At 68.1% G+C, this 223411-nt stretch carries 200 protein-coding genes, 4 tRNA genes, 6 rRNA genes and 3 pseudogenes (2 of these 213 only partly in view); 115 read left to right on the plus strand and 98 right to left on the minus strand.

Features of this window, described 5'->3' with window-relative positions:
• Positions 1–230, plus strand: partial view of a protein translocase subunit SecF gene (gene secF, locus ACSFA0_RS02880; RefSeq protein ID WP_435448734.1) — the end only. It extends 733 nt beyond the left edge of the window; the window shows 230 of its 963 coding nt (coding positions 734–963); its start codon lies beyond the left edge, outside the window; it ends in the stop codon at positions 228–230.
• A 136-nt stretch (positions 231–366) separates the two neighbouring features.
• The gene (locus ACSFA0_RS02885) at positions 367–2733 is read left to right on the plus strand and encodes a DUF1631 family protein (protein ID WP_435448735.1); all 2367 of its coding nucleotides are present in this window, start codon (positions 367–369) and stop codon (positions 2731–2733) included.
• Between the two features lie 25 nt (positions 2734–2758).
• On the opposite strand, the gene ACSFA0_RS02890 is transcribed toward ACSFA0_RS02885, so the two are convergent.
• The 3 genes from ACSFA0_RS02890 to ACSFA0_RS02900 all read right to left on the minus strand — a co-directional run bounded on the left by ACSFA0_RS02890 (position 2759) and on the right by ACSFA0_RS02900 (position 5733).
• Positions 2759–3274, minus strand: coding sequence for a Smg family protein (locus tag ACSFA0_RS02890; RefSeq protein WP_435448736.1), 516 nt, complete (start codon positions 3272–3274; stop codon positions 2759–2761).
• 80 nt (positions 3275–3354) lie between these two features.
• Complete coding sequence (gene dprA, locus ACSFA0_RS02895) at positions 3355–4503, minus strand: DNA-processing protein DprA (protein WP_435448737.1); 1149 nt, start codon at positions 4501–4503, stop codon at positions 3355–3357.
• A gap of 24 nt (positions 4504–4527) precedes the next feature.
• The gene (locus ACSFA0_RS02900) at positions 4528–5733 is read right to left on the minus strand and encodes a LysM peptidoglycan-binding domain-containing protein (protein ID WP_435448738.1); all 1206 of its coding nucleotides are present in this window, start codon (positions 5731–5733) and stop codon (positions 4528–4530) included.
• A gap of 163 nt (positions 5734–5896) precedes the next feature.
• Between ACSFA0_RS02900 and def the strand changes: the two genes are divergently transcribed.
• From def to ACSFA0_RS02930, 6 genes are all read left to right on the plus strand, one after another.
• The gene (gene def / locus ACSFA0_RS02905) at positions 5897–6418 is read left to right on the plus strand and encodes a peptide deformylase (protein WP_435448739.1); all 522 of its coding nucleotides are present in this window, start codon (positions 5897–5899) and stop codon (positions 6416–6418) included.
• Positions 6415–6903 carry a hypothetical protein gene (locus ACSFA0_RS02910; protein WP_435448740.1) on the plus strand — a complete coding sequence of 163 codons (489 nt, stop codon included), beginning with the start codon at positions 6415–6417 and terminating at the stop codon, positions 6901–6903. The genes def and ACSFA0_RS02910 overlap by 4 nt, the downstream gene beginning before the upstream one ends.
• A gap of 13 nt (positions 6904–6916) precedes the next feature.
• Positions 6917–7867: a methionyl-tRNA formyltransferase gene (gene fmt, locus ACSFA0_RS02915; RefSeq protein ID WP_435450880.1), complete on the plus strand. Its 951-nt coding sequence runs from the start codon at positions 6917–6919 to the stop codon at positions 7865–7867.
• Entirely contained in the window at positions 7867–8604 is a 738-nt protein-coding gene (locus ACSFA0_RS02920) for an AzlC family ABC transporter permease (protein ID WP_435448741.1), read from the plus strand. The genes fmt and ACSFA0_RS02920 overlap by 1 nt, the downstream gene beginning before the upstream one ends.
• Positions 8601–8939, plus strand: coding sequence for an AzlD domain-containing protein (locus ACSFA0_RS02925; protein WP_435448742.1), 339 nt, complete (start codon positions 8601–8603; stop codon positions 8937–8939). The genes ACSFA0_RS02920 and ACSFA0_RS02925 overlap by 4 nt, the downstream gene beginning before the upstream one ends.
• 67 nt (positions 8940–9006) lie before the next feature.
• Positions 9007–10200 (plus strand): phosphoglycerate kinase, encoded by a 1194-nt coding sequence (locus ACSFA0_RS02930; protein ID WP_435448743.1) that lies wholly within the window; start codon positions 9007–9009, stop codon positions 10198–10200.
• Here ACSFA0_RS02930 and ACSFA0_RS02935 read toward each other — a convergent pair.
• On the minus strand, positions 10197–10892 hold the full coding sequence (locus ACSFA0_RS02935; protein ID WP_435448744.1) for a hypothetical protein: 696 nt from the start codon (positions 10890–10892) through the stop codon (positions 10197–10199). The two genes, ACSFA0_RS02930 and ACSFA0_RS02935, sit on opposite strands and share 4 nt — an antisense overlap.
• Before the next feature lie 57 nt (positions 10893–10949).
• Entirely contained in the window at positions 10950–12050 is a 1101-nt protein-coding gene (locus ACSFA0_RS02940; protein WP_435448745.1) for a fatty acid desaturase, read from the minus strand.
• 204 nt (positions 12051–12254) lie between these two features.
• Here ACSFA0_RS02940 and pyk point away from each other — a divergent pair, with 204 nt between their 5' ends.
• From pyk to ACSFA0_RS02960, 4 genes are all read left to right on the plus strand, one after another.
• Positions 12255–13703, plus strand: a complete 1449-nt coding sequence (gene pyk, locus ACSFA0_RS02945) for a pyruvate kinase (RefSeq protein ID WP_435448746.1) — start codon at positions 12255–12257, stop codon at positions 13701–13703.
• Positions 13704–13764: 61 nt separating this feature from the next.
• Complete coding sequence (locus ACSFA0_RS02950) at positions 13765–14673, plus strand: alpha/beta hydrolase (protein WP_435448747.1); 909 nt, start codon at positions 13765–13767, stop codon at positions 14671–14673.
• A 54-nt stretch (positions 14674–14727) separates the two neighbouring features.
• Positions 14728–15792: a class II fructose-bisphosphate aldolase gene (gene fba / locus ACSFA0_RS02955; RefSeq protein ID WP_435448748.1), complete on the plus strand. Its 1065-nt coding sequence runs from the start codon at positions 14728–14730 to the stop codon at positions 15790–15792.
• A 90-nt stretch (positions 15793–15882) separates the two neighbouring features.
• Positions 15883–16788, plus strand: coding sequence for a phosphoribosylaminoimidazolesuccinocarboxamide synthase (locus ACSFA0_RS02960; protein ID WP_435448749.1), 906 nt, complete (start codon positions 15883–15885; stop codon positions 16786–16788).
• A 137-nt stretch (positions 16789–16925) separates the two neighbouring features.
• Here ACSFA0_RS02960 and ACSFA0_RS02965 read toward each other — a convergent pair whose 3' ends face one another.
• The 3 genes from ACSFA0_RS02965 to ACSFA0_RS02975 all read right to left on the minus strand — a co-directional run bounded on the left by ACSFA0_RS02965 (position 16926) and on the right by ACSFA0_RS02975 (position 19700).
• The gene (locus ACSFA0_RS02965) at positions 16926–17363 is read right to left on the minus strand and encodes an META domain-containing protein (RefSeq protein ID WP_435448750.1); all 438 of its coding nucleotides are present in this window, start codon (positions 17361–17363) and stop codon (positions 16926–16928) included.
• Positions 17364–17437: 74 nt separating this feature from the next.
• A complete protein-coding gene (locus ACSFA0_RS02970; RefSeq protein WP_435448751.1) occupies positions 17438–18739 on the minus strand; it encodes an aspartate carbamoyltransferase in 1302 nt (433 codons plus the stop codon).
• Between the two features lie 40 nt (positions 18740–18779).
• On the minus strand, positions 18780–19700 hold the full coding sequence (locus tag ACSFA0_RS02975) for a tetratricopeptide repeat protein (RefSeq protein ID WP_435448752.1): 921 nt from the start codon (positions 19698–19700) through the stop codon (positions 18780–18782).
• 36 nt (positions 19701–19736) lie between these two features.
• On the opposite strand from ACSFA0_RS02975, the gene purE reads away from it, so the two are divergent.
• From purE to ACSFA0_RS02995, 4 genes are all read left to right on the plus strand, one after another.
• Positions 19737–20294, plus strand: coding sequence for a 5-(carboxyamino)imidazole ribonucleotide mutase (gene purE, locus ACSFA0_RS02980; protein WP_435448753.1), 558 nt, complete (start codon positions 19737–19739; stop codon positions 20292–20294).
• Positions 20291–21472, plus strand: a complete 1182-nt coding sequence (locus ACSFA0_RS02985) for a 5-(carboxyamino)imidazole ribonucleotide synthase (RefSeq protein ID WP_435448754.1) — start codon at positions 20291–20293, stop codon at positions 21470–21472. The genes purE and ACSFA0_RS02985 overlap by 4 nt, the downstream gene beginning before the upstream one ends.
• Entirely contained in the window at positions 21469–22470 is a 1002-nt protein-coding gene (locus ACSFA0_RS02990) for an L-threonylcarbamoyladenylate synthase (RefSeq protein WP_435448755.1), read from the plus strand. The genes ACSFA0_RS02985 and ACSFA0_RS02990 overlap by 4 nt, the downstream gene beginning before the upstream one ends.
• 138 nt (positions 22471–22608) lie before the next feature.
• Complete coding sequence (locus ACSFA0_RS02995) at positions 22609–22932, plus strand: hypothetical protein (protein ID WP_435448756.1); 324 nt, start codon at positions 22609–22611, stop codon at positions 22930–22932.
• Positions 22933–22951: 19 nt separating this feature from the next.
• On the opposite strand, the gene dacB is transcribed toward ACSFA0_RS02995, so the two are convergent.
• The gene (gene dacB, locus ACSFA0_RS03000) at positions 22952–24400 is read right to left on the minus strand and encodes a D-alanyl-D-alanine carboxypeptidase/D-alanyl-D-alanine endopeptidase (RefSeq protein ID WP_435448757.1); all 1449 of its coding nucleotides are present in this window, start codon (positions 24398–24400) and stop codon (positions 22952–22954) included.
• A 68-nt stretch (positions 24401–24468) separates the two neighbouring features.
• Between dacB and ACSFA0_RS03005 the strand changes: the two genes are divergently transcribed.
• From ACSFA0_RS03005 to ACSFA0_RS03040, 8 genes are all read left to right on the plus strand, one after another.
• The gene (locus ACSFA0_RS03005; protein WP_435448758.1) at positions 24469–25485 is read left to right on the plus strand and encodes a DMT family transporter; all 1017 of its coding nucleotides are present in this window, start codon (positions 24469–24471) and stop codon (positions 25483–25485) included.
• Positions 25478–26182 (plus strand): tRNA (adenosine(37)-N6)-threonylcarbamoyltransferase complex dimerization subunit type 1 TsaB, encoded by a 705-nt coding sequence (tsaB, locus tag ACSFA0_RS03010; RefSeq protein ID WP_435448759.1) that lies wholly within the window; start codon positions 25478–25480, stop codon positions 26180–26182. The genes ACSFA0_RS03005 and tsaB overlap by 8 nt, the downstream gene beginning before the upstream one ends.
• A gap of 9 nt (positions 26183–26191) precedes the next feature.
• Positions 26192–26689 (plus strand): ribosomal protein S18-alanine N-acetyltransferase, encoded by a 498-nt coding sequence (rimI, locus tag ACSFA0_RS03015; RefSeq protein WP_435448760.1) that lies wholly within the window; start codon positions 26192–26194, stop codon positions 26687–26689.
• Positions 26686–27456, plus strand: coding sequence for a uracil-DNA glycosylase family protein (locus tag ACSFA0_RS03020; RefSeq protein WP_435448761.1), 771 nt, complete (start codon positions 26686–26688; stop codon positions 27454–27456). The genes rimI and ACSFA0_RS03020 overlap by 4 nt, the downstream gene beginning before the upstream one ends.
• A gap of 42 nt (positions 27457–27498) precedes the next feature.
• Complete coding sequence (gene pyrF, locus ACSFA0_RS03025; RefSeq protein ID WP_435448762.1) at positions 27499–28323, plus strand: orotidine-5'-phosphate decarboxylase; 825 nt, start codon at positions 27499–27501, stop codon at positions 28321–28323.
• A gap of 175 nt (positions 28324–28498) precedes the next feature.
• Positions 28499–30346 (plus strand): DUF1800 domain-containing protein, encoded by a 1848-nt coding sequence (locus ACSFA0_RS03030; protein ID WP_435448763.1) that lies wholly within the window; start codon positions 28499–28501, stop codon positions 30344–30346.
• Positions 30347–30366: 20 nt separating this feature from the next.
• Positions 30367–31866: a DUF1501 domain-containing protein gene (locus ACSFA0_RS03035; protein WP_435448764.1), complete on the plus strand. Its 1500-nt coding sequence runs from the start codon at positions 30367–30369 to the stop codon at positions 31864–31866.
• A gap of 89 nt (positions 31867–31955) precedes the next feature.
• A complete protein-coding gene (locus tag ACSFA0_RS03040) occupies positions 31956–32177 on the plus strand; it encodes a hypothetical protein (protein WP_435448765.1) in 222 nt (73 codons plus the stop codon).
• A gap of 34 nt (positions 32178–32211) precedes the next feature.
• On the opposite strand, the gene ACSFA0_RS03045 is transcribed toward ACSFA0_RS03040, so the two are convergent.
• The 3 genes from ACSFA0_RS03045 to ACSFA0_RS03055 all read right to left on the minus strand — a co-directional run bounded on the left by ACSFA0_RS03045 (position 32212) and on the right by ACSFA0_RS03055 (position 35539).
• A complete protein-coding gene (locus ACSFA0_RS03045; RefSeq protein WP_435448766.1) occupies positions 32212–33495 on the minus strand; it encodes a sensor histidine kinase in 1284 nt (427 codons plus the stop codon).
• A 52-nt stretch (positions 33496–33547) separates the two neighbouring features.
• A complete protein-coding gene (locus ACSFA0_RS03050) occupies positions 33548–35086 on the minus strand; it encodes an EAL domain-containing protein (RefSeq protein WP_435448767.1) in 1539 nt (512 codons plus the stop codon).
• A gap of 240 nt (positions 35087–35326) precedes the next feature.
• Positions 35327–35539, minus strand: a complete 213-nt coding sequence (locus ACSFA0_RS03055; protein ID WP_435448768.1) for a SlyX family protein — start codon at positions 35537–35539, stop codon at positions 35327–35329.
• A 65-nt stretch (positions 35540–35604) separates the two neighbouring features.
• On the opposite strand from ACSFA0_RS03055, the gene ACSFA0_RS03060 reads away from it, so the two are divergent.
• The 6 genes from ACSFA0_RS03060 to ACSFA0_RS03085 all read left to right on the plus strand — a co-directional run bounded on the left by ACSFA0_RS03060 (position 35605) and on the right by ACSFA0_RS03085 (position 42616).
• Complete coding sequence (locus ACSFA0_RS03060; RefSeq protein WP_435448769.1) at positions 35605–35979, plus strand: hypothetical protein; 375 nt, start codon at positions 35605–35607, stop codon at positions 35977–35979.
• A 152-nt stretch (positions 35980–36131) separates the two neighbouring features.
• Positions 36132–37391 (plus strand): TolC family protein, encoded by a 1260-nt coding sequence (locus tag ACSFA0_RS03065; RefSeq protein WP_435448770.1) that lies wholly within the window; start codon positions 36132–36134, stop codon positions 37389–37391.
• Between the two features lie 31 nt (positions 37392–37422).
• Entirely contained in the window at positions 37423–37968 is a 546-nt protein-coding gene (locus ACSFA0_RS03070; RefSeq protein ID WP_435448771.1) for a hypothetical protein, read from the plus strand.
• On the plus strand, positions 37965–39071 hold the full coding sequence (locus ACSFA0_RS03075; RefSeq protein ID WP_435448772.1) for an efflux RND transporter periplasmic adaptor subunit: 1107 nt from the start codon (positions 37965–37967) through the stop codon (positions 39069–39071). Before ACSFA0_RS03070 ends, ACSFA0_RS03075 begins: the two co-directional genes overlap by 4 nt.
• 10 nt (positions 39072–39081) lie before the next feature.
• Complete coding sequence (locus tag ACSFA0_RS03080; protein ID WP_435448773.1) at positions 39082–42201, plus strand: efflux RND transporter permease subunit; 3120 nt, start codon at positions 39082–39084, stop codon at positions 42199–42201.
• 34 nt (positions 42202–42235) lie between these two features.
• Entirely contained in the window at positions 42236–42616 is a 381-nt protein-coding gene (locus ACSFA0_RS03085) for a hypothetical protein (protein WP_435448774.1), read from the plus strand.
• Here the strand turns inward: ACSFA0_RS03085 and rbsK are convergent.
• Positions 42603–43523 (minus strand): ribokinase, encoded by a 921-nt coding sequence (rbsK, locus tag ACSFA0_RS03090; protein WP_435448775.1) that lies wholly within the window; start codon positions 43521–43523, stop codon positions 42603–42605. The genes ACSFA0_RS03085 and rbsK overlap by 14 nt on opposite strands.
• Positions 43524–43770: 247 nt before the next feature.
• On the opposite strand from rbsK, the pseudogene ACSFA0_RS03095 reads away from it, so the two are divergent.
• Positions 43771–44349: pseudogene (locus ACSFA0_RS03095) on the plus strand (NADPH-dependent F420 reductase); the annotation flags it as partial.
• On the opposite strand, the gene ACSFA0_RS03100 reads toward ACSFA0_RS03095, so the two are convergent.
• Genes ACSFA0_RS03100 through ACSFA0_RS03110 form a run of 3 tightly spaced genes read right to left on the minus strand, consistent with a single transcriptional unit; the run spans position 44339 to position 46637 of the window.
• A complete protein-coding gene (locus ACSFA0_RS03100; protein ID WP_435448776.1) occupies positions 44339–45436 on the minus strand; it encodes a saccharopine dehydrogenase family protein in 1098 nt (365 codons plus the stop codon). The pseudogene ACSFA0_RS03095 and the gene ACSFA0_RS03100 overlap by 11 nt on opposite strands.
• 4 nt (positions 45437–45440) lie before the next feature.
• Positions 45441–45881 carry a nuclear transport factor 2 family protein gene (locus ACSFA0_RS03105; RefSeq protein WP_435448777.1) on the minus strand — a complete coding sequence of 147 codons (441 nt, stop codon included), beginning with the start codon at positions 45879–45881 and terminating at the stop codon, positions 45441–45443.
• 12 nt (positions 45882–45893) lie between these two features.
• Positions 45894–46637 carry an SDR family NAD(P)-dependent oxidoreductase gene (locus ACSFA0_RS03110; RefSeq protein WP_435448778.1) on the minus strand — a complete coding sequence of 248 codons (744 nt, stop codon included), beginning with the start codon at positions 46635–46637 and terminating at the stop codon, positions 45894–45896.
• Between the two features lie 138 nt (positions 46638–46775).
• Between ACSFA0_RS03110 and ACSFA0_RS03115 the strand changes: the two genes are divergently transcribed.
• From ACSFA0_RS03115 to ACSFA0_RS03130, 4 genes are all read left to right on the plus strand, one after another.
• Complete coding sequence (locus ACSFA0_RS03115; RefSeq protein ID WP_435448779.1) at positions 46776–47696, plus strand: AraC family transcriptional regulator; 921 nt, start codon at positions 46776–46778, stop codon at positions 47694–47696.
• Between the two features lie 79 nt (positions 47697–47775).
• Positions 47776–48687 carry a LysR family transcriptional regulator gene (locus ACSFA0_RS03120; protein WP_435448780.1) on the plus strand — a complete coding sequence of 304 codons (912 nt, stop codon included), beginning with the start codon at positions 47776–47778 and terminating at the stop codon, positions 48685–48687.
• Positions 48688–48822: 135 nt separating this feature from the next.
• Entirely contained in the window at positions 48823–49869 is a 1047-nt protein-coding gene (locus ACSFA0_RS03125) for an ABC transporter substrate-binding protein (protein WP_435448781.1), read from the plus strand.
• Between the two features lie 32 nt (positions 49870–49901).
• A complete protein-coding gene (locus ACSFA0_RS03130) occupies positions 49902–50876 on the plus strand; it encodes an isopenicillin N synthase family dioxygenase (RefSeq protein ID WP_435448782.1) in 975 nt (324 codons plus the stop codon).
• 108 nt (positions 50877–50984) lie between these two features.
• Here the strand turns inward: ACSFA0_RS03130 and ACSFA0_RS03135 are convergent, their stop codons facing one another.
• From ACSFA0_RS03135 to ACSFA0_RS03145, 3 genes are all read right to left on the minus strand, one after another.
• Positions 50985–52487 carry a lyase family protein gene (locus tag ACSFA0_RS03135; RefSeq protein ID WP_435448783.1) on the minus strand — a complete coding sequence of 501 codons (1503 nt, stop codon included), beginning with the start codon at positions 52485–52487 and terminating at the stop codon, positions 50985–50987.
• A gap of 77 nt (positions 52488–52564) precedes the next feature.
• Complete coding sequence (locus tag ACSFA0_RS03140; RefSeq protein WP_435448784.1) at positions 52565–53554, minus strand: tripartite tricarboxylate transporter substrate-binding protein; 990 nt, start codon at positions 53552–53554, stop codon at positions 52565–52567.
• A 37-nt stretch (positions 53555–53591) separates the two neighbouring features.
• Entirely contained in the window at positions 53592–55037 is a 1446-nt protein-coding gene (locus ACSFA0_RS03145; RefSeq protein WP_435448785.1) for a hypothetical protein, read from the minus strand.
• A gap of 91 nt (positions 55038–55128) precedes the next feature.
• On the opposite strand from ACSFA0_RS03145, the gene ACSFA0_RS03150 reads away from it, so the two are divergent.
• Positions 55129–56037: a LysR family transcriptional regulator gene (locus ACSFA0_RS03150; RefSeq protein ID WP_435450881.1), complete on the plus strand. Its 909-nt coding sequence runs from the start codon at positions 55129–55131 to the stop codon at positions 56035–56037.
• A gap of 4 nt (positions 56038–56041) precedes the next feature.
• A complete protein-coding gene (locus ACSFA0_RS03155) occupies positions 56042–57013 on the plus strand; it encodes a tripartite tricarboxylate transporter substrate binding protein (protein WP_435448786.1) in 972 nt (323 codons plus the stop codon).
• A gap of 8 nt (positions 57014–57021) precedes the next feature.
• Here the strand turns inward: ACSFA0_RS03155 and ACSFA0_RS03160 are convergent, their stop codons facing one another.
• Positions 57022–57927, minus strand: a complete 906-nt coding sequence (locus ACSFA0_RS03160; protein ID WP_435448787.1) for an AraC family transcriptional regulator — start codon at positions 57925–57927, stop codon at positions 57022–57024.
• A gap of 134 nt (positions 57928–58061) precedes the next feature.
• On the opposite strand from ACSFA0_RS03160, the gene ACSFA0_RS03165 reads away from it, so the two are divergent.
• Positions 58062–58817 (plus strand): SDR family NAD(P)-dependent oxidoreductase, encoded by a 756-nt coding sequence (locus ACSFA0_RS03165; RefSeq protein ID WP_435450882.1) that lies wholly within the window; start codon positions 58062–58064, stop codon positions 58815–58817.
• 76 nt (positions 58818–58893) lie between these two features.
• Here the strand turns inward: ACSFA0_RS03165 and ACSFA0_RS03170 are convergent, their stop codons facing one another.
• Together ACSFA0_RS03170 and ACSFA0_RS03175 are read right to left on the minus strand one after the other, a co-directional pair.
• Positions 58894–60063 (minus strand): GGDEF domain-containing protein, encoded by a 1170-nt coding sequence (locus ACSFA0_RS03170; protein ID WP_435448788.1) that lies wholly within the window; start codon positions 60061–60063, stop codon positions 58894–58896.
• A 2-nt stretch (positions 60064–60065) separates the two neighbouring features.
• Positions 60066–60968 (minus strand): IclR family transcriptional regulator, encoded by a 903-nt coding sequence (locus ACSFA0_RS03175; protein WP_435448789.1) that lies wholly within the window; start codon positions 60966–60968, stop codon positions 60066–60068.
• A 135-nt stretch (positions 60969–61103) separates the two neighbouring features.
• Here ACSFA0_RS03175 and hmgA point away from each other — a divergent pair, with 135 nt between their 5' ends.
• The 3 genes from hmgA (at position 61104) to fahA (ending at position 64792) form a co-directional block, all read left to right on the plus strand.
• Positions 61104–62426, plus strand: a complete 1323-nt coding sequence (gene hmgA, locus ACSFA0_RS03180; protein WP_435448790.1) for a homogentisate 1,2-dioxygenase — start codon at positions 61104–61106, stop codon at positions 62424–62426.
• Positions 62427–62513: 87 nt separating this feature from the next.
• A complete protein-coding gene (locus ACSFA0_RS03185) occupies positions 62514–63509 on the plus strand; it encodes a Bug family tripartite tricarboxylate transporter substrate binding protein (protein ID WP_435448791.1) in 996 nt (331 codons plus the stop codon).
• A gap of 8 nt (positions 63510–63517) precedes the next feature.
• Positions 63518–64792 (plus strand): fumarylacetoacetase, encoded by a 1275-nt coding sequence (gene fahA / locus ACSFA0_RS03190; RefSeq protein ID WP_435448792.1) that lies wholly within the window; start codon positions 63518–63520, stop codon positions 64790–64792.
• Between the two features lie 161 nt (positions 64793–64953).
• On the opposite strand, the gene ACSFA0_RS03195 is transcribed toward fahA, so the two are convergent.
• The gene (locus tag ACSFA0_RS03195; RefSeq protein ID WP_435448793.1) at positions 64954–65427 is read right to left on the minus strand and encodes an acyl-CoA thioesterase; all 474 of its coding nucleotides are present in this window, start codon (positions 65425–65427) and stop codon (positions 64954–64956) included.
• A 46-nt stretch (positions 65428–65473) separates the two neighbouring features.
• On the minus strand, positions 65474–66370 hold the full coding sequence (locus ACSFA0_RS03200; RefSeq protein WP_435448794.1) for a LysR family transcriptional regulator: 897 nt from the start codon (positions 66368–66370) through the stop codon (positions 65474–65476).
• Between the two features lie 148 nt (positions 66371–66518).
• On the opposite strand from ACSFA0_RS03200, the gene gtdA reads away from it, so the two are divergent.
• From gtdA to ACSFA0_RS03230, 6 genes are all read left to right on the plus strand, one after another.
• Positions 66519–67589 (plus strand): gentisate 1,2-dioxygenase, encoded by a 1071-nt coding sequence (gene gtdA / locus ACSFA0_RS03205; RefSeq protein WP_435448795.1) that lies wholly within the window; start codon positions 66519–66521, stop codon positions 67587–67589.
• Between the two features lie 191 nt (positions 67590–67780).
• Positions 67781–68485 (plus strand): fumarylacetoacetate hydrolase family protein, encoded by a 705-nt coding sequence (locus ACSFA0_RS03210; RefSeq protein ID WP_435448796.1) that lies wholly within the window; start codon positions 67781–67783, stop codon positions 68483–68485.
• A gap of 19 nt (positions 68486–68504) precedes the next feature.
• Positions 68505–69782, plus strand: coding sequence for a 3-hydroxybenzoate 6-monooxygenase (locus ACSFA0_RS03215; RefSeq protein WP_435448797.1), 1278 nt, complete (start codon positions 68505–68507; stop codon positions 69780–69782).
• Positions 69783–69817: 35 nt separating this feature from the next.
• Positions 69818–70819, plus strand: a complete 1002-nt coding sequence (locus tag ACSFA0_RS03220; RefSeq protein WP_435448798.1) for a Bug family tripartite tricarboxylate transporter substrate binding protein — start codon at positions 69818–69820, stop codon at positions 70817–70819.
• Positions 70820–70846: 27 nt separating this feature from the next.
• The gene (locus tag ACSFA0_RS03225) at positions 70847–71812 is read left to right on the plus strand and encodes a Bug family tripartite tricarboxylate transporter substrate binding protein (protein WP_435448799.1); all 966 of its coding nucleotides are present in this window, start codon (positions 70847–70849) and stop codon (positions 71810–71812) included.
• Entirely contained in the window at positions 71809–73158 is a 1350-nt protein-coding gene (locus ACSFA0_RS03230) for an FAD-dependent oxidoreductase (RefSeq protein ID WP_435448800.1), read from the plus strand. Before ACSFA0_RS03225 ends, ACSFA0_RS03230 begins: the two co-directional genes overlap by 4 nt.
• A 182-nt stretch (positions 73159–73340) precedes the next feature.
• On the opposite strand, the gene ACSFA0_RS03235 is transcribed toward ACSFA0_RS03230, so the two are convergent.
• Positions 73341–74498, minus strand: a complete 1158-nt coding sequence (locus ACSFA0_RS03235; protein ID WP_435448801.1) for a PQQ-dependent sugar dehydrogenase — start codon at positions 74496–74498, stop codon at positions 73341–73343.
• 84 nt (positions 74499–74582) lie between these two features.
• On the opposite strand from ACSFA0_RS03235, the gene ACSFA0_RS03240 reads away from it, so the two are divergent.
• The 4 genes from ACSFA0_RS03240 to ACSFA0_RS03255 all read left to right on the plus strand — a co-directional run bounded on the left by ACSFA0_RS03240 (position 74583) and on the right by ACSFA0_RS03255 (position 77980).
• Positions 74583–75056, plus strand: a complete 474-nt coding sequence (locus ACSFA0_RS03240; protein ID WP_435448802.1) for a hypothetical protein — start codon at positions 74583–74585, stop codon at positions 75054–75056.
• Between the two features lie 75 nt (positions 75057–75131).
• Positions 75132–76037: an acyl-CoA thioesterase gene (locus ACSFA0_RS03245; RefSeq protein ID WP_435448803.1), complete on the plus strand. Its 906-nt coding sequence runs from the start codon at positions 75132–75134 to the stop codon at positions 76035–76037.
• Positions 76034–77146: an NADH:flavin oxidoreductase/NADH oxidase gene (locus ACSFA0_RS03250; RefSeq protein WP_435448804.1), complete on the plus strand. Its 1113-nt coding sequence runs from the start codon at positions 76034–76036 to the stop codon at positions 77144–77146. Before ACSFA0_RS03245 ends, ACSFA0_RS03250 begins: the two co-directional genes overlap by 4 nt.
• Before the next feature lie 27 nt (positions 77147–77173).
• Positions 77174–77980: a PPK2 family polyphosphate kinase gene (locus ACSFA0_RS03255; protein WP_435448805.1), complete on the plus strand. Its 807-nt coding sequence runs from the start codon at positions 77174–77176 to the stop codon at positions 77978–77980.
• Here the strand turns inward: ACSFA0_RS03255 and ACSFA0_RS03260 are convergent.
• From ACSFA0_RS03260 to ACSFA0_RS03275, 4 genes are read right to left on the minus strand one after another with little or no spacing between them, the layout of a single operon-like run.
• On the minus strand, positions 77958–78653 hold the full coding sequence (locus ACSFA0_RS03260) for a DUF599 domain-containing protein (protein WP_435448806.1): 696 nt from the start codon (positions 78651–78653) through the stop codon (positions 77958–77960). The two genes, ACSFA0_RS03255 and ACSFA0_RS03260, sit on opposite strands and share 23 nt — an antisense overlap.
• A gap of 9 nt (positions 78654–78662) precedes the next feature.
• The gene (locus ACSFA0_RS03265; RefSeq protein ID WP_435448807.1) at positions 78663–79100 is read right to left on the minus strand and encodes a DUF6691 family protein; all 438 of its coding nucleotides are present in this window, start codon (positions 79098–79100) and stop codon (positions 78663–78665) included.
• 13 nt (positions 79101–79113) lie between these two features.
• Entirely contained in the window at positions 79114–79548 is a 435-nt protein-coding gene (locus tag ACSFA0_RS03270) for a YeeE/YedE family protein (protein ID WP_435448808.1), read from the minus strand.
• Positions 79549–79550: 2 nt separating this feature from the next.
• Positions 79551–79868 carry a metalloregulator ArsR/SmtB family transcription factor gene (locus tag ACSFA0_RS03275; protein ID WP_435448809.1) on the minus strand — a complete coding sequence of 106 codons (318 nt, stop codon included), beginning with the start codon at positions 79866–79868 and terminating at the stop codon, positions 79551–79553.
• Positions 79869–79955: 87 nt separating this feature from the next.
• On the opposite strand from ACSFA0_RS03275, the gene ACSFA0_RS03280 reads away from it, so the two are divergent.
• Positions 79956–80849 carry an MBL fold metallo-hydrolase gene (locus tag ACSFA0_RS03280; RefSeq protein ID WP_435448810.1) on the plus strand — a complete coding sequence of 298 codons (894 nt, stop codon included), beginning with the start codon at positions 79956–79958 and terminating at the stop codon, positions 80847–80849.
• 3 nt (positions 80850–80852) lie between these two features.
• Here the strand turns inward: ACSFA0_RS03280 and ACSFA0_RS03285 are convergent, their stop codons facing one another.
• From ACSFA0_RS03285 to ACSFA0_RS03310, 6 genes are all read right to left on the minus strand, one after another.
• Positions 80853–81563: an ABC transporter ATP-binding protein gene (locus tag ACSFA0_RS03285; protein ID WP_435450883.1), complete on the minus strand. Its 711-nt coding sequence runs from the start codon at positions 81561–81563 to the stop codon at positions 80853–80855.
• 5 nt (positions 81564–81568) lie between these two features.
• The gene (locus tag ACSFA0_RS03290) at positions 81569–82324 is read right to left on the minus strand and encodes an ABC transporter ATP-binding protein (RefSeq protein WP_435448811.1); all 756 of its coding nucleotides are present in this window, start codon (positions 82322–82324) and stop codon (positions 81569–81571) included.
• A complete protein-coding gene (locus ACSFA0_RS03295) occupies positions 82321–83262 on the minus strand; it encodes a branched-chain amino acid ABC transporter permease (RefSeq protein WP_435448812.1) in 942 nt (313 codons plus the stop codon). Before ACSFA0_RS03295 ends, ACSFA0_RS03290 begins: the two co-directional genes overlap by 4 nt.
• Positions 83259–84179, minus strand: a complete 921-nt coding sequence (locus ACSFA0_RS03300; protein ID WP_435448813.1) for a branched-chain amino acid ABC transporter permease — start codon at positions 84177–84179, stop codon at positions 83259–83261. The genes ACSFA0_RS03295 and ACSFA0_RS03300 overlap by 4 nt, the downstream gene beginning before the upstream one ends.
• A 127-nt stretch (positions 84180–84306) precedes the next feature.
• Positions 84307–85518 carry an ABC transporter substrate-binding protein gene (locus ACSFA0_RS03305; RefSeq protein ID WP_435448814.1) on the minus strand — a complete coding sequence of 404 codons (1212 nt, stop codon included), beginning with the start codon at positions 85516–85518 and terminating at the stop codon, positions 84307–84309.
• Between the two features lie 180 nt (positions 85519–85698).
• Positions 85699–86580 (minus strand): DMT family transporter, encoded by an 882-nt coding sequence (locus ACSFA0_RS03310; protein ID WP_435448815.1) that lies wholly within the window; start codon positions 86578–86580, stop codon positions 85699–85701.
• A 91-nt stretch (positions 86581–86671) separates the two neighbouring features.
• Here ACSFA0_RS03310 and ACSFA0_RS03315 point away from each other — a divergent pair, with 91 nt between their 5' ends.
• The 4 genes from ACSFA0_RS03315 (at position 86672) to ACSFA0_RS03330 (ending at position 91542) form a co-directional block, all read left to right on the plus strand.
• A complete protein-coding gene (locus tag ACSFA0_RS03315; RefSeq protein WP_435448816.1) occupies positions 86672–87061 on the plus strand; it encodes a VOC family protein in 390 nt (129 codons plus the stop codon).
• Between the two features lie 58 nt (positions 87062–87119).
• Complete coding sequence (locus ACSFA0_RS03320; protein WP_435448817.1) at positions 87120–89609, plus strand: mechanosensitive ion channel family protein; 2490 nt, start codon at positions 87120–87122, stop codon at positions 89607–89609.
• A 62-nt stretch (positions 89610–89671) separates the two neighbouring features.
• Positions 89672–90415, plus strand: a complete 744-nt coding sequence (locus ACSFA0_RS03325) for a hypothetical protein (RefSeq protein ID WP_435448818.1) — start codon at positions 89672–89674, stop codon at positions 90413–90415.
• A 2-nt stretch (positions 90416–90417) separates the two neighbouring features.
• The gene (locus ACSFA0_RS03330; protein WP_435448819.1) at positions 90418–91542 is read left to right on the plus strand and encodes a hypothetical protein; all 1125 of its coding nucleotides are present in this window, start codon (positions 90418–90420) and stop codon (positions 91540–91542) included.
• Positions 91543–91587: 45 nt separating this feature from the next.
• Here ACSFA0_RS03330 and ACSFA0_RS03335 read toward each other — a convergent pair whose 3' ends face one another.
• The 4 genes from ACSFA0_RS03335 to ACSFA0_RS03350 all read right to left on the minus strand — a co-directional run bounded on the left by ACSFA0_RS03335 (position 91588) and on the right by ACSFA0_RS03350 (position 98054).
• Positions 91588–92367 carry a TerC family protein gene (locus ACSFA0_RS03335; protein WP_435448820.1) on the minus strand — a complete coding sequence of 260 codons (780 nt, stop codon included), beginning with the start codon at positions 92365–92367 and terminating at the stop codon, positions 91588–91590.
• Positions 92368–92482: 115 nt separating this feature from the next.
• Positions 92483–93592: a sensor histidine kinase gene (locus ACSFA0_RS03340; protein ID WP_435448821.1), complete on the minus strand. Its 1110-nt coding sequence runs from the start codon at positions 93590–93592 to the stop codon at positions 92483–92485.
• Positions 93593–93598: 6 nt separating this feature from the next.
• Positions 93599–96640 (minus strand): excinuclease ABC subunit UvrA, encoded by a 3042-nt coding sequence (gene uvrA / locus ACSFA0_RS03345; RefSeq protein ID WP_435448822.1) that lies wholly within the window; start codon positions 96638–96640, stop codon positions 93599–93601.
• A gap of 49 nt (positions 96641–96689) precedes the next feature.
• The gene (locus ACSFA0_RS03350; protein WP_435448823.1) at positions 96690–98054 is read right to left on the minus strand and encodes a chloride channel protein; all 1365 of its coding nucleotides are present in this window, start codon (positions 98052–98054) and stop codon (positions 96690–96692) included.
• A 110-nt stretch (positions 98055–98164) separates the two neighbouring features.
• On the opposite strand from ACSFA0_RS03350, the gene ssb reads away from it, so the two are divergent.
• The 3 genes from ssb to ACSFA0_RS03365 all read left to right on the plus strand — a co-directional run bounded on the left by ssb (position 98165) and on the right by ACSFA0_RS03365 (position 99707).
• Positions 98165–98692, plus strand: coding sequence for a single-stranded DNA-binding protein (gene ssb, locus ACSFA0_RS03355; protein WP_435448824.1), 528 nt, complete (start codon positions 98165–98167; stop codon positions 98690–98692).
• A 99-nt stretch (positions 98693–98791) separates the two neighbouring features.
• Positions 98792–99397 carry a class I SAM-dependent methyltransferase gene (locus tag ACSFA0_RS03360; RefSeq protein ID WP_435448825.1) on the plus strand — a complete coding sequence of 202 codons (606 nt, stop codon included), beginning with the start codon at positions 98792–98794 and terminating at the stop codon, positions 99395–99397.
• A gap of 103 nt (positions 99398–99500) precedes the next feature.
• A complete protein-coding gene (locus ACSFA0_RS03365) occupies positions 99501–99707 on the plus strand; it encodes a hypothetical protein (RefSeq protein WP_435448826.1) in 207 nt (68 codons plus the stop codon).
• Positions 99708–99813: 106 nt separating this feature from the next.
• Here ACSFA0_RS03365 and ACSFA0_RS03370 read toward each other — a convergent pair whose 3' ends face one another.
• Both ACSFA0_RS03370 and ilvB read right to left on the minus strand, forming a co-directional pair.
• Positions 99814–100620: a hypothetical protein gene (locus tag ACSFA0_RS03370; protein WP_435448827.1), complete on the minus strand. Its 807-nt coding sequence runs from the start codon at positions 100618–100620 to the stop codon at positions 99814–99816.
• Between the two features lie 9 nt (positions 100621–100629).
• Positions 100630–102438 carry a biosynthetic-type acetolactate synthase large subunit gene (gene ilvB / locus ACSFA0_RS03375; RefSeq protein ID WP_435448828.1) on the minus strand — a complete coding sequence of 603 codons (1809 nt, stop codon included), beginning with the start codon at positions 102436–102438 and terminating at the stop codon, positions 100630–100632.
• 64 nt (positions 102439–102502) lie between these two features.
• On the opposite strand from ilvB, the gene ACSFA0_RS03380 reads away from it, so the two are divergent.
• From ACSFA0_RS03380 to ACSFA0_RS03390, 3 genes are read left to right on the plus strand one after another with little or no spacing between them, the layout of a single operon-like run.
• Complete coding sequence (locus ACSFA0_RS03380) at positions 102503–102997, plus strand: Lrp/AsnC family transcriptional regulator (protein WP_435448829.1); 495 nt, start codon at positions 102503–102505, stop codon at positions 102995–102997.
• Positions 102998–103024: 27 nt separating this feature from the next.
• Positions 103025–104710, plus strand: a complete 1686-nt coding sequence (locus tag ACSFA0_RS03385; RefSeq protein WP_435448830.1) for an FxLYD domain-containing protein — start codon at positions 103025–103027, stop codon at positions 104708–104710.
• A gap of 43 nt (positions 104711–104753) precedes the next feature.
• Positions 104754–105755: an LLM class flavin-dependent oxidoreductase gene (locus ACSFA0_RS03390; protein ID WP_435448831.1), complete on the plus strand. Its 1002-nt coding sequence runs from the start codon at positions 104754–104756 to the stop codon at positions 105753–105755.
• A gap of 20 nt (positions 105756–105775) precedes the next feature.
• Here ACSFA0_RS03390 and ACSFA0_RS03395 read toward each other — a convergent pair whose 3' ends face one another.
• The gene (locus ACSFA0_RS03395) at positions 105776–106114 is read right to left on the minus strand and encodes a YnfA family protein (protein WP_435448832.1); all 339 of its coding nucleotides are present in this window, start codon (positions 106112–106114) and stop codon (positions 105776–105778) included.
• Positions 106115–106183: 69 nt separating this feature from the next.
• Positions 106184–107674 carry a MocR-like pyridoxine biosynthesis transcription factor PdxR gene (pdxR, locus tag ACSFA0_RS03400; RefSeq protein ID WP_435448833.1) on the minus strand — a complete coding sequence of 497 codons (1491 nt, stop codon included), beginning with the start codon at positions 107672–107674 and terminating at the stop codon, positions 106184–106186.
• Positions 107675–107801: 127 nt separating this feature from the next.
• Between pdxR and ACSFA0_RS03405 the strand changes: the two genes are divergently transcribed.
• The 5 genes from ACSFA0_RS03405 to ACSFA0_RS03425 all read left to right on the plus strand — a co-directional run bounded on the left by ACSFA0_RS03405 (position 107802) and on the right by ACSFA0_RS03425 (position 113922).
• On the plus strand, positions 107802–109070 hold the full coding sequence (locus ACSFA0_RS03405) for a 4-aminobutyrate--2-oxoglutarate transaminase (protein ID WP_435448834.1): 1269 nt from the start codon (positions 107802–107804) through the stop codon (positions 109068–109070).
• The gene (locus ACSFA0_RS03410; RefSeq protein ID WP_435448835.1) at positions 109067–110533 is read left to right on the plus strand and encodes an NAD-dependent succinate-semialdehyde dehydrogenase; all 1467 of its coding nucleotides are present in this window, start codon (positions 109067–109069) and stop codon (positions 110531–110533) included. The genes ACSFA0_RS03405 and ACSFA0_RS03410 overlap by 4 nt, the downstream gene beginning before the upstream one ends.
• A gap of 260 nt (positions 110534–110793) precedes the next feature.
• Positions 110794–111186, plus strand: coding sequence for a hypothetical protein (locus ACSFA0_RS03415; RefSeq protein WP_435448836.1), 393 nt, complete (start codon positions 110794–110796; stop codon positions 111184–111186).
• A complete protein-coding gene (locus ACSFA0_RS03420) occupies positions 111183–112652 on the plus strand; it encodes an RAD55 family ATPase (protein ID WP_435448837.1) in 1470 nt (489 codons plus the stop codon). The genes ACSFA0_RS03415 and ACSFA0_RS03420 overlap by 4 nt, the downstream gene beginning before the upstream one ends.
• Position 112653: 1 nt before the next feature.
• On the plus strand, positions 112654–113922 hold the full coding sequence (locus tag ACSFA0_RS03425; RefSeq protein WP_435448838.1) for a hybrid sensor histidine kinase/response regulator: 1269 nt from the start codon (positions 112654–112656) through the stop codon (positions 113920–113922).
• A gap of 66 nt (positions 113923–113988) precedes the next feature.
• Here ACSFA0_RS03425 and ACSFA0_RS03430 read toward each other — a convergent pair whose 3' ends face one another.
• From ACSFA0_RS03430 to ACSFA0_RS03440, 3 genes are all read right to left on the minus strand, one after another.
• Entirely contained in the window at positions 113989–114426 is a 438-nt protein-coding gene (locus ACSFA0_RS03430) for a hypothetical protein (protein WP_435448839.1), read from the minus strand.
• 118 nt (positions 114427–114544) lie between these two features.
• Complete coding sequence (locus ACSFA0_RS03435; RefSeq protein WP_435448840.1) at positions 114545–115240, minus strand: dienelactone hydrolase family protein; 696 nt, start codon at positions 115238–115240, stop codon at positions 114545–114547.
• 19 nt (positions 115241–115259) lie between these two features.
• On the minus strand, positions 115260–116081 hold the full coding sequence (locus ACSFA0_RS03440; RefSeq protein WP_286647667.1) for an alpha/beta fold hydrolase: 822 nt from the start codon (positions 116079–116081) through the stop codon (positions 115260–115262).
• Between the two features lie 391 nt (positions 116082–116472).
• Between ACSFA0_RS03440 and ACSFA0_RS03445 the strand changes: the two genes are divergently transcribed.
• Positions 116473–122904 (plus strand): AAA family ATPase, encoded by a 6432-nt coding sequence (locus ACSFA0_RS03445; RefSeq protein ID WP_435448841.1) that lies wholly within the window; start codon positions 116473–116475, stop codon positions 122902–122904.
• Positions 122905–122919: 15 nt separating this feature from the next.
• Here the strand turns inward: ACSFA0_RS03445 and ACSFA0_RS03450 are convergent, their stop codons facing one another.
• Positions 122920–123276: a response regulator transcription factor gene (locus ACSFA0_RS03450; protein WP_435448842.1), complete on the minus strand. Its 357-nt coding sequence runs from the start codon at positions 123274–123276 to the stop codon at positions 122920–122922.
• A gap of 209 nt (positions 123277–123485) precedes the next feature.
• Here ACSFA0_RS03450 and ACSFA0_RS03455 point away from each other — a divergent pair, with 209 nt between their 5' ends.
• The 10 genes and pseudogenes from ACSFA0_RS03455 to kdpE all read left to right on the plus strand — a co-directional run bounded on the left by ACSFA0_RS03455 (position 123486) and on the right by kdpE (position 134280).
• Complete coding sequence (locus tag ACSFA0_RS03455) at positions 123486–124205, plus strand: response regulator (RefSeq protein ID WP_435448843.1); 720 nt, start codon at positions 123486–123488, stop codon at positions 124203–124205.
• Positions 124206–124248: 43 nt separating this feature from the next.
• Positions 124249–124641, plus strand: coding sequence for a DUF4189 domain-containing protein (locus ACSFA0_RS03460; RefSeq protein WP_435448844.1), 393 nt, complete (start codon positions 124249–124251; stop codon positions 124639–124641).
• A gap of 29 nt (positions 124642–124670) precedes the next feature.
• Complete coding sequence (locus ACSFA0_RS03465) at positions 124671–126005, plus strand: M16 family metallopeptidase (protein ID WP_435448845.1); 1335 nt, start codon at positions 124671–124673, stop codon at positions 126003–126005.
• A gap of 142 nt (positions 126006–126147) precedes the next feature.
• A complete protein-coding gene (locus tag ACSFA0_RS03470; RefSeq protein WP_435448846.1) occupies positions 126148–126282 on the plus strand; it encodes a hypothetical protein in 135 nt (44 codons plus the stop codon).
• Positions 126279–126377, plus strand: a complete 99-nt coding sequence (gene kdpF, locus ACSFA0_RS03475; RefSeq protein WP_262073316.1) for a K(+)-transporting ATPase subunit F — start codon at positions 126279–126281, stop codon at positions 126375–126377. Before ACSFA0_RS03470 ends, kdpF begins: the two co-directional genes overlap by 4 nt.
• A gap of 1 nt (position 126378) precedes the next feature.
• A complete protein-coding gene (gene kdpA / locus ACSFA0_RS03480) occupies positions 126379–128103 on the plus strand; it encodes a potassium-transporting ATPase subunit KdpA (protein ID WP_435448847.1) in 1725 nt (574 codons plus the stop codon).
• 10 nt (positions 128104–128113) lie between these two features.
• Positions 128114–130213 (plus strand): potassium-transporting ATPase subunit KdpB, encoded by a 2100-nt coding sequence (gene kdpB / locus ACSFA0_RS03485; protein WP_435448848.1) that lies wholly within the window; start codon positions 128114–128116, stop codon positions 130211–130213.
• Between the two features lie 10 nt (positions 130214–130223).
• A pseudogene (gene kdpC / locus ACSFA0_RS03490) lies at positions 130224–130795 on the plus strand (potassium-transporting ATPase subunit KdpC).
• A gap of 9 nt (positions 130796–130804) precedes the next feature.
• Positions 130805–133570, plus strand: coding sequence for a DUF4118 domain-containing protein (locus tag ACSFA0_RS03495; protein ID WP_435448849.1), 2766 nt, complete (start codon positions 130805–130807; stop codon positions 133568–133570).
• Positions 133571–133575: 5 nt separating this feature from the next.
• A complete protein-coding gene (gene kdpE / locus ACSFA0_RS03500) occupies positions 133576–134280 on the plus strand; it encodes a two-component system response regulator KdpE (protein ID WP_435448850.1) in 705 nt (234 codons plus the stop codon).
• A gap of 19 nt (positions 134281–134299) precedes the next feature.
• On the opposite strand, the gene ACSFA0_RS03505 is transcribed toward kdpE, so the two are convergent.
• From ACSFA0_RS03505 to ACSFA0_RS03515, 3 genes are all read right to left on the minus strand, one after another.
• Entirely contained in the window at positions 134300–134713 is a 414-nt protein-coding gene (locus ACSFA0_RS03505) for a DoxX family protein (RefSeq protein ID WP_435448851.1), read from the minus strand.
• Between the two features lie 3 nt (positions 134714–134716).
• Positions 134717–135169 carry a hypothetical protein gene (locus ACSFA0_RS03510; RefSeq protein ID WP_435448852.1) on the minus strand — a complete coding sequence of 151 codons (453 nt, stop codon included), beginning with the start codon at positions 135167–135169 and terminating at the stop codon, positions 134717–134719.
• Positions 135170–135277: 108 nt separating this feature from the next.
• On the minus strand, positions 135278–136924 hold the full coding sequence (locus ACSFA0_RS03515; RefSeq protein WP_435448853.1) for an adenylate/guanylate cyclase domain-containing protein: 1647 nt from the start codon (positions 136922–136924) through the stop codon (positions 135278–135280).
• Between the two features lie 186 nt (positions 136925–137110).
• Here ACSFA0_RS03515 and ACSFA0_RS03520 point away from each other — a divergent pair, with 186 nt between their 5' ends.
• The 7 genes from ACSFA0_RS03520 (at position 137111) to ACSFA0_RS03550 (ending at position 143142) form a co-directional block, all read left to right on the plus strand.
• A complete protein-coding gene (locus tag ACSFA0_RS03520) occupies positions 137111–137698 on the plus strand; it encodes a Crp/Fnr family transcriptional regulator (protein WP_435448854.1) in 588 nt (195 codons plus the stop codon).
• Between the two features lie 114 nt (positions 137699–137812).
• Positions 137813–138496 (plus strand): GntR family transcriptional regulator, encoded by a 684-nt coding sequence (locus ACSFA0_RS03525; RefSeq protein ID WP_435448855.1) that lies wholly within the window; start codon positions 137813–137815, stop codon positions 138494–138496.
• A gap of 198 nt (positions 138497–138694) precedes the next feature.
• On the plus strand, positions 138695–139675 hold the full coding sequence (locus ACSFA0_RS03530; protein ID WP_435448856.1) for a Bug family tripartite tricarboxylate transporter substrate binding protein: 981 nt from the start codon (positions 138695–138697) through the stop codon (positions 139673–139675).
• Positions 139676–139712: 37 nt separating this feature from the next.
• Positions 139713–141311: a gamma-glutamyltransferase family protein gene (locus ACSFA0_RS03535; protein ID WP_435448857.1), complete on the plus strand. Its 1599-nt coding sequence runs from the start codon at positions 139713–139715 to the stop codon at positions 141309–141311.
• A gap of 70 nt (positions 141312–141381) precedes the next feature.
• Positions 141382–141777 carry a hypothetical protein gene (locus ACSFA0_RS03540; RefSeq protein WP_435448858.1) on the plus strand — a complete coding sequence of 132 codons (396 nt, stop codon included), beginning with the start codon at positions 141382–141384 and terminating at the stop codon, positions 141775–141777.
• A 212-nt stretch (positions 141778–141989) separates the two neighbouring features.
• Entirely contained in the window at positions 141990–142217 is a 228-nt protein-coding gene (locus ACSFA0_RS03545) for a DUF3606 domain-containing protein (RefSeq protein WP_435448859.1), read from the plus strand.
• 103 nt (positions 142218–142320) lie between these two features.
• A complete protein-coding gene (locus ACSFA0_RS03550; protein ID WP_435448860.1) occupies positions 142321–143142 on the plus strand; it encodes a pseudouridine synthase in 822 nt (273 codons plus the stop codon).
• Positions 143143–143167: 25 nt separating this feature from the next.
• Here the strand turns inward: ACSFA0_RS03550 and aqpZ are convergent, their stop codons facing one another.
• Complete coding sequence (gene aqpZ, locus ACSFA0_RS03555; RefSeq protein WP_435448861.1) at positions 143168–143866, minus strand: aquaporin Z; 699 nt, start codon at positions 143864–143866, stop codon at positions 143168–143170.
• A gap of 202 nt (positions 143867–144068) precedes the next feature.
• Between aqpZ and htpG the strand changes: the two genes are divergently transcribed.
• From htpG to ACSFA0_RS03570, 3 genes are all read left to right on the plus strand, one after another.
• On the plus strand, positions 144069–146063 hold the full coding sequence (gene htpG, locus ACSFA0_RS03560) for a molecular chaperone HtpG (RefSeq protein WP_435448862.1): 1995 nt from the start codon (positions 144069–144071) through the stop codon (positions 146061–146063).
• Positions 146064–146118: 55 nt separating this feature from the next.
• Positions 146119–146508, plus strand: coding sequence for a hypothetical protein (locus tag ACSFA0_RS03565; protein ID WP_435448863.1), 390 nt, complete (start codon positions 146119–146121; stop codon positions 146506–146508).
• Positions 146509–146576: 68 nt separating this feature from the next.
• Positions 146577–146792, plus strand: a complete 216-nt coding sequence (locus ACSFA0_RS03570) for a 4-oxalocrotonate tautomerase (protein WP_286646878.1) — start codon at positions 146577–146579, stop codon at positions 146790–146792.
• A 54-nt stretch (positions 146793–146846) separates the two neighbouring features.
• Here the strand turns inward: ACSFA0_RS03570 and ACSFA0_RS03575 are convergent, their stop codons facing one another.
• A complete protein-coding gene (locus ACSFA0_RS03575; protein WP_435448864.1) occupies positions 146847–147665 on the minus strand; it encodes an IclR family transcriptional regulator in 819 nt (272 codons plus the stop codon).
• On the minus strand, positions 147646–148281 hold the full coding sequence (locus ACSFA0_RS03580; protein ID WP_435448865.1) for a flavin reductase family protein: 636 nt from the start codon (positions 148279–148281) through the stop codon (positions 147646–147648). Before ACSFA0_RS03580 ends, ACSFA0_RS03575 begins: the two co-directional genes overlap by 20 nt.
• 198 nt (positions 148282–148479) lie before the next feature.
• Between ACSFA0_RS03580 and ACSFA0_RS03585 the strand changes: the two genes are divergently transcribed.
• The 5 genes from ACSFA0_RS03585 to hpaH are packed head-to-tail and all read left to right on the plus strand — an operon-like array spanning position 148480 to position 152481.
• Positions 148480–149457 carry a Bug family tripartite tricarboxylate transporter substrate binding protein gene (locus ACSFA0_RS03585; protein WP_435448866.1) on the plus strand — a complete coding sequence of 326 codons (978 nt, stop codon included), beginning with the start codon at positions 148480–148482 and terminating at the stop codon, positions 149455–149457.
• Positions 149454–149876, plus strand: a complete 423-nt coding sequence (locus ACSFA0_RS03590; protein WP_435448867.1) for a RidA family protein — start codon at positions 149454–149456, stop codon at positions 149874–149876. Before ACSFA0_RS03585 ends, ACSFA0_RS03590 begins: the two co-directional genes overlap by 4 nt.
• Positions 149877–149900: 24 nt before the next feature.
• Complete coding sequence (locus ACSFA0_RS03595) at positions 149901–150788, plus strand: amidohydrolase family protein (RefSeq protein ID WP_435448868.1); 888 nt, start codon at positions 149901–149903, stop codon at positions 150786–150788.
• The gene (locus tag ACSFA0_RS03600) at positions 150785–151672 is read left to right on the plus strand and encodes a fumarylacetoacetate hydrolase family protein (RefSeq protein WP_435448869.1); all 888 of its coding nucleotides are present in this window, start codon (positions 150785–150787) and stop codon (positions 151670–151672) included. The genes ACSFA0_RS03595 and ACSFA0_RS03600 overlap by 4 nt, the downstream gene beginning before the upstream one ends.
• Positions 151669–152481, plus strand: coding sequence for a 2-oxo-hept-4-ene-1,7-dioate hydratase (hpaH, locus tag ACSFA0_RS03605; RefSeq protein ID WP_435448870.1), 813 nt, complete (start codon positions 151669–151671; stop codon positions 152479–152481). The genes ACSFA0_RS03600 and hpaH overlap by 4 nt, the downstream gene beginning before the upstream one ends.
• Positions 152482–152496: 15 nt before the next feature.
• Here hpaH and ACSFA0_RS03610 read toward each other — a convergent pair whose 3' ends face one another.
• The 4 genes from ACSFA0_RS03610 to ACSFA0_RS03625 all read right to left on the minus strand — a co-directional run bounded on the left by ACSFA0_RS03610 (position 152497) and on the right by ACSFA0_RS03625 (position 155464).
• Entirely contained in the window at positions 152497–153531 is a 1035-nt protein-coding gene (locus ACSFA0_RS03610) for a serine/threonine protein kinase (protein WP_435448871.1), read from the minus strand.
• Between the two features lie 103 nt (positions 153532–153634).
• Entirely contained in the window at positions 153635–154060 is a 426-nt protein-coding gene (locus ACSFA0_RS03615) for an organic hydroperoxide resistance protein (protein ID WP_435448872.1), read from the minus strand.
• Positions 154061–154118: 58 nt separating this feature from the next.
• Positions 154119–154568 carry a MarR family winged helix-turn-helix transcriptional regulator gene (locus ACSFA0_RS03620; RefSeq protein ID WP_435448873.1) on the minus strand — a complete coding sequence of 150 codons (450 nt, stop codon included), beginning with the start codon at positions 154566–154568 and terminating at the stop codon, positions 154119–154121.
• 80 nt (positions 154569–154648) lie between these two features.
• Complete coding sequence (locus tag ACSFA0_RS03625) at positions 154649–155464, minus strand: crotonase/enoyl-CoA hydratase family protein (protein WP_435448874.1); 816 nt, start codon at positions 155462–155464, stop codon at positions 154649–154651.
• 137 nt (positions 155465–155601) lie between these two features.
• Here ACSFA0_RS03625 and ACSFA0_RS03630 point away from each other — a divergent pair, with 137 nt between their 5' ends.
• Positions 155602–156243 carry a hypothetical protein gene (locus tag ACSFA0_RS03630; protein WP_435448875.1) on the plus strand — a complete coding sequence of 214 codons (642 nt, stop codon included), beginning with the start codon at positions 155602–155604 and terminating at the stop codon, positions 156241–156243.
• Positions 156244–156250: 7 nt separating this feature from the next.
• Here the strand turns inward: ACSFA0_RS03630 and ACSFA0_RS03635 are convergent, their stop codons facing one another.
• Positions 156251–157099 (minus strand): 3-hydroxybutyryl-CoA dehydrogenase, encoded by an 849-nt coding sequence (locus ACSFA0_RS03635; protein ID WP_435448876.1) that lies wholly within the window; start codon positions 157097–157099, stop codon positions 156251–156253.
• A gap of 59 nt (positions 157100–157158) precedes the next feature.
• Between ACSFA0_RS03635 and purT the strand changes: the two genes are divergently transcribed.
• Positions 157159–158385, plus strand: coding sequence for a formate-dependent phosphoribosylglycinamide formyltransferase (purT, locus tag ACSFA0_RS03640; RefSeq protein WP_435448877.1), 1227 nt, complete (start codon positions 157159–157161; stop codon positions 158383–158385).
• Positions 158386–158530: 145 nt separating this feature from the next.
• On the opposite strand, the gene ACSFA0_RS03645 is transcribed toward purT, so the two are convergent.
• The 3 genes from ACSFA0_RS03645 to ACSFA0_RS03655 form a co-directional block, all read right to left on the minus strand.
• Positions 158531–160042 carry a tripartite tricarboxylate transporter permease gene (locus tag ACSFA0_RS03645; RefSeq protein ID WP_435448878.1) on the minus strand — a complete coding sequence of 504 codons (1512 nt, stop codon included), beginning with the start codon at positions 160040–160042 and terminating at the stop codon, positions 158531–158533.
• A 13-nt stretch (positions 160043–160055) separates the two neighbouring features.
• Positions 160056–160544: a tripartite tricarboxylate transporter TctB family protein gene (locus tag ACSFA0_RS03650; RefSeq protein WP_435448879.1), complete on the minus strand. Its 489-nt coding sequence runs from the start codon at positions 160542–160544 to the stop codon at positions 160056–160058.
• Between the two features lie 187 nt (positions 160545–160731).
• Complete coding sequence (locus tag ACSFA0_RS03655) at positions 160732–161154, minus strand: RNA recognition motif domain-containing protein (protein WP_435448880.1); 423 nt, start codon at positions 161152–161154, stop codon at positions 160732–160734.
• A 307-nt stretch (positions 161155–161461) separates the two neighbouring features.
• Between ACSFA0_RS03655 and ACSFA0_RS03660 the strand changes: the two genes are divergently transcribed.
• Positions 161462–162721, plus strand: a complete 1260-nt coding sequence (locus ACSFA0_RS03660; RefSeq protein ID WP_435448881.1) for a DEAD/DEAH box helicase — start codon at positions 161462–161464, stop codon at positions 162719–162721.
• A 3-nt stretch (positions 162722–162724) separates the two neighbouring features.
• Here ACSFA0_RS03660 and ACSFA0_RS03665 read toward each other — a convergent pair whose 3' ends face one another.
• From ACSFA0_RS03665 to ACSFA0_RS03680, 4 genes are read right to left on the minus strand one after another with little or no spacing between them, the layout of a single operon-like run.
• Positions 162725–163486, minus strand: a complete 762-nt coding sequence (locus tag ACSFA0_RS03665) for an ABC transporter permease (protein WP_435450884.1) — start codon at positions 163484–163486, stop codon at positions 162725–162727.
• 46 nt (positions 163487–163532) lie between these two features.
• Positions 163533–164474 (minus strand): ATP-binding cassette domain-containing protein, encoded by a 942-nt coding sequence (locus tag ACSFA0_RS03670; RefSeq protein WP_435448882.1) that lies wholly within the window; start codon positions 164472–164474, stop codon positions 163533–163535.
• A 36-nt stretch (positions 164475–164510) separates the two neighbouring features.
• Complete coding sequence (locus ACSFA0_RS03675) at positions 164511–164855, minus strand: antibiotic biosynthesis monooxygenase family protein (RefSeq protein WP_435448883.1); 345 nt, start codon at positions 164853–164855, stop codon at positions 164511–164513.
• On the minus strand, positions 164852–166012 hold the full coding sequence (locus ACSFA0_RS03680; protein WP_435448884.1) for a cytochrome P450: 1161 nt from the start codon (positions 166010–166012) through the stop codon (positions 164852–164854). The genes ACSFA0_RS03675 and ACSFA0_RS03680 overlap by 4 nt, the downstream gene beginning before the upstream one ends.
• 52 nt (positions 166013–166064) lie before the next feature.
• On the opposite strand from ACSFA0_RS03680, the gene ACSFA0_RS03685 reads away from it, so the two are divergent.
• Complete coding sequence (locus ACSFA0_RS03685; RefSeq protein WP_435448885.1) at positions 166065–166796, plus strand: ArsR/SmtB family transcription factor; 732 nt, start codon at positions 166065–166067, stop codon at positions 166794–166796.
• Between the two features lie 91 nt (positions 166797–166887).
• Positions 166888–168153 (plus strand): D-amino acid dehydrogenase, encoded by a 1266-nt coding sequence (locus ACSFA0_RS03690; RefSeq protein ID WP_435448886.1) that lies wholly within the window; start codon positions 166888–166890, stop codon positions 168151–168153.
• On the opposite strand, the gene ACSFA0_RS03695 is transcribed toward ACSFA0_RS03690, so the two are convergent.
• The 18 genes and pseudogenes from ACSFA0_RS03695 to ACSFA0_RS03780 all read right to left on the minus strand — a co-directional run bounded on the left by ACSFA0_RS03695 (position 168144) and on the right by ACSFA0_RS03780 (position 184985).
• Positions 168144–168386 (minus strand): DUF3820 family protein, encoded by a 243-nt coding sequence (locus ACSFA0_RS03695; protein ID WP_435448887.1) that lies wholly within the window; start codon positions 168384–168386, stop codon positions 168144–168146. The two genes, ACSFA0_RS03690 and ACSFA0_RS03695, sit on opposite strands and share 10 nt — an antisense overlap.
• 10 nt (positions 168387–168396) lie before the next feature.
• Positions 168397–168756 carry a translation initiation factor Sui1 gene (locus ACSFA0_RS03700; protein ID WP_435448888.1) on the minus strand — a complete coding sequence of 120 codons (360 nt, stop codon included), beginning with the start codon at positions 168754–168756 and terminating at the stop codon, positions 168397–168399.
• Entirely contained in the window at positions 168753–170990 is a 2238-nt protein-coding gene (locus ACSFA0_RS03705; RefSeq protein WP_435448889.1) for an ATP-binding protein, read from the minus strand. The genes ACSFA0_RS03700 and ACSFA0_RS03705 overlap by 4 nt, the downstream gene beginning before the upstream one ends.
• Positions 170987–171562 (minus strand): biliverdin-producing heme oxygenase, encoded by a 576-nt coding sequence (locus tag ACSFA0_RS03710; RefSeq protein ID WP_435448890.1) that lies wholly within the window; start codon positions 171560–171562, stop codon positions 170987–170989. Before ACSFA0_RS03710 ends, ACSFA0_RS03705 begins: the two co-directional genes overlap by 4 nt.
• 111 nt (positions 171563–171673) lie before the next feature.
• Positions 171674–173158, minus strand: a complete 1485-nt coding sequence (locus tag ACSFA0_RS03715) for an AMP nucleosidase (RefSeq protein ID WP_435448891.1) — start codon at positions 173156–173158, stop codon at positions 171674–171676.
• 34 nt (positions 173159–173192) lie between these two features.
• The gene (locus tag ACSFA0_RS03720) at positions 173193–173774 is read right to left on the minus strand and encodes a carboxymuconolactone decarboxylase family protein (RefSeq protein WP_435448892.1); all 582 of its coding nucleotides are present in this window, start codon (positions 173772–173774) and stop codon (positions 173193–173195) included.
• Positions 173775–173798: 24 nt separating this feature from the next.
• On the minus strand, positions 173799–174791 hold the full coding sequence (locus ACSFA0_RS03725) for a Bug family tripartite tricarboxylate transporter substrate binding protein (protein ID WP_435448893.1): 993 nt from the start codon (positions 174789–174791) through the stop codon (positions 173799–173801).
• Positions 174792–174820: 29 nt separating this feature from the next.
• On the minus strand, positions 174821–175588 hold the full coding sequence (locus ACSFA0_RS03730; protein ID WP_435448894.1) for an SDR family NAD(P)-dependent oxidoreductase: 768 nt from the start codon (positions 175586–175588) through the stop codon (positions 174821–174823).
• Positions 175585–177231: an AMP-binding protein gene (locus tag ACSFA0_RS03735; protein WP_435448895.1), complete on the minus strand. Its 1647-nt coding sequence runs from the start codon at positions 177229–177231 to the stop codon at positions 175585–175587. The genes ACSFA0_RS03730 and ACSFA0_RS03735 overlap by 4 nt, the downstream gene beginning before the upstream one ends.
• A gap of 29 nt (positions 177232–177260) precedes the next feature.
• On the minus strand, positions 177261–177965 hold the full coding sequence (locus ACSFA0_RS03740) for an ABC transporter ATP-binding protein (protein WP_435448896.1): 705 nt from the start codon (positions 177963–177965) through the stop codon (positions 177261–177263).
• Complete coding sequence (locus ACSFA0_RS03745) at positions 177958–178215, minus strand: ABC transporter ATP-binding protein C-terminal domain-containing protein (RefSeq protein WP_435450885.1); 258 nt, start codon at positions 178213–178215, stop codon at positions 177958–177960. Before ACSFA0_RS03745 ends, ACSFA0_RS03740 begins: the two co-directional genes overlap by 8 nt.
• Positions 178204–178653, minus strand: a pseudogene (locus tag ACSFA0_RS03750) (ATP-binding cassette domain-containing protein); the annotation flags it as partial. The pseudogene ACSFA0_RS03750 and the gene ACSFA0_RS03745, both read right to left, overlap by 12 nt.
• A gap of 68 nt (positions 178654–178721) precedes the next feature.
• Complete coding sequence (locus ACSFA0_RS03755) at positions 178722–179699, minus strand: branched-chain amino acid ABC transporter permease (RefSeq protein WP_435448897.1); 978 nt, start codon at positions 179697–179699, stop codon at positions 178722–178724.
• The gene (locus ACSFA0_RS03760) at positions 179699–180586 is read right to left on the minus strand and encodes a branched-chain amino acid ABC transporter permease (RefSeq protein WP_435448898.1); all 888 of its coding nucleotides are present in this window, start codon (positions 180584–180586) and stop codon (positions 179699–179701) included. The genes ACSFA0_RS03755 and ACSFA0_RS03760 overlap by 1 nt, the downstream gene beginning before the upstream one ends.
• 19 nt (positions 180587–180605) lie before the next feature.
• Positions 180606–181862, minus strand: coding sequence for an ABC transporter substrate-binding protein (locus ACSFA0_RS03765; protein ID WP_435448899.1), 1257 nt, complete (start codon positions 181860–181862; stop codon positions 180606–180608).
• 30 nt (positions 181863–181892) lie between these two features.
• Positions 181893–182687 carry an enoyl-CoA hydratase/isomerase family protein gene (locus tag ACSFA0_RS03770; protein WP_435448900.1) on the minus strand — a complete coding sequence of 265 codons (795 nt, stop codon included), beginning with the start codon at positions 182685–182687 and terminating at the stop codon, positions 181893–181895.
• A 7-nt stretch (positions 182688–182694) separates the two neighbouring features.
• Complete coding sequence (locus ACSFA0_RS03775; protein WP_435448901.1) at positions 182695–183771, minus strand: acyl-CoA dehydrogenase family protein; 1077 nt, start codon at positions 183769–183771, stop codon at positions 182695–182697.
• Positions 183768–184985, minus strand: coding sequence for an acyl-CoA dehydrogenase family protein (locus tag ACSFA0_RS03780; protein ID WP_435448902.1), 1218 nt, complete (start codon positions 184983–184985; stop codon positions 183768–183770). Before ACSFA0_RS03780 ends, ACSFA0_RS03775 begins: the two co-directional genes overlap by 4 nt.
• Before the next feature lie 198 nt (positions 184986–185183).
• On the opposite strand from ACSFA0_RS03780, the gene ACSFA0_RS03785 reads away from it, so the two are divergent.
• A complete protein-coding gene (locus tag ACSFA0_RS03785) occupies positions 185184–185882 on the plus strand; it encodes a TetR/AcrR family transcriptional regulator (RefSeq protein ID WP_435448903.1) in 699 nt (232 codons plus the stop codon).
• Here ACSFA0_RS03785 and gorA read toward each other — a convergent pair.
• The 4 genes from gorA to ACSFA0_RS03805 form a co-directional block, all read right to left on the minus strand.
• Positions 185854–187218: a glutathione-disulfide reductase gene (gene gorA, locus ACSFA0_RS03790; RefSeq protein WP_435448904.1), complete on the minus strand. Its 1365-nt coding sequence runs from the start codon at positions 187216–187218 to the stop codon at positions 185854–185856. The genes ACSFA0_RS03785 and gorA overlap by 29 nt on opposite strands.
• 66 nt (positions 187219–187284) lie before the next feature.
• Positions 187285–189234, minus strand: a complete 1950-nt coding sequence (locus ACSFA0_RS03795) for a TRAP transporter large permease (protein ID WP_435448905.1) — start codon at positions 189232–189234, stop codon at positions 187285–187287.
• A complete protein-coding gene (locus tag ACSFA0_RS03800) occupies positions 189231–189851 on the minus strand; it encodes a TRAP transporter small permease subunit (protein WP_435448906.1) in 621 nt (206 codons plus the stop codon). The genes ACSFA0_RS03795 and ACSFA0_RS03800 overlap by 4 nt, the downstream gene beginning before the upstream one ends.
• Positions 189852–189932: 81 nt before the next feature.
• Positions 189933–191045 (minus strand): TRAP transporter substrate-binding protein, encoded by a 1113-nt coding sequence (locus tag ACSFA0_RS03805; protein WP_435448907.1) that lies wholly within the window; start codon positions 191043–191045, stop codon positions 189933–189935.
• A gap of 174 nt (positions 191046–191219) precedes the next feature.
• On the opposite strand from ACSFA0_RS03805, the gene ACSFA0_RS03810 reads away from it, so the two are divergent.
• Complete coding sequence (locus ACSFA0_RS03810; RefSeq protein WP_435448908.1) at positions 191220–191642, plus strand: rhodanese-like domain-containing protein; 423 nt, start codon at positions 191220–191222, stop codon at positions 191640–191642.
• A 15-nt stretch (positions 191643–191657) separates the two neighbouring features.
• Here ACSFA0_RS03810 and lysM read toward each other — a convergent pair whose 3' ends face one another.
• A complete protein-coding gene (gene lysM, locus ACSFA0_RS03815) occupies positions 191658–192128 on the minus strand; it encodes a peptidoglycan-binding protein LysM (protein ID WP_435448909.1) in 471 nt (156 codons plus the stop codon).
• Between the two features lie 128 nt (positions 192129–192256).
• Between lysM and ACSFA0_RS03820 the strand changes: the two genes are divergently transcribed.
• On the plus strand, positions 192257–193030 hold the full coding sequence (locus ACSFA0_RS03820; protein WP_435448910.1) for a type III pantothenate kinase: 774 nt from the start codon (positions 192257–192259) through the stop codon (positions 193028–193030).
• Between the two features lie 10 nt (positions 193031–193040).
• On the opposite strand, the gene ACSFA0_RS03825 is transcribed toward ACSFA0_RS03820, so the two are convergent.
• Positions 193041–194141 (minus strand): M14 family metallopeptidase, encoded by a 1101-nt coding sequence (locus ACSFA0_RS03825; protein WP_435448911.1) that lies wholly within the window; start codon positions 194139–194141, stop codon positions 193041–193043.
• A complete protein-coding gene (locus tag ACSFA0_RS03830; RefSeq protein WP_435448912.1) occupies positions 194138–195340 on the minus strand; it encodes a M20 aminoacylase family protein in 1203 nt (400 codons plus the stop codon). The genes ACSFA0_RS03825 and ACSFA0_RS03830 overlap by 4 nt, the downstream gene beginning before the upstream one ends.
• Positions 195341–195517: 177 nt before the next feature.
• Between ACSFA0_RS03830 and ACSFA0_RS03835 the strand changes: the two genes are divergently transcribed.
• Both ACSFA0_RS03835 and ACSFA0_RS03840 read left to right on the plus strand, forming a co-directional pair.
• Positions 195518–196750, plus strand: a complete 1233-nt coding sequence (locus ACSFA0_RS03835; RefSeq protein WP_435448913.1) for a M20/M25/M40 family metallo-hydrolase — start codon at positions 195518–195520, stop codon at positions 196748–196750.
• Positions 196751–196775: 25 nt separating this feature from the next.
• The gene (locus tag ACSFA0_RS03840) at positions 196776–197996 is read left to right on the plus strand and encodes a DUF445 domain-containing protein (protein WP_435448914.1); all 1221 of its coding nucleotides are present in this window, start codon (positions 196776–196778) and stop codon (positions 197994–197996) included.
• A gap of 18 nt (positions 197997–198014) precedes the next feature.
• Here the strand turns inward: ACSFA0_RS03840 and ACSFA0_RS03845 are convergent, their stop codons facing one another.
• Both ACSFA0_RS03845 and ACSFA0_RS03850 read right to left on the minus strand, forming a co-directional pair.
• Positions 198015–199763, minus strand: a complete 1749-nt coding sequence (locus ACSFA0_RS03845; protein WP_435448915.1) for a phospholipase D family protein — start codon at positions 199761–199763, stop codon at positions 198015–198017.
• Positions 199764–199850: 87 nt separating this feature from the next.
• Positions 199851–201749 carry an ATP-binding cassette domain-containing protein gene (locus ACSFA0_RS03850; protein ID WP_435448916.1) on the minus strand — a complete coding sequence of 633 codons (1899 nt, stop codon included), beginning with the start codon at positions 201747–201749 and terminating at the stop codon, positions 199851–199853.
• A 583-nt stretch (positions 201750–202332) separates the two neighbouring features.
• Between ACSFA0_RS03850 and ACSFA0_RS03855 the strand changes: the two genes are divergently transcribed.
• The 10 genes from ACSFA0_RS03855 to rrf (ACSFA0_RS03900) all read left to right on the plus strand — a co-directional run bounded on the left by ACSFA0_RS03855 (position 202333) and on the right by rrf (ACSFA0_RS03900) (position 213345).
• Positions 202333–203867: ribosomal RNA gene (locus ACSFA0_RS03855) — 16S ribosomal RNA — on the plus strand.
• Positions 203868–203935: 68 nt separating this feature from the next.
• A tRNA-Ile gene (locus tag ACSFA0_RS03860) sits at positions 203936–204012 on the plus strand.
• 27 nt (positions 204013–204039) lie between these two features.
• Positions 204040–204115: transfer RNA gene (locus tag ACSFA0_RS03865), tRNA-Ala, on the plus strand.
• A 334-nt stretch (positions 204116–204449) separates the two neighbouring features.
• Positions 204450–207325, plus strand: a 23S ribosomal RNA gene (locus tag ACSFA0_RS03870).
• Positions 207326–207452: 127 nt separating this feature from the next.
• Positions 207453–207565 (plus strand): 5S ribosomal RNA (gene rrf / locus ACSFA0_RS03875).
• A gap of 547 nt (positions 207566–208112) precedes the next feature.
• Positions 208113–209647, plus strand: a 16S ribosomal RNA gene (locus ACSFA0_RS03880).
• Between the two features lie 68 nt (positions 209648–209715).
• Positions 209716–209792: transfer RNA gene (locus tag ACSFA0_RS03885), tRNA-Ile, on the plus strand.
• 27 nt (positions 209793–209819) lie between these two features.
• Positions 209820–209895 (plus strand) — tRNA-Ala (locus ACSFA0_RS03890).
• Positions 209896–210229: 334 nt separating this feature from the next.
• A 23S ribosomal RNA gene (locus tag ACSFA0_RS03895) occupies positions 210230–213105 on the plus strand.
• A gap of 127 nt (positions 213106–213232) precedes the next feature.
• A 5S ribosomal RNA gene (gene rrf, locus ACSFA0_RS03900) occupies positions 213233–213345 on the plus strand.
• The 16S, 23S and 5S rRNA genes sit together here with 4 tRNA genes alongside, the layout of an rRNA operon.
• Before the next feature lie 81 nt (positions 213346–213426).
• On the opposite strand, the gene ACSFA0_RS03905 is transcribed toward rrf (ACSFA0_RS03900), so the two are convergent.
• The 5 genes from ACSFA0_RS03905 to ACSFA0_RS03925 all read right to left on the minus strand — a co-directional run bounded on the left by ACSFA0_RS03905 (position 213427) and on the right by ACSFA0_RS03925 (position 219919).
• Positions 213427–214317 (minus strand): MBL fold metallo-hydrolase, encoded by an 891-nt coding sequence (locus tag ACSFA0_RS03905; protein WP_435448917.1) that lies wholly within the window; start codon positions 214315–214317, stop codon positions 213427–213429.
• A 20-nt stretch (positions 214318–214337) separates the two neighbouring features.
• Positions 214338–216035 carry an AMP-binding protein gene (locus ACSFA0_RS03910; RefSeq protein WP_435448918.1) on the minus strand — a complete coding sequence of 566 codons (1698 nt, stop codon included), beginning with the start codon at positions 216033–216035 and terminating at the stop codon, positions 214338–214340.
• Between the two features lie 104 nt (positions 216036–216139).
• Positions 216140–216832 carry a thioredoxin family protein gene (locus tag ACSFA0_RS03915; protein WP_435448919.1) on the minus strand — a complete coding sequence of 231 codons (693 nt, stop codon included), beginning with the start codon at positions 216830–216832 and terminating at the stop codon, positions 216140–216142.
• A gap of 111 nt (positions 216833–216943) precedes the next feature.
• Positions 216944–219121 (minus strand): protein-disulfide reductase DsbD family protein, encoded by a 2178-nt coding sequence (locus ACSFA0_RS03920; protein WP_435448920.1) that lies wholly within the window; start codon positions 219119–219121, stop codon positions 216944–216946.
• Between the two features lie 48 nt (positions 219122–219169).
• Complete coding sequence (locus tag ACSFA0_RS03925) at positions 219170–219919, minus strand: alanyl-tRNA editing protein (protein ID WP_435448921.1); 750 nt, start codon at positions 219917–219919, stop codon at positions 219170–219172.
• Between the two features lie 131 nt (positions 219920–220050).
• Here ACSFA0_RS03925 and ACSFA0_RS03930 point away from each other — a divergent pair, with 131 nt between their 5' ends.
• Positions 220051–221394: a PQQ-dependent sugar dehydrogenase gene (locus tag ACSFA0_RS03930; protein ID WP_435448922.1), complete on the plus strand. Its 1344-nt coding sequence runs from the start codon at positions 220051–220053 to the stop codon at positions 221392–221394.
• A 23-nt stretch (positions 221395–221417) separates the two neighbouring features.
• On the opposite strand, the gene ACSFA0_RS03935 is transcribed toward ACSFA0_RS03930, so the two are convergent.
• Entirely contained in the window at positions 221418–222428 is a 1011-nt protein-coding gene (locus ACSFA0_RS03935) for a zinc-binding alcohol dehydrogenase family protein (RefSeq protein WP_435448923.1), read from the minus strand.
• Positions 222429–222511: 83 nt separating this feature from the next.
• Here ACSFA0_RS03935 and ACSFA0_RS03940 point away from each other — a divergent pair, with 83 nt between their 5' ends.
• Positions 222512–223411: the 5' portion of a LysR family transcriptional regulator gene (locus ACSFA0_RS03940; RefSeq protein ID WP_435448924.1), read on the plus strand. It continues 30 nt past the right edge of the window; 900 of the gene's 930 nt are visible here — the first part of the coding sequence; the start codon lies at positions 222512–222514; its stop codon lies off the right edge, out of view.

The following is a 223411-nucleotide window of genomic DNA, read 5'->3' on the forward strand; positions in this document are numbered from 1 at the left end:
CCACGCAGCTGGTGGTGCTGTCGATGTTCTTCTTCGGCGGGCCGACGCTGCATTACTTCGCCCTGGCGCTGACCATCGGCATCTGCTTCGGCATCTATTCGTCGTGCTTCGTGGCCGCGGCGATCGCGATGTGGCTGGGCGTCAAGCGCGAAGACCTGATCAAGGCGCCGCCTAAGCGCGACGGTGAACCGGAGGACCCGAACGACCCGAACGCCGGCGCGACCGTCTGATCGCCCGCGGCGTGGTCAAATCCACCGTCCTTCGTACGCCGTTCGGGTAGCCGAGCATGGTGCGCACTTGTGCAGCGCGTCAGACCCGGGCAAGCTCGCAGGGTTCCATGACGTTTACTTGCAATCCTGACTTTTCATGAGCACTGCGCGGCCTCACGCCATCTCCCTGCAAATCGCGCGCGAAACGCGCGAGCGCTTCGTCACCGCCACCGTGGCGGCGATCGAGCCGACAGAGCAGGCGATCCGCGAGCGGCTCACGGCGTCGGCCAATGCGATGGGCAGTGCCCGTGACATGCAGAACTGGCGCGACGATTTCCTGGCCTTCCAGGGTCAGGGCGCGCGCTGGGTGACGGCGTCGCAGGTGGCCTGGCGCAAGACGCTGGGCGTGGCGGTCGCCAGCGGCAACGCCAATTCGCTCCGGCTGGAGCTGATGGGCGACGACGTCGTCGAAACCACCATCCTGTCGTCCCGGCTGGCGCAGGCCATCCAGGGCAAGGCGAATTTCGAGATCAACGACCTGCGTCTGCGCGTGCAGTACCTGGAAGACGGCGTCGAGCTCGACAGCAAGGACGTGCTCCGGCCCGAGGCCCTCGCGAAGGTGCTGGTCGAACAGTGGCTGGCCGTCGGACTGACACGCCTGCTCTGGACCCGCGTACAGGATGTGATCGAACGCCGGATCGTCGAGGCCGCCGCCGATGCCTACAAGGCGGCCAACGCCTACCTGATCGACAAGGGCGTCATGCCCGAGATCGATCTCAAGAGCTTCGTGAAGCGCACGGGCGGGTCCAGCTCCGGCGCCATGCCGCTGGGCGGTGGCGGTGGCGGTGGCGGGAACGGCGGGGTCTTCCAGCATGGCCAGGTCGCGACCGGCACGCAGCACTTCGCACCGGGCATGGGCCAGGGCGGTGGGATGCACGGCCGCGGGCCGGGCGCGGTCGGAATGTCGCCCGGCCCCGTGATGGGTCCTACCGGCGGCACGCCGTTGCTCATGGCGCGTCAGCGCGCGCAGGGCGTGCTGATGAACCTCAAGCGCTTCGTCACGGCCCGCATCGGCGGCGATTTCTCGCAGCAGCGCGGGGCGGGCGGTCAGAGCGCCATGGCCGGTGGCGGCGTGATGGTGCCGCAAGCCTTCGCCGCGGCCATCGCAGACGCCGGCGCCGCCTTCCAGGCGGTCTCGTCGCAGTACGTGGTGGGCAACGACGCCACCGCCCTGCAGAACAGCGCCGCCGACCTGCGTCGCCGCAGCACCGAGCTCAAACGCCGTGCGCCGACCACTGCCGACAAGGCCACGGTCGAGATCGTGGCGCTGATGTTCCAGGCCATCCTGGCCGAGGAGCGCATTCCCTTCTCTGCGCGCGTCTGGTTCGCGCGCCTGCAGATGCCGGTGCTGCGGGTGGCGATCGCCGAGCCGGAGTTCTTCGGCACGCTGCAGCATCCCGCGCGCATGCTGATCGACCGCATGGGCTCGGTCGTGATGGGCTTCGACGCCGCCGCCATTTCGGGCAGCGCGCTCGAGGGCGAGATCCGGCGCGTGGTGCAGGTCATCGAGCAGTACCCCGAAACCGGCCAGCGCGTCTTCAAGCTGGTGTTCGACGAATTCGTCGCCTTCCTCAACAAGTACCTGACGCAGAGCGACACCACGCAGCGCGTGATGAGCGTGGCGCAGCAGGTCGAGCAGAAGGAGACGATGGCGATCCAGTACACCATCGAGTTGCGCAAGATGCTCAACGACATGCCGGTGCGCGAGGAGATCCGCGAATTCCTGTTCAAGGTGTGGGCCGAGGTGCTGGCCATCGCCGCACTCAAGTACGGCGCGCAGGACGACCAGACCGTCACGCTCAAGCGTGCCGCGTCCGAGCTGGTGTGGGCCGCCAGCGCCAAGCCCAACCGCAACGACCGCACCCGCGTGATCCAGGACCTGCCCAAGCTGTTGCAACGGCTGCGCGCCGGCATGGCGCTGCTGGGCATCGTCGGCGATCCGCAGGAGGCGCACATCAAGACGATCGGTGCCACCCTGTCGGACGCCTTCATGTCCAAAACCGAGGCGATTCCCCAGGCCAAGATCGAAGCGATGGCGGTGCGCCTGGCCAACCTCGAGGACTTCGTCAGCGACGAGGGCACCAGCGACCTGCCGCTCGATGCCGCCAGCATCGAACTGCTGCTGGGCGTCGATGCCGCGTCGATCGAGGTGGTGCCCGACACGGGCGTCAAGGTCGAAGAAGACATGCTGGCGTGGGCGCACGAACTGCAGGTCGGCAACTGGTTCATGCTCGACCACAACAACCGGGCCAGCCAGGTGCAGTTCGTCTGGCGCAGCACGCGCAAGCAGCTGCATCTGTTCGCCTCGGCCGACGGTCGCAGCTTCCTGATCCAGGCCGGTCGCCTGGCGTCCTACCTGCAGGCGGGCCTCTTGGTGCCGGCGGAAGAAGAGACGCTCACGGTGCGCGCCACGCGCGAGGCGCTGGCCAAGCTCGACGCCAACCCCGAGCGCTTGCTGGATTGAGCGGCGCCGGCCGGGCCGGCAGCCTTCAGTGCGCGATGCGGCCTTCGCGCCCGTCGCAGAGTTCGTCGAGCACCAGCGCATCGGGCTCGATGCCGCTGCTCCAGTGCACCATCAACACGATGATCTTGAGCTCGTCGAGGGCCACGGGCTGCTCCCGCGTGGCCATCGCGCGTTCGATCACGATTTCGCGCAACGCGCCGGAGAGCACGCCCGCCGCCTCCAGAAAATGGATGAAGCCCAGGCACTCGGCGCCGAGCTGGTCCTGCTCGGCGGCGGAGTAGATGCGCATGGCGCCGTCCGACGGGGCGCGCACGTCGTCGGCAACGGTGCGACGCCCGATCGTCACCTCGGAGGCATCGATGCCGCGCTCCAGCGGCAGGCCCTGCGTCACTGCGCTGAGTTCGTCGAGCCATTGCAAGGCGGCACGGATCTCGTCGGCGTCGAAGCCGTGCGCACTGAGCTTGCGGCTGAGTTGCTCGGGTTCGGGACACGCGTCGCCGCGCCAGTAGTTTTCGTAGACGAACACGAGCACTTCAAACATGGGCTCAATATAGCCCAGCGACGGCGCAGCACCCATGCTGTTGCGCGGATGATGCGCAACGCCGAGGCACCGACCGTGCGTCAGCCGCGCGACTGGCGTTGAAACAGTCCGCCGGGCAGGCGGGCCACTTGGTCAGCCAGCTCGAGTTCGAGCAGCAGCGCCTGCAGTCGCGCCATGCTCTCGCCGGTGCGCGCCACCAGTTCGTCGAGGCCGACCGGGTCGAAGCCGATCGACGCGAGCACGGCCGCCGTCCCGGGCGGCGCGGTGACCCCACCGCCCTCGTCGCCTCCGGGGGGCGCCGCGACCGGCGATTCGGGCGGAAGCTCTTCCAGCACGTCGTGCACCGACTCGACCAGCTTCGCGCCCTGGCGGATCAGCGCATGGCAGCCGCGCGACTGCGGCGAGTGGATGGAGCCTGGAATCGCGAACACCTCGCGGCCCTGCTCGGACGCCATGCGGGCGGTGATGAGCGAGCCCGAGGCCAGCGCTGCCTCGACCACCAGCGTGCCGCGGGTCAGGCCCGAGATGATGCGGTTGCGCCGTGGGAAGTTCTGGTTCAGCGGCGGCGTGCCGAGCGCGAATTCGCTGACGATCAGGCCATGTGCCGTGATGCGGTGCGCCAGCGCGCGATGCCGTGCCGGGTAGACCCGATCGAGCCCGGTGCCGACCACCGCCACGGTGGCCAGCCGGCCCGGCGTGAGGGCGGCACCGTCGAGTGCGCCCTGATGCGCCGCGCCGTCGATGCCCAGCGCCAGGCCCGAGACGACCGGAATGCCAGCCTCGACGAAGGCGTGCGCGAAGGCCTTCGCATTCGCCTCGCCCTGCGGCGTCGGGTTGCGGCTGCCGACGATGGCCAGGCTCCGGCCGAGCTGGGTGAGGTCGAAGTCCGCGGCGCCGAGCAGGTACAGCATCACCGGCGGATCCGCAGTTTCGAGCAGCGATGCGGGGTAGCCGGCGTCGCCCAGCGTGAGCACGCGTCGAACGGCGCCATCGGGCTCGCCGTCCTGCAGCCAGCGCAGCGTCTGGTCGACCTGTTCGTCCAAGCCTTCCGGTGGCTGTCGCAATGCGCCGAGCTGGGCCGGCGTCACGAGCTCGCCCAGTGATGCGGGCGATTGGCGGAAGATGTCCTGCGGCAGCCCGAAGGCGGTCAGCAAGCGGCGTGCGGTGGTGTCGCCGATGCCCGGACTCAGCGTGAGTCGCAGCCAGCCAGCGAGTTCTTCGCGGTCCACGCCGACGAGTGGTGAGGTGTCAGGTCAGGGGTTGACCAACAGGTCGCCGACCTTTGGGGTGTCGCTGATCTCGAGCACCAGCGCGTACGACACGCGGTCGAAGGGGCGGAACACCATCAGCAGGCCGATGCGCTCGTTCGGCAGCTTGAGCGTTTCCTTGGTGCCGCCGGTCTTGTCGACGATGGTCTCGCCGTTCTTCAGGATGGCCAGCACATGGCCGTTTTCGATGCCGTCGCGCAGGCCCTTGTTGATGGCCACCACCTGGTTTTGCGCCGCGAACTGCACCGCATTGCCGTAGACGGAGACGATGCGTCCGTCGAAGGTGGCGGTCGGCGCATGCGGCGTGTAGCTCAACAGCTGGCGGGCCGGTTCGGGCAGGAGGCGGTCGCCGGCGCGCATTTCTTCGCGGGCGGCCACGATGTCGATGGTCGCGGGCACGACGGTGGTCAGTTCCTTGCCCCCGTCCATCGAGCGTTGCACCGACTCGCCGCGTTGCAGCTGCGCCTTGCCGAGGTACTGGGCCTCGTAGCCCAGGATCTCACCGGTGCCCGGGTCCTGCAGCGGTGTGGCGTTGCGGAAGATGCGGAAGGTCTTGATCGGGCCGGCCGTTTCGACCAGGGGCGTACTGGCCTCGCCGCGGGCGTAGGCGCGGTCGCCGCGGGCCAGCAGCACGCGGCCGTCGTTCCCGGCCACGATGCGCGGCGCGGCCAGCAGCGTGCCTTCGTCGACCACGATGGGTTCGCTGAGGAAAGGTTCGATCAGGGACGGGTTGAGCGTGGGCAGCGCCATGCCCGACAGCGACTCGTAGCGGGTGCGGGGCGACAGGCGGATCGTCTGGTCGCCGCCCATGCCCCCGCGGCGCGTGCTCAGGCGGGCGCGGCCGCCGGTCTTGTCCAGGTACAGCACCTGGCCAGGGTAGATGCGGTGCGGGTTGCTGATCTCGGTGAGGTTCATGCCCCAGAGTTCCGGCCAGCGCCACGGGCTGCGCAGGTAGAGGCGCGAGACGGCCCAAAGCGTGTCGCCGGACTTGATGGTGTATTCGTCCGGGGCGTTGGGCGCGAGTTCGCTCAGGGGCACGCCGGTCTGGGCCGTCTGCTGCGCGGTGGCGCGTTGCTGGGGCGTTACGGGATAGTTCTGCGCCAGCGCCGTACTGCCGAAACCGATCGCGGCGACGGTCGCCAACGCGGTGAGGAGGGCCGGCCGGCGGCGTTGGATGCGGAATGTGTTCATGGTTGGGTCGGTGGTCACGCAGTCGCCGCGCCGGGCGTACGAATCCTCACAATTTGCAACGAATTTTGCGCTGAAGCCCTTGAATGGGCAACGCTTATCGCTTCCAGCGGCGGCGCCGCTGCCCGGAATTGGCGAAAATAGCCACAATTTCCGTCTGATTTCCATGGCCACAAGAACCATCCTGAGCTTTCCCGACCCGCGCCTGCACACGGTGGCCAAGCCCGTGCAGGGCGTGGACGCGCGCATCAAGGCGCTGGTCGCCGACATGCTCGACACCATGTACGACGCCAAGGGCATCGGCCTGGCAGCGACGCAGATCGACGTGCACGAGCGCCTGGTCGTCATCGACGTCTCGGAAGAGCGCGACGAGCCGATCGTCCTGATCAACCCCGAGATCGTCTGGGCGAGCGACGAGAAGGTGCTCAACGAAGAGGGTTGCCTGTCGGTGCCAGGCATCTACGACGGCGTGGAGCGTTCCACCGCCGTGCGCGTGACGGCGCTCGATGTCGACGGCAACCCGCAGACGATCGAGGCCGACGGCCTGCTGGCGGTCTGCATCCAGCACGAGCTCGACCACCTGCTGGGCAAGGTGTTCGTCGAGTACCTGTCGCCGCTCAAGCGCAACCGCATCAAGAGCAAGCTGCTCAAGCTGCAGCGCGAAGAGCAGCGGGACGCCGGGCGGTGATCGGCCTGCGCACGCTGTCGCTGGCATTGGCGGGTGTGCTGCTGGCAGGCTGCGCCAGCGAGCCGACCCGTCTCCCGCTGGGGACGACGCGCGCCGACGCACTGCAGCGCCTGGGCACGCCGACCGCCGTGTACCCGCTCGGCAGCGGCGAGCGCCTGCAGTATTCGCGGGCGCCGATGGGCACCGAGGTGAACAACGTCGACCTCGATGCCGGCGGGCGGGTCGTCTCGGTACGACAGGAACTCGACCCGTCGCTGTTCGACCGCACCATCCGCCCCGGCGTATGGCGCGAGGCCGATGTGCTGCGCACCTATGGCCGGCCTTTCGAGATCACTCGCGTGTCGTCCTTCGACGGCGTGGTCTGGACCTGGCGCTTCAAGGCCTTGAACGAGCGCCGTCTGCTTCATATCTACATCGACCCGACCGGGGCGGTGGCGCGCTATCACACGGCCGACGACCTGATGCGCGACGACGTCCGATGGTGAGGCTTTCTTGACCCTGAAGATCGGATTTGCGGGCACGCCCGAGTTCGCCCGCGTCGCGCTCGAGGCGCTGCACGCCGGCGGCTTCGACATCGCCCTGGTTCTGAGCCAGCCCGACCGCCCGGCCGGCCGCGGCATGAAGCTGCAGGCCTCGCCGGTCAAGCAGTTCGCGCTGCAGCACGGCTGGCCCATCGCTCAGCCGCGCAGCCTGCGGCTTGACGGCAAGTACCCGGACGAGGCGAAAGCCGCGCACGACACGCTGCAGGCGGCTGCGCTCGACGTGCTGGTCGTCGCGGCCTACGGCCTCATCCTGCCGCAGTGGGTGCTCGACCTGCCGCGCCTGGGCTGTCTCAACATCCATGCGAGCCTGCTGCCGCGCTGGCGCGGCGCCGCGCCGATTCACCGTGCCATCGAGGCCGGCGATGCTGAGACGGGCGTGACCATCATGCAGATGGATGCGGGCCTGGACACCGGCGCCATGCTGCTGCGCGAGTCGCTCGACATCGGCGACGACAGCACAGCGCAACTGCACGACCGGCTGGCTGCCATGGGCGGTCGCCTCGTCGTCGATGCGCTGCATCGGGCCGCGGCCGGCACGCTGCAGCCGGTGCCGCAGCCGGCCGACGGCGTGACCTACGCGCACAAGATCGAGAAGCATGAGGCGGCCGTCGACTGGACGCAGCACGCCGACACCATCGTTCGCCGCGTCCGCGCCTTCGACCCCTTCCCCGGTGCCAGCAGCACGCTCGACGGCGCCGCGATCAAGTTCTGGGCGGCCCGCGCACGCAGCGCCACCGTGGCCGAAGTGCCGGGCACCGTGCTGGCCGTGTCGCCGGCCGGCATCGAGGTCGCCGCACACGGTTCCATCGTCAGCTTCACCGAACTGCAACGCCCCGGCGGCAAGCGCCTGCCCGTGGCCGACTTCCTGCACGGCTTCGATGTGAAGGCCGGCCAGGTGTTCGGCTGATGTTCCTGAGCGCGGACATCCGCCGCCGGCCGACCTTCCGCGAAGGCGTCACCCAGATGGCACCGATGGCACTGGGCATCGGCGCCTGGGGCCTGATGACCGGCGTGGCCATGGTCAAGTCGGGCATGAGCGTGATCGAGGCGCTGGCCATGACCTTTCTGGTCTATGCCGGCAGTTCGCAGCTGGCGGCCATCCCGCTGCTGGTGGCCGGCGCGCCGGCCTGGGTCATTTTGGCCACGGGCTTCTGCGTCAACCTGCGCTTCGTGGTGTTCAGCCTGCATCTGCGGCCCTACCTCATGCACATGCCGCGCTGGCGCCGCATGGTGCACGGCTACCTGACGGCGGACCTGAGCTACGCGACCTTCACCACGCGCTACCCGTCGCCACCGACCACGCGCGACGAGCAGCGGGCGCAGGAGGCCTACCTGACCGGCGGCTACTTCATCACCTGGTGCTCGTGGATGGGCATGAGCACCGTCGGCATCGCGCTGGCCAACCTGATCCCGCAGGCCTGGGGCCTGGGCTTTGCCGGCGTGCTGAGCCTGGTGGGCATCCTGTGTTCGATGGCGACCACGCGCCTGCGCGTCCTGTCGGCGCTGATCGCCGGTGCGACGGCGGTGGCGGCCTATGCGCTGCCGCTCAAGCTCAACATCGTGACCGGCATCGGCGTGGCCGTGCTGCTGTGCTTCTGGCTGGAGAAGCAGTTCGTGCGCGACCCGGCGGAGGCGGACGAATGACCGGGACGACCGACCTGTGGAGCCTGGCTGTCATCGTCGGCCTGGCCGCCGTGACCGTGCTGGCGCGCTGCTTCTTCTTCATCCTCGACCGGCCCTGGGGCCTGCCCGAATGGGCGCACCGCGCGCTGCACTACGCGCCGATCGCGGCGCTGGCCGCGGTCATCGTGCCGGAGATCGTCATGACGCAGGGCCACCTCGTGCCCACCTGGCAGGACGCGCGCATCTTCGGCGCCCTGGCGGGCGCGGCCTACTATTTCTGGCGGCGCGGCGTCCTGGGCACGATGCTCGTGGGCATGGCGGTGTACCTGCCGTTGCACCTGGGTCTCGGCTGGTAGCGGCGGGAAGCGCAAAAACTACAATAGTTAAAGCTTTCTTCTTCCTTTCATCTTCATCCCACCTCCCATGAACGTCATCCGCTTCACCGATCTCTGTGCGCAAGGCAAGGTTGCCGGCCAGCGCGTTTTCATCCGTGCCGACCTCAACGTGCCGCAGGACGACGCGGGCCGCATCACCGAAGACACCCGCGTGCGCGCCTCGGTGCCCTGCATCCAGGCCGCGCTCGACGCTGGCGCGGCGGTGATGGTCACGTCCCACCTCGGCCGCCCGACCGAGGGCGCCTTCAAGCCGGAGGATTCGCTGGCACCGGTGGCCGAGCGCCTGTCCGAGTTGCTCGGCCGCCCGGTGCCGCTGGTGGCGAACTGGGTCGACGGCGTCGACGTGGCGCCCGGCCAGGTCGTGCTGCTCGAGAACTGCCGTGTCAACAAGGGCGAGAAGAAGAACGACGAGACGCTCGCCAAGAAGATGGCCGTGCTGTGCGACATCTATGTGAACGACGCCTTCGGCACCGCGCACCGCGCCGAAGCCACCACCTACGGCATCGCCCAGTTCGCGAAGATCGCCTCGGCCGGCCCGCTGCTGGCCGCCGAGATCGACGCCATCACGAAGGCGTTGGCGCACCCCGCCCGGCCGCTGGTGGCGATCGTCGCCGGCTCCAAGGTCAGCACCAAGCTGACCATCCTCAAGGCGCTGGCCGAGAAGGTCGACCAGCTCATCGTGGGCGGCGGCATCGCCAACACCTTCATGCTGGCCTCGGGCCTGTCGATCGGCAAGTCGCTGGCCGAGCCCGATCTGCTCGACCAGGCCAAGGCGGTGATCGACGCCATGCGCGCGCGCGGCGCGGCAGTGCCGATCCCGGTCGACGTGGTCACGGCCAAGACCTTCGCGGCGGATGCCGTGGCGACCGTCAAGGCAGCCGATGCCGTCGACGCAGACGACCTGATCCTCGACATCGGCCCCAAAACTGCCGAGATGCTGGCCGCGCAGCTGCGCGAGGCCGGCACCATCGTGTGGAACGGCCCGGTCGGCGTGTTCGAGTTCGAGGCCTTCTCGCACGGCACCGAAGCCATCGCCCGCGCCATCGCCGAGAGCAAGGCCTTCTCCATCGCCGGCGGCGGCGACACGCTGGCGGCCATCGCCAAGTACGGCATCGAGCAGGACGTGGGCTACATCTCGACCGGTGGCGGCGCCTTCCTCGAGATCCTCGAGGGCAAGACGCTGCCGGCCTTCGAGATCCTGAGCAAGCGCGCCGCGGGCTAACGCCGGCCGACGGCCGTCGATGCCGCCTGACCGTCCGACAGCGTGGTGAAGATCCGCATCTGCGCCGTCGCCAGGCCCAGGTAGACCAGCGTTTCCCACCACTCTTCCATCGTTTCCTTGGCGGCGCCGACGCCTGGCAGCGCGAGGCCGCCGACGTGGCCTTCCACCGCAGCCGCGAGCACGGCCGCCGCCACGCACAGGGCCAGTTCGAACCAGGGAAACTGGCGCCGCCGCACGAGGTCGAACAGGGGACGGTCCAGCCGGTAGCGCAGGAAGACGTACACCGAGAAGGCCAGCGCCACCACCACCAGGGGCGCGATGCCGGGGCGGTACCAGAGATCTCGTGAGGTGAACGACGGGCCGTCGTGTCCCATCGTGCCGGCGGTCAGGAAGGTGGCGCCCCAGCTGAGCTCACGCGCTGCGCACAGCGCCCAGATCGGCAGCGTGAACAAGGCCAAGCAGCGCAGCTCGCTGCCAGGCGGCGCGCGGCGGAACGCGATGGCGGCGAACAGCAGCCCGCCCACCAGCACCGCCACCTGCACATTCTCGATCCAGTGGTTTTCCCAGCCGGCGTCCGGGCGGAGCCAGCCCGACACCCAGTAGCCCGCAAGCAGCAGGCCGCTCAGGACCCAGCGTGCGTACGCCAGCCAGAATCGTGAGGGGGAGCATGGCCTCGAAGCACTGAAATTCATCGCCCGATACTAGGGCAAGCGCCGCAGCGCGCGCCCGAAGGATCGAGCGCGTCGGACTCAGGCCGGCACGGCGCGCATCGAGCTGGTCGCGCGGCCCTGGAAGTCGGTCCAACACTGGCGCGAGAAGTCATAGAGCTTGCAGGCGCGCGCAGTGGAGAAATACCACTTCCAGGAGAAGCGCTGCACGATGATGCGTTCGGGCAGCAGGTGCTCGAGCATCTTCTGGGCTTCCTTCAGTTTGTAGAGCGGGATGCTCATGTCCACGTGGTGCGCCGTGTGCTCCATGATGTGGTGGATGAGCGCGCCGATTTGCATCGGGAAGGTCAGGTGCACGGTGGTCGACACGAAGGGCTGTGCGCGCTGCCAGGCGGCCTTCTCGTCGTGCCACTGCACCTTGACGTGTGTGTGGTGGCCGTAGATCACGAAGCCCATCATGTTGAACCAGAAGGCCATCGGCACCACGAAACCGAGCAGCAGCGCCAGCAGCACCGACTGGCCGGTGGCCAGGGCGCCAGCCGTGAGCGCGGCCATCCACAGCAGGGCGAAGCCGCTCACCAGGGCGCAGTCCTTGGCGAAGATCGGGCGGTAGCTGTTGCCCATCGTGGCCCGGGACGGGAACATCATCTTCTTCCACCAGATCTCGACCATGTAGTACAGGCCCGGGCCCCAGCCGCTGCGGTAGATGCGCTCCAGGGCGCGGCGCACCGGCGACAGCGCGCGGTACTCGGCCTGCGTCAGCGGCGCCCAGACGAAGTCGACGCCCTTGAGGTTGGTGAAGCCGTGGTGCACCACGTTGTGCCCCATGTCCCAGAGGCTGTAGGCGGTGAGCGAGGGCAGGAAGGCGATGCGACCCAGCCACTTGTTCAGGCGGCGGTGCGGTGTGAGGCTCTGGTGGCAGCCGTCGTGGCCGATGATGAAGAGCCGGCCGATGACGAAGCCCGCCAGTAGCGCGGCCAGCAGCTTGAGCCACACAGATTCCAGCAGCACCGTGCCCGTGATGAGCGCGCCGAACAGCAGGTAGTCGATGGCCAGCAGGACGAAGGCGCGCACGGTGGTGCGCTGCGAGATCGGGATCAGCCAGGAGCGGATGATCTTGCGATGCGGCAGCGGCGCATCGGGCGCCAGCGGGACGGGAACGGGTTCGATCGGGGTCTGCATAAGACGAATCAGGAGGAGGAAGAACGACGGAGCACGGAGCGCACCGTAACGCATTCATCGGAAGGGGATATGACGAAGATCAAGCAGCGTCGGTTGTCTGTTGCAGCCGTATCGCATCGCGCACTTTCATCTCCGCATGTGAGAATTGTGCCAAAAGCGCTGCTGCGCACCGGCACACGGCCCCCGACACCCCCAGGAGACACAGTGGATACGACCCGCCTTCCCCGCCATGCCACCAAGATCGTCGCGACGCTCGGCCCCGCGTCGAACACGCTCGAACTGATCGAGCAGATGATCGTCCACAAGGTCAGCGTGGTGCGGCTGAACTTCAGCCACGGCACCGCGCAGGACCACATCGATCGCGCGACCTTGGTGCGCGAAGCCGCGCGCCGCGCCGGCCGCGAGGTCGCCATCATGGCCGACCTGCAGGGCCCGAAGATCCGCGTGGGCAAGTTCGCGCAGGGCAAGATCTGGCTCGAGCCGGGCGCCAAGTTCGTGCTCGATGCCTCGCGCACCGAACTCGGCGACGTCGACGGCGTCGGCCTCGACTACAAGGACCTCCCGCGCGACGTCAAGGCGGGCGACAAGCTGCTGCTGAACGACGGGCTGATCGTGCTGGTCGTCGACGCGGTCAAGGGCGACCTGGTCATGACCACGGTCAAGCTCGGCGGCGAGTTGTCGAACAACAAGGGCATCAACAAGCAGGGCGGCGGCCTCACGGCACCGGCGCTGACGGCCAAGGACATGGAGGACATCAAGACCGCCATGAGCTTCCAGGCCGACTACGTGGCGGTGAGCTTTCCGAAGAACGCGACCGACATGGAGATGGCGCGCCAGCTGTGCAACGTGGCGGCGGCCGAGTTCGGCCATCGGCCCGGGATGATCGCCAAGATCGAGCGGGTCGAAGCGATCCCGAACCTGGAAGCGATCCTGCGTGCCAGCGACGGCATCATGGTCGCGCGCGGCGACCTGGCGGTGGAAGTGGGCAACGCGGCCGTGCCGGCGCTGCAGAAGAAGATGATCCGCATGGCGCGCGAAATGGATCGCGTGGTCATCACCGCCACGCAGATGATGGAGTCGATGATCACCAACCCCGTGCCCACGCGCGCCGAGGTGAGCGACGTGGCCAACGCCGTGCTCGACGGCACCGACGCGGTGATGTTGAGCGCCGAGACCGCCTCCGGCCGCTACCCGCTGGAGACCGTGCAGGAGATGAGCCGCATCTGCGAGGCCGCCGAGCAGGCCGAGGACACGGCCCGCGACACCGACTTCAGCGGCCACACCTACGCCCGCATCGACCAGGCCATCGCGATGGGCGCGCTCTTCACGGCTCACCACCTGGGCGCCAAGGCGATCGTGGCGCTGACCGAATCGGGCTCGACGCCGCTGTGGATGAGCCGGCACTCGGCGCACATCCCGGTCTACGCGCTCACCTCGCGCCTGTCGACGCAGCGCAAGATGGCGCTCTACCGCAACGTGCGCCCGCTGTTGATGGATTCGCACACCGACCGCGACACGGCCCTCGAGCAGGCCGAGTCGCACCTGAAAAAGCGCGGCATCGTGCAGAGCGGCGATGTCTACGCCATCACCTGCGGCGAGCCGATGGGCGCGCCGGGCGGCACCAACATGCTGAAGATCTGCCGCGCCACCTGAGGCCGAGGATGCAGGCGCTGTCCTGCAAACCGAGGCGCGGGGCGATGCGTACAGGGGGGGCATGATCCGATCCCTCTTCCTGCGCCGCCGCGTCACGTTCGCCGTGGCCGCCACATCGCTGCTGGCCGCCTGCTCCCCCCTCAAGCTTGTCGACCGGCTCACGCCGCGCGACACCTATGTCGCCGAGACCGGCGTCGCCTACGGCCGCGAGCCCCGGCAACAGCTCGACGTCTACCGCCCGTTGACGGAGGCGGCCCCGCCCGAAGGGCAGCGCCCGCTCATCGTCTTCTTCTACGGCGGCACCTGGACCACCGGTGAGCGCGCGAGCTTCCGCTTCGTGGGCGAAGCGCTGGCCGCGCGCGGTGCCGTCGTGGTCATTCCCGACTACCGCCTGTCGCCGCAGGCGACCTATCCGGCCTTCGTCCGCGACAGCGCTCTGGCGATGAAATGGGGGCTCGACAATGCGGCCCGGCTCGGCGCGGACCCGAAGCAGGTCTATGTCATGGGCCACAGCTCGGGCGGCTACAACGCCGCCATGGTGGCGCTCGACCCGCGCTGGCTGGGCGAAGTCGGCGCCAGCCCAAAGCAGCTGGCCGGCTGGATCGGGCTGGCCGGGCCCTACGATTTCCTGCCGATGGGCGACCCGGCTGCGCAGCGTGCCTTCGACTGGCCGAACACGCCGCGTTCGTCGCAGCCCATCGCCCACGTCTCGACGGCCGCGCCGCGCACCTTGCTGCTGGCCGCCACGAAGGACGCGCTGGTCGACCCCGTGCGCAACACCGGCCAGATGGCCCGCCGGCTGCGCGCCGAGGGCATCGACGTGCAGGTGCAGACCTTCGACAACCTGAGCCATGTCACCCTGATCGGTGCGGTCGCCACGCCGATCCGCTGGATCGGCGGGCCGGTGGTGCCGCCCATCCTGCAATTCGTGGGCCTGCCGTCGGACCTGTCCCACAAGCCCCCTCGGTAGAATTGAGCTAGTTTTTCTTCATTTCCCATCTTTAATTCCCGCGAGGTATTTCCCATGGCTCTCGTCTCGATGCGCGAACTGCTGGACCACGCAGCCGCCAACGGCTACGGCATTCCGGCTTTCAACGTCAACAACCTCGAACAGGTGCAGGCCGTGATGGAAGCCGCCAAGGAAACCGGCGCGCCGGTGATCCTGCAGGCCAGCGCCGGCGCGCGCAAGTACGCGGGCGAGGGCTTCATCAAGCACCTGATCCAGGCGGCGATCGAGAGCTACCCGAACATCCCGCTGGTGATGCACCAGGACCATGGCCAGAACCCGGACGTGTGCCAGGGTGCCATCGACCTCGGCTTCTCGTCCGTGATGATGGACGGTTCGCTCGAAGCCGACGGCAAGACCATCGCCAGCTACGAATACAACGTCGAAGTCACGAAGAAGGTGGCGCAGCTGGCGCACCGCGTGGGCGTCACCGTCGAAGGCGAGCTGGGATGCCTCGGCTCGCTCGAGACCATGAAGGGCGACAAGGAAGACGGCCACGGCACCGACGCGACCATGACGCGCGAGCAGCTGCTGACCGACCCGGAGCAGGCCGCCGATTTCGTCAAGCGCACCCAGATCGACGCGCTGGCCATCGCCATCGGCACCAGCCACGGCCCGTTCAAGTTCACCCGCAAGCCCACCGGCGACATCCTGGCGATCGACCGCATCAAGGAAATCCACCAGCGCATTCCGAGCACCCACCTGGTGATGCACGGTTCGTCGTCGGTGCCGCAGGACCTGCTGGCGATCATTCGCCAGTACGGCGGCCAGATCAAGGAAACCTACGGCGTGCCCGTCGAGGAAATCCAGGAGGCCATCAAGCATGGCGTGCGCAAGATCAACATCGACACCGACATCCGCCTGGCCATGACCGGCGCGGTGCGCAAGTTCATGTTCGAGAACCCGGAAAAGTTCGATGCCCGCGAATGGCTCAAGCCGGCGCGCGAAGCCGCCAAGCTGGTCTGCAAGCAGCGCTACATCGAGTTCGGCTGCGAAGGCCAGGGCGCGAAGATCAAGGGCGACACGCTGCAGGTCGTCGCGGCGAAGTACGCCAAGGGCGAGCTCGCGCAACAAGTGCGCTGAGCCTCTGCCGTCTGCCGAAGCCACCGCTCGCGGTGGCTTTTTTCTGCGCGCACAATCCGCCTTTCCCTTCCGTTTTCTCACGTCTTCGCCATGACCACCGTCCACACCTCCTCCATCCAAAGCCTGCCCCTGCTCGCGCGTGGCAAGGTGCGCGACAACTACGCCGTGGGCGAAGACCGCATCCTGATGGTCGCGAGCGACCGGCTTTCGGCCTTCGACGTGATCATGGGCGAGCCGATTCCCGGCAAGGGCGTGATCCTCACGCAGATGGCGCTGTGGTGGTTCGACCGGCTCGGCCACCTCTGCCCCAATCACCTCACCGGCGATGCGCCCGAAAGCGTGGTGACCGAGGCCGAAGTGCCGCAGGTGAAGGATCGGTCGATGCTGGTCAAGCGCCTGAAGCCGATCCCGGTCGAGGCGGTGGTGCGCGGCTACCTCGCCGGCAGCGGCTGGAAGGAGTACCAGGAAGGACGCGCGGTTTGCGGCGTGCCGCTGCCCGAGGGCCTGACCAACGCCAGCCAGCTGCCGCGACCGATCTTCACGCCTGCCGCCAAAGCCGCCGCCGGCGAGCACGACGAGAACATCAGCTACGACCGCATGGTCGAGGTCGTCGGCCCGGCGCTGGCGCAGAAGATCCGCGAGACCAGCATCGCCATCTACGAGGCCGCCGCCGAGATCGCGTTGGCCAAGGGCATGATCATTGCCGACACCAAGTTCGAGTTCGGCCTGGACGAGGCCGGCACGCTGGTGCTGATGGACGAGGTGCTCACGCCCGACAGCTCGCGCTACTGGCCGGTCGAAGGCTACGAAGAAGCACTGCGCAACGGCACCAACCCGCCGAGCTACGACAAGCAGTTCGTGCGCGACTGGCTCGAGGCCACCAAGGTCAACGGCAAGCCCTGGGACAAGACGCCGCCCGCGCCGCGCCTGCCGGCCGAGATCATCGAGAAGACCGCGGCCAAGTACCGCGAGGCGCTGGAGCGGCTGACGGGCTGAAGTCGTTCCCGGCTCAGAACGTGTGAAGGAACCGTCGCGAGCGCCCCGAGCTTGCGTCGAGGACCGGAGCCGCACTCGCGTGCGGTGAGGGCCGCAGATGCGAGATCGGGGTGCGCAGCAGGTTCATTCACACGTTCTCAGCGGTTGTCCAGCACGGCCAGCGTGCGCCCGCTGTCGTCCAGCAGCGAGAGCTGGCTGCCGAGGCGGCTGTAGGCCGTGGTGGCCTGCAGCGCGATCAGGAAGTTCGTTTCCATGGCGCTGCGCTCGGGTTCGATGCAGGCCATGCGCGTGGCGGCCATCGGGCCGATGGTCAGACGGTGCCCGGCGCGCTGGTAGGGGCCAGACAGGCGGTTGCAGCCGCCCGAGCCGCTGACGCGCGACCCATCGAACTGCAACTGCGCATCACGCCGCGGGTCGGCATCGCGCTGGGCCGGCTGGGTGCCCACGCTGACCAGCCGCCAGGTTTGCGATTCGATCGGTTCGTCGAGGCTCACGCTGGTGCCGCAACCGGCCAGCAGGGCGATGCCGAGGATCGGCAGGGCGACGCGTGAAGAAAGTCGGCGGATGAACGGCATGGCAGTCCTGTGTCGATGCGCGCGGCGACGCCCGCCGCGCCGCGATGGTAATGCCGCACAGGGCTCCTCACTCCTCAGGCTTCGAGCGCGTCGAAGGCCGCGTCGTCGGGGCCGATCGCCGCGGGCGGCCGCCAGCCGGCGTCGCGCATCGAGCGCGGCACCTGGTCTTCCACGCCAAGCAGCACCGCGAACAGCGCCATGCGCACCGGGATGCCGTTGTCGGTCTGGCGGAAGATGGCCAGTCGCGGGTCGTGGTTGAGGTCGGTGCTCAGGTCGTTGGCGCCGGGCCGGCTGTCGCGCGGCAGCGGGTGCATCACCAGCGTACGCGGGCTGCAGTGGGCATCGATCAGCGCCTGGTGGATCTGGAAGTCCGGTGTGTAGCCCTCGAACTGCTCCTGTTCCTTGGGCTCGAAGCGCTCCTTCTGGATGCGCGTGGCGTACACCACGTCGGCGCCCGTCAGGCCCTCGGCCAGCGACGCGGTCTGCACCACCACGTGGCCGTTGCGCGAGATGCGGTCGGCCAGGTGCGCCGGCAGTTCGAGCCCCGCGGGCGCGATCAGCGTGAACTTGAGCCCGCGGTAGAGCGACAGCAGCTTCACCAGCGAGTGCACCGTGCGGCCGTACTTCAGGTCGCCGACGAAGGCGATGTGCGCGCCGTCGACGATGCGCCCGAGCCGCGAGAACTCGCGCTGGATCGTGTAGAGGTCGAGCAGCGCCTGGCTGGGGTGCTCGCCCGCGCCGTCGCCGCCGTTGATCACCGGGATGTTCGTGGCCCGTGCGAATTCCGCCACCGAGCCCTGCTCGGGATGCCGCACCACCAGCGCGTCGACGTAGCCGCTCATGACGCGGCTGGTGTCGTAGATCGACTCTCCCTTGGCCATCGACGAGAAGGTGAATCCTGTCGTGTCGCAGACCGAGCCGCCCAGCCGGCAGAAGGCGGCGCCGAAGCTCACCCGGGTGCGGGTGCTGGCCTCGAAGAAGAGATTGCCGAGCACCGCGCCTTCGAGCACCCGCGACACCTTCTGGCGCCGCGCGATGGGCTGCATGATGTCCGCGACCCGGAACAGCGCCTCGACCGAATCGCGCGAGAACTGGTCGACCGACAGCAGCTGCGGCCGGCCCTCGAACAGGATGCGGTCGCGTAAGGCATCGGGCTGTACGCTCTGCGTTGTCTCGGCCGCGCTCGCCGCCTGCAGGATCTCCGAGACGAAGCGCTGGACGATCTCCGGCATGCCCCGCGCTTCCGACGATCCTTCCGGCAGCAGCCAGGTGTCGAGCGCGCGGCGGGTGACACCGATGCGCTGCGAGAAGGCCTCGCGGGTGAGGTTGAGACGCCGCATGGCGTCACGGAGAAAGGTTTGCTGATCGGCGTTCATGCTGGAAATGTACGCGATGCGTACATTTCCAGCGATACACTCAGCTCAGGACGACGCTGCTCAGTCGGCGGCGGTAGGTCGCCACGGTCGGGTCGTCCGGCGGGATCTGGCCGTCGGCCACCTTGGGCTTGGGCGGCTCGATGATCTCCAGAATGGCGATGTAGGTCTTGCGCGCCAGTTCTTCGCTCCAGGCCTTGTCGCGCATCAGGATCTCGAGCAGTTCGTCCATCGCGTCGGTCCAGCGCTGCTCGGCCATCAACAGCTGTGTGCGGGCGAAGCGCGCGTCGAAGTCGCGCTTGCCCGCGGCGATGCGGGCGTCGGCATCGGCCAGCGTCGGTGCGGTGCCGGTGGGCGGCGCGGCGACGTCGATGGCGTTCATCCAGCGCTGCAGCGCGTCGAAGCGGCGCACTGCCGGTGCCTTGGCGATGATGGGTGCGAAGGCGACCTTGGCGTCGTCGCTGCGGCCCAGTTGCAGTAGCAGCTTGACGTAGTCGAAGCGGGCGTCGTCGTTGGCCGGGTCGGTGGCCACGGCGTGCTGCAGCTTCTCGAGCGCGCCTTCGGTGTCGCCCTCTGCCAGCGCTTCCTGCGCGGCTTCTTCCTCGGCGGCGGCTTCCAGTTCTTCGGCGGCCGGCACATGCTTGTCGAGAAACTCGCGGATCTGCGCGGCGGGGATCGCGCCGACGAAGCCGTCGACCGGCTGGCCGTCCTTGAACATCACGCAGAAGGGGATGCTGCGCACGCCGAACATCTCGCTGAGCTGGCCCGAGATCTGCGGCACCTTGTCGGCGTCGAGCTTGGCCAGCGTGAAGCGGCCGGCGTAGTCGGTCTCCAGCTTCTCGAGCACCGGCCCGAGCTGTTTGCACGGTCCGCACCATTCGGCCCAGATGTCGAGCAGCACCGGCGTGGTCATGGAACCGTCGATCAGCGCGGTCTGGAAGTTTTCGAGGGTGATATCGATCATCGGGTGCAGATGGAGGCGAAACGTAAAATTGCGACCATGAACCAAACAATCCAGGTCGGCGTGGTGATGGGATCGAACTCCGACTGGGAGACGATGCGTCACGCGGTCGAGATTCTCCAGCAATTCGGCATCGCGCACGAAGCGCGTGTGGTCTCGGCCCACCGCATGCCGGACGAACTCTTTGCCTACGCCGAGAGCGCCGCGCCGCGCGGGCTGGCCGCGATCATCGCCGGTGCCGGCGGCGCGGCCCACCTGCCGGGCATGCTGGCCGCCAAGACCACGGTGCCGGTGCTGGGCGTGCCGGTGGCCAGCCGCCATCTGCAGGGCGTCGATTCGCTCTACAGCATCGTGCAGATGCCCAAGGGCGTGCCGGTCGCCACCTTCGCCATCGGCAACGCCGGCGCGGCCAACGCGGCGCTGTTTGCCGTGGCCATGCTGGCGGTCGGTGACCCGCGGCTGCGCACGCAGCTCGACACCTTCCGTGCGGCCCAGACGGCCGCCGCCCAGGCCATGACGCTGCCACCGCCCGAGGCCGGCGCGCTGGCGACGACACCGGTGTCGCCGTTCTCGCCGCAGGGCGGGGGGGCGCTGTGAGTGCGTCGACGCCCTATGTGCTGCCCGGCGCCACGCTGGGCGTGATCGGCGGCGGCCAGCTGGGCCGCATGTTCGTGCACGCGGCCCAGCGCATGGGCTACTTCACGGCGGTGCTCGACCCCGACGCCGACAGCCCGGCCGGCCGTGTGAGCCACCACCACATCCCCACCGACTACACCGACGTCGATGGGTTGGCGCGTCTGGCCGGCCTGGCTGAGGCGATCACGACCGAATTCGAGAACGTGCCGGCGCCGTCGCTGGAGCATCTGGCGGCGGCGCGCCCGGTCGCGCCGGCCGCGGCCTCGGTGGCGATCGCGCAGGACCGCATCCGCGAGAAGGCGCATTTCGTGCGCTGCGGCGTGGCCTGCGCGCCGTATGCCGTGATCGAGACGGCCGAGCAGCTCGCGGCCGTGGCCGACGACCTGCTGCCCGGTATCCTGAAGACCGCGCGGCTTGGCTACGACGGCAAGGGCCAGCAGCGCGTCGCCACCCGTGCGGAACTCGCGGCGGCGTGGGAAGCCACCGGTGGCGTGCCCTGCGTGCTGGAGAAGCGGCTCGCGCTCGACTACGAGTGCTCGGTCATCGTGGCGCGCGGGCAGGACGGCCAGATGGTCCATTTCCCGCCGCAGCGCAACCTGCACCGCGACGGCATCCTGGCCGTGACCGAGGTCTACCTGGGCAACATTCCGGCCGGCCAGGCGACGCGTGCGGTCGAATCCACCCGCGCCATCGCCGACGGCCTGGGCTACGTGGGCGTGCTGTGCGTCGAATACTTCGTGCTGGCCGACGGCACCATGGTGGTCAACGAGATGGCGCCGCGCCCGCACAACAGCGGCCACTGGTCGATGGACGCCTGCGACCTGTCGCAGTTCGACCTGCAGGTGCGCACCGTCGCCGGCCTGCCGCTGTCGACGCCGCGCCAGCACAGCCCGGCCGTCATGCTCAACCTGCTGGGCGACCTGTGGTTCGTCGATGCCAGCGACACGACTGTCGAGCCGTCGTGGGCCGACGTGCTGGCGCTGCCGGGCGTGCATCTGCACCTCTACGGCAAGACCGACGCGCGGCGCGGCCGCAAGATGGGCCACCTGAACATCACCGGGCCGGACATCGACACGGTGCGCAGCACGGCCGACTTCGCCGCCGCCGTGCTGGGGTTGCCCATCCCCTTGTCCGAATGATCGTCGACGGCCAATCGCCCGCCGCCATCGCCGCTGCCGCCGACCGGCTGCGCGCGGGCGGCCTGGTGGTCTTCCCGACCGAGACCGTCTACGGGTTGGGTGCCGACGCGGGCAGCGATGCCGCGGTCGCCGGCATCTTCCGGGCCAAGGGCCGGCCGTCGGACCATCCGCTGATCGTCCACATCGCGGCGGGTGCCAAGGGCACCCAGGCGCTGTCGCATTTCGCGCAGCCGCTGCCGCCCTTCGCCGAGAAGCTGGTGCGCGCCTTCTGGCCCGGCCCGCTGACGCTGATCGTCACGCGCCAGCCGGGCGTCGGCGCGGCCGCCGCCGGCGGGCAGGACACGATCGGCCTGCGCTGCCCCGCGCACGCCGTGGCGCAGGCACTGCTCGAAGCCTGCGCCGAACGCGGCGTGCTCGGCCTGGCCGGCCCCAGCGCCAACCGCTTCGGGCGCGTCAGCCCGACCACGGCGCAGCATGTGCAGGACGAGTTCGGCGACGAGTTGCTCATCGTCGATGGCGGCGCGTGCGCGGTGGGCATCGAGTCCACCATCGTCGACTGCAGCCGCGGCGCCCCTGTGCTGCTGCGGCCGGGCGCCATCACCCGCGACCAGATCGAGGCGGCCTGCGGCGAGCCGTTGCGCGACAAGGCCGATCTCGCCGCGCCCGACCCGCGGGCCTCGGGCACGCTCGAGGCGCACTACGCGCCCGACGCCAAGGTCCGGCTGATGGACGCCAAGGCGTTGCAGTCGGCGCTCGATGTGCTCGGCGCGCAGGCGGCGCACATCGCGGTGTGGGCGCGCTCGCCGGTCAAGAGCCGCTCGCAGCGCGTGCTGCAGCGGCGCATGCCCGACGATGCGGCGGCGGCGGCGCAGCAGCTCTTCGCCGTGCTGCGCGGCTTCGACGCCGAGGGCGCGAAGCTGATCTGGATCGAAACGCCGCCAGACACGCCCGACTGGGAAGGTGTGCGCGACCGTCTGCAGCGCGCCGCGGCAGCCTGAGACGGTTCGTGATCGGCCGCGGCCGGGCCGTTCTCCACAGAATACTTTCGTTGACGTTCGTGAAATTGTTTGCAACCCCCTGATCGGGGCCGCTGGCAACATCTGAAGCTACAAAAAAAGTAATTCAGGGAGAAGCCGATGATGATGATGACGACGACGCGCAGCGATGCTGCGCTGATCGACAGTGCCGTGGCTGCCATCGAGGATCTGCTGGCACGCATCGAAGACGATGTGAGCTGTCGTGAGCGCACCGAACGACCCCAGGAGAACCGTGCGATCCGGCGCTGCCTCGCCTCGGCCGTCGCGCTGCTCGATGTGAGCCGCACCCTGGTGCTCAAACCTGTGGCGCCGACGCCGGCGGAAACGGTGCGCCATTGGGACGCGCTGGTGCTGCAGACCAAGACCGCCGGGCGCGCCGCCTACGAAGCGGCGCTGATGCTGGCCGAAGGCCCGGCCCAGTGAGACGGGGGCCGTCGAGGCCTCAGTCCTGCGTCGCCCAGTCCACCAGCGCATCGAAGGCCGGCCGCGCCGCCGCCGCGTTGGCGTGGTTGGCGATCGCCACCACCACATAGCGCCGCCCGCTGGCGCCGTCGACATAGCCCGCCACGCCCGCTGCGTCGCGCAGCGTGCCGGTCTTCAGGTGCGCGGCGCCGCCCGAGCGCAGCGCGCGCCGACGCAGGGTGCCGTCCACCCCGGCGGCCGGCAGCGACGACATCAGCTCAGACATGACCGGCGAACGCCAGGCCACCTGCAGCATCTTCGCGAGCTCGCCGGCGGTGATGCGCTCGTCGCGCGACAGCCCCGAGCCGTTGTCGAACACCGGCTGGCCTTCGCCGGTGCCGATGCGGTTGTTCCACCACTGGCGCATCGTCGTGCGCGACGCGTCCAGCGCGCCGCGCTTCTTCTGCTGCAGGCCAAGCGTGAGGAACAGCTGCTGCGCCATCACGTTGTTGCTGAACTTGTTGATGTCGCGGATCACCTCGGCCAGTGGCGGCGAGACGATCTCGAAGGCCGGCTTCAGTGCCGCCGGCACGCGGCCGTCGCGCACCGTGCCCTTGAGACGGCCGCCCATCTCGGCCCATACGCCGCCAATGGCGCGTCCGGCGTAGCTGCGCGGGTCGGCATAGGCCAGGGCCCAGGTCTTCTCGCCGCAGGCGGTCGGGTAACTGCCGGCGAAGCGCAGGCGCGACGGGTCGGCCACGTCGGGCACCAGCGCGGCGCGCCAGTCGCCGCAGTCGCCGGCCGACAGTGGCACCGTCGGCTGCATCGCCACGCCGGCGAGCGGCGGGTCGAAGCTCACCTGCGCGGTCGCCGCGCCGCGGTTGGGCGTGAAGGTCATCACGACCGACTTGAAGTTCACCAGCAGCGCGTCGGGCGAGGCGTTGTAGGGCCGCAGGCCCTCGCCGTCGAAGGCGTTCGGGTCGGCTTCGATCGCCTCGAAGGCGCTGCGGTCGAGCACGATGTCGCCCTCGATGGCCTGGATGCCCAGGCCCTGCACGCGGCGCAGCAGCAGCCACAGGCGCTCGATCACCAGCTTCGGGTCGCCCTGGCCCTGGATGTAGAGGTTGCCCTGCAGCACGCCGTTGCGGATCGGGCCGTCGACGTAGACCGGCGTGGTCCAGGTGAAGGCCGGGCCCAGCAGGTCGAGGCCGGCGTAGGTCGTCACCAGCTTCATGATCGACGCGGGGTTCATCGGCACCTGCGCGCGCCAGGCCAGGCGGGGCGGTTGCACCGCGTCGGCGTCGGCCACCAGCAGCGTGACCGCGTCGCGCGGCACCTTGGCGCGGGCCAGGGCGGCGTCGACCTCGGGCGGCAGTTGCTGGAAAGGCTGTTGTGCGGCGGCGCTGGCGCCAATGAGGAGGGCGAAGGCGAGCGCCAGGGCGGCGCGGCAGACCGGGCGCGGCCCGGCCGGGAGGAAGGCGAGAGGCATCGGTCCATTATCCCGGCGGCATGGCCCCACGCCGGCGGCCGGTCACGCCCTGCCCGGATAATCCGCGGATGCCCGCCGCCTCCCGCTTCCTCCCGCACCTCTCCGCGCGCCAGTTGGGCATCGGTGCGGCCGTGGTCACGGTGCTGGTGTGGACGGCCTTCATCCTCATCGCCCGCGCCTCGGCGGCACGCTCGCTCACCCCCTTCGACCTGGCCTTCGCGCGCATCTGCGGTGCCAGCGCGGTGCTGGTGCCCTGGGGCGCGTGGCTGGTGGCGCGAGAGCGCCAGCGCCATCCGGGGCGGCCGGCCGGCTCGCTGTTCGGGCTCTCGCCGCTGGCGCTGCGCGTCACGGCGCTCGCCGGCCTCTTCGGCGGGCTGCTCTATGCCCTGCTGGCGTACAGCGGCTTCTTCTATGCCCCCGCATCGCATGCCTCCGTGTTGCTGCCCGGCAGCCTGCCGCTGTGGACCACGTTGCTGGCCGCGGTGGTGCTGCACGACCGCATCACGCCCGCGCGGGCTGTGGGGCTGGGGTTGATCGTCGTGGGCGATCTGTTCGTCGGCGGCCGCAGCCTGTTGCATGCCTTCGAGGGCGGCGACGTCTGGAAGGGCGACCTGCTCTTCATGTGCGCGGCCTTCTGCTGGGCCTGCTACAGCGTGGTGGCGCGCCGCCACGGGCTCGACGCCGTGCGCGCCACCATCGCGATCACCGTCTTCGCCTTCGTCAGCTTCGTGCCGGTCTACACGCTGCTGGTGGCCGGCGGTTGGGTGGCCAGCCGGCTCGGCAGCGCGCCGGCCGGCGAGATCGTCTTCCAGATGGCCTTCCAGGGCATCGGGTCGGTGGTGATCTCGGGCATCACCTTCACGCGGATGATCCAATACTTCGGGCCGGTGCGCTCCACCATGATCACGGCGCTGGTCCCGAGCCTGTCGGCACTGGGTGCCGTGCTGCTGCTCGACGAGCCGATGCACTGGACGCTGCTGGCCGGGCTTGTGCTGGTCACCGGTGGCATCCTGTTCGGCGTGCACCGGGCCACGGCGGCACCGGCGCCGGCCACCACACCCTTGCCGCGAGCTTGCGATGCCTGAACCGAAGCTGCTGGCCTTCGACACCAGCACCGACGTGTTGTCGGTCGCCGTGCGCCACGGCGATCGGGTCGTCGCCCACAGCGGCGCCGGCGGCGCGCAGGCGTCGAGCACGCTGATCCCGCTGATCCGCCGCCTGCTGGACGAGGCCGGCCTGACGCTCGCCGAGCTCGACGCCATCGCCTTCGGCCGCGGCCCGGGCTCCTTCACCGGCCTGCGCACCGCGTGCGCCGTGGCCCAGGGGTTGGGCTTCGGCGCCGGCGTACCGCTGCTGCCGATCGACACGCTGCATGCCGTCGCCGACGAGGCGCACCACCGTTTCGGCGCCGTCCGCGTGGTGGCGCTGCTCGACGCGCGCATGGACCAGGTCTACGCCGCGCGCTACCCCTTCGATGGCGACGAGGCAACGCCGGCCGTGCCCGAGCTGCTGGCGCCCGAGCAGGTCACCGTGCCCGACGGCTGGGCCCTCGCTGGCAACGCCTTCGCGGCCTACGGCGAACGCCTGCCCGCCGGCACCGCGCGCCACGCCGTGCTGCCGACCGCCGAGGCGCTGCTGCGCCTGGCGCCGGCCCTGCTGGCGGCCGGCGGTGCCGTGGCGCCGGCCGACGCGTGGCCGCTGTACGTTCGCGATAAAGTCGCCCAGACCACCGAAGAGCGTGCGGCCCTCAAGGCCGCCGCCGCTTCCGCCACCGCACCCTGAACCTTTGACATGAGCGCCGTCCTGCAACCGCTGGAAGCCCGCCTCGACGCGATGACCGTCGAGCGCCTGGAGGTGGTCTGCGCCGTCGAGAACCAGGCCTACTCCCACCCCTGGACGCATGCCAACTTCATCGATTCGCTGGCGGCGGGCTACCACTGCCAGATGCTGCTGGGCGGCGACACGGTCATCGGCTACTTCGTCGCCATGAAGGGGGTGGACGAGGTGCACCTGCTCAACATCACGGTGGCGCCCGCGTTTCAGCGCCAGGGCTGGGCGCCGCTCATGCTCGAGGCGCTGGCCGGCTGGTCGCGCGGGCAGGGCGCGCAATGGCTGTGGCTCGAGGTGCGCACGGGCAACGCGCGCGCGCTGCAGATCTACGAGCGCAATGGCTTTCGCCGCGTCGGCGTGCGCAAGGGCTACTACCCGGCGCACGGCGGCCGCGAAGACGCCGTCGTGATGAGCCTGCGGCTGCACGAGCCGACCAGCGCCTGGGGCAGCCTCGCATGAACACATCGTCGCTGAACCTCGATGCGCGGCAGCGCGCCATGCTCGACGAGATGGGCGTGAAGGTCTGGTGGCCGGTGGCGGCGCCTGTGGTCGCCACGGTCGACGTCGCGCCCGTCCCCGTGGCCGAGCCGCCGCCCCGGGCCGTCCTCGAAGAAGCACCGCAGGAGGCGCCGCGCGCTGCGCCGGCGCCGGCGGCCGTCCGCGCCCCGGTCGCCGCACCTGCAGCCGCCGCACCTGCCGCACGCGCCCACGGCGCCGCCGTGCTGGTGGCACCGCCGCACCGCCTGTACGCGACCGATGGGCCGGCCGAGGGCGGCTGGCTGGTCGTCGCCGACATGCCGCCCGAAGCCGACGGTCGCCACGGCGAGCCCCTGGCCGGCGACGCGGGCCGGCTGCTCGACAACATGCTGCGCGCCTTGCAGTTGCACGCCGGCGACATGCCGGTCCACCTGATGCGCACCCACCGCGGCGTGGCCTCCGGCCGCGACGACAGCCCACGGCCCTTCGCCGACGCCTTTCTCCCGCAGGCCCAGGCGCTGGCGCCGCGCCTGATCTTCGCCATGGGGCCACTCGCAGCGCAGACCCTGCTGCAGAGCGCCGACCCGCTGGGCAAGCTGCGTGGCCGCGCTGCCCGCATCGAGGCGCTGGGCGGCACGCCGGTCGTGGTGAGCTACCACCCGGCCTACCTGCTGCGCAATCCGGCCGACAAGGCGCGCGCCTGGGTCGACCTCTGCCTGGCGGCCGACGCGCTGGCGGCCGTCCGCTAGCACCCTGCGGCCGGCGCGTCGGCCCGCCACCTAAAATTCGGCATGACTTTCATCGACCAGCTGCGCGCCGCCGAGCGGCAGAACCGCTCCCTCCTGTGCGTCGGCCTCGACCCGGAACCCGCCCGGTTCCCGGTGCGCCTGAAGGGCGACGCCAACAAGATCTACGACTTCTGCGCGCGCATCGTCGACGCTACGGCCGACCTGGTGATCGCCTTCAAGCCGCAGATCGCCTACTTCGCCGCGCACCGCGCCGAGGGGCAGCTCGAGCGCCTGTTGGAGCACATCCGACGCGTCGCGCCGCAGGTGCCGATCATCCTGGACGCCAAGCGCGGCGACATCGGCTCGACCGCCGATCAGTACGCGATCGAAGCCTTCGAGCGCTATGGCGCGGACGCGGTCACGCTGTCGCCCTTCATGGGCTTCGACTCGGTCGCGCCCTACCTCAAGTACCCCGAGAAGGGCGCCTTCCTGCTGTGCCGCACCAGCAACCCGGGCGGTGCCGACCTGCAGGGGCAGCGCCTGGCCAGCGTCGACGGCCAGCCTTTGGTGTATGAACATGTAGCCAGCCTCGCCCAGGGCCCGTGGAACCTGAACGGGCAACTGGGGCTGGTCGTGGGCGCCACCTACCCGGCCGAAATCGAGCGCGTGCGTGCGCTTGCGCCGACGGTGCCGCTGCTGATCCCGGGCGTCGGCGCGCAGGGCGGCGATGCCGTCGCCACGGTGCGCGCCGGGTGGCGGGCGGATGCCCCGATCGTCGTCAATTCGTCGCGCGCGATCTGCTATGCGTCCGACGGCGACGACTTCGCCGACGCCGCGCGGCGCGAGGCGCAACGCACACGCGACGGCCTCGAAGCCGCCAAGCCCTGACCGACATTTCGTGTCACCGGCAGCCCTGAGTTGTGTCAGGGCGACGGAAAAAGTCACGTTTCTTAACAGTGCTTGTCTGACAGACGGCGCTTAGAGTCCTCGAGCACCGGGACAACCCGGGCATGGCGTTTGCCTTGAAAAGCATAGGGCGCATCGCGCCGAGGAGCGGGGACTCATGGTCGAAGAAATGGTGACGGGCCGCGTCGGCGTGCCCGGTGAGCGCGTGCGCGAGCTCGAACGGGTCGATGCGCCGGAGGCCAGACCGGCCACGTCCGGCCTGCCGACGCTGCCACTGGCGACGACGCTGGCGGCCGCAGCGGCGCTCGCGGCCTGCGGCGGCGGTGGTGGAAGTGGCGGTGGCGGCGGCAACGGTTCGGTCACCGCCGCGGGCACGACAGGCGACGGTGCCGGCACGCTCTCGCCACTCGCAGGCACGGCGACCGCCCAGACCTACGTCTATACCAAGCCGCAGAACGACACGGAAGCGGCGCGCTTTCTGTTGCAGGCGCAGTTGTCCGCGTCGGAAGCGGACATCGCCAGCGTGACGGCCAAGGGCTACCTGCCCTGGCTGGGCGAGCAGTTCGATGCGGCGCCCACGCTCACGGGCTGGGCCTGGATCGCCAGCAAGGCCCACAACGCGGTCGACACCGACGGCATGATCTGGCAGCAGCTCATGAGTTCGCGCGACAGCCTGCGCAAGCGCATGGCGCTGGCACTCACCGAGATCTTCGTGGTGTCGGCCAACGACATCGGCTCCAACTGGCCGCAGTACATGATGGCCCAGTACTGGGACATGCTGGTGGCCGGCGTCACCGGCAACTTCCGCACGCTGCTGGAGAACGTCACGCTGAACCCGGCGATGGGCTATTACCTCAACACCCGCGGCAACCAGAAAGAGAATTCCAGCGGCCGGCAGCCCGACGAGAACTACGCCCGCGAGGTCATGCAGCTCATGACCATCGGGCTCTACCAGCTCAACGCCGACGGCAGCATCAAGCGCGCCGCCGACGGCATGCCGCTCGATAGCTACACGCAGGACGACGTGACCAACCTGGCACGCGTCTTCACCGGCTACGACCTGGACATCGCGACGGCCGACAAGAACGCCTTCACGCCACCCGGCGCCAGCTACACCATCGAGAGCAACGCGTGGACCACGCGCCCGATGGCGCTCACCGCGTCGCGCCATTCGACGCTGGCCGCCACGTTCCTCGGCACCACGGTGGCCGCGGGGACCGAAGGCAAGGCGGCACTCAAGACCGCGCTCGACACCCTCTTCAACCACCCGAACGTCGGGCCTTTCATCGGCAAGCAGCTGATCCAGCGGCTGGTCACCAGCAACCCGAGCGCGGCCTACGTCGCACGCGTCTCGGCGGTGTTCGCGGACAACGGCGCGGGTGTACGCGGCGACATGAAGAGCGTGATGGCGGCCGTGCTGCTCGACAACGAGGCGCGCAGCCCGGCCGGCCTCACCGACGCCAGCTTCGGCCGTCTGCGCGAGCCCATGCTGCGCTTCGTGCAGTGGGGCCGCACCTTCGGCATCGGCTCCACGCTCGACACCTGGAAGATCGGCAACCTCTCGGGCACCGCCAACCAGCTCGGCCAGAGCCCGCTGCGCTCGCCCTCGGTCTTCAACTTCTTCCGCCCCGGCTACGTGCCGCCGGGCACCGCATTGGTCGAAGGCGGGCAGGTGGCGCCGGAGTTCCAGCTGGTCAACGAAACCACGGTGGGTGGGTACCTGAACTTCATGCAGGACCGTATTGCCAACGGCTTCAGCAGCAAGGACGTGATCCCGACCTATGCCGCCGAGAAGGCGCTGGTGCTCGATCCGGCGCGGCTGGTGCAGCGGCTGAACCTGCTGATGGCGGCCAACCAGCTGCAGGCGGCCACGGTCAAGCTCATCACCGACGCGCTGGCGCAGCCGGCCGTCACCTCGACCAGCACCGACGCCGTCAAGGCCAACCGCGTGTACGCGGCCGTGCTGATGGTCATGGCCTCGGCCGAGTACCTCATCCAGAAGTAAGAACCCGGAAAGCCAAGGCCATGCACTTCATCGATCCCCAGGGCCACACGCGCCGCGCCTTCCTGCGCCGTTCGGGCCAGCTCGCGATGGCCGGCACGGCGCTGCCCTTCGCACTCAACCTCGCGGCCATGGGCGAGGCCGCGGCGCAGAGCGCCACCGACTACAAGGCGTTGGTCTGCGTCTTCCTGTTCGGCGGCAACGACTACGCCAACACCGTCGTCACCTACGACGACCCGAGCTACCTGGCCTACAGCCAGATCCGCGGCGGCAACGGCCTGGCCGGCGGCGGCGTCGCGATCCCGAAGGCGTCGCTGACGCCGACGCTGCTCAGCCCGACGACCGCGCTGGCCGACGGCCGCCAGTACGCGCTGCACCCCGCCATGACGCAGCTCGCCAACCTGTACAACACCGACGGCAAGGTGGCGGTGCAGCTCAACGTCGGCCCGCTGGTGGCGCCGCTCACGCGGGCGCAGTACCAGGGCGGCGACCGCCGCAACTACCCCGTGCCGCCGAAGCTCTTCTCGCACAACGACCAGCAGTCGACCTGGCAGTCGTCGTCGCCCGAAGGCTCGACCGTCGGCTGGGGTGGCAACATCGGCGACCTGGCGATGACGCAGAACAGCACCTCGCTCTTCACCTGCATGTCGGTGTCGGGCAACGCGGTGTTCCTGTCGGGCGACAACGCGTTGCAGTACCAGGTGAGCACCGACGGCGCGATCGCCATCAACAGCCTGAAGAACAACGTGTACGGCTCGTCGTCGGTGAGGGCCGCGATGGCACAACTGGTGCAGCAGACCCGCGGCCACACGCTGGAGAACGAATACAACCGCATCACCGTGCGGGCGGTGCAGGCCGAAGGGCAGATCAACAGCGCTCGCGGCGCGGCCTACCCGAACGGGAACCCCGGCACGGCGGGCACCTTCCCGTACAACGTGACGGCCGGCGGCGTGACCTACAACGGCAACGGGCTCGCCTCGCAGCTGGCCATGGTCGCCCGCCTGATCCGCGGCCGCGACACGCTCGGTGCCAAGCGCCAGGTGTTCTTCGTGTCGATGGGCGGCTTCGACCTGCACGACAACCTGATCGCCAACCAGTCAGGCCTGATGGCGCGCCTGAGCGACGCGATGGCGGCCTTTCACAAGGAAATGGTCGCGCTGGGCCTGGGCAACAACGTCACGAGCTTCACCGCGTCCGACTTCGGCCGCACGTTGGCGAGCAATGGTGACGGATCCGACCATGGTTGGGGTAGCCACCACCTCGTGGTCGGCGGCGCCGTGAAGGGCAAGGAAAAGCTCTACGGCAAGGCGCCGGTGGTGAGCATCAACAACGACTCGAAGCTGGCCGGCTACGAAGGGCATGTGGGGCAGGGCCGCCTGATCCCCGGCACCTCGGTCGACCAGTACGCGGGCACGCTCGCCAAGTGGTTCGGCGTGCCTGCGGGCGACCTCGGCAGCATCCTGCCGAACCTCAAGAACTTCGGCGGTACGGACTACCCGACCGACCTGGGCTTCATGGCGTAGGCGCTGCACGGCGCGCGGCGTTGGCGACGTGCGCACGGGGGCACAATGCGCGGGCCGGCACGCTCGCCGGTCGAAGGAACACACCCCCCATGAACGCCACCCGCATCGTCGGCATCCTCCTCATCGTCGCTGGCATCGCAGGCCTGTCGATCGGCGGTTTCAGCTTCACCAAGGAAACCCACCAGGCCAAGCTCGGCCCGCTGGAGCTGTCGGTGAAGGAGCGCGAGAACGTCAGCATCCCGACCTGGGCCGGCGTGGCGGCCATCGTCGTGGGCGGCCTGCTGCTGGTGGTCGGGGGCAAGAAGGGATGAGCCTGTCGCGCGCACGCGCCGAACCGGCGGTGCGTCAGCCAGCGTAGGTCTTGGGGAACAGCACGCGGAACGTGGTGCCTTCGCCTACGTCGGACTCGAGTTCGACGCTGGCGTCCAGCAGGTCGGCCAGGCGCTTGACGATCGACAGGCCGATGCCTTCCCCCGGTCCGATGCGCACCGCAGCGGCGCTGTGGGCGATGGGCTCGACCACGGTCTGCGCAACGGCTTCGTCGACCGGCACGCTTTGCTCGTACCCCTTCGTGAGCTGCGTCGCACCCTGCAGCGCCATCGCCATCTGCGAGACGGGGCCGGACTGGATGCCGGGCCCGGTGTCGCGCACGCTGAGCACCCAGCGCGGGTCGTCGTAGGCCCGCGCGTCTTCCCACTGCACGTCGACCCCCCCCGTGGTCGTGTACTTCAGGGCATTGAGCACCAGGTTCTGGACGAGACGCCGCGTCTTAACCGGGTCGCCCGTCACCGGAAACGGGGCCGGACCGCGGGTGCGCAGATACAGGCCGCGTTCCTGCGCCAGCACCTGCAGGCCTTCGCACAGGCTGCTCACTTCGACGGCCACGTCCATCTCGACCAGCTGTCGGGTTTCGGTGCCGGCCTGGAGCCGCGCCAGGCTCGTGACGTCATCCAGCAGGTGCTTGAGCGAACTCACGTTGTGACCCAGCACGCGGATGAACTTGTCGCGCGAAGCGTCGGCCGCCGTGCCCATGGACAGGCCCCGCGCCGCGGTGGCCACGACGCCCACGTTGCCGCGCAGGTCGTGGGCGATCTGGCGCCACAGCTCGGCGCGTTGCGATTCCAGCTCGTTGAGGCGTTCCAGCGCGACCTCCAGGTCCTTCACATGGCCGGCCGCCTCCACCCGCTGCAGACGGAAGTACTGCGAGGTGCTCTCTTCGAGGTCGGTCGACGTGGAGGCCGCCCAGATCTGCCGTGCATGGGCCATCACCGCATGCGGTACCTCGGGGCGGGCCTCGGCATAGGCGTCGAGTTCGGTCACCATGCAGCGGTTGAGCGTGCCCAGTTCGCGCGTGACCTCGTGCAGGTCGTAGCCCTGCTGCCACCGGTGCACGCCGTGGGCGCTGGCCTCGGCGCTGGGCGCGAGCTGCGTCACCTCTGCGGGGGGCGCACGCAGCGCCTCTTCGAACCCTGCCAGCACACCCGGCACATGGTCGTTGAGTTGCGAGCGCGGCAGCGCGTGGCTGGTCGTCAGCGCCGGGTCGCGGCGAACCGCGGTGCGCCAGGCCCGGAGGATTTCTTCGCGGCGCTGTCCAAGGTGGTCGGCCAGCCTGGCCAGTTCGGGGTGCATGGCCCGAGTGTGCCTGTTGCCGCGCGCGCCGAGAAACTATTCGTGACGATGGTCAGGCGGCGAACAGCCGTCCGGCCTCGACCGGCTTGCTGAACAGCCACCCCTGCGCCAGTGCCGTGGGAGCGAGCGCCAGGAAGTACGCGGCCTGCTGCTCTTCCTCGATGCCTTCGATGACCATGCTCAGGCCCAGCACCTCGGCCATCGCGACGATCTGCGGTGCGATGGTGTCCTGATCGCTCTGGTCGTGCAGGGCCTGCATGAAGGTCCGGTTGATCTTGATGGCGTCGACCCGCAGCCGCGACAGGTACGACAGGCTGGAATAGTCGGTGCCGAAGTCGTCGATGTACACCTTGTGGCCGGCCTCGCGCAGCCGGGCGATGGCTTTGCCGAGCTCGCGGCTGTTGGCGGTGGTGCGCTCGGTCAGTTCGAGGCCGATGCAGGTCGGCGGCAGGTCAATGGCCTGCAGCCGCGCGCTGAGGAAGGGGGCGAATGCGTTGTCGAGGATGTCGCTGGCCGCGACATTGATCGTCACCTGGAAGTCCGGCCGGCGGCGCAGCTCGTCGTGCAACTCCTCGAGCACGCGGGTCACCACGAAGCGCGTCACCTGGCCGATGAAGCCCTCGTTCTCCGCCGTGGCGATGAAAGCGTCGGGACTGACCGGCTTGCCCGTCGGGTCGGTCCAGCGCAGCAGCGCCTCCGCGCCGACCTGGCGCCGGTCGGATAGGCGCACGATCGGTTGGTAGACCACCTTGAGCTGGCCCGAGCGCATCGCCACGCGCAGTTGCTTGCCGAGCGAACGAGAGCGCCCGATGACCACGCTCGCCGCAAAGCCGCCGCTCAGGCCGAGCAGCAGGCCGAACATGCCGAACTCGAGGATCACGGGCGAATGGAGAATCGAACGGGTCTGGCGCAGCGCCGCGACGATGCAGCCGGCGAAGCGCTGCGAGCAGCGCATCTCGTAGGCGCGGCCGTCCAGGCGCAGCGGCTGCGCCGCGACCAACCGAACCCCGTCGAGGTTCGGCATGGTGCCGACGGTGCGGAGCACCCGCCGTGGTTCCTCGCGACCACTCACGACCACGTAGTCGAGCCGTGGGTCCACAACCTCGATGTAGGCCTGCCCGTTGAGGGTCACGGCGGCATCGCCGCGCTGCATCAGCAGTGCATTCGCGCCAGGCACGCCGACCTGCGGTGCGTTGAAGCTCACGGTGAGGCCGTTCTCGCCCACCACGTCGGGCCTCGGCACGGGCACCTCCGGGTTGATCACCCCCACCGTCGAGCTGCAGAACGCTGCGCCGTTGCGCAAGCGGCTGGCGCTCTTGAGGTAGCGGGACGTCAGCACGATGCGGCGCAAGCGCGACACCTCGGCGTCGGCGCAGGTCGCGTCGTTGGTCCGCTCGATCTCGGCCAGGGCGTCGAACGCTTCACCGCTGATCTGGTCGGCTCGGGCGATGTAGGCGTCCGCCATCTCGGCGACGGCGGCCTGCTGCTGGCGTCGCACCGTCCACTCGCCCATCACGAGCGCGAACCCGGTGGCCAAGAGTGCACCACACACCATGGAGACCACGGTGCGCGCCAGCGGCTTGCGGATCATGGGAGGCACAGCGTGCGGTCAGGGTGTCCGACGAGGAGGCACGGGCCTGGGAGGACGGGGGGAGGACGCATGGTGCAGCAGGGGTTGTGGCGAGGTCTGCGTGTGCCGATCATCGCCGCGCAGGGACCGATTCTGAACGATGCCTGCAGGCGTCGTTTCCCTACCACGCACTTTCTTTCCATGCTGTCGCTGCAAAGCTGCATGTGTAAGTCGATGTGTCTGCTTTTGTATCGAAATGATTCAATAGTGCGGCGGCAGTTCATCCCCTGGATGGCGTGCACCACCGCCTTCGGGCATCTGCTGTCGCAGCTGCGTCAGCTGCTGGATCAGCCGGTCGATCTGTTCCTGCTGCCGGTAGATCGTCAGGTTGAGCTGGTCGAGCAGGTCGTCGGTGAAGCTCGCCTTGACCTCCAGGTCTTCGATGCGGCGTTCCAGTGCGTGGGTGTGTTCCATGCCCCTATTGGACAGGACGATTTGTCCCATGGCGCTGTCGCTGCCCGCGCCTACACTCGCCGCCCATGCGCCGTTGGTTCTGCCTCTTCCTGCTGACCCTGCTGCCGTTGCAGTTCAGCTGGGCGGCCGCGGCGGGGTACTGCGCGCACGAAAGCCGTCCGCAGAGCGCCCATCTGGGCCACCACCAGCACGAGCATGCCCAGGACGACGGCGCGGTCGACGCGGCGGCCAGCCCGTCCGCCGACGACGACAGCCGCGTCGGCGCCGACGTCCATCCCGACTGCGGCCAGTGCCACGGCCTGGGCGTCGGCCTGCCGATGCCACTCGTCGCCATGGCCTTCCCGGCCACCGTCCGCGACCCGGCGCCGACCACGGCCGCGGGCCGATGGCTGCGCGCCACCGCGCCGCCCGACCGCCCGCAGTGGCCGCCCCTCGCCTGATCGGCGAGGCGGACCGGCCCTTCACACCCCGTTCCCGTCCGCGCGACAGCGCGCCCTCGATGCCCGAGGGCGGCTGACGCGCCGCAGCGCGATCGTTTCGATCGCGCCCCTCGCTGATCTCCCCGTGGCTTGTTCCATCAACGGAGATCCGGATGCACCGACAGATATCACGACGTTCGATTCGCGCGCGCGCCCTGGGCGCAGCGCTGTTTTTCATGGGCGCCACAGGCCTGGCCGGCGCGCAGGCTTCCGCAGGCCTGGGCCCGCTGCGGCAGGCCTTCGACGCGGCCTGGGCACGCCAGCCCGAAGCGGCCACGCTGCAACTGCGCCGCGACGCGGCCGCCGCGCAGGGCCGCGCGGCACAGGCCTGGACACCCGAGGCGCCCGCGCTGGAGCTGTCGAATCGCTCCGACCGCTGGCATGACAACCAGGGCGTGAGGGAGCTGGAGGCCGGCGTCACGGTGCCGCTGTGGCTGCCCGGCGAGCGCAGCCGCAGCGGCGCGCTGGCCGACGCCGGTGCACGCGCGGTCGAAAGCCGCGCCGACGCCGCGCGGCTGCGCGTGGCCGAGGCGCTGCGCGAGGCGCACTGGGCCTGGCAGCGCAGCGGGGTCGACGCCGCAGTGGCGCGCGACCAGCAGGCCGCCGCACGCCGCCTGGCCGACGACGTCGCGCGTCGCCTGAAGGCCGGCGACCTCGCGCGATCCGACCGGCACCAGGCCGACGGCGCCGTCGCTGCGGCCGACGCTGCGTTGGCTCAGGCGATGGCCGCGCGCACGCTGGCCGAGCAGCGCTGGCGCGCAGTCGTGGGCCCGGCGTTCGTGGCCCCGGCGACGGACGACGCCCCCGCGATGGAACCCGAACCGGCCACGCCATCGACCGACGCCCATCCCGCCCTGCGCGACCTGCAGGACCGCGCCGCCGTCGCCGACCGCGCCGCAGCGCTTGCGGCCCTGCGCACGCGTGCCAATCCCGAGCTGCTGCTGGCCACCACGCGCGAACGCGACGGCCGTGGCGAGCCGGCGCTGCGCACCCTCACGCTCGGCATCCGCATCCCCTTCGGGGCGGGCGACCGGCAGGCCGCCGTGGCCGCCACCGCGCGCGCCGAGGCGACCGAGCTGGACGTCGAGCGCGCGCTGGCCGCCGATCGTCTTGCGGGCGAGGCCGACGCGGCACGCGCCCAGGTCGATGCGGCGAAGGTGCAACTGGCCGCGGCCGAGCGCCGCGCGCAACTCGCGGCCGAATCGCGTGGCTTCTTCGACCGGTCCTTCCGTCTCGGCGAGACCGACCTGCCGACGCGCCTGCGCATCGAGGCCGAAGCCGCCGAGGCGCAACGCCAGGCGGCCCGCAGCCGCATCGACCTGGCGGCCGCCATCTCGCACTGGCGCCAGGCGCTGGGCCTGTTGCCCGAATGACGGTCATCTCCTCTTTCTCGAAAGCATCCACATGATTTCCCGACACCTTCTCGCCGCGTTCTGCGCGGCCCTCCTGCTGCTGGCCGGCGCCCCGGCGCGCGCCGACGCCGGCCACGACCACGGCGATGCGCCCGCCGCACCCACCGGCTCGGCCCTGCCGCGTTTCACTGCGGTCTCCGACGCCTTCGAGCTTGTCGGTGTGCTCGACGGAAAGTTGCTGACGCTGTACCTCGATCGCTTCGCCGACAACAGCCCCGTGCCGAAGGCGACGCTGGAGCTCGACATCGGTGGCACGACGGTCAAGGCCGAGCCGCATGGCGAAGGGCAATTCGAAGTGCAATTGGCCGACGTGCCCGCGCCGGGCGTGCTGCCCATCACCGCCACGGTGATCGCCGGCAGCGAGACCGACCTGCTGGCCGGCGAACTCGACATCCACGTCGATGCGCATGAGGACGCCGCGGCACCGCGCAATTGGCGGCGCATCGTCGGCGGGACGCTGGGCGGAGCGGTCGTCCTGGCGCTGCTGATCGCGCTGGCGCGACGCACGCGCAAGCCGCAAATGGGAGGTGCCGCATGAACGCCACACGCATCCTCATCGCCGTCGCCCTGAGCGCCGCGCTCGCCACCACCGCCTACGCCGACGAAGGCCACAGCCACGGCGAGGCCCCCGCCGCCGCCAACGCCAACGGCCCGCAGCGCCTGCCCGACGGCAGCGTGTTCCTGCCCAAGCCCGCGCAGCGCCAACTCGCGGTGCGCACCTTCGTCGCCGAATCTTCGGAACATCCACGCACCACCGAGCTCGCCGGCAAGGTGCTGATGGACCCGAACGCCGGTGGCAAGGTGCAGGCGCTCGTTGCCGGCCGCGTCGAGCCCGGCCCGCGCGGCCTGCCCGAACCCGGGCAGACGGTGCGCAAGGGCGAGGTGCTGGCCTATGTGGTCGCCTCCGCCGGGCCGGTCGAGCGCTCGAACCAGTCCGCGCAACTGGCGGAACTTCGCGCCGCCAAGGCGCTGGCCGACCGGCGCGTCGCGCGGCTGCGCGAGCTGGCCGACACCGTGCCGCGCAAGGACATCGAGGCCGCCGAGAGCGATGCCGCGAGCCTGCAGCAGCGCGCGGCGGCCATCGGCGCGGGCCTCTCGCACCGCGACGCGCTGGTGGCGCCGGTGTCAGGCGTCATCGCCTCGGCCAGCGTGGTCGCCGGCCAGGTGGTCGACGCGCGCGAGCTGCTGTTCGAGGTCATCGACCCGACGCGGCTTCGCGTCGAGGCGCTGGCCTTCGACACCGCCATCGGCGCCGACATCGCCGACGCCGCCATCGCGGTGGGTGACGCGCGCGTGCCGCTGGCCTTCGTCGGCGCGGCGCGCAGCCTGCGCGAGCAGGCGCTGCCGCTGCAGTTCCGCGCGGAAGGCGCGGCGCTCGCGCGGCTGGCCGTCGGGCAGTCGGTGCAGGTCTTCGTGCGCAGCAAGCAGACGATCACGGGTATCGCCGTGCCGAGCGCGGCGCTGATGCGCAACCCGGCCAACCAGACCATCGTGTGGGTCAAGACCGAGGCCGAGCGCTTCGCGCCGCGCACCGTGACCACCGTGCCGCTCGACGGCGTGCGCGTGGCCGTCACGTCCGGCCTGCAGGCCGGCGACCGCGTGGCGACGCAGGGCGCCACGCTCATCAACCAGCTCCGCTGAAGGCCGCACGATGTTCAAGTGGCTCCTCGAATTCAGCCTGGGCAACCGGCTGCTCGTGCTCATTGCCGGCGTGGTGCTGATGGGCTATGGCGCCTTCACGCTGTCGCGCATGCCGGTGGACGTGTTCCCCGACCTCAACAAACCCACCGTGACCATCGTCACCGAAGCCGGCGGCATGGCGCCGGAAGAGGTGGAGCAGCTCATCACGCTGCCTCTCGAAACCACGATGAACGGGCTGCCCGGCGTGGCGTCGGTGCGCTCGGTCTCGTCGGCCGGGCTGTCCTTCCTCTACGTGACCTTCGACTGGTCGACCGACATCTACCGCGCGCGCCAGCTCGTGGCCGAGCGGCTCGGTTCGATGGAAGAGGCCATGGCCGAGGGCATCACGCCGCGCATGGGGCCGGTGAGTTCGATCATGGGCGAGATCATGCAGATCGCGATCCCGATCGACACCGCCAAGGTCAGTCCGATGGCGGTGCGCGAATATGCCGACTGGGTGCTGCGGCCGCGGCTGCTGTCGGTGCAGGGGGTCGCCCAGGTGATCCCGATCGGCGGGGAGGTGCGGCAGTTCCAGGTGCAGCCCGACACGGTGCGCATGGGCGACCTCGGCATCACGCACGAACAGCTCGAGGCCGCGCTCAAGGGCTTCTCGGGCAACACCTCGGGCGGCTTCCTCGAGCTCAACGGGCGCGAATACCTCATCCGCCACCTGGGCCGCACCTCGCGCCTCGACGACCTGAAGAACCTCGCGCTGACGGCGAAGGGCGGCCAGCCGATCCTGCTGCGGCAGATCGCCGAGGTCACCTTCGCCGCGGCCATCAAGCGCGGCGACGCGGGCTTCGAAGGCAAGCCGGCGGTCATCCTCGGCATCCAGAAGCAGCCGACGGCCGACACCATCGCGCTGACGCGTTCGATCGAGGACGCGCTGGTCGGCCTGAAGGCCTCGCTGCCCGCCGGCATGGAAGCACCGCAGGTCACGTTCCGGCAGGCCAGCTTCATCGAGGCCTCGATCACCACGCTGCAGGGCAAACTGATCGGCGCGTCGGTGTTCGTCGCGCTGATCCTGTTCTTCTTCCTCGGCACGATCCGGCCGACGGTGATCGCGCTGGTCGCGATTCCCGTGTCGATCTTCATCACCGCACTGGTGTTTCGCTGGTTCGGCCTGTCGATCAACACCATGACGCTCGGTGGCCTGGCCATCGCCATCGGCGGGCTGGTCGACGATGCGGTGGTCGACGTGGAGAACATCCTGCGCCGCCTGAAGGAAGACCGCGCCAAGCCGCCCGCGCAGCGCATGAACCTGCTCGCGCTGGTGGCCAAGGCGTCGATGGAGGTGCGCTCGGGCATCCTCTATGCGACGGTGATCATCGTGCTGGTGTTCATCCCGCTCTTCGCGCTGCCGGGGCTGGAGGGCAAGCTCTTCGTCCCGCTGGGCATCGCGTTCATCGTGTCGACGCTGGCCTCGCTGGTGGTGTCGGTCACGGTCACGCCGGTGCTGAGCTACTACCTGCTGCCGAAGATGAAGCGGCTCGACCATGGCGACACGAAGGTGCTGGCGTGGCTGAAGGCTGGCTACCGCAGCGGGCTGCAGTCCGTGCTGGCGCGGCCCAAGGCGGCGCTGGTGGCGGCCGGCGCGGCGGTGCTGGTCGCGGGCGCGGCGGTGCCGTTCTTTCCGACCACCTTCCTGCCGCCCTTCAACGAAGGCACGCTGCTGATCGGCATGCGCCTGAACCCCGGCGTGACGCTGGCCGAGAGCGCGGCGCTCGCGCGGCAGGCCGAGGTGCTGGTCAAGCAGGTGCCCGAGGTGACGCACGTCGGCCGGCGCAGCGGCCGCGCCGAGCTCGACGAGCATGCCGAGGGCGTGCATGTGAGCGAACTCGACGTCGGCCTCAAGCCGACGGCCGAACTCACGCGCTCCATGGACGCCATCGGCGCCGACATCCGCGCGCGCCTGGCCAACCTGCCGGCGTCCATCGGCGTCGGCCAGCCGATCTCGCACCGCATCGACCACATGCTCTCGGGCGTGCGCTCGCAGATCGCGATCAAGATCTTCGGCGAAGACCTCGACGTGCTGCGCGGCCAGGCCGATGCGCTGCGCGCGAAGCTCGCGGCCATCCCCGGACTGGCCGACCTGGAGATCGAGAAGCAGGTGCTGGCGCCGCAGATCAAGGTGCGCATCGACTACGCCGCGGCTGCGCGCTACGGCGTGCCGGCGCCGCAGGTGCTCGCCACGCTGCAGAGCCTGGTCGAAGGCGAGAAGGTGGCGCAGATCGTCGAAGGCAACCGTCGCTTCGCGCTGGTGGTGCGACTGCCCGAGACGGCGCGTTCCATCGAAGGCCTCGGCCAGATCCTGATCGACACGCCCACCGGCCGTGTGCCGCTGTCGAAGATCGCCGCCATCGAGGACGGCGACGGCCCCAACCAGATCAGCCGCGACGACGGCAAGCGCCGCATCGTGCTCTCGGCCAACGCGCAGGGGCGGGCGCTGTCGGACGTGGTGGCCGACATCCGCGCGGCCGTGGCGGCGACACCGCTGCCCGAGGGCTACTTCGTCACCCTGGGCGGCCAGTTCCAGGCGCAGGAAGAGGCGTCGCGCCTGATCGGCGTGCTGTCGCTGGTCTCGCTGGCGCTGATGGCCGTGGTGCTCTACAGCCGCTATCGGTCGATGGTGCTGTCGGCGCTCATCATGGCCAACATCCCGCTCGCGCTGGTCGGCGCGGTGCTCGGCCTGTGGCTGTCGGGCCAGCCGCTGTCGGTGGCGGCGCTGGTCGGCTTCATCACGCTGGCGGGCGTCTCGGTGCGCAACGGCATCCTCAAGGTGAGCCACTACGTCAACCTGATGCGCTATGAGGGCGAGGCCTTCGGCGTGCCGATGATCGTGCGCGGTTCGCTGGAGCGATTGGCACCGGTGCTCATGACCGCGCTGGTCACCGCCTTCGCGCTGGCGCCGCTGCTATTCGAGGCCGAGCGGCCCGGCACCGAGGTGCTGCACCCGGTGGCGGTGGTGATCTTCTCCGGCCTCATCAGCTCCACGCTGCTCGACACCTTCCTCACGCCCGCGATGTTCTGGCTGTTTGGCCGCAAGGCCGCACAACGGCTGGCCAACGACGACAGCGCCGAGGCGCTGTGATCTTTTCTTCCCTCAATTTCCCAAGGAGTCTTTCATGACATTGCGTTCCCTTCTTCTCGCCGCATCCTTCATCACCTTCGCTGGCGCGGCCCTCGCGCATGGCGACGAACATGCCCACACGCCGCTGCACGGCGGCGTGGTGACCGAGGTCAAGGACATGGACTACGAACTCGTCACCAAGCCCGGCGTGGTGCAGCTGTACCTGCGCGACCACGGCAAGCCGGCCGACGTGGCCAAGGCCAGCGCCAAGCTCACGTTGCTGGCCGGCACCGACAAGCAAGAGGTCGAACTCAAGCCCGCCGGCGACAGGCTCGAGGCCGCCGGCAGCTTCAAGACCGCGGCCGGCACCAAGGCGGTGGTGGTGGTGCGGATCGACGGCAAGCCGGCATCGACCGCGCGCTTCACGCTGCGCTGATCTCGCGCAGCGTCGGGATCGACGTCTGCGCCCCGCGCCGCGTGACCGACAGCGCCGCCGCGGCCTGGCCGAAACGGATCGCCTCGGCGGCCGATGCGCCCGCGGCCAGCTTCGCGGCGAAGCCGCCGATGAAGGTATCGCCCGCGGCCGTGGTGTCGACCGCTTCGACCACCGGGGCCGGGTGGTGCTGCATGCCGTCCGCGTGCGCGTGCAGCACGCCCTGCGCGCCGAGCGTGATCAGCACGTGCTCGCAGCCCTGGCCCAGCAGCACCGACGCCGCCTCGCGCGCCGAGGCGACGCCGTGCACCGCGATGCCGCTGAGCATCGACGCCTCGACCTCGTTGGGCACCAGCCAGTCGACCTGCGCCAGCAGCGCCGCGTCGAGCGCCTGCGCGGGCGCTGGGTTCAGCACCGTGGTTGCCCCCACGGCCTGGGCGCGCTGCAGCGCCTGCAGCACGGTGAGCATCGGCACCTCGAGCTGGCACACGACGACGGCGGCATCGGCCAGCAGCGCCTCCGCCGCGTCGAGGTCGGCGCTGCCCAGCGTGTCGTTGGCGCCGGGCACCAGCACGATGTGGTTGCGGCTCGCGCGGTCGACCGCGATCAATGCCATGCCGGTGGGCTGCGTCGCATGCGTGCGCAGCGCGCGCAGGTCGATGCCTTCGTGCCGCAGGCCATCGCGCAGCAGGCGGCCGTAGTTGTCGGCGCCCACGCAGCCGACCATCGCGGTGCGCGCGCCGAGCCGCGCCGCGGCCACCGCCTGGTTGGCGCCCTTGCCGCCTGCCACCGTCGCGAAGCCTTCGCTCGCCAGTGTCTCGCCCGGCGCGGGCAGGTGCGGCACGCGCGCCACCAGGTCCATGTTGAGGCTGCCGATGACGAGGACGAGGGCTTCGTTGGGAGAGGGCATGGCGTGGCAGTGTAGGGAGCGCGCTCGGCGGGCAACTTGTGTGCACGTGCACCGCCTCTGTGCTGCGCCTTCGACGGTCATCGACCGGCGCGGACGGCGCCCGCTGCGCAAACCCTTGTCGCGCCTGGGCTGCGCGCGATGCAGGGGCCGCGCTCGCATCGATTGTCCCGATCACCGGGACAGTGGTTGCGCCGATCGCCGTTTATCGCGCCCGTCCTTCTGACTATCTTGCAACGGCTCCGGCCTCGCCAAGCAATTCGTCAAGGCAGGCCACAGCGTGACGCTGACCGGCCGCTCGCTCGACAAGGCCCAGGCCGTGGCCGAAGCCGTGGGGGCCAAGGTGCTGCCGATGGCCGAGGCCGCCAAGAACGTCGACGTCGTCGTGCTCGCCGTGCCTTGCGACCAGGCCCCGGCCGCGCTTGCTGCGCTGGGCGAACTCAAGGGCAAGGTGATCGTCGACGTCTCGAACCCGCTGACCGCCGACTACATGGGTCTGACCGTCGGCTTCAGCACCTCGGCCGCCGAAGAGATCGCCAAGGCCGCGCCCACGGCCTACGTCGTGAAGGCCTTCAACACGCTGTTCGCCCAGGTCATGCACCAGGGCGCGGGCTTCGGCGACGCCAAGGGCAGCGTGTTCTTCGCCGGCGACGAGCCCAAGGCCAAGGACACGGTCAAGGCGCTGATCGAAAGCATCGGCTTCGATGCCGTCGACGCCGGCGGCCTGAAGAACGCGCGCTACCTCGAGCCGGTGGCCGGCCTGAACATCTACTTCGCCTACGGCGCAGGCCTGGGCACGCAGATCGCGCCGGCCTGGCTCAAGCGCTGAGCGGGGTCCGGTCGTCGATCGACCGGATGCGCGTCCCGGGGATGCTCTCGGCAAAGCCCGCCCCGAACAGTCTTGCCGGTGTGCCGAACCCCGCGCGGGCCTCGCCACCGAGCACACGCCTGGCCGCTTCCACGGCGGCCAGGGGCGTGTACGTGTAGCCGTTCACCGTCTCGATCACCGATCGCGCCACCGTGCCGTCTGCGCCGGTGACCTCCGCCACCGCGCGTGCCCGCTGGCCGTCGCGCTCTTCGCGGCTGGGGCCGTCCGTGAGCTTGGAAAGGTCGCCGCCGGGGAAGGCGCCGCCCGTCACGTTCACGAACATGGCGATGTTGGGGATGCCCGTTGAATGCCATGCCGTGATCAGGTCGCCGAACGACAGCGGCGCGCAGGCCACCGGGCCGTCGCCGAAGTCGAACCGTGCCGGCTGGGCCTCAGGCGTGGGAACCAGCACGCCGTCCACCCGTGCCATCAAGCCCGCAGCGAAGATCTCGCCGGCACTGATGGCCGAGCCGCGCGACATCGATCCTGCGACCTGCAGCGCGATCCGCAGCGACACCGGCTTCTCCACGCGCCGGGCGACGTGCATGGCCAGGCAGTCGGTGGGCACCACGTCCCAACCCACGCCCGGCATCAGCAGGACGCCGGCCGCGACGGCTTCCTCGTGGAGCCGCTCTGCCAAACGATAGACATTGATTTCCGCCGTGATGTCGAGATAGTGCACACCGGACGCGATGCAAGCCCGCATCAGCGGCTCCGCGGTCTTGGCAAAGGGCCCGGCGCAGTTGAGCACGATCGCGAAATCTTCGAGCGCGTTGATCGCCACGCCGTGGTCGTCGAGTGCAAACACGCTGTGCGGTACGTCCAGCTCGCGAGCCAATGTCAGCAGCTTGTCGGCGTCTCTGCCGGCAATGGCGAAGTCGAGTCCTGCGGCCTTGGCCTGCCGCGCCACCATGCTGCCGGTGTAGCCGGTCGCGCCATAGATCAGCAGCCTGTTCATGCCTGCAACTGCTGCCCGTGCGGTGGGCGAAACACGGTCTTCAACGGGAGAAGGGTTCACGATGATTCCTTGGTGGCTGGTCTGCAACATGAATTCACTGTTCGAGATCGGCGTCGATTCGACAGATCAGCCCATCTGCGTCGATACGGATGTTCAGGAGGCCAATTTCGTGACCGAAGTCCCCTGTGAAATCAACGCGAACACGTGCCTGTCCCTCGTCGACGTTTCCGATTGAAAGGACGCGCGTGACGGTGTGGTAGCCCTTGAAGTACCGCTCGACGTAGTCGCGGATGCCAGCGTGGCCGTCGAATCGGTGGCCGGTCGATGGATCGTCGATCACCGCATCTGGACTGAACAAGGTGATGGCGGTGTCGACGTCTGCGGAATTGAATGCGGCCAGTAATGCATCTACCGCTTTGCGTAGGGTGCTGGTGGTCATCGTGTTGGCTCCGCCTGCTGCCAGCTCTAATGCGGCTGTGTACAAAGCAATGGAGCGATCGGTGTTGCTGACCGGGAGAGAGATGTGATCGAGCATGGTGCCGTCCGTTCAGATGTTGTAGCCGCCAGCGACTTCGATGTTCTGTGCGTTGATCCAGCCGCTGTCCGGGGACAGCAGGTTGGCGATCACGCGGCCGACGTCGTCCGGCTCGCCGACGCGCCCCAGCGCAGTCTGTTTCGCCAGGATGGCTTCGAACTCGTCGTTCAGCCCACCGCCGAGTTCCGTGCGAATGGCGCCGGGGGCGATCGAGTTGGCGCGAATGCGGCGTTCGCCGAATTCCTTGGCCATGTAGCGCGTCAGCACTTCCAGTCCGCCCTTGAAGGCCGCGTAAGGTGCCACCCCTGCCGTCGCCACGCGGGTGGTCGCACTGGTCACGTTGACGATGTGGCCGCCGTCGGCCATCAGCGGCAGCAACGCCTGCGTCAGGAAAAACGGGCCTTTCAGGTGCACATTCAACAGGCCATCGAATTCGGCTTCGGTGACCGTCGCGATCGGGTTGGACACGCCGTAGCCTGCGTTGTTGACCAGCGCGTCGAAGCTGTCGCGACCCCAGGTCGACTGGAGCGCCGCAGCGACCTTCTCGCGAAAGCCCGCGAAGGAGGCGACCTGGCCGACGTCGAGTGGCAGGGCCACGGCCTTGCCGCCCTCGGCCTCGATGCTGCGAACGATCGCCTCGGCGCCTGCCGCGTGGCTGTTGTAAGTCACGATGACGCCCATACCGCGATGGGCAACCTGCAGTGCGGTAGCAGCCCCGATGCCGCGGCTTGCGCCGGTGATGATGACGATGCTCATGTGATTTCTTCCTGTGGGTATTTGGTGCATGAACGATAGGTCCCGAGCCGCCACGGGCCCTGCCTGTTCCTGCCGCAAACCTGCCTATTCCTGCTTTGCGGGTTGCAGCTTCCCTCGCATTGCGGTCTGATGCACCCCATGGAAGAACAACTTGAAGAGCTTCGGACGCTGGCGTCGAAAGCAAAGAACCGTCTGACCGAAACCGGCATTCCCCGCGTCGCCATGGTGCAGGGCAAGATCCCGGAACACGAACTCAACGCCGTCTACGAGCCGATGGTCAACCTGATTCTTCGAGGGAGCAAGTCGCTCACCGTGGGCGAGCGAACCTTGCACTACGACCCGGCGACCTACTTCGTCATGTCGATCGACCTGCCGGCCGTGGGCGCCGTGATGCCTTCGGCCACCGGAGAGCCGTACCTGGCGGTGGCCTTGACATTGCAGCCGGCGGTGGTGGCGGCACTGATCGCCGACTTGCCTAAAGTCGCCCAGAGCGAGAAGACGGAAACCGGATTTTCGGTCTCGGCAACGACGCCCGATCTGATGGACGCATGGGTCCGCATGCTGCGCCTGATGGAGCGTCCGGCGGACATCCCCGCCTTGGCACCCGCGTACGAGCGCGAGATCCTTTATCGCGTGCTGCAGGGCCCTCAAGGCGCGATGCTGCGCGACATCGCCACGCCCGACAGCGCCATCGCACGGGTGAGCCTGGCGATCCAGTGGATCCGGCGCGACTTCGCCGAACCGCTGCGGGTCCAGGCGCTGGCACACAAGGCGGCGATGAGCGAGTCGGCGTTCCACCGGCATTTCAAGGCGGTGACGGCGCTGAGCCCGTTGCAGTACCAGAAGCGGATTCGCTTGCTGCAAGCCCGCTCGCTGCTGGTGGTCGGCGGCAAGAGCGTGACCGCGGCGGCCTTCGAGGTGGGCTATGAAAGCGCGACCCAGTTCAGCCGCGAGTACGCCCGTGCATTCGGGCTTCCGCCGGGACGCGACGCGGAACAGATCCTGGCCAGGTACGTGCCGCCAGCCGACAGCAGCAGGCCGCGGCAGCGTGCTGCGTGAGCGCATGCAGCCAGGTCGGCTGCTCCCGTGATGCGGTCGGCGTCGGAGTCGATCGACTGGTGATGACTACCATGACCGCATGAGTGCCTTCTCCCCCCTTGTGCGCTACTTCGAGGAAGTCGCTGACCAGAAGTCCATCCGTCGAGCGGCGGAGCGACTCCACATCGCGCCCAGCGCAGTCACCCGGCAGATCGCAAAGTTCGAGGAGCTGCTCGGCCTGCCCTTGTTTGAACGGTTGCCGCGGGGCGTGCGACTGACGGCTGCTGGCGAGGTCATGCTGGCCAACGTGCGTCGCATGCAGCGCGACTTCGAGGGCGCACTCACCCAGGTGGATTCGCTGAAGGTCATGCGGCGCGGAAAGGTCCGCATCGGCATCTTGCAGTACATGAGCGACCGCCTGATCCCCGACCTGATTGCCGACGTCACGCGTGACCACCCGGGTTTTTCGTTCACCGTTCGTTCCGCCAACTCGGCGGACATCGTCGACCGCGTTGCCAATGGCGAGCTCGACATCGGACTGTGCTGGGCGCCGCCCGCGACGGCGCCGGTCCGGCGTTTGCGCAGCGTGGCAGTGACGCTGGGCGTCGTCGTGCCTGCAGCGCACGAATGGGCGAAGCGGCGCGGCATCACCTTGCCCGAGTGCATGAGCCAGCCGTTGATCGTGCCGACGCCGGAGATGGAGCAGCGCCGCATGCTCGAAAGCCTCTTGCGAGGGGCGGTCATGCGCCTGCAGCCTCTGGCCGAGACCAACTCCATCGCCACCATGATCCGGCTCGTGCGGTCGGGTGCGGGCGCCGCCGTGATGACGCGCGTGACGGTTCTGGACGAGGTACGTGCAGGCACGCTGGCGCACATCCCCTTCACCGATCGTGGCCTCGGCCAGCTTTCTTTGGAGTTGCTGGTGCGCGCAGATCGCAATCTGTCGTCTCCCGCCGAGCTGGTACTGCAATTGCTGGAGACGCGCTTCGATGACTACGCGGGCCTGACCTGAGCTTCTCGGCCTAGCGCGTTGTGTTGCCTTGAACGCAACAGTCGGATCGAAAGACGGTTCTTGTGCAAGCGCAGGCGTGCTTCTAGATTCGCGTCGAGGCGGGGCTTTCCTGCTTGACGCCGAACGGAACCATCCATGCACAACCGCTCCACAGCCAACATCAACCGTCGCACGTTCGCGTTAGGAGGCGCCGCAGCGCTGGTTGCCGCACCGGCGTTCGCGCAGCGGCTCCCTGTCAAGATCACCTACCAATGCGACTGGCGCTTCGAAGCCGGCACCATTCCTTATGTGGTCGCCTTGAAGAAGGGTTACTTCGCGCAAGAGGGGCTGGACGTCAAACTGAATGTCGGCGCGGGCGCTTCCGCGACCGTCACGCGCCTTGCCGCAGGCAATGCCGACATGGGCACCGGCGACATGAGTTCCCTGGCTGAGTTCGCTGCAAACAACGCACAGGTGCCCGCCAAGGCAGTGATGCTGGTGTACGAAAGCACGCCGGCGGCGGTGTTCTCGCTGCGCAAGAGCGGCATTCGCACGCCGGCCGACCTGCGTGGCCGCAAGCTGGCGGCGCCGGCCAATGACGGTGCGCGCCGCATCTTCCCGCTGTTCGCCGCGGCCAACGGGCTGGACCCGGCAACGGACGTGAGCTGGACGTCGGTCGAACCCGCCATCCGCGAAACCATGCTCGCGCGCGGTCAGGTCGAGGTCATCACCGGCTACATGGCATCAGCTTGGGTATCGCTGCAGAGAGTGGGCGTGACGCCCGGCGAAATCAGCGTGATGAAGTACGCCGACCACGGTGTCTCCCTGCCGGGCAATGCGATCCTTGCCAGCAACGCTTTCATCAACGATCAGCCGCAAGCCGTCGCAGCCTTCCTTCGTGCGGTGGCCCGTGCGGTCAAAGACGCCGCCGCCGATCGCGCCGGTGCGGTCGCGTTGTTGAAGGAGTTCGAGCCGCTGACCGACGTGAAGATCGAGGCCATGCGGCTCGACGTGGCGTTGGACGATGAGATTGCCACGCCCACCGTGCGGCGGAACGGCCTGGGCGGCATCGATGTCGCGCGCTATCAGGCCGGCATCGATTCGCTCGCACGCGTGCTCGCCTTCAAAAGCGTCCCCGACGCTGCGAGCCTGGTGGACACCCGCTTCTTGCCGAGCAAGGCCCAGCGCATGGTGTTTGCATGAACGCGCGAGATGTCGGGCCCGCCACGCGCAGGATGTCTTCGCATCGCCTGCCCTTGGTGGACATGCACGGCCTGCGTTTCGGCGACCGGGCCGAGCGCCAGCGCGTCGCCGAGGACATCGCCGCCGCCAGCGAGCGGTACGGCTTCTTCTATCTGTCGAACCATGGCATCGCCCCCGAGCTCATGGCGTCTGGCTTTGCTGCGGCGAAGGCGTTCTTCGAGCTGCCGTTGGCGCAGCGCATGGCATGCCGGCCGCGTGAGGCCAAACAGAACCGCGGCTACCAGCCGATGTTCGACACCGTGCGACCCGGCGGCAAGCCCGACCTGAAGGAGTCGTTCGACATGGGCTTCCCACTGCCCGCGAACGACGCCGACCAACTGGCGCGCTTGCCCTTTCATTCGCCCAATACCTGGCCTGATCTCGCCGGCTTCCGAGATCGTGTGGAGGCGCTCTACTTCGCCATGCTGGGCTGTGGGCATCAGGTGTTGCGCGGCATGGCCCAGTCGCTCGGCGCCGACGAGAACTTCTTCGTCGGCCGCTGCGTGAAGCCGACCACCAACATGCGATTGGTTCACTACCCGCCGCAAGCCGCGGATGTCGACGAGGGCATCGGCGCCAGCGCCCACACCGACCGTGGCCTGATCACCTTGCTGCTCAACGACGACAACGGAGGGCTGCATGTGGCTTTCGACGATGGCGAATGGATCGATGCGCCGCCGCGAGACGACGCGATCATCGTCAACGTCGGTGATCTGATGACGCGCTGGACCAACGGCCTTTTCCGATCCGCGAAGCATCGCGTCGTCAACGCCAGCGGCCGCGAGCGCTACTCGATTCCGCAGTTTCATCACCCGTCGTTTCACACGGTGGTGGACCCGGCAGATCTGCCGCGTTCTGACCCGGATGCTCTGCTGGCTTTCGAGCCGGTCGGTGCCGGAGATTTCGTGGCCAACGGCTTCAGCCGTGACCGAAAGTCCTGGAGCACGACCGATGCGCGTCGGATGTGAAGGCACGGCCGCGTCAGACCAACGCTGCTGGCTGCGTCTGCGAAAGGCGGATACGGCGCTGGTGGAGACGACGTCCCGACCCATCTCAGTTGGAGAACTGCCGGACCTTCAGCGTGCTACCTGCAGCTTCTCGAAATCAGCATCCAGCCGTGCCAGCGACGACGCGATCTGCGTGCGTCGGCCCTTGATCCATGCCTCTTGCTGCGCCACGCGCTGGGTGGCCTCCTTCAACATGCGTTCCATCTCCACCGGCTGCGGGCCACCCGCCGTGGCGCGGTTCTTCACGATGGCGATCGGGTCCAGCGTCGCACGAAACTCGGCTTCGGACATCGGCAGCACGGGCGCGAAGTCCGATCCCTTGACCGTCTCGGCGTAGATGCGTTGCGCCTCGGCATAGGGGAAGACGAGCGGCTTGATGTCCTTGGCCTTGGCGAACTCGACCACCTCCGAGGCGAAGTGATGGCCGACGCGGAACGGCAGTCGGTACCTGCGCATCAGAACATCGGCCAGCTCTTGCGAGGCGGTCCAGTCGCTGTTGAGCTCTTCCAAGGCACGTTCAGGGCTGATCACCAGGTTGTCGAGGATTCGGCTCCAGTTGTTCAGCACGCCCGTCGCGGTTACCACCATGGCGGTGTTGTTGCGGACTTCCTTGCCGTCTTGCATGCCGGGCGGCAGGTTGTGCGCCAGCAGCGCGGTGCCACTGCCGAGGTTGATGGCCTGCGAGGCGTCGCGCCGGGTGCTGTTGAGCAAGCCGGGGTTGCGCTTTTGCGGCATGGCGCTGCTCACGTAGGTGTTGCCGCCGCCTTCCTGCAGAAGGATCCAGGGGCGTGCCTGCGCGTACTGCGTCATCACATCCTCGATGTACGCACCCGCGTGCAACGAGATGGCCGTGACGATGGCGCCGACTTCCACCGGAAGATCCACCGCGGAAATCTGCGCAGCGTCGTAGGCGTTGTCGACGGTGGAGGCGTAGCCGAGGTAACTGGCCATGCGTTGGCGCTCGAGCGGCCAGCTCGTGCCATTGAGCACCGTGGTGCCCATGGGCGATCGGTCGACGCGGGCATAGGTTTCACGAATGCGTTGGGCATCGCGGTCCAGGCCGCTGGCAAAGCCCAGGAGGTAGTGGCCATAGCTGTTGGGCTGGGCCGCCACGCCGTTGGTGTAGTTGGGCACGATGGTGGCGCGATGCTTGTCGGCCAGGCGGACCATCGTCGCCGTGGTCTTGTTGAGGGCATCGGCCAGGTCGAGCAGGTTGTCGCGCAGGATGGCCGAGCGCACGGTGGCCAGCATGTCCTGGCTGGAGCGGCCGGCGTGCAGCAGCGTGATCTGCGGGCCGACGGCATCGATCAACAAAGGCTCGAAGGTGATCACCAGCGTGGGGCGCTTGCCGCCGGGCTGGTTGCCGTCCTTCAGGACCTTGGTGATGCCTTGGTAGGCGAGCGGTGCGATCGATTTGTCCAGCAGCCCCTCGTCGGTGTTGATGACAGCCGTGGCCTTGTTGATCTGGCCGAGCCAGAAGAACTCGTCTTTCTTTCCCGTCTGGGCCACGACCGGATGCGCGAACACGAGAAGGCCGATGACGACCGCGAGGGTTCTGCTAGAGGATTGCATGGTGCTTGTTGTCTCCTTGTAGGTCGGTCCTGCGGCGGACGCTTACCGGGCCGCTCGTTCACTGTAGCCGTAGCGAATCAGTCGGCGTACACGCCCGCCGCCTTGATGACCGGGCCGAAGCGCGCGACTTCGGACATCACGAACTTCTTGTGCTCGGCGGGCTCGACACGCTTGTCGGTCACCACGACCGCGCCCAGACCTTCTTCCTTCTTGATGAACTCCGGGTCCTTCAGCGCGACCTTCAGGGCGTCGTTCAACTTCTTGAGCACTGGCGCCGGCGTGCCCTTGGGCGCGTACAGGCCGTGCCAGATCGTGACCTGGAAGCCCTTGAGGCCGGACTCGTCGGCCGTCGGGATGTCCTTGAGCGCCGGCGTGGTCAGGCGCTTGAGCGTGGTCACCGCGTAGGGCTTGACCTTCTTGGCCTCGATCTGGCTCGTGGTGTTGGTGGTCTGGTCGCACAGCAGGTCGATCTGGCCGCCCAGCAGGTCTGCGATGGCCGGGGCCGTGCCCTTGTACGGAACGGTGGTCATCTCGGTCTTGAGCTCGCTCATGAAGAGCAGGCCGCACAGGTGCGAGGCGGAGCCGATGCCGGCGTTGCCCAGGTTCACCTTGCCCGGATTTTTCGCGACCCACTCGCGCATTTCCTTGAAATTCTTCGCTTCGAGTTGCGGCTTGCCGATGATGGTCATGGGCACGTCGTTGATCATGCCCAGGTACTCGAAATCGGTCTCGTAGTTGTAGGGCAGCTTGCGGTAGAGCACCGGGGTGGTGGCCATGCCCACGTGCGTCAGCAGCAGGGTGTAGCCGTCGTTCTTGGCGCGCGCCACCTTGGCGTTGCCGATGGTGCTGCCGGCGCCGGCGGTGTTGTCGATCACGACGCTGACGCCGTCGAGCGGCTTGCGCAGCGCTTCGGCCAGGTCGCGCGCGACGCGGTCGGTCGGGCCGCCGGCCGCGAAGGGCACCACGATGGTGATGGGCTTGCCAGCAGGAAAGTCCTGGGCCAGGGCGCCCGTGGATAGCGTGAGGACGCAAGCCGAAAGGCAGATCTTTTGCAGAGTGGAGGGCATGAAGTTGTCGTTCTGAGATGTCGAAATTGATGCGAGTTCACTGAGGTCGGTCGCGCGCCGGAACGCGTGTTTCGAGCGCAGCAGGCGTGTACGCGGGCGCAAAGGAGCACCCGATGCCAAACCTCGCTTCGTTGGCGGGGCAGGCCGCGGCGATGCTGGCGGGCGTTGGCTTGATCCCCTGCTCCACCCAGCCCAGCAGGGCCGAGACAAGGGTCGGATAGGTCGGCCCGCTGATGTAGCTGTGCGTACCGCTGGTCGTGAAGGTCTGGACCAGGCGGTCGCCGCTGCCGCCTTGTTGCATCACCGACTTGAAGTGCGAGTCGAGCTCGACGAAGGCCGTGGGGTCGCTGATCCACTTGACCGTGAGCACCGGGACCGGGATCTTCCCCGTCGGGTCGGTGTCTGCGGCGAAACGTCGGTACGCCGCCGGGTCCGCGGCGTAGCGCGCCACACCGGCGTTCAGCGCGACATCATCGTCCGACCCAGCGTAGTTCACACCCACATTGCCAAAGGGGCTCGCGCCGCCCGTGCGCTTGCTCGTCACATCCTGAAAGTGGAAAGTCCCCCAGTTCAGATGCGACTGGATGGCGCTCGACGGGATCTTGATGACCTTCTCGATCGTCTCGACGCGCGCCTGCTGCGCCGGCGTGCGGTCGCCCACCGGCTTGTTGAGCGCGAGACATTCGTTGACGCGCGCCGTCAGGTTCGACTGGGTCATCGTGACGTTGGCGGGCAGGCCCAGGTTCAGCGCGTATGGGGTTTCCGTCGGACGCGGATGGTTGTTGCAAAGGTATTGGTACACCACGCGGAGGTCGGTCCGGAAGTCGTAGGAGCGGGTGCCACCCGCGAGCACGCCGCTTGAGAGCAGAACGCCGTCGTACGGCTGCTCTCCGACGGTCTCTGCCGTGAACATCTCCGCGGCCTTGGCGGCCACGCCGGCACCCCATGACTGACCGTGCAGGATGGTGCGCGTCGGCTTGCCCACGTGCTGGCGGAAGATGCCCCTCAGCCGCTCGGTGTCTTCGGCGGCGGCGCTCACCTCGACGCCACCCTGGCGGAAGGTGGAGCCGGCCCACGCGTAGCCCGCATCCACCATGACCGCCCAGCGCGTCAGATCCTCCGTCGCTCGTTCGGCGGTCGGCGTATCAAGACTCGGTCCGCCGTGGGCGTGCAGTACCAGCTTGCCATTCCAGTCGGACGGCTTGGCGATCAGGTAGTAGGCACCCTTGGAATCGAGGCCTGAGAGACAGGTGGCCGTGGAGGGAACAGCCGAAGGGCATGCGACAGGGGTGGGTGCCGCTTCGGTCGAGGCCGGGGGCGGCTCTGCCGGTGGAGGAGGCGGCGGCGGGGGTGGCGCGGGCGGCAACTGCACAGGAGCGGCCGGTGCAGGATCCTGTCCATCGCCGTCGGAGCCGCCACCGCAGGCGGTGAGCGCCGACAGCACGGCGACGGCCACGACGGCCGCATTGAAATTTGCGTTCATTTGCATGTCTCCTTCTTTTGTGCGGCGATTCTGGGAACATGCAGTGAAGATGGCAAAGATGTTTAATATCTCGACTGCATACGAAATGAATATCGAGATTCGTCATCTTCGCTACTTCCTGGCCGTGGCTGAAACCGGGCACATCACCCGCGCCGCCGAGACGCTGGGAATGCACCAGCCGCCTTTGTCGCAGCAGATTCGCGCGCTCGAAACCGAGCTGGGCACCTCACTCTTCAATCGCCATCCCAAAGGCGTCGAACTCACCAGCGCGGGCCGGATGCTGCAGCGCGAGGCCAAGCTTCTGCTGGACGAGTTCGCCGGCATGCAGGAGCGCGTGGTCGACTTCGTCCAAGGCAGACGCGGGCGGATTTCCGTGGCTTTCACGACCTCGGCGGCAGCACACGCCTTCACGCCGGCGTGCCTTCGTCTGTGTCGCAGCCGTCATCCCGATATCCAGGTCGACGTGAGCGAGAAGAACGCCGCGGAGATCACCGACGCCGTGCTCGCGTTGCGCCTCGATTGCGGTTTTCTGCGCATGCCGGTCGCGCGCCCCGCCGGCCTTGTCTTCGAGCAGATGCTCACCGAAGAGTCGGTCCTCGCCATTCCGATCGATCACCGACTGGCCGTGGACGAATCGATCCCGGTCACCTTGAAAGAGCTGGAGGGTGAACGGCTCATCCTGGTGCGCCGGCCGGGAGCGCCTGGCCTGTACGCGAACCTGCTCGCGGCGTGCGCCCGCGCCAAGGTAAATGTCGAATTGGCGGTCGAAGTCGAACGCATGATGACCAGCCTCAACCTGGTCGCCGCCGGCGTCGGCCTGTCGCTGGTTCCTGCCTCGATGCGGGGCGCTCACGCCAAGGCGGTGAAGTACCGGCGCTTCAAGGACGCGTCACGACTGGAATCGCCACTCACCATCGTGTATCGGGAAGCCGATCGCGACGGACCCACGGCCACCTTCCTCGAACTGGTGCGCGGGCTTGCTGCAAAGTACCGCAAGTAGTCGGATGGTCTCTTACGTCACCGCGATGTCGCCTCGTCGCCGATTGCTGGTCTTGCTGCCGTTGGCGCTGACACTGCCGCGCGGCGTCCGTGGCGCATTGACATCCGAGCCGACGCCGTGGCCCCGGCGGCCGATCCAGATCACGGTGGCCTATCCGCCTGGCGGTATCAGCGACCAGATTGCGCGCGCGCTGGCCGAAGTCATGGCGCGACGACTCGGGGTCGCCGTCCTCGTCCATAACCGGGCAGGCGCGAGCGGAACGCTGGCACTCGACTTGCTGTCACGCGAGGAGCCGGACGGCCACAGCCTGTGTTTCGTCGCGGCCACCGCCTTTGCGTTGAAATCGCGTACAGCGGGCCGACGCGGCGTCTTGCTGCACGCCCCGGTGCCGGTGGCGGGCGTCATGCGCACACCCCTCCTTGTCGTCGGGACGCGCAGCCTGCACGCCGACACCTTTGCCCGGATGATCGACATGGCGCGCGCCCAGCCGGGCCGTGTCCGGTGGGCGACGACGGGTGAAGGAACCACGGGCCACGCGGTGCTCGATCGCGTGCGCAACGCAAGCGGCGCCGAGATCGTTCACATCCCCTACAAAGGAGGTGGCCAGCAGCTCACGGATGCGCTCGCGGGGCACTTCGAAGTGCTGTCCACCAACGTGGCGACGGCGCAGCTCGCGGACATCGCGGCGGGCCGCCTCGTGGCCCTCGCGGTCGGTTCGCCTGAGCGCCTGGATGTACTTCCGGACGTTCCCACGCTTTCCGAACTCGGCTATCCGGAGGCCAACCTGGATTCGCTGTTCGGACTTTTTGCACCGGCCGGGATTCCCGAAGAACGGGTCCAGCAGGTGAACCAGGCCGTCGCAGCTGCGCTGGCGGATTCGAACCTTCAAGGCAGGCTGCGCCGCATGAACAACCTGCCTTTCAGCGGAGGCGCGGCTGATTTCTCGCGGCAGGTGGCACGAGAGGCGCACCGTTAGCCATCGGCTCAAGCGAACGCGTCGATGCCCGCCGTCGCGCGACCGGACGCGACCGGCGCCTTGAAGCGCGCCATGTCCCGCGCAGGGGGCATTCCAAAAAGGCGCGCGTACTCGCGGCTGAACTGCGACGCGCTTTCGTAGCCGACCGCGAACGCGATCGACGCCGCATCGCGCGGTTCGAACAGGAGCAACCACCGGGCCCTCAGCAGCCGCAGCCGCTTCTGGTACTGAATGGGCGCCATGGCGGTGATGGCTTTGAAGTGCCGATAGAACGCCGGCACGCTCATGTCGGCCATCGCTGCGAGCTGCTCGACACGAAACGGCTCGGCATAGTGCTCGCGAATCCAGTGGATGGCGCGGCGAATCTGGGGCAGCCGGCCGTCGGGCCGGGCGATGTCGCGCATCAAGCCGCCCAGCGGCCCCTGCAAGGCGCGAAAGAGGATCTCGCGCTCGATCATCGGCGCCAGCATCGCGACCTCCTGAGGGCGATCGACGAGTCGCATCATGCGCAGCCACGCGTCCATCATCTCGGCGGGCGCCGGCAGGGCGCGGAAGCACGCCGGGTTCGGCGACCCGTCACCATCGCGCTTCTCGACGAGCAGGCTGGCGATGACGGCCGGGTCGAGGGTCAGGCTGAGCGCGAGGTACGGCCGGCCCGGTCCACCGGGTCGAATCTGGCCGGTGGCGGGAACGTCCACGGGCACGACGAAATACGTCCCCGCCTCGTAGGTCATCACACGGTCGCCGATGGACAAGGTCTTCGAGCCCTGCAGCACCAGATGCAGCATGGGTTGATAGACCTGATCGGCGCACGCCTCGGCACAGACCATGGCCACACGGGGCACACCGATGTCGGTCCACGTGGTGCCCGCCCGCATCACGATGCCTCGGAGTTCGTCCAGTGCTGTAGTCATGCGGCCGATGATGGGGCACGCGCAGGGTAAACGGTAGCGATATGAGAAGAATGGGCAAGGACGCGAGAAGAACCGGCATCCTGGGAGATCCGGTTGATCGAATACTGGACGCCGTACTCAACCGAAAGAACCCCATGAAGAAGCTAGAAGGAAAAATCGCCGTCGTCACCGGTGCATCGAGCGGCATCGGCGCCGGCGTCGCCAAGGCATTGGCCGCGGAGGGCGCCACCGTGGTCGTGAACTACGCCAGCAGCAAGAAGGGAGCCGACGCCGTCGTCGGCGCGATCGAGGCGGCGGGCGGCAAGGCGGTCGCGGTGCAGGCCGACATGAGCCGAGCTGCCGATGTCGTCCGCCTGTTCGACACCGTCAAAGCCGAGCACGGCAAGCTCGACGTGCTGGTGAACAACGCTGGCGTCGCGGTATTCGAAATGGTCTCCGACCTGACCGAGGAAGCCTTCCACAAGCAGTTCAACGTCAACGTTCTGGGTTACTTCCTCGCGATCCGCGAAGCGGTGAAGCACTTCGGCGAGGCTGGCGGCAGCATCGTCAACATCAGTTCGATCCTCAGCACCGACCCGTATCTGGCCTCGAGCGTCTACGCAGCGACCAAGGGTGCCGTCGATACGATGACCTTCGCGCTCGCCCGTGAACTCGGACCGCGCAAGATTCGGGTGAACTCGATCTTGCCGGGTCACACCAACACGCCGGCCACGGACGGCAACTTCGCCGGCGAGCTCGGTGTGAAGTTGATCGCAGGCACTCCGCTCGGCCGCTTCGGCGAACCCGAGGACATCGCGCCCGTCGCGGTGTTCCTGGCGTCGGAGGATTCGCATTGGGTCACGGGCGAGTCGATTCGAGCCGCGGGTGGCGTGCGCGGCGTCGGCTACTGACGTCCTGCGCCTGCACGATGTGCTTGCAGCGGCCAGGAAGCGCATGCCACGCACGGAGACTCGATGGCGCGTAGCCCTACACCCGCTCCGTCCGCCCCCGCCCATCGGCCTTCGCCTGGTACAGCCCCCGATCTGCCCGGTCGATGGTCTGTTCGATGGCTTCGTCGGGGCGGTGCTCGCTGATGCCGCCCGAGAAGTTCAGGCGCAGGCCCGGCACGCCGGGAGCGATCGGGGTGTCGGCCAGCTGCCGGCGCAGTCGGTCGAGACTGTCTGCAGGCGTGCGATCGGGCGTGTGCGGCAGCAGGATCAGGAACTCCTCGCCGCCCCAGCGCGCGATGATGTCGGTGTCGTGCAGCGCATGGCGGGCGACCTTGGCGAAGCCCTGCAGCACCTCGTCGCCCACGGCATGGCTCCAGGCGTCGTTGATCTGCTTGAAATGGTCGAGGTCGATCAGCGCGATCGAGAACGCGCCGCTGCCGTCGCGATGCATTTGCGCCTGGTGCTGCAGCAGCAGCGTCATGTGGCGCCGGTTCACCAGTCCGGTCAGGTCGTCGTAGGTTGCCAGCCGGCGCATGCTCTCGTGGGCGACGGCGAGCTCGTGGGCGCGTTGTTCGAGCAGCACCTGCGCCCGTTGCCGCGCCTCGTAGTCGCCCGACACCAGCTTGATGATCTTGAGCGCGTAGAAGAAGAACAGCACGAACACGGTCGCCAGGGCCCAGTTCGCGACGCCTCCCCGGAAAGCCAGCACGACGCAGGTGGGGCCGAGCAGCAAGGGTGCGTACCAGCGGGCCAGCGGCGCGTCGATGGCCATGATGGCACTGGCGCCGGCGGTGAGGCCGACGGTGGCCATCAGCATCGACCAGCGAACGGTGTCGACGTCGGCTGTGCCGACGATGTACGCGCACAGCCAGCCCCAGTAGCCCTGGAAGATCCACGAGGCCCAGGCGAAGGTGCGCTGCGCGAGGCGGAAGTCATGGTTCGCGAAATGGGCGAGGCGCCGTTCGAGCCCGAACCGGCCGGCGGCCCCGACGAGCAGGCACAGGCCGGTGATCAGGGTGAAGGCAGGGCGCGTCGATGCCACGCCGTGGACATAGGCGATCGCCAGCCAGAACAGCGGGTACAGGAACAGGCCGCTGCGCGAGCGCTTCGCGACATCGAGCAGTCGCTCCCGCTGGCTGGCGAGCGGGAGCTCGGCGTTGCCGACAGCGGTCCGTGTGTCCACCGCGTGCGGAGGGTGCGCTGCCATGGCTATTCCCTCGCGTCTGCCGCCAGGGCCGACGGGCGGCGGCTGGCCGGGGCGCCCTGCGCGTCGGGCGTGCCCAGCCGGTCGGACACCTGCCGCGCGCAGCGCACGAGCGCTGTCGCTACCGTTCCGGCCCAGCGGGTGTCGAAGATGCCCGACGGACCGATCGCGGTCACGGCCAGCACGATGGCGCCGGTGTGGTCGAACACCGGCGCGGCCATGGCGCTGACACCGGGGATCACCTCGTTCTCCGAGCGGCTCGCGCCGTGCGCGCGCACCTCGTCGAGCTGCACTTCGAACTCGCTCCACGACGGCAGGGGCCGGGCCGACGGCAGGCCGGCGGCGGCAGGCGCGTCGGCCTTGCGCTGCTTCTCGCGGCGACGTTCGTCCTCCAGCATCCGGCGGACCTCGGCCGGCGGCAGGTAGGCGGCGAACAACCGGCCGGACGCGGTGCGCGTCAGCGAGAAGACGGTGCCATGCCGCAGGCTCACGTGCACGGGCGAGGGCGCCTGCGCGATATGCACCATGGTCGCGCCGCGCGCACCCCACACGGCCAGGCCGACGGTCTGGCCGATCTGCGCAGCCAGCGGCGCCATCAGCGGCGTGGCGAGGTGCACCGGGTCGGCCTGCTGCAGGCCGATCAGCCCCAATTGCAGGGCGAGCGGCCCGAGCCGATAGTGGCCGCTGGCGCCGTCCTGTTCGACGAGGCCGAGGCGTCCGAAGCTCACCATGTACGGGTGCGCCTTGGCGGGCGTCATGTCGGCTTCGCGCGCCAGGTCTTTCAGCGCCATCGGGCGGCCGTGGTGCACCAGTGCGCGCAGCAACTGGCCGCCGACCTCGATGCTCTGGATGCCTCGCTGGGCGGGGCTGTCGCGTTGGGTGATGCTGCTTTTGCTGCTGCTGGCCATTGGTCCCGTCTCTGTCGCGGTTCATTCATGGATGAAGAACGGATTAGACATGAACCGGCGCTCGCACTACACTGCGAAAATTCGCCCCATGCGAACGCATTCGGATTAGACGAACTTTCTGATGGAGACAAAACAATGAACATCCCACCGAGCGACACCGCCCCGCGCTACCAGCACGGCTTCGGCAACGAATACGCGAGCGAGGCCGTGGCCGGCGCGCTGCCGCAGGGTCGCAACAGCCCGCAGCGCGCGCCCTTCGACCTGTACCCCGAGCTGATCTCCGGCACCGCCTTCACCGCGCCGCGCCACACCAATCGCCGCACCTGGCTGTACCGCCGCCAGCCTTCGGTGGTGTCGGGCCGCTACCAGCCCTACGCACAGCCGTTGTGGACGACCGGCGCCGACCGCGACATGGCGGTGGCGCCCGAGCCGCTGCGCTGGCATCCCATGCCGATCGGCGCCTCCGCGGCCACCACCGACTTCGTCGACGGCATGCACACGCTGGCCGCCAACGGCGACGCCGAAGCGCAGGCCGGTGTGGCCGCGCACATGTACCTGGCTGGCCGCTCGATGGAGCGCCGCGCCTTCGTCAACGCCGATGGCGAGATGCTGCTGGTGCCGCAGCAGGGCCGGCTGGTCATCACCACCGAGATGGGCGTGCTGCACGTGAAGCCGGGCGAGATCGCGCTGCTGCCGCGTGGCGTGGCCTTCAAGGTGGCGCTGCCCGACGGCGTGTCGCGCGGCTACGTCTGCGAAAACTACGGCGCGCAGTTCCGTCTGCCCGAGCTCGGCCCGATCGGCTCCAACGGCCTGGCCAACGCGCGCGATTTCCAGGCGCCTGTGGCCGCGTACGAAGACATCGAAGGCGGTGACGGGGTCTACGAGGTCGTCAAGAAATTCGGTGGCCGCTTCTGGCGCGCGCCGATGAAGCAGTCGCCCTTCAACGTGGTCGCGTGGCATGGCAACCTGGCGCCGGTGAAGTACGACACGGTCAACTTCATGACCATCGGCTCGATCAGCTTCGACCACCCGGACCCGTCGATCTTCACCGTGCTCACCTCGCCGAGCGACACGCCCGGCACGGCCAACTGCGACTTCGTGATCTTCCCGCCGCGCTGGCTGGTGATGGAAGACACCTTCCGTCCGCCGTGGTACCACCGCAACCTCATGAGCGAGTTCATGGGCCTGGTGTACGGTGAATACGACGCCAAGCCCGGCGGCTTCAAGCCCGGCGGCGCCAGCCTGCACAACCCGATGGTGCCGCACGGCCCGGACGAGGAAGCCTTCGACAAGGCCAGCCATGCTTCGCTTGCGCCGCAGAAGCTCGACCACACGCTGGCCTTCATGTTCGAGAGCCGTTTCCGCTTCGTGCCCACGCCGTTCGCGATGCAGAGCCCGGCGCTGGACGACGCCTATGCCGACTGCTGGGCCGGCCTCAAGGACCAGTTCAAAGGCTGAGGGGCCGACGGCCCCAAGCGCGGCGCGTGCAGGGTTTCCCGCGCGCCGCAACAATGAACGCCTTTCCCACAACAACGACCCCGAGACATGACCTTCGCCTCTTCCCGCCGCGCGAGCTTCGCCGCGCTCGTTGCCACCGCCGTGATCGGCCTGCCTTTCGCCACCGTGGCAACCGCGCAGGCCGCCGACTACCCCGCCAAGCCGATCCGATTCATCGTGCCCTACACCGCGGGCGGCACCACCGACCTCGTGGCGCGCACGGTGGGCCAGAAGGTGTCCGAGAAACTGGGCCAGCCGGTGATCATCGAGAACCGCGGCGGCGCCGGCGGCAACATCGGCATGGACGTGGTGGCCAAGGCAGCGCCCGACGGCTACACCATCGGCTTCGGCGCCATCTCGACCAATGCGCTCAACCCGCACATCTACAAGTCGATGGCCTTCGACCCGCGCCGCGACTTCACCGCCATCAGCCTCTTGGGCACCTCGACCATCGTGCTCGAAGTGCCCGCGACCTCGCCCATCAAGAGCGCCGCCGACCTGATCGCCGCCGCCAAGAAGGCGCCCGGCCTGCCCTATGCGACCGCGGGCGCCGGCACCTCGATGAACCTGGCCGGCGTGATGTTCGCGCAGATGACCGGCACCGAGCTCACGCACGTCGCCTACAAGGGCAGCGGCCCGGCCATCAACGACATGCTGGGCAACACCATCGGCGTGATGTTCGACAACCTGCCCGCGTCGCTGCCGCACATCCAGGCCGGCAAGCTGCGTGCGCTGGCGGTGGCCGGCCCGGCGCGATCGCCGTCGCTGCCCGACGTGCCGACGATCGCCGAGACGGGCCTGAAGGGCTATGCGCTCGACCCGTGGTTCGGCGTGTACGGCCCGGCGAATCTGCCGGCGCCGATCGTCAAGGCGCTCAACGACGCCTTCACGGAGGCGCTCGCCCTGCCCGAGGTGAAGGACAAGCTCACGCAGGCCGGCTTCACGCCACGCGGCTCCTCGGCCGAGGCGCTGGCCAAGCTCACCCAATCCGAATACCAACGCCTCGGCGACGTCGCCAAGAAGGCCGGCATGTCCGCAGACTGAAAGCACCCATGACCACACTCGACGCCACCCACAACCCAGCGCTGCGCAGCTGGGTCGAATCCGCCAACGCCACGGGCACCGACTTTCCCATCCAGAACCTGCCCTTCGGTCGCTTCCGGCCAGCCGGCACCGACGAGCCCTTCCGCATCGGCGTGGCCATCGGCGACCAGGTGCTCGACCTGAAGGCTGCGAAGGTGATCGACCATGCCGACATGAACCTGCTGATGGCCGCCACGCCCGCGGAGCGCGCGGCGCTGCGCACGGCATTGTCCGAAGGCCTGCAGGAAGACAGCGCCAAGAAGGGCGAGTGGGAGATCGCGCTGTACCCGCAGGCGGCGGTCGAGATGGCGCTGCCCTGCCGCATCGGCGACTACACCGACTTCTACACCGGCATCCACCACGCGACCACGGTCGGCAAGCTGTTCCGCCCCGACCAGCCGCTGATGCCCAACTACAAGTGGGTGCCCATCGGCTACCACGGCCGTGCGTCGTCCATCGGCGTGAGCGGGCAGCGCTTCAAGCGCCCGCAGGGCCAGACCAAGGCACCCGATGCGGCCGAGCCCAGCTTCGGCCCGTCCAAGCGGCTCGACTACGAGCTCGAGCTCGGCTTTCTCATCGGCCAGGGCAACGCGCTGGGCGCGCCCATCGCCATCGCCGATGCCGAGCAGCACCTGTTCGGCGTGACGCTGCTCAACGACTGGTCGGCGCGTGACCTGCAGGCTTGGGAATACCAGCCGCTCGGCCCCTTCCTCGCGAAGAACTTCGCCTCGACGCTGTCGCCGTGGATCGTCACCATGGAAGCGCTCGCGCCCTTCCGTGCGAAGTTCGAACGGCCCGCGGGCGACCCGCAGCCGATGCCGTATCTCGATTCGCCTGCCAACCGCGAGCGCGGCGCGCTGGCCATCACGCTGGAGGTGTGGCTGCAGACCGCGAAGATGCGCGACGCCGGCGAGCCCGCCACGCGCCTGACGCGCGGCAGCACCACGCAGGCCGCCTACTGGACCGCCGCGCAACTCGTCACCCACCACACGGTCAATGGCTGCAACCTGCAGCCCGGCGACCTGCTGGGCTCGGGCACGCTGTCGGGCCCGACGCTGGAAGAAGCCGGCTCGCTGCTGGAGATCACCCTGGGCGGCAAGCAGCCGATGACGCTGCCCAACGGCGAGACGCGCACCTTCCTGGAAGACGGCGACACGCTGACGTTGCGCGGTTACTGCGAGCGCGACGGCGCAGTGCGCATCGGGCTGGGCGAGGTCAGCGGCACGGTGCTGCCGGCCGCCTGAAACAAAGCCCACCCCCGAAGCGGCGCACTGCGTGTCGCCGCCTCCCCCTCAAGGGGGCGATACCAGCGGCCCGGCAAAGCCGGTTCCGCGGTATCCCTGGCACTTGGCTGCGCCGGTTGCTCGGCTGCCGGTGGCTCGCAGCGCTACGGGATCACTGAGCTTCAGTTGTCGGAGGGGGCGGGCGCCGGGGCCGAAGCGCCTGCGGCGCGGCTCGCATCGAGATGCGCCCGCGCCCGTTCGGCCAGCGCCATCTCGCCCGGCGTGGCCGGCGTGAAGGCATCGACCGGCAGCGGCTGGCCGTGCGAATCGACCGAGACGAACACGATCAGGCATTCGGTCGTCTTGTGCATGCCGCCGCCCTTCATGTCGCCGCTGCGCACTTCCACCGAAATGTTCATGCTTGTGCGGCCGGTGTAGACCAGGCGCGCTTCGACTTCCACGAGGTCGCCGATCATGATCGGGCGGTGGAAGCGGATGCTGCCGATGAACACCGTCACGCAATAGCGCTTGGACCAGCTCGTGGCACAGGCGTAGCCCGCCTCGTCGATCCACTTCATGACGGTGCCGCCATGGACTTTGCCGCCGAAGTTGACGGTGCTCGGTTCGGCCAGGAAGCGCAGGGTGATGGAAGACATGGCGTTGATTCGGTGGGACGGTGGGTGCGGATTATGTGGGCGCGCCCTATCCGCCGCCGAAGAGCTGGGCCATGGTCCGCCGCAGCCATGCGTTGCCGGGCTCGGCGTGGAAGCGCTCGTGCCAGTGCTGCTTGACCGCGTACGAGGGCAGGGCGAAGGGCAGCTCCATCAGCCGCACCGGCTCCTGCGTCGCCAGCACCTCGCCCAACACGCGCGGCACCGTGACGATCAGTTCGGTGTGCGCCACGATGCGCGCCACGCTCAGAAAGCTCGACAGCCGGGCCACCACGTGGCGCTGCACGCCCAGCCGCGCCAGCGTCTTGTCGACGATGGCGTGGCCCGTGCCCGACGACGAGATCACCGCATGCGCCTCCGTCTCGAAGCGCTTTCTCGTCAGGCGTGCGCCGATGCGTGGGTGGTTCTGCGCGACCAGGCAGACGAAGTTCTGCAGGAAGAGCGTCTGCTGGTAGAAGCCGGCGTCCAGCTGCGGCATGAAGCCCACCGCCAGGTCGACCTCGCCGTTCTCCAGCCGCCGGCCGCTGTCGGTCGAGACGATCTCCGTTTCCAGCTGAACGCCCGGCGCCACCCGGCGCAGGTGGTCGAGCAGGCCGGGCAGCAGCACGACCTCGCTGATGTCGGTCATGCAGATGCGCAAGCGGCGCTGCGCGCGCGCCGGGTCGAAGGCTGCGTGGCTGCCGCGTGCGGCCTCCAGTTGCAGGAGCGCCTCGCGCAAGTGTGGCCGGATGCGCTCCGCATGCGGCGTCGGCTGCATGCCGCGCGCGGTACGCGTGAACAGCCGGTCGTCGAAGTGCGCGCGCAGTTTGTTGAGCATGGTGCTGGCCGCCGCCTGCGCCATGCCGAGGCGGTCGGCCGCCTTCGACACGCTGCCGGTCAGGTAGACCGCGTCGAACACGGCGATCCAGTCGAGATCGAGCTTGGCCATGGATGCAACTTCGTGGGTGGCGGGACCCCCATTATCGAAAAAGGAGATATCGACTATTGGCGGGCGGTCTTGATTCCATAGTGGGGCGCGGCGAACAATGGCGCACCGAGGCACGGCAGATGCCCGTCCTCTCCAGGAGACAAACCCCATGAACACCGCCACCCGGCGCGCCGTCGCGCCCCAGGCCGACGAGCGACGCGCCTACTACGAGCGCATCCGTCCGCTGAACCTCACGCCGCTGTGGGAGTCGCTCCACGCGCTGGTGCCGCGCGAGCCGCAGACGCCCTGCGTGCCAGCGCTCTGGCGCTACGACGACATCCGGCCGCTGCTGATGGAATCGGCCGAACTCATCACCGCCGAGGAGGCCGTGCGCCGCGTGCTGGTGCTGGAGAACCCGGCGATCCCGGGACGCTCGTCGATCACGCAGTCGCTCTATGCCGGTCTGCAGCTCATCATGCCGGGCGAAGTGGCGCCTTCGCATCGCCATGTGCAGTCGGCGCTGCGCTTCATCGTCGACGGCAAGGGGGCGTACACCACGGTCGGTGGCGAGCGCACCACGATGCACCCGGGCGACTTCATCATCACGCCCTCGTGGGCCTGGCACGACCACGGCAACGAGGGCATCGAGGGCGTGAGCGAACCGGTGGTGTGGCTCGACGGCCTGGACATCCCGATGGTGCGCTTCTTCGACGCCGGCTTCGCCGAGAACGCCGACGCCAAGGTGCAGCACGTGGCCCGGACCGAAGGCCACAGCCTGGCGCGCTTCGGCCACAACATGGTGCCGGTGCGGCATGACCACACCTCCGCCACCTCGCCGATCTTCAACTACCCCTATGCCCGCAGCCGCGAGGCGCTGGCGCAGTTGCAGACGCAGGAAGCGCCCGACGCCTGGCTGGGCCACAAGCTGCGCTACATCAACCCGTTGACCGGCGGCTCGCCGATGCCGACCATCGCGACGAACCTGCAGCTGCTGCCGCGCGGCTTCACCGGCAGGACGCACCGCATGACCGATGGCGCGGTGTACAGCGTGGTCGAAGGCCGCGGCCATGCCGACATCGGCGGCCAGCGCTTCGACTTCGGCCCGCGCGACACCTTCGTCGTGCCCTCGTGGGCACCGCTGAAGCTGGTGGCGGCTGATGACGTCGTGCTCTTCAGCTTCTCCGACCGCCCGGTGCAACAGGCCATGGGCGTGCTGCGCGAGGCCTTCCTCGACGACTGAGAACGTGTGAATGAACCTGCTGCGCGCCCCGATCTCGCATCTGCGGTCCTCACCGCACGAGAGTGCGGCTCCGGTCCTCGACGCAAGCTCGGCGCGCTCGCGACGGTTCCTTCACACGTTCTGAGCCTGCGCGGTTCGGCCTCCCGTTTTCTTGTTTCGATCATTCGCCGCCGCGAGCGGCAGGAGCACCCATGTCCTTCGTCGTCACCCCGCCCGCCGTCGTCGGCCTGCCCATCGTCGGCAGCGACGACCTGTTTCCCGTGCGCCGTGTCTACTGCGTCGGCCGCAACTACGCGGCGCATGCCCGCGAGATGGGCTTCGACCCCGACCGCGAGCCGCCCTTCTTCTTCTGCAAGCCCAACGACGATGCGTCGGTGGTGCCGGTGGCCGAAGGCGCGACGGCCACGCTCCCCTACCCACCGCTGACCAAGAACTACCACTACGAGGCCGAGCTGGTGGTCGCCATCGGGAAGGGCGGCCGCGACATCGCGCAGGCCGATGCTGCGTCGCACATCTACGGCTACGCGGTGGGCCTGGACATGACGCGGCGCGACCTGCAGATCGCCGCCCGCGAAAAGGGCCGGCCGTGGGAAGTGGGCAAGGCCTTCGACTTCTCCGCACCCATCGCGCCGATCGTGCGCCGCGCTGATGCGGCCGGCGTCGACAGCGCGGGCATCGTGCTCGAGGTCGACGGCACGGTGCGCCAGCAGGCCACCGTCGCGCACCTGATCTGGTCAGTCGACGAGGTCATCGCCAATCTGTCGACGCTCTTCACGCTGCATCCCGGCGACCTGATCTTCACCGGCACGCCCGAAGGCGTGGGTGCGGTGCAGCGCGGGCAGTCGATGGTGGTGCGCATCGACGGGTTGCCGTCGCTGTCGGTTCGCATCGAGTGACCAGCGCAGGAGCACGGCGATGAACACATCCCCCACGACAAACGACACCCCCCGCGTCCTGCTCATCGGCGGCGGCATCGGCGGCATGGCCGCGGCCTTGTCGCTGGCACGGCTCGGCCTGGCGGTCGACTTGCTGGAGCAAAGCGCCACCATCGGCGAGATCGGTGCCGGCCTGCAACTCGGCCCCAACGCCTTTGCCGCGCTCGATGCGCTGGGCGTGGGCGAGGCGGTGCGCAGCGGCTCGGTCTTCACCGACCGGCTGGTGATGATGGACGCCGTCGATGGCAGCGAAGTCGCCTCGGTGCCGGTGGGCGAGGCCTTCCGCACGCGCTTTGGCAACCCGTATGCGGTGAGCCACCGGGCCGATCTGCACGGCGCGCTGTTCGACGCGGTGCAGCGGCAGCCGCTGATTCGCGTGCACACCGGCGCGCAGGTCGACGTGCTCGAACTCGGCGGTGCGCGCGTGCAGGCGCACACGCGCGACGGCCGGCACTTCAGTGCCGATGCCGTGGTCGGCTGCGACGGCGTGAAGTCGATCGTGCGCGCGCAGCTGATCGGCGACGCGCCGCGCGTGTCCGGCCACGTGGTCTACCGCGCCGTGGTGCCGGCCGAGGACATGCCGGCCGACCTGCGCTGGAACGCACCGGTGGTCTGGGCCGGCCCCAACTGCCACCTGGTGCACTACCCCTTGCGCCATGGCGAGCTGTACAACCTGGTCGTGACCTTCCACAGCCGCGACAAGGAGGTGTGGGGGGTGAGCGAGGGCAGCCAGGCCGAGGTGCTGTCGTACTTCGACGGCGTACATGCGCGCCCGCGGCAACTGCTGGACCGGCCGAGCTCGTGGCGCCGCTGGAGCACCGCCGACCGCGACCCGGTCGCCACCTGGAGCGAAGGCAACGCCACCCTGCTGGGCGACGCCGCGCATCCCATGATGCAGTACCTCGCGCAGGGCGCCTGCATGGCGCTGGAAGACGCGGTCACGCTCGGCGCCGCGGTGCAGGCGTGCCGCGCCGACGACGGGCGCTTCGACCTGCCGGCCGCTTTCCGCCTCTACAGCTCGGCCCGTGTCGCACGCACCGCGCGCGTCGTGCTGTCGGTGCGCGAGATGGGCCGGCTCTACCACGCGAAGGGCGTCGAACGCCTGGTGCGCAACAGCCTGTGGGCGGGCCGCACGCCGGAGCGCTTCTACGACGCGGTCGAGTGGCTTTACGCCTGGCGGCCCGAACACTGCCTCGACGATGCCGATATACGGACACGCGAGCACGGCATGATCGGTGCATGCATTTCCTCTGCATGACAGCAACCCCATAAAACCAACCGGAGACAACACCCATGCGATCGATTCAACGGCTGCTCGCGACGGCGACAGCGGCCACTGCACTCTTGTCGGGCGTCCAAGCCCTCGCCCAGACCGCTGCTGCGAGTGCGGCCGACTTCCCCAGCAAGCCTGTGACCCTGATCACCCCCTTCGCCGCAGGCAGCGGCCCCGACGCGGTGCTGCGCCTGGTCTCGGACAAGCTCTCTCGCCTGTGGAACCAGCGCGTGGTGGTCGACAACAAGCCCGGCGGCGGCGGCTTCATCGCCATCGAGCAGGCGCGCCGTGCCGCGCCTGACGGCTACACGCTGCTGCAACTCGACAGCGAGCACATCGCTGCGCTGCCGCACCTGTACAAGTCGCGCAACTTCGTGACGCTGCAGCACTTCGACCCGGTGGCCTCGCTGTTCCGTACGCCCTTCTTCGTGGCCGTGGGCAGCGAGTCGAAGTACAAGACCATGAGCGACCTGATCGCCGATGCCAAGGCGCATCCGGGGCAGGTCAGCTACGGCTCGTGGGGCGTGGGCAGCCCCGGCCACCTCGGCGGCCAGCAGCTCGATGCGCTGACCGGCGTGCGCATGCAGCATGTGCCCTACCGCGAGGTGTCGCAGCTCTTCGCCAACGTCGGCGCGGGTGAGGTGCCGTGGAGCTTCGCCAGTATCCCGTCGAGCCAGGGCATCTACAAAGCTGGGAAGTTGCGCTACATCGCCGTGGCCGCGTCCAAGCGCGTGCCGCAGATGCCCGACGTACCCACCATGGCCGAGGCCGGTGGGCCGCCCTCGCTCGAGGTGAATTCCTTCGTCTCGCTGCTCACGCCGAAGGGCGTGCCGGCCGCCGTCAAGGCGAAAATCAACGCCGATGTCGCGAAGGTCATCGCCGATCCGGAGATTCGTGCGCGCTTCGACACCTTTGCCTTCGAGCCCCTGGCCTGGTCGCCGGAAGAGATCGAACGCAATGCCGAAGCCAAGTCGAAGGTCTATGGCGAGCTGGTGCGCATCGGCAACATCAGCCTCGAATAAGTCCCTTCACCTGTGAAAGCGAATCCCATGCGTCGTTCCCTTCTCGTTCTCGCCCTGGCCGCCGCCGCGGCACTGCCCCTGGCCGCATCGGCACAGGGCACTGCCTGGCCCACCAAGCCGATCCGCCTGCTGGTCGGCTTCCCCGGCGGTTCGACGCCCGACATCGCGGCGCGTGCCATCGCCGAGCCGCTGTCGCGCGCGCTCGGCCAGCCGGTGGTGGTGGACAACCGCGCCGGCGCGTCGGGCAACATCGCGGCCGACATCGTGGCGAAGGCGGCCGACGACCACACGATCGGCCTCGTCATCAACGGCAACCTCACGTCGTCGAAGATGCTCTACCCGAAGCTGCCGTACGACCCGGCCAAGGACTTCACCTACCTGTCGCTCATCGCCACCGCGCCGCTGGTGCTGGTCGCGCAGAACAGCCTGCCCAGCGGCACCGCCTTCTTCGACGCGGCCCGTACCAGCGGCAATAAGTGGAGCTACGGCTCCGTCGGCGTGGGCTCGGTCGGCCACCTCGGCACCGAGCTGCTCAAGAGCAAGGTGCCCGGCATGGCGGCGGTGCACGTTCCCTACCAGGGCAACCCGCAGGTGGTGACCGACCTGATCGGCAACCAGATCCAGTTCGCGCTGATCCCGCCGGGCGTCGCGCTGCCGCAGATCCGCGCGGGCAAGCTCAAGGCCATCGGCCTGACCAGCGGACGCAGCCCGCTGGCACCCGACGTGCCGCCGCTGGCCGACGCCGGCGTGAAGGACTTCGCCCTCGAGGTGTGGACCGCGCTGCTCGGCCCGGCCACGCTGTCGAAGGTGGCGCAGGCCCGCATCACGAAGGAGCTCGCCGTGATCATGAAGGACCCCGACGTGCGCCGGAAGCTCTTCGAACAGGGCTGGCAGGCCGTCGGCACCTCGCCCGAAGGCATGCAGGTGCGCGTGAAGGAAGAGGCGGCCATCATGAGCCGCATCATCCAGTCGCAGGGCATCAAGCTGCAATGACGGCGGCGTCGATGCACGAACCGGCGCGCGAACTGCCGGTGTATGGCGACTACGACGTCGTGGTGGTCGGCGGCGGGCCCGCGGGCTTGGCCGCCGCGGTGAGCGCGTCGCGCCACGGCGCGCGCACGCTGCTGGTCGAGCGCTACGGCTTCCTCGGCGGCATGGGCACGGCGGGCGGCGTGACCAACTTCGCGGGCCTGTACGCCAAGCGCGGTGGCGAGATGACGCAGGTGGTGCACGGCGTGGCCGACGACCTGCTCGCGCGCATGGACGCCATGGGCGGCCTCAACAAACCGCAGGACGGCATGCAGGGCCGCATTCGCGTGCGTTCCTACGACACCTCGGTCTACAAGTGCGCGGCCGACCAGTGGCTGCTCGACGCGGGTGTCGAACTGCTGTTCCACGCGCATGCAGCGGCCGTGCTGATGGACGGCACGCGCATCGCGGCGCTGGTGGTCGAGACCAAGTCGGGTCGCCAGGCGATCCGTGCCAATGCCTTCGTCGACGGCAGCGGCGACGCCGACGTCGCCGCCTTCGCCGGCGTGCCCTTCGAGGTCGGTGACGGCCACGGCAGCGGCCTGTTCCCGACCACCATGTTCCGCGTCGGCCAGGTCGACGCGCCGCGTGCGCTGGCCGCCGTGGGCGAGTTCAAGGCCATCAACGACCTGATGAACACGGTGCGCGAGCGCAGCCCCGACGCCTACCGCTTCCCACGCGACGGCGCCATCCTGCGGCCCAACATCGACCCGCGCGAATGGCGCGCGAATGTCACGCAGATCCGCAATGCCCAGGGCACCGCGATGAACGGCGTGGACGCGCGCGAGCTGAGCGAGGGCGAACTCGAAGGCCGCCGCCAGATCGCCGAGTACTTCCGCTTCCTGCGCGCCGAGGTGCCGGGCTTCGAGCAGTCGGCCATCGTCGAGATCGCGCCGCAGGTCGGGCTGCGCGAGACACGCCGCATCGAAGGCGTCTACGCGCTGACCGGTGAGGACATCCTCTCGTCCGCCAAGTTCGACGACGTGATCGGCCTCAACGGCTGGCCGATGGAGATGCATGCCGACGGCCGCATCCAGTGGGCCTTCCCGCGCGACGACGCCAACACCTACAACCACCTGCCCTGGCGCATGCTGGTACCCAAGGCGGTTGACAACCTGTTGGTGGCAGGCCGCTGCGCTGCCATGACACACGAAGGGCAGTCGGCCGCACGCGCGAGCGGCGGCTGCTTCGTGATGGGGCAGGCGGCGGGCACGGCCGCAGCGACGCTGGGTGCCGGCCGCTTTGCCGACGTCGACGTGGCGGGGTTGCAGACGAAGCTGCGCGCCGACGGCGCCGATCTCGACCGCTGACACCGCCGGTAGTTGGCTGCCGCGCGGGTGCGCATCGAAGGCTGAGCGGTCTTGTGGCTCAGAACGTGTGAAGGAACCGTCGCGAGCGCCCCGAGCTTGCGTCGAGGACCGGAGCCGCACTCGCGTGCGGTGAGGACCGCAGATGCGAGATCGGGGTGCGCAGCAGGTTCATTCACACGTTCTCAGCGCGGCACCACCTTCAGCACCCGCCCGGCCTTGTTGTCGGTCAGCAGATACAGCGCGCCATCGGGGCCGGCGCGCACGTCGCGCAGGCGCTCGTTGAGTTCGGTGAACAGCGTCTCCTGCGTGCCGGTGCGGCCTTCCTGCATCGGCACGCGGCGCACGCTCTTCTCCTTCAGCGCCGTCACGAAGAGGCTGCCGCGCCAGGCCGGGAACAGCGTGCCGTCGTAGTGCGCCATGCCGGCCGGCGCGATCGACGGCGTCCATTCGAGCAGCGGCGGCGTGATGCCGGCGTAGGTGCGGTAGGGCGTGATGCGCGCACCCGTGTAGTCGACGCCGCCGGTGGTGATCGGCCAGCCGTAGTTGGCGCCGCGTTCGATGCGGTTGAGTTCGTCGCCGCCCTTGGAGCCGTGTTCGTGCGCGTACAGCGCCTGCTCGCCGGGCAGGCTCACCATGCCCTGCGGGTTGCGGTGGCCGACGCTGTAGATCTCGGGCAGGGCGCCGCTGCGCCCGACGAAGGGGTTGTCGGCCGGCACGCTGCCGTCGCGGCCAATGCGCAGGATCTTGCCCAGGTGCGTGTGCAGGCGCTGGGCGTCGGTGCGTTCGAGGTTGCCGTCGCCCATGCCGACCACCAGCGTGCCGTCGCCCAGCAGCGCCATGCGGCCACCGAAATGCTGGCTGTGCGTCTTCGCCGGTCGCGAGGTGAAGATGTCCTTCACGTCGTGCAGGCGGGTGCCGTCGAAGCGCGCGCGCACCACGCGCAGGTGGTTGGCGGCGGGCGTGCCGTGCGCGAACGAGAGGTAGATGAACCCGTTGTCGGCGAAGCCTGGGTCGACCAGCACATCGAACAGGCCCGACTGCCCGCGCACGAAGATCGGCGGCAGGCCCGCCACCGGCGCGGCACGCAGCGCGTGGCCACCGCCGGCCGCCGGCGTCAGCACGCGCAACCGGCCCGGTCGCTCCGTCACCAGCAGGCGGCCGTCCGGCAGGCTCGCCAGCGCCCACGGATGCACCAGCCCCTCGGCGACGGTTTCGATGCGGTAGGGCACGCTGGGTGACGCGGCGGTCGACTGGGCCGGCATGGCCAGCAGGCCCGCCGACAGCAGCGCGGCGGCGACGAGGGCCATCGTGCGGTGAGACCCCAAGGCGCGGTCGTTCATTCGTGGTGCTCCATGATGCGGGCCAGTGGCGCCCCGGACCGGGCGCCTTGTCATGGCTTCAGTATCGAACAGAGCCCGCCACCGATGCATCTCGAAAGCCCTGCAACCCACCGCCCCTGGCGCAAGCGTCTGATCGCCTTCGCCGGCGCCGCCCTGCTGGCCATCGCCTGGGGATCGCTGGTGCAGACGCAGTTCAACCTGAACGCGCTGGTCGCGCTCGGCGTGGAGATGCCGGCGCGGCTGCGCCTGCAGACCTCGCTGCAGGACCTGGCCGGCTTCGGCCCGGTCTACGCCGGCATCGTGCTGGCCGCCTGGTTGCCGTCCTTCGCAGTCGCCGGCTGGCTGGGCCGACGCAAGCCCGCGTGGCGCGCCGCGCTCTTCACGCTGGCCGCGGGCGTGGCGTTGCCGATTGCCATTCGCGCCGTCGATGCGGTGGCCCCCATGCCGGTGCTGATCGATGCCACGCGTGGGCTGGGTGGGCTGCTGGGGATGGCCGCTGGGAGCGCGGCGGGCGGGGCGCTCTTCGCCGGCTGGACCCGGCCGCGCCGCCGGGCCTGACCGGCGCGACAGCGCATTCGGCCGCGCTTTGCTATGGTCCACGGGTTTTCTTTCTCGCCCCCGCGGCCTTTTTCGATGACCGATCCCGCCACCGCCGCCCGCCTTGTCGACGACCTCGTCGACCTCATGCAACTCGAGCCGCTGGGCGACGACCGCTTCCGCGCGCAGAGCGAAGACCTGGGCACGCCCGCGGTGTTCGGCGGCCAGGTGCTCGGCCAGTCGCTGATGGCGGCGAGCCGCACGGTCGATGCCGACCGGCCGGTGCATTCGATGCACGCCTACTTCCTGCTGCCGGGCGAGCATGCGCCCATCGACTACGCGGTCGACCGCGTGCGCGACGGCCGCAGCTTCACCACGCGGCACGTGGTGGCGCGCCAGGGCGAGCGCATCATCTTCGAGATGTCGGCGTCGTTCCAGACGATCGACGCGGGTGTCGAGCACCAGATGCCGATGCCCGCCGTGGCCGGCCCCGAGGGCGTGAAGAGCGACCTGCAGCGACGCATCGACCTCGGCGACCGACTGCCCGAGCGCGTGCGCGAGAAGGGCGTGCAGCCGCACGGCATCGAGTTCCGACCGGTCGAGGCCGACGACCTGCTGGCGCCGGCGCGGCGCGAGGCCACGCGCTCGATCTGGTTGCGTGCCGTCGCGCCACTGCCGGACGATCCGCTCATCCACCGCGCGCTGCTCGCCTACGCGTCCGACCACGGCCTGCTCGGTGCGGCCCTGTTGCCGCACGGCCTGAGCTACATGCAGCCGGGCGTGCGCATGGCCAGCCTCGACCACGCGATGTGGTTCCACCGCGATTTCCGCCTCGACGACTGGCTGCTGTACCAGCTCGATTCGCCGAGCGCCAGCGGTGCGCGCGGGCTCGCGCGCGGCAGCCTTTTCACCCGCGACGGACGCCTCGTCGCATCGACCGCGCAGGAAGGCATGCTGCGCGCCCGCAACCCCCCGCCCGACGTCAATCCAAGGACTTCATGAGCTCGCTTTTCTCTCCACTGCAAGTCGGCGCGCTGACGCTGCCCAACCGCATCGTGATCGCCCCGATGTGCCAGTACTCCGCCGACGACGGCTGCATGAACGACTGGCACCTGATCCACCTCGGCCAGCTCGCGCTGTCGGGCGCCGGGCTGTTGATCATCGAGGCCACGGCGGTCGAGGCCATCGGCCGCATCACGCCGCGTGACGTGGGCCTGTACGACGACGCGACCGAGGCGGCGATCGCGCGCGTGCTGAAGGCGGTGCGCCAGCATTCGCGCATGCCCATCGCGATCCAGCTCGGCCACGCCGGGCGCAAGGCGTCGAGCCACATCCCGTGGGAAGGCGGCCAGGCCCTCGGGCCGGACGAAGGCGCATGGCAGACGGTGTCGGCGTCGGCCCTGCCGCATGCGCCCGGCGAGCCGGCGCCGCTGGCGCTCGATGCTGCCGGCCTGGCGCGCGTGAAAGCTGCTTTCGTGCAGGCCGCGAAGCGTTCGCAGGCGCTGGGCCTCGACGCCATCGAGCTGCACGGCGCGCACGGCTATTTGATGCATCAGTTCCTCTCGCCGCTGTCGAACCAGCGCACCGACGACTACGGCGGCTCGCTCGAAAACCGGCTGCGCTTCCCGCTCGAGGTGTTCGAGGCGGTGCGTGCCGCGGTGCCGGCGTCGATGCCGGTCGGCGTGCGCCTGTCCGCCACCGACTGGGTCGAAGGCGGCTGGGATGTGGAGGGCAGCATTGCGTTCTCGAAGGCGCTGACGGCGCAGGGCTGCGACTTCGTGCATGTGTCCTCCGGTGGCGTCTCGCCGCAGCAGAAGATCCCGCTGTCGCCCGGCTACCAGGTGCCGCTGGCCGAGCGCATCAAGGCAGAGGTCGACGTGCCGGTCTTCGCTGTCGGCCTCATCACCGAGCCGAAGCAGGCCGAGGCCGTGATCGCCGCGGGCCAGGCCGATGCGGTGGCCATCGCGCGCGCCGCGCTGTTCGAGCCGCACTGGCCGTGGCGCGCGGCCGCCGAGCTGGGCGCGCAGGTCCAGGCGCCGCCGCAGTACTGGCGCTCGCAGCCGCGCGAGCTCAAGGCCCTTTTCGGCGACGCGCGCATCGGCGCACGCTGACTCCTTTCACGCACCCGGGAGACGACCATGACCAGCTTCAAGAAGTACCGCGTCGGCGCCAAGGTGCGCCTGGCCGACATCGACCCGGGTGACAGCCGCTTGCTCAAGGGCAGCGAGAGCGAGCAGCGCGCGCAGCTCGACGAGCTGGCGCAGGAGCTCGATGAGTTGCAGAACCTGCTGCACGCCGAAGGCAAGCGCAAGCTGCTGCTCGTGCTGCAGGGCATGGACACCAGCGGCAAGGACGGCACCATCCGCTGGGTGTTCTCGCGCACCTCGCCGCTGGGCGTGCGCGTGGCGGCCTTCAAGGCGCCTTCGCTGGAGGAGCTGGCCCACGACTTCCTGTGGCGCTGCCACGCGGTGGTGCCGCGCACCGGCGAGATCGCGGTGTGGAACCGCAGCCACTACGAAGACGTGCTGGTGCCGGTGGTCGAAGGCTGGATCGACAAGGCCGCGACGCAGCGCCGCTACGCGCACATCAACGACTTCGAACGCCTGCTGAGCGAGACCGGCACGGTGGTGCTCAAGTGCATGCTGCACATCGGCCCCGACGAACAGCGCGAACGCCTGCAGGCGCGCATCGACGAGCCCGCGAAGAACTGGAAGTTCGCCATGGGCGACCTCGACGCGCGCAAGAAGTGGGACCTGTACCAGCGCGCCTACGCGCGCTTGCTGGACGCCACGTCGACGAAGAACGCACCGTGGTACGTGGTGCCCGCCGACAGCAAGACGCACCGCAACCTGATGATCGCGCAGCTGCTGGTGAAGACGCTGAAAGACATGAAGCTCAGCGCGCCACCGGCCGACCCGGCGCTCAAGGGGCTGGTGGTTCGCTGACGTCGGCCGGGGCGGCCCGCGTCGCCGTCAGCCGCTCCGCGCTGCCGAAGCGGTCGAAGCCCGTCAGCACCAGCATCACGACCACGGCGGTCACCGGCCCGGCCAACGGGTGGACGATGCCGGCCAGCACCGGCGTGATCAGCACCAGGTGACGCAGGCCCCAGCTGTAGAGGACGCCGGCACGCCGCACATAGACTCGGCCGGCGTCATTCCAGCGCCGTCGCGCGTCGGAGCCGACCGGCATGGCGCTCACGAAGCCCGCATGGTTGTAGTAGCGCACCGCCATCACCGACAGCACGAGCGACGCGAAGAGTTGCGCCATCAGCAGCAGCTCGAGCATGAAGCGCGGCGTGAGCCATGCCACACCGGACGCTGGCTCGAGCGCCGCATGCAGCGACGGCGCGGCCAGCGTCGCCGTGCCCATCAGGGCCAGGGCCGCCGTCGATGCGGTCATCGTGGCCGACATCAGCGAATTGCGCAGCGTCTGCACCGCGAGGATCTCCGACCCGGGGTGCGCGGACACCGCTGCGAACCAGTCTTCCCGCAGCAGGGCATGCCCGTTGCGCGCCAGTGCCGCCGGCTGCGCACGATGGCCCCACGCCAGGGCCGCCTCGTAGACGATGAGGAGGCCCATCGTGGCCCCTGCGGCGACCCAGCTGACGGTGCTCGTCATGGGCCGACCTCAGCCGGCGAACGCCAGCGCTGCACGGCGCCGTCGCTCGATCAACTCGAAGACCCCCATGCCGGCCAGCATGGCGGCGACGAAGACCAGCGCCTGCGTCTTGCCCATGCCGAGCGCGACGAGCGCCGGCCCGGGGCAGAACCCCGCGATACCCCAGCCGATGCCGAAGAGCACGCTGCCGCCGACCAGGCGCCGATCGATGGTCCGCGCCGTCGGCAGGCGCATCGGCGCGCCGAGCAGCGACACCGCGCGGCGACGGGTCCACGCGAAGGCCGGCAGGCCGACGGCGATGGCGCCGCCCATCACGAGGGCCAGCGACGGGTCCCACGCGCCGAAGAGGTCGAGGAAGCCGAGCACCTTCGCCGGGTCGGCCATGCCGGAGAGGATCAGGCCGAGGCCGAACACCAGGCCGGCGAGCAGGGAGGTCAGGATCTGCATGGAGAGACGCCTTTCAGAAACCGAGGGCATGGCGCACCACGAACACCGTGGCGAAGCCCGCGCCCATGAAGGCCAGCGTGGCGACCAGCGAACGTGGCGACAGGCGCGACAACCCGCAGACGCCGTGGCCACTGGTGCAGCCCGCACCGTAGCGCGTGCCCACGCCGACCAGCAGCCCGGCCAGCACCAGCGCACCGGTGCCCGCGTCGATGCGTGGCACCGGCAGCGCGCCGAACAGCCGGTAGGCCAGCGGCGCCGCAATCAGGCCCGCCACGAACGCGATGCGCCAGACGATGTCGCCGCGGGTGGGATTCAGCAGCCCGCCCAGCACGCCGCTGATGCCCGCGATGCGGCCATTGAGCAGCACGAACATCGCAGCCGCGAGGCCGATGAGTGCGCCGCCCGCCAGCGCGGACCACGGCGTGAAGTGTTGCCAGTCGATCGTCATCGTCATTCCTTCGGACAGTAGAGGCGGTAGAGCAGCGCGAGGATCTGCAGCACGTCCGGGTCGGCCACGCTGTAGAAGATGTTCTTGCCTTCGCGGCGGGTCGTCACCACGCCTTCGCCGCGCAGCACGCCGAGTTGCTGCGACAGCGTGGGTTGGTGGATGTCGAGCGCCTGTTCCAGGTCGCTCACGCACATCTCGCCCTGCGACAGCTGGCAGAGCAGCAGCAGGCGCTCGGGGTTGGCCAGCAGCTTGAGCACGCCGACGGCCTGGCCGGCGGCGCCGCGCAGGGCTTCGGGATCGAGGACGGGTTGTTTGGGCATGGGCTTGATCAATTTGGTTTGCAATATTATGTTGATAAATATAATATCAGTCAATCGATTGAAAATCGCATCGCTCAGGAGCATCACATGACCGCACGTACCGCCACCGAAGGTTTCTTCGACCCCCGCACCGGCACCATCTCCTATGTGCTGTGGGACACCGCGACCCGCCACGCCGCGGTGATCGACCCGGTGCTGGGCTTCGACGTGAAGTCCGGCCACACCGACACCGGCGCGGCTGACGCACTGCTGGCCTGCGTCGCACGCGAGGGCCTGCACGTTGATTGGATTCTGGAAACGCACGCGCATGCCGATCACCTCTCGGCCGCGCGCCATGTGCAGGCGAAGGTCGGTGGGCGCATCGGCATCGGCGCGAACATTCGCACGGTGCAGGCCACCTTCGGCAAGCTCTTCCATCTCGAAGCGGGCTTCACGCCGGACGGCAGCCAGTTCGACCATCTGTTCGAGGACGGCGAGACCTTCCGCATCGGCGATGTCGAGGTCATGGCGCTGTGGGTGCCGGGCCACACGCCGGCCGACATGGCGTACCGGGTCGACGGCGCGGTGTTCGTCGGCGACACGCTCTTCATGCCCGACCTCGGCAGCGCCCGCGCGGACTTCCCCGGTGGCGACGCGCGGCAGCTCTACGCGTCGATGCGGCGCCTGCTCGCGCTACCGCCCGAGACCGTGGTCTACGTGTGCCACGACTACCCGCCGGACACGCGTGCACCGGCCTGGAAGACCACGGTGGCCGAACAGCGCGCGGCCAACATCCATGTGCGCGACGGCATCGACGAGGCCACCTTCGTGGCGATGCGCATCAAGCGCGACGCGACGCTGGAGGTGCCGACGCTCATCCTGCCGTCGATTCAGGTGAACATCCGCGCCGGCCACTTTCCGCCGGCGGACGACAACGGCGTGGCCTACCTGCGCATTCCGCTGAACGCGCTGCCCTTGCACAGCACGCCCAGCGGCAGCTGAAGCTCAAACGCCGAGGTAACGCGTCCAGAGCCCGCGGTCGGCGTCGAGTGCGGCGGAGTCGCCCGTCCACACGACGCGGCCGCGTTCGAGGATGAGGTGCCGGTCGGCCAGCGGCAGCAGGCGCTGCACGTACTTGTCGACCACCAGGATCGCTTCGCCCTCGGCCTTGAGCGTGGCCAGGCAGCGCCAGATCTCTTCGCGGATGACCGGCGCCAGCCCTTCGGTGGCCTCGTCGAGGATCAGCAGCTTGGGGTGGGTCGACAGCGCACGCGCGATGGCCAGCATCTGCTGCTCGCCGCCCGAGAGCTGGTTGCCGGCGTTGGCCTTGCGTTCGCCGAGGCGCGGGAACAGCCCGTAGAGCGCATCGACCGTCCAGCGTGGCGCCTGCTTCATCGCGCCGGCCCGGGGCCGTGCGAAGGCGCGCAGGTGCTCGTCGACGCTCAGGTTCGGGAACACATGTCGGCCTTCGGGCACGATGGCCACGCCGCGGCGACCGATGGCGTCGGGCCGCGCGCCGCCGATGTCGGCACCCTCGAAACGCACGCTGCCGCGCATCGGCTTGAGCGAACCGGTCAGCACCTTCAGCAGCGTGCTCTTGCCCATGCCGTTGCGCCCGAGTAGCGCCATCACCTCGCCGGGCTTCACGTCGATGTCGATGCCGAACAGCACCTGGCTCGCGCCGTAGCCGGCCTCGATGCCGGTCGCTTCGAGCAGCTTGCTCATGAATGTCCCTCTGCTTCCGTGCCCAGATACACGGCCTGCACGTCGGGGTGGCCGCGCACCTCGTCGGCGGTGCCGGTCATCAGCACCTTGCCCTGCACCAGCACCGTGAGGCGGTTGGCCAGGCGGAACACCGCGTCCATGTCGTGTTCGATCAGCAGGATCGCCATCTCGCTGCGCAACGATTCGATCAGCGCCACCATGCGCGCCGACTCGTCCGGCCCCATGCCGGCCATCGGCTCGTCGAGCAGCAGCAGCTTCGGGCCCGCGGCCAACGCCAGGGCCACGTCCAACGCGCGCTGCGCGCCGTGCGGCAGCGTGCCGGCGATGCGATGGCGCTCGCCGGCCAGGCCCACGCGCTCGGCCAAGGCTTCGGCCTTGGACACCAGTTCGCTTTCGTTCGCGCGCGGCGCCATGAAGCGCAGGCTGCTGCCCGCGTGCGCCTGCACCGCGAGCATCAGGTTGTCGTGCACCGTCTCCCTCGCGAACACGCGCGTCACCTGAAAGCAGCGCGACAGGCCGGCGCCCACGCGCTGGTGGTCCTTGAGCGGCGTGATGTCGTGGTCGCCGAGCCAGATACGGCCGGCGTCGGCCTTCAGCAGGCCGGAGATGAGATTGACCAGCGTCGTCTTGCCGGCGCCGTTGGGGCCGATCAACGCATGGATCTCGCCGGCGTCGACCGTGAGGTTCACATGGTCGGTCGCCAGCAGGCCGCCGAAGCGCTTGACCAGTCCTTCGATGCGGAACAGGCTCATGCCTTCACCGCCTTCGTCTTGCGCGACAACGCGGCCAGGCCCTTCGGCGCCCACAGCGCGACCGCGATCAGCAGCAGCCCCAGCGGCAGATGCCAGTACTCGCTGTACTGCTTGAGCACCTCTTCGAGCAGCAGCCACACGGCGGCACCCACCGGCCCGCCCCAGCTGCGGCCCAGCCCGCCGATGACGACCATCACCACCAGCGTCGCCGACTGGGTCCAGTGCATCGCACCCGGGCTGATGAAGCCGTTGCCGCCCGCCAGCAGCGCGCCGGCCAGGCCCGCCACCGCACCGGCGATGGCGAAGGCCACCAGCTGGATGCGGAACACCGGGTAGCCCAGCGCGCGCATGCGTGTCTCGTTGTCGCGGATGCCCATCAGCGCATGGCCGAAGCGCGAGCGCGTGGCGCGGTGCATCCACGCCAACGCCAGCGCCACCAGCACCAGCACGACCCAATAGAAGGTCGACTCGTTGCCGAGATCGATGCCCAGGCCCAGCGTGGGCCGCGCGGGCAGCGTGTAGCCGTCGTCGCCACCGTAGGTGCGCAGCGACACGGCGATGAAGTACAGCATCTGCGCGAAGGCCAGCGTGGTCATGATGAAGTACACGCCGCGGGTGCGCAGCGCCACCGTGCCGATGAGTGCGGCGACGAGGCCGGCCACCAGCGCGGCCATCGGCCACAGGACCCAGGCCGACATCACGCCGGCGTCGGCGAAGGCGACCACCGTGTACGCACCGACACCGATGAAGCCCGCATGCCCGAGCGCCACCATGCCGCCGAAGCCGAGGATGAAGTTGAGGCTGGCCGCGGCCAGCGCCATGATCAGCACGCGCCGCACGAAGCCGATGTAGAACTCCATGCCGAAGAGCGGCGCGACCAGCGGGAAGGCGGCCAGTGCGACGAGCAGCACCAGCGGAAGAACGAAGCGTGCTTTCATGCGCGGGCCGAGAAGAGGCCCGAGGGCCGGAAGATCAGGACGACCACCATCAGCGCGTACATCGCGACCTCGGCGAAGAGCGGGCCGAGGTCGGCCGCGGTGGCCGGCGGCAGCGTGGCGCGCAGCAGCATCGGCAGGAAGGCGCGGCCGATGGTGTCGACCAGGCCCACCAGCAGCGCGGCCACGAAGGCGCCGCGCACCGAGCCGATGCCGCCGATGACCAGCACCACCAGCGCGGGGATCAGGATCTGTTCGCCCATGCCGACCTGCACCGCGACGATCGGCCCCATCAGCGCACCGGCCAGTGCAGCCAGCGCCGCACCCAGCAGGAACACGCCGTTGAAGATGCGGCCGACGTGCACGCCCATCAGCTCGGCCATCGGCCGGTCCGACGCACCGGCGCGCACCCGCATGCCGACACGCGTATGGTTGACGAGCAGGTACAGCGCCAGCGCCACCGCCACGCCCGCGCCGAGGATGACCAGGCGGTAGGCCGGGTAGGGCAGGCCGTCGATGATCTCGATCGGGCCGCTCAGCGCGGCGGGCGTGGGCGCCATCACCGGCGACGGGCCCCAGATCATCTTGACGATGTCGTCGGCCACGAGGATCACGCCGAAGGTCGCCAGCACCTGCGCGAGGTGATCGCGCTTGTAGAGCTGGCGCATCAGCAGCACTTCGAGCAGCGCCGCGACGATGACCGTGACGATCACCGCCAGCGCGATGGCCGCGACGAACGACCCGCTCTGCTGGTGCGCCTGCGCCGCCACGTACGCGCCCGACATGAACAGCGAGCCGTGTGCCAGGTTCAGCACGTCCATGATGCCGAACACCAGCGTCAGGCCGGCGGCCAGCAGGAACAGCATGAGCCCGAAGCCGAGGCCGTTGAGCAGTTGCTCGAGAAAAAGAATACCGGTCATGAATCCTGACGGCAGGTGGATGACTTATGCGTGAAACACCGCGGAACCGGCTCCGCCGGGCCGCAGGTGTTGCCCCCAGCAGGGGGGAAGGGCGCAGCCACACGAAGTGGGCCAGCCCCTCGGGGGGTTACTTCATCGGGCACTTGTCGGAGTAGGTGTCGCCGTAGTTGGTCAACAAGGTGCTTACCGTCTTGTTGGTGATCTTGCCCTGCGCGTCCTTGCCGATCACGCGGAGGTAGAAGTTCTCGACGGGGTAGTGGTTGTTCGCGTACTTGAAGCTGCCGCGCGTCGACGCGTAGTTGGCCTTCTTCAGGGCGGCGATCACGGCTTCGCGGTTTTGCGCGTTGCCGCCGGCCTGCTTCACGGCGGCGTCCATCGCCAGGATCACGTCGTAGGCCTGGGCGGCGTACAGCGAGGGGTAGCGGCCGTTGTATTCCTTCTTGAAGGCTTCGACGAAGGCCTTGTTGGCGGCGTTGTCGAGGTCGTGCGCCCAATGCGAGGTGTTGAACAGGCCCAGCATCGGCTCGCCCACGGCGCCGATCACGTCCTCGTCGGCCGAGAAGCCGCTGGTGACCAGCGTGATGTCCTTCGACAGGCCCGCGCCCACGAACTGCTTGATGAAGTTGATGCCCATCGCGCCGGGCAGGAAGAAGTAGATCGAATCCGGCTTGGCCGCGCGGATCTGCGCGAGCTCGGCGGCGTAGTCGATCTGGCCGAGCTTGGTGTAGAGCTCGTCGGCCACCTGGCCCTTGAACTGGCGCTTGGCACCGCCCAGCGCGTCCTTGCCCGCCGGGTAGTTGGGGGCGATCATCACCATCTTCTTGAAGCCGCGGTCTTGCGCGAACTTGCCGGCGGCTTCGTGAAACTGGTCGTTCTGGTAGGCGGTGCCGAAGAAGTAGGCATTGCACTGCGCGCCGGCGAACTGGCTGGGGCCGGCGTTGGACGACAGGTACGGCACCTTGGCGGCGAACAGCGTCGGGCCGACGGCGATCGCGATGTTCGAGCCGATCGGGCCCGAGAACAGGTCGATCTTCTCGCGCTGGATCATGCGGTCGACCAGCTGCTTGGCCTGGTCAGGGCTGCCGGCCATGTCGGCCTGTACGAACTCCACCGGCTGTCCACCGAGCTTGCCGCCCAGCTGCTTGATGCCCAGCGCGAAGCCGTCACGCGCTTCGGCGCCCAGGGCGGCGAAGGGGCCGGAGATGTCGAGCGCCAGACCCACCTTCACGGGGGCGGCCAATGCCGCGCCGGCCATGCCGAAGGCGGACGCGAGCATCAGGGAGCGCAGCGTGCGGGACAGGGCGGTCGCGACGGGCGGCTTGGTGGACTTCGAGCGCATGGGAAGACTCCGGTTAGGTCAGGTTGGCACCACTTCGATGCATGTGGCCCCGGCATTGTGCGGAGCCACTTCATTCACAAGTAAATACTTTATGCATGAAGCATCTGGTGTCAATCGGGCTTGCACGAACAGTGCCAGCTTCAATACCTGCTAGGGCACCGGGGCGGCCCGCGGATGCGATCAACGCGTACGGCTGGGCGCCAGCACCGCGCCGATCGCGACGACCATGAGCACCACCGCGGCCCAGTCCTGCCAATGCAGCACTTCGCCGAGCCACACCGCGCCGCTGAAGACGCCGAGCACCGGGATCAGCATCACGCTGAGCGTCGAGGCGATGGGCGGCAGCCCGCGCGCCAGCGAGAACCACGCAGCATGCGCGAAGCCGAAGATCAGGACCGCGTTGTAGAGGATCGACCCCCAGGCGACGGTGCCGGGCATCTTCCATTGCGGCCGCTCGAACACCGTCGCCAGCACGGTGATCACGACAGCGGCGAGCGCGGTCATCCAGAACGAGAGCGCCAGCGTGGGCACCGGCATCGTCGAGCGCCGTAGCAGCTGCGTGCCCAGCGCCCAGGTCGCGGCTGCCAGCAGTGCCAGCGCCATGTAGCCCGGCTTGCCGGCCATACCGACGAGCTCGTGCCACAGCAGCAGTGCCACGCCCAGCGCGGCGGCGCCCACGCCCATCCAGGCGCGCGCGCTCAGCCGGTTGGAGAACAGCCAGGCACCGATGACAGCCGAGAAGATCGGCATGGTGTAGCCGAGGATCGCCGAGCGCCCGCTCGACAGTTCCTTGACCGCCAGCATCATGCAGGCGTGCCAGACGAACATGTTGGTGGCCGCCAGCCACAGCAGCTCCGGCCAGTGGCGGCGCGGAATGCGGAAGGGCACCTTCATCGCCACCAGCGCCAGGCCGAGCACCGGCAGGCCGATCCACAGCGACAGCGCGCGAAAGCTCAGCGGCGGAAAGTCCGTCACGCCCAGCTTCATCACCGGCCAGTTGAGGCCCCACACCAGCGTGAGGGGAACGAGCAGCGCGAGCTGGCGGCGGGTCAATGTCTGCATGTGCGGGGATTGTGGCGGGTGGGGTGCCACGGCGCTGTCAGCCCACACGCCTGCGTCCGCCTCGCAGGCGCGTTGGAGAGATACTGCCGTCATGATCGACCACACCGGCATCTACGTCGCAGACCTCGCGCGCAGCAAGCGCTTCTACGAACCCGTCCTGGCGGCGCTGGGGTATGTGCTGCGGCGCGATGTCGGAGACGCTGTTGGCTACGGCAAGGACGTCCCCGGGCCTTTCGATGATTCGGGCGGCGAGTTCTATCTGATCGAAGGCACGCCGCTCGAGCCGCGAATCCACATCGCATTTCGTGCCCACAGCCGCAAGAGCGTGGATGCGTTCTATCGCGCCGCGCTGGCCGCCGGCGGCACGGACAACGGTGCGCCGGGGCTGCGGCTGGTCTACCACCCGCACTACTACGCCTGCTTCGTGCGCGACCCCGACGGCTACAACGTCGAGGCGGTCTGCCACGCGCCGCCGGGCTGATTCGGTCGCGCTGTCTGACAAGGGATTCGTCTGCGCGGTAGGCAGAATCGGTCCCCGCATGCGTCAAAACTCCAATCTCCTGGCTCGGCTCGGTTGGGGGTTGCTCGTCCGGGCAGCCCAGCCGCTGTGGGCGGCCCTCGTGCTGGCGGGCCTGTCCGCATCCGTCGCACACGCAGCGGCGCCAGGGCCGGCACCGGCTGCAGCGGCAGTCGCCGGTCCCATTGCGGTGCCCGACATCCTGGCCCGCGCAGACGAGGATCAACAGCGCGTGGACCGCGCCAAGCAACTGTTGCAGGCGGCGGACCCGGCCGCCCGCCTGGGCCGCGCGCTGGACGACATCGCGCGCCCGGTCGATGCCAAGCTCAACAACACGGCCGGCGGCGCGTTGCGTTCGCTGCCCGTCATGCGGCTGGAGAGCCTGGCCCGCCACTGGGAATTCGACGCCCGGCGTTTTGCACGGTGGGAAGAGCAGGCACGCCGCGCGCTGGCGCCCTATGCCGACAGTGCACTGCAACTGGCCCAGCGTCGCGCCGTCTGGTCGGCCACGCGCGCTGCCGGCCTGCTCGACGGCCTGCCGCCCGCCATGTCGTCCCGCGTCGACGCCATGCTCGGGGAGATCGACACCTCCGAGGCCGCGCTCGGCGCCACGCTTGCACGGCAGTTCGACCTGGCGCAGCGTGCCAGCGAGCTCAAGGCCCGCATCCAGGCCGGCAGCGCGGATGTCGCCTTCGCCATCGAGGACATCGACCGGCGGCTGCTGCAAACCGATGTGCCGCCGCTCTGGCAAGGCTTGGGGCCCAGCGTCGGCACGGAGGCCGCCTGGCGCGGGATGGAGCGCGGCCTGCAGATCGAACGCCAGTTCGCGATGGACTATCACGCGGCCAACACCGGCAACCAGCAGGCGCTGCGCGTGGTGCAACTGCTGCTGTTGCCGCTGATCGTGTGGCTGGTGGTGCGCAGCCGCCGCGCGGCCTCCGACGCGGCTGCGCCGCAGCACGTAGCGCGCGCGCTGCGCCGCCCGATCTCGTCGTGGCTCCTGCTGTCGATGCTGGCCGTGCTCGTCCTGGAGCCTGACGCACCGCTGCTGGTGCAGGAGTTGGCCCTGGTCTTCGCATTGATTCCGGTGCTGCGGCTGTTGCCGGCCGGCATGTTGCGTGCGCTGGGCGCCTGGCCCTATGTCGCCATCGCCTTGTATGCGCTCGACCGCCTGGCCCTGGCGGCGGTCGCTGACGCGGCGCTCTACCGCCTGTTCCTGCTCGCGCTCAATGTCCTGGCGTTGGGGCTGACGGTCTGGCTGTTGCGCCACCCCGTCTCGACCGCGACGCCGCACGACAGCATGCTGCAGCGCGCCGTGCGGCCGGTCGGCTGGGCCGCATTGGCGGTGCTTGCGCTGGCCGCGGCCTGCAACATCGCCGGGAATGTCTCGCTGGCGGAGATGCTCACGAGCGGCGTGATCGACAGTGGCTACATGGCATTGCTCCTGTATGCCGCCGTGGCCGCATGCATCGGCATTCTTCAGGCCCTCCTGGGTCAGCCTGAACTGACCAACCGCCGCCTGGTGCGCGAGCACGAGCGGCTCGTGCAGACCTTCTGCATCCGCCTGCTGGTACTGGGCGCCGTGCTGGGCTGGCTGCTTTACGCACTCGACCGGTTTCGCGTGTTGAGGCCGTTGCGCAGCATGGGCACCGCCGTGCTGGACCTCGGCATCGACGTCGGCGAAGTGTCGTTGCACCTGGGCGACGTTCTGGCGTTCGCCGTCTCCATCTGGATCGCCTACTGGGCGGCGCGCGCCGTCCGGCGGCTGCTGCGCGACGAGCTGCCCGGCCATGTCGGGTTGCCGCGGGGCGCGGGCAACAGCATCGCATCGCTGAGCTATTACGGCGTGCTGCTGCTCGGTGTGCTGGTGGCGCTGTCGGCTGCCGGTTTCAAGGTCGGCCAGCTTGCGCTGGTGTTCGGCGCGCTGGGCGTGGGCATCGGCTTCGGGCTGCAGAACGTGGTCAACAACTTCGTGTCGGGCCTGGTGCTGATGTTCGAGCGCCCGATCCAACCGGGCGACATGGTCGAGGTCGGTACCGTCGCGGGCACCGTGCGCGAGATCGGCCTGCGTGCCACGACCATCCGCACCTACGACGGCGCCGACGTGGTGGTGCCCAATGGCCTGCTGGTGAGCGGCAGCCTGACGAACTGGACCATGTTCGACCGCAGCCGGCGCTTCGAAGTGGCCATCAGCGCGGCCTACGGCTCTGACCCGGCGCAGGTGCTGGCGCTGCTGGAGGCCACGGCGCGCGCCACGCCGGGCATTGCGGAGCAGCCGCCACCCTTTGCACAGATGACGGGCTATGGCGACAGCGCGCTGAACTTCGTGATGCGTGCCTGGACGCAGGACATCGGCACGTGGGGGGCGCTGCGCAGTGACCTGTTCGCACGCACGCTGGCCGCGATGCAGGCCGCCGGCATCGAGATTCCGTACAACCAGCTGGACGTCCACCTGCGCAGCACGCCAGAGCCCGGCGCGCCCGCGGCCATGCCGGTCGGCAGCGTGCCATAGCCACCGTCCTACAGACCATTTGCGACGCCATGGCATCCTTTTGTCCGAGAAGGAGAGTAACCATGACAAGTCATCAACGAAGCGCGGGTTTCGCGCTGGCACTGGCCCTTGTGGGCAGTGCGGCGGCCCAGGCGCAGACGCCGTCGGATCTGGCCGACTTGGTCGGCGCGCGCGGTGCCGGCGGCGAGACGCAGATGGAAGCGCGTGGCTACCAGCTGGTGCGCGCCACCAAGGTTCGCGACCAGGCTTGGACCTTCTGGTGGAGCGACGTGCAGCGCGCCTGCGTGGCGATCTCCACGAGCGATGGCCGCTACGCTGCCATCAACCGCATTCCCGAGCAGAACTGCCGGCCCGGCGGCGTGGCGGGCGACGCGATGCCGCGGCCGCACCAGCCCGATACGCTCACGCTGATCTGCTACGGCCAGGGCGAGCACGCCGTGTTCTCCAGCCATTCCGGCTACGAGTGGAACGACAAGCGCCAGCACTACGAGCCCATGCAGCGCACGGAGACCGCCAACGAACAGTTCCAGACCGGCGTGCAGTTCGAGTTCCGCGACGGCGGCGGCCGCGTGCACCTGAGCGGCAAGATGATTCCACCGCTCAACTCAGGCGGCGTCGACGGCTGGTGGCCCCTCGAGAACGTGCAGATGTCGCCCGACCGCATCACCGCGCGCTACCGCGTCAGCGGGCTCAACCGGCTCAGCGTGAACATCGACCGCCGCACTGGCATGGTCGAGATCAAGGACAGGCCCGGCTTCAGCGGCAAGTGCGACCAGGGCGACTGGGGCGCCGGCCGCAAGTTCTGAAGATGGCCGCCGCCGTACCCCCACCGGGCAGCGGCCCGGCGACCCGCACGCTGGCGATCCGCCTTTCGACCCTGTTGTGGGCCGTGCTGCTGCTGTGCTTCCTGGCCGGGCTGCCGGTGCTGCTGGGCGCGACCTGGCTTTCGCTACCCGCCCTGCTGCTGATCGCGGCGCTGCTTGCGCTGCCGCTGGCCTGGCTGTGGCGCCGCATCTGGCGCCCGGCTCGCGCGCGCCGCTGGTCCGGCACCTGGCTGCGCGGGAGTGTCGGCCTGTGGTTTTTGCTGTGCGGCCTGGCCGCCGCGCCGGTGTACTTCCTGGCTATCACCACCGAGACGCGGCCCGCCATCGTGCCCACCGTGACCCTCTCCAACGGGCCGCGCACCGTCGTGTTGCAGGGTATGCAGCATGTGGGCGCCGAGCGCTTCTACCAAGCGGTGGTCTACGACCTGGAAAAGGCACTGGCGGACGGCTACGTGCTGGCCTACGAAGGCGTGGCCGACAGCGACCCCGAAGCCGATGCCTGGTTCCGCAAGACGCTGAGCCACGGCAAGGACCTGGGCGACAGCTACCGGGAGCTGGGCAAGACCTGTGGTCTGTCCTACCAGATCGACTACTTCGGCCCTGTCGTGGCCGACGCCAAGGCGCACCCGGAGCGGCATGTGACGATGGACGTGAACACCCGCGCCATGAAGCAGGAGTACGACCGCCTGATGCAGTCCGACCCGGCTTTTGCAGACGCGATGCGCAAGCGTGACGAGGAACAGGACGCTGCGGCCGACGACGATGCGCCGGACTTCGTCACCCGCCTCATCGAACGGCAGAAGGCGGGCGACGAGCGCCAGAACGCGCTGGCCGGCACCCTGTGCCGCGGCATCATGACCTTCGTGATGCGCCAGGCGACCCCTGGCGGGACCGGCAACGACATGGACCCCGTCGTGCTCACCTTCCGCAACCAGCGCCTGGCCACGCAGCTGCTGACCGACCCGCGGGAGAAGATCTACGTCACTTACGGCGCAGCGCACCTGCCCGGTGTGATGGACCTGATCAAGCGCGAGCCGGGCTGGAAGGTCGAGTCGGTCAAGTGGATGCGGACCATCGCGGCGCCCGAGCACCTGGAAGGCAGGCTCTAGCGCGGCGCTGGTTTCCTGCCTCGACGATGCCGGGGCATGGCGCGGTCAGGCCGTCCGGCTCTTGCCGCGACGCGACAGCATGTTGAGCACTTCGACCAGCGTGGAGAAGGCCATCGCAGCGTAGATGTAGCCCTTGGGCACATGCACGCCGAAGCCGTCGGCGATCAGCACGGCGCCGATCATCAGCAGGAAGCCGAGCGCCAGCATCACGACGGTCGGGTTGCGGTTGATGAAGTTCGCCAGCGGCTCGGCGGCCAGCAGCATCACGGTGACGGCGGTGATGACGGCGATCACCATCACGGCCAGGTTATCGGTCATGCCGACGGCTGTGAGGATGGAGTCGACCGAGAACACCATGTCCAGCAGCACGATCTGGATCAGCACCGACGAGAACGCGATCACCGCGACGCCTGCCGCGCCGCCCTCGCCCTTGACGATCGGCGGATCGACGTGGTGGTGGATTTCTTTCGTGGCCTTCCAGATCAGGAAGAGGCCGCCGACGATCAGGATCAGGTCGCGCCACGAGAACTGCGTCTCGAAGCTCGGCGAGCCGTTCGCATCCAGACTGCCCTTCAAGCCGAGATCGAACACGGGCGCCGTGAGCCCGACCAGCCACGCGATCATCGACAGCAGCACGAGCCGCATGATCAACGCCAGCCCGATGCCGATCTGGCGTGCCCGCTTGCGCTGGTGCTCGGGCAGCTTGTTCGAAAGGATCGAGATAAAGATCAGGTTGTCGATGCCGAGCACGACTTCCATGATGACCAGGGCGACCAATGCCGCCCAGGCGGTCGGGTCGGAGAACAGGGCTTGGAGACTTTGCACGTTGTTCGGGCGGAGTAGCGGAGGCTGGATGATGCCCGCTGCCGGCAAGGCCTTCGTCGATGCCCGGCTTTCGACTGGGCCTTTGGGCAGAGCGCCTGCCGCGCGCTCGACGCCTTCAGCCCGGCGCCAGCGGCAGCGATACCGTGACCATGCTCCCCTGCCCGAGCCCCGCGCTTGCGGCCGACACCTTGCCGCCATGGCGTTCCACGATCTTCTTCACGATCGCCAGGCCCAGCCCCAGGCCGCCCTCGGCGTTGGACGCGGCGCCGGGCGCCTGCACGAAGGGCTCGAACAGGTCGTCGATGGCTTCGGGCTGCATGCCGATGCCGTTGTCGCGCACGGTCACGACGACTTCGCGCACGGTCGTGGTGTGCAGCGCCAGCGTCACGTCGCCGCCCGGGTCGGTGTACTTGGCGGCGTTGTTCAGCAGGTTCGCGAACACCTGCACCAGACGGGTCGCATCGCCGAGCACTTCGATGGGCGCCGTACCCAGGTCGGTGTGGAGCCGATGGCCCTTCTTCGCGATCAGCGGGCCGCTCTGTTCCAGCGACTGCGCCAGCACCTTTCGCAGATCGATCGGTCGTTGCTCGATCTGGAACTCGCCGCGCATCACGCCCGAGAGGTCGACCAGGTCGTCGGCCATGCGCGTCATCTGCAGCACCTGCCGCCCGATGAGTTCGCTGGCCCACACCACGCGCTTCGGGTCGTCGGGGGCGCGCCGCAGGACTTCCTGCGCCGAATGCAGTGCCGCCAGCGGGTTGCGGATCTCGTGGCCCAGCGTGGCCATGGCGTTGTCCTTGGCGCGGTTGCTGGCGCGCAGCTGCCGCACGCTCTCGGCCAGGTCGTGGCGCGAGGTGCGCAATCGGCCGCCGATCATGCCGATGCTCAGTCCGATCAGCAGGAACAGCACGGTACGGCTGATGTTCTGCGGTTGGAGGATCACCTGCGCGGAACCGCTGCCGATGAAGAGATAGGTGCCGATGGAGGTGCTCAACACCGTGGCGAACAGCGCCGGACCGAAGCCGCCGTAGAACGCCGCCACCACGACCGCCAGCGCCAGGATGAGGTAAGGCCCCTGTTGGCCCAACAGCGGGTTCAGCAGAAAGCGCAGCCCCAGCGCGGCGAGTACCGCCACCCCAGCGACGAGGTAGTCACGCGGTCGCGCACGCGAGGTAGCTCGCTGGGGCGACAGCGACTGGGGCTTGGGCGTCGGTGCGCGGTGCAAAGCGGACTACTTCGCCAGCAGCAGCCGCTGCAGGTACTTCCCCGTGTGGCTCGCCTCGTTCGCCGCGATGTCCTCCGGCGTGCCTTCGCCCACCACCAGGCCGCCGCCCGCACCGCCCTCGGGCCCCATGTCGATCAGCCAGTCGGCGGTCTTGATGACGTCCAGGTTGTGTTCGATCACGACGATGGTGTTGCCGGCGTCGCGCAACTGGTGCAGCACCTTCAGCAGCAGCTCGATGTCGGCGAAGTGCAGGCCGGTGGTCGGCTCGTCGAGGATGTAGAGCGTGCGGCCGGTGTCGCGCTTGCTCAGCTCCAGCGCGAGCTTCACGCGTTGCGCCTCGCCGCCCGACAGCGTCGTCGCGGCCTGGCCCAGCTTGATGTAGGAGAGGCCCACGTCCAGCAGCGTGTGCAGCTTGCGCTCGATGGTCGGCACGGCCTTGAGGAATTCGTGCGCGGCCTCGACCGTCATCTCGAGAATCTGCGCGATGTTCTTGCCCTTGTACTGGACCTCGAGCGTCTCGCGGTTGTAGCGCTGGCCGTGGCAGACCTCGCAGGGCACATAGACGTCGGGCAGGAAGTGCATCTCGACCTTCACCACGCCGTCGCCCTGGCAGGCCTCGCAGCGGCCACCCGCCACGTTGAAGCTGAAGCGCCCCGGCCCGTAGCCGCGCTCGCGCGCGGTGTTGGTCTCGGCCATCAGCTCGCGGATCGGCGTGAACAGGCCGGTGTAGGTGGCGGGGTTGCTGCGCGGCGTGCGGCCGATGGGGCTCTGGTCGACGTTGATGACCTTGTCGAAGTACTCGATGCCTTCGATGGCCTCGTGCTCGGCCGGCTCGTCGTGCGCGCGGTAGAGCGTGCGCGCGACCGCGCTGTAGAGCGTGTCGTTGACCAGCGTCGACTTGCCCGAGCCCGACACGCCGGTCACGCAGGTCAGGAGGCCGACCGGGAAGGCCACGCTCACGTTCTTGAGATTGTTGCCGGTCGCGCCGACCACACGGATTTCCTGCAGGTCGGTCTGCGTGGCCAGGTGCGCGGCTTCGCGCGCGGCGCGGCGTTCGGCCGCCGGGCTCTGCGGAAAGCGCGAGGCCTTCTTGCCTTCGTTGAAGGCCGGCTTGGCCACCACCGGCAGCCACGCGGTGCGGTGCTTGGGCACCTCGATCTTCTTCGCGCCCGACAGGTACTGGCCCGTCAGCGAGTTCGGGTTGGCCTTGACCTCTTCGTAGGTGCCCTCGGCCATCACGCGGCCGCCGTGCACGCCGGCGCCGGGCCCCATGTCGATCACGTGGTCGGCGGCGGCAATCATGTCTTCGTCGTGCTCGACCACGATCACGCTGTTGCCGATGTTGCGCAGGTGCTTGAGCGTGCCGATGAGCCGGTCGTTGTCGCGCTGGTGCAGGCCGATGCTCGGCTCGTCGAGCACGTACATCACGCCGGTCAGGCCCGAGCCGATCTGCGACGCGAGGCGGATGCGTTGCGACTCGCCGCCCGACAGCGTCTCGGCGCTGCGGTCCAAGCTCAGGTAGTTCAGGCCCACGTCGTTGAGGAACTGCAGCCGCAGGCCGATCTCGCGCACCACCTTGTCGGCGATGTCGGCCTTGGCGCCGCGCAGCTTGAGGGTCTTGAAGTAGGTGAGGCTGTCGCGCAGCGTGAGATGGCTCACCTCGTAGATCGCTTGGCGCTTCGGCATGCTGCCATCCGCCTGCACCGTCTCGTCCACCAGGAACACGTTGCGCGCCTCGATGCGCAGCCGCGAGCCGCCGCAGTCGGGGCAGGGCTGCATGTTGCGGTAGCGGGCCAGGTCTTCGCGCACCAGCGTGGAGTCGGTCTCGCGGTAGCGCCGCTCCATGTTCGGGATGATCCCTTCGAACGGGTGCTTCTTCGTGAGCTTCTTGCCCACCGAAGCACCCGACTCCATCGTGTAGGCGAACTTGATCTCTTCCTCGCCGGAGCCATGCAGCAGCGCGTGCTGCACCTCGGGCGTGAGCGATTCGAAGGGCGCGTCGACGTCGAACCGGTAGTGCTTGGCGAGGCTCTCCAGCATGCTGAAGTAGTAGCCGTTGCGCCGGTCCCAGCCCTTGATGGCGCCGCTGGCGAGCGACAGCGACGGGAAGCCGACGACGCGCGCCGGGTCGAAGAACTCGCGGTGGCCCAGGCCGTCGCAGCTCGGGCAGGCGCCGACCGGCGAGTTGAAGGAAAAGAGGCGCGGCTCCAGCTCGGCCAGCGAGTAGTGGCAGATCGGGCAGGCGAACTTGGCGTTGAACAGGTGTTCCTTGCCGTTCGCCCCCTCGTCGCCCATCTCCATCGCGATGGCGCGGCCGTCGGCCAGGCGCAGCGCCGCCTCGAAGCTCTCGGCCAGGCGCTGCTGCATGTCGGCGCGCGCGCGCAGCCGGTCGATCACCACATCGATGTCGTGCTTCTCGGTCTTCTTGAGCTTGGGCAGGTCGTTGTATTCGTAGGTCTGCCCGTCCACGCGAAAGCGCACGTAGCCGGCCGCCTGCATCTCGGCGAAGAGCTCGAGAAACTCGCCCTTCTTCTCGCGCGCCACCGGCGCCAGGATCATCAGGCGCGGCTCGTCGGGGATGGCCAGCGTCGCATCCACCATCTGCGACACCGTCTGCGCCTGCAGCGGCAGTTGGTGCTCGGGGCAGAAGGGCGTGCCGGCGCGGGCGTACAGGAGGCGCAGGTAGTCGTGGATCTCGGTCACGGTGCCTACGGTGGAGCGCGGGTTGTGGCTGGTCGCCTTTTGCTCGATGCTGATCGCGGGGCTCAGGCCCTCGATCACGTCGACATCGGGCTTGTCCATCAGCTGCAGAAACTGCCGCGCATACGCCGACAGGCTTTCGACGTAGCGGCGCTGGCCCTCGGCGTAGAGCGTGTCGAAGGCCAGGCTCGACTTGCCCGAGCCCGACAGACCGGTGATCACCACCAGCTTGTTGCGCGGGATGTCGAGGTCGACGTTCTTCAGGTTGTGGGTGCGGGCACCGCGGATGCTGATGCGCTGCTGCGCGAGCACGGCGCCGAGGTAGGCGTCATCAGAGGGCGAATTCACGGGCGGCAGTCCATTCGGGGCAACCGAACATGATAGACGCCCGGGCGTTTCAGGGCAGTGGGGTGGGCGGGTGCACTTCGGCAGGCACGGGCTTTTCCGGCGCGCGCGCGGTGGCCGCGCCTACCAGGTGCTCCGCCAGCGCCTCGTACAGCGGCCGGCTGATCATGCGCGACACCAGGCTCGCAAGCATGGCGCTGGCCATCAGGCTGAGCACCATCGAATGCCCGTCGACCATCTCCATCACGATGATGAAAGCGGTCAGCGGCGCCTGCGTGACCGCGGCCAGGAAGCCGGCCATGCCCATGGCGATCAGCGCCGGTCCGAGGTCGGCGCCCGCGAGTTGCGCGATGCCGTCGCCGATGCCCGCACCGATCGACAGCGACGGCGCGAAGATGCCGCCCGGCACGCCCACCCAGGCCGACAGCCAGGTGACGACGAACTTCAGCAGCGTGTAGAGCGGCGTCAGCTCGTCGTGGCCGGCCAGCATCTGCTTGACCGCCTCGGAGCCGGCGCCGAAGGTCACGCCGCCCGTGACCAGACCGATCACGGCGATCACCAGGCCGCCGACGGCCGCGAAGCGCACCGGCCAGCGCGCACGCCAGTGGTTGAGGCGTTGCGGCGCCCCGGTGAGCGACGCGATCATCAGCCGCGCGAAGAGGCCGCCGGCCACACCGCTCGCCAGCGCGACCGCCAGCCCGGGGCCGAGCAGATTCCAGCCGATGGGCGGCACCCGGATCACGCCGAAGTAGCTGAGGTTGCCGAACACCGAGACGGCCACCAGGCCGGCGAGCACGATGCCGGTGATGATCACGCCGCTGGCGCGCGCCTCCAGCCGGCCGCTCAGTTCCTCGATGGCGAACACCACGCCGGCCAGCGGCGCGTTGAAGGCGGCGGCGATGCCGGCGGCGCCGCCGGCCACCAGCAGCGAGCGCGTGTCGATGGTGCTGTGCGGCGACAGCCAGCGCCTGGCGTGCTGCATCACGCCCGCCGCCACCTGCACGGAAGGGCCTTCGCGGCCGATCGACAGGCCGGCAAGAAAGCCCGCCGCGCCGAGGCCGATCTTGGCGACCGTGAGGCGCAGCGAGGCGAACAGGCCGCGCTTCTCGGGTGGCAGGTCGGGGTCCAGCGCCGCCTTGATCTGCGGGATGCCCGAGCCAGCCGCGCCGGGAAACCACCGGCGCGTGGCCCAGACGATGGTGGCGGTGAGCGCCGGCGTCCAGATCAGCACGGCCCAGGGATGGCTGCCGTGCAGCGACTGGAACACCGAGAACGCCCATTCGCTCGCCATCGTGAAGCCCACCACGAACAGCCCGGCCGCCACCGCATAGCCCAGCACGATGGCGCGGTCGACCCAGAGGCGGACGCTGGAAAGTTCGGCGCGCAGGTTCTGGAAGAAGTCGGGTTCGCGGTTCACCGCTTCGATTCTGAACGTTCCTCGCAGCCTGCGGCCCCGGCGCGCGCGGCGTGGATAATCACCGGTTCTCTTTTTCCTTCCCTTTCATTCCTTCATCAGGGGCAGCGCACATGGCATCGGTCAATAAAGTCATCCTCGTCGGCAACCTCGGCCGCGATCCGGAAACCAGAACCTTCCCGAGCGGCGACCAGGTCTGCAACGTGACGCTGGCCACCACCGACAAGTGGAAGGACAAGGCGAGCGGCGAAATGAAGGAGGCGACCGAGTGGCACCGCCTCGTGTTCAACGGCCGCCTCGCCGAAATCGCCGCGCAGTACCTGCGCAAGGGCTCGCAGATCTACGTCGAAGGCCAGATCCGCACCCGCAAGTACCAGGACAAGGACGGCGTCGAGAAGTACGCCACCGACATCCGCGTCGACCAGATGCAGATGCTGGGCAGCCGCCAGGGCATGGGCGGCCCGTCGGGCGGCGGTGGTGGCGATGACGACGGCGGCTACTCGCAAGGCGGTGGTGGTGGTGGCGGCGGTTACTCGCGCCCCCCGGCTGCGGCGCCTCGCGCACCGGCCGCACGTCCGGCCCCGGCACCGGCCAAGTCGTCGTCGGGCTTCGACGACATGGACGACGACATTCCGTTCTGACATCCCCCGTCGACGGGGCGTTCACGAGGGCCGACAGCGTCACACTGCCGGCCTTTTTTGCGTCTGACGCACGACGGCGCATGCAAGTACGATCGTTCGATGGAATCTGTCGACGCTGCCACCTTTGACGAGGCGTACTACGCGCGCTACTACTTCGACAAGAAGACGAAGGTGGCCGACCCCCAGCACGTCGAGCGGCTCGGGGCCTTCGTGAGTTCGTACCTCAAGTACCTCCGCGTGCCCGTGCGCCGCGTGCTCGACGTCGGCTGCGGCGTGGGCCTCTGGCGCGACATCATCGCCAAGCACTTCCCGCAGGCGAGCTACCACGGCGTCGAGGTCAGCGAATACCTGTGCCGCCGCTACGGCTGGGAGCGCGGCTCGGTGGTCGACTACCGTGCCCATGAGCCCTTTGATGTCGTCATCTGCCAGGGCGTGCTGGCGTACCTGAACCCCGTCGACCTGAAGCAGGCCCTGCGCAACCTCGGCACCTTGAGCCGCGGCGCGCTGTACCTCGAGGCGGTGACGCTCGAAGACTACGAGAACGACATCGTCGACGAGGACCTGACCGACCCGCTGCTGTTTCGGCATCGTGCGGAGCTCTATCGGCGCGGGCTGTCGAGGAAGTTCCAGGCCTTGGGCGGTGGGATGTGGCTCAGCCGACGGGCGGATGTGCCGCTCTTTGCGCTGGAAGGTGCGGGGGAGTGAGCCGGCTGCGGCGGTCCGCCGGGCCGTTTTCAGGTCCGTGTGTAGCCGACACGCCTACATTCCGTCGCTGGAGGAAGCGCTAAGGTGTTCGAAAGGATTCTCTATGCCACATTCCAAAGTCCCCCATGAAGACGACCCTGCGCAGCTGCCGGTCGAGCCGGAATTTCCAACCGATGCGGGCCAGGGCAACCCGCATTCCGACGAAGGAACCCCGGGTGCCGATGAAAATGCGGCCGGTTTCGTGAAGGAAAAAGCTGTAGCAGGCGCTCGACGGCCGCGCCCGCGGCGCGCGGCCCTCCCGGCCGTGTGATCGAGGCGCACCGCGTCAACAGAAAGTCGGTCTCCCCCGCGCACTGAGCGCAGGCACGCGCCCGATTTCAGAGCCGCAGCCTGCGGCGGCTGACGAAGGCCGATCTTTACTGCGGCCCGTCGCAGAACGGCGCGGCATCTCCGCCACGACCGATGAAGCGAGTCACGTTGGTGCGCGTGGCGCGTGCCGGCTTGTGCGCCGGCCAGTCGCTCTGGCGCCAGGTGTACGACCAGCCGTAGTCGCCGCCCGGCGTCGACGGCGGCGCGTAGGCGATGCGCAGGCTGCCGGTGCTCTCGTCGTGGCAGTGCGGCGAGGTCTGGTAGTCCTTCTCGCTGAAGCAGGCGCGGACCATCTTGTAGCAGTCGAACGGCACGGCGGCATGGGCCAGGCTGTCAGCCTTCTTCGGGCCATCCACCGGCACGAAGTCCGCCGTGCGAAAGGACGCGCCGCCGCCCGAGTAGCTCTCGGTGACGGACCACAGCACGGCCGCTGCCCAGCGGCCGTCGGCCAAAGGGTAGAGCGCCGGAGCCAGCGACAGCGGCGGCGATTCGGAGGCGCCGTGGTCGCGCGTCGGATCGGCCATCGAATGGCGATAGCCGCGGAAGTCGTGCAGGGTGTCGAGCTTCCAGCCAGTGCCCGGCGTGTACGTGACTCGCGCCATGGCGAGCGGCTGCGCAGCCAGCACGACATAGGCATCGGCGTCTGCGGCACGTGGCCGGAACAGCCGCAGCGACGCCGCTTCGCACGGCTGGGGCAGCAGCGCGCAGAGGGCGGCGCGCCATGGTGTGTCGATCCGCTCGGGCTTGTCGACGGCGTCGAAGACCTGGGCCGCCCGGCCCGCCGGCGCGGCCGATGCGTGGAAGGCTGCGCTGGCGCAGAGCATGAGCAGAGCAGACAGAAGAGGAAATCGCATGGGCGCATGCTAGCGCTGGGCGCGATGCTCGGCGGCCTCCTCGTACCAGCGGTCCTTGCCCAGCATCACGCGGTGGTGGCCCTGGCCCGACGGCATCATCGGGAAGCAGTTTTCCTGCGCGGCGACCTGCACGTCGAGGAAGAAGGGGCCGTCGTACGCCAGGCATTGGGCCAGCGCGGCGTCGAGCTCGGCCGGGTCGCTGACGCGGGCCGCGCCCCAGCCGAAGGCCTTGGCCAGCGCCACGAAGTCGGGCAGCGCCTCGTTCCAGCTGTGGGAGAGGCGGTTGCCGTGGTTGAGCTCCTGCCACTGGCGCACCATGCCCATGTAGCCGTTGTTCGACAGCACCAGCTTCACCTTCGTGCGGTGCTGCACGGCGGTCGACAGTTCCTGGATGTTCATCAGCACCGACGCGTCGCCGCTGACGCACACCACCAGCGCGTCGGCGTGCCCGATCTGCGCGCCGATCGCGGCGGGCAATCCGTAGCCCATGGTGCCGGCGCCGCCGGAGGTGAGCCAGCGGCGCGGGCGCTCGAAGCGCAGGTACTGCGCGGCCCACATCTGGTGCTGGCCGACGTCGGTGGAGACGATCGCATCGCGGCCGTGCAGGCGCTGCTGCAGCGTGGCCATGAGCTGCTGCGGCAGGATGGCATCGGTGCGCGGCGCGTAGGTCAGGCAATCCACCGCGCGGCGGCGCGCGATGCGTTCCCACCAGGGCGCGAGCCGCTCGGGCGCGAGGCCGTCGAGCTCGGGCATGGCCAGCAGCGCGTCGAGCACGACGCCGCAGTCACCCACCATCGGCACGTCGACCTTCACCACCTTGTTGATGCTGCTCGGGTCGATGTCGATGTGGATCTTGCGGGCGTGCGGGCAGAACTCGTCGAGCTTGCCGGTCACGCGGTCGTCGAAGCGCGCGCCGACGCACACCACCAGGTCGGCCTCGTGCATCGCCAGGTTGGCCTCGAGCGTGCCGTGCATGCCGAGCATGCCGATGAACAACGGGTCGGACGCAGGGAAGGCGCCCAGGCCCATCAGCGTGAGCGTGCAGGGTGCGCCCAGGCGCCGCACCAGCTGCGTGAAGGCCTCGCAGGCGGCGGGCCCGGCATTGACGAGGCCGCCGCCGCCATAGAGCACCGGCCGGCGCGCGGTCGACAGCAGGTCGGCCGCGCGCTGCAGGCTGCCGCGCGGCGGCAGGGCGCGTGCGCTGCGGCCTTCGTCGCGGCGCGCGCGGGTCGGCACGGCCGCTGCGGCGCCGGTCAGGGGCATCAGCTGCACGTCCTTCGGCACATCGAGCAGCACCGGCCCCGGCCGGCCCGAGCTGGCGATCTGCAGCGCGCGCCGCACGGCGGCCGGCACGTCGTCCGGCGCGCGCAGCTGGTGGTTCCACTTGGTGACCGAGCGCGACATGCCCAGTGCATCGCTCTCCTGGAAGGCGTTGGTGCCGATGACGGCGGTCGCCACTTGCCCGCTGATGCACAGCACCGGCACCGAGTCGCTCATGGCGTCGAGCAGGCCGGTGATGGTGTTGCCCACGCCCGGCCCCGAGGTGACCAGCACCACGCCCACGCGGCCGGTGCTGCGCGCATAGCCTTCGGCCGCGTGCACCGCCGCCTGCTCGTGGCGCACCAGCACATGCCGCAGGCGTGGCTCGCCGTGCAGGGCGTCGTACAGCGGCAGCGCGGCGCCGCCGGGGTAGCCGAAGATCGTGTCGACGCCGCACGCGACCAGGGTGTCGAGCAGGGCTCCGGCGCCGTTGCGCAGCGTGGCGGGCGCGTTGTGATCGAGGGCCGGTGCGGCAGTGACGGTGGCGGTGAGGTTCATGCCTACATTCTTCCGGCGTCCGGGCAGAATGTGCTTCATTCTTTCGACTGAATCGGGCCGTAAATTGAAAATCAATCGCGAAACAGGCAAATCATCCGAAGATTCTTTCGATAAGACCGATCTGGCCATCCTGGCGATCCTGCTGAAGGACTCGCGGCGCACCCTGCAGGACATCGGCACGGAAGTCGGCCTGTCGCCCACCACCTGCTGGAGCCGCATCAAGCGCCTCGAAACGCAAGGCGTGATCCGCCGCTACACGGTCGACATCGACCCGGCCAAGCTCGGCTACCACGACTCGGTCATCGTGCAGGTCACGCTCGAGAGCCACACCGACGAGACGCTCTACGACTTCGGCCGCGTGCTGGCGACCATCCCGGAGATCCAGGAGGCCTACCTGGTCTCCGGCGACTACGACTACTACATCCGCATCGCCGTGCGCGATACGCGCGACTACGAGCGGCTGCTGCGCGAGAAGCTCTACAAGATTCCGGGCATTCGTCACAGCCAGTCGCACTTCGTGCTGCGGGTGCTGAAAGAGGCGAGCGTGCCGCTGGGGTGACCTTCAGGGCGCCGCGACAATTCCGCCATGAGCATCAACCTCCAGACCCTCAAGTGCGCCGAATGCGGCAGCGGCGTGCTGCGGGGCAGTGGCCTCAACCAGTACGTGTGCGCCCATTGCGGCTCGGTGTCGGTGGTCGAGGACAACGTGTCGGAGCGGCTCGACCGCGTGCTGGAGCAGGTGAAGGACGCGGCGGCACGCCGCCTTGCGTCGGATGAGGCGCAGCGGCGCGGTGGCGCGCGACATGCGAGAGTGGTCGGCATCGTCATCGCCGGGATGGCGATCACGGGACTGATCACCGTGCTCGTGATGAAGCAGGCGTTCAGGAACGTCCGCGCAAGCAGCGAACGGCCCGCGGCCTATGCCGCCTCGCCGGACCGCACCATTCCGGTCGAGGGGCTCAAGCTCGACGCACGACGCCAGGTGCTGGTCGGCAGCGGCAGTTCGGCCCGGCCCAAGCTCTTCGTGATGGCGCGCAACGAGACCGGGAAGGTGCTCGACGCGCCGCGCGTCGAGGCGGTCTTCTACGACGGCGACAACCGTCTGGGCAACCGCACCGAAAGCCTGCCGGTCGGCCTGCTGCTGCCGGGCGAATCCGCGCCGCTGCTGATCGACCTGCCTGGCGACAAGACGCCGACGCGCCAGACCCTGCAGGCGCAGCGCCTGTCGGCCCCGCACCGCGCGGTCGAGGGGCCGAAGCTGGCGTTCTCCCGCGTGCGCCTCGTGCAGCAGAAGGACGATGTCCGCCTGGTCGGCCGGCTCGTCAACAACCTGCCGGACGCCACGCTGGCCGGCGTGCAGGTGCTGGCCACGCTGTACGACGACGCGGGCACGGTCATCGGTCTGGGTCGCGGCTACATGCAGGCCACGGCGATCAAGCCGGGCGAGCGCAGCGCGGTCGAGGTCCGGCTCGACCGCTTCGGCGGCAGCGCACCGATCGCCGCCTGGGACTACCGCATCGACCACTCCCTGGACGATGCGGGCAAAGGCCGCACCGCGGTGATCGCGACGGACCGTGTCGTTCGCACCGCCAGCGCGCCCGAGTCCTTCAACCCCGAGCTGCGCATGAGCACCGAGGACCTGCTGGCCGACGACAGCGAGCGCTTCGACCTGGCGCAGCTCGAGCTGCTGCCGCTGATCCCCGGCCTCAACACGATTCGCCAGCGCACCTACATGACGGAACTGGTCAACCGCAGCAAGGACGCCATCGCCGTGACGCCCGCGGCGGTGATCTCGCGCTTCGACGGCAACCAGCTCGACGGCACCACGCGGCTCGACGGCGCGGACTACCTGTATCCGGGTGAGCGCCTGCCGGTGCAGGTCGACCCGAACCGGGCCGACCGCATCACGCAGACGCGCGTCGAATGGAAGCCGATGCGCCGCGCCGCGCTCCCGGGGCCGCGCGTGCCGCTGGAGGTGCAGGTCGAGGGCACGAAGGCCGAGATCGGCAGCGTGCTGCTCAACTTCAGCCAGCGCTTCTCGTACAAGGCGGTGTCGGTGAAGGGCAGCGTGCGCAACCCGGGCTCGACGATCGTGCGCAAGACGCGGCTGTGGGTGAGCCTGCGCGACAAGGGCGGGCAGCTCACCGGCTTCAAGCTGGTCGAGAACCTGCCGGCCATCGCGCCGGGCGACAGCGTGCCCTTCGAGGTGCGCATCGAACAGCAGGGGCGCGACTTCGCCAGCGTCGACACGCTCTACCAGACCACGGAATAGCCTGGGCCTGCAAGCTCAAGCCGATCGGGCCATGATCCGGGCCATGGCCGAATTTTCCATCCTCGATCTCTCCCCGATCTGCGAAGGCAGCGATGCCGCGCAATCGTTCAAGAACTCGCTCGCGCTTGCCCAGCATGGCGAGAAGCACGGCTATCGCCGCTACTGGCTGGCCGAGCACCACGGCATGCCGGGCATCGCGAGCGCCGCGACCGCGGTGCTGCTCGCCTATGTGGGCGCAGGCACCTCGACCATCCGCATCGGTGCCGGCGGCGTCATGCTGCCGAACCATTCGCCGCTGGTGATCGCCGAGCAGTTCGGCACGCTCGAATCGCTCTACCCCGGGCGCATCGACCTCGGGCTGGGCCGCGCGCCGGGCTCCGACCAGCGCACCGCGCAGGCGCTGCGGCGCAACCTCGAATCCGACTCGGACCAGTTCCCGCAGGACGTCGTCGAGCTGATGGACTTCATGAGCAAGTCGCCACGCCAGCCGGTGATGGCGGTGCCGGGCCGCGGGCTCGAGGTGCCGGTCTGGATCCTCGGCTCCAGCACCTTCGGCGCTCAGCTGGCGGCGCACCTCGGCCTGCCCTATGCCTTCGCGTCGCACTTCGCGCCGCAACAGATGATGCAGGCCATCCGCATCTACCGCGAGACCTTCAAGCCTTCGGCCCAGCTCGCCAAGCCTTATGTGATGCTCGGCTTCAACGTGTTCGCGGCCGAGACCGACGAAGAAGCCCAGTTCCGCTCCAGCTCGTGGCAGCAGGCCTTCGTGAACCTGCGCAGCGGCCGCCCGGGCCGGCTGCCGCCGCCGGTGAAGGATTACTACGCCAACGTCGGCCCGTCGGAGCGCGCACTGCTCGACTCGGTGCTGTCGTGTTCGGCCGTCGGCTCGCGCGAGACGGTGCGCGACGGCATCGCGGCGTTCGTCGAACGCACGGGGGCCGACGAACTGATGATCACGTCGCAGGTGCATGACCATGCGACCCGGCTGCGGTCCTACGAGATCGTGGCGTCGCTCAAGGAAGAAGTGGCGAGCGCGCGCGTCTGAGGCGTGGTCGCCTCCTCGGCTCAACGGGCCGTTGCATGGGGCCCGCTCATGATGATCGCCACGCCGACGAAGCACACCGCCACGCCCACCCAGTCGGTGACCGAAGGCGCGACCTTGTCCACCGCCCATAGCCACAGGATGGCGACGCCGATGTAGACGCCGCCGTAGGCCGCATACACGCGGCCCGCGGCGGTGGGGTGCAGCGACAGCAGCCCCACGAACAACGCCAGGCTCAATGCGGCCGGGAGCAGCAGCCAGGCCGTCTTCCCTTCCTTCAGCCACAGGTAGGGCAGGTAGCAGCCGACGATTTCAGCGACGGCGGTGACGACGAACAGGCCGAGGGTCTTGAGGACTTCCATGCGCGCATTGTGCGCAAGCGCTCGTCGCGCCTGCGTTCGGCCGGCATGGCTTGGCGAACGCCGGCTTCTCTACCCGATGCCCGCGGCGCGAAGGCACCGCAGCAACGCGGCGAAGGCCGGCGCGATGTGCGCCTCCTGCACGCAGGCATAGCCCAGCAGCAGCCCGCGGCGTGCGCCGGCGCGGCGGTAGTACGCCGACAACGGTCGGGTCAGCACGCCCCGGGCCTGCGCCGCGGCGGCAATGGCGGCGTCGTCGCAGCCGTCGGGCAGGCGCAGCACCAGGTGCAGCCCGGCGTTGCTGGCCTGCGGGTGGAGGAACTCGCTGCCCAGGTGCTCGGTGATGAGCCCGACCAGCAGCGCGCGCCGCCGCGCGTAGAGCACCCGCATGCGCCGGATGTGCGCGGCGTAGTGGCCCTGCGCGATCAGTTCGGCCAGCGCGAGCTGGGTGATGGCGTGGCCCTCGCGGTAGAGGTCGGCGTGCGCCGTGCGAAAGGCCGGCGCCAGCGCCCGTGGCAGCACCATGTAGCCCACGCGCAGGCCGGGGAACAGCGTCTTGCTGAAGGTGCCGATGTAGATCACCGGGCTGTCGGCCTCCAGCCCCTGCATCGCCGGGATCGGCCGGCCGGCGAAGCGGAACTCGCTGTCGTAGTCGTCCTCGACGATCCAACCGCCCACGGCGCGCGCATGGTCGAGCAGCTCGCGCCGCCGTGCCAGGCTCATCACCGCACCCAGCGGGTACTGGTGCGACGGCGTCACGAAGATGAGGCGCGGCGGCTTGCCGCCGCGCGGCCAGCCGGCACCGGCGAGGCCCGTGTCGGCGGTCTCGACCTGCAGCGGCCGCATGCGGGCCGCGTCCATCTGCAGCACCTTGTGAAAGCCCCAGTAGCCCGGCTCCTCGACCCACACCGTGTCGCGCGGGTCGACCAGCATGCGCAGCGACAGGTCGATGGCCTGATGCACGCCTTCGGTCACCAGGATCTGATCGGGCTCGCACCGCACCGAGCGTGCCACCCGCAGATGCTCGGCGATGGCGGCGCGCAGCGCGGGGTGGCCGCCGCCATGGGCGTAGGTCAGCAGCTCGGGCGCCGGCGCGCGCCACAGCCGGGTGAGGATGCGGCTGAAGGTGCGGTGCGGGAACTGCGTGACGTCGGGCACCCCGGGCATGAAGGCACCCCATTGCACCGGCGCGGCCGAGGCATTGGCCAGCAGCGCCTGCGCGCGCTTCGACAGCCGCACCGGGGCGCTGGCCGCGGCGGGCTCGGCCGATGCGCGGCCGGCGCTGAGAAAGCTGTCGGGCGCGGTCGCGGCCACGAAGGTGCCGCTGCCCACGCGCGAATGCACATAGCCCTCGGCCTGCAGTTGCGCATAGGCGTGCAGCACCGTGTTGCGCGACATGGCGATCTCGCGGGCCAGGTCGCGCGAGGCGGGCAGGGCGCTCGACGGCGGCAGGCTGCCGTCGAGGATGGCCTCGCGCAGGCAGTCGTAGAGCTGCCGGTTGAGCGCGGCACCGGTGTCGGGCGCCAGGCGCTGCAGCACGAGGTCGGCGCAGATGGATTGCATGGATGGGGTCTGCCTTCTTGCATTGGCTCCATCGAATCGCCGAAAGCGGATCTTTTCGATGGGGCCAATCCGCCATTCAATCACGACTTCATTCTTCGCCTGCCCCCGCTTCACCAGGACACCCACCATGACCACCAACAGCGAACTCCATGCCCGCCGCCTTGCCGCCACGCCCCGCGGCGTGGGCGTGATGTGCGACTTCTTTGCAGCGCGCGCCGAGAACGCGACCTTGTGGGACGTGGAGGGCCGCGAGTACATCGACTTCGCCGCCGGCATTGCCGTGGTCAACACCGGCCACCGCCACCCACGCATCGAAGCCGCCATCGCCGCGCAGCTCCAGCAGTTCACGCACACGGCCTACCAGATCGTTCCCTACGAAAGCGTGGTCACACTGGCCGAGCGCCTGAACAAGCGGGTGCCGATCAGCGGCCCGGTGAAGACGGCCTTCTTCACCACCGGTGCCGAAGCGCTGGAGAACGCGGTGAAGATCGCCCGCGCCCACACCGGCCGCGCCGGCGTCGTCACCTTCGGCGGCGCCTTCCATGGCCGCACGCTGATGACGCTCGCCATGACCGGCAAGGTCGCGCCGTACAAAGTCGGCTTCGGCCCGTTCCCCTCGGATGTGTTCCACGTGCCGTTCCCGAGCGCCATCGAAGGCGTGAGCGCGGACGATTCGCTGGCCGCATTGGCCCGCCTCTTCAAGACCGACATCGACCCGCAGCGCGTGGCCGCGATCGTGATCGAGCCGGTGCAGGGCGAAGGCGGCTTCAACGTCGCGCCGACGGCGTTGATGAAGGGCCTGCGCGCGCTGTGCGATGCGCACGGCATCGTCTTCATCGCCGACGAGGTGCAGAGCGGCTTCGCGCGCACCGGCACGCTGTTCTCGATGCAGCACCACGGCGTGGAACCCGACCTGATCACCATGGCCAAGAGCCTGGCCGGCGGCATGCCGCTGTCGGCCGTGGCCGGCCGTACCGCCATCATGGACGCGCCCGCACCGGGTGGCCTCGGTGGGACCTACGCCGGCAACCCGCTGGCCGTCGCGTCGGCGCTCGCGGTGCTCGACGTGATCGACGACGAGAAGCTGTGCGAGCGCTCGGCCGCGCTGGGCGCCAAGTTGGTCGCGCGTCTGTTGAATGCGAAGGAGTCGAACGCGGCCATCGCCGACGTGCGGGCCCAAGGCTCAATGGTCGCCATCGAACTGCGCGACCCGGCCACCGGCGCGCACGACGCCGAGGCCGTGAAGCGCGTGCAGGCCAAAGCGCTCGCGCAGGGGCTGCTGCTGTTGAACTGCGGCATGTACGGCAACGTGATCCGCTTCCTGTACCCGCTGACCATTCCCGACGCGCAGTTCGACCGCGCGCTGGACATCATCGACGAGGCACTGAAGGCATGAGCACCGCATTCGACTTCGGGTTGGCGCGCCCCGACCTGGTGAAACAGGTCGGCCTCATCGACGGCGAATGGGTGCAGGCCGATGGTGGCCGCACGCTCGACGTGATCGACCCGGCGACGGGCCGGGCGATCGCCACCGTGCCGCACATGGGCCGTGCCGAAACCGAGCGCGCCATCGCCGGCGCTGCTGCGGCGCTGCCCGCCTGGCGTGCCCGCACGGCGCGCGAACGCGCCCAGGTGCTGCGCCGCTGGGCCGACCTGATGCTCGCGCACCAGGACGACCTCGGCCGCCTGATGACGCTGGAGCAGGGCAAGCCGCTGGCCGAGGCCAAGGGCGAGATCGCCTACGCCGCGTCCTTCCTCGAATGGTTCGCCGAAGAAGCCAAGCGCGTCGACGGCGAGGTGCTGCAATCGCAGCGCGCGGGCCAGCGCATCGTGGTGCTCAAGCAGCCCATCGGTGTGTGCGCCGCCATCACGCCGTGGAATTTTCCGGCCGCGATGATCACGCGCAAGGTCGGCCCCGCGCTGGCCGCCGGTTGCACCATCGTCGTGAAGCCGGCCGAGCTCACGCCGCTGAGCGCCTTCGCGCTGGGCGTGCTCGCCATCGAGGCCGGCCTGCCGCCGGGCGTGCTGCAGATCGTGACCGGCGACGCACCCGCGATCGGCGGCGCGCTGTGCGAAAGCGACGTGGTGCGCAAGCTCAGCTTCACCGGCTCGACCGGCGTGGGCCGCATCCTCATGCAGCAGTGCGCGCCGACCCTCAAGAAGCTGTCGCTGGAACTCGGCGGCAACGCGCCGCTGATCGTGTTCGACGATGCCGACCTCGACACCGCCGTGGCCGGCATCGTTGCGTCGAAATTCCGCAACGCCGGCCAGACCTGCGTGTGCGCCAACCGCATCTACGTGCAGGCCGGCATCCACGATGCGCTGGTCGAGCGGCTGGTGACGGCGGTCGAGGCCATGCCGGTGGGCAACGGCCTCGATGCCGGCGTGACGCAGGGGCCGCTGATCGACGACCGCGCCGTCGCCAAGGTGCGTCAGCACATCGACGATGCCCTGACGCACGGCGCGCAGGTGCGCACCGGTGGCCAGCCGCATGCGCTGGGCGGCACCTTCTTCACGCCGACCGTGGTCACCGGCGTCACGCAGGCGATGCGCGTGGCGCGAGAAGAAACCTTCGGCCCGCTGGCGCCGATCCTCCGCTTCGAGACCGAGGACGAAGCCGTCGCGATGGCGAACGCCACCGAGTTCGGCCTGGCCGCCTACCTCTTCACCGAAGACCGCCGCCGCATCTGGCGCGTGAGCGAGCAGTTGGAGACCGGCATGGTCGGCATCAACACCGGGCTGATCTCCAATGAAGTCGCACCTTTCGGCGGCGTCAAGCAGTCCGGCCTGGGCCGCGAGGGGTCGCGACACGGCATCGACGACTACCTCGAACTCAAGTACCTCTGCCTGCAGGATTGACGTTCCAGGCCGCATTCCGAAGGCGAATCATTTAATTCGCCTGCGGCAGCGCCAACGCCGTTGCGGTCGTCGAATGCTGCCAGAATGACTACAGCCCGGCGGGTGTGGGTGAGTCCGCGTCGATTGACCCCGGATCCGCTTGAACCCAGGTCCCGTTCGAAAACTTGGCGATACTTTGCCCGTGGCCAGTGCCTGGCGCGGGCGACAGAGCAGTTCACACCCTGAGCCGGAGGGCCATGCCAAGCGAAATAGTCAAGCGAATGATTTCGCAGTGCGCGGGCCATGAGCTTCCCTCTGCCACCGTCGCCCGATCCATCATCGGCGCGCTGAAGTCGCTGCACGCGGAACTCACCATGGTGGTGGGCGTGCAGGCGTCCTCGTCGCTGATCGCCCATGCCGTGCATCGCACGCGCGCCACGGTCGAATGGACCCTGCCGTCGTCTTCGGTCGTCACCGACAAAACATTCGATGCGTTGCGCGACGACCTGACGGCACGCCCGCCAGCAGGCTGTCGCGCGGCGGGTGAATACCTGCTTCTCGCCTTGGTCGATCACCTCGTCTCCCTGATCGGGCAGCCCTTGACTCGGCGCATGCTGCAGTCCGCCTGGAACCTGCCCGACGCCGAACTCATTTCTCAGGAGAGTCTTCAATGACCGACAAGATTGTCATCCAGCGCCTGCCCACCGGCGTCCCGGGCCTCGATGCGCTCCTGACCGGAGGGCTCGCCGAGTACTCCTTCAACCTGATTGCAGGGGCGCCCGGTTCGGGCAAGACCACGCTCGCGCACCAGATCATGTTCGCGCTCGCCAACCCCGATCGCCGCGCCATCTTCTTCACCGTGCTGGGCGAACCGCCGCTCAAGATGCTGCGCTACCAGCAGCAGTACAGCTTCTTCGATGCGGCCAAGGTCAACGAGTCGATCCGCTTCATCAACCTGGCCGACGAGCTGGTCGCCGGTGACTACGACCGGGTGCTCGCGCGGATCGTCGAGGAGGTCGAGCGCTTCGAGCCCTCGCTGGTGATGGTCGATTCCTTTCGATCGGTGGTGCAGGCCGCGCGCGTCGTGGGCAAGGACGAACTCGATCTCCAGCGTTTCGTGCAGCGGCTCGGCATGCTGCTGACCACCTGGCAGGCCACCACCTTCCTCATCGGCGAGTACGTCGCCATGGAGGCGGAGGCCAACCCCATCTTCACCGTCGCCGACGGCATCCTGTGGATGGCGCAGAGCGTCGAGCGCAACTCGATGGTCCGCAAGATCCAGATCATGAAGATGCGCGGACACGCCACGATCCCGGGGCTGCACACCTTCCGCATCGGCAGCGACGGCGTGCAGATCTTTCCCCGCACGATCACCAGCGGCCACATCCCGCCCGACAACACCGGCAAGCAGAGCGCAGTGCCCGCCCGGCTGTCGATGGGTGTTCCGCTGCTCGACGACCTGATGGGTGGGGGTTTGCCGGCCGGCTACTCGCTGCTGGTCGCCGGCCCTTCGGGGTCGGGCAAGTCGCAACTCGCGGCGGCGTTTCTGGCCGAAGGTGCGCGCGTCGGCGAAAAGGGCGTGCTCGCCGCCTTCGAGAAGAGCCCGGCGCGCTCGCACAAGGTCAAGCTCGATGAGCTCATCGCCGACGGGCAGGTCGGTGTGATCGACACCCGTGCGCTGGACCTGTCGATCGACGAGACGCTCTATGCGCTCACGGAGATGATCGAACGCACCGGCGCGACGCGGGTGGTGATCGATTCGCTCTCCGGCTTCGAGCTGGCGCTGGCGCCGACCTTCCGCACCGATTTCCAGGAGTCGATGCATCGCATGATCGCGGTGCTCACCGGGCTGGGCGTGGCGGTTCTGTTGATCTCCGAACTCGAAGATCGCTACACCGACCTGCGCTTCAGCCCCTACGGCACGGCTTTCCTGACCGACGCGATCATCGTGCAGCGCTATGTCGAACTCCAGGGCCAGCTCAAGCGCGTCATGGGCGTGGTGAAGGTGCGCAACAGCGCCCACAGCCATGACCTGCGGCCCTACGAGATCACCGATGCGGGGCTGGTCATCGGGGCGCCGGTTCCGGCCATGGACGCCATGCTGACCGGTCACCCCCGGCCGCTCGGCCCCGGGGCCTGAGATGAACAGCGGGCCCCGTGACAGCCATACGTCGGCCCCGGTCGCGGCCGAGCAGCGCCTGCGGGACATGCTGGAAGCCAATGCCCACCTCGTTCACGCGACCCTCGCGGCGGAGCAGCTCGGAGAGGTGGCGAAACGGGCCAAGCGGAAGCAGGACGAGTTCATCGCGATGCTGGCGCACGAGTTGCGCAACCCCCTGGCCCCCATCCGGGGCGCGGCGGCGCTGCTGGAGCGGCTCGAGCCGGTCGATCCTCGGGTCAAGGCGATCAGCGACATCATCGGCCGACAGGTGGCGCACATGGCGCGCCTGCTGGACGATCTGCTCGACGCATCGCGCGTGACCAGCGGCAAGGTCAGCTTGCACCGAAGGCCGACCGCGGTGGCGGAGTTCGTGGACGAGGCGGTCGAGACCACCCGTTTCCTCATCGAATCGCAGCGCCAGAAGCTCACGCTGACGTTGCCGCCGTCACCTCTCTATGTGAACGGCGACCCCACGCGCCTGGCGCAGGTCGTCGGCAACCTGCTGCACAACGCCAGCAAATACACCCCGGACGAGGGCACCATCGACCTGAGCGTTCGACAGGACGGGGCCACCGTGGTGCTGCGCCTGAAGGACAACGGCAGCGGCATCGCCGAGGAGGCGATCGAGGGCATCTTCGATCTCTTCACGCAGGAGGAGCGATCGCTCAGCCGCAGCCACGGCGGTCTGGGGGTCGGGCTGGCGGTGGTGCGCAGCATGGTGCAACTGCACGGCGGGTCGATCGCGGTGCACAGCGACGGCGTCGGTCGGGGCACCGAGTTCACGGTGGTTCTCCCGCGCATCGACCATGTCGCCGAACCCGCTGTCGCGCCCACGGGCGAGACCGGATTCGTGGCCGCCCGCGTCCTGGTCGTCGACGACAACCAGGACGCGGGCGACATGCTCGGCATGCTGTTGAAGGTGTCCGGCCATCAGGTGGAAGTCGCTCGCGACGGGCCGACCGCTCTCACCGCCTTCGCATCGCAACGGTCGCAGGTGGTGCTGTGCGACATCGGCCTTCCCGGCATGAACGGCTACGAAGTCGGAAAGCGAATGCGATCCGAAGCAAAGGCGGAAGACGCCGAGCCGCTGTTGATTGCGCTCACCGGGTACGACTCGCCCGCCGATCGCGCCCGCACCTTGGCGTCGGGCTTCGATGGCCATGTGGCGAAGCCGGCTGATTTCGACGCCCTCCTGGCGTTGATCCAGGCGCACTTCGCCGCGGGACGCGGCGCTTCGCTCAGCCGATGAGGCCGGCGCCGGGCAGCGATGTCGTGCCGCGCGTGCGCAGCCGCCGGACCTGCAGGATGCAGCCGATCACCAGCAGCACGAAGAACACCCCCACGGTCCTCTGCAGCGCCGGGTCTCGGGGCTGGTGAAGAGCGGCGCGCCCGCAGGCAACCGCGTGAAGGTCTCGGTCAGGCCCGGGATCATGTGGAAGAACAGGGTGGTCGAGTAGGCGATGGTCGCCACGTAGCGCGACGCGCCGCCGAAGAGCCGCCCGCTGCCGGCCAGCGCCGCGATGCCCAGCACCGCCAGCGTGACGATGCCCAGCACGTGCGGCGCGCCGAAGCCGCCGCGCTGGAAGATGCCGAAGCCCGTGAGGCAGGTGAGCACGGTGGCCCAGACGTACACGCGCCCGACCGTGCGGCCCGCCGCGATCTCGCCGAAGCGGACGATCGAGACGATGCCGGCGGCGAGCGCCACGAGGCTGATGGCGGTGTGGACGGCGCCGAGCGTTGTCAATCCGAACATGGTCTTCTCCTTCTGGGTGATGGGGTGGGGCAACCCAGGGATACCGCGGAACCAGCTTCGCGGGGCCGCTGGTATCGCCCCCTGGAGGGGGAGGCGCCGAAGGCGCTTCGGGGGTGTTTCACATCTGCAGCCGTGCCTTGAAAAAATCTTGGGTGCGGACGTTGGCCAGCCGTGCCGCCGCCGCGTCGTAGTGCGCACCGCCGTGCCGCGCGAAGGCATGCATGCAGCCGGGGTAGCGGTAGACCTCGACCTTGGGCTTGCCGGCCAGCGCATCGACGATGGCCTGCTGCGCGGGCCTGTCGATGAACTCGTCGTCCTCGCCCAGATGCATCAGCAGCGGCGCGGTCAGCGCGGGCGCCTCGGCCAGGAACTCGTCGGTGCGGCCGCCGTAGTACGCCACCGCGGCGTCGACGGGGGATCGCGCGGCCGTCAGAAAGGTCATGAGCCCGCCGAGGCAGAAGCCCATGAGCCCGACCTTGCCCGAGGCGCCCGGCAGCTGCCGCGCGGCCTCGATCGTGGCAGCCACGTCGCGCACGCCGGCGTCCAGGTCGTAGGCCTGGTAGAGCGCCAGGGCCCGCGGCCAGTCGGTGTCCGGCGACAGGTCCAGCCCCGGTTCGAGGCGCCAGAACAGGTCGGGGCACAGGGCGATGAAGCCCTGCGCCGCCAGCTCGTCGCAGGTGGCGCGCAGGTCGGCGTTGATGCCGAAGATCTCCTGGCAGACCACGATGGCGGGCGCGGGCTTTGCGCCCGCGGCCGGGCGCGCGACGTAGGCCGTGAAGTCGCCGTCCGGCGTGGTGATGGTCACGCTGTTCATCGCGGTCTCCTTGTCGGCCTCAGCCCTTGATGAAGGCGAGGATGTCGGGGTTGATGATCTCGGGGTGCGTCGTGCACATGCCGTGCGGCAGGCCGGGGTAGATCTTCAGCGTGGCGTTCTTCACCAGCTTGGCCGACAGCACGCCGGCGTCCTGGTAGGGCACGATCTGGTCGTCGTCGCCGTGCAGCACGAGCGTGGGCACGTCGATCTTCTTCAGGTCTTCGGTGAAGTCGGTTTCCGAGAAGGCCTTGACGCAGTCGTAGTGGGCCTTGATGCCGCCCATCATCCCTTGCAGCCACCATTCGCGGCGAATGCCCTCGGACACTTTGGCGTTCGGGCGGTTGTAGCCGTAGAAGGGCATCGTCAGGTCGATGTAGAACTGCGAGCGGTTGCTGGCCACGCCGGCACGGATGCCGTCGAACACTTCCATCGGCAGGCCGCCGGGATTGGCCGCGGTCTTGAGCATGATGGGCGGCACGGCGCCGATGAGCACGGCCTTGGCGACGCGCTTGGTGCCATGGCGACCGATGTAGCGCGCGACTTCGCCGCCGCCGGTGGAGTGACCGATGTGCACCGCGTTCTTCAGGTCGAGCGCTTCGGTCAGCGCGGCCAGGTCGTCGGCGTAGGTGTCCATGTCGTTGCCGGTCCAGGTCTGCGTCGAACGGCCATGGCCGCGGCGGTCGGCCGCGATCACGCGGAAGCCCTTGCCGAGGAAGTACAGCATCTGGTTGTCCCAGTCGTCCGCCGTGAGCGGCCAGCCGTGCGAGAACACGATGGGTTGGCCGGTGCCCCAGTCCTTGTAGAAGATCTGGGTGCCGTCTTTGGTGGTGATGGTGGGCATGGGGTGGTGTCCTTTGGAGAGCGGTTGGGAGGATGGGAAAAGGCGGCCACCTGTGGCGCAGCCAGGCAGGGCCATGGCGGCGGTCACGGCCGCCGCGCCGCCCGCCAGCAACAGCTGGCGGCGCGACAGGTCGGCGAGAAAGGTGGTGGGTGTTTCGTTCACGAAGACTCCTGATTCATGGCGCGTTCGATGGGAACTCGAACAGCTCGCCCGCGCATCGACCTTTGGAGGCAGGCACCGCCAATGCAGCATGGCCAGGCCGTCGTGGCATGTGTCAACTGTCGAAGAGCGTCGCCGGCTGGTCACAATGCCGGGCGGACGGCAGCCCTCCAATGCAGGCGAGCCGTCCCGATCGAATGGCACAAGGAACCTCACACATGCTGGACGGACGATGGCAGATCTGCAGCGCCACAGGCTGACCGCCGGCGGGGCGCCGCCGAGCCGCCTGGTCGACCGCACGCTGCGCAGCGACGCGCAACTGCTGCTCGCGCGGCGCACCGCCTCCGGCGGCGGTGCGTCGGTGCTGATCCTGCGTGCTGTCGCGGCCCGGCCCGGCGCTGCGTTGCGCGAGCGCTTGCGCCACGAGTACGCGCTGCGCGAACGGCTCGACGAAGGCTGGGCCGCGCGCCCGATCCACCTCGACCTCGACGCCGAGCACCCGGCGCTCACGCTGAGCGACCCGGGGGGCGAGCTGCTGTCGCGCCGCATGGGCGGGCCGTGGCCGGTGCGCGCGGCCCTGCGCGTGGCCGTCGGCATGGCCGCGGCGCTCGGGCAGTTGCATGCGCGCGGCCTGATCCACAAGGACATCCAGCCCGGCCACTTCTTCGTCGACGTGGCCGCGGCGCGGGCCTGGCTCACCGGCTTCGGCCTGGCTTCGGCGCTGCCCCGCGAGCAGGCCAGCGCGACGCCCTCGGACATCATCGCCGGCACGCTGCGCTACATGGCACCGGAGCAGACCGGCCGCATGAACCGCTCGGTCGACGCGCGCAGCGACCTGTACGCGCTGGGCGCCACGTTCTACGAGATGCTGACCGGCGTCGCGCCCTTCCAGGTCACCGACCCGGCCGCGCTGATGCACGCCCATCTCGCGCAGCTGCCGGTGGCGGCCGACCTGCGCGTGCCCAGCCTGCCGAACACGCTGTCGCGCCTCGTCATGAAGCTGCTGGCCAAGGCTGCCGAGGACCGCTACCAGACCGCCGCCGGGCTGGAACTCGACCTGCGGCGCTGCCTGTCGGACTGGGAGCGTCAGGGCAGCCTCGACGACTTCGTGCTCGGCACCGCCGACGTGCCGCGCCAACTGCTGGTGCCGGAACGGTTGTACGGCCGCGAGCGCGAGGTGGCTGCGCTGCGCGCCGCCTTCGACCGCGTGGCCGACCAGGGCCGGATCGAGTTCGTGCGGGTGCACGGGCCGGCCGGCATCGGCAAGTCGTCGATGGTGCGGGAGCTGCAGCGTGCGCTGGTGGGCTCGGGGGGGCTCTTCGTCTCGGGCAAGTTCGACCAGTACACCCGTGAGGTGCCGCTGGCCACGCTGTCGCAGGCGCTGCAGGGGCTGCTGGGCATGGTGCTCGGCCGGCCCGAGCCCGAACGCGCCGTGTGGCAGGCCGCGCTGCGCAACGCGGTCGAGCCGCACGGCCATTTCATCGCGGGGCTGCTGCCCCAGCTCGGAACCCTGATCGGCCCGCAGCCCGAGGGGCCGGAGCCTTCGTCGCAAGAGGCGCAGGCCCGCTTCCACCAGGTGTTCCGGCGCTTCCTGCAGGTCTTCGCGCAGCGCGCGCATCCGCTGGTGCTGTTCCTCGACGACCTGCAGTGGGCCGACCGGGCCACCAGCGACCTGCTGGTGCAACTGCTGGCCGCGCCCGAGGGGGCGCACCTGCTGCTGGTCGGTGCCTTCCGCGATGCCGAGGCGGCGCCAGGCGAAGCACCCGAGGTGCTCGCGCGGCTCGAAGCGCTGCGCGGAGAGGGCGCGACCGTCAGCGAGATCGCACTGCGCCCGCTGGACGTGGCGGACATTCGCTGGCTGGTGGCCGACACGCTGCGCACCGACACGCACCGCATCGCCGCGCTGGCGCAGCGCGTGCACGAGCGCACCGGCGGCAATCCCTTCTTCGCGGGCCAGTTCATCACCCAGCTGGCCGACGAAGGCCTGTTGGCCTACGACGCGTCCACCGCACGGTGGACCTGGGACATGGCGCGCATCGACGCGCTGGGCGAGGTCGACCCTGGCGCCGACGGCGTGGTTGCGCTGATGGCGCAGAAGCTGCGGCGACTGCCGGCCGCCACGCGCGCCGTGCTCCAGCAACTGGCCTGCCTCGGCGTGCAGGCCGAGACCGTGGCACTGGCCACTGCCGTGCCCTGCGATGCCGAGGCGCTGCCTGCGCTGCTGCATCCCGCGATCGCGTCGGGCCTGCTGCTGCAGCGCCAGAGCCTGTGGGTGTTCCAGCACGACAAGGTGCGCGAGGCGGCGTACGCGCAGATCGCCGCCGCCGCGCGACCGCGGCACCACCTGCAGATCGCGCGGCGCATGCTCGCCGCACTGCCGTCGCCGGACGCGCGCATCGCGGCCGTGTTCGACATCGTGGACCAGCTCGGCCGGGGTGCGAGCGCCATGACACGCCAGACCGAGCGCGAACAGGCGGCCGAACTCCACCTGATGGCCGCACACCGCGCGCGCCGCTCGGCGGCCTACGGCGCCGCCCTGGGCTACCTCGGTGCGGGCATCGCGCTGCTGACCGACGCGTCGTGGCAGCGTCGCCATGCGATGTGCTTCGAACTGCACCTGGCGTGCAGCGAATGCGAGCTGCTCGCCGGGCTGACCTCGCAGGCCGGGCCGCGCCTGGACGCACTGCTGCCGCGTGCCCGCACCCGGGTCGAGCGCGCGGCGGTGTACCGCCTGCGCGTGGTGATGCACGTGCTCTGTTCGGACTACGCCCGCGCGGTGGCCGACGCCATCGAATGCCTGGCCGAGTTCGGCATCGACCTGGTGACGCATCCGAGCGATGCGCAGCGCGATGCCGCCTACGCCGACGTGCTGATGCGCCTGGGCGATCGCCCCATCGCGTCGCTCAGCGAACTCCCGCGTGCGGTCGATCGCGACGTCGAGGCGGCGATGGCGGTGCTGTCCGAGCTCTTCGCGCCGGCCTGCTTCACCGACGAGCGGCTGGCCTTCGTCCACCTGTGCCATATGGTGCGGCTGAGCCTGGCGCACGGCATCACGCCGGGTTCGGCGCAGGGCTTCGCCTGGTTCGGCATCCTGCTGGGCCGCTTTTACGGCCGGCACGACGACGGCCTGCGCCTGGCCCAGCTGTCGCAGACGCTGGTGGCGCGCCACGGCTTCGGCGCGTACGAGGCCAAGAGCCTGTTCTCGCTGGAGATCGCCAGCGGCTGGACGCGCCCGCTCGAGGTCGCGGTGCGGCTGGCGCGCGCCACGTTCAGCACGGCGGCCGCGCAGGGCGACATGGCGGTCGCCTGCTTCGCCTGCCACCACGTGGTGAACGACCTGCTGCTGCGCGGCCATCCGCTCGATGCGGTGGCGAGCGACATCGAGACCGGGCTCGCCTTCGTGCGCAAGGCCGGCTTTCGCGACGTGGTCGACGAGCTGCTGTCGCAACAGCGCTTCGTGCAGGCGCTGCGCGGTCGCACGGCGAGCATCAAGAACTGGGACGGCGACGGCTTCGACACTGCCGCGTTCGAAGCCGCGCTCGGCCCCGGCCGCATGCCGACGATGGTCTTCTGGCACTGGCTGCTGCGCGCCCAGGCCTTCTTCATCGCGGGCCGGCCCGAGCGCGCCTGGGAGGCCTCGCTGCGCGCCGAAGGCTGGCTCTGGTCGGCCGTGCATGTGCAGTGCGCCAACCACCCGTACTTCGCTGGCCTGGCCCTGGCCGGCCTGCCCGACGAGGCGGCGGCGCGCGTGGCCGACCGGCCGCAGCGCCTGCGGGGCTACCGCGACCAGCTCGCCGGCTGGGGCAGCCACGCGCCCGCCACCTTCGCCGACAAGGTGGCGCTGCTCGATGCCGAGATCGCGCGGCTCGAAGGCCGCACGCTCGACGCCGGCCGGCTCTACCAGCGCGCCACCGACCTGGCACGCACCCAGGGCCTGTTGCACAACGAAGCCATCGCCAGCGAACTGGCGGCCCGCTTCCACGCCGGCGAAGGCCTGGCCACGGTGAGCGAAACCTACCTGCGCAGTGCGCGGCATGCTTACCTCCGCTGGGGCGCCGATGCCAAGGTGCGGCAGCTGGAGCAGACCTTCGACTTCCTGCGGCACGAACCCGTGATGGGCAGCGACGTCGCCCCGGATTTCGAGCTGTCGGCCGAGCGCATCGATCTGGCCGCGATGATCCGCGTGTCGCAGGCGCTGTCCGGCGAGATCGTGCTCGACCGCCTCATCGACACGCTGCTGACCGCAGCCATCGGGCACGCCGGCGCGCAACGCGGCCTGCTGGTGCTGGCGGACGGCGACGCGTGGCGCGTCGAAGCGCAGGCGCACACGCGGGAAGACGGCGAAGGCGTGGCGGTCGATTTCCGTTGTGCGGCGCTGACCCCGCATGACATGCCGACCACCATGCTCCAGCACGTGGTGCGCACCCGAAAACGCATGCTGCTCGACGACGCATCGGCGATGCAGGCGCTGACGCCGCAGGGCACCGGTCAGCCGGGCGAGCGCGCCGGCCGGCGCTCGGTGCTGGCGCTGCCGCTGGTGCGGCAAGGCCAGCTGCTCGGCCTGCTCTACCTCGAGAACAACCTGGCGCCGCGCGTCTTCACGCCGGAGCGGCTGAGCCTGCTCGAGGTGATGGCGTCGCAGGCGTCCATTTCGCTGGAGAACGCGCGGCTCTACGCCGACCTGGCGCGCGAGAACCACGAGCGCCGCGTGGCCGAGCGCGAGAACGCGCGCGTGCAGGCCGCGCTGCAGGACAGCGAGCTGCGCTTTCGCCGCATGGCCGACGCCACGCCCGACGTGATCTGGATCACCGAGCTCGTGCCCGAGCGCGTGGTGTACGCGAGCCCGAGCTTCGAGCGCATCTGGGGCCGCAAGGTGGAAGACCTCTACCGCGAGCCGCACCTGTGGATCGACAGCATCCACCCGGCGGACCGCGGCCGCATCGGCGAGACCTTCGTTCAGTGGCTCGACAGCGGCGCCCACGGGCCGTGGAGCGCTGAGTTCCGCGTGGTGCGGCCCGACGGCGCAGTGCGCTGGGTGCATGAACGCGGCGTGCTCATCTCCGACGGCCAGGTGCAGCGCGTGAGCGGCATCTCGACCGACATCACCGAGCGCCGCCTGGCCGAGGCCGCCCTGCGCGAATCGGAAGAGCGCTTCGCCCTGGCGGTGGCGGGCGCCAACGACGGCATCTACGACTGGGACATCCTGAGCGACCAGATGTTCATGTCGGAACAGGCCCAGCGCCTGTACGGACTGGAACTGGGCCCGACCCTGCGCACGCGCTGGGAGTGGCTGATGCTGGTGAAGATCCATCCCGAGGACGTGGCGGTGCGCAGCGAGACGATCTTCGGCTACCTCGAAGGTCGCCTGCCGACCTGCGATGGCGAGTGGCGCATGCTGCACCCCGACGGCGTCTACCGCTGGCTGCGGGTGCGCGGTGTGTGCGTGCGCGATGCCAGCGGGCGCGCGACGCGCCTGGCGGGCTCGGTCAGCGACATCGACCTGCAGAAGCGCGCCGAGGCCGCGTTGCAGCAGACGCAGCGGCTGGAGGCGGTCGGCACGCTGGCCGGCGGTATCGCGCACGACTTCAACAACATCCTCGGCGCCATCCTCGGCTTCGGCGAGATGGCGCTGCGCGGTACGCGCGCGGGCAGCCGCACGCGGCGCGACATCGAGTTCATCCTCACGGCCGGCGAGCGGGGGCGGGCGCTGGTCGAGCGCATCCTGGCCTTCAGCCGCAGCGGCCTGACCGAGCGCGTGCCGGTGCATGTCGAAGGCGTGGTGCAGGAGGTGCTCAACCTGCTGTCGGCCGGGTTGCCCGCCGGCCTGCAGGTGCGCACCGCGCTGCAGGCCGGCGGCGCGGCCATCCGCGGTGACGCGACGCAATTGCACCAGGTGCTCATGAACCTCGCCACCAATGCGTTGCAGGCCATGCCCGATGGCGGCACGCTGTGCGTCGGCCTGGCGGCGCAGCGGCTGGCGCAGCCACGCGTCGCGACCACCGGCACGCTGCCGCCGGGCGACTACCTGGTGCTGTCGATCGCCGACACTGGCGCGGGCATCGGCCCGGAGAACATCGCGCGCATCTTCGACCCCTTCTTCACCACCAAGGAGGTCGGCTCGGGCACGGGGCTCGGCCTGTCGCTGGTGCACGGCATCGTGTCGGAATTCGGCGGCGCGCTGGATGTGCGCACGGCGCTGGGCGAGGGCAGCACCTTCACGGTGTTCCTGCCGCGCATCGATGACGTGCCGCTGCCGGTCGACGGCACCCCGCAGCCGCTGCCGCGCGGTGCGCACGAGCAGGTGCTGGTGGTCGACGACGAGGAGGCGCTGGTGCGGCTGGCCACCGACACGCTCACCGGCCTGGGCTACGTGCCGGTCGGCTTCACGTCGAGCGAGGAGGCGCTGGCCGCCTTCACCGCGCACCCCGACCGCTTCGACGCGGTGCTCACCGACGAGCGCATGCCGGGCATGTCCGGCGCCGAGCTGATCCAGGCCCTGCGGCAGGTGCGCCCCAACGTGCCGGTGCTGCTGGTAAGCGGCTACCTCGGCGCCGCGGTGGTGCGCCGAGCGCGCGAAGCCGGGGCCGACGCGGTGCTCGGCAAGCCCGTGGCCCGGCACGAGCTGGCAAACGCGCTGGCGCGACTGCTGGGCCGGGCGCCGTGAGCCGTGGTGCGTGGCTCAGCCGCCCATCGCCGCCTCCACCGTGCGCATCAGCTCGTCATGCGTGAACGGCTTGGGCAGCACGGCCGTGGCGCCGAGCTGCCCGATCAGCGGCGCCGAGTCGCCCTGGCCGCGGCCCAACCGGGCCGAAAGCAGCAGCAGCGGCACCTGCTGCAACGCCTTCAGCCGGCGCACCAGCGGCGCCGCCGAGCGCGGGCTGGACACGTTGGCGATGACCAGGTCGACCTGAAGCGCACCCAGTGTCTCGGGCCGCGCGGTGGCGACCGTGTGGCCGGCCTCCGTCAGCCAACGTTCGATCAGCTGGCGCATGAGGTCGTCGCTCTCGACGATGGCGATCCGGTAGGGAGGAGGCACGGTGTTGTTCGTTGTTCTGTGTGAAGCACGCGGTTTGGGTCGTGCGCTTTGTCTGCCTCCCGATTGAAAGCCGTTCATCACCCGTTTCGATGCCTCCAGCGCCGCTGCATGTGTCATCGGACACACAGGGCAGCGGGCGATACACTGCCGCTCGAACCAAAACGGCGGCGACGTGGAAGGGCATCATGGATGAGAGTGGCGAGAGGGGTATGACGCACGTCCTGGCGGTGGACGACGACCCGTCCGTGCGCGATCTCGTCACCACCTACCTGGGCGATCACGACATGCGCGTGACGGCTGTGCCGGACGAACAGTCGATGTCGAAGGTGCTGGCGCGCGAGGCGGTCGACCTGGTGCTGCTGGACCTGCGCCTCAAGGGCGAGGACGGCATGGAAATCGCGCGGAAGCTGCGAGCCACGTCCAAGCTGCCGATCATCATCCTCACCGGCCGCCAGGACGACGCCGACCGCGTGATGGGCCTGGAGCTGGGCGCTGACGACTACCTCACCAAGCCCTTCTCGCCGCGCGTGCTGCTCGCGCGCATCCGCGCGTTGCTGCGTCGCACCCGCATGCACGAGACACTGGCCGACACGGTGGCCAACATCCGCGCCTACCGTTTCGCCGGGTGGGACCTGAACCTGCGCCTGCGCCGACTGACGGCACCCGATGGGCGCGCGGTACCGCTGCGCAATGGCGAGTTCAACCTGCTGATCGCCTTTCTGTCAGCGCCGCAACGCGTGCTGGCGCGCGAGCAGCTGCTCGACCTCTCTCGCCTGCACAACGCCGAGGTGTACGACCGCTCGGTCGACGTGCAGGTGGGCCGGCTGCGCCGCAAGATGGAAGCCGACCCGCGTACGCCCACGCTCATCGTCACTGAGCGCGGCGCGGGCTATGTGTTCAAGGCGGCGGTCGACGTGCTGCGCGACTAGGGCTTACAGGTTGCGGGCCGTCGAGCGGCTAACCTTCGGCGTCATGGATTTCCTGAAGTACACGAAGCACGCATTGCTGTCACTCGCCTGCCTGCCCTTTTTCGCGGCACCCGCGCTGGCCGCCGCGCCGAGCTGGGGCGCGATCGCCGCGCGGCCCGGCGGCTACGGCTATTCGTTCGACCAGAGCAGCCGCGCGGCGGCCGAGCGCGTGGCGCGTGCGCAGTGCGAAGGCGCGGCTGGACGCACGACGCGCTGCGAGGTGCGCGTCTACTTCGAGCGAAGCTGTGCGGCGCTGGCCACCGGCAACTTCGGCGAATGGGGCACCGCGGTCGGGCCCGACCGCAAGGCCGCCGGCCAGGCGGCGGTCACGCAGTGCGACGGGCACCTGCCGACCGAACCCTGCAAGCTCGCCGTGAGCGTCTGCTCGTCGCCTTGAGTGCGCGCGTCGGCAGCGACAATGCCGCCATGACCCCCCGCCAACACCTCCCGGCCGCGCACCCCGCTGCAGTCCTGCACACGCTGGGCAACGGGGTGCGGCTGCTCGCCCTTCCCATGCCCCATGTGCAAAGCGCCAGCGTGGGGGTGTTCCTGCGCGTCGGCTCCCGCGACGAGACGCCGGGCACCAACGGCATCAGCCATGTCCTGGAGCACATGGCGTTCAAGGGCACCGCCACGCGTTCCGTGCAGGCCATCAACCTCGATGCCGAGCGTCTGGGCGCGGACGTCAATGCGTTCACCGGCAAGGACACGACCGGCTACTTCATGACCGGCCTGGGCCGGCACGCCGAGCACCTGACGCGCATGACGGCCGACATCGTGCTCAACAGCACCTTCCCCGACATCGAACTGCAGCGCGAGCTGGACGTGATCCGCCAGGAGGCCATCGAGTACGACGAGGATCCGCAGGACTGCTCCAGCGAGCTGCTCGACCGCGCCATCTGGGGCGACGACCCGATGGGCATGCCGGTGATCGGCACCGTCGCCAACATCGAAGCCTTCACCCGGCAGGACCTGGTCCGCCACGTGCAGGCCCACTATGTCGCGGACAAGACCGTCGTGGTCGCCGCCGGCAACGTCGACGTCGAGGCCTGGGTGGCGCTCGCGGGCGAACTCTTCGCCGGCATGTCGACGTCGGCCGACCGCCCTGCGCTGAGGGCGCCGACGCCGGCGACCTACGTCGGCGGGCCCCTGGCCCGGCGCTTCACGCAGGTGTCGCAGGTCTTCCTGAACATCGCCTTCCCGCTCGCGCCCACGCAGGCTGACGCGCTCGCGCAGCAGCGCTGGCGCCTGGCGGGCGCGCTGGCGGCCAACCTGTTCGGCGGCGGGATGTCGGCGCCGCTGGTCGACACCGTGCGCGAGCAGCTCGGTCTGGCCTACACGGCCCATGCCACCATGGACAGCGGCGACGTCTGGGCCAACTTCGTCGTGCATGCGGTCACCACGCCCGACAAGCTCGATGCGCTGGTGACGGCCACCGGCGACCTGCTGCGGGCGCAGGCCGCCGGCATCGACCCCGTTCACCTGGAGCGCGCGAAGAACCAGTGGACCGTGGCGCGCGTGCGCGCGTCCGAGCGGACCTACGCCACGATGGAGCAGGCCGTCGAAGAGCTCTTCGCCAGCGGGACGGTGACGCCGATGGCCGAGGCGATCGCGATGATCGAGGACATCGGCGCCGACGAGGTGCAGGCGGTCTTCGCGCGGATGCTGGCCGCGCCCCCCTCGCTGGCGATCACCGGCAAGGGCGCCAGCGCGCGGACCGCACGGCAGCTGGCGTTGCGGCTGGCCGGCGGTCCCCGGTAGCGGACCGACCGCGACCCAGGCACGCGCAGGCGGCGCGACCGCGCCATTTACGCTTTCTTTACGGCTTGCCGCCGCCTCTGTTCCCTGTTTTTACGGGCCTTTGCCGAGACTCACAGCCGTGTCTCGATCAGAGGAGTGACAGATGGACATCGTATGGATCGCGGCGGTCGCCGTGTTGTGGGTCGCCGTTGCAGAGATGGTGGTGGGGCTGAACAAGCTCGCGGCACCGAAGGGCCGGGAAAAGACGCAGGCAGCGTCGTCGGGAGCACGGCCGTGATCAGCCTCGACGTGCTCTACGGCGCGGGCGGCCTGATCGCCGTCATCCTGTTCGCGTACCTCGTCTTCGCGCTGATCTGCGCCGAGGAGTTTTGAGATGACCACCTCTGCCTGGGGCTTGTTGGTCCTCCTGCTGGTAGTGCTGGTCGTGCTCGGCTGGCCGCTGGGCCGCTACATCGCCGCGCTGTGCGATGGCCGCCTGCCGCGCTGGATGCAGCGCGTCGAAGCGCCGCTCTTCAAGCTGGCGGGCGTCGCGCCCGGTGAGTCGATGCACTGGCGCACCTACGCCTTCGCGCTGCTGGCCTTCAACGCCATCGGCGCATTCGCCGTCTATGGTCTGCAACGCCTGCAGGCCGTGCTGCCGCTCAACCCGGCCGGCATGGCCGCGGTGTCGCCCGACTCGTCGTTCAACACGGCGCTGAGCTTCGTCACCAACACCAATTGGCAGGGCTACGCCGGCGAGGCGACCATGAGCTATCTCACGCAGATGCTCGGGCTCACGGTGCAGAACTTCCTGTCGGCCGCGACGGGCATCGCGGTGGCCTTCGCGCTGGCCCGCGGCTTCGCCCATCGCGGTACAGGCAGCACCGACGGCCAGGGCTCGGTCGGCAACTTCTGGGTCGACATCACGCGCATCACCGCCTGGCTGCTGCTGCCGACCGCCTTCGTGCTGGCCATCTTCTTCGCCAGCCAGGGCGTGATCCAGAACTTCGACGCCTACCAGCCCGTGCACACCGTCGAGGGCGCCACGCAGACGATCGCGATGGGCCCGGTCGCCTCGCAGGAGGCGATCAAGATGCTCGGCACCAACGGTGGCGGCTTCTTCAACGCCAACTCGGCGCATCCTTACGAGAACCCCAACGCGGCGACGAACTTCGTGCAGATGCTGGCGATCCTGCTGATTCCGGTGGCGCTGTGCTTCGCCTTCGGCCGCGTGGTCGGCGACCTGCGCCAGGGCTGGGCGGTGCTGGCCGCGATGGCGGTGCTGTTCGTCGCCGCCGTGGTGGTCGTCATCCCGGCCGAGCAGGCGGGCAACCCGCTGCTGCAGCCGCTCGGCGTCGACCAGATGGCGTCGGCGCTGCAGGCCGGCGGCAACATGGAAGGCAAGGAAACGCGCTTCGGCATCACCGCGTCGGCGCTGTTCGCGGCCGTCACCACGGCCGCCTCGTGCGGTGCGGTGAACGCCATGCACGATTCGTTCACGCCGCTGGGCGGCATGGTGCCGATCGTGCTGATGCAACTGGGCGAGGTGGTCTTCGGCGGCGTCGGCAGCGGGCTCTACGGCATGCTGATCTTCGCAATTCTGGCGGTGTTCATCGCGGGCCTGATGATCGGCCGCACGCCGGAATACCTCGGTAAGAAGATCGAGGTGCACGAGATGAAGCTGACCTCGATCGCCATCCTCATCACGCCGATGGTCGTGCTGGCGGGCACGGCGGTGGCGGTGAGCCTGGGCCTGGGCAAGGCGGGCATCGCCAACCCGGGGGCACACGGCTTCTCGGAAATCCTCTACGCCTTCACCTCGGCCGGCAACAACAACGGCAGCGCCTTCGCGGGGCTGTCGGCCAACACACCGTTCTACAACGCGATCCTCGCGGTCGCGATGTGGCTGGGGCGCTTCGGAATGATCGTGCCGGTGCTCGCCATCGCCGGCGCGCTGGCCGCCAAGAAGCGCCTGCCGGTCACCGCGGGAACCATGCCCACGCACGGCCCGCTGTTCGTCGCATTGCTGGTCGGCACCGTGCTGCTGGTCGGCCTGCTCAACTACGTGCCTGCGTTGGCGCTCGGCCCGGTCGTCGAGCACCTGATGCTTTGGAAGTGAGGGTCGCACCATGACCTCGAAAACTGAAAACTCTCTCTCGCTCTTCGACATGGCGCTGGTCAAGCCCGCGCTGTGGGGCGCCGTCGCCAAGCTGAGCCCGCGCGTGCAATGGCGCAACCCGGTGATGTTCATCGTCTACATCGGCAGCATCCTCACGACGCTGCTGTGGGTGCACGCGCTGAGCTTCCCGGGCGATACCGGCATGCCACCGGCCTTCGTACTCGCCATCACCATCTGGCTGTGGTTCACCGTGCTCTTCGCCAACTTCGCGGAGGCCCTGGCCGAGGGCCGCAGCAAGGCGCAGGCCGCGTCGCTGCGCGGGCTGCGCAAGGACACCTGGGCCAAGAAGCTCAAGGAGCCGCACTACGGCGCCGGCTTCCTTCCCGAGCAGGCGCCGAATCTCCGCAAGGGCGACGTCGTGCTGGTCGAGGCGGGCGACGTGATCCCGCTCGACGGCGAAGTCATCGAAGGCGTGGCCTCGGTCGACGAGAGCGCCATCACCGGCGAATCGGCACCGGTGGTGCGCGAGTCGGGCGGCGACTTCTCGGCCGTGACCGGCGGCACCCGCGTGCTTTCCGACTGGCTGGTGGTGCGCATCTCGGTGAACCCGGGCGAGTCCTTCCTCGACCGCATGATCGGCATGGTCGAAGCGGCCAAGCGCAACAAGACGCCCAACGAGATCGCGCTGACCATCCTGCTGGTGGCGCTGACCATTGTGTTTCTGATGGTCACGGTCACGCTGCTGCCCTTTTCGGTGTTCAGCGTGAGCGCGATGGGCACGGGCTCGGTCGTGTCGCTGACCGCGCTGGTCGCGCTGCTGGTGTGCCTGATCCCGACCACCATCGGCGGCCTGCTGTCGGCGGTGGGTGTGGCCGGCATGAGCCGCATGATGCAGGCCAACGTCATCGCGACCTCGGGCCGCGCGGTGGAAGCCGCCGGCGACGTCGACGTGCTGCTGCTCGACAAGACCGGCACCATCACGCACGGCAACCGCCAGGCCAGCGCCTTCCTGCCGGCACCGGGCGTGACGGCCGATCGCCTGGCGCGCGCAGCGCTGCTGTCGTCGCTGCCGGACGAAACACCGGAAGGTCGCAGCATCGTCGAGCTGGCCCGTCGCAGCGGCACCGACGACACAGCGATCGCGGAGGCAGGCTTCGTGCCTTTCACGGCGCAGACGCGCATGAGCGGTGTCGACCTGCCGGCTGCCGGCAACAGCCTCGACGTCGACGCCATCCTCCTGCGCAAGGGCGCGGTCGACGCGGTGCGCAAGCATGTCGAAGCGCTGGGCGGCCACATGGCGCCCGAGGTGCTGCGCGCCGCCGACGAGGTGTCACGCCGCGGCAGCACGCCGCTGGCCGTGGCCGAAGGCCCGCGCGTGCTGGGCATCGTCGAACTCAAGGACATCGTCAAGACCGGCATCCAGTCGCGCTTCGCCGAGCTGCGTGCCATGGGCATCAAGACGGTGATGATCACCGGCGACAACAAGCTCACGGCAGCGGCCATCGCCGCCGAGGCGGGCGTCGACGATTTCCTGGCCGAGGCCACGCCGGAAGACAAGCTGGCGTTGATCCGCCAGTACCAGGCCGAAGGTCGGCTGGTCGCGATGACCGGCGACGGCACCAACGACGCCCCCGCGCTGGCGCAGGCCGACGTGGCGGTGGCGATGGGCAGCGGCACACAGGCCGCGAAGGAGGCGGGCAACATGGTCGATCTCGACTCCAACCCGACCAAGCTGCTCGAGGTGGTCGAGACCGGCAAGGCGCTGCTCATGACGCGCGGCTCGCTCACCACCTTCAGCATCGCCAACGACGTGGCGAAGTACTTCGCCATCATCCCGGCGATCTTCGTGTCGACGTACCCGCAGCTCGGTGCCCTCAACGTGATGCAGCTCGCGAGCCCGTCGTCGGCCATCCTGAGTGCCGTCATCTTCAATGCGCTGGTGATCGTGTTCCTGATCCCGCTGGCGCTCAAGGGCGTGCGTTACCGGCCCGTCGGTGCCGCAGCGCTGCTGCGCCGCAACCTCGCCATCTACGGCCTGGGCGGCCTCGTCGTGCCCTTCATCGGCATCAAGCTGATCGACTGGCTTCTCGTCGCCGTGCACCTCGTCTGAAGGAGACACCATGAAAACCATTCTTCGTCCTGCGCTCGTGCTCTTCGTGTTGCTGAGCGCGCTCACCGGGCTGCTCTACCCCTTGGCCGTCACCGCACCGCGAAAGCCGTGTTCCCGGACCAGGCCGCCGGCAGCCTGATCGAACGCGACGGCCAGGTCATCGGCTCGCGGCTGATCGGGCAGAACTTCAGCGACCCCAAGCACTTCTGGGGCCGCCCGTCGGCCACCGCGCCGATGGCCTACAACGCCGCCGCGTCGGGTGGCTCCAACCAGGGGCCGCTGAACCCGGCGCTGGTCGATGCGGTCAAGGCCCGTGTCGAGGCCCTGCGCGCGACCGACCCGGGCAACACGGCGCCGGTGCCGGTCGACCTCGTGACGGCATCGGCCAGCGGGCTCGATCCGGACATCAGCCCGGCCGCAGCGGCCTACCAGGCGGGCCGGGTCGCGCGGGTGCGCGGCCTGCCGATCGACCAGGTCAACGCGCTCGTCGCGCGCCACACCGAAGCGCCAGTCGGCGGCTTTCTCGGCGAGCCGCGGGTGAACGTGCTGGCGCTCAATCTGGCGCTCGATGCCATGAAGTAAAACCTGCGCATGGACGCCCCTCGCCCCGACCCCGACGCACTGCTCGCGCAGATGCGCAGCGACGACGCCCGCGCCCGCCGCGGGCGCCTGCGCATCTACTTCGGCGCGAGCGCCGGCGTCGGCAAGACTTGGGCCATGCTCACGGCCGCGCAGCGGGAGCGCGCCGCCGGCCGCGACGTGCTCATCGGCGTGGTCGAGACGCACGGCCGCAGCGAGACGGCTGCGTTATTGACGGGCCTCGACCGCCTGCCGCTGCGCGACATCGCCTACCGCGGCCGAACGCTGGCCGAGTTCGATCTCGACGCGGCGCTGGCGCGCCAACCCGCGGTGCTGCTGGTCGACGAGCTGGCGCATTCCAACGCGCCGGGCTCGCGCCACGCCAAGCGCTGGCAGGACGTGCAGGAACTGCTCGCCGCCGGCATAGACGTCTGGTCGGCGCTCAATGTGCAGCACCTCGAGAGCCTCAACGGCACGGTCGGCGCCATCACGGGTGTGCGCGTGCACGAGACGGTGCCCGACACCGTGCTCGACGAGGCCGACGAGGTGGTGCTGGTCGATGTCACGCCCGACGAACTCACCGCGCGCCTGGCGGCGGGCAAGGTCTACCTGCCCCAGCAGGCCGAGCGTGCGGCACAGAACTTCTTTCGCAAGGGCAACCTGATCGCGCTGCGCGAGATCGCCTTGCGTCGCACCGCGGAGCACGTGGAAGACGACGTGCGGGGTTGGCGCGTCGAGCAGTCGGGCCCCAACGGCGACGCGGGCCCCCAGGCCTGGAACACCTCGGGCGCGATCCTCGCCTGCGTGGGCCCGCACGAGGGCGCGGCGCAGACGGTGCGCACCGCTGCGCGGCTGGCCGGCCAGCTCAACGTGCGCTGGCACGCCGCGTATGTCGAGACGCCGGCGCTGCAACGGCTGCCCGCCGCGCAGCGCGACCGCATCCTCGCGGTGCTCAAGCTGGCCGAGGAGCTGGGTGCGGCGACGGCCGTGTTGACCGGTGCCGACGTGGCGCAGGCCTTGATCGCGCAGGCGCAGCGGCTGAACTGCGCGACGCTGGTGGTCGGTCGTGCGGCGCCGGTGGCGGGCTGGCGCCGGTGGTGGCCGTCGGCCTCGCTCATGCGCGAGCTGGCGCGGCTGGAGCCTGCGCTCGACATCGTCGAGACGGCGCGTGCGGAAAGCTCGCGCCGCCTCGGCCGCACCTTGCTCGGCGCCGCGCGCGACGTGGCGACCGGCGACGGCATCCCCGACGACGCCGACCGGTCGCACGCGCGCTGGCCCGGCTACGTGTGGGCTGCGGCGATGGGCGTGGCCGTCACGCTGATCGCCACGCCGCTGTCGGGCGTGCTGGAGCAGGTGAACATCGTCATGCTGTTCCTGCTGGGCGTGGTCGGCGTCGCGATGCGCTTCGGCCGCGGGCCGGCCGCGCTGGCGGCGCTGCTCAACGTGGCGGCCTTCGATTTCTTCTTCGTCTCGCCGCGGCTCTCGTTCGCGGTGGGCGACGTGCAGTACCTGGTGACCTTTGCGGTGATGCTCGGTGTCGGCCTGCTGGTCGGGCAACTCACCGCCGGCCTGCGTTTCGCGGCTGGCGTATCGACCAGCCGCGAGCGACGCGCGCAGTCGCTGTTCGAGCTCACGCGCGAGCTCTCGGCCGCGCTCGAAAGCGCACAGGTCGTCGAACTCGGCGCTGCGGCGGTGCGGGGCCACTTCGGCGGCCAGGCGCTGGTGCTGGTGACCGATGCGAACGACCGCCTGGTCATGCCGACGTCGCCACCACCGGGCTTCGACGCGAACGTGGCCGACTGGGCCTTCCGCCAGGGCCAGCCGGCCGGTCTCGCCACCGCCACGCTGGCCGCACAGGCCTGGCACTACGTGCCGCTGAAGGCGCCGATGCGGGTGCGCGGCGTGCTGGCGCTGGCGCCCGCGCAGCCGCGCTGGCTGCTCATCCCCGAACAGGCGCAGCAGCTCGACACGCTGGCGCGCCAGATCGCCATCGCGCTGGAGCGGGTGCACTACGTCGAGGTGGCGCAGCAGGCGGTGGTCGAGATGGAATCGGAACGCCTGCGCAACACGCTGCTGGGCGCCATCTCGCACGACGTGCGCACGCCGCTCACGGCGCTCATCGGCCTGGCCGAATCGCTGCAGACGGCCGGGCCCGGTGCATCCGATGCGCGCGGCGAGACGGCGCAGGCCATCGTCGCGCAGGCGCGGTCGCTGCATGCGCTGGTCAACAACCTGCTCGACATGGCGCGGCTCGAAGCCGGCGGTGCGGGCGGGACGGTGCAACTGCGGCGCGACTGGCAATCGGTGGAGGAGGTGGTGGGTGCGGCCATCCGCTCGGCGCAGCCCGCGCTGAGTGAGCGCACGGTGCAGACCGCGCTCGCACCGGACCTGCCGCTGGTCGAGTTCGACGCGGTGCTGATCGAGCGCGTGCTGGTCAACCTGCTCGAGAACGCCGCCAAGTACGGCGCGCCGCCCATCGTCGTCGGGGCGCACGCGACGGTCGATGCGCTGGTGCTGTCGGTGCGCGACCACGGCCCGGGCCTGCCGGCGGCGCTGCGTGGCCGTGAACAGTTGCTGTTCGACAAGTTCACGCGCGGCCAGACCGAATCGGCCACGCCGGGCGTCGGCCTGGGGCTGGCGATCTGCAAGGCCATCGTCGGCGCGCATGGCGGCGAGATCACGGCGGCGAACGCATCGGGAGGCGGCGCAGAATTCACGGTCACGCTGCCGCGCCGACCGCCTCCCGCATCGGCCGAAGCCGACGATCAACCTTCTTGAGCGCCATGTCCCAACCTGTTGCCATCGTCATTGAGGACGAACCGCAGATCCGCCGCTTCGTGCGCGGCACGCTGGAATCCGAAGGCTGGCTGGTGCACGAAGCCGGCACCGTGCGCGACGGCCTGGCGGCGGCTGGCACGCGCCAGCCCGACCTGCTGGTGCTCGACCTGGGCCTGCCCGACGGCGATGGCGTCGGGCTGATCCGCGACGTGCGCGGTTGGTCGGCGGTGCCGATCATCGTGCTGTCGGCGCGGATCGACGAGGCCGACAAGATCGCGGCACTCGACGCCGGTGCCGACGACTACCTCACCAAGCCCTTCGGCACCGGCGAGCTGCTGGCGCGCGTGCGGGCCAACCTGCGCCGGCCACGTGCGGCGGCGGGCAGCGTGGCGAACGGCGAGGCGGGCGAGCCGCTGTTCCGCTTCGGCGAGGTCGAGGTCGACCGCGCCGCACGCCTAGTGCGCCGCGCGGGCGCCGAGGTGCATCTCACGCCCACCGAATACCGCCTGCTCGGCGTGCTGGTGGCGAACGCGGGCCGCGTGCTCACGCAGCGGCAGCTGCTGCGGGAGGTGTGGGGCCCGTCGCATTCGGAACAGAGCCACTACCTGCGCATCTACATGGGCCACCTGCGACAGAAGCTGGAGGCCGACCCGGCCCAGCCGAAGCACCTGCTGACCGAGACGGCCGTGGGCTACCGGCTGGTGCCCTGACGCGGCGCATGCGCGGGGCTCACTGCCACCATCGCGTCGCGGGCTTGCCCACGCGCAGCGGGCCGGCGCCCTGCAGTGCGATGACCAGCGCGCTCAGCAGGAAGAAGGCCTGCAGCTCCAGCGCCCAGCCGCCGCTCTTGGACAGCGTGAAGAACTGGCTGGTGTGGGCCAGCAGCAGCGCCACGACCATGTGAAAGGCGATCACCAGCGCGGCCGGCCGGGTAAACAGGCCGAGCAGCACCAGCACCGGTGCGAGCACCTCGCCGACGTAGACGAGGTGGCCGATGGCGGTCGGCAGGCCGGCCGCGTCGACCATGCGGTAGATGCCGTCGGCGCCGTTGAAGACCTTCCACAGGCCGTGCACCAGCATCAGCCCGCCGAGGGTGAGGCGAAGCAGCAGTTGGCCGAGCGCGTCGGTGCGTGCGGTGTTCATCGCTTACTGCGCCACGGGCGTGGTGTGGCCAGCGGCGGCGCTGCCGGTGGCACCCTGCACGCGTTGCAGTTCGGCGGTGTAGACGCCGCTCTGGCGGGCGCGCTGGTAGGCGGCGACCTGTTGCGCGTAGACCGGCGCGTTGCTTTGGGCCGTGGCGGCCAGCGATGCGGTTTCCAGGCCGGCGCGGCGCCACAGGTTCAGGTCGGCCTGCACTTCGGCGCGGCTGAGCGTGCCGGCGGCGATGCCGGCCGAGGCCTGCGTGCCGACCCAGGCTTCGGGCGCTGCGGCAGCGATGCGCGCATTGCGTTGCAGGTCGGCGGCGACGTCGGCGCGATCCGCGGCGCCAGTGGCGATGATCGGCGTGCCGACCCAGGCTTCGGCGGGAACGGTCTGCGCGGTGGCGGTGCCGGCGGCCAGAACGAGGGCGGAGAGGGCGAGGAGGTGCTTGGTGTGCATGGTGACGGGTCTTTCGTTGTTCGTGCCACGGCCCGCAGGGACGTTGGCTGGAACCCGAAGTCTCTTTGCCGCGACCGTTTCACGATGTGCGCCAGCGCACAGTTTTCGTCAGCTCGGCAGTTCGGCCCGCGCAGGCCGCGGCACGTGCAGCACCTCGAGGGGTTCGGCGCGGCCGCGCAACTGCACCGTGTGCGCGGGGCCGAATCGATCGGCCATGCCGGCCTGACGGGCCGCGAACACCGAGACCACCAGCCGCGCATCGGCCACCTTCGAATGGTCCTGCAGCCGGCTCGCGGTGTTGACCACCTCGCCCACGGCGGTGAAGGTGGTCGTCTCGAGGTATCCCACTTCGCCGACCGCGGTGCGCCCGGCGTGCAGGCCCATGCCGAAGTCGAGCCGGTGACCGAACTGCGCCTCGAAGCCGGCGCCCCAGGCGTCCATGCGCTCGCCGATCAGTGCGGCGGCATCCATGGCCTGGCGGCAGGCCGTGGGCAGGTCGACGTCGAGCCCGAAGATCGCCATCACGCTGTCGCCGATGAACTGGTTGGGCACGCCCCCGCTGTCGCGCACCGCGGCGCCGACGGTGGCGAAGTAGCGCTCCAGCAGATAGGCCAGGTCGAAGGGCCACTGGTGTTCCGACAGGCCCGACCAGCGCCGCAGGTCGACGAAGAGGATCGCCACATCGCGCTCGCGGCCGAAGCGGGCCGGCTGCGTGGCGGTGCCGGTCTCGAACAGCGGCGTGACCGTGAGGTCGCCGCGTGGCCGCAGCTGGCAGGCCAGGCGCACGTCGGCCGGTGCGCGCACGCGGGCCAGCGTGCGGCGCTCGTCGCGGCCCGGCGCGGCCAGGTTTTCTGCAGGGCCGCTCACGCGCACGCGGCAGGTCGAGCAGCGCGCCCGGCCGCCGCACACCGACAGGTGCGCGATGCCATGCGCGCGGCTTGCTTCGAGCACGCTCCAGCCGCGCGGCACATGCACGCTGCGTTCGGGGTAGCGCAGCACGATCGACGCACCGGGCCGGCGCGCGCGGCGCAGGCGCAGCCCGCGAGCGGCGAACACGGTGAGCAGCAACAAGCCGTAGAACAGTTCGATGTGGCGCTCGGCCCGGTCGATGGCCACGCCCTGTGCCGGTGTGGGCACCTGCGGCGGCATCACGCCCGACCATTGCAGCTCGCGGCCCATGCCGAGGAAGCCGGCCGCGGCCAGCACCGGCAGCAGCACCGCGGCCGCGAGCAGCAGGTGCGAATGCCGCCGGTAGCCGGCCCGCGCCCGCATCGCCAGGTGCACGCCGAGGCAGCCATGCGCCCAGGCCGCGGCCATCAGCGCGAACTGGCCGCTCGCCCCGCCGACGCTCCACAGCCCACGCACCACCCGCGCATACGAGGGCTCCAGTGCGAAGACTTCGTAGGCCCAGCGCATGGCGCTCAGGTGCGACGCCAGCAGCAGCGGCAGCGAGAAGCCCAGCAGCAGCCGCACCGCTTCGATCGGCGGCATGCGCAGGCTGCGGCGCTCCCACACGCCCTGCAGCGCCAACACCAGGTGCGTGGTGGCCGCGCCGTACAGCAGCAGCGTGCCCGGCAGGCTGTGCCAGAAGCCGTGCACCGCGTGCAGCACCGCCTCGGCGAAGGCCAGCGACACCAGGCCCAGCGCATGGTTCAGCAGATGGCCGGTGACGTAGCCCAGCAGGATCAGCCCGCTGGTCCACCGCAGGTTCCGCCGTGTGGGGAGGGTGAGGCGGGGCGGGGAACGGACGGGCATGCAGGCGGCTCGAAGGGGCGCCCGAGCATAATCCGCGCGCCCTGGCGCCCCTCCGCATGCCCCATCCTCCTGTTCGTTCTTCTCTCGCGCTGCGCCGCGTCGCCCTGTTCGACGCACTGCCCGACGACCGGCTCGACCGCGTGGCCCAGGCCTGCCGCTGGCAGAGCGCCGACGCCGGAGCCGCTGGTGCTGCGGGCGCAGGACGAGGGCGACGTCTACTTCATCGTGTCGGGGGGCGTGCGCATCACCACCTACGCGGCCAGCGGCCGCCAGGTCACCTTCCGCGACTGCGGGGAGGGCGAGCTGTTCGGCGAACTGGCGGCCATCGACGGCGGCCCGCGCTCGGCCGACGTGCTCACGCTGCAGCCCAGCGTGCTCGCGAGCCTCGCGCCGGCCGACTTCCGCGCGCTGCTGCGCGAGGAGCCGCTGCTGGCCGAGCGCGTGATGCTTCGGCTGGCGTCGCTGGTGCGCCAGCTGTCCGAACGCATCATCGACCTCAGCACGCTCGAGGTGCCGCAGCGCCTGCAGGCCGAGCTGCTGCGCATGGCGCAGGCCACCGGCGTGGCCGACAACCGCTCCCGGCTGGAGCCGTCGCCCAAGCACGCGGCGCTGGCCAGCCAGATCAGCACCAACCGCGAACAGGTCACGCGCGAGCTGAACGCGCTGGTGCGCCAGGGCGTGCTTCACAAGGACGGCAAGGCGCTGGTCGTGGCCGACGTGGCGCATCTGGCGCGCGCCGTGGCGAACGCGCGCGGCGACGCCGCCTCTTCGTAAAGCTGGCTGAAGGCTTGTGCCCGGACACCAAGCCCTCTAGACTCCATCCACGTATATGTGGATACAAAGTTACATTCAGCATCGCGCCGGTGTGGTGGCGACCGAGGTTCGCGCATGACGGACATCCATCGCCTGACCGGTCTCACGGCCTCGTTCACCGCCGAGGAAGAGGCCTACAGCCACATCATCCAGCGCATCCGCAGCGGGCAGTACCGAGCGGGCGACCGCCTGATTCCCGAGGAAATCGCCACCGAGATCGGCACCAGCCGCATGCCGGTGCGCGAAGCCTTCCGCCGGCTGGCGACCGAAGGCCTGGTCGACATCCGGCCGCACCGCGGGGCGGTGGTGCGCAAGCTGTCGACCGCCGAAATGGTCGAGGTGTTCCAGATGCGCGCCGTGCTCGAAGGCTTGGCGGCGCGGGTGGCTTTCCCCACGATCCAGGAAAAGCACATTGCGGTGCTGGCCGATCTGATCCGGCAAATGGAATTGGCCGAGGATGATGTCCAGGAATGGGTGTCGCTGCATCGTCAATTCCACGAATACCTCTGCTCGTTGAGCCACAACCCCCGCCTGATGCGGCAGATCTCGTCGCTGCATTCGGTGGTCGAGCCGCACATGCGGCTGTGGCTGGAAAAGTCCGACAGACCCAACCGCTCGCGCAGTGCACACGGCTACATCATCGATGCCTTGCGGGCCGGCCCGGCGGAGGAGGTCGAGAAAGTGCTGCGCCAGCATGCCGAACGAACCATCGCGAGCCTGGAGAAATTCATGGCGCCGGAGTCGCCGAAAAAAGCGTAGCGCCTTCCTTCATGCACGCAATCGGTTCGGGAAATACGCACCGATTCATGCGCCATGTGCAATTCAGTGCAAGCGATCGACGGATCTGCTTGCGAATTGCGTATTTCCGAAATTGCGGCAATTCGAGACATTGATTCAGGCATGCTAATTGCGCAATTGCAGATGTTTCTTTTTTCCACCATCTGCAAGAGGTATGCAATGACATTGCGCTCGCTCCAACGCTGCGTCGCGCTCCTGGCGGCGGTTTTCGCGTCCCACGGCATGGCCCAGACGCCAGCCACCCCCTGGCCCACCCAACCCGTCAAGATCATCGTCCCCTTCGGCGCGGGCGGCGGCACCGACCAGCTGACCCGCCTGATCGCCAACGGCCTGACGACCGACCTGCAGCAGAGCTTCGTCGTCGACAACAAGCCCGGCGCGGCCACGCTCATCGGCAGCGAGCTGGCCGCCCGCGCGCCGGCCGACGGCTACACGCTGCTGATGTCCGGGCCGGCATCGATGGTGACGAACCGCTTCACCTTCAAGAAGCTCAACTACAGCCCCGAGGCTTTTGAGAAGGTGGCGCTGGTGGCGTACACGCCCAACATGCTGGTGGTGAACCCGGCGATGCCGTTCAAGACGGTGCAGGAAATGGTGGCCTACGCCAAGGCTAACCCGGGCAAGCTGACCTATGCGTCCTTCGGCGCGGGCACCACCTCGCACCTGGCCGGTGAAATGCTGCGCGCCGTGGCGGGCATCGACATCCTTCATGTGCCGTACAAGGGCGCGGCGCAGGCGCTGCCGGCGGTGGTGAGCGGCGAGGTGTCGATGTTCTTCGACACCATCGTGACCAGCATGCCCTTCGTCGCCGACGGCAAGCTGCGCGCGCTGGGCGTGACCAGCCCGCAGCGCTCGTCCATCGCACCGGCCATCCCGACGATCGCCGAGCAGGGCTACCCCGACTTCGACGTGGTGGTCTGGTACGGCATCGTCGCGCCCCAGGGCACGCCCAAGCCCATCCTCGACAAGCTCGACGCCTCGCTGACCAAGCTGATGAAAGACCCGGACTTCAAGGTGAAGTTCGCGGCCGCCGGTGCCGAGCCCGCGGTGGGCGGCCGCAAGGAGTTCGAGTCGGTCATCGCCAAGGAACTGGTCAAGACCGAACGCCTGGTCAAGCAGTCCGGCATGACCATGCAGTAGCCCTCCCGCCATTTTTCCGTCCCTCACCCAACAATTCATGAACTGGTCCCTTCCCTATCCGTCCGGCCGGCAGCCGGTGCTGGCGCGCAATGTCATCGCCACGTCACAGCCCTTGGCCGCGCAGGCCGGTGCGGCCGCCTTTGCCCGTGGCGGCAACGCCATCGACGCCGCGCTGGCGGCGGCCATCACGCTGACGGTGGTCGAGCCGGTCATGAACGGCATCGGCGGCGACGGCTTCGCGCTGGTGTGGGAGGGCGGCCGGCTGCACGGCCTCAACGCCTCGGGCCGCTCGCCCGCGGGCTGGGACGCCGCGCGTTTCAAGGGCATGAGCGCCATGCCGGCGCGCGGCTGGGACACGGTCACCGTGCCGGGCCAGGTGGCCGGTTGGGCGTCGCTGTCGGAGCGCTTCGGCGCGCTGCCCTTCGACGACCTGTTCGTCGATGCGATTCGCCATGCGCGCGACGGCTTCCCCGTGAGCCCGGTCATCGCCGGGCAGTGGGCCGAGGCCGTCCGCGACCTGCAGTCGTACCCCGGTTTCGAGGCCTTCATGCCGCGCGGCCGCGCACCGGCGGTGGGCGAGGTCTGGCGTTTCGCGCAGCAGGCCGACACGCTCGAAGAGATCGCACGCACGCGGGGTGAATCCTTCTACACCGGCCGGCTGGCGAACGAGATCAGCGCCTTCGCGGCGTCGCATGGCGCGGCCCTGGGCCTGGCTGACCTGGCCGCCCACCGCAGCGAATGGGTCGAGCCGATCGGTGTGGGCTTCCGTGGCCATCAGGTGCACGAGATTCCGCCGAACGGGCAGGGCATCGCGGCGCTGATGGCGCTGGGCATGCTCGAACACCTGCCCTACGAAGACACGGCCATCGGTTCCACCGCGCGCATGCACCTCGAGATCGAAGCCATGCGCCTGGCCTTCGCCGACCTACAGACGCACGTGGGTGACCCGGCGCACATGCAATTCACGTCGGCGCAACTGCTCGAGCCCGCCTACCTGCGCGAACGCGCGCGCCTGATCGACCCGAAGCGCGCCGGGCGCTACGCCGCCGGCGCACCGCCAGTGGGCGGCACCGTCTACCTGTGTACGGCCGACGCCGAGGGCCGCATGGTGTCGTACATCCAGTCGAACTACCGCGGCTTCGGCTCCGGCGTGGTGGTGCCGGGCACCGGCATCGCGTTGCACAACCGCGGCTCGGGCTTCGTCACCACGCCGGGTCATGTGAACGAAGTGGCTGGCAACAAGCGCCCGCAGCACAGCATCATCCCGGCCTTCCTGACCCGCGACGACCAGCCCGTCATGGCCTTCGGCGTGATGGGCGGCAACATGCAGGCGCAGGGCCATGTGCAGATGGTGCTGCGGCACGTCGTCGAAGAACTCAACCCGCAGGCTTGTTCGGACGCGCCGCGCTGGCGCATCAACGACGCGGCCACGCTGACGGTCGAGCCGACCGTCCCCGATGCCGTGGTCGAAGGCCTGCAGGCCCTGGGCCATGTGCCGGAGAAGACGGTGCCGGGCAATCTGCTGTTCGGCGCCGCGCAGCTGGCACAGCGACTGCCTTCCGGCCCCGAGGGCGGCGGCATCGTGTACGCGGCCGGCTCCGACCACCGGCGCGACGGTCAGGCTGTCGGCTGCTGATCGAGCGTGCGTCTTGGCCTCGCTGCATTGACGCCTTCTTTACGCCGCCGCCCGGAGGCTTTGCACCGTTTTGACGGGGCTTTTCCGACACTGGCTTTCTGTTCATTTCCAGCAGGAATGCCATGGCCTACGCCGCCTACCGGGAGCCCCCGGTGCCACCCCCGTCGTCTGCGAGACGACCTTCCACGTCCTCGATCTCACGGTCGCTTCGGTCGATGCCTGTCGCGTCCGCCGGGCGTTGGCGGCGTGCGAAGGGGTGGGCGTGCTGCGCTGCGAACCGCTGCTGCACGCCGGCGCGGCCTGCGAGCACAGCGCGCCGCGGGTGCGGCTCATGGTGCGCCTGCCGCTCGCGTGCTATGCCGAGGTGCTCCACGGCGTGCTGGCCTGCGTGCCGGACGGAGAGATCGGCCCGCTGACGAGCTGGCGTGCACACCTCCAGCGCTGCGGGGTCGCATATGGCGGATGAGCTGCTGCGTGCGCTGTGCGCCCTCGCAACCGTCTTCATTCCGTTGGCGATCGCAGCCGTGTCGGTACACGGGTGCGCACGGCGTGCACGCCTGCGTACCCGCCGTGTCAGACACATCCTGCAACAGCGATCCACACCGTCCTCTCGCACCGTTTGAGGTCGCATGGCACCTTCTCGGGGCGACCGAAAAACCGACCGATGGAGACATGCTGATGACCAACGACTTCGACACCCGCTGCCCCCGGGACACGGGGTGGATCAACCTGGGCGAGCCGCAGGAGGTCCGCTACTGGACGCGTGTGCTCGCCGTGACCGAGTCGCGTCTGCGCGCCGCGGTCGGCGCAGCCGGCGACTCGACCCAGGCGGTGTGCCGCTACCTGGGCATTCCGCGCGCCACGAGCCGACACGCCAGCGCATTGCAGGAAGCCGAGCAGATCTGAGTCGCGGCGACGGTGTGGCTGCAGCGCCGATGTGGGCGGCGGTCGCTTAGGAGCGAAGCGCAGCGTGCACGAGAATAGGCGTTCGCACTGCCCCTTGCCTACCATGCCCACGCCTGCCGAACCCGTCCGCCTCAACAAACGCATGGCCGAGCTCGGCATCTGCTCGCGCCGCGAGGCCGACGAGTGGATCGCGCAGGGCTGGGTTAAGGTCAACGGCAAGCCGGCCGAGATGGGCGTCAAGGTGACGCCCGCCGACAAGGTCGAGGTCGACAAGAAGGCGCACGGTCACCAGGCCAGTCGGGTGACCATCCTGCTGCACAAGCCGATGGGCTATGTCAGCGGTCAGGCCGAAGACGGCCACGAACCCGCCGTGATGCTCATCAACCCGCGAACGCACTGGCGCGAGGACCCGAGCACCAACCGCTTCTCGCCCCCGCAACTTCGCGGCCTGGCACCGGCCGGCCGGCTGGACATCGATTCGGTCGGGCTGCTGGTGCTGACGCAGGACGGCCGTGTCGCACGCCAGCTCATCGGCGAGGACTCGGGCATCGAGAAGGAATACCTGGTGCGCGTGGCCTACCACGGCCCGAACCAGCCGGCACCGCTGGGGCAGCTGGTACGCATCGACGACGACGATCCGGTCACGACCAATGTGCAGGCGGTGTTCCCGCCCGCCATGCTCGCGCGGCTTCGCCATGGCCTGAGCCTGGACGGCCAGCCATTGAAACCGGCGCGCGTCGACTGGCAGAACCCCGAGCAACTGCGCTTCGTGCTGACCGAAGGCAAGAAGCGGCAGATCCGCCGCATGTGCGAGCAGGTCGGGCTCAAGGTCGTGGGCTTGAAGCGCATCCGCATCGGGCGCGTGGTGCTGGGCAACCTGCCGGCCGGGCAGTGGCGCTACCTGGGCGCCCACGAGAAGTTCTGACGGCGCCGGGGCGCCGTCGGCCCCTTCAGTCGTCCTTGAGCAGCATGTTGTAGATCAGCGCGCCGATCACGGCGCCGGCGATCGGGGCCACCCAGAACAGCCACAGTTCCGACACCGCGTACGACGGGCCGAACAGCGCCGGGCCGGTGCTGCGCGCCGGGTTGACCGAGGTGTTGGTCACGGGGATCGAGATCAGGTGGATCAGCGTGAGGCACAGGCCGATCGCCAGGCCGCCGAAGCCGGCCGCCGCGCGTTTGGCGGTAGCGCCGAGGATGACGACCAGGAAGACGGCGGTGAGCACGACCTCCGTGAGGAGCGCCGCCACCAGGTTGAACTTGCCGGGCGAGTGCTCGCCGTAGCCGTTGGTGGCGAAGCCGCCCACGTCGGCGCCGGGCTTGCCGGTGGCGATGAGGTACAGCACGCCGGCGGCCACAATGGCGCCGAGCACCTGGGCGATGACGTAGCCCGGCAGCGCCGACGCCTTGAAGCGACCGCCGACCACGAGCCCGACCGACACGGCCGGGTTGAAGTGCCCGCCCGAGATCGGCCCGAGCGCGTAGGCGCCGGTGAGCACCGTGAGCCCGAAGGCCATGGCGACGCCGGCGAAGCCGATGCCCAGTTGCGGAAACGCGGCGGCGAGCACCGCGCTCCCGCAGCCGCCGAACGTGAGCCAGAAGGTGCCGATGAACTCGGCGGACCACTTCTTGATGTTGCTGGATTCCATTTTTTTCTCTCCCTGATTCCGTGACATGAATGCCGGGCAGGTGCCCTGCGCGGCGGATTCTAGGAACGACATGACCGCTCCTGAGGAAACGGGTGACGCCATCCGGTATCTCTTCACGGTGCGGCAGTTGAAAATGGCAGTCCCGGCCTCACCTCGCGTTGGGGCCGTGTGCCTTCCGCTTCTTTTTCGATTCCAGAGAACCATGACTGCAACGACCAAACTCCCATTCCAGGCCGAAGTGGCCCAGCTGCTGCACCTCGTCACGCACTCGCTCTACTCGAACAAGGAAATCTTCCTGCGGGAACTGATTTCCAACGCCTCCGATGCCTGCGACAAGCTGCGCTTCGAGGGCATCGACAACCCCGCGCTGTACGAAGACGCGCCGAACCTCGAAGTGCGCGTGTCCTTCGACAAGGCCGCCCGCACGCTCACCATCGCCGACAACGGCATCGGCCTGACCAAGCAGGAGGCCATCGACAACCTGGGCACCATCGCCAAGAGCGGCACCAAGGACTTCATGAGCAAGCTCACGAGCGACCAGAAGGCCAAGTCTTCCGAGCTCGGGCAGCTCATCGGCCAGTTCGGCGTCGGCTTCTATTCGGGCTTCATCGTGGCCGACCGCATCACGGTCGAATCGCGCCGTGCCGGCGTGCCGGCCGAGCAGGGCGTGCGCTGGGCCAGCGGTGGCGCGGGCGACTTCGAGGTCGACGACATCGAGCGCGCGCAGCGCGGCACCAGCGTCACGCTGCACCTGCGCGACGATGCCGAGGAATACCTCAACGCCTGGAAGCTCAAGCAGGTCATCGGCAAATACTCCGACCACATCTCGCTGCCGATCCTCATGGAGAAGGAGGAGTGGAAGGAAGGCGAGAACGACCAGCCCGGCGAGATGGTCAAGACCGGCGAATGGGAACCGGTGAACAAGGCCAGCGCGCTGTGGACGCGGGCCAAGAAGGACATCACGGGCGAGCAGTACGCCGAGTTCTACAAGACCATCAGCCACGACTACGAAGACCCGCTTGCCTGGAGCCATAACCGGGTCGAGGGCAGCACCGAGTACACGCAGCTGCTCTACATCCCGTCGAAGGCGCCGATGGACCTGTGGAACCGCGACAAGACCGCGGGCGTGAAGCTCTACGTCAAGCGCGTCTTCATCATGGACGACGCCGAGGCCCTGATGCCCGGCTACCTGCGTTTCGTGAAGGGCGTGATCGACTCGGCCGACCTGCCGCTCAACGTGAGCCGCGAGCTGCTGCAGGAAAGCCGCGACGTGAAGGCGATCCGCGAGGGCAGCACCAAGCGCGTGCTGTCGATGCTGGAAGATCTGGCCAAGAAGCAGAAGGGCGCGAGCGACGCGGCGCCCACGCCCGAGGCGGGCGACGTCACCGACGTGGTCGACAAGAAGGACGCGGCGGTCGAGCCTGCAGACACCGAAGACGCGGGCAAGTACGCCAAGTTCTACGCTGAGTTCGGCGCCGTGCTCAAGGAAGGCCTGGGCGAGGACTTCGGCAACCGCGAGCGCATCGCCAAACTGCTGCGCTTCGCCTCGACCACCACCGACGCCGTCAGCGTGGGCTTCGCCGACTACAAGGCGCGCATGAAGGAAGGCCAGGAGGCCATCTACTACATCACCGCCGACTCGCTGGCCGCCGCCAAGAACAGCCCGCAGCTGGAGCTCTTCAAGAAGAAGGGCATCGAGGTGCTGCTGATGACCGACCGCGTCGACGAATGGGCGCTGAACTACCTGCAGGATTTCGATGGCACGCCGTTGCAGAGCGTCGCCAAGGGCGCGGTCGACCTGGGCACGCTGCAGGACGAGGCCGAGAAGAAGGCCGCCGAAGAGGCTGCCGAGACCTTCAAGCCGGTGCTCGAGCGGCTCAAGGAAGCCCTCAAGGACAAGGCCCAGGATGTGCGCGTGACCACGCGCCTGGTCGACTCGCCCGCCTGTCTGGTGGTGCAGGACGGCGGCATGAGCACGCAGCTCGCCCGCATGCTCAAGCAGGCCGGCCAGCCGGCACCGGACCTCAAACCCGTGCTCGAGGTCAATGCCGAGCACCCGCTGGTGAAAAAGCTGGAGGGTTCGGCACATTTCGAGGACCTGGCGAACATCCTGTTCGACCAGGCCTTGCTGGCCGAAGGCGGCCTGCCGGAAGATCCGGCCGCCTACGTGCGGCGCGTCAACGCGCTGCTGGTCTGAACGAAGCGGCCGGTCGGCCACTTCGATGGCACATCACCAGGGAGCGACCGACACCATGACAAAGAACCACCGCCTTTCCACGTCCCTCGCCGCCGCTTCGCGTGGCGGCGTTCTCCTTGCCGTGCTGGCCTTGGCGGGCTGCGCGTCCGGCGGCACCGGCGTCGGCGTGGGCATCGGCATTCCGCTGTTTCCGGGGCTGTCGCTCGGGCTGGGCGTCGGCTCGGGCGGCCCGAGCCTGGGGCTGGGCACTGGCTGGGGCCCGGTCGGCGCAGGCGTTGGGGTGAACACCCGCGGGCAGGTCTATGGCGGTGCGGGCGTGGGCGCCAGCACGGGCGTAGGCGGCGGCGCCTCGGTGGGCGTGGGGGTCGGGCAGAGCGTGCTGCTGCACGACCCGAACGCACCGCCGACTGCCGTGGAGCCGCCTCCGGCGCCGGTTCTGCCCTGAGCGGTCTGCAGTGCGTGCGGGGCGTGCGCGCTTCGCGCATAGTCACGGTTTTCATTCCAGGAGAACCCATGCCTCTCATCCGCGTCGAGCTGTTCGAAGGCCGCACTGTCGAGCAGAAGCGCGCGCTGGCTGCCGCGTTGACCGAAGCCACCATGAAGACGCTCGGAAGTCCTGCCGATGCGGTCGACGTGATGTTCTTCGATGTGCCCAAGCACGATTGGGCGACGGCCGGCGTGCTGGCCAGCGACCGGGCGGCCACGCCGCCTGCCGACCCGAAGCCCTGATCTTTTTCCGACATGCGTCCATCCTGTGGACGTTTGCAGGGTCTTCCCTCTGTCTCAGCCGCCGTGGCGGCTGCCCTTGCGCCGTGCGAGCTCGGCGGCCTGGGCGCCGATCAGCGCTGCGCGTTCCTTCATGTGCGCGACCACGCTCGGCACACGCTCGTCGGGCAGGCGCTCGGTGATGGTGGCGATGGCCAGGCCCGCGACGGTGCGGCCGTCGGCCACGCAGACCGGCACCGCCACGGCGCGCGAGCCCGGCACCACGCCGACCGGGGCGTACGCATAGCCCTGAACGCGGGTCTGTACGGCGCGTTCCAGCAGTTCGGCCGGGTCGACGTGCAGTGCCTGCAGCCGGCGCGCATTGCGCCGCACCACCTCGTCGGCTTCCTCGGTCGGCAACGCGGCGAGCAGCACCAAGCCGCTCACGCCCACGCCGAGCGGTCGCCGTGCACCGACCTCGATCGACAGCACCTTGACCGGAAAGCTGCCGGGCCGGCGGTCGATGCACACCGAGTCCGCGCCGTTGCGGATGGTGAGGAAGGCCGTGTCGCCGAGGATCTCGCTGAGGTGGCGCAGGTGCGGCTCAGCAATTGCGCGGATCGGGAAACGCGTCGAGCGTGCGAGCCCGAGCAGCGAGACCTCGCCGCCGATCAGGTAGCGGCGCGTGGCCGGGTCCTGCTCGACCGCGCCTTCTTCCACCAGCACGCGCAGGATGCGGTGCACCGTCGGGCGGTTCAGGCCGGTGTGGCTCACCACGTCGGTCAGGCGCACGCCGCGCTCCTGGCCGGTGGCGAGCACGCGCAGCACCGCGAGCGCGCGGCGCACGCTCTGGGCGCCCGCGGTGGCGGCCGTGTCCTTATCTGCCGCTGCCGCCATCCATCACCGTCTTGGCCGTCTGCCGCATGCCGCGCAGCGTGACGATCTCGCCCAGCGTCGCGTAGTTCGGTCCGCCGATGCGGCAGACCGGGTTGAGGGCGAGCGTGTCGACCTTGCCGTCGTGCAGCAGGCCGTCGCGCAGGTGAAAGGCCGTGACCTCGCCGACGATGAACTCGGCGCCGGTCTGGCCGAAGGCAATCACGCGCTCGAGCTTGCACTCCATGCTGACCGGCGCGTCGGCCAGGCGCGGCACGCGCACCGTCTGGCAAGGCAGGGTGCCCAGGCCCAGCAGTTCGGTCTCGCTCACGTCGGGTGCGTGCTCGGCGCTGCTCTCGTGGATGGCGACCATCTGCGAGGCGTCGCCGATGTTCACCACGAACTCTCCCATCGCATGGATGTTGGCGCCGGTGTCCTTGCGCTTGCCGGCCTTGCGGCCGATGTTCACGCCCAGCATCGGCGGCTTGTTCGACACGAAGGTGAAGCAGGAGAAGGGCGCGAGGTTCACCACGCCGTCTTCGGAGACGGTGGTGATCCAGGCGATGGGGCGCGGCACGACGATGCCGCTCATCAGGCGGTAGGTGGCTTCGGGCGACAGGTCGCCGGCGTCGAGAAACATGGCAGGGCCTTCCGTGGTGGCTGAGCCTCGATTGTCGGGAGCGCTCCGGCACGCGGGCGATGCACTTTGTCGAAACGTCCATGATACGGAACAGTCTGGACATATTGCATTGCAGCATCGGGCGGCCCATTCTTAAAGTGAACAGGTCGCCGATGAAACCGCAGCCACTTGCGGTGCCGGCGCAAGAGCAGGAGACCTATGATCAAGAAGACCCTCGGCACCCTCGCCGTCGCCGCCTGTGCGGCCCTCGCCGTTCTGCCCGCCACCGCGCAGGGCAACTGGCCCGACAAACCCGTGAAGCTCGTGCTGCCCTACCCGCCGGGCGGCAATGTCGACGGGGCGGCCCGCATCATCAGCGAGCAGTTGCAGACCGTCTTCAAGCAGCCTTTCCTGGTCGACAACCGCCCCGGCGCCGGCGGCATGATCGCTGGCGAGTTCGTCGCCAAGGCCGCACCGGATGGCTACACCTTCTTCATGGGGGCGAACGGTCCGATCCTGTTCTCGCCGACCATCTTCAAGCGCAACGCCTACGAATGGAAGAAGGACTTCGCGCCCGTCAGCTCGGTGTCGTTCACGCCGCTGGTGCTGCAGGTGAACGCCGGCACGCCGTACAAGACGATCGGTGAGTTCATCGCCGCCGCCAAGAAGCCCGGCAGCGCCTTGACGATGGCGTCGCCCGGCGCCGGCACGACCAATCACCTGGTGAGCGAGTACCTGCAGAAGGAGAGCGGCGCCAAGTGGCTGACCGTTCACTACAAGGGCAATGCACCGGCGACCACTGATTTGCTGGGCGGGCAGGTGCAGTTCAACTTCGACCAGCTCTCGGTGGCGCAACCGTTCATCCAGCAGGGCCGCACGCGCGCGCTCGCCGTGACATCGGCCAAACGCGTGCCGTCGATGCCCGACGTGCCCACCTTGCAGGAGTCCGGGTTCAAAGGCTTCGAAGCGGAGACCTTCACCGGCATCCTGGCGCCCACCGGCACGCCACCGGACGTCCTGCAGCGTTTCTCCGAAGCCCTGCAGAAGATCCTGGCCGACAAGGCCGTGCAGGCCAAGTTCGAGACGCTGGGTGCCGAGGCCCGCGGCAGCTCGCCCAAGCAGTTCACCCAGTTCCTCGCGAAGGAAGACGCACGGTGGATGCCGGTCATCAAGCAATCCAACATCTCCGCCGAATGAGCATCGTCACGCCACCCCTGGGGCGCGCGGCGCCGGCCGCCCGCACCAGCGTCTATGTCGAAGGCTTCAGCCACAAGAACCCGATCCCGGCGGGTTGCCGCATCGGCCCGCTGCTCGAGAGCGGCAGCATCCAGGGCAACGACCCGGCCACCGGCAAGCCGGCCGAGACCATCGAGGCGCAGTGCCGCTTCATGCTCGACAACGTGCGTCGCATCGTCGAAGCCGCCGGCGGGGGCACGCAGGACATCGTGAAGCTCACCGTCTGGATGAAGGACCGCAGCCAGCGCCCCGCGCTCAACGTGCCCTGGCTCGAGATGTTCCCCGACGCCGCCTCGCGGCCGGCGCGCCACGCGATCATCGCGCCCGAACTCGACATGGGGAAGCTGATCGAGTGCAGCTTCACCGCCTGGATCGCCTGATCCACCACCGACGCCCCACGACCCATGCCCGACTACCTTCCCTTCGATCCGAATCCGCGTGCACCGAACCCGTTGCCGCCACCCTTGTCCTGCGATAGCCAGTTCCACGTCTTCGGTCCGCGCGAGCAGTACCCGGTGCGGCCCAACGCCGCCTACGAGATGCCGAGCGCCACCTGGCAGGTCGCGCAGACGCTGCACGCCGCGCTCGGCATCGAGCGCGGGGTGATCGTCCAGGCCACGACCTACGGCGCTGACCATACGGTGGTGCTCGATGCGCTCGAGGGCCTCAATGCTGGCGGCCCGCGCCACTACATGGCCTGTGCCAACGCGGCGGTGCTGACCGAGCGCGACGACGCCTACCTGCAGAAGCTGCACGACGCCGGCGTGCGTGGCGCGCGCTTCACGCGCGGCGGCCTCGGCATCAGTCTGACCGCGGCCGAGCAGGAACGCGCCTTCGCGCGCGTCAAGGAACTGGGCTGGTACGTCAAGGTGCAGCCCGAGCCCAACGGCATCGCCGAGCAGTTGGCGACCTTCGAGTCGCTCGACGTGCCGGTGCTGCTCGACCACATGGGCCGGGCCGACCCTGCGCGCGGCGACGCCGACCCGAGCCTGGTGCGCATCCTCGAACTGTTCCAGCGCGGCAACTTCTGGGTGATGCTGTCGCTGTCCGAAAAGATCTCGAAGGCGGGCGCGCCCTGGGACGACGTGGTGCCGCTGGCGCAGCGCCTGATCGACGCCGCGCCCGACCGCTGCGTGTGGGGCAGCGACTGGCCGCACCCGGTGTCGGTCAAGCAGCCGCCCAACGAGGGCGCGCTGATGGAACTGCTCTACCGCTTCGCCCCCGACGCCGCCACGCGGCAGAAGATCCTCGTCGACAACCCCGCCCACTTCTTCGGATTCGAGACCGCATGAAACTCATCAGCTACCTCCACGGCGGGGCCTCGCACTGGGGCTGTGTTATCGACAACGGAAACGGCGACGGTGTCGTCGACCTCGGCCGCCGCCTGCCGGCTTTCGCGTCGGTCGCTGCGCTGCTCGAAGGCGGCGACGCCGCGCTGGCGCAGGCCCGCGCAGCCGCCGAAGGTGCAACGCCGGACCACGCGCTGGCCGAGGTGCGCGTCGAGACGCCCATCGCGCGGCCGCGCCGCATCTTCTGCATTGGCGTGAACTACGCGCACCGCAACGCCGAGTACAAGGACGGCAGCGACCTGCCCAAGTACCCGAGCATCTTCATGCGCGTGGCCGAGTCCTTCGTGGGCCATGGCGAAGCGCTGCTGCAGCCGCTCGAATCCAAGCAACTCGACTACGAAGGCGAGATCGCCATCGTCATCGGCCGTCGCGCGCGCCGCGTCAAGGGCGACGACGCGCTGGCCTGCATCGCCGGCCTCACCTGCATGAACGAAGGCACCATCCGCGACTGGGTGCACCACGCCAAGTTCAACGTCACGCAAGGCAAGAACTGGAATGCCTCCGGCGCCATCGGCCCGTGGATCGTCACCGCCGACGAGTTCCCGAACGGCTACGGCGCGCTGCGTGTGCAGACCCGCGTGAACGGCGAACCGCGGCAGGACGACACCACCGCGAACCTGATGTTCGACTTCGGCTACCTCGTCGGCTACCTCTCGACCTTCACCACGCTGGAGCCGGGCGACATCATCGCCACGGGCACACCGATCGGCGCAGGCATCCGCTTCGATCCGCCGAAGTTCCTGCAGCCGGGCGATGTGGTCGAGGTCGAGGTGAGCGGCGTGGGTGTGCTGCGCAATGTCGTGAAAGCAGAAGAGGTGGCCGCATGAGTCTCGACCAGAACACCCTGGCCAAAGCCGCCGAGCGGCTCGAAGAGGCCGAGCGCACGCGCGTCGCCTGCCGGCAGTTCTCGCTCGATTACCCCGACATGACGATCGACGACGCCTACGCGATCCAGCACGCCTGGATGCAGCTCAAGCTGCGCAACGGTCGCACGGTGAAGGGCCACAAGATCGGCCTCACGTCGAAGGCCATGCAGCGCGCGGTGAACATCGCCGAGCCCGACTACGGCACGCTGCTCGACGACATGTTCTACCGCGACGGCGCGGTGATCCCCTCGGAGCGCTTCCTGCAACTGAAGATCGAGGCCGAGCTGGCCTTCGTGCTGGCCCGGCCGCTGTCTGGCCCCGACTGCACGCTGTTCGACGTGCTCGACGCCACTGCGTATGTCACGCCCGCGCTGGAGATCCTCGATGCGCGCATCCAGCGCGTCGACCCCGAGACGAAGCGCACCCGCAACGTGTTCGACACCATCTCCGACAACGCGGCCAACGCCGCGCTGGTGCTGGGCGGCCGGCCCTTCAAGCCGGCGGTGATCGACGCCGACATGCGGCGCATCGGCGCCATCGTGAGCCGCAACGGCGAAGTCGAGGAGACGGGGCTGGCAGCCGGCGTGCTCAACCACCCGGGCTACGGCGTGGCGTGGCTGGCCAACCGGCTGCATCGCTTCGGCGTCACGCTGCAGCCGGGGCAGGTGATCCTCGCGGGCTCGTTCATCCGGCCGATCGAGGTCGCCAAGGGCGACACCATCGTGGCCGACTACGGCGAGTTCGGCACCGTGTCCTGCCACTTCGGTTGAACGCCGTGTTATGCCCTAGGCGTACAGCGGTTCTTCATCCATCGACTCGCACTGGTCCTGCAGCATCTGGATCTGGCCCTTCCAGTAGTCGCTGGTGCCGAACCACGGGAAGTTGATCGGGAAGATCGGGTCTTCCCAGCGGCGCGCCAGCCAGGCGCTGTAGTGGATGAGGCGCAGCGTGCGCAGCGGCTCGATCAGCGCGAGCTCGCGGCGGTCGAAGGACCGGAACTGCTCGTAGCCGTCGAGCAGGCCGCTGAGCTGGCCGGTGCGCTGGGCACGGTCGCCCGACAGCAGCATCCACAGGTCCTGCACCGCGTAGCCGGTGCGCGCGTCGTCTAGATCGACGAAGTGCGGGCCGCCGTCGGGCCGGTCGGTCGGCGTCCACAGGATGTTGCCGGGGTGCACGTCGCCGTGCAGGCGCAGCTTGCGCAGCGTCGCGTCGGTGGACGTGGGCGACAGCGCCGTGGCGGCGATGCGGTCGAGTGCCTCGTTGCAGGCCTTCTCCCATTCGCGCTGCACGTCGAGCGGAATCTTCTCGTTGCCCAGCAGCCAGTCGCGCGAGGCGATGCCGAAAGTCTGCAGGTCGAGCGCCGGCCGTGCCGCGAAGGGCCGCGCCGCGCCGATGGTGTGGATGCGCGCGAGGAAGCGGCCGACCCATTCGAGCACCTCGAAGTCGTCGAGCTCCGGCGAGCGCCCGCCGCGGTAGGGGCTCACGCTGAAGGCGAAACCGTCGTGATGGTGCAGCGTGGCGCCATGCACCTCGATCGGCGGCACGGCCGGCACGTCGGCAGCGGCGAGCTCGGTCGAGAAGGCGTGCTCCTCCAGGATTTCGGCGGTGCTCCAGCGCTCGGGCCGGTAGAACTTGACGACCACCGACGGGTACGCCGCGGGCTGGTCGAGGAAGACCTGGTAGACCCGGTTCTCGTAGGAGTTAAGGGCGGTGAGTCGGCCGTCGCCATGCAGGTCGAGCGTGGCCAGCGCGTCGAGCACCACGTCGGGCGTGAGGCTCTCGTAGGGATGGGTGTTCGCCGGCGCGCTGGTAGGTGTCATGGCGCGATTGTCGGCCGGTACCAAACCGCATCGTGCAACGGGCGCCATGAGAAAAGGGCGGCGCAGCCGCAAGGCCGCGTCGCCCTTCATCGGACGGGATCGATCAGGCGATCGTGATCTCGACGTCGATGTTGCCGCGGGTCGCGTTCGAGTACGGGCAGACCTGGTGGGCCGTGTCGACCAGCTTCTGCTTCTGCTCGGCGTCGAGGCCGGGCAGGGTGATGGCCAGCTGCACGCTGATGCCGTAGGCGGTGCCGCCGTTGGTCGGGCCGAGCGAGACCTTGGAGTCGATCGCGACGTCGTCCGGCACCTTCACGCCGACCTTCGGGCCGACGGCCTTCATCGCGCCGATGAAGCAGGCGGCGTAGCCGACCGCGAACAGCTGCTCGGGGTTGGTGCCCGGCTTGCCCGAACCGGGCGAGCTCAGTTGCACGTCGATGGCGCCGTCGCTGCTCTTGCCAGCGCCGTCGCGGCCACCGGTGGTGTGGGCTTCGGCGGTGTAGAGAACCTTGTCGAGTTTCGTGGTCATGGTCGTTCCTTTGGAGTGGAGGGAAAAGAAATGCCTTGGGAAAGGCGGGGGGAGATCGTCAGGCGGCCCGCACGCGGTCGCGCAAGGTCTGCAACTGGTGCGTGAGGCCGGCGAGTTCGTCGAAGGAGCACTGGCTCGCGGCGAGCAGGCAGGCCGGCACATCAGCGGCACGCGCCTTGAGCTTGCGGCCGGCCGATGTCAGGGTGATGTGCACGCGGCGCTCGTCCGCCACGTCGCGCAGCCGTGCGACCAGGCCGTTCGCCTCCAGCCGCTTGAGCAGCGGCGTCAGCGTGCCGGAGTCGAGCGACAGGCGTTCGCCGAGTTCCGACACCGTCGGGCCATCGGTTTCCCACAGCGCCAGCATCACGAGGTACTGGGGGTAGGTGAGCGAGAGCTTTTCGAGCAGCGGCTTGTAGAGCCGCGTCATCGCGAGGGAGGCGGAATACACGGCGAAGCACAGCTGGTTGTCCAGCTTGAGCAGTTCGTCGGGGGTGGGTGCGGAGCGCATGGGCTGAATGATAGCGAGCAATTGAATTGCGTGCAATTCAATCATCGTCGATCACCCTGCTCGGCTCAGGGTCGGGCGGCTCAGTGGCCGGTGAAGCGGGCGGGCCGCCGCTCGACGAAGGCGCGCACGCCCTCGGCCGCATCGTCGCTGCGGGCGAGGCGCTGCTGCGTCTCGATGAACTCGGCCATCGCGGCCAGTGGCCCATGTTCGACCGCGCGCAGCGTGTTGAGCCGCGTCGCGACGACGGCCAGCGGCGCCTGCGCGGCGATGCGCTGCGCGATGGCCAGGGCCGCGTCGAGCTCTTCACCGGCGCGCACCACCTTCTGCACGTAATGCAGCCGCAGCGCCTCGGCACTGCCGAACTCGTCCGCGGTCAGCAGGTGCAGCATCGCGTTGCCGAGCCCGGCGCGCTCGGCCATGCGCAGCGTGGCGCCGCCGGTGGCCATGATCCCGCGCTGCACTTCGAGCTGCGAGAAGCGGCAGTCGTCGGCCGCGACCACGATGTCGGCCGCCAGCATCAGCTCGATGCCGACGGTGAAGCAGATGCCCTTGACGGCCACCACCATCGGCTTGGTGCGTCGCCGATAGCCCGGCGTGCCCAGGTCGTTGGGCTCTACCAGCCCTTGTGGGTAGGCCTTCTCGCCGCGCTTCATCAGCTCGCTGAACGACGGCAGGTCGAGCCCCGCGGTGAAGTGGTCGCCCATCGCATGCAGCACGCCCACGCGCAGGGTCGGGTCGTCGTCGAGCCGCGTGTAGGCCTCGGCCAGTTCGCGGAACATGCGCGGCGTCCAGCCGTTGCGCTTGGCGGGGCGGTTGATGCCGATCAGCAGCACATGGTCGAGCACCTGCGTGTCGATGCAGCCTTCGGGTGGCGAGACGGGGGTTTGGATGGTCATGGTGTTCGCTCTCCTGCCGCAAACCATAGTGCATCCGGGGCGCCGAGCCGGTCGCCGAAAGGACGGAAGCCTGCGGGACAATCCGCACCGACGCGCCGGACGGCGTGCGTCATCACTTTCGGGGAGGGACTGAGACAGTGAGAATCTCGACGATCAAAGCGCGACGTGCAGCCTCAAATCGAGTCACGATCTGCAAGAACGTGTTTCGGCAGCTGCTCGTCTGGTTGACGTTGGCCTGCTTCACGCCTGCGTTCGCGGGCGGATTGTCGGCATGGACTGAAACCGTACCCGGCGGCTACGAACTCAGCCATTCTGGCGGCGAAGAGCGCGTCGCGGTGCTTCAGGGTTCGAGCAACTTGCTCTTGACGCGCTTCTACCTCTACCGCGGCGCCCTGGTCGCGGAATACGACCCGTCGACCGCATCGGGACCGAGGTCGAAAACGATCCCGGCGGAAGACAAGCGCCACTACATCGTCCGCGGGGGCGACATCCAGACCTTCTCTGACGAAGACGCGTTCCAGCAGGCCATCGCGTCGCAGCGGCTATCGCCGTTCTGGCCACGATGGCACGACCATGAATTCGGCCTTCGCGGCTGGACCATGATCATTGCTTTCATGCTGCCATTGCCCTTCGTGCTTCCGGCACTGTGGCTGCTCTGTTTGATCAGCCTGTTCACGCGCTGGCGCTGGCAGCCGCGCTTTCGCAAGGGTTTCGTCGTGCTCTATCCGTGCTTGCTGGGCGGCATTCTGTTGCTCACGACGTTCCCTCAAAGCTTTTGAGCGGAGCTCAGTAAGCGTAGACGCCGCGCTTCGTCTTGCGGCCCAGTTGGCCTGCAGCGACCATCTCCTTGAGCAGCGGGCAGGGCCGGTACTTCGAGTCGCCGTATTCCTCGAGGTACACGTCCATCACCGCCAGGCACACGTCCAGGCCGATCATGTCGGCCAGGGCCAGCGGGCCGATCGGCTGGTTGGTGCCGAGCTTCATGCCGGCGTCGATGTCCTCGGCCGTTGCGATGCCTTCGGACAGCACGAAGAAGGCTTCGTTGATCATCGGCACCAGGATGCGGTTGACCACGAAGCCCGGTGCGTTCTTCACGGTGATCGGCGACTTGCCGAGCGTCACCGACAGCGCCTTCACCGCGTCGTGCGTGGCGTCGCTCGTGAGGTAGCCGCGGATGATCTCCACCAGCGCCATCATCGGCACCGGGTTGAAAAAGTGCATGCCGATGAAGCGGTCGGCGCGCGAGGTGGCCGCCGCGAGCTTGGTGATCGAGATCGACGAGGTGTTCGACGCGATGATCACCTCGGGCGCGAGCATCGCGTCGACCTGCTTGAGGATCTTCAGCTTGAGCTCGTAGTTCTCGGTGGCGGCCTCGATCACCAGCTGCGCGCCCTTCAGGTCCTCGTAGTTCGTCGAGCCATGGATCAGCGCCAGCGCGGCGGTCTTCTGCTCGGCCGTCAGCTTTTCCTTCTTGATCAGCCGGTCGAGGCTGCCGCTGACCGTGGCCAGGCCCTTGTCGACGGCGGCTTGCGCGATGTCGACCATCACGACCTTCACGCCGGCGACCGCGCAGGCCTGCGCGATGCCGTTGCCCATGGTGCCGGCGCCGATGATGCCGACGGTTTGAATAGCCATTTTTTGAGCTCCTTGGAAATTCGTTATTGTGGTTCAGGCGGTGATTTAAAGTCGTCGCCATGACGACCCTTGGCACCCCCCTCTCCCCCTCTGCAACCCGCGTGATGCTCCTGGGCTCCGGCGAACTCGGCAAGGAGGTGTTGATCGCCCTGCAGCGCCTGGGCGTCGAGACCATCGCCGTCGACCGCTACGAGAACGCCCCCGGCCAGCAGGTGGCGCACCACGCGCGCACCATCACGATGAGCGACCCGGCGCAGCTCAAGGCGCTGATCGAGGCCGAGAAGCCGCATCTGGTGGTGCCCGAGATCGAGGCCATCGCCACGCCGATGCTGCAGGAACTCGAAAGCGCCGGCGTCGTGCGCGTGATCCCGACCGCCCGCGCGGCCCGCCTCACGATGGACCGCGAAGGCATCCGCCGCCTGGCGGCCGAGACGCTGGGTGTGCCGACCAGTCCCTACAAGTTCTGCGATTCGCTCGAAGAGTTGCAAGCCGCGATCGATGCCGGCATCGGCTATCCGTGCATCGTCAAGCCGGTGATGAGCAGCTCCGGCAAGGGGCAGAGCAAGATCGACGGCCCGCAAGACGTTGCGAAGGCCTGGGAGTTTGCGATGGAGGGCGGCCGCGTGCGCCACGGCCGCGTGATCGTCGAAGGCTTCATCGACTTCGACTACGAGATCACGCTGCTGACCGTGCGCGCGCTCGATGCCAAGGCGTCGGTGCAGACCCAGTTCTGCGAACCCATCGGCCATGTGCAGGTCAGCGGCGACTACGTCGAGAGCTGGCAGCCGCATCCGATGTCGCCGGTGGCGCTGAAGAAGGCGCAGCAGATCGCCAAGGCGGTGACCGACGACCTCGGCGCTGGATTGGATGGGCAGCCCTCCGGGCTGGGGCTGTTCGGCGTCGAACTCTTCGTGAAGGGCGAGGAGGTCTGGTTCAGCGAAGTCAGCCCGCGCCCGCACGACACCGGCATGGTGACGATGGCGACGCAGTGGCAGAACGAATTCGAGCTGCACGCCCGCGCCATCCTCGGCCTGCCGGTCGACACCACGCTCAAGAGCGCGGGTGCGAGCGCCGTGATCTACGGCGGCGTCGACGCGACCGGCATCGTCTTCGACGGCGTGGCCGATGCTCTGCAGGTGCACGGCGTCGACATCCGCCTCTTCGGCAAGCCCGAGAGCTTCGTCAAGCGCCGCATGGGCGTGGCGCTGGCGCATGCGGCCGACATCGACACCGCGCGTGCGAACGCCAAGGAAGTCGCATCGCGCGTGAAGCCCCGCAAGGCGTAAGCGCCACGCCCAAAAGCAGAAAGCCGCCCAAGGGCGGCTTTCTTGTTCGTGAGACACCGCGGAACCGGCTTTGCCGGGCCGCTGGTGTCGCCCCCGGAAGGGGGAGGGCGCTGCTACACGAAGTGGGCAAGCCTCGGGGGAGAGCCTATTCCTCTACAAACGCTTCCTCGCGTTTTGCCTTGATCGACGGCAGCAGCACGATGCCCAGCAGCAGCACGGCGGCCACCAGCAGTCCGGCCGACAGCGGCCGCGTGACGAACACGCTCCAGGTGCCGCGCGATAGCAGCAGCGCACGGCGCAGGTTCTCTTCCATCATCGGCCCGAGGATGAAGCCCAGCAGCAACGGAGCAGGCTCGGTTTTGAGCTTGAGGAAGACGTAGCCGATCACGCCGAAGATCGCGACCATCCACACGTCGAAGGTGTTGTTGTTGGTCGAGTACACGCCGACCGCACAGAACAGCACGATCGCCGGGAACAGGAACTTGTAGGGCACCGTCAAGAGCTTGATCCACATGCCGATCAGCGGCAGGTTCAGGATCACCAGCATCGCGTTGCCGATCCACATTGAGGCGATCAGGCCCCAGAAGAGTTCCGGGTTGCTGGTCATCACCTGCGGGCCAGGCTGGATGTTGTGGATGGTCATCGCACCCACCATCAGTGCCATCACGGCGTTGGGCGGAATGCCCAGTGTCAGCAGCGGGATGAACGAGGTCTGCGCACCGGCGTTGTTGGCCGATTCGGGCGACGCCACGCCGCGGATGTTGCCCTTGCCGAAGGGCACTTCGCCGGGGCTCATCTTGATCTTCTTCTCGAGCGCGTAGGCTGCGAAGGCGGCCAGCAGCGCGCCGCCACCCGGCAGGATGCCCAGGGCCGAACCCAGCGCGGTGCCGCGCAGCACGGCCGGGGCCATGCGCTTGAAGTCGTCCTTGGTGGGGAACAGGCCCTTCACGTTGGCGGTGAACACCTCGCGCTCGTCGTCGGGCTGCGAGAGGTTGCCGATGATTTCGCCGTAGCCGAACACGCCCATGGCGATCACCACGAAGCCGATGCCGTCGGTCAGTTCGGGGATGTCGAAGCTGAAGCGCGCGACGCCCGAGTTCACGTCAGTACCGACGATGCCCAGCAGCAGGCCCAGCACGATCATCGCGACCGCCTTGAGCAGCGAGCCCGAGGCCAGCACCACCGCGCCGATCAGGCCCAGCGTCATGAGCGAGAAATACTCGGCGGGGCCGAACTTGAAGGCCAGTTCGGTCAGCGGCGGCGCGAAGGCGGCCAGGATCAGCGTGCCGACGCAGCCGGCGAAGAAGGAGCCCAGGCCGGCCGCCGCGAGCGCTGGGCCCGCCCGGCCTTGCCGCGCCATCTGGTAGCCGTCGATGCAGGTGACGACCGACGACGATTCGCCCGGCAGGTTCACCAGGATGGCGGTGGTCGAGCCGCCGTATTGCGCGCCGTAGTAGATGCCGGCCAGCATGATGAGTGCGGACACGGGTGGCAGCGCGTAGGTGGCGGGCAACAGCATCGCGATGGTCGCGACCGGGCCGATGCCGGGGAGCACGCCGATCAGCGTGCCCAGGATGCAACCGACCAGGCAGTACACCAAGTTGGTGAAGGTGAAGGCGACGCCGAAGCCGATCGACAGGTTGTGAAACAGTTCCATGGTGTGGGTCTCCTCAGCCCGAAATGAAAGTGGGCCAGACCTGGATCTGCAACTTGAGCGCCCAGATGAAGGCGATGTAGCTGCCCACGGCGAGGATGGTGGCCAGCACCAGCACGTCGCGCAGTTTGAAGTGCTCGCCCGCCAGGCTCGCGATGATGGTGAGCGCGTAGATTGCGATGATCAGCCCCATGGCCGGCAGGCCGATGCTCGGCAGGCCACCCAGCAGCACGCCGAAGGCGACGTTGGCGGCAATCACGAAGAACAGCGGCTTCCAGGCCCACTTGCCGATCTTTCCGCCATCGGGCGTTTCGACGACCAGTGCCTGGAAGATGATCAACAGGCCCAGCACGGCCAGCAGGATGCCCAGCATGAGCGGGAAGTACCCCGGCCCCATGCGGGCGCCATCCCCGATGTTGTAAGTGGTGGCGCCCACCGCGAAGGTGGCGCCCACCGCGGTGAACATGACTCCTGAAAAGAAGTCAGCCTGACTCTTGATTCCCATTGTTCTCGACCCCGTGAATTGGAGGGGTGAGGGTCGTCGGGTGCGCCTGACCGTCGGCTGACGCGAGGGCTAAGCAGTAACGCGTAGCGCCTCGTACGGGTATCCGAGGGGTTGCTGAAAATGTAGGCAGACCAGAACGCAAAAAAGGCTCCCGAAGGAGCCTTTTTCATGTGAGGTGCGAGAGGGCTTAGTAGCCGCCGCGGCCACCGCCGCCACCGCCGCCGTAACCACCGCCGCCGCCACCGCCGCTACGGCCACCGCCGCCGCCGCCGTAACCGCCGCCGCCACCACCACCGCCGTAACCACCACCACCGCCGCCGCCGCTACGGCCACCGCCGAAGCCGCCGCCAGCAGGACGGGGTTCCATCGGACGGGCTTCGTTCACGGTGAGTGCACGGCCGTCGAGGGAGTGGCCGTTCAAGCCTTCGATGGCAGCCAGCGCTTCAGCGTCGGTGCCCATTTCGACGAAGCCGAAGCCCTTCGAGCGGCCGGTTTCGCGTTCCATCATGACCTTGGCGCTGGTCACAGCACCGAACTCGCCGAAGGCTTGTTCCAGATCGTTGTCGCGGATGGAGTAGGACAGATTGCCTACGTACAGTTTTTTGCCCATGGAGGGACTCCTAATTCAAACCAAAATAACAAAGCGATGGAGTCCCAGAATCACAACTGACTGAATGAGCGCTGTGGCGCGAAACTGACCTATCACCGTTCACGTTGTCGACGGTAGTCCGTCGGGAAACGCTTATCTATTGTCGTCCACTCCAGCACTTTTAGGGGAAAAGCTTTCGTTACACGCGAATAAAGCGCGAAATGCGTGACGGGAGACCTCGGTGGCAAGGCCGCTGGCTATCCTTGCCGGCCCCGGCAACGCGCCTTGGACCTCTTTTTTTCGACTTTTCCTCCGATCGTTCCGCCGCATGCCATTCACCGCTCTGGGCCTCATTTCTCCTCTGGCGCAAGCCGCCGCCGGACGAGGTTATGCCGTGCCCACACCCGTCCAGCGAGAAGCGATTCCGGCGGTGCTGGCCGGCCGCGACGTGCTGGCGTCGGCCCAGACCGGTTCTGGCAAGACGGCGGCCTATGTCCTTCCTTTGCTGCAGGGATTGTTGGATCGGCGCCACGCAAAAACGCGCGATCCGCGCGCATTGGTGCTCGTCCCTACCCGTGAACTGGCCCAGCAGGTGGGCGAGACCCTGCATGAACTCGCCAGGAGCCTTCCCGAAACGCTGCGCATCGCGGTGATATTCGGAGGGGTCTCGATCAATCCTCAGCTGATGGGCCTGCGCGGCGGCGCCGATGTGGTGGTCGCCACGCCGGGCCGACTGCTCGATGTGGTCGCCCACAACGCGCTGCGGCTGGGCAGCGTCACCACGCTGGTGCTGGACGAGGCCGACCGGCTGCTGGACCTGGGCTTTGCCGAAGAACTGGGACGCATCCTCGAGCAACTGACGGCACAGCGTCAGACGCTGCTGTTCTCGGCGACCTTTCCCCCGGCGATCGCGGCCCTGGCGACGTCGGCGCTGCGCGACCCGCTGCGCATCGACGTGCCGGCCGAGCCCGAGACGGCGCCCGACATCGCCCAGCGCGCCATCGAGGTCGACCCCTCGCGCCGCACGCAACTGCTCGCGAAGCTGGTCAAGGACGAGGGCTGGCCGCGCGTGCTGGTCTTCGTCGCCACCAAGCATGCGGCTGAGATCGTCGCCGACAAGCTGCGCAAGACCGGGCTGGAGGCCGAACCCTTCCACGGCGTGCTGAGCCAGGGCAAGCGCAGCCAGGTGCTGGCCGACTTCAAGGCCTCGCGCGTGCAGGTGGTGGTCGCCACCGACCTGGCGGCGCGCGGTATCGACGTGGTGCAACTGCCGGCGGTGGTGAACTACGACCTGCCGCGTTCGGCGGTCGACCATGTGCACCGCATCGGGCGCACGGGCCGGGCGGGTGAAAGCGGCGTGGCGGTCAGCTTCGTCAGCGCCGACACCGAGGCGCACTTCCGCCTCATCGAGAAGCGCCAGGGCGCGACGGTGCCGCGCGAGCAGATCGCCGGCTTCGAGCCCGCGCCGCCGGCCGAACCGTTGCCGGGGGCGGTCGCGCCATCGGGCACGGGCGGCATCAAGGGCAAGCGGCCGAGCAAGAAGGACAAGCTGCGCGCGGCGGCGGCGGCCGCCGGCAAGCCCGCCTGACCATCAGGCCTTGAAGCGGCGCCGCGTGAGCGCCAGGGCGATCCAGAACGCGGCCACCGCATAGGCCGCCAGCACCAGCCCGTGGCGAAGCGGCTCGGTCGGCCACTGGTCCATGAAAAGCGGTCGCACCAGCGCGACCGCATTGGTCAGCGGCAGCCAGGCAGCGATGGCGCGCACGAAGCCCGGCAGCTGATCCAGCGGGAAGAACACGCCCGACAGGAACATCATCGGCGTCATGAACAGCGTGAAGTAGTAGGTGAAGAAGTCGTAGCCCTTGGCGAGCGCATTGAAGATCAGCGCGATCGACGAGAAGGTGATCCCCGAGCCTACCAGCACCGCCCACGCGACGACCAGCTTGGGACTGTGGCTGATGCCCAGCGCCAGCATCACGGCCATGATCGCGGTCACCGTGAAGATTGCTTTGAAGGCCGCCCACAGCATCTCGGCCAGCACCACGTCGTCGAGCCCGACGGGCGCGTTCATGATGCCGTCCCAGGTCTTCTGCACATGCATGCGCGAGAAGGCGGAATACAGCGCCTCGAAGCTGGCCGCGTTCATCGCGCTCATGCAGATCGAGCCGCTCGCCAGGAACAGGATGTAGGGCACCTTCGTGCCGTTCACGTCGACCTGCCCGACCAGCGCGCCCATGCCGTAGCCGAAGGCGACGAGCCAGATCAACGGCTCGGCGATGTTGCCGATGAGGCTGGGAATGGCGAGCTTGCGCCACACCAGCAGGTTGCGCAAGAACACCGGCCACCAGCGCATCGAGAGCACCGGCGGGCGCCAGACCGAGGGCGCGGACCGCGTTGTGTCAGCCGTCTTCACGAATCTGCCTCCCGGTGAGTTTCAGGAACAGGTCTTCCAGGTTCGCCGGCCGATGGAAGGTGCGCAGCCCAGGGCGCTGCGCCAGCGCGTCGAGCAGCCGGCGCGCGTCCTGCGTGTAGAAGAACACCGTCTCGCCGCTGACCTCGATGCGCGCGGCCAGCGCCTTCAGGTCGGCCGCGGTGGCGAGCGCGACTGCGCCCTGGCCGTAGACCTCGACCACGTCGGGCTCGAGGTGCTCGGCGATCAGGTCGCGCGGCCGGCCTTCGGCGATCTTGCGGCCGTGGTCGAGCACCAGCAGCCGCGAGCACAGGCGTTCGGCCTCGTCCATGAAATGGGTGGTTAGCAGGATCGACTTGCCGCGCTGCAGCAGGACCTGCAGCCGTTCCCACATCAGGTGGCGCGCCTGCGGGTCCAGCCCGGTCGTGGGCTCGTCGAGCAGCAGCAGCTTTGGGTCGTTGACCAGCGCGCGCGCCAGCGACAGCCGCCGCTTCATGCCGCCCGACAGCTCGCCCGGCTTGGCGGCCGCCTTGTGCGTGAGCGCCGCGAACTCGAGCAGTTCGGGAATGCGCGGTGCGATATCCGCGCGGCGGAAGCCGAAGTAGCGGCCGTAGACCATCAGGTTCTCGGCGCAGCTGAAATCGGGGTCGAGCGTGTCGAACTGCGTCACGACGCCGAGCTGCGCCTTGATGGCCAGCGCATCGCGCGGCATCTGCAATGCGCCGCCTTCGCCGAAGTAGGTGATCTCGCCGCTGTCCGGCGCCGTGAGGCCCAGGCACATGCGGATCGTCGTCGTCTTGCCGGCGCCGTTCGGGCCGATCACGCCGAGGCATTCGCCGGGCGCGATCTCGAAGGCGAGGTCGTCGACGACGGTGGTGTCGCCGTAGCGCTTGCGCAGTTGATCGACGCGGAAGAGGGGGGCATTGCTCACCGGGCGCATTGTGGGCGAAGTGGCAGACGCCATGCGTCAGCCGTGCGCGCTGCGGCTGTCGGACGGCGCCTCCGCGCGGTCGTCCATGCCGTAGTCGCGCACCACGCTCGCGATGCGCAGCCGGTAGTCGCCGAAGACGTGGCTGCGGCCGGCGCGCTGTGCGCGCCGATGCGCATCGAGCGCGCGCCAGGCGGCGAGCGATGCTTCGTCACGCCAGAAGCTCAGGCTCAGCATCTTGCCCGGCTCGTAGAGACTCTCGAAGCGGTCGATGGAGATGAAGCCGTCCATCTTCAGCAGGTCCTCGCGCAGCGCCGCGGCCATCTGCAGGTAGGTGTCGCGCTGGCCGTCGGCGGGCCACACTTCGAAGATCACGGCCATCATGATGAAGCGCCTGTTCGAAAGAAGGGAATGCGCGCATTCACGGACGCGTGGAAGCCCGCGCTGTCGCGTGCCACCGAGTCGAGGTCGATGCATGCGCCGAGCCAGGACTGCAGGCCAGCGGCCGCGATCGTGAAAGCGGCCGCCTGCCCTGGGCAGGCGTGTGCGCCATGCCCAAAGCCAAGCGTACGCCGGTCCGGTCGTTCAAGGCGAAAGACATCGGGTGACGTGTTCAACGCCGGATCGCGGTTGGCCGCGGCCAGCAGAAGCAGCACGACGTCGCCGACGGCCAGATCCATGCCGTGCACCGTGCAGGGCGCGGCGACGAAGCGGCGTGTGTTCTGGATCGGGGCGTCATGGCGTGCCACTTCGGCGATGAAGTCCGGCATGGCCTCGGGCGTCGCGCGCAGCAGCGCTGCGAGCGGCGGCTCCCGTGTCAGGGCCCGAATGCTCGACCCCAGCAGCCCGGCGGTCCCGTCGCACGCCTGGGCAAACAGGCCGATGATGTTCGCGATCACCGCGTCGACATCGGTCTGCAATGCGTCGCCCAGCGATGCGAGCGGGCTGCCGATCGGCGGATGCGCGGCCATGGCGCGGAAGCGGTCTGCCAGCCGGCCCGCCGCGTGGTGCGCGGCCTGCACCTGTGTCGGCGTGGCCATGGGCGAGACGCAGGCGGCAAAGGCGCGTCCATCTCGCGTGACCTCGTCGCACGATGCCTCCTCGACGCCCAGCGCATGCGCGAGTGCATGCAGCGGCAGCGTGAAAAGCCATGGATCCAGCGGCGTCGGCGGCACCCGGTTCGCCGCATGCCATGCGCTGGCGGGCAGCCGCATCAGCAACGCAGCGCCGACAGAGCGCAGCACCGCCGCCTTGAGTTGCGCATGGCGTGCGCCGTCGTTCATGCGGACCATGCGCGCGAACACCGCGCCGGCGCAGCCGCCCGTCAGCGCATGCGGCACCGGTTCGCCCGGCGGGCGCACCCGCAGCTCCGGATGCGCAAGCAGCGCGGCGACTACGTCGGCCCGGCTGGCGACCCACAGCTTGCCATGCGGGTCGAAGCGAAGCGGCGCGCCCTGGCGCCAGCGCGCGTAGTCCGGGTAGGGGTCCGGCAGGGTCGCCAATGTCAGCGGGTCTGCCGGGGTGTCGATCGGAGGTGTCATGGCGGCGCATGTTAGGCGTGCCGCGCAGGCACATTTCGCCTAGCATCGAAACATGGATGCACCCACCAACCTAGAAAGCGATCACGCCGGCGACCATGCGGACGACCATCTCGCGCGCATCGCGGCCGCCATGGCCGAGCCGGCGCGTGCGCGCATGCTGTGCAGTCTGATGGACGGCCACGCCCGCACGGCAACCGAGCTGGCGGTGGTGGCCGGCGTGGCGGCGTCCACCGCCAGCGCGCACCTGGCGCGCCTGCGCGACCAGCATCTGATCGAGTCGGTAGCGCAGGGCAAACACCGGTACTTCCGCTTGAGCGGCGACGAGGTCGGCACGGCGATCGAGAGCCTGCTGGTGCTGGCCGGTGCGGATCGCAACCGCTTCCGACCCAGCACACCCCACCGTCTGCGTGCCGCGCGCACCTGCTACGACCACATCGCCGGCGCGGCAGGCGTGGCGCTGCACGACCGCCTGCGCCACCAAGGCTGGCTGAAGCCGGCGGGCCAGGCCGACTACGCGCTCACGCCGCGCGGTACCGAGGGCTTTGGCGCGCTCGGCATCGACGTGCCGGCCGCGCTTTCTCTGCGTCGGCGCTTTGCCTGCCCATGCCTCGACTGGAGCGAGCGCCGGCCGCACCTGGGCGGCGCGCTGGGCGCTGCGCTACTGGCCCAGTCGCTGCGGCGAGGCTGGCTGCAGCAAGACCTCGACAGCCGCGCGCTGGTCATCACACCGAAGGCGCTGCGCGACGTGCCCGGCCTCTTCGCGCCGGAACCGGCGGCCCCATGAGCGGGCCCGTTCCTTGCACCTTTGCGCCGGGGCGCCGAGGTGCGCACCGCGACAGCGACAGCGACGACGACAAACCCTTGGAGGAAGTCGAATGAAGGTTCTGGTTCTGGGCAGTGGCGTGATCGGTGTCTGTTCGGCCTACCAGCTGGCGCTGGCCGGCCACGAGGTCACGGTGGTCGACCGCCAGCCCGCCGCGGCGATGGAGACCAGCTACGGCAATGCCGGCGAGGTGTCGCCCGGTTATTCCTCGCCCTGGGCCGGGCCGGGCGTGCCGCTGAAGGCGGTCAAGTGGCTGCTGATGCACCACCGCCCATTGGTCATCCGTCCGCAGTTCGACCTGGCGCTGGTGCGTTGGGGCGCGGCGATGCTGCGCAACTGCACGAGCGCCCGCTACGACCTCAACAAGAGCCGCATGGTGCGGCTGGCCGAGTACAGCCGCGATTGCCTCAAGGCGCTGCGGGCGCAGACCGGCATCCGCTACGACGAGCGAATGCAGGGCACGCTGCAGCTCTTTCGCACGCAGGCGCAGCTCGACGGCACCGCCGCCGACATCGCGGTGCTGCGGCGCGACGGCGTGCCCTTCGAGCTGCTCGACCGCGACGGCTGCATCCGCCACGAGCCCGCGCTGGCGACGGTGCGCGAGAAGTTCGTCGGCGGCCTGCTGCTGCCGGGCGACGAGACCGGCGACTGCTTCAAGTTCACGCAGCGGCTGGCGGCGATGGCCGCCGACCTGGGCGTGCGCTTTCGGTACGGCGTGCAGATACGGCACTTCGACGGCACGCCCGCGTCCATCAACGGGGTCGTGACCGATGCAGGCACGCTCAAGGCCGACGTGTACCTGGTCGCGCTCGGCAGCCATTCGCCGCTGCTGCTGAAGGATGTCGGCATCCGCATTCCGGTGTACCCGGTCAAGGGCTACTCGATCACGGTGCCGATCACCGACGCCTCCGGCGCGCCCGAATCGACCGTCATGGACGAGACGCACAAGGTGGCGGTCACGCGCCTGGGCGATCGCATCCGCGTCGGCGGCACGGCCGAGCTGGCCGGCTACACGCTCAAGCTGCACGAGGCGCGCCGCCAGACGCTGGCCCATGTGGTGGGCGACCTGTTCCCACGCGGCGGCGACCTGTCGCGCGCCGAGTTCTGGTGCGGCCTGCGCCCGATGACGCCGGACGGCACGCCGATCGTCGGCGCCACGCGGCTGCCGAACCTGTTCCTCGCCACCGGTCACGGCACGCTGGGCTGGACGATGGCCGCGGGCACCGGCAGCGTGATCGCCGACGTGATCTCCGGCAAGGCGCCGGCCATCGACATGGACGGGCTGACGCTGGCGCGCTACCCGAACGCCTACCGCTGAAATCGCTGAGTTGTGCCGGCGTTGCCGTTGCGCAAGGGCGCGAGCAGCGGCTTCAGTCCGTTGTGGTCGATCTCGTGCATCAGCTGCAGCAGCCGGCCGATCTCGCCCTTGGGGAAGCCCTCGCGCGCGAACCAGGTCAGGTAGTTGCCGGGCAGGTCGGCGATCAGCGTGCCCTTGTACTTGCCGAAAGGCATTGCCAGGGTGACGAGGCGCTGGAGGTCTTCCGGGTTCATCGCGCCGACCCTACCCGCCCGCGCGCTTGACCGTCATGCCCTGCTTCTGCAGCGCGGCGACGACGGTGTCGCGGTGGTCGCCCTGGATCTCGATCACGCCGTCCTTCACCGTGCCGCCCGAGCCGCAGTTCGCCTTCAGCTGCTTGGCGAGTGCGGTCAGCGCATCGGCCGCGAGCGGCACGCCGCGCACCAGCGTCACGCCCTTGCCCTTGCGGCCCTTGGTGTCGAGCGACACGCGCACGATGCCGTCGCCCTTGGGCACTGCGGCCGTGGCCTTGCAGCGGCAGTCGGCGGCGGCCTGACGGCAGTCGGGGCACACGCGACCCTTGTCGGTGGAATAGACCAGGCGGCTGGAGGACGTGGATGTCATTCGGCGGTGTTCGGAAGGTCGGTGGCGGCAGGCGTCAGCGGCACCCGCACGCTGAACACCACGCACGGTTCGGCATAGCGGTACACGATGGTGCCGCCATGCGCCTCGACGATGGCCTGCGCGATGTACAGCCCCAGGCCCAGGCCGCTGCGGTTGCGCGGGTTGGCCTGGTCGCGCCGTTTGAAGGCATGGAACAGCTGCGACTCGACATCGGCCGGGATCGGCGGGCTGACGTTGCTGACCTCGAACGTCACCTGGTTGCCTTGCGCCCCAAGTTGCACGCGGATCGCCGCGCCGGGCGCGCCATGGTGGCGCGCGTTGCCGACCAGGTTGGTGAAGACCTGCGCCATGCGGTCGCCGTCGACCTGCGCCATGAGGCGGTCGGGGGCGTCGCGCACCACGTTCACGCCCGGGTGCGCCAGGCGGATCTCGTCGAGCAGGTCGTCGAGCAAGACGCGCAGGTCGACCTCGCTGCGCTGGATCTCGACGCCGCCACCGGTCTGCAGCCGCGACATGTCGAGCACCTGCCCGATCATCCGCGCCATGCGCGTGCTCGACGCCTGGATGCGCTGGCCCATGCGGCTGCCGGTGCTGGCGACGACGCCGTCGCGCTCGGCCTCCTTGCCGAGCAGGCGCGCAGCCATGGCGATCGACTGCAACGGGTCACGCAGGTCGTGGCCCAGCATGGCCATCAGCTCGGTGCGGCCGCGAGCGATCTCGGCAAGGCGCGCCGAGCGGGCCCGCAGCAGCTCGTCCAGCAGGCGGCGGGCGACGTCGAGGTCGCTCGCGTCCCACGGCACCGAGGTATCGCGCACCGTCTCGCGCCAGACATCGAAAGACCCGCGCGGTGTGAGGCGTGGGCCGTGCGGGCCGATCTTGTAGGTCTTCTCCGGGTGCCCGCCCCAGTCGATGGTTTCGATCTGTTCCTTGCGCAGCAGCACCAGCCATCCATGGGCAGCCGGGTCGAAGCACAGCGCCAGCACGCCGCACCAGACCCCCGGGCCGCCGGCCAGCGCGGGCGCGAGCTGCTTGAGCGACGCGGTCGACCGCAGGTGGCCGGCCGGTGCCTGCGACGCATCGAGCCATGCGATGAGCTGCACGGCGAAGTCGTGCGGCACATCGCCTTCGACATGCAGTTCCGATTCTTCCGAGATGATCGCCGCCTGCGCCTGGAAGGCCACGGTGAGGTCCTTCGCGCTGTCGACCAGCGCCGACGCGGTGTCGTCGGCGTGCAGGGCGGCCTCGATCAGCCGGGTGCGCAGTTCCGCCGCGTCCGCGGCGCGCCGTGCCTGCTCGCCGGCCGCCAGGCTCTGTACATTCGCCGCGAGGATCTGCGCCAGCACATCGCAGGCCATGCGCACCGAATAAGGCACCTGCAGCGGCCCCATGTGATGGCAGGCGAGCATGCCCCAGAGCTGGCCGTTGACGACGATCGAAATGCTCATCGACGCGCCCACGCCCATGTTCTGCAGGTATTCGATATGGATCGGCGACACGCTGCGCAGCACGCTGTGGCTCATGTCCAGCGGGCGCTGGACGTCCGGCGCCTGCTCGACCGCCACCGGCGCGGCGTGAACGTCGGCAATCAGCCGCAGCGTGTTGACCACGTACAGGCGCCGCGCCTGCGCGGGGATGTCGCTGGCCGGATAGCGGCGGCCCAAAAAGGGCTCGAGCGTCTCGGCGCGGTCTTCGGCGACCACGTCGCCGCTGTCGTCGTGGCGGAAGCGGTAGGCCATCACGCGGTCGAAGCCGGTCAGCTGGCGCACCGCGCCGACGGCGAAATCCATCAGGCTCGCGATCGACTTCTGGCGCTTGAGCCGCTCCATCGCGCGGTGCGCCTTCAGGGCGAAATCGGCCTTCACGTCGGCGCCCTCGGGGCGCAGCTCGAACTCGGCGACCGCGAGTCCGCCACTGTGGTGCACCACCAGGTCGAACAGCTGGCCGTCGAGCCGCACCTCGCTGCTGGCGGGCAGGCCGTCGTGTGCTTCCGTGCCGTCGAGCAGCTCGTTGAGGGCGTCATGGACCGCCGCATCGCCGTCGAAGTGCGCCGCATTGAACGCATCGCCCAGCGCCGGTGCGGAGGCGCCGAGCAGCGCGCGCAGGTTGGTGCTGGCGTGGACCACGCGGCGGTCGGTGCCCAGCGCCAACAGCGCGCCATGCGACTGGATCAGGCCCGGGATGTGGATCGGCTCGCGGGCGCAGTTGTCGAGGTTGATCGGCAGCGTCGCGCTCATTGAACGGCTTCCGTCTCGCGGTGGCAGGCCAGCAAGGTCTCGAAGGCCTCGACGGCGCCGTCGCAGGCACTGCGCACCTCCGCCGGCCCGAAGCCCTGCGCACGCAGTTGCGCGAGGAAGGCCTTCCAGTGCGCGCCCGTCTGTTCGCCCGCGCCCTGCAGGTAGTTCAGCGGATGCGGCGCCAGGCGCTCGGCGAGCTGCCGGTACAGCACGCGGCCGCCCAGGCGCGAGCCTTCGAGCACGTACGAAACGCCCCACACGAATGCAGGGGGGCGCGCGGTGCGCATTGGCGGCGTGGGTGCGTGCGCCACCCGATCGGCCGGCAGCAGCGCCTCGCAGGCGGCCAGGTCTTCGACCAGTTGAACGCGATGCGCGGCCAGCGCCGGCGGCGCGTTCTCGATGGAGGCCAGCCGCTGCAGCCATGCATCGAGGACGCGCAGGTGCGACCGGTAGTCCGCCAGGCTCGGCGAAGGCCGCGCGAGCGGCAGGCACTGGTCCACCTGCGCGTGCAGCGGGGACGTGGCTTGGCGCAAGGCGTCGAGGATGTCGGGTTCCAAGGTGGCGGACGGCATGGTGGGAGGAGGGGCAGCGTCGGCCGAGCCGACAGCACGCCGCCATCGAACCATAGCGCATGCCGGTATGTCAAAAGACACCCGGCGTGCAACTTGCGCAGCGGGTTTCTGCTATTGGAAGGCGACTTCCGCGAAGCTGCGCAGCTTGCGGCTGTGCAACCGGCTCGAGCCTTCGGCGCGGAGGATTTCGATCGCCTTCATGCCGATGCGCAGATGCTGCTCGACCCGCTCTCGGTAGAAATGGTTGGCCATGCCCGGGAGCTTGATCTCGCCGTGCAGCGGCTTGTCGGACACGCACAGCAGCGTGCCGTAGGGCACCCGGAAGCGGAAGCCGTTGGCCGCGATGGTCGCGCTTTCCATGTCGAGCGCCACCGCCCGGCTCTGGCTGAAGCGGCGCTGCGGCTCGTTCTGCGGCAGCAGCTCCCAGTTGCGGTTGTCGGTGCTGGCCACGGTGCCGGTGCGCATGATGGTCTTCAGGTCGGGTCCGCTGACCTGGGTGACCTCTTCCACCGCCTTCTCCAGCGCCAGCTGGATCTCGGCCAGCGCCGGGATCGGGACCCACAGCGGCAGCTCTTCGTCGAGCACATGGTCCTCGCGCACGTAGGCGTGGGCCAGCACGTAGTCGCCCAGTTGCTGGCTGTTGCGCAGGCCGGCGCAGTGGCCCAGCATCATCCAAGCGTGCGGGCGCAGCACGGCGATGTGGTCGGTGATGGTCTTGGCGTTCGACGGGCCGACGCCGATGTTCACCATCGTGATGCCGGCGCGGTCTTCGCGCACCAGGTGGTAGGCCGGCATCTGCGGCAGCCGCGGCGGCGCCATGCCGCCCTCGGGGCCGTCGTAGCCGACGCGGTAGGTGGTGACGTTGCCCGGTTCGATGAAGGCGACGTAGGGGCTGTCGGGCTTCGCCATTTCCGCATGGCCCAGCGCCACGAACTCGTCGATGTAGAACTGGTAGTTGGTGAACAGCACGAAGTTCTGGAACCACTCGGGCGCCGTGCCCGTGTAGTGGCGCAGCCGGTGCAGCGAGTAGTCGACCCGCGCGGCGGTGAAGAGCGCCAGGGGCTGCGGCTCGCCCGCCTTCGGCTCGTAGGTGCCGTTGGCGATGCCGTCGTCCATGGCGGCCAGGTCGGGCAGGTCGAACACGTCGCGCATCAGGGCGCGGCGCTCGACATTCATGGTGCCTTCGATGTGGTCGTTCTCGGCGAAGGAAAAATGGATCGGGATCGGTTGCGTGGCGGTGCCGATCTCGAGCTCGACGCCGTGGTTCTCCAGCAGCAGGCGGAACTGCTCGAGGTAGTAGCGGTGGAACAGGTCGGGCCGCGTCAGCGTGGTTTCGTAACGGCCCGGCCCGGCGACGAAGCCGTAGCTCAGGCCGGCGGTGGTCGGCGGGCTCTGGCGCGACACGGTGTGCGTGTGCACCCGCACGAAGGGGTAGCAGGCCCGCACCCGGCCCGGCAGCGTCTCGCCCGCCACGAAGCGCAGCATCGACTCCCGCAGATGCGCCAGCGCCTGCTGGTAGATCTTCTGGACCTGCGCCAACGCGGCGGCGGCATCGGTGAATCGGGCGGGGGCGACGAAGGGCGGCATGTAGGGCATGGCGCCATTGTGCAGCGCGCCATGCGCCGCGCTGCTACGCGGAGGGCGCCCCGGGCGGCACGGTGGCCCCCGGGTAGTAGGCGCCTCCTGCGATGTCGACCCCGTCCGGTTCGATCTCCACCTCGAGGTTCTCCAGCACCCGCGACACCATCATGTAGGTGCCGATGGTCAGCAGCAGCTCGGTCATGCCCCGTGGCGAGAGATGACGGCGCAGCGCGTCGAACTGGTGGGCGGGCGCCTTGACCGAACGCACGACGCTGTCGGTGAACGCGAGCATCAGGTCTTCCAGCGCATCGGCCGTGTCGACGGCGCCATCGAGCGCCACAGCCTTGCGAATGCGCGCCTCGCTCACGCCGACGTGCCGGGCCAGCCGCAGATGCTGGTGCATCTCGTAGTCCGACCGGCAGTGCGCGCCGACGCGCAGGATCACCATCTCGCGCAGCTGCGGATCGAGCTCGCTCTGGGTCAGCAGCGCGCCGGCCAGTTGGACAAAGCCCGGCAGCGCGGTGGGGGCGTTGGCCAGGATGCGGTAGATGTTGTAGGGCGGGCGGCTGTCGAGGAGCTGCTTGAGCGCCGGCGACAGGGCCTCGGGTGCGACGTGGTCGATGCGTGCCATGGGATGGTCCTGGGCGTGGGGCGGTCAGTCGAGCTTGAGGCCGATGCGCTGGATGACGCCGCCCCAGAAGTCGGTCTGCGTCTGCATGAAGGTGCCGAACTCCTGCGGCGTGCTGCTGCGGGTGCGCAGGTTGAGCTGCACGAACCGGGCACGCACGTCCGGCAGATCGAGCGCCTTGCGCACCTCCTGGTTCAGCCGCGCCACGATGGGGGCCGGCGTGCCCGCCGGCGCCACCACGCCGCTCCAGCCCTCCACCGAAAAATCCGGGTAGCCGGACTCGGCGATGGTCGGCACGTTCTCGAGCCCCGGCAAGCGCTGGGGCGAGGTGACCGCGATGGCCTTGAGCTTGCCGCTCTTGATGAAGGACATCGTGGGCGCCACGTTCTCGAACACCAGCGGCACGTGGCCGGCCATCACGTCCGTCATGGCGGGCGCGGCCCCCTTGTAGGCCACCAATTGCATCTGGACGCCCGCGGTTTCCTTGAACACCTCGGCCGTCAGGTGCGGCGAGCCGCCCGGCACGGCCGCGAAGTTGTACTTGCCCGGGTCCTTCTTCAACAGCGCCACCAGCTCCCGGACGTTGTTCGCCGGGAAGTCGGGGTTGGCGGCAATGATGTTGGGCAGCATCGCGACGAGCGAGACGGGCGCGAAGTCCTTGAGGTGGTTGTAGGGCAGGTTCTTGAAGAGGTGCGGATTGATCGCGTGCGTCGGGATCGTGCACAGCATCAGCGTGTAGCCGTCCGGCGCCGACTTGGCGACGAAGTCGGTGGCGATGTTGCCGCTGGCGCCGGCCTTGTTCTCCACCACCACCGGCTGGCCCAGCGCGTCGCCCAGGGCCTGCGCCAGGATGCGCGCGGCCAGGTCCGTCCCGCCACCCGGCGTGAAGCCGACGATCAGCTTGATGGGCCTGCGCGGCCAATCGGCCGCGGCCTGCGCGCGGGCCTGCATCGGAAGGAGCACGCCCGAGGCCGCAGCGGCCAGGGCGATCAGCGTGGTACGTCGGTTCGGGGCATTCATCGTGGTCTCCGTCTTGTTGTGGGAAGTCGCTAACAGGTGTCGACCGCGCCGGCACCGCCGTAGGCGTTCCAGCCGCCATCGACGAACAGCTGCTCGCCGGTGATGTAGCCGGCGTCGTCCGACAGCAGGAAGGCGGCGGCCTTGGCCACGTCGGCCGCATCGCCGAGCCGGGCCAGCGGAATGCGGGCGCGGATGCGGCCCAGGTCGATGCGTCCGCGCGCTTCCAGGTCGCGCGTCATGCCGCTGTCGATGTAGCCCGGTGCCACGGCGTTGACCCGGACGCCCAGGTGCCCCCATTCGGCGGCGAGGCAGCGCGTCTGGTAGGCGACCGCGGCCTTGGAGCTGCCGTACGCGCTGCGCCGCGGGATGCCGCCGCCGCCCGCGGCGGAGGCCATGTTGACGATGGCGCCGCCGCCGAGCGGGATCATCCGCTTGGCCGCGCTGCAGCAGACGAGCTGCGTGCCTCGCACGTTGACGTCCATCACGCGTTGCCATCGCTCGATGTCCAGTTCCAGCGCAGGTTGAACCCACGCAAGCCCCGCACTGTGGAGCACGCCGGTGAGCCCGCCGAGGCGCTCGACGGCCTGCGTGAACATCTGCTCGACGCCAGCAGCATCGGTGACGTCGGTGGTCGCATGGCCCACACCGAGATCGGCCGCGACCGCGGCGAGCGCTGCTTCGTTGATGTCGGCCAGGAAGACCTGCGCCCCCAGGTCGACGAACAGCTGGGCCGAGCGCAGGCCCAGGCCCTGCGCGGCGCCCGTGACGACGATCTTGTGCCCCTGCAGCGTCGTCATGAGGCGTTGGCCTGCAGTCGCTCGCGCACGTCGGCGCGCAGCAGATCCTTCTTGACCTTGCCCGAGGCGGTCTTGGGGAAGTCGTCGACAAAGATGAAGCGTTCGGGGTACTTCTGTTTGGCCACGCCCGCGGCGTCGAGCAGGGCGACGATGTCGGCGGCCGTGACGGTGGCGCCCGGCTTCGGGATGACGTAGGCACACACCGTCTCGCCCAGGCGCGGATGCGGCATCGCGACCACGGCGGCGTTCATCACGGCGGGATGCTGGTGCAGCAGGTCTTCGACTTCCTTCGCGCTGATCTTCTCGCCACCGCGGTTGATCAGGTCGTTGATGCGGCCGGTGAAGACCACCGCGCGCTCGGCCGTGACATAGCCGATGTCGCCGGTGCGAAAGAAGCCGTCGGCGTCGAAGGCCTCGGCCGAATGCACCGGGTCGGCGTAGCCGAGGAACAGCGCGGGGCCGCGCGCGCAGATCTCGCCTTCCTGCCCGAGCCCGAGGGGGCGGCCGTCGAGGTCGACCACGCGCACCTCGTAGTCGACGATCTCGCCGTCGGTCTCCGCCGCGAGCCGCTCCTGGCCGGGGGCGCAAAAGCCGAACGTGATCATCGGCGCCTCGCTCGAGCCGTAGACCCGGAACGAGCGGCAGTTGGGCAGCACGCGCGCGACGCGGTAGATGATCTCCGGCGCCACCGCGGCGCCGCCGCACGGAAACAGCCGCAGCGACGGCAAGGTGCGGCCCGACGCCTCGGCCACGTCCATCAGTTCCTGCAGGAAGGGCGTGGCGCCGATGGTGAAGGACACCTGCTCGCGCTCGATGATGTCGGCCGCCTCGGCGGCGTTCCACTTCTCCATCAGCACGCAGCGCGTGCCCCCGAAGAAGGGCATCTCCAGGCCATGGCTGAAGCCGGTGACGTGGGTCACCGGGGACGGCATCAGCGTGGTGTCGCCCGGCGCGATGCCCCAGTGGCGGGCGCACATCAGCGTGGCGCGGATCAGCGAGTTGTGCGAATGCAGCACCGCCTTCGGCCGACCCGTGGTGCCCGAGGTGTAGAGCACCAGCTTGACGGCATCGGGCGATACCGCTGGCAAGGCGGGCAGCGCCGGCGCGCCGGCCATGAGCGTGCGCAGGTCGCCGTCGGCCGTGTCGGGCTGTGTGCCGCGCACCGTCCACACATGCGCCAGGTTCGGCAGCGCCGGGCGCAGACGCGCGAGCATGGCCGCGAAGTCGAAGCCGCGAAAACGCTCGGCCACGAAGATGCCCTTGGCGCGGCTGTCGGAGAGGATCAGCGCCACCTCGGTGTCGCGGTAGATCGTGACGATCGGGCAGACCACCACGCCGAGCAGGCAGGCCGCAACGTCGATGAAGGCGGCCTCGTGCCAGTTCGGCATCTGGAAGGCGATCACGTCGCCCGCCCGGAAGCCGCGTGCCCACAAGGCCGCGGCTAGCCGCGTCGCACCGGCCCACACCTCGCCCGCCGTGACGTCGCGGCCGCCACAGACCTGGGTGACGCGGTCCGGTTCATGCGCCGCCGCGTCGCGGGCGGCGTCCGCCAGCGTGCGGTTGAGCCACTGTCCCTCGCGCACCCACTGCGCGGCGCGTTCTTCGCTCCACTGGACGTTCCAGCCGCTGATGTCCTGTCGCACGAGGTATCTCCTGATGATGGGTCGCGGACTCAGACCGCGAGGTAGCGGGACTTGAGCTCGGGCTGCGCGTCGAAGGCCGCCCAGTTGCCCTGAAAGACCAGCGTGCCGCTGTCGAGCAGGTAGACGTACTCGGTGCACTGGCGCGCGTAGGCGATGCTCTGCTCGGCCACCAGCACGGTCAGCCCCAACTTGTCGCGCGCCTGGCCGACCTGCAGGGCGAGGTCGTGCGCGACCTTGGGCGCCAGACCTTCGGCCGGCTCGTCGAGCAGCAGCAGGCGCGGCGAGGCCATCAGACCGCGCGCCACCGCCACCAGTTGCTGCTGGCCGCCCGACAGCTGGTAGCCCAGGCGGTCGAGCAAGTCGGCCAGCAGGGGAAACAGCGTGCACACGTGGTCGACGCGCATCGGCGGCTGGCCGCGCCGGTCGGCGTGCCAGGCGAGTTCGAGGTTCTGTCGCACCGTCAGCGTGGTGAAGATGCGCCGGTCCTCCGGCACCAGCGCCAAGCCCAGCCGCGCGCGGGCTTCGGTCGGCAAACCGCCGAGCGCGCGGCCTTCGAGCCGGATCTCGCCGGTGGATTGCGGGCCGGCGTCGAGCAGCGATTTCAGCAGGGTCGACTTGCCGGCGCCGTTGCGCCCCAGCAGCGCCACGCCGCCTCGCGCCGGCACGTCGATGTCGATGCCGAACAGCGCCTGGCTGTCGCCATAGCGTGCATGGAGGTTGCGGACTTCAAGCATGTGCGTCTCCATCGCCCAGGTACACCTCTTTCACACGCTCGTTCTGGCGGATCTCGTCGGGCGTGCCGGTCGCGATGAGCTGGCCGTAATGCAGCACCGAGATGCGGTCGGCCAGGCCGAACACCACCGCCATGTCGTGCTCGGTCATCAGCATCGACAGCCCGCGCTTGCGCTTGACCGACTGGAGCAGTTGCACGGTGGCCTGTCGTTCCGAGGCCGACATGCCCGCCGTGGGCTCGTCCAGGAACATCACCGCCGGTTCGAGTGCCAGCACCATGGCCATCTCCAGGCGCTTGCGGTCGCCGTAGGCGAGCGTGCCGGCGATGGCCTCGCGTTGCGGCCCGAAGCCGGTGTCGTTAAGCAGTGCCTCGATGGCTCCCGGGAAAGCGGCGGCCTGCGCCTTCGACACCCGCCCGAGCGGGTTGGCGCGGCGCACGCGGGCCTCGAGCGCGACGAGCAGGTTGTCCTGCACGTTGAGCTTGGGGAACACCTTGGCCACCTGGAAGGTTCGCCCGAAGCCGAGGTGCACGCGCCGGTGCGCGGGCAGACGGGTGACGTCCCGGCCGTCGAAACGAACGGCGCCGCGGTCGGCGTAGAGCTCGCCCGTCAGCACCTTGAAGAGCGTCGTCTTTCCTGCGCCGTTGGGGCCGATCACCACATGCGACTCGCCCGCGCCGATGGTCAGGCTCACGTCGCGCAGCACGCGGATGCGGCCGTAGGATTTGTCCAGCGCCGCGGCTTCGAGCAGCACGCCGTTCATCGCCGGTCTCCCCGGCGCGTCCAGCGCGCCAACAGCCCGAGGATGCCGCCCGGCAACGCCACCACGACCACGAGCAGCAGCAGCCCCGTGACCATGTCGGACATGCCGACCAGCGTGCGCGTGGCGTAGAACACTGCCGACAGCACCACCGCGCCCAGGACCGGCCCCCAGAAGTAGGCGCTCCCGCCGAGCAGCGTGTAGAGGATGGGGTTGGTCGAGTTCGACCAGTGCGCGAGCTCGGGCGTGACGATCTGCGCCCAGGGCGCGACCAGGGCACCCGCGGCCGCGGTGGTGGCGCCCGCGAGCACGAAGATCGCGAGCCGGTGCAGCCGCACCGGGATGCCGAGGAATTCGGCGCGCTCCGGGTCCTGCTTGACCGCCTGCAGCGCGCGGCCGAACGGCGTGCCGACGATCCAGCGGATGAACAGGATCAGCAGGCCGCAGGTTCCGACGATGAAGTAGTAGAAGTTGTCGCCCGCCGCCAGGTCGACCTGCCACGGGCCGACGCCGAGTCGCGGCCGCACGAGCCCGGCCAGCCCGTCGTTGCGGCCGAGCATCGCCGTGTTGGCGATCAGCAGGTGGATCAGCTCCGCGAAGGCCAGCGTGAGGATCGCGAAGTAGACCCCTTCGCTGCGGCGCAGCGCGACCGAGCCGACCAGCGCCGCCAGCGTTGCACCGATGACGGCCGACAGCAGCAGCGCCGGCACCAGCGGCAGCGCGAACTGTTGGGTCAACACCGCGGTGGCATAGGCGCCCGCAGCGAAGAACATCGCCTGGCCGAAGCTCAGCACGCCCGACAGGCCGAACAGCAGGTTGAACGACAGCCCGAACACCGCGTTGATCCAGACCATGCCGGCGATGAAGACCAGGCCGCGGTTGAGCAGGCCGGGCACGCACAGCGCCACGCCCATGACGACCCCGAGGATGAGGACGTCGCGGCGAAAGCCTCCGCCGATGAAGCTCGTGTGTGTCATCAGTGCTTTGCCTTGCCCATGAGGCCTTGGGGACGCAGCAGCAGGATCAGCGTCATGGCGATAAAGAACGGCAGGCCCGGCAGCCCGGGCAGGACCCATTGGCCGAAGGCATCGATGATGCCCAGCAGGATCGAGCCGAGGAAGGCGCCGCTGATGCTGCCCATGCCGCCGATGATGATCACGCCGAAGGCCTGGATCACGAAGGCGCTGGCCAGCGTGGGCGACAGGGTCTGGTTCGACACGAGCAGACCGCCTGCCAGCCCTGCCAGCGCGAAGCCGAGCGCCACCGTCGCGGTGTAGACGAGCCGCACGTTGACCCCCAGGAGGCGGGCCATCCAGGGGTCTGCCGCGATGGCCTTCACCAGCCGGCCGGGCTTGGTGCGGTTGAGGAAGTACTCGAGCACGACGAAGACCACCACGCCGGCCGCGATGATGAAGAGCGAGAGCCGCGGCAGCACGGCGTTGCCCACCAGCCAGGCACCGTCGAGCGCGGCGGGTGGCATCACGCTGTGGTAGTTGAGGCCCCAGATCAGTTTGGTCGATCCTTCGCAAACCAGCAGCAGCGCGTAGGTCGCGATCAGCACGTAGGCATCTTCCACGCCGGCCAGGCGTCGCAGCACCAGCCGGTCGACGACCAGCCCGAGCAGCGCGACCACGACCCCGGCCACCAGGGAGCCGAAGAGGTAGACGCCGATGGAGGGCGCCCCGCCGATGGCGTTGGCCAGCGAATAGGCCAGGTAGGCGCCGATCATGAAGAAGCCGCCGTGCGAGAAGTTCAGGATGTGCAGGGTGCCGAACACCAGCGTGAGTCCGGCCGCGACCAGGAAGGTCGCCATGGCCCAGGTCAGGCTGTTGACCAGCAGGGTGGCGATGTCGGCAGCTTGCATCGGCGCGCGTGCCTGCCGCTCAGGCGGTGCGAAGCGTGAGCTTCTTGCCGGGCGTCGGCGGGAAGATGACCGATTTGCCGTCGACCTTCACGTACTGCGTGACCTTGTAGCCCTTGTCGCCGGCCTCCGGCTCGATGTAGACCAGCTCGACGTCCTTGATCGCCTGGTTGTCTTCGGCGCGCATCGTGCGCGGGCCGGTCACGGTGTCCCAGGTCAGGCCCTTGAGGCTCGCGATCACGGCCGGCGTCTCGGTGGACTTCGCCTTCTCCACGGCCTGCTTGAGCGCGTAGATGCTGGCGTGCGACTCGGCGGCCCAGCCCAGTGGCTCGGCGTCCTTCGTCTTGGCGAGGTAGTCGGCGACGAAGCGGTCGCTCATCGGGTTGCCCTTGTTCGCCTCCGCGTAGTAGTGCATGCCGGTCCACTGCGCCGGGAACTGCTGCTTGAGGCCGCGCGCCACCAGGAACTCGTTGGCCGCGTCGCAGATGACCTTGTAGCGCGTCATCAGGCCGAAGCCGCGCGCCTGCTGGAACATCGTGATCGCGTCGCCGCCGTAGGTGCAGTTGAAGCAGCCGTCGGCCTGCTGGCGCAGCGCCTGCGTGATGGAGTTGCGGTAGTCGGCGACGCCGTAGGGCATGAGGATAGGTTCGAGGATCTCCGGCTTCTTCTTGGCGATCGACGGGTAGTACTCGAGCAGGCCGTCGACGAAGATGCCCCAGGTGGTGCGGCCATATTCGTGGTCGGGCACCAGGCCGGTCCAGCGCGTGATGTCCGGGTATTTCTGCGCCATCAGCTTGGCCTGGGCACGCGTGCGCGCGTCGGGCGAATCGCCAGGCCGGAACAGGTTGGGCGAGTAGTTCTCGTGGTTCATCTTCTCGGTGCCGGCGCCGCAGGTGATGAACACCCCGTTCTCCTGCTGCATCACTGGGCCCAGCGCCAGCACCACCGCGCTGGAGATGCCGCCGATGTGCAGGTTGATGCCTGCGCCGAGCAGCTCGCGCGCCGCCGCCAGCGCGGCCGCCGGGTTGGCCTTGTCGTCGCGGATCTCGAGCGCGACCTGGCGCCCCAGGATGCCGCCCGCCTTGTTGATCTGGTCGATGGCGATCTCGGCGCCGTTCTTCACATAGGAGCCGATGAACTCCTGCGGCCCGCTCAGCGGCGTGATGAGGCCGATGCGCAAGGGCCCGCCCTGCGCGCGCACGAGGCCGGGCAGACCGGTGGCCGCTGCGGCGGCCGCCGCGGAGTACTTGAGGATGCTTCTGCGATCGATGCGGTTCATGGTGTCTCCTTCTGGGTGGGTTCGTCTGGGTCAGCGGCCCGTGAAGACCGGCTTGCGCCGTTCGCGGAACGCCCTGACGGCTTCGGCGTGGTCTTCGGTGAGGTTCGACAGGCACTCGTAGGCGACGCCGGCATCGAAGTAGCTGTGGAACAGCTGGCGCAGGGGCAGGTTGGTCGTGACCTTGCTCCAGCGGATCGCCTTCGTGGCGCCCGTTACGAGCCGCTGGGCCATGGCGTCGGTCGCGGCATCGAGATCGGCGCGCGGCACGACGTCGGTGATCAGGCCGATGCGTTCGGCCTCGGCGGCGAGCATCAGCTCGCCCGTCAGCAGGTACTTCTTCGCCTTCGCGTAGCCGACGAGCTGCGGCCAGATCAGGGCGCCGCCGTCGCCGGCGACCAGGCCGACGCGCACATGAGGGTCGCCGATCTTCGCTTCGTCGGACGCGATGACGATGTCGCACAGCAAGGCCAGGCTGGCGCCCAGGCCGGTCGCGTGGCCGTTGAGCTTGCAGATCAGCGGCTTCTCGAGATCCAGTTGTGTGTAGACGATGTCCTTGGCCTCGCGCGCCGTCTTCTCGAATTCGGCGGGCTCGTCGATCGACAGCTGCATCCAGTCGATGTCGCCGCCCGCACAGAAGGCGGTGCCGTTGCCGGTGAGGACGACGACGTCCGAATCCGGGTCGCGCTGCGCGTCGGTGAAGACACGCGACAGTTCATGGTGCAGGCGCGCGTTGACCGCGTTGCGCTGCTCGGGGCGGTTCAGCGCGATGGTCAGGATGCGACCCTCGCGGTGGAATTCGATGCACTGGTAGGAAGCGAAGTCCATGGGGTCCTCAAGATGTATGGGCCGGAGTCGGCGCGGCAGAGGCTGCGAAAGCGACGAAGTGCTGCTCGGCCGAACCCCAGAGCTGTTCGTTGACCCGCGCCCGGCGCAGGTAGTGGCTGACGGCGTACTCCTCGGTGATGCCGATGCCGCCGTGCAGCTGGACGGCCTCCTGGGTCACGCGGCGCGCGCTTTCGCAGACGAAGCTCTTGGCCGCGTGCACGTCGCGCGCGGCGTCGGGCGAACCGGCCTGGACGGTATCGATGGCCAGGTCGAGCACGGCGCGGCTTTCGGACAGGGCGATGTACATGTCGACGGCACGGTGCTGCAGGGCCTGGTGCGTGCCCAGCGGCACCCCGAACTGGCGGCGTGTCTTCAGATGGTCGAGCGTCAATTCGAACGCCGCCGACATCGCACCGAGCGAGTCGGCGGCCGTGGCCAGCGCGGCCAGTTGCAGAGCTGGCGCGACGCCAGTGGGGGTGCCATCGCCGAGGCGGAGCGCTTGGGCGCCGTCGAACCGCACGGTCGCCGCGCCGCGCCCGTCCAACAGCGGGAAGGGGCGGCACTCGACGCCGCGGGCTTTCGCATCGATCAGCCAGAGGGCGCCGCCTGCGTGGACGACCAGCTGCTGCGCGATGTCGGCATCGATCAAGACGGGGTGCATGCCCTGCAGACGGCCGTCATGCACGGTGACGGCAGGGCCGTGGAGCAGGCAGGCCATCGGCAGTGCGCCGGCGTGCAAGCGGGGCAGCAGCGCGGTGCGTTGTGCCGGGGTGCCGTGCGCCGCAACGAGATGGGGCGCCAGCACGCCGCTGCTCGTGAGCGGCTCGGTCACGAGCGCGCGCCCGGCTGCCTCGGCGAGCAGGCAGATCGAGGCGACGCGCAGACCGAGTCCGCCGTCGTCTTCAGGGCTGGCAACGGCCAGCCAGCCCATCTCGCCCATGTCCGCCCAGACCTTGGCGCTGAAGCGACGCTCTGCGGCCGGCAGGCGCTGCCGGGCTTCGAAGCCGTAGCGCTCCGCCGTGTAGCGCAGGGCGGCGTCGTGCAAGGCGGCATCGGTGTCGTCGAGCCAGTGTTTCTGCTTCACAGTCCCAGCTCCGCTTTGCTGATGATGTTGCGCTGGATCTCGTTCGACCCACCGTAGATCGTGGAAGCGCGTCCGTGCAGGTACTCGCGCACCGCGCCGCTGGCGTCGGCCGGGCCGACGGGGGACGACGCCTGTGCGCCATGCACGTCGGCAGGGTCGTAGGCGATCGCGCTGCTGCCGAGCCAGTCGAGCGTGGCCTCGGAGATCTGCTGCTGGAGTTCCGAGCCGCGAATCTTCATGATCGACGCCTCCACGCCGGGTGGCTGGCTCGGATCCATCGAGCGCGCGTACGCCAGGCAGAAGGCGCGCAGGGCGTGCAGCTTGAGTTCCATCTGCGCGATGCGTCGATCGAACGCCGCACGGTCGACGACGCCGTCGCTCGGCGTGTTCGCCACGAGCGCCTTGAGGTGGCCCAGTTGGCGCATGGAGCGCCCGGTTTCGGCCGACAGAATGCGCTCGTTGCTGAGCAGGAACTTCGCGTAGCTCCAGCCCTTGCCTTCCTCGCCGACCAGGTTCTCGAGGGGCACCTTCACCTCGTCCAGGAAGACTTCGTTGACATGGTGGCAGCCGTCCATGGTCCGGATCGGCCGCACCGTCACGCCCGGCGTGCGCATGTCGATCAGCAGGAAACTGATGCCCTGCTGCGGCCGGGACTCTTCGCTCGTGCGCACCAGGCAGAACATCCAGTCGGCCCATTGCACGTAGCTGGTCCAGATCTTCTGGCCGGTCACGACGTAGTGATCGCCATGGCGGATCGCGCGCGTCTTCAGGCCCGCCAGATCGGAACCGGCCCCCGGTTCCGAGTAGCCCTGCGCCCACCACTCCTGCGAAGCGAGGATCGGCGGCAGAAAGCGTTCCTTCTGTGCCGCGGAGCCGAAGGTATAGATCACCGGCCCCACGTAGTTGACGCCGAAGGGAATCAGCCATGGCGCGCCGCAGCGCATGCTCTCCTCCTCAAAGACGAAGCGCTGCAAGGGCGTCCACTCCGCGCCGCCGTAGGCGCGCGGCCAGTGACCGGCCACCCAGCCGCGACCGGCCAGCGAACGCAGGAAGGCGAGGTTGTCCTCCTTGGTGAGGAAGAGGTTGCCGAGCACCTTCTGCCGCACATCGGCCGGCAGCTCGCGCTCGCAGTAGTCCCGGACCTGGCGTCGAAATGCCAGTTCGGCCGCCTGTGCGTCCGACGGGTTGCCTGCTGCTTCGGAGAGACGTTCCATGGTCCTGGAGGGTTGCCTCTCCTGAAAAGCAGGAGAGGATTAAAATGAACGGTGATTCAGTGGTCAGTGTGTGCCATTTCCGTTCACAATGCGCTAGGTGAAAACGCGCACACGCGGGGCGCGAGAGCCCATCCGGTAGACTGAAAAAACAGAGGTCCGCGGCGGCACCATCGATGCCGCGGGTCAGAAAGGATTGCTTTGGCAACGGCTTCTAAGACGGGGCGAACGACACGCAAGGTGTCGACCAGCGTGCAGGTCACGAGGGAGGAGCGCACGGCTCGCACGCGGGAGCAGCTGCTGGTGTCCGCGGCGCGCGTGGTGGGCGAGTTCGGTTATCGCGATGCATCGATCCAGCGCATCACGGCCGATGCCGGGATGGCGCAAGGCACGTTCTATCTGTACTTCGAGTCGCGGCAAGCGCTCTTCGACGAGCTGCTGCCCCACTTCGGCCTGCACATGCTCGAGCGCGTGCGCGAGCGGGCGCACGGTGCCCGTGGTTTCTTCGAGGTCGAGGAGATCGGCGTGCGCGCGGTCTTCGAGTACCTTTACGAAAACCCCTGGTTCTGGCGCGTCCTCAACGAAGCCGAAGTCGAGGCACCTACCGCCTGGGCGCGGCATCACAGCGAGGTCACGCGGCGCTACACGAAGTTCCTGCAGCGGGCGCGCGCCGAGGGCGAGATCACGGCCTATGCCGAGAGCGAGCTGGGCACGCTGGCCTACCTGCTGATCGCGGCGCGGGACTACCTTTACGTGTACCACCTGGCCAAGGCGGACCACAGCAGCGAGATCCCCGATTCGGTCATCAAGACCTACATCCGGTTCCTGCGCAACGGGCTGGGCGGGCCGCCGCTGGCGACGTTGGCTTCCGTCAACCCGGCATCGGCTGCCGCATCGTGACGAATTCTTCCGCGACCGTCGGGTGGATGCCGATGGTCGTGTCGAAGTGCGCCTTGGTCGCGCCGGCGCGCATCGCGACCGCGAAGCCCTGCACCACCTCGCCCGCGTCGGGGCCGACCATGTGCAGGCCGACCACGCGGTCGCTGGCGGTGTCGACGATCAACTTGAGGAAGGTGCGCTCGTCGCGGCCCGAGAGCGTGTGCCGCAACGTCTTGAACTCGCTGCTGAACAGCGTGACCTTCTCGTACTTCGTGCGCGCCTGTGCTTCCGTCAGCCCGCAGGTGCCGACGTTCGGGTGCGTGAAGACGGCGGTCGGCACGCAGTCGTAGTCGACCTTGCGCTTGCCGTCGCCGAAGAGCGCGTCGACCACGGCCATCGCCTCGGCCAGCGCCACCGGGGTGAGCTGTAGCTTGGTGGACACGTCGCCCAGTGCGTAGATCGAGGGCACGCTGCTGCGGTAGTGCGCGTTGACCTTCACCGCGCCGCGCTCGTCGAGCGCGACCCCGGCGGCCTCCAGGCACAGCCCCTCGGTGTTGGGCACGCGGCCGGTGGCGTAGAGCACCGTGTCGGCTTCCAGCTGCTGGCCACGCGACAGCATCACGGTGAGCGGCGCGCCCTTGCCCCGGCTGGGTGCGACGGAGGCGACTTCGGCGTTGAGCCGGATGTTGACGCCCGCCTTGCCCATCTCGCGCGCCAGGAACTCGCGCACGTCCTCGTCGAAGCCGCTCAGCAGGTGCGCCTGGCGCTGCACCAGCGTCACCTGTGCGCCGAGTCCGTTGAAGATGGAGGCGAACTCGCAGGCGATGTAGCCTCCGCCGACGATGACGAGCCGCTTCGGGAAAGTCGGCAGGTCGAACATCGCGTCAGAAACCTGCACATGCTCGCGGCCCGGCAGGTCGGGCACGAAGGGGCGGCCGCCGGTCGCCACGAGGATGTGGCGTGCCGTGTGGGTTGCTTTGCCCACCTTCACCGTGTGCGCATCTTCGAGGTTCGCCCAGCCGGTGACGAGCGTGACGCCGGCCGCGTCGAGCAGGCCGCCATAGATGCCGTTCAGGCGGTGGATTTCGCGGGCGCGGTTGGCCTTGAGCACCGCCCAGTCGAAGCGCGCCTCGCCCAGCTGCCAGCCGTAGCCCGGCGCCTCCTCGAAGGCCTCGGCGTAGCCGGCCGCATAGCTGTAGAGCTTCTTGGGGATACACCCCACGTTGACGCAGGTGCCGCCCAGTTCGGCGGCCTCCGCCAGGGCCACGCGGGCACCGCGTTGCGCCGCCATGCGCGCGGCGCGCACGCCGCCGCTGCCGCCGCCGATGACGAAGAGATCGAAGTCGTATGTGGGCATGTCGTGTTCCTTGCACCGACTGTAGCCGGGCAGGGTGGCGCCCACTCGACGCCGTCGGTGCCTCGGTTACTTGTACAGCAGCTGCGGCAACCACAGACCGATCTGCGGCCAGATGTAGAGCATCACGATCGCCAGCACCTGGATGCCCATGAAGGGCAGCATGCCGAGGAAGATCTGGTTGAGCGTTACATGCGGCGGGCTCACGCCCTTCAGGTAGAAGGCGGCCATGGCCACCGGCGGCGAGAGGAAGGCCGTCTGCAGGTTCAGCGCCACCAGCAGCCCGAAGAACAGCGGGTCCACCCCGAAGTTGTCGAGCAGCGGAATGAAGATCGGCATGAAGATCACGATGATCTCGGTCCACTCCAGCGGCCAGCCCAGGATGAAGATGATCACCTGGCTCAGGATCAGGAACTGCACCTTGCTGAGGTTCATGCTCAGCACCCATTCCTCCACCAGCGCCTGCCCGCCGAGCAGCGCGAACGCGGCTGAGAAGATGGCCGAGCCGACGAACAGCCAGCACACCATGGCCGCGGTCTTGGCGGTGAGGAAGACCGATTCCTTCAGCACATTCATCGTGAGCCGCCGGTAGGCCGCGGCCAGCAGGAAGCCGCCGAGCGCGCCCATCGCCGCGGCCTCGGTGGGGGTCGCCAGCCCGAGCACGATCGACCCGAGCACCGACAGGATCAGGATCATCAGCGGAAAGAACGACGCCAGCAGCATCTTGAAGATCTCGAGCCGCGCGAAGCTGAGGAACAGATAGAACAGCGTCGTCAGCGCGCCGGCCACCGCGAAGCAAACCCACCACCAGGTTGGTGCCGCGCGATGCGTGGCGGCGGCCGGGGTGCTGTCGACCGCGGTCGCCGCGGCGGGTGCGGCGGGTGCTACCGGCGCCGCGCCGGGCGGCTCCTGCACGGCGCCCCCGCTCTCGGTTGGCGGCTCGGCCAGACCTCCGCCTTCGGAAGGCGGTTCCGCGAGCCCGCCCGAGTCGGCGGGCGGCTCCGCGAGTCCGCCACTGTCGGCGTCGCTGCTGCTACGGGACGCACCGATTTCCTGGATGTCGTAGACCGCTTCGGCATCGACGGTGGTCACGGCGCGGTAGCTGGTCACCGCCAGCAGGGCGAACAGCAGGCCGGGCAGCAGCACGATGCCGAGCTGGCGCAGCAGGTGGCCGGTGGGCACGTCGGCATTGCGCTTTCCCTTCAGGGCCGACATCAGTGCGGCCAGCGCGTGCGCGCCCGAATCGGTGGTGAGCCGGCGCGTGAGCGGCGGCAGCGGCACCATGCGGTCGGCCGCGGAGAGCGGCGGTGCCCAGGCCGGCTTGAGCTTGGCCACGATGATCACGTAGAGCACATAGAGCGACGCCAGCATCAGGCCGGGAAAGAAGGCGCCCGCATAGAGCTGCACCACCGACACGCCGGCCGTCGCGCCGTACACGATCAGCAGCACCGACGGCGGGATCAGGATGCCGAGGCAACCGCCGGCCGTGATCGAGCCAGCCGCCAGCGGAATGCTGTAGCCCGCGCGCAGCATGGCCGGCAGCGCGAGCAACCCCATCAGCGTGACCACGGCGCCGACGATGCCGGTCGCGGTGGCGAAGATGGTGCAGGTCACCAGCGTGGCCACGGCCAGCGCGCCGGGCAGCCGCGCCATGGCGAGGTGCAGGCTCTTGAAGAGCGTCTCGATCAGGTTGGCGCGCTCCACCAGGTAGCCCATGAAGACGAACAGCGGCACGGCGATCAGCACGTCGTTGGCCATGGTCTTGTAGGCCGCCTGCACCATCAGGTCGAGCGTGCGTGTGATGTCCCGGTTGTAGGCGAACCAGGTGAAGATCATCCCCATGCCCATCAGCGTGAAAGCGGTCGGGAAGCCGAGCATGATCGCCACCACCACGAGGGACAGCATCAGCAGGCCCAGATGGCCGTCGGTGATGGTCTCCACGCGCAGCAGTAGCACCGTCACGGCGATGACGATGAGCGCCATGAAGCTCAGGCCGAACCAGAGTTCGCGGCGGATCATCGCTGCGCCTCCTTGGCGACCACCACGGCGTCGAGCGCCTGGATGTCCGCATCGTCGACGTTGACCATCTTCTTGAGCTGGTCGACGTCGACTTCTTCCACGTCCTGCTCGCGCGAAGGCCAGGTGCCGGTCTGGATGCACTGGATGCAGCGCACGATCTCGGCGAAGCCCTGGATCAGCAGCGTGATGCCGGCCAGCGGAATCACGTACTTGAACGGGTACAGCGGCAGCGGCGTGGCCGAGAAGGTCTGCTCGCGAATCGCCAGCGACTCACCGGCGTAGATCCAGCCGGCCCAGGTCAGCGCCACGATGCCGGGCAGGAAGAAGAGGATGTAGAGCGCGAGGTCGAAGATCGCCTGCGTGCGCTGGCGAAAGAAACCATAGAGCACGTCGCCCCGCACGTGGCCGTTCTTGCTCAGCGTGTAGGCGCCCGCGGTCATGAACAGGGTGCCGTACAGCATGATCTGCGCGTCGAGCACCCAGGCATGCGGTTCGTTGAGTGCGTAGCGGGAGAACACCTCCCAGCTGATCAGCAGTGTGAGCAACACCACGCACCAGGCAAAGGTCTTGCCGATCCAGGTCGAGAAACGGTCGACCGCCAACAGGAATGATTGCATCGAGAGCCCTCGCCGCGCGGGCGGCCAGCCACAGAAAAAGGGGCGCCGGCAGCGGCGCCCCCTGGGAAGAAGCCAGCGCGATCAGGTCTTCTTCGTCTTGCTGAAATAGTGGTTGTAGGCCATCTTGAAATCGACCGTGTAGTCGTTCTGCCACTGGCCCGCGCGCTCGGCGAAGGCCCGCTGCGAATCGATCACCTTCTTGAACAACGGGTTCTCGGCCGACTTCTTGGCCACCGTCTTGTCCCACGACGCGAGCTGTGCGCGCAGGATGGCGTCGGGCGTCTTGTAGAACTTCACACCGGCCTTCTTGAGCTCGAGGTAGTCCTGCGAGTTGCGCTCGATCGCCTTCCAGCTCATGTCGGCGCTGGCCGCCTGCACGCCGTAGTCGATGATGGCCTTGAGTTCCGGCGGCAGCGCCTTGAGCTTGGGGCCGTTGAACAGGATCTCGAACTGCTCGCCCGACTGGTGAAAGCTCTGCAGCATGCAGTTCTTCGCCACGTCGGGGAAGCCCAGCACGCGGTCGCTCGAGGCGTTGTTGAACTCGGCCGCGTCGATCAGCCCGCGATCGAGCGCCGGCACGATCTCGCCGCCGGGCAGCGGGTTCACGGCGGTGCCCATGTCGGTGAACACGTCGACCGCCAGGCCGACGGTGCGGAACTTGAGGCCCTTCATGTCTTCGACCTTGGCCACCGGCTTCTTGAACCAGCCGAGCGGCTGCGTCGGCATCGGGCCGTACAGGTAGGACACCACGTCGAGGTTCAGGCTCTTGTAGACCTCTTCGATCAACGCCTTGCCGCCGCCGTAGTTGTGCCAGGCCAGCACCATGTTGGCGTCCATGCCGAAGCCCGGGCCCGAACCCCAGAGTGCCAGTGCCGAGTTCTTGCCGTACCAGTAGGCGATCACGCCGTGGCCGCCGTCGAGCGTGCCCTTGGCCACCGCGTCGAGCAGCTGGAAGGCCGGCACGACCGAGCCCGCGGGCAGCACCTCGATCTTCAGGCGGCTGCCCGCCATGTCGTTCACTTTCTTGGCGAAGTCCTGCGCGTACTCGTGGAAGATGTCCTTCGCGGGCCAGGTGCTCTGAAAGCGCAGCGTGGTCGTCTGCGCCATGCTGACCATCGGCGTGGCCATGGCGCCGGCCGCGACGGCGGCGCCCTTCAAGAGATTGCGACGGCGATTCGGGGTTTGCTCGGTCATGCGTTGTCTCCGTTGTGGTGTCTGGAAAATCCAGGACGCCCATCTTTGGCATGTATCGATTCGTGACGCAGAGGGTTTTCACGCAGCGTCCAGAATTGAGGCGTCGCACGCACCCTCGCTTCTCTGAAGCGCGTCCGGCCGCTCCCATTAACCCTATTAAGATTGAGGACTGAAATGACCCGAGCCGATACCCCCTTCACGCCGGCTGACGGTTATGCCGGCGATGTCACGCCCGACCAGGCCGCGCAGTGGATGGCCGACGGGGCGGCGGTGCTGGTCGACGTGCGCAGCGACGCCGAACGCGAGTGGGTGGGCTATGTGCCGGGCGCGGTGGCGCTGGCGTGGAAGCAGTGGCCCGGCATGGCGATGAACCCGGCCTTCGACGAGGGCCTGCGTGCCGCCGTGCCGACGGGCGGCAGGGTCGTGCTGCTGTGCCGCAGCGGCGTGCGGTCGATCGCCGCAGCCAAGCGGGCGACCGAGCTGGGCATCGAGGCCTACAACATCCTCGAAGGCTTCGAGGGCAACCCCGATGCGGACGGCCACCGGGGCCGCACGGGCGGGTGGCGCTTCCGCGGTCTGCCCTGGAAACAGAACTGAGCGCGCGGGCTGCGCTTACTTCAGCGGCGGAATGCGCAGCTTCTGGCCCGGGTAGATTTTGTCGGGGTGCGTGAGCATCGGCTGGTTGGCTTCGAAGATCGCGTTGTACTTGTTGGCGTCGCCGTAGTACTTCTTCGAGATGGCGGACAGCGTGTCGCCGCGCACCACGTCGTGGTACTGGGCGGGCGGTGATTCCGGCGCCACGAGGTCGTTGTCGACGCTCGTCACGTTCGCCACGTTGCCGGCCGCCAAGCCCGCTTTCTCGCTCGCCTCCTGCGACGGTGCCTTGCCAGTCAGCGTGACCACGCCGGTGGCGCCCACATAGGCGACGTTCAGCTCGGTGAGCCCGAGGTTCTGCGTTTCGATGTAGGTCTTGATGGCGGCCGAAGCCGCCGCGTCGGGGTTGGCACCCGGCTCGGCGGCGTGTGCCGACGACCCGCCGAACAATTTTTCTCCCGCTTCCTTGATGAAACTCAGCAGACCCATGGTGTTCTCCTTGATGTGGTGATGACGGTGCACTGTAAGCACGCCCTCTGCGCCGACGCGTAGGCCTCCGGCGCGTCGTTGCAAGCAAGGGTAAGCACCGGCGCGCGCAAACTCGCAAATAATCCGGCATGACTTTCCTCGCCATCGATATCGGCAACACACGGCTCAAGTGGGCGATCTACACCGCGGGGCAACCGGGCGCCGAACTGCTGGCGAGCGGCGCCGAATTCCTCGACCACATCGAGCGCCTGGCCGAAGGGCCCTGGGCCGATCTGCCGTCGCCCGCCGCCATGCTCGGCTGCGCGGTGGCGGGCGATGCGGTACGGCGCCGCGCCGAAGAGCAGGTCTTCGAGCGCTTTGACTGCCCGGCGCGCTGGGTCGTGTCGAGCGCCGCCGAAGCCGGCCTGATCAACGGCTACGACCACCCCACGCGCCTGGGCGCCGACCGCTGGGTCGCCATGATCGGCGCGCGCCACCGCATGCTGTCGCAGGGGCCGGCGCGACCGATGGTGGTGGTGATGATCGGCACCGCGGTCACGGTCGAGGCCATCGACGTGCACGGCAAGTTCCTCGGCGGGCTGATCCTGCCGGGCCACGGCATCATGCTGCGCGCGCTCGAATCCGGCACCGCCGGCCTGCACGTGCCGACCGGCGAGGTGCGCGACTTTCCCACCAACACCAGCGACGCGCTCACCAGCGGCGGCACCTACGCCATCGCCGGTGCGGTGGAGCGCATGCGCCAGCATGTCAAGACGCACTGCGGCGCCGAGCCGGCCTGCTACATGACGGGCGGCGCGGGCTGGAAGATGGCGCCGTCGATGGTCAGCCCCTTCGAGCTGGTCGACGGGCTGATCATGGACGGGCTGCTGGTGATCGCGCAGGCGCGCGCCTCGGCGGGCTGAGCGCGCAGGCTCAGGTCTTGACGCTCAGGCCGTCCACGGCCTGGAACATCGCCTGCCGTGCCTGGCTGACGACCTGGCCTTTCCAGGCGTCGGTGTCGGTGTAGAAGGCCTCACGCATGCGTGCGTAGATGGCTTCGGCCAAGTCCGGCGCAGCGCCCGGGTGCTTGTGCAGCCAGTGGTCGGCGCGCAGTGCGCCCATCACCTCGAGGATCGGCTGCGTGCCGTATTCGAGCGCGATGCCGGTGTACTCGGCCTGCGGGCATTCCTCGTCGATCACGCTGCACATGAGGCCGGTGAGCCGCGCCGAGGTGGACGAGCCGTCAAACATCGAGGTCACCGCCGTCTCGCCGCCCCACCACACGTTGGCGCGCGCGTAGGCCGCGGCGTCGTCGCGGTGGCTGGCGAAGATGCGCTCGCCATGCCCGTTCGGGCCGAGGCCAGTGTGCAGGTCGATCCAGGCGAGGCGCGTCGCCTGCCGGGCATGGGTGCGCAGCACTTGCCGCAGCGTGCGGTTGCTCCAGGTCGGCGCCGTGCCACCGAAGAAGAGACCGTCGTCGAACTGGTACTGGCCGCCAGAGATGGCGGCCTGGTACGCGGCCACACCGTGCGACGCGATCCAGCCATCGATCTCGGCCTGGTTCTTCGGCGAAGGCGGCCAGGCCTTCGGCAGCAGCATCGGATGCAGCTCGGCGTAGCCTGCGTTGACCGGCAGCGGCTGCGTGAAGTCCGCGAAGTTGCGGTTGAGGTCGACGTTCTCCTGGGTGACGCGCCGGCCGTATGAAAAACCGTGCGGATTCAGCGCGTGCACATACAGCACGCCGACGCCGGCTTGGCGCGCCTTCTCGCGCCACTCGGCGTCGTGCAGCGCGAACACCTGCACGCCGCTGCCGCAGTGGCCTTCGATGCCGTGGCAGGCGCTGGTCACCATCAGCAGGTGCTTTGCCTCGGCCGGGCCGTCGTAGGCGACGTCCATCGCCAGGTCTTCGCCGTCCTTGCCCTTTAGTGGGTGTGGGTGCGTGTCGACCGTCAGGCCGGCGGCGACGCAACCCTGCAGGAACTTGCGGCGCGCCAGCGCATAGCTGGGCGAAAAAGCCTCGACGACGCCGATCACACGCCGGTCCTGCCGGGCTTCAGGAACTGCTCGGCCAGCTCGACCCAGCAGGTCGCGCCCAGCGGAATCAGGTCGTCGTTGAAGTCGTAGCTGGCGTTGTGCAGCGTGCACGGGCCGCCGCCGTGGTGCATGTCGCGGTGCGCGCCGTCGCCGTTGCCGATGAAGGCGTAGGCGCCGGGCTTGGCCTGCAGCATGAAGGAGAAGTCTTCCGCCGTCATCGCGGCTTCCTGCGGCAGCACGTTGTCGGCCCCGACGATGCCGGCCATCACCTCGCGGGCGAAGTCAGCCTCGGCGGCGGTGTTGATGGTCGGCGGGTAGTTGCGGTGGAAGTAGAAGTCGACCTCGGTGTCATGCGCCGCGCCGATGTGCTCGGCGATCTGCTTCATGCGGCGCTCGATCAGGTCGAGCACCTCGATCGTGAAGGTGCGCACCGTGCCCTGCAGCTCGCAGATGTCGGGGATCACGTTGCTGGCCTCGCCGGCGTGGATCATCGTGACCGAGATCAGGCCGGTGTCGGTCGGCTTCTTGTTGCGCGTGAGGATGGTCTGGAAGGCCTGCACCATCTCGCAGGCCACCGGCACCGGGTCGACGCCGGTGTGCGGCAGCGCGGCGTGGCCGCCCTTGCCGTGGATGGTGATCTTGAACTCGTTGCTCGAGGCCATGGCCGGACCGGGGCTCACGGCGAACTGGCCGGCCTTCATGCCGGGCCAGTTGTGCATGCCGTAGACGGCGTCCATCGGGAATTTCTCGAAGAGGCCGTCTGCGATCATTTCGCGCGCGCCGCCGCCGCCTTCTTCGGCCGGCTGGAAGATCAGGTAGACCGTGCCGTCGAAGTTGCGGTGCTTGGCCAGGTGCTGGGCCGCCGCCAGCAGCATGGCGGTGTGACCGTCGTGGCCGCAGGCGTGCATCTTGCCCTGGTGCTTGCTGGCGTGCTCGAAAGTGTTGAGCTCGGTCACCGGCAGCGCGTCCATGTCGGCGCGCAGGCCGATGGCGCGCGTGCTGGTGCCGTTCTTCACGATGCCGACCACGCCGGTGGTGCCGAGGCCGCGGTGGATCGGGATGCCCCATTCGGTCAGCTTGGCCGCGACGACGTCGGCGGTGCGGACTTCCTGGAAGCAGAGTTCGGGGTGGGCATGCAGGTCGCGTCGGATCGAGGCGATGCCGGCAGCCTGGGTGACGAGCGAATCGATGAGTTTCATGGGACACAGTCTAGGCGTGGGCCGTCGAGCCCGCAAAGACCGTGCCGATGCCACCGCGCAGCGGCTGGTTTCCGATGGGCCATGGGCGGACGCGGTCAGCGAATGGCCAGCGTGCACCTTACGAATGGCAGGCGGCCTGCCAGACCGCTGGCGCGAACTTCCGGGGACAATGGCTGCATGTCACATGTCCTCTCAGCCCGCAGCCTCGAGCTGGCCCAGATCCTGGTGCGCATGAACACCGTGAGCGCCAACAGCAACCTCGAACTGATCGGCTTCGTGCGCGACCAGCTCGCCACGCTGGGCGTGCGCAGCCGCCTCACCTACAACGCCGACAAGACCAAGGCGAACCTCTTCGCCACGCTCGGCGCGGGAAAGCGCAGCGGGATCATCCTGTCGGGCCACACCGACACCGTGCCCTGGGACGGGCAGGACTGGAGCATCGACCCGCTCTCGGCCATGGTGCAGCACTGGCCCTCCGAAGGCGGCGGCCCGGTGCCGGCCGGGCCCGACGACGAGCTCGCCGCCCTGGGCAGCCCGCGCTTGTACGGCCGCGGTGCCGCCGACATGAAGGGCTTCATCGCCGTGGCGCTGGCCAATGCCGAGGCCTTCCTGGAGAGCAACGCGCCCTTCGCGGTGCACTTCGCCTTCAGCTACGACGAAGAGGTCGGCTGCTTCGGCGTGCGCGAGCTCATCGCCGACATGAAGGAGCAGAACATCCAGCCGATGGCCTGCATCATCGGCGAGCCCACCAGCATGGTGCCGGCCATCGCGCACAAGGGCGTGTACCGTTACCGCTGCTGCGTGCGCGGCAAGGAGGCGCATTCGTCGCTGACGCCGCAGTCGGTCAACGCCATCGAGATGGCCGCCCGCGTGGTCGGCAAGGTGCGCGACATGGCGGAGGATTTCGAGCTGAACGAGCGACGCTACGACGGCTTCGACGTGCCCTTCAGCACCGCCAGCGTCGGCCAGTTCCACGGTGGCATCGCCGACAACGTGGTGCCGCGTGACGCCGAGTTCCGCTACGAATTCCGCAACCTGCCGACCGCCGACGCGCAGCAGATGCAGAAGGAAGTGCTGGCCTACGCCGGCCGGCTCGAGACGCCGATGAAGAAGGTCGCGGCGGAAACGGGTTTCCGCTTCGAGACGATCTGCGAGGTGCCCAGCTTCCTCGGCTCGGCCAACGACCCGATCACCAAGCTGGCGCAGCGCCTGTCGGGCGAGCAGGGCACCACGCTGGTCGCCTTCGGCACCGAGGCGGGGCTGTTCAAGGGCGCGGGCATCCCGACGGTGGTGTGCGGCCCCGGCAGCATCACCCAGGCGCACCAGCCCGACGAGTACGTGACGCTCGAGCAGCTGGCGCGCTGCGAGGGCTTCCTGCGCGGCCTGGCCCAGACCCGCAGCCTGACGTGAGGCGCCCCGGGCTCCGATGGTCGCGATGAAGCGCGTCGCGCTCGGCCTGCTGTGCGGCGCCGCGGTGCTGTACGGCGTGGCCCATGCACTGGAGGCGCGGCACCCGGCCTGGGGCTATGTCGCCGCCTTTGCCGAGGCGGCCATGGTGGGCGCCATCGCCGACTGGTTCGCGGTGGTCGCGCTGTTTCGTCATCCGCTGGGCCTGCCGATTCCGCACACCGCCATCATCCCGGCCAACAAGGACCGCATCGGCGCCAAGCTGGCCGGCTTCATCCTCGACAACTTTCTGAGCACGCCGCAGGTGCTGGCCAAGCTGCGCGAGTTCGACCCGGCGGCGCGCCTGGCGAAGTGGCTGGCCGAGCCGGCGCATGGCGAGCGCTTGGGCCAGCATGCGGTGGCCGCGGTGCGCTACGGCCTGAGCGCCTTCGACGACGAGCGGGCGCGCGCCTTCGTCGGGCGCGCCGCCGCCGCCGGCCTGGCGCAGATCGACGTGTCGCGCCTGCTGGGCCAGTCGCTGGACGCGCTGACCGCTGGCGGGCGGCACCAGGCGCTGCTCGACGACGTGCTCACACAGGTCGCCGACCTGATGCAGGGCGAGACGGTGCAGGAGCACATCACCGAGGCGATCGCGCGTGAGATCAAGACGCTGCGCTACGTCGGGCTCGATCAGGTGGCGGCCCGCGCCGCGACCCGCAAGATCGTCTCGGCCCTGGTGAACACGTTGGGCGACGTGGCGGCCGAGCCGGGGCACCCGCTGCGGGTGCGCTTCGACGGCTTCATGGCGGACTTCGTCGAGCGGCTGAAGTCCGATCCCGAGTTCCGCGCGCGCGGCGAGGCGATCCGCGCCGAGTTGCTGGCGCATCCGGCGCTCACGGACTACCTGCGCGGCCTGTGGGACACGCTGCTGGCCTGGCTGCACGACGACCTGGCGCGCGACGATTCGACCATCCGCCGGCGCATCGCCGCGCTGGCCGGCTCGATGGGTGAGCGGCTCCAGCAGGACGCGGCCTTCCGCCACTGGATCAACGAGCAGATCACCGACGCCGCGCCGGTGGCGATCGCCCGCTACCGCGAGGACATCCGGCGCTACATCGTCGAGCGGGTCGCACAGTGGAATGCGCAGGAGATGACCGACGAGCTGGAGCGCCACATCGGTCGCGACCTTCAGTTCATCCGCGTCAACGGTACGCTGGTCGGCGGGCTGGTCGGGCTGCTGATCCACACCGTGACGCAGGCGCTGGCCTGACGGTGGTGCCGGCCGCGGCTACAGCAATTCGTCCGGTGCCAGCGGGCCGAAGAGCTTGAGCATCAGGCGCAGGCCGAGGCTGGCGTCCGGCTCGGTGCGGGTGTCCGACAGGCCGCTGCCCGGCGGTGCACGCCAGACCAGGCTGCCGTCGACCTGTTCGACGTGCCACGCGCCGCTCTGCATGACCTCGTCGATCTGCGCGATGGCGGCGCGTGACAGCTCGGCGCTGCGGATCAGCAGGGCGAGTTCGGTGTTCTGCAGCTGCGAGCGCAGGTCCAGGTTCATGGAGCCGACCACCAGCAGCCGGCCGTCCATCACCAGTACCTTCGAGTGCAGCATCGAGCGCGATTCGCCGGTGGCGCTCGCCCCCGAGGCGCCGAGGGCGCTGCCGACGCTCGCCTGCTCGCTGCGCATTTCGTACAGCTCGACGCCCATGGCCAGCAGTTCTTCGCGGTGCCGTGCGTAGCCGACGTGCGCGATGGGGGCGTCGTTGGACGCCAGCGAGTTGGTCAGCACCCGCACCCGCACGCCGCGCGCACGGGCCGCGGCAAAGGCGCGCTTCATGTCCGGGCCGGGCACGAAGTAGGGCGAGATGATGGTCAGGTCTTTCGTGGCCTGGTCGATCAGCTGCAGCAGGCCGGAAATGACGGTCTCGCCGCCGTCCGCGCTCGCCGAGGCGTCTTCCAGGGCCGACAGGCGCCGGGCGCCCTCGGCGCTGCGTGCTCGCGTCACGACCAGCGCGGGGCCGGGTGAGGTGTCCGGCGGGCTGTTCGCTTCGGCGGCGATCTTGGCGGGCTTGTCGGCCAGCATCACGGCCGGCGCCCAGACGAAGGTGACCGTGCGCAGGTCGAGCGGCTTCTCGTCCCAGGCGGCGGCACGCTGGGCGTCCGTCGGCCCCGCGTCAGCCGGACGCGTCTCGCCGTCGGGCGGCTGGGGGCCGTCGGGGTTGTCGCTCCGCCCTTGCTGTGCGGTGGTGGCGGCGCGCACCCGGTCGCGGATCTTGAGCAGTTCCTCCCGCTCGACCAACGACTGCACGGGGTAGGCCCGCTCGTTGTTCCAGTAGCTGTCGAAGCTGCGCGACATGTCCTGGACGATCGGGCCAGCGGCGAGCACGTCGACGTCGACGAAGTTGCCGGTCTGTGCGATGCCGAAGTACGCGTCGCCCAGGTTGCGGCCGCCGGTCACGCCCATGGCGTTGTCCGCGATGAAGAGCTTGTTGTGCATGCGCTGCTGCACCCGATCGAAATCGCCGAGGGCGTTGAACATGCGCCCCACGGACGAGCCGCGCGCGCCGGCCACCGGGTTGAACATGCGCATCTCGATGTTCGGATCGAAGGCCAGCTGCATGACCAGCGCGTTGCGGCCAGTGCTGTGGAAGTCGTCGAGCAGCACCCGCACGCGCACGCCGCGCCGGGCCGCCTCCACCACGCCGCGCAGCAGCCGGCCGGTGCTGGCGTCGGCATGGATGGCGTAGTACTGGAGGTCGAGCGTCTTCCGGGCGCCTTCGACCAGTGCGAGCCGGCTGCCGTAGGCGGCGGCCGGGCCGTTGAGGAGCACGAAGCCGGAATCGAAGCGCGCCTTTTCGGCGCCGCGCCGTTCTTGCACCAGGGTGCCCAGCGGCGTGTCGGCCGGTGAGGCGAGGGCGTTGGAGACCGGGCGCTCGACATCCTTGGGCAATTGAGCACAGCCCACCGCCAGAAACAGCGGAAGCAGCAGCGCCAGTGCGCCGGTGCGAAGGTGGCGGGTGAAGGCGCGAAAAGGTGGCATGCGGCGGGTTCGGCGGTGGAGAGGCTGTCGGTATAGCGCAAGCCGCCCGCGGCCATCGTCGGACGGCAGCCGACGATGCGCCAGCTTTCAGCGCGTGGCGCCGAGCGCTTCCTGCCGTTCGAGCGCGGCGAGCAGTTCCTCGTCGATGCGGGCGTGGCGCTCGGCCAGGGCCGCGGCGTGGGTCGCGTCGCTCGCGTAGATGGCGCCGCCGTCGAGGGCCAGCGTCTCGCTGATGCGTTGCTGCTCTTCTTCCAGCGCGGCGATGGTGGTCGGCAGGGCGTCGAGTTCGCGCTGCTCCTTGTAGCTAAGCTTCTTGCGGGCGACGGCGGGGCGGGTGTCGGCCGGGGTGGGTGAGACCGGCGCGGGCGCAGCCGCCGGAGGCGGTGCAGCGGCCGCGCGCTGCTCGGCGATCTCGCGGGCCCGCTTGGACTGGGTGAGCCAGTCCTGCACGCTGCCTTCGTACTCGCGCCAGTGGCCGTCGCCTTCATAGGCGATGGTGCTGGTCACGACGTTGTCCAGGAAGGTCCGGTCGTGGCTGACCAGGAAGACGGTGCCGTCGTAGCTCTGCAGCAGGTCTTCGAGCAGCTCGAGCGTGTCGATGTCCAGGTCGTTGGTGGGCTCGTCCAGCACCAGCACATTGGCCGGCCGCGCGAAGAGGCGGGCCAGGAGCAGCCGGTTGCGCTCGCCGCCGCTGAGGGAGCGCACGGGCGAATTGGCGCGGGCGGGGGAGAAGAGGAAGTCGCCCAGGTAGCTCTTCACATGTTTGCGCTGCTTGCCGATCTCGATCCACTCGCTGCCGGGGCTGATGAAGTCTTCCAGCGTGGCGTCCAGATCCAGTGCCTCGCGCATCTGGTCGAAGTAGGCGACCTGCAGGTTGGTGCCGCGGCGAACCTTGCCGCTGTCGGGTTCGAGCTCGCCGAGGATGAGTTTCAGCAGGGTGGTCTTGCCGGCGCCGTTGGGGCCGAGCAGGCCGATCTTGTCGCCGCGCAGGATGGTCCCGCTGAAGTTGCGGATCACGGTCTTCGGGCCGAAGGACTTGGTCGCATCGGTCAGTTCAGCCACGATCTTGCCGCTGGACTGGCCGCTGGCGACGTCCATGTTGACGCTGCCCTGCACCTCTCGCCTGGAGGCACGGGTCGCGCGCAGCGCTTCCAGGCGGCCGATACGGCTCTGGCTGCGGGTGCGGCGCGCTTCGACGCCCTTGCGGATCCAGACCTCTTCCTGGGCGAGGAGCTTGTCGGCCTTGGCGCTGATCACCGCTTCCTGGGCGAGTTGCTCTTCCTTCTGCAGGAGGTACTGGGCGAAGTTGCCGGGGTAGGAGTTGAGCTTGCCCCGGTCCAGCTCGACGATGCGGGTGGCGACGCGGTCGAGAAAGCTCCGGTCGTGGGTGATCGTGATGACGCTGCCCTTGAAGTCGATCAGCAGGCCTTCCAGCCACTCGATGGAATCGAGGTCCAGGTGGTTGGTCGGCTCGTCGAGCAGCAGGACGTCCGGGGCGGCGACCAAAGCCTGCGCCAGCGCCACGCGCTTGCGGGTGCCGCCCGAGAGCGACCCGACGCGTGCATCGCGGTCCAGGTGAAGGCGGTGCAGCGTCTCCTCGACGCGCTGCTCCCAGTTCCACGCATCGAAGGCTTCGATCTGAGACTGAAGGGCGTCCAGGTCCAGACCCTCCGCACCGGAGAGATAGAGGTCTCGCACGGCGATGACCGGCGCCAGCCCGGCACTGGCAGCGGTGAACACATCCGCATCCATATCCAGCACCGGCTCTTGCGCCACATAGGCGACGCGCAGGTTCTGCTGCAACTGCAGGGTGCCATCGTCCGTCTTCTCCAGGCCCCCCAGTATCTTGAGGAGCGACGACTTGCCGGCCCCATTGCGGCCGATGAGCCCGATGCGTTCCGATGCCTGAAGGGAGAAGTCCGCATGATTGAGGAGCGGGACGTGACCGAACGCGAGTTGTGCGTCGAGGAGTGTGATGAGTGCCATGTAGTGGCGATTATCCAAGGGGCGCCTGAGCCGAAACTTTGCCTCTATATATAGGTCCGATGCGTCGAGGCCATCCGACTCAAAAATTTCTGAGAGCGGACTTGCCGGGCTGAAACTTTGGCATATACTCGTGGGCTTCGCTCAACACACAGCATCAGTTGTGAGTCGGCAAGACAGGCTTCAAAGCCAGTCAGGCTGAGCGAAGAAAGAGCCAAAAAATAGTTGACGAAGTTGCCAAAACCGAGTCATAATCGAAGGCTCCGCTGAAACGGATTCGCAGCGTCTCTTCACTGAGGCGCTGATCAACGAAGAAGTTGAAAGCGAAAAAAGTTTGACGCTTCTTCAAAAAGCGTGTTAGACTACAAGGCTTCGCTGATCACAGCAAGCAAGACGAAGAAACGAAAGTTGCTTCGGGTTCGTTAAAAATCTACAGCCGATAAGCGTGGGCGTTTGAAGGTAATTGCCAAGTTCTTCGGAACAAGTCGCAAGACTTTAAACGCTCATGAGAATAGAAGTGAAGTTCACTTCAATTCCGTTTTTGTGAGTTTTGCTCGACCGCGAGGTCGGGCGCAAAATCAAGATCGAACTATAGAGTTTGATCCTGGCTCAGATTGAACGCTGGCGGCATGCCTTACACATGCAAGTCGAACGGCAGCACGGGAGCAATCCTGGTGGCGAGTGGCGAACGGGTGAGTAATACATCGGAACGTGCCCAATCGTGGGGGATAACGCAGCGAAAGCTGTGCTAATACCGCATAAGATCTACGGATGAAAGCAGGGGATCGCAAGACCTTGCGCGAATGGAGCGGCCGATGGCAGATTAGGTAGTTGGTGAGGTAAAGGCTCACCAAGCCTTCGATCTGTAGCTGGTCTGAGAGGACGACCAGCCACACTGGGACTGAGACACGGCCCAGACTCCTACGGGAGGCAGCAGTGGGGAATTTTGGACAATGGGCGAAAGCCTGATCCAGCCATGCCGCGTGCAGGATGAAGGCCTTCGGGTTGTAAACTGCTTTTGTACGGAACGAAAAGTCCCTTTCTAATAAAGAGGGATCATGACGGTACCGTAAGAATAAGCACCGGCTAACTACGTGCCAGCAGCCGCGGTAATACGTAGGGTGCAAGCGTTAATCGGAATTACTGGGCGTAAAGCGTGCGCAGGCGGTTATGTAAGACAGTTGTGAAATCCCCGGGCTCAACCTGGGAACTGCATCTGTGACTGCATAGCTAGAGTACGGTAGAGGGGGATGGAATTCCGCGTGTAGCAGTGAAATGCGTAGATATGCGGAGGAACACCGATGGCGAAGGCAATCCCCTGGACCTGTACTGACGCTCATGCACGAAAGCGTGGGGAGCAAACAGGATTAGATACCCTGGTAGTCCACGCCCTAAACGATGTCAACTGGTTGTTGGGTCTTCACTGACTCAGTAACGAAGCTAACGCGTGAAGTTGACCGCCTGGGGAGTACGGCCGCAAGGTTGAAACTCAAAGGAATTGACGGGGACCCGCACAAGCGGTGGATGATGTGGTTTAATTCGATGCAACGCGAAAAACCTTACCCACCTTTGACATGTACGGAATTCGCCAGAGATGGCTTAGTGCTCGAAAGAGAACCGTAACACAGGTGCTGCATGGCTGTCGTCAGCTCGTGTCGTGAGATGTTGGGTTAAGTCCCGCAACGAGCGCAACCCTTGTCATTAGTTGCTACATTTAGTTGGGCACTCTAATGAGACTGCCGGTGACAAACCGGAGGAAGGTGGGGATGACGTCAAGTCCTCATGGCCCTTATAGGTGGGGCTACACACGTCATACAATGGCTGGTACAAAGGGTTGCCAACCCGCGAGGGGGAGCTAATCCCATAAAACCAGTCGTAGTCCGGATCGCAGTCTGCAACTCGACTGCGTGAAGTCGGAATCGCTAGTAATCGTGGATCAGAATGTCACGGTGAATACGTTCCCGGGTCTTGTACACACCGCCCGTCACACCATGGGAGCGGGTTCTGCCAGAAGTAGTTAGCTTAACCGCAAGGAGGGCGATTACCACGGCAGGGTTCGTGACTGGGGTGAAGTCGTAACAAGGTAGCCGTATCGGAAGGTGCGGCTGGATCACCTCCTTTCTGGAAACAGCAATTTAATTTAAACGCCCACACTTATCGGTTGTTGGAAAAGTCGAGTCGATCGACATGGGTCTGTAGCTCAGCTGGTTAGAGCACCGTCTTGATAAGGCGGGGGTCGTTGGTTCGAGCCCAACTAGACCCACCAAACTTCCAATGAACAACGTGGAGATCCGGGGGATTAGCTCAGCTGGGAGAGCACCTGCTTTGCAAGCAGGGGGTCGTCGGTTCGATCCCGTCATCCTCCACCACAACACGATACTTACACTCAACACCAAAGCGGCTTCGTGCTCATGCATGAGGCTTCTTTGTTGTTGATCGAGATCTCTTGATCAATCGGCTGTTCTTTAAAAATTCATAGAGTCGAATCAGCGTTGCTGATGGAAACTGCACATTCGTAAAGGTTTAGTGCAGACCGTGCCATCAGCAACATAGAATTTTTGATTGCGTCAAAAGAAACTTCAATTTCGAGTCAAATCGAATTTTGAATGTAACGGCATAACGCGTCAGGTGAAAGACCTGACATATTCCTTGAAATGATTTTGTGTTTTGCTGGAGCGATCTGGTGAGACGTCAAAGTTATAGGGTCAAGTGAATAAGAGCACGTGGTGGATGCCTTGGCAATGATAGGCGACGAAGGACGTGATAGCCTGCGATAAGCTTCGGGGAGCTGGCAAATTAGCTTTGATCCGGAGATTTCCGAATGGGGAAACCCACCTGCAAAGGTATCGCATAGTGAATACATAGCTATGCGAGGCGAACCGGGTGAACTGAAACATCTCAGTAGCTCGAGGAAAAGACATCAACCGAGATTCCGAAAGTAGTGGCGAGCGAAATCGGAGAAGCCTGCAAGTGATAGCACAAGACATAACGGAACAGTTTGGAAAGACTGGCCATAGCGGGTGATAGCCCCGTACGTGAAATGACCTGTGTGGTACTAAGTTTGCGACAAGTAGGGCGGGACACGAGAAATCCTGTCTGAACATGGGGGGACCATCCTCCAAGGCTAAATACTCATCATTGACCGATAGTGAACTAGTACCGTGAGGGAAAGGCGAAAAGAACCCCGGGAGGGGAGTGAAATAGATCCTGAAACCGCGTGCTTACAAAAAGTAGGAGCCTCGTAAGGGGTGACTGCGTACCTTTTGTATAATGGGTCAGCGACTTACATTCAGTGGCAAGGTTAACCGAATAGGGAAGCCGTAGAGAAATCGAGTCCGAATAGGGCGATCAGTCGCTGGGTGTAGACCCGAAACCAAGTGATCTATCCATGGCCAGGATGAAGGTGCCGTAACAGGTACTGGAGGTCCGAACCGACTAGTGTTGCAAAACTAGCGGATGAGCTGTGGATAGGGGTGAAAGGCTAAACAAACTTGGAAATAGCTGGTTCTCTCCGAAAACTATTTAGGTAGTGCCTCAAGTATTACCATCGGGGGTAGAGCACTGTTTTGGCTAGGGGGTCATGGCGACTTACCAAACCAAGGCAAACTCCGAATACCGATGAGTACAGCTTGGGAGACAGAGCACCGGGTGCTAACGTCCGGACTCAAGAGGGAAACAACCCAGACCGCCAGCTAAGGTCCCTAAAATTGGCTAAGTGGGAAACGAAGTGGGAAGGCTAAAACAGTCAGGATGTTGGCTTAGAAGCAGCCATCATTTAAAGAAAGCGTAATAGCTCACTGATCGAGTCGTCCTGCGCGGAAGATGTAACGGGGCTAAGCCAGTTACCGAAGCTGCGGATTTGCAATTTATTGCAAGTGGTAGGAGAGCGTTCTGTAAGCCTGTGAAGGTGCGTTGTAAAGCGTGCTGGAGGTATCAGAAGTGCGAATGCTGACATGAGTAGCGTTAAAGGGGGTGAAAAGCCCCCTCGCCGTAAGCGCAAGGTTTTCTACGCAACGTTCATCGGCGTAGAGTGAGTCGGCCCCTAAGGCGAGGCAGAGATGCGTAGCTGATGGGAAACAGGTCAATATTCCTGTACCGATATATAGTGCGATGTGGGGACGGATCTTAATAGGTCATCCAGTTATTGGATTATTCTGGTTTAGTTGGATGTAGGCGTGCATTAGGCAAATCCGGTGCACATATACCGAGGCCAACGATCGAGCGGACTTGTCCGTGAAGTGACTGAACGAGGTTCCAGGAAAAGCCACTAAGCTTCAGCTATATACGACCGTACCGCAAACCGACACTGGTGCGCGAGATGAGTATTCTAAGGCGCTTGAGAGAACTCAGGAGAAGGAACTCGGCAAATTGACACCGTAACTTCGGAAGAAGGTGTGCCCTATTAGTGTGTAGTGAACAACGAAGCATGAATGGGTTGCAAAAAATCGGTGGCTGCGACTGTTTATTAAAAACACAGCACTCTGCAAACACGAAAGTGGACGTATAGGGTGTGACGCCTGCCCGGTGCTGGAAGATTAAATGATGGGGTGCAAGCTCTTGATTGAAGTCCCAGTAAACGGCGGCCGTAACTATAACGGTCCTAAGGTAGCGAAATTCCTTGTCGGGTAAGTTCCGACCTGCACGAATGGCGTAACGATGGCCACACTGTCTCCTCCTGAGACTCAGCGAAGTTGAAATGTTTGTGATGATGCAATCTCCCCGCGGAAAGACGGAAAGACCCCATGAACCTTTACTGTAGCTTTGTATTGGACTTTGAACAGATCTGTGTAGGATAGGTGGGAGGCTTTGAAGCAGGGTCGCTAGATCTTGTGGAGCCAACGTTGAAATACCACCCTGGTGTGTTTGAGGTTCTAACCTAGGTCCATTATCTGGATCGGGGACAGTGCATGGTAGGCAGTTTGACTGGGGCGGTCTCCTCCCAAAGCGTAACGGAGGAGTTCGAAGGTACGCTAGTTACGGTCGGACATCGTGACGATAGTGCAATGGCATAAGCGTGCTTAACTGCGAGACTGACAAGTCGAGCAGATGCGAAAGCAGGACATAGTGATCCGGTGGTTCTGTATGGAAGGGCCATCGCTCAACGGATAAAAGGTACTCTGGGGATAACAGGCTGATACCGCCCAAGAGTTCATATCGACGGCGGTGTTTGGCACCTCGATGTCGGCTCATCTCATCCTGGGGCTGTAGCCGGTCCCAAGGGTATGGCTGTTCGCCATTTAAAGAGGTACGTGAGCTGGGTTTAAAACGTCGTGAGACAGTTTGGTCCCTATCTTCCGTGGGCGCTGCAGATTTGAGGAAGCCTGCTCCTAGTACGAGAGGACCGGAGTGGACACACCTCTGGTGTATCGGTTGTCACGCCAGTGGCATTGCCGAGTAGCTAAGTGTGGAAGAGATAACCGCTGAAAGCATCTAAGCGGGAAACTCGTTTCAAGATGAGATCTGCCGGGGCCTTGAGCCCCCTAAAGAGTCGTTCAAGACCAGGACGTTGATAGGTCAGGTGTGGAAGCGCAGTAATGCGTTAAGCTAACTGATACTAATTGCTCGTGCGGCTTGACCCTATAACTTTGATCAGTCAGATCAAGGTGTTATGCCAAGTTGACGCATTCAAAATAATTCGCCAAAAGCTGATTCCAAACTCTATGAATTCGTTTGCTTGATCTCAGATCAGGCAGGCAACCTTTTATGCCTGATGACCATAGCGACGTGGTACCACTCCTTCCCATCCCGAACAGGACAGTGAAACGCGTCAGCGCCGATGATAGTGCGGGTTCCCGTGTGAAAGTAGGTCATCGTCAGGCTCTTACAGCCTAGAAAGCCCCAACCAATCGGTTGGGGCTTTCTTATTTGTGTAGACATCTGAAAAGTGTGCCCTCGACCCGCTCCAGACGGCCAAGCCTGAGAGAGCGGCCAGAGCAGGCGAAGCAGGTGTCCAGTGACCTCCAAAGTGCTGAGCACCGAAGATGTCACGAGGAGCCAAAAAATAGTTGACGAAGTTGCCAAAACCGAGACATAATCGAAGGCTCCGCTGAAACGGATTCGCAGCGTCTCTTCACTGAGGCGCTGATCAACGAAGAAGTTGAAAGCGAAAAAAGTTTGACGCTTCTTCAAAAAGCGTGTTAGACTACAAGGCTTCGCTGATCACAGCAAGCAAGACGAAGAAACGAAAGTTGCTTCGGGTTCGTTAAAAATCTACAGCCGATAAGCGTGGGCGTTTGAAGGTAATTGCCAAGTTCTTCGGAACAAGTCGCAAGACTTTAAACGCTCATGAGAATAGAAGTGAAGTTCACTTCAATTCCGTTTTTGTGAGTTTTGCTCGACCGCGAGGTCGGGCGCAAAATCAAGATCGAACTATAGAGTTTGATCCTGGCTCAGATTGAACGCTGGCGGCATGCCTTACACATGCAAGTCGAACGGCAGCACGGGAGCAATCCTGGTGGCGAGTGGCGAACGGGTGAGTAATACATCGGAACGTGCCCAATCGTGGGGGATAACGCAGCGAAAGCTGTGCTAATACCGCATAAGATCTACGGATGAAAGCAGGGGATCGCAAGACCTTGCGCGAATGGAGCGGCCGATGGCAGATTAGGTAGTTGGTGAGGTAAAGGCTCACCAAGCCTTCGATCTGTAGCTGGTCTGAGAGGACGACCAGCCACACTGGGACTGAGACACGGCCCAGACTCCTACGGGAGGCAGCAGTGGGGAATTTTGGACAATGGGCGAAAGCCTGATCCAGCCATGCCGCGTGCAGGATGAAGGCCTTCGGGTTGTAAACTGCTTTTGTACGGAACGAAAAGTCCCTTTCTAATAAAGAGGGATCATGACGGTACCGTAAGAATAAGCACCGGCTAACTACGTGCCAGCAGCCGCGGTAATACGTAGGGTGCAAGCGTTAATCGGAATTACTGGGCGTAAAGCGTGCGCAGGCGGTTATGTAAGACAGTTGTGAAATCCCCGGGCTCAACCTGGGAACTGCATCTGTGACTGCATAGCTAGAGTACGGTAGAGGGGGATGGAATTCCGCGTGTAGCAGTGAAATGCGTAGATATGCGGAGGAACACCGATGGCGAAGGCAATCCCCTGGACCTGTACTGACGCTCATGCACGAAAGCGTGGGGAGCAAACAGGATTAGATACCCTGGTAGTCCACGCCCTAAACGATGTCAACTGGTTGTTGGGTCTTCACTGACTCAGTAACGAAGCTAACGCGTGAAGTTGACCGCCTGGGGAGTACGGCCGCAAGGTTGAAACTCAAAGGAATTGACGGGGACCCGCACAAGCGGTGGATGATGTGGTTTAATTCGATGCAACGCGAAAAACCTTACCCACCTTTGACATGTACGGAATTCGCCAGAGATGGCTTAGTGCTCGAAAGAGAACCGTAACACAGGTGCTGCATGGCTGTCGTCAGCTCGTGTCGTGAGATGTTGGGTTAAGTCCCGCAACGAGCGCAACCCTTGTCATTAGTTGCTACATTTAGTTGGGCACTCTAATGAGACTGCCGGTGACAAACCGGAGGAAGGTGGGGATGACGTCAAGTCCTCATGGCCCTTATAGGTGGGGCTACACACGTCATACAATGGCTGGTACAAAGGGTTGCCAACCCGCGAGGGGGAGCTAATCCCATAAAACCAGTCGTAGTCCGGATCGCAGTCTGCAACTCGACTGCGTGAAGTCGGAATCGCTAGTAATCGTGGATCAGAATGTCACGGTGAATACGTTCCCGGGTCTTGTACACACCGCCCGTCACACCATGGGAGCGGGTTCTGCCAGAAGTAGTTAGCTTAACCGCAAGGAGGGCGATTACCACGGCAGGGTTCGTGACTGGGGTGAAGTCGTAACAAGGTAGCCGTATCGGAAGGTGCGGCTGGATCACCTCCTTTCTGGAAACAGCAATTTAATTTAAACGCCCACACTTATCGGTTGTTGGAAAAGTCGAGTCGATCGACATGGGTCTGTAGCTCAGCTGGTTAGAGCACCGTCTTGATAAGGCGGGGGTCGTTGGTTCGAGCCCAACTAGACCCACCAAACTTCCAATGAACAACGTGGAGATCCGGGGGATTAGCTCAGCTGGGAGAGCACCTGCTTTGCAAGCAGGGGGTCGTCGGTTCGATCCCGTCATCCTCCACCACAACACGATACTTACACTCAACACCAAAGCGGCTTCGTGCTCATGCATGAGGCTTCTTTGTTGTTGATCGAGATCTCTTGATCAATCGGCTGTTCTTTAAAAATTCATAGAGTCGAATCAGCGTTGCTGATGGAAACTGCACATTCGTAAAGGTTTAGTGCAGACCGTGCCATCAGCAACATAGAATTTTTGATTGCGTCAAAAGAAACTTCAATTTCGAGTCAAATCGAATTTTGAATGTAACGGCATAACGCGTCAGGTGAAAGACCTGACATATTCCTTGAAATGATTTTGTGTTTTGCTGGAGCGATCTGGTGAGACGTCAAAGTTATAGGGTCAAGTGAATAAGAGCACGTGGTGGATGCCTTGGCAATGATAGGCGACGAAGGACGTGATAGCCTGCGATAAGCTTCGGGGAGCTGGCAAATTAGCTTTGATCCGGAGATTTCCGAATGGGGAAACCCACCTGCAAAGGTATCGCATAGTGAATACATAGCTATGCGAGGCGAACCGGGTGAACTGAAACATCTCAGTAGCTCGAGGAAAAGACATCAACCGAGATTCCGAAAGTAGTGGCGAGCGAAATCGGAGAAGCCTGCAAGTGATAGCACAAGACATAACGGAACAGTTTGGAAAGACTGGCCATAGCGGGTGATAGCCCCGTACGTGAAATGACCTGTGTGGTACTAAGTTTGCGACAAGTAGGGCGGGACACGAGAAATCCTGTCTGAACATGGGGGGACCATCCTCCAAGGCTAAATACTCATCATTGACCGATAGTGAACTAGTACCGTGAGGGAAAGGCGAAAAGAACCCCGGGAGGGGAGTGAAATAGATCCTGAAACCGCGTGCTTACAAAAAGTAGGAGCCTCGTAAGGGGTGACTGCGTACCTTTTGTATAATGGGTCAGCGACTTACATTCAGTGGCAAGGTTAACCGAATAGGGAAGCCGTAGAGAAATCGAGTCCGAATAGGGCGATCAGTCGCTGGGTGTAGACCCGAAACCAAGTGATCTATCCATGGCCAGGATGAAGGTGCCGTAACAGGTACTGGAGGTCCGAACCGACTAGTGTTGCAAAACTAGCGGATGAGCTGTGGATAGGGGTGAAAGGCTAAACAAACTTGGAAATAGCTGGTTCTCTCCGAAAACTATTTAGGTAGTGCCTCAAGTATTACCATCGGGGGTAGAGCACTGTTTTGGCTAGGGGGTCATGGCGACTTACCAAACCAAGGCAAACTCCGAATACCGATGAGTACAGCTTGGGAGACAGAGCACCGGGTGCTAACGTCCGGACTCAAGAGGGAAACAACCCAGACCGCCAGCTAAGGTCCCTAAAATTGGCTAAGTGGGAAACGAAGTGGGAAGGCTAAAACAGTCAGGATGTTGGCTTAGAAGCAGCCATCATTTAAAGAAAGCGTAATAGCTCACTGATCGAGTCGTCCTGCGCGGAAGATGTAACGGGGCTAAGCCAGTTACCGAAGCTGCGGATTTGCAATTTATTGCAAGTGGTAGGAGAGCGTTCTGTAAGCCTGTGAAGGTGCGTTGTAAAGCGTGCTGGAGGTATCAGAAGTGCGAATGCTGACATGAGTAGCGTTAAAGGGGGTGAAAAGCCCCCTCGCCGTAAGCGCAAGGTTTTCTACGCAACGTTCATCGGCGTAGAGTGAGTCGGCCCCTAAGGCGAGGCAGAGATGCGTAGCTGATGGGAAACAGGTCAATATTCCTGTACCGATATATAGTGCGATGTGGGGACGGATCTTAATAGGTCATCCAGTTATTGGATTATTCTGGTTTAGTTGGATGTAGGCGTGCATTAGGCAAATCCGGTGCACATATACCGAGGCCAACGATCGAGCGGACTTGTCCGTGAAGTGACTGAACGAGGTTCCAGGAAAAGCCACTAAGCTTCAGCTATATACGACCGTACCGCAAACCGACACTGGTGCGCGAGATGAGTATTCTAAGGCGCTTGAGAGAACTCAGGAGAAGGAACTCGGCAAATTGACACCGTAACTTCGGAAGAAGGTGTGCCCTATTAGTGTGTAGTGAACAACGAAGCATGAATGGGTTGCAAAAAATCGGTGGCTGCGACTGTTTATTAAAAACACAGCACTCTGCAAACACGAAAGTGGACGTATAGGGTGTGACGCCTGCCCGGTGCTGGAAGATTAAATGATGGGGTGCAAGCTCTTGATTGAAGTCCCAGTAAACGGCGGCCGTAACTATAACGGTCCTAAGGTAGCGAAATTCCTTGTCGGGTAAGTTCCGACCTGCACGAATGGCGTAACGATGGCCACACTGTCTCCTCCTGAGACTCAGCGAAGTTGAAATGTTTGTGATGATGCAATCTCCCCGCGGAAAGACGGAAAGACCCCATGAACCTTTACTGTAGCTTTGTATTGGACTTTGAACAGATCTGTGTAGGATAGGTGGGAGGCTTTGAAGCAGGGTCGCTAGATCTTGTGGAGCCAACGTTGAAATACCACCCTGGTGTGTTTGAGGTTCTAACCTAGGTCCATTATCTGGATCGGGGACAGTGCATGGTAGGCAGTTTGACTGGGGCGGTCTCCTCCCAAAGCGTAACGGAGGAGTTCGAAGGTACGCTAGTTACGGTCGGACATCGTGACGATAGTGCAATGGCATAAGCGTGCTTAACTGCGAGACTGACAAGTCGAGCAGATGCGAAAGCAGGACATAGTGATCCGGTGGTTCTGTATGGAAGGGCCATCGCTCAACGGATAAAAGGTACTCTGGGGATAACAGGCTGATACCGCCCAAGAGTTCATATCGACGGCGGTGTTTGGCACCTCGATGTCGGCTCATCTCATCCTGGGGCTGTAGCCGGTCCCAAGGGTATGGCTGTTCGCCATTTAAAGAGGTACGTGAGCTGGGTTTAAAACGTCGTGAGACAGTTTGGTCCCTATCTTCCGTGGGCGCTGCAGATTTGAGGAAGCCTGCTCCTAGTACGAGAGGACCGGAGTGGACACACCTCTGGTGTATCGGTTGTCACGCCAGTGGCATTGCCGAGTAGCTAAGTGTGGAAGAGATAACCGCTGAAAGCATCTAAGCGGGAAACTCGTTTCAAGATGAGATCTGCCGGGGCCTTGAGCCCCCTAAAGAGTCGTTCAAGACCAGGACGTTGATAGGTCAGGTGTGGAAGCGCAGTAATGCGTTAAGCTAACTGATACTAATTGCTCGTGCGGCTTGACCCTATAACTTTGATCAGTCAGATCAAGGTGTTATGCCAAGTTGACGCATTCAAAATAATTCGCCAAAAGCTGATTCCAAACTCTATGAATTCGTTTGCTTGATCTCAGATCAGGCAGGCAACCTTTTATGCCTGATGACCATAGCGACGTGGTACCACTCCTTCCCATCCCGAACAGGACAGTGAAACGCGTCAGCGCCGATGATAGTGCGGGTTCCCGTGTGAAAGTAGGTCATCGTCAGGCTCTTACAGCCTAGAAAGCCCCAACCAATCGGTTGGGGCTTTCTTATTTGTGCGCCGACTTTCCCACCGACGGTTAATGCGGTCAGCTGTTGAGAATGCCGCGGGCCGATCGCGCTGCGGCGCCGGAGCGCACCAGCTCATTCAGCACATCTTCTGCAAACACCGAGAATTCCCAGCCTGGGAAAAAACGGGAATGGATGGTCCGTAGGTAGGGCGTTCTGTCTCGCCAGGCGTGCCATTCGATCTCGGGAAGGTGCTGCGCTTCGAGGAGCTTGAACTTGATCAGGACCTTGAAGGCATATCGGGCGTGCCTGGTCGGGTCCGACATCAGGCCCTCCAGGCGCCGTCGGGCGCGGCCAAGGGCCGCGGGGGTGTCGCTGAAAACGCTGCCATGTCCAGGAATCACCGACGTCGGGCGCAGAGCGGCTATCAGGTCGAGCGTCGCACCGACGTCGTCGAAAGAGGTCTCTCCCACAAGCTCGGGGAAGACCACTCCGAATCCGTTTTCCCAGAGTGCATCTGCGGATATCAATGTGCGGCTGCGTGGCTCGAACAGCAAAACGGCGTGGGGGTCATGCCCCGGTGCGCCGTGGATCTCCCAGTCGTTCCTCCCAAGGCGCCGCAGCTGCCCGGAGAGAAGGACACCGCTGGCGAGAAAGCGAGGGCATTGCTGCCCCGTGTCCCGAAAACTGAGAGCCGATTCATCCCAGCGCGCTACCGCGTCGAAATCGGCGGGCGGGATGTCCGTCGGCAGCGAGGCATAGCGCTGCTGCAAGGCCGCATTGCCACCGCAGTGATCGCTGTGCAGATGCGTGTTGACCAGGCGTGCAAGCGGCCGTCCGCCGAGCGCCTCTTCGACGAGGGCCACTGTCTGAGCCGCGTGGGTGACGTAGCCGCTGTCCACCAGCGCCGGCTCCTCGCCATCGAGCAGCACGTTGTTGGACGACAACCAGCCGCGTTCGAAAACAGTCACGCCGTCAGGGAGCCGCGGCTTCACGGGCCGCCCGCTGGCCGATCCACGCGGAGCTGCCGCCGCAGGATCTTCCCCACATTGCTCTTGGGCAATGCATCTCGAAACTCGATGCTGCGCGGCCGCTTGTAGCCCGTCAGCGCCTGGGCGCAATAGCGCAGGACGTCGTCCTCCGTCAGCGCCGGATCCTTGCGGACCACGAAGACCTTGATCGCTTCGCCCTGCTTCTCATCGGGCACGCCCACTGCGGCGCATTCGAGAACACCCGGGCACAGCGAGATCACGTTCTCGAGTTCGTTGGGAAAGACGTTGAACCCACTCACCAGAATCATGTCCTTCTTGCGGTCCACGATACGGCTGTAACCATCGGCCTGCATGACTGCAATGTCACCTGTGCGCATGAAGCCGTCGGCGGTGAAGGCGGCAGCGGTCTCCGCGGGTTGCTTGTAATAGCCGGCCATGACATTGGGGCCCTTGATGCACAGCTCCCCAGCTTGGCCTTCCGGCAGCGTATGGCCTTCGTCGTCCTTGATCGCGATCTCGATGCCCGGCAGCGGCAGACCGATGTTGCCGGTGAAGTGTGTGTTGCAGACGGGGTTGTTGGTCCCGATCGCGCAGGTTTCGCTCATGCCCCAGCCTTCGATCATCGGGCAGCCGGTGACCTCGAACCAGCGCTGTGCCGTCCCCTCGGAAGCGGCCATGCCGCCGGCTTGGGACACGAACAGCGTCGAGAAATCGAGCTTGCCGAACTCGGGGTGCATCAGCAGCGCATTGAAGAGCGTGTTCACCGCCGGCAGCATGTGGAACGGTCGCTTCTTCAGGACGGCGACGAACTTGTCGAAGTCGCGGGGGTTCGGAATCAGGGTGAGGTGGGAGCCCTGTCGGATCGCCAGCAGACAGAGTGTGAGTGCAAAGATGTGATACAGCGGAAGCGCAGCGATGCTGTTGACCTTGCCGAGATCGCCCACGCGTTGGAGCGCCGGCGTGAACCAGGCCTCGGCCTGCAATGTGGCGGCGACGATGTTCCGGTGCGTCAGCACCGCGCCTTTCGACAGACCCGTGGTTCCGCCCGTGTACTGGAGGAATGCGATGCTGTCGAGCGTGCTGGTGTCGGGGCCCAGCGTGCGACCCGCGCCAACGGCCAGCGCCTGCGTGAACGGCGTCACGGTCCGACCGTCGAGCGGAAGCTTGTACGGCGGCACCATGCGCGCGAGGTGGCGCACGGCGAGCGTGATCCAGGTGCCATACAGGCCGCCCAGAAGATCGCCCATCGCCGTCACGACCACATGCTGCAACGGCGTTCGACCGATCACCTGCTGCAGCGTGGCTGCAAAGTTTTCGAGGATGACGATCACCGTCGCGCCCGAGTCCTTCAGTTGGTGCTCGAGCTCTCTCGCCGTGTAGAGCGGATTCACGTTGACGCAGGTGTAGCCGGCGCGCAGCACCGCGCACATGGTGGCGGCGAACTGCGGGATGTTCGGCAGCATGATCGCCACCCGTGCCCCGGGCTCGAGGCCGAGGGACTGCAGCCAGGCGCCCAGCGCCTTCGACTGCCGGTCCAGCTCCGCATACGTTGTCCAGCGTTCCATGCACACCGAGAACGGCCGTTCGGCATGGCGCTGGAACGATTCGTCGAACATCTGTCCGAGCGACCGGTACTGTTCGGGGTGGACCTCGTGCGGCACGCCGGCCGGATAGCTCTTCAACACAGAGGGTTGCATGGGGGCTCCTTTGCAGCCCATTGTGCGAGGCGCCGTACCGATGACACCCCGGGGCTTGCCCCAAGCCCGCTGCGACCGTACGCCGCTCGCCGGCGCCCGGCGCGTCAGGACTTGTACTTGATCGAGCAGCCGTACGGCCGGGTCGCGGCCGTGCTGATCGGCTTGCCACCGAAGGCCTCGCCCAACGCCTGGTTCACGTAGTTGGTCGCGGTCTTGATGTCGTCCGGGCGAGACGAGGGAATGCTGTCGATGCCGCCCGCGTACACGAGCGTGCCCTTGGGGTCGATGATGAAGAGGTGCGGCGTGGTCCGTGCGCCGTAGGCCTGGCCGATGGCGCCGTCCTCGTCCATCAGCACGGCGGTCGGCGCGGCCGACTGCTTCTTCATCCAGCCGTCGAGCGCAGCCGGCTGCAGGTAGTCGCTGGCGGCGCGCTCGGTGGAGTTGATGGCCAGCCAGACCACACCTTTGGCCGTCGCGGCCTTCTGCGTGGCCGGCATGTTGCCGCTGTCGTAGTGCTTGCGCACGAAGGGGCAGCCGGGGTTGGTCCATTCCAGCACGACGTACTTGCCGGCGAAATCGGAAAGCTTGTGCTGTGCACCGCGCGTGTCCACGGCGACGAAGTCGGGGGCCTTCTGGCCGACGGCGGGCGCGGCGTGTGCCGGTGCGCCGATGAGCAGCGAGCTGCCCAGCGCGACTGCGGCCGCCATCACGGCGCGGCGGGAGGCGCGGCTGAGGGCTGCACCCGCATCCCGGGCGGCACGGGCGGAACGCGAAGCGGACGACGACAAGGATGGCATGGTCTGCAGACTCCTGAGAAAAAATCGAATGACGGCCGCAGCTTAGGCCGATTCCCTCATCTGCCGATGACAAGCCGTAGTGCCGTCATGGACATCGCGCGGCGGGGCTTTTCAAAGCCGGGCGAGCGCCGCCTTGAGGTCGCTCTTGCTCAGGATCTCGGTCAGCACCACCGGCGCCTTGCCCGGCGCCTGCAGCACATAGACCGGCACGCCGCTGCGGCCCAGCGCGTTCAGCGCGGCGGTGATCGCCGGGTCCTGCCGCGTCCAGTCCGCACGCAAGGTCGCAACCTGACGCGCGTCGAAATCGGCCAGCAGGTCGGCGTCGCTCAGCGTGGCCTTCTTGTTGTACTGGCAGGTGACGCACCAGGCGGCGGTGAAGTCGATGAACACCGGCCGTCCGGCCGCCTGCAGTTCGGCCACGCGCGCGGCCGACCAGGGCTGCCAGCGCGCACCGCTCGCCGCCACCGCCGGCTCGACCGGCCGCACGATGTTGCCGCCGATCGCCGCAGCCACTGCGGCGGTGCCGGCCAGCAGCACGCTGGCGAGGACGACGCGGGTCCGGCCCCGCAGCGTGAACGACCACACCACCGCCGCCAGGCACACCAGCAGGCCGAGCAGCGCGCCGGCGCCGTCGATCCCGCTCTGCTGGCCCAGCACCCAGACCAGCCACGCAACGGTGGCGAACATCGGGAACGCGAGCACGCGGCGCAACGTGTCCATCCAGGCGCCCGGCTTGGGCAGCAGGCGCGCGACCGCCGGCACGAAGCCCGCCACCAGATAGGGCAGCGCCAGCCCGAAGCCCAGGACCGCGAACAGCATCAACGCCTGCGCCGCCGGCAGCCCGATCGCGAAACCGAGCGATGCGCCCATGAACGGCGCGGTGCAGGGCGAAGCGATGACCACCGCCAGCACGCCGGAGAGAAAGTCGTTCGCCACCGGATGCTTCACCTGCGCGGCGCACAGCGAGCGCGGCACCAGCAGGCCGAACTCGAACATGCCGGCCAAGTTGAGGCCGACGAGCGTGAACAGCGCCGCCAGCCCCGCGACGACCGCCGGCGACTGCAACTGGAAGCCCCAGCCCAGCTGTTCGCCGGCTGCGCGCAACGCCAGCATGCCCGCGCCGAGCGCGAGGAACGTGACCATCACGCCGGCCGTGTAGGCCAGCCCGGCGACGCGATGCCCGCGCCGGTCGCCCGCGTGGTTGGCGAAGCCCAGCACCTTGATCGCCAGCACCGGGAACACGCAGGGCATCAGGTTCAGCAGCAGCCCGCCCAGCAAGGCGCCGAGCAGCGCCATCACGAAGCTGCCGGCCGGTTGCGGCAGCGGCGCCGCCGTGTTGGCTTCGAGCGCCGCCTGCAGTGCCGGCGACACCTGCGCCACGGCCGCGGTCGCCGGCCAGCTGCCGGTGACGGGCGCCTCGGCGCGCCAGGCGATCGGGGCGCCGTCACGCCGGTCGGCCTCGGCCAGTGCGAGCACCACCGGCATCGTCGTCGGGCTGGGGCTGCGCTGCTCGGCCAGCGGGATCGTCGCGGTCCAGCTCTCGCCCTGCCAGGCCTGGGTCCAGTCCTTGCCGGAGACGGCGGCGGTGTGGATCACCTCGGCGGTCTCGGGGAAGAACTCGAGCGTCTTGCCGCGCGCGGCCGGCGGCAGGCCGTCGATGCGCACGTTCAGCAAATTGTCGGCCACCGCGATCGCACCGGTCTGCGCGAGCGGCACCGGCTGCGCCGCGAAGGCCGCGTCGAAGTCGGCCTTGTGCAGCGCGGTCGAGCCCTGCGCCGGCAAGGTCAGCGCAAACTCGCCCTCTTCGGGAATGCATTCCTTGCGGCAGACCAGCCACGAGGCCTTCAGCCGGATGTCGATGCCGCCCGCGCCGACCAACGCGGCGGCCGGCCTGAAGTCGGGCGCCATCTTGAGCTGCACCGGCAGCAGCACGGTGTGCTCGTAGCCGTAGTTGGCGAGGTGGCCGATCGGGATCTTCTTCGGCACCGGCCAGGCGATGTCGCCAGCGACCATCCCGCGTGGCAGTGTCCACGTCAGCTCGGTCGGCAGGCCCGAGTCGCCAGCGTTCTTCCAGTAGGTGTGCCACTCGGGCTGGTGCGTGATCTGCAGGCCGACCCAGACGGGGGCGACCGGCGCTACGCCGTCCGGCGCGTATGCGATCAGTTCGGCCCGCACGTGCGGCGTGGTGACGACCGGCGAAGCCTTCGACTGCAACTGGGCGGCGGCCGGCAGTACGGCCGCCAGAGCGAGCGCGGCGACGGAGAGTCGGGAGAAGAGAGAGCGAAGCATGCCGGCAGTCGGAGCAGGAGTCGGTGGGAAGGTTCCTGGTGGCGCCGCTCAGGCCGCCCAGCCCAGCACCACGCGCCGGCTGTTCGCGCTCTTTTTCTCGATCTTGGTCACGACCACCGCGCCGATCTCCGACGTGTTCGCCACGTGCGTGCCGCCGCAGGGCTGGAAGTCGATCTGCGCGTCGGCCTCGGCGCCGATGCGGATGGTGCGCACCGTGCCCGTGCCGCGCGGCGGCTGCACGCTCATGCTCTTGACGAGTGACGGGTTGGCGTCCAGCTCGGCGTCGGAGATCGCGCCGACCGCCAGCGGATGTGCCGCGCCGACCAGCCGCGCCAGGCCAGCCGTGAGCGCGTCCTTGTCCAGCGGGTCGGTCATGTGGAAGTCGAGCCGCGCGTAGTCCGGCGTGATCGAGCAGCCGTTCACCGGCTGCGCCACCAGGTGGCAGAGCAGGTGCGTGGCGGTGTGGAATCGCATCAGGCGGTGGCGGCGCTCCCAGTCGATGCGGGCCGTCACCGCGTCGCCCGGCGTCAGCGTGGCGAGCAGCGCCTCCTGGCCGGGCGCCGGCACGTGGAGGATCTCGTCGGTCGGCCGGCCCTCGGCGTCCTTCGCCTTGCGCGTGTCGGCGATCGCCAGCGTGCGCCCATCGGCCAGCGCCAAAGTGCCCGCGTCGCCGGCCTGTCCACCGCCCAGCGGGTAGAACACCGTGCGGTCGAGCACGACGCCTGCCGCGTCGAGACGCACGATGCGCGATGCGCATTCCTGCAGGTAGGCATCGGCGCGGAACAGGTCTTCGGTCATGGGTCGATGGTAGCGGCGCCTCGGGCTTCGAGCCGGACCACGCCCGAAAGCGCCCACAGCCGACAGTCGGCGAAAAGACTGTCACCCACCATCCGGCTCAACGAACCGCACCTCAAGCTCAAGGAGACCTCATGAACCGCTGGACCCGCCTTTGTCTCATTCCCGTGGCCGCCGCCGCCATCGTCGCCTGCGGCGAGACGGCGCGCCTGCCCTTCGAGGCCGGCGTCGGCCCGACACCGCAACTGCCCGCGCCCAACAAGACCTTCATCCCGACCGTGAAGGTGTCTGAGGCCGTCGGCTGGACCGACACCGCAGGCCCGACGGCGCCGGCGGGCTTCAAGGTCACGGCCCTGGCCCGCCAACTCGACCACCCGCGCTGGGTCTACACCTTGCCCAACGGCGACGTGCTGGTGGCCGAGAGCAACAAGCCGCCCAAGGAGCCCGGCGCGCCCGAGGCGAAAAAGGGCCCGATCGGCAAGATCAAGGACTTCGTGCAGGGCAAGGTCATGGCGCGCGCTGGCGCCGAGGTGCCCAGCGCCAACCGCATCAGCCTGCTGCGCGACGCCGATGGCGATGGCGTAGCCGAGACGCGCAACGTCTTCATCCAGGGCCTGCAGTCGCCCTTCGGCATGGTGCTGGTGGGCAACGAACTCTTCATCGCCAACGCCAACGCGCTGGTAAAGCTGCCTTACACCGAGGGCCAGACCGCGGCCGCCGGCGCGCCGGTGAAGGTGACCGACCTGCCGGCCGGCATCAACCACCACTGGACCAAGAACGTCATCGCCAGCGAGGACGGCAGCAAGCTCTACGTGACGGTCGGCTCCAACAGCAACGTCGGCGAGAACGGGATGGAGGCCGAAGAGGGCCGCGCCGCCATCTGGGAGGTGGACACGAAGAGCGGCGAGAAGCGCCTGTTCGCGACCGGTCTGCGCAACCCCAACGGCATGGGCTGGGAGCCCGAGACCAAGACGCTGTGGACCGTGGTGAACGAGCGCGACGAGATCGGCAGCGACCTGGTGCCCGACTACCTGACCTCGGTGAAGGACGGCGCCTTCTACGGCTGGCCCTGGAGCTACTTCGGCGGCAACGTCGACATCCGCGTGCAGCCGCAGCAGCCTGACAAGGTGGCGAAGGCCATCGCGCCGGACTATGCGCTCGGTACCCACGTGGCGCCCCTGGGCCTGGCCTTCTCGAGCCCGCGCGGCATGCCGGCGGAGTACGCGACTGGCGCTTTCATTGGCGAGCACGGCTCGTGGAACCGCCAGCCGCAGTCGGGCTACAAGGTCGTCTTCGTGCCCTTCATCGGCGGGAAGCCGACCGGCCAGCCGAAGGACTTTCTCACCGGCTTCCTGAATGCCGAAGGCAAGGCGCAGGGCCGGCCGGTGGGCGTGGCGCTCGACAAGGCCGGTGCGCTGCTGGTGGCCGACGATGTGGGCAACACCGTCTGGCGGGTCGCGAGGGCACCGGGCAGCTGATCGACCGGTATACGGGGTGGGGCTCAGAAGCCCTGCAGCACCACCTTGCCCTGCGCCTTGCCGCTCTCGATGAGCGCGTGCGCGCGGCGCAGATTGGCGGCGTTGATGGTGCCGAAGCTCGCGTTCGCGGTGGTGCGGATGCGGCCGGCGTCCACCAGCGACGCGACCGCTGACAGCAGATTGCCCTGCTCGGTCATGTCGGGCGTTTCGAAGCGCGAGCGCACGAACATCAGTTCCCAGTGCAGCGACAGGCTCTTGCCCTTGAGCGGCATCGCGTCGAGCACCGCCATGTCGTCGATCACGCCGATCTTCCCTTGTGGCTTGAGGCTCTCGATGATCTGCGCGTAGTGCTGCTGCGTCTGCGTGAGGCTGGCGACCATGTCGACTTCGCCGATGCCTGCAGCCTTGAGCTCTGCGGCCAGCGGCTTCGAATGGTCGATCACGGCATGCGCCCCGAGGTCGAGGCACCACTGGCGCGTCTCCGCGCGCGAGGCCGTGGCGACCACGCGCAGTTGCGTCAACTGGCGCGCGAGCTGGATCAGGATCGAGCCCACCCCGCCCGCGCCGCCGGTGATCAGCAGCGTCTGCCCGGCGCCGCCGCCCTGCGGCACGCCGAGGCGGTCGAACAGCAGTTCCCAGGCGGTGATGGTGGTCAGCGGCAGCGCGGCGGCCTGGGCGTCGTCGAGGGTGGAGGGTGCGCGCGCCACGATGCGTTCGTCGACCACGTGCAGCTCGGCGTTGGCGCCGGGGCGGATGATCGAACCGGCGTAGTACACGCGGTCGCCCACCCGGAAGCCCTTGACATGCGCGCCGACGGCTTCGACCGTGCCTACTGCGTCCCAGCCCAGCACCTTCGCCTGGCCGGCTTCCGGCGCGGCGTTGCGGCGCACCTTGGTGTCGACCGGGTTGACCGAAATGGCGGACACGCGCACCAGCAGGTCGCGCGGACCGGCCACGGGCTCGGGCAGGGTCAGGTCCTGCAGAGACGCAGGGTCGTCGATGGGAAGCGGGGCGTAATAACCGATGGCCTTCATGGCGAGTCTTTCAATGAACGATGCCTCACTGTATTTGCCCTCTCTTCGTTTGATAAGCTGCCTGAAACCGACATCAGTTTCAAATGAAGATTGAGAATCTGGCCGATCTGCGCGTGCTGGTGCTCACCGCCCAGGGCGGCACGCTCAGCGCCGCCGGCCGGGCGCTCGGCATCACGCCGGCGGCCGCGAGCGCGGCGCTCAAGCGGCTGGAGGCACAACTGGGCGCGCGGCTGTTCGAGCGCTCCACGCGCGCCATGCGCCTCACGCCGCAGGGGCAGACGCTGCTCGACTACGCCATCCGCGCGCTCGACCTGCTGGCCGAGGGCGAATCGCTGGTAACGGCCGAGGGCGGCGCGCTGGTCGGTGCGGTGCGCGTGGCCTCGCCGTCCGATCTCACGCGCAACACGCTGCTGCCGTGGTTCGACGACTTTCTCGACGCGCACCCGGGCGTGCAGCTCGCGCTGTCGGTGGGCGATCGGCCGCTCGACGTGATGCGCGACGAGGTCGACGTCGCCCTGCGCTACGGTCCGCTGGCCGACTCGCGGCTGGTCGCGCGCCAGCTGGCGATGAGCCGACCGCGGCTGTGGGCCTCGCCGGCCTACCTTGCGCGACACGGTGCGCCGCAAAGACCGCAGGATCTGTCGCAACACAACTGTCTGACCTTCCACCGCGGCGGCCGGCGCCAGCGCGTCTGGCGTTTCGGCAAGCAGGGGCAGTGGACGGACGTGCGGGTCGACGGCGACCGCTTCGCCGACGATGCATCGCTCGCGCGCCAGTGGGCGCTGGCCGGCCGCGGCATCACCTTCAAGTCGGAACTCGACGTGCGGCAGGACGAGGCGGCGGGCACGCTGGTGTGCCTGTTGCCCGAGTGGGACACGGAGCCCTACCCGCTGCATGCGCTGCTGCCCAGCGGGCGCTTCGTACCGGCGCGGGTGCGCGCGCTGGTCGATTTTCTGGCGGACCGGTTCGCTGCCATGGGCGTG

Origin of the sequence: Variovorax restrictus (assembly GCF_051216715.1) — a bacterium.
GTDB lineage: Bacteria > Pseudomonadota > Gammaproteobacteria > Burkholderiales > Burkholderiaceae_C > Variovorax.

Bases quoted from the DNA above. Each gene is read 5' to 3' on its own strand.
- ACSFA0_RS02885 (WP_435448735.1), top strand. From the start codon at position 367: ATGAGCACTGCGCGGCCTCACGCCATCTCCCTGCAAATCGCGCGCGAA.
- ACSFA0_RS02890 (WP_435448736.1), bottom strand. From the start codon at position 3,274: ATGTTTGAAGTGCTCGTGTTCGTCTACGAAAACTACTGGCGCGGCGAC.
- ACSFA0_RS02900 (WP_435448738.1), bottom strand. From the start codon at position 5,733: ATGAACACATTCCGCATCCAACGCCGCCGGCCGGCCCTCCTCACCGCG.
- def (WP_435448739.1), top strand. From the start codon at position 5,897: ATGGCCACAAGAACCATCCTGAGCTTTCCCGACCCGCGCCTGCACACG.
- ACSFA0_RS02920 (WP_435448741.1), top strand. From the start codon at position 7,867: ATGTTCCTGAGCGCGGACATCCGCCGCCGGCCGACCTTCCGCGAAGGC.
- ACSFA0_RS02925 (WP_435448742.1), top strand. From the start codon at position 8,601: ATGACCGGGACGACCGACCTGTGGAGCCTGGCTGTCATCGTCGGCCTG.
- ACSFA0_RS02930 (WP_435448743.1), top strand. From the start codon at position 9,007: ATGAACGTCATCCGCTTCACCGATCTCTGTGCGCAAGGCAAGGTTGCC.
- ACSFA0_RS02935 (WP_435448744.1), bottom strand. From the start codon at position 10,892: ATGAATTTCAGTGCTTCGAGGCCATGCTCCCCCTCACGATTCTGGCTG.
- ACSFA0_RS02940 (WP_435448745.1), bottom strand. From the start codon at position 12,050: ATGCAGACCCCGATCGAACCCGTTCCCGTCCCGCTGGCGCCCGATGCG.
- ACSFA0_RS02950 (WP_435448747.1), top strand. From the start codon at position 13,765: ATGATCCGATCCCTCTTCCTGCGCCGCCGCGTCACGTTCGCCGTGGCC.
- fba (WP_435448748.1), top strand. From the start codon at position 14,728: ATGGCTCTCGTCTCGATGCGCGAACTGCTGGACCACGCAGCCGCCAAC.
- ACSFA0_RS02960 (WP_435448749.1), top strand. From the start codon at position 15,883: ATGACCACCGTCCACACCTCCTCCATCCAAAGCCTGCCCCTGCTCGCG.
- ACSFA0_RS02965 (WP_435448750.1), bottom strand. From the start codon at position 17,363: ATGCCGTTCATCCGCCGACTTTCTTCACGCGTCGCCCTGCCGATCCTC.
- ACSFA0_RS02970 (WP_435448751.1), bottom strand. From the start codon at position 18,739: ATGAACGCCGATCAGCAAACCTTTCTCCGTGACGCCATGCGGCGTCTC.
- ACSFA0_RS02975 (WP_435448752.1), bottom strand. From the start codon at position 19,700: ATGATCGATATCACCCTCGAAAACTTCCAGACCGCGCTGATCGACGGT.
- purE (WP_435448753.1), top strand. From the start codon at position 19,737: ATGAACCAAACAATCCAGGTCGGCGTGGTGATGGGATCGAACTCCGAC.
- ACSFA0_RS02990 (WP_435448755.1), top strand. From the start codon at position 21,469: ATGATCGTCGACGGCCAATCGCCCGCCGCCATCGCCGCTGCCGCCGAC.
- ACSFA0_RS02995 (WP_435448756.1), top strand. From the start codon at position 22,609: ATGATGATGATGACGACGACGCGCAGCGATGCTGCGCTGATCGACAGT.
- dacB (WP_435448757.1), bottom strand. From the start codon at position 24,400: ATGCCTCTCGCCTTCCTCCCGGCCGGGCCGCGCCCGGTCTGCCGCGCC.
- ACSFA0_RS03005 (WP_435448758.1), top strand. From the start codon at position 24,469: ATGCCCGCCGCCTCCCGCTTCCTCCCGCACCTCTCCGCGCGCCAGTTG.
- tsaB (WP_435448759.1), top strand. From the start codon at position 25,478: ATGCCTGAACCGAAGCTGCTGGCCTTCGACACCAGCACCGACGTGTTG.
- rimI (WP_435448760.1), top strand. From the start codon at position 26,192: ATGAGCGCCGTCCTGCAACCGCTGGAAGCCCGCCTCGACGCGATGACC.
- ACSFA0_RS03020 (WP_435448761.1), top strand. From the start codon at position 26,686: ATGAACACATCGTCGCTGAACCTCGATGCGCGGCAGCGCGCCATGCTC.
- pyrF (WP_435448762.1), top strand. From the start codon at position 27,499: ATGACTTTCATCGACCAGCTGCGCGCCGCCGAGCGGCAGAACCGCTCC.
- ACSFA0_RS03030 (WP_435448763.1), top strand. From the start codon at position 28,499: ATGGTCGAAGAAATGGTGACGGGCCGCGTCGGCGTGCCCGGTGAGCGC.
- ACSFA0_RS03035 (WP_435448764.1), top strand. From the start codon at position 30,367: ATGCACTTCATCGATCCCCAGGGCCACACGCGCCGCGCCTTCCTGCGC.
- ACSFA0_RS03040 (WP_435448765.1), top strand. From the start codon at position 31,956: ATGAACGCCACCCGCATCGTCGGCATCCTCCTCATCGTCGCTGGCATC.
- ACSFA0_RS03045 (WP_435448766.1), bottom strand. From the start codon at position 33,495: ATGCACCCCGAACTGGCCAGGCTGGCCGACCACCTTGGACAGCGCCGC.
- ACSFA0_RS03050 (WP_435448767.1), bottom strand. From the start codon at position 35,086: ATGATCCGCAAGCCGCTGGCGCGCACCGTGGTCTCCATGGTGTGTGGT.
- ACSFA0_RS03055 (WP_435448768.1), bottom strand. From the start codon at position 35,539: ATGGAACACACCCACGCACTGGAACGCCGCATCGAAGACCTGGAGGTC.
- ACSFA0_RS03060 (WP_435448769.1), top strand. From the start codon at position 35,605: ATGCGCCGTTGGTTCTGCCTCTTCCTGCTGACCCTGCTGCCGTTGCAG.
- ACSFA0_RS03065 (WP_435448770.1), top strand. From the start codon at position 36,132: ATGCACCGACAGATATCACGACGTTCGATTCGCGCGCGCGCCCTGGGC.
- ACSFA0_RS03070 (WP_435448771.1), top strand. From the start codon at position 37,423: ATGATTTCCCGACACCTTCTCGCCGCGTTCTGCGCGGCCCTCCTGCTG.
- ACSFA0_RS03075 (WP_435448772.1), top strand. From the start codon at position 37,965: ATGAACGCCACACGCATCCTCATCGCCGTCGCCCTGAGCGCCGCGCTC.
- ACSFA0_RS03080 (WP_435448773.1), top strand. From the start codon at position 39,082: ATGTTCAAGTGGCTCCTCGAATTCAGCCTGGGCAACCGGCTGCTCGTG.
- ACSFA0_RS03085 (WP_435448774.1), top strand. From the start codon at position 42,236: ATGACATTGCGTTCCCTTCTTCTCGCCGCATCCTTCATCACCTTCGCT.
- rbsK (WP_435448775.1), bottom strand. From the start codon at position 43,523: ATGCCCTCTCCCAACGAAGCCCTCGTCCTCGTCATCGGCAGCCTCAAC.
- ACSFA0_RS03100 (WP_435448776.1), bottom strand. From the start codon at position 45,436: ATGTTGCAGACCAGCCACCAAGGAATCATCGTGAACCCTTCTCCCGTT.
- ACSFA0_RS03105 (WP_435448777.1), bottom strand. From the start codon at position 45,881: ATGCTCGATCACATCTCTCTCCCGGTCAGCAACACCGATCGCTCCATT.
- ACSFA0_RS03110 (WP_435448778.1), bottom strand. From the start codon at position 46,637: ATGAGCATCGTCATCATCACCGGCGCAAGCCGCGGCATCGGGGCTGCT.
- ACSFA0_RS03115 (WP_435448779.1), top strand. From the start codon at position 46,776: ATGGAAGAACAACTTGAAGAGCTTCGGACGCTGGCGTCGAAAGCAAAG.
- ACSFA0_RS03120 (WP_435448780.1), top strand. From the start codon at position 47,776: ATGAGTGCCTTCTCCCCCCTTGTGCGCTACTTCGAGGAAGTCGCTGAC.
- ACSFA0_RS03125 (WP_435448781.1), top strand. From the start codon at position 48,823: ATGCACAACCGCTCCACAGCCAACATCAACCGTCGCACGTTCGCGTTA.
- ACSFA0_RS03130 (WP_435448782.1), top strand. From the start codon at position 49,902: ATGTCTTCGCATCGCCTGCCCTTGGTGGACATGCACGGCCTGCGTTTC.
- ACSFA0_RS03135 (WP_435448783.1), bottom strand. From the start codon at position 52,487: ATGCAATCCTCTAGCAGAACCCTCGCGGTCGTCATCGGCCTTCTCGTG.
- ACSFA0_RS03140 (WP_435448784.1), bottom strand. From the start codon at position 53,554: ATGCCCTCCACTCTGCAAAAGATCTGCCTTTCGGCTTGCGTCCTCACG.
- ACSFA0_RS03145 (WP_435448785.1), bottom strand. From the start codon at position 55,037: ATGAACGCAAATTTCAATGCGGCCGTCGTGGCCGTCGCCGTGCTGTCG.
- ACSFA0_RS03155 (WP_435448786.1), top strand. From the start codon at position 56,042: ATGGTCTCTTACGTCACCGCGATGTCGCCTCGTCGCCGATTGCTGGTC.
- ACSFA0_RS03160 (WP_435448787.1), bottom strand. From the start codon at position 57,927: ATGACTACAGCACTGGACGAACTCCGAGGCATCGTGATGCGGGCGGGC.
- ACSFA0_RS03165 (WP_435450882.1), top strand. From the start codon at position 58,062: ATGAAGAAGCTAGAAGGAAAAATCGCCGTCGTCACCGGTGCATCGAGC.
- ACSFA0_RS03170 (WP_435448788.1), bottom strand. From the start codon at position 60,063: ATGGCAGCGCACCCTCCGCACGCGGTGGACACACGGACCGCTGTCGGC.
- ACSFA0_RS03175 (WP_435448789.1), bottom strand. From the start codon at position 60,968: ATGGCCAGCAGCAGCAAAAGCAGCATCACCCAACGCGACAGCCCCGCC.
- hmgA (WP_435448790.1), top strand. From the start codon at position 61,104: ATGAACATCCCACCGAGCGACACCGCCCCGCGCTACCAGCACGGCTTC.
- ACSFA0_RS03185 (WP_435448791.1), top strand. From the start codon at position 62,514: ATGACCTTCGCCTCTTCCCGCCGCGCGAGCTTCGCCGCGCTCGTTGCC.
- fahA (WP_435448792.1), top strand. From the start codon at position 63,518: ATGACCACACTCGACGCCACCCACAACCCAGCGCTGCGCAGCTGGGTC.
- ACSFA0_RS03195 (WP_435448793.1), bottom strand. From the start codon at position 65,427: ATGTCTTCCATCACCCTGCGCTTCCTGGCCGAACCGAGCACCGTCAAC.
- ACSFA0_RS03200 (WP_435448794.1), bottom strand. From the start codon at position 66,370: ATGGCCAAGCTCGATCTCGACTGGATCGCCGTGTTCGACGCGGTCTAC.
- gtdA (WP_435448795.1), top strand. From the start codon at position 66,519: ATGAACACCGCCACCCGGCGCGCCGTCGCGCCCCAGGCCGACGAGCGA.
- ACSFA0_RS03210 (WP_435448796.1), top strand. From the start codon at position 67,781: ATGTCCTTCGTCGTCACCCCGCCCGCCGTCGTCGGCCTGCCCATCGTC.
- ACSFA0_RS03215 (WP_435448797.1), top strand. From the start codon at position 68,505: ATGAACACATCCCCCACGACAAACGACACCCCCCGCGTCCTGCTCATC.
- ACSFA0_RS03220 (WP_435448798.1), top strand. From the start codon at position 69,818: ATGCGATCGATTCAACGGCTGCTCGCGACGGCGACAGCGGCCACTGCA.
- ACSFA0_RS03225 (WP_435448799.1), top strand. From the start codon at position 70,847: ATGCGTCGTTCCCTTCTCGTTCTCGCCCTGGCCGCCGCCGCGGCACTG.
- ACSFA0_RS03230 (WP_435448800.1), top strand. From the start codon at position 71,809: ATGACGGCGGCGTCGATGCACGAACCGGCGCGCGAACTGCCGGTGTAT.
- ACSFA0_RS03235 (WP_435448801.1), bottom strand. From the start codon at position 74,498: ATGAACGACCGCGCCTTGGGGTCTCACCGCACGATGGCCCTCGTCGCC.
- ACSFA0_RS03240 (WP_435448802.1), top strand. From the start codon at position 74,583: ATGCATCTCGAAAGCCCTGCAACCCACCGCCCCTGGCGCAAGCGTCTG.
- ACSFA0_RS03245 (WP_435448803.1), top strand. From the start codon at position 75,132: ATGACCGATCCCGCCACCGCCGCCCGCCTTGTCGACGACCTCGTCGAC.
- ACSFA0_RS03250 (WP_435448804.1), top strand. From the start codon at position 76,034: ATGAGCTCGCTTTTCTCTCCACTGCAAGTCGGCGCGCTGACGCTGCCC.
- ACSFA0_RS03255 (WP_435448805.1), top strand. From the start codon at position 77,174: ATGACCAGCTTCAAGAAGTACCGCGTCGGCGCCAAGGTGCGCCTGGCC.
- ACSFA0_RS03260 (WP_435448806.1), bottom strand. From the start codon at position 78,653: ATGACGAGCACCGTCAGCTGGGTCGCCGCAGGGGCCACGATGGGCCTC.
- ACSFA0_RS03265 (WP_435448807.1), bottom strand. From the start codon at position 79,100: ATGCAGATCCTGACCTCCCTGCTCGCCGGCCTGGTGTTCGGCCTCGGC.
- ACSFA0_RS03270 (WP_435448808.1), bottom strand. From the start codon at position 79,548: ATGACGATCGACTGGCAACACTTCACGCCGTGGTCCGCGCTGGCGGGC.
- ACSFA0_RS03275 (WP_435448809.1), bottom strand. From the start codon at position 79,868: ATGCCCAAACAACCCGTCCTCGATCCCGAAGCCCTGCGCGGCGCCGCC.
- ACSFA0_RS03280 (WP_435448810.1), top strand. From the start codon at position 79,956: ATGACCGCACGTACCGCCACCGAAGGTTTCTTCGACCCCCGCACCGGC.
- ACSFA0_RS03290 (WP_435448811.1), bottom strand. From the start codon at position 82,324: ATGAGCCTGTTCCGCATCGAAGGACTGGTCAAGCGCTTCGGCGGCCTG.
- ACSFA0_RS03295 (WP_435448812.1), bottom strand. From the start codon at position 83,262: ATGAAAGCACGCTTCGTTCTTCCGCTGGTGCTGCTCGTCGCACTGGCC.
- ACSFA0_RS03300 (WP_435448813.1), bottom strand. From the start codon at position 84,179: ATGACCGGTATTCTTTTTCTCGAGCAACTGCTCAACGGCCTCGGCTTC.
- ACSFA0_RS03305 (WP_435448814.1), bottom strand. From the start codon at position 85,518: ATGCGCTCGAAGTCCACCAAGCCGCCCGTCGCGACCGCCCTGTCCCGC.
- ACSFA0_RS03310 (WP_435448815.1), bottom strand. From the start codon at position 86,580: ATGCAGACATTGACCCGCCGCCAGCTCGCGCTGCTCGTTCCCCTCACG.
- ACSFA0_RS03315 (WP_435448816.1), top strand. From the start codon at position 86,672: ATGATCGACCACACCGGCATCTACGTCGCAGACCTCGCGCGCAGCAAG.
- ACSFA0_RS03320 (WP_435448817.1), top strand. From the start codon at position 87,120: ATGCGTCAAAACTCCAATCTCCTGGCTCGGCTCGGTTGGGGGTTGCTC.
- ACSFA0_RS03325 (WP_435448818.1), top strand. From the start codon at position 89,672: ATGACAAGTCATCAACGAAGCGCGGGTTTCGCGCTGGCACTGGCCCTT.
- ACSFA0_RS03330 (WP_435448819.1), top strand. From the start codon at position 90,418: ATGGCCGCCGCCGTACCCCCACCGGGCAGCGGCCCGGCGACCCGCACG.
- ssb (WP_435448824.1), top strand. From the start codon at position 98,165: ATGGCATCGGTCAATAAAGTCATCCTCGTCGGCAACCTCGGCCGCGAT.
- ACSFA0_RS03360 (WP_435448825.1), top strand. From the start codon at position 98,792: ATGGAATCTGTCGACGCTGCCACCTTTGACGAGGCGTACTACGCGCGC.
- ACSFA0_RS03365 (WP_435448826.1), top strand. From the start codon at position 99,501: ATGCCACATTCCAAAGTCCCCCATGAAGACGACCCTGCGCAGCTGCCG.
- ACSFA0_RS03370 (WP_435448827.1), bottom strand. From the start codon at position 100,620: ATGCGATTTCCTCTTCTGTCTGCTCTGCTCATGCTCTGCGCCAGCGCA.
- ilvB (WP_435448828.1), bottom strand. From the start codon at position 102,438: ATGAACCTCACCGCCACCGTCACTGCCGCACCGGCCCTCGATCACAAC.
- ACSFA0_RS03385 (WP_435448830.1), top strand. From the start codon at position 103,025: ATGAGCATCAACCTCCAGACCCTCAAGTGCGCCGAATGCGGCAGCGGC.
- ACSFA0_RS03390 (WP_435448831.1), top strand. From the start codon at position 104,754: ATGGCCGAATTTTCCATCCTCGATCTCTCCCCGATCTGCGAAGGCAGC.
- ACSFA0_RS03395 (WP_435448832.1), bottom strand. From the start codon at position 106,114: ATGGAAGTCCTCAAGACCCTCGGCCTGTTCGTCGTCACCGCCGTCGCT.
- pdxR (WP_435448833.1), bottom strand. From the start codon at position 107,674: ATGCAATCCATCTGCGCCGACCTCGTGCTGCAGCGCCTGGCGCCCGAC.
- ACSFA0_RS03405 (WP_435448834.1), top strand. From the start codon at position 107,802: ATGACCACCAACAGCGAACTCCATGCCCGCCGCCTTGCCGCCACGCCC.
- ACSFA0_RS03410 (WP_435448835.1), top strand. From the start codon at position 109,067: ATGAGCACCGCATTCGACTTCGGGTTGGCGCGCCCCGACCTGGTGAAA.
- ACSFA0_RS03415 (WP_435448836.1), top strand. From the start codon at position 110,794: ATGATTTCGCAGTGCGCGGGCCATGAGCTTCCCTCTGCCACCGTCGCC.
- ACSFA0_RS03420 (WP_435448837.1), top strand. From the start codon at position 111,183: ATGACCGACAAGATTGTCATCCAGCGCCTGCCCACCGGCGTCCCGGGC.
- ACSFA0_RS03425 (WP_435448838.1), top strand. From the start codon at position 112,654: ATGAACAGCGGGCCCCGTGACAGCCATACGTCGGCCCCGGTCGCGGCC.
- ACSFA0_RS03430 (WP_435448839.1), bottom strand. From the start codon at position 114,426: ATGTTCGGATTGACAACGCTCGGCGCCGTCCACACCGCCATCAGCCTC.
- ACSFA0_RS03435 (WP_435448840.1), bottom strand. From the start codon at position 115,240: ATGAACAGCGTGACCATCACCACGCCGGACGGCGACTTCACGGCCTAC.
- ACSFA0_RS03440 (WP_286647667.1), bottom strand. From the start codon at position 116,081: ATGCCCACCATCACCACCAAAGACGGCACCCAGATCTTCTACAAGGAC.
- ACSFA0_RS03445 (WP_435448841.1), top strand. From the start codon at position 116,473: ATGGCAGATCTGCAGCGCCACAGGCTGACCGCCGGCGGGGCGCCGCCG.
- ACSFA0_RS03455 (WP_435448843.1), top strand. From the start codon at position 123,486: ATGACGCACGTCCTGGCGGTGGACGACGACCCGTCCGTGCGCGATCTC.
- ACSFA0_RS03460 (WP_435448844.1), top strand. From the start codon at position 124,249: ATGGATTTCCTGAAGTACACGAAGCACGCATTGCTGTCACTCGCCTGC.
- ACSFA0_RS03465 (WP_435448845.1), top strand. From the start codon at position 124,671: ATGACCCCCCGCCAACACCTCCCGGCCGCGCACCCCGCTGCAGTCCTG.
- ACSFA0_RS03470 (WP_435448846.1), top strand. From the start codon at position 126,148: ATGGACATCGTATGGATCGCGGCGGTCGCCGTGTTGTGGGTCGCCGTT.
- kdpA (WP_435448847.1), top strand. From the start codon at position 126,379: ATGACCACCTCTGCCTGGGGCTTGTTGGTCCTCCTGCTGGTAGTGCTG.
- kdpB (WP_435448848.1), top strand. From the start codon at position 128,114: ATGACCTCGAAAACTGAAAACTCTCTCTCGCTCTTCGACATGGCGCTG.
- ACSFA0_RS03495 (WP_435448849.1), top strand. From the start codon at position 130,805: ATGGACGCCCCTCGCCCCGACCCCGACGCACTGCTCGCGCAGATGCGC.
- kdpE (WP_435448850.1), top strand. From the start codon at position 133,576: ATGTCCCAACCTGTTGCCATCGTCATTGAGGACGAACCGCAGATCCGC.
- ACSFA0_RS03505 (WP_435448851.1), bottom strand. From the start codon at position 134,713: ATGAACACCGCACGCACCGACGCGCTCGGCCAACTGCTGCTTCGCCTC.
- ACSFA0_RS03510 (WP_435448852.1), bottom strand. From the start codon at position 135,169: ATGCACACCAAGCACCTCCTCGCCCTCTCCGCCCTCGTTCTGGCCGCC.
- ACSFA0_RS03515 (WP_435448853.1), bottom strand. From the start codon at position 136,924: ATGCCCGTCCGTTCCCCGCCCCGCCTCACCCTCCCCACACGGCGGAAC.
- ACSFA0_RS03525 (WP_435448855.1), top strand. From the start codon at position 137,813: ATGACGGACATCCATCGCCTGACCGGTCTCACGGCCTCGTTCACCGCC.
- ACSFA0_RS03530 (WP_435448856.1), top strand. From the start codon at position 138,695: ATGACATTGCGCTCGCTCCAACGCTGCGTCGCGCTCCTGGCGGCGGTT.
- ACSFA0_RS03535 (WP_435448857.1), top strand. From the start codon at position 139,713: ATGAACTGGTCCCTTCCCTATCCGTCCGGCCGGCAGCCGGTGCTGGCG.
- ACSFA0_RS03545 (WP_435448859.1), top strand. From the start codon at position 141,990: ATGACCAACGACTTCGACACCCGCTGCCCCCGGGACACGGGGTGGATC.
- ACSFA0_RS03550 (WP_435448860.1), top strand. From the start codon at position 142,321: ATGCCCACGCCTGCCGAACCCGTCCGCCTCAACAAACGCATGGCCGAG.
- aqpZ (WP_435448861.1), bottom strand. From the start codon at position 143,866: ATGGAATCCAGCAACATCAAGAAGTGGTCCGCCGAGTTCATCGGCACC.
- htpG (WP_435448862.1), top strand. From the start codon at position 144,069: ATGACTGCAACGACCAAACTCCCATTCCAGGCCGAAGTGGCCCAGCTG.
- ACSFA0_RS03565 (WP_435448863.1), top strand. From the start codon at position 146,119: ATGACAAAGAACCACCGCCTTTCCACGTCCCTCGCCGCCGCTTCGCGT.
- ACSFA0_RS03570 (WP_286646878.1), top strand. From the start codon at position 146,577: ATGCCTCTCATCCGCGTCGAGCTGTTCGAAGGCCGCACTGTCGAGCAG.
- ACSFA0_RS03575 (WP_435448864.1), bottom strand. From the start codon at position 147,665: ATGGCGGCAGCGGCAGATAAGGACACGGCCGCCACCGCGGGCGCCCAG.
- ACSFA0_RS03580 (WP_435448865.1), bottom strand. From the start codon at position 148,281: ATGTTTCTCGACGCCGGCGACCTGTCGCCCGAAGCCACCTACCGCCTG.
- ACSFA0_RS03585 (WP_435448866.1), top strand. From the start codon at position 148,480: ATGATCAAGAAGACCCTCGGCACCCTCGCCGTCGCCGCCTGTGCGGCC.
- ACSFA0_RS03590 (WP_435448867.1), top strand. From the start codon at position 149,454: ATGAGCATCGTCACGCCACCCCTGGGGCGCGCGGCGCCGGCCGCCCGC.
- ACSFA0_RS03595 (WP_435448868.1), top strand. From the start codon at position 149,901: ATGCCCGACTACCTTCCCTTCGATCCGAATCCGCGTGCACCGAACCCG.
- ACSFA0_RS03600 (WP_435448869.1), top strand. From the start codon at position 150,785: ATGAAACTCATCAGCTACCTCCACGGCGGGGCCTCGCACTGGGGCTGT.
- hpaH (WP_435448870.1), top strand. From the start codon at position 151,669: ATGAGTCTCGACCAGAACACCCTGGCCAAAGCCGCCGAGCGGCTCGAA.
- ACSFA0_RS03610 (WP_435448871.1), bottom strand. From the start codon at position 153,531: ATGACACCTACCAGCGCGCCGGCGAACACCCATCCCTACGAGAGCCTC.
- ACSFA0_RS03615 (WP_435448872.1), bottom strand. From the start codon at position 154,060: ATGACCACGAAACTCGACAAGGTTCTCTACACCGCCGAAGCCCACACC.
- ACSFA0_RS03620 (WP_435448873.1), bottom strand. From the start codon at position 154,568: ATGCGCTCCGCACCCACCCCCGACGAACTGCTCAAGCTGGACAACCAG.
- ACSFA0_RS03625 (WP_435448874.1), bottom strand. From the start codon at position 155,464: ATGACCATCCAAACCCCCGTCTCGCCACCCGAAGGCTGCATCGACACG.
- ACSFA0_RS03635 (WP_435448876.1), bottom strand. From the start codon at position 157,099: ATGGCTATTCAAACCGTCGGCATCATCGGCGCCGGCACCATGGGCAAC.
- purT (WP_435448877.1), top strand. From the start codon at position 157,159: ATGACGACCCTTGGCACCCCCCTCTCCCCCTCTGCAACCCGCGTGATG.
- ACSFA0_RS03645 (WP_435448878.1), bottom strand. From the start codon at position 160,042: ATGGAACTGTTTCACAACCTGTCGATCGGCTTCGGCGTCGCCTTCACC.
- ACSFA0_RS03650 (WP_435448879.1), bottom strand. From the start codon at position 160,544: ATGGGAATCAAGAGTCAGGCTGACTTCTTTTCAGGAGTCATGTTCACC.
- ACSFA0_RS03655 (WP_435448880.1), bottom strand. From the start codon at position 161,154: ATGGGCAAAAAACTGTACGTAGGCAATCTGTCCTACTCCATCCGCGAC.
- ACSFA0_RS03660 (WP_435448881.1), top strand. From the start codon at position 161,462: ATGCCATTCACCGCTCTGGGCCTCATTTCTCCTCTGGCGCAAGCCGCC.
- ACSFA0_RS03665 (WP_435450884.1), bottom strand. From the start codon at position 163,486: ATGCGCTGGTGGCCGGTGTTCTTGCGCAACCTGCTGGTGTGGCGCAAG.
- ACSFA0_RS03675 (WP_435448883.1), bottom strand. From the start codon at position 164,855: ATGATGGCCGTGATCTTCGAAGTGTGGCCCGCCGACGGCCAGCGCGAC.
- ACSFA0_RS03680 (WP_435448884.1), bottom strand. From the start codon at position 166,012: ATGACACCTCCGATCGACACCCCGGCAGACCCGCTGACATTGGCGACC.
- ACSFA0_RS03685 (WP_435448885.1), top strand. From the start codon at position 166,065: ATGGATGCACCCACCAACCTAGAAAGCGATCACGCCGGCGACCATGCG.
- ACSFA0_RS03690 (WP_435448886.1), top strand. From the start codon at position 166,888: ATGAAGGTTCTGGTTCTGGGCAGTGGCGTGATCGGTGTCTGTTCGGCC.
- ACSFA0_RS03695 (WP_435448887.1), bottom strand. From the start codon at position 168,386: ATGAACCCGGAAGACCTCCAGCGCCTCGTCACCCTGGCAATGCCTTTC.
- ACSFA0_RS03700 (WP_435448888.1), bottom strand. From the start codon at position 168,756: ATGACATCCACGTCCTCCAGCCGCCTGGTCTATTCCACCGACAAGGGT.
- ACSFA0_RS03705 (WP_435448889.1), bottom strand. From the start codon at position 170,990: ATGAGCGCGACGCTGCCGATCAACCTCGACAACTGCGCCCGCGAGCCG.
- ACSFA0_RS03710 (WP_435448890.1), bottom strand. From the start codon at position 171,562: ATGCCGTCCGCCACCTTGGAACCCGACATCCTCGACGCCTTGCGCCAA.
- ACSFA0_RS03715 (WP_435448891.1), bottom strand. From the start codon at position 173,158: ATGCCCTACATGCCGCCCTTCGTCGCCCCCGCCCGATTCACCGATGCC.
- ACSFA0_RS03720 (WP_435448892.1), bottom strand. From the start codon at position 173,774: ATGGCACGCATCGACCACGTCGCACCCGAGGCCCTGTCGCCGGCGCTC.
- ACSFA0_RS03725 (WP_435448893.1), bottom strand. From the start codon at position 174,791: ATGAATGCCCCGAACCGACGTACCACGCTGATCGCCCTGGCCGCTGCG.
- ACSFA0_RS03730 (WP_435448894.1), bottom strand. From the start codon at position 175,588: ATGACGACGCTGCAGGGGCACAAGATCGTCGTCACGGGCGCCGCGCAG.
- ACSFA0_RS03740 (WP_435448896.1), bottom strand. From the start codon at position 177,965: ATGCTTGAAGTCCGCAACCTCCATGCACGCTATGGCGACAGCCAGGCG.
- ACSFA0_RS03745 (WP_435450885.1), bottom strand. From the start codon at position 178,215: ATGTTCCTGGACGAGCCCACGGCGGGCATGTCGGCCTCGGAACGACAG.
- ACSFA0_RS03755 (WP_435448897.1), bottom strand. From the start codon at position 179,699: ATGACACACACGAGCTTCATCGGCGGAGGCTTTCGCCGCGACGTCCTC.
- ACSFA0_RS03760 (WP_435448898.1), bottom strand. From the start codon at position 180,586: ATGCAAGCTGCCGACATCGCCACCCTGCTGGTCAACAGCCTGACCTGG.
- ACSFA0_RS03765 (WP_435448899.1), bottom strand. From the start codon at position 181,862: ATGAACCGCATCGATCGCAGAAGCATCCTCAAGTACTCCGCGGCGGCC.
- ACSFA0_RS03770 (WP_435448900.1), bottom strand. From the start codon at position 182,687: ATGGACTTCGCTTCCTACCAGTGCATCGAATTCCACCGCGAGGGTCGC.
- ACSFA0_RS03780 (WP_435448902.1), bottom strand. From the start codon at position 184,985: ATGGAACGTCTCTCCGAAGCAGCAGGCAACCCGTCGGACGCACAGGCG.
- gorA (WP_435448904.1), bottom strand. From the start codon at position 187,218: ATGCCCACATACGACTTCGATCTCTTCGTCATCGGCGGCGGCAGCGGC.
- ACSFA0_RS03795 (WP_435448905.1), bottom strand. From the start codon at position 189,234: ATGATCCGCCGCGAACTCTGGTTCGGCCTGAGCTTCATGGCGCTCATC.
- ACSFA0_RS03800 (WP_435448906.1), bottom strand. From the start codon at position 189,851: ATGCAATCATTCCTGTTGGCGGTCGACCGTTTCTCGACCTGGATCGGC.
- ACSFA0_RS03805 (WP_435448907.1), bottom strand. From the start codon at position 191,045: ATGACCGAGCAAACCCCGAATCGCCGTCGCAATCTCTTGAAGGGCGCC.
- ACSFA0_RS03810 (WP_435448908.1), top strand. From the start codon at position 191,220: ATGACCCGAGCCGATACCCCCTTCACGCCGGCTGACGGTTATGCCGGC.
- lysM (WP_435448909.1), bottom strand. From the start codon at position 192,128: ATGGGTCTGCTGAGTTTCATCAAGGAAGCGGGAGAAAAATTGTTCGGC.
- ACSFA0_RS03820 (WP_435448910.1), top strand. From the start codon at position 192,257: ATGACTTTCCTCGCCATCGATATCGGCAACACACGGCTCAAGTGGGCG.
- ACSFA0_RS03830 (WP_435448912.1), bottom strand. From the start codon at position 195,340: ATGAAACTCATCGATTCGCTCGTCACCCAGGCTGCCGGCATCGCCTCG.
- ACSFA0_RS03835 (WP_435448913.1), top strand. From the start codon at position 195,518: ATGTCACATGTCCTCTCAGCCCGCAGCCTCGAGCTGGCCCAGATCCTG.
- ACSFA0_RS03840 (WP_435448914.1), top strand. From the start codon at position 196,776: ATGAAGCGCGTCGCGCTCGGCCTGCTGTGCGGCGCCGCGGTGCTGTAC.
- ACSFA0_RS03845 (WP_435448915.1), bottom strand. From the start codon at position 199,763: ATGCCACCTTTTCGCGCCTTCACCCGCCACCTTCGCACCGGCGCACTG.
- ACSFA0_RS03850 (WP_435448916.1), bottom strand. From the start codon at position 201,749: ATGGCACTCATCACACTCCTCGACGCACAACTCGCGTTCGGTCACGTC.
- ACSFA0_RS03910 (WP_435448918.1), bottom strand. From the start codon at position 216,035: ATGCAACCCTCTGTGTTGAAGAGCTATCCGGCCGGCGTGCCGCACGAG.
- ACSFA0_RS03915 (WP_435448919.1), bottom strand. From the start codon at position 216,832: ATGCCATCCTTGTCGTCGTCCGCTTCGCGTTCCGCCCGTGCCGCCCGG.
- ACSFA0_RS03920 (WP_435448920.1), bottom strand. From the start codon at position 219,121: ATGCTTCGCTCTCTCTTCTCCCGACTCTCCGTCGCCGCGCTCGCTCTG.
- ACSFA0_RS03925 (WP_435448921.1), bottom strand. From the start codon at position 219,919: ATGACCGAAGACCTGTTCCGCGCCGATGCCTACCTGCAGGAATGCGCA.
- ACSFA0_RS03930 (WP_435448922.1), top strand. From the start codon at position 220,051: ATGAACCGCTGGACCCGCCTTTGTCTCATTCCCGTGGCCGCCGCCGCC.
- ACSFA0_RS03935 (WP_435448923.1), bottom strand. From the start codon at position 222,428: ATGAAGGCCATCGGTTATTACGCCCCGCTTCCCATCGACGACCCTGCG.